This window comes from Mycobacterium sp. ENV421 (assembly GCF_002887815.1).
Taxonomy (GTDB): Bacteria; Actinomycetota; Actinomycetes; order Mycobacteriales; family Mycobacteriaceae; genus Mycobacterium.
The window spans coordinates 1-229,806 of record NZ_PDHO01000005.1 but is presented as its reverse complement, the minus strand read 5'-3'; the positions used below and the strand labels follow the sequence as shown (position 1 = coordinate 229,806).

223 protein-coding genes, 4 tRNA genes and 2 pseudogenes (1 of these 229 only partly in view) are annotated in these 229,806 nt (G+C 66.6%); 114 read left to right on the top strand and 115 right to left on the bottom strand.

What is annotated here, in order from left to right; genetic code table 11:
- Positions 1–550: the 3' portion of an SAM-dependent methyltransferase gene (locus tag CRM90_RS09280; RefSeq protein WP_102806691.1), read on the top strand. Its footprint begins 83 nt before the window's first position; 550 of the gene's 633 nt are visible here — the last part of the coding sequence; its start codon lies off the left edge, out of view; it ends in the stop codon at positions 548–550.
- 6 nt (positions 551–556) lie between these two features.
- Here the strand turns inward: CRM90_RS09280 and CRM90_RS30670 are convergent, their stop codons facing one another.
- The 4 genes from CRM90_RS30670 to CRM90_RS09250 all read right to left on the bottom strand — a co-directional run bounded on the left by CRM90_RS30670 (position 557) and on the right by CRM90_RS09250 (position 4,683).
- Positions 557–2,029, bottom strand: a complete 1,473-nt coding sequence (locus tag CRM90_RS30670; protein ID WP_199189827.1) for an Hsp70 family protein — start codon at positions 2,027–2,029, stop codon at positions 557–559.
- 91 nt (positions 2,030–2,120) lie between these two features.
- Positions 2,121–2,750, bottom strand: a complete 630-nt coding sequence (locus CRM90_RS09260) for a TetR/AcrR family transcriptional regulator (RefSeq protein WP_102806688.1) — start codon at positions 2,748–2,750, stop codon at positions 2,121–2,123.
- A 2-nt stretch (positions 2,751–2,752) separates the two neighbouring features.
- Positions 2,753–3,820 (bottom strand): NAD(P)H-dependent amine dehydrogenase family protein, encoded by a 1,068-nt coding sequence (locus CRM90_RS09255; RefSeq protein WP_102806687.1) that lies wholly within the window; start codon positions 3,818–3,820, stop codon positions 2,753–2,755.
- Complete coding sequence (locus CRM90_RS09250) at positions 3,817–4,683, bottom strand: SDR family NAD(P)-dependent oxidoreductase (protein ID WP_102806686.1); 867 nt, start codon at positions 4,681–4,683, stop codon at positions 3,817–3,819. The genes CRM90_RS09255 and CRM90_RS09250 overlap by 4 nt, the downstream gene beginning before the upstream one ends.
- Positions 4,684–4,776: 93 nt before the next feature.
- On the opposite strand from CRM90_RS09250, the gene CRM90_RS09245 reads away from it, so the two are divergent.
- Both CRM90_RS09245 and CRM90_RS09240 read left to right on the top strand, forming a co-directional pair.
- Positions 4,777–5,982, top strand: a complete 1,206-nt coding sequence (locus tag CRM90_RS09245) for a thiolase family protein (protein ID WP_102806768.1) — start codon at positions 4,777–4,779, stop codon at positions 5,980–5,982.
- A gap of 2 nt (positions 5,983–5,984) precedes the next feature.
- Positions 5,985–6,395, top strand: coding sequence for a Zn-ribbon domain-containing OB-fold protein (locus CRM90_RS09240; protein ID WP_102806685.1), 411 nt, complete (start codon positions 5,985–5,987; stop codon positions 6,393–6,395).
- A 3-nt stretch (positions 6,396–6,398) separates the two neighbouring features.
- Here the strand turns inward: CRM90_RS09240 and CRM90_RS09235 are convergent, their stop codons facing one another.
- The 3 genes from CRM90_RS09235 to CRM90_RS09225 form a co-directional block, all read right to left on the bottom strand.
- Positions 6,399–6,869, bottom strand: coding sequence for an ATP-binding protein (locus tag CRM90_RS09235; protein WP_102806684.1), 471 nt, complete (start codon positions 6,867–6,869; stop codon positions 6,399–6,401).
- 30 nt (positions 6,870–6,899) lie between these two features.
- Positions 6,900–7,289: an STAS domain-containing protein gene (locus CRM90_RS09230; protein WP_102806683.1), complete on the bottom strand. Its 390-nt coding sequence runs from the start codon at positions 7,287–7,289 to the stop codon at positions 6,900–6,902.
- A 157-nt stretch (positions 7,290–7,446) separates the two neighbouring features.
- On the bottom strand, positions 7,447–8,739 hold the full coding sequence (locus CRM90_RS09225; RefSeq protein WP_102806682.1) for a PP2C family protein-serine/threonine phosphatase: 1,293 nt from the start codon (positions 8,737–8,739) through the stop codon (positions 7,447–7,449).
- A 121-nt stretch (positions 8,740–8,860) separates the two neighbouring features.
- Here CRM90_RS09225 and CRM90_RS09220 point away from each other — a divergent pair, with 121 nt between their 5' ends.
- The 5 genes from CRM90_RS09220 (at position 8,861) to CRM90_RS09200 (ending at position 13,418) form a co-directional block, all read left to right on the top strand.
- The gene (locus CRM90_RS09220; protein WP_102806681.1) at positions 8,861–10,213 is read left to right on the top strand and encodes a cytochrome P450; all 1,353 of its coding nucleotides are present in this window, start codon (positions 8,861–8,863) and stop codon (positions 10,211–10,213) included.
- Positions 10,214–10,428: 215 nt separating this feature from the next.
- Positions 10,429–10,776 (top strand): DUF6319 family protein, encoded by a 348-nt coding sequence (locus CRM90_RS09215; protein WP_102806767.1) that lies wholly within the window; start codon positions 10,429–10,431, stop codon positions 10,774–10,776.
- Positions 10,777–10,901: 125 nt separating this feature from the next.
- The gene (locus tag CRM90_RS09210) at positions 10,902–11,186 is read left to right on the top strand and encodes a hypothetical protein (protein WP_370507945.1); all 285 of its coding nucleotides are present in this window, start codon (positions 10,902–10,904) and stop codon (positions 11,184–11,186) included.
- A 314-nt stretch (positions 11,187–11,500) separates the two neighbouring features.
- Positions 11,501–12,754 (top strand): cytochrome P450, encoded by a 1,254-nt coding sequence (locus tag CRM90_RS09205; RefSeq protein WP_102806680.1) that lies wholly within the window; start codon positions 11,501–11,503, stop codon positions 12,752–12,754.
- On the top strand, positions 12,747–13,418 hold the full coding sequence (locus tag CRM90_RS09200; protein WP_102806679.1) for a TetR/AcrR family transcriptional regulator: 672 nt from the start codon (positions 12,747–12,749) through the stop codon (positions 13,416–13,418). The genes CRM90_RS09205 and CRM90_RS09200 overlap by 8 nt, the downstream gene beginning before the upstream one ends.
- Here CRM90_RS09200 and CRM90_RS09195 read toward each other — a convergent pair.
- On the bottom strand, positions 13,404–15,950 hold the full coding sequence (locus CRM90_RS09195) for an excinuclease ABC subunit UvrA (protein WP_102806678.1): 2,547 nt from the start codon (positions 15,948–15,950) through the stop codon (positions 13,404–13,406). The genes CRM90_RS09200 and CRM90_RS09195 overlap by 15 nt on opposite strands.
- 169 nt (positions 15,951–16,119) lie before the next feature.
- On the opposite strand from CRM90_RS09195, the gene CRM90_RS09190 reads away from it, so the two are divergent.
- Both CRM90_RS09190 and CRM90_RS09185 read left to right on the top strand, forming a co-directional pair.
- On the top strand, positions 16,120–16,929 hold the full coding sequence (locus CRM90_RS09190; RefSeq protein ID WP_102806677.1) for an RsiV family protein: 810 nt from the start codon (positions 16,120–16,122) through the stop codon (positions 16,927–16,929).
- Positions 16,930–16,953: 24 nt separating this feature from the next.
- Positions 16,954–17,352 carry a nitroreductase family deazaflavin-dependent oxidoreductase gene (locus CRM90_RS09185; protein WP_102806676.1) on the top strand — a complete coding sequence of 133 codons (399 nt, stop codon included), beginning with the start codon at positions 16,954–16,956 and terminating at the stop codon, positions 17,350–17,352.
- A 45-nt stretch (positions 17,353–17,397) separates the two neighbouring features.
- Here the strand turns inward: CRM90_RS09185 and CRM90_RS09180 are convergent, their stop codons facing one another.
- From CRM90_RS09180 to CRM90_RS09130, 11 genes are all read right to left on the bottom strand, one after another.
- Positions 17,398–17,736, bottom strand: a complete 339-nt coding sequence (locus CRM90_RS09180; protein WP_142391351.1) for a hypothetical protein — start codon at positions 17,734–17,736, stop codon at positions 17,398–17,400.
- 393 nt (positions 17,737–18,129) lie between these two features.
- On the bottom strand, positions 18,130–18,837 hold the full coding sequence (locus tag CRM90_RS09175) for a PAS and ANTAR domain-containing protein (RefSeq protein ID WP_102806674.1): 708 nt from the start codon (positions 18,835–18,837) through the stop codon (positions 18,130–18,132).
- Position 18,838: 1 nt separating this feature from the next.
- Positions 18,839–20,086 (bottom strand): glycosyltransferase, encoded by a 1,248-nt coding sequence (locus CRM90_RS09170; protein WP_102806673.1) that lies wholly within the window; start codon positions 20,084–20,086, stop codon positions 18,839–18,841.
- A 79-nt stretch (positions 20,087–20,165) separates the two neighbouring features.
- On the bottom strand, positions 20,166–21,260 hold the full coding sequence (locus CRM90_RS09165) for an enolase C-terminal domain-like protein (RefSeq protein ID WP_102806672.1): 1,095 nt from the start codon (positions 21,258–21,260) through the stop codon (positions 20,166–20,168).
- A complete protein-coding gene (locus tag CRM90_RS09160) occupies positions 21,257–22,807 on the bottom strand; it encodes a GMC family oxidoreductase (RefSeq protein WP_233209246.1) in 1,551 nt (516 codons plus the stop codon). Before CRM90_RS09160 ends, CRM90_RS09165 begins: the two co-directional genes overlap by 4 nt.
- A gap of 85 nt (positions 22,808–22,892) precedes the next feature.
- Entirely contained in the window at positions 22,893–23,603 is a 711-nt protein-coding gene (locus tag CRM90_RS09155) for a gluconate 2-dehydrogenase subunit 3 family protein (RefSeq protein WP_102806670.1), read from the bottom strand.
- Positions 23,603–24,055, bottom strand: a complete 453-nt coding sequence (locus tag CRM90_RS09150; protein WP_102806669.1) for a hypothetical protein — start codon at positions 24,053–24,055, stop codon at positions 23,603–23,605. The genes CRM90_RS09155 and CRM90_RS09150 overlap by 1 nt, the downstream gene beginning before the upstream one ends.
- On the bottom strand, positions 24,052–25,848 hold the full coding sequence (locus CRM90_RS09145; protein WP_102806668.1) for a thiamine pyrophosphate-requiring protein: 1,797 nt from the start codon (positions 25,846–25,848) through the stop codon (positions 24,052–24,054). Before CRM90_RS09145 ends, CRM90_RS09150 begins: the two co-directional genes overlap by 4 nt.
- A gap of 54 nt (positions 25,849–25,902) precedes the next feature.
- Positions 25,903–26,919, bottom strand: coding sequence for an SDR family oxidoreductase (locus tag CRM90_RS09140; RefSeq protein ID WP_102806667.1), 1,017 nt, complete (start codon positions 26,917–26,919; stop codon positions 25,903–25,905).
- On the bottom strand, positions 26,916–28,718 hold the full coding sequence (locus tag CRM90_RS09135) for a glycoside hydrolase family 15 protein (protein WP_233209236.1): 1,803 nt from the start codon (positions 28,716–28,718) through the stop codon (positions 26,916–26,918). Before CRM90_RS09135 ends, CRM90_RS09140 begins: the two co-directional genes overlap by 4 nt.
- A complete protein-coding gene (locus tag CRM90_RS09130) occupies positions 28,715–29,242 on the bottom strand; it encodes a hypothetical protein (RefSeq protein ID WP_142391350.1) in 528 nt (175 codons plus the stop codon). Before CRM90_RS09130 ends, CRM90_RS09135 begins: the two co-directional genes overlap by 4 nt.
- Before the next feature lie 125 nt (positions 29,243–29,367).
- Here CRM90_RS09130 and CRM90_RS09125 point away from each other — a divergent pair, with 125 nt between their 5' ends.
- Positions 29,368–29,904, top strand: a complete 537-nt coding sequence (locus CRM90_RS09125) for a MarR family winged helix-turn-helix transcriptional regulator (RefSeq protein WP_102806665.1) — start codon at positions 29,368–29,370, stop codon at positions 29,902–29,904.
- Between the two features lie 50 nt (positions 29,905–29,954).
- Here the strand turns inward: CRM90_RS09125 and CRM90_RS09120 are convergent, their stop codons facing one another.
- Together CRM90_RS09120 and CRM90_RS30490 are read right to left on the bottom strand one after the other, a co-directional pair.
- Positions 29,955–31,133, bottom strand: a complete 1,179-nt coding sequence (locus CRM90_RS09120; protein ID WP_102806664.1) for an FAD-binding domain — start codon at positions 31,131–31,133, stop codon at positions 29,955–29,957.
- 13 nt (positions 31,134–31,146) lie between these two features.
- Positions 31,147–31,296, bottom strand: coding sequence for a hypothetical protein (locus CRM90_RS30490; protein ID WP_158249001.1), 150 nt, complete (start codon positions 31,294–31,296; stop codon positions 31,147–31,149).
- 611 nt (positions 31,297–31,907) lie between these two features.
- Here CRM90_RS30490 and CRM90_RS09115 point away from each other — a divergent pair.
- From CRM90_RS09115 to CRM90_RS09090, 6 genes are all read left to right on the top strand, one after another.
- Complete coding sequence (locus tag CRM90_RS09115; RefSeq protein WP_142391349.1) at positions 31,908–32,930, top strand: hypothetical protein; 1,023 nt, start codon at positions 31,908–31,910, stop codon at positions 32,928–32,930.
- A 126-nt stretch (positions 32,931–33,056) separates the two neighbouring features.
- On the top strand, positions 33,057–33,533 hold the full coding sequence (locus CRM90_RS09110; protein ID WP_102806662.1) for a MarR family winged helix-turn-helix transcriptional regulator: 477 nt from the start codon (positions 33,057–33,059) through the stop codon (positions 33,531–33,533).
- 208 nt (positions 33,534–33,741) lie between these two features.
- Positions 33,742–34,896, top strand: a complete 1,155-nt coding sequence (locus tag CRM90_RS09105; RefSeq protein WP_102806661.1) for a tyrosine-type recombinase/integrase — start codon at positions 33,742–33,744, stop codon at positions 34,894–34,896.
- A 197-nt stretch (positions 34,897–35,093) separates the two neighbouring features.
- A complete protein-coding gene (locus CRM90_RS09100; protein ID WP_233209234.1) occupies positions 35,094–35,315 on the top strand; it encodes an excisionase family DNA-binding protein in 222 nt (73 codons plus the stop codon).
- 76 nt (positions 35,316–35,391) lie between these two features.
- Positions 35,392–36,774, top strand: coding sequence for a hypothetical protein (locus CRM90_RS09095; protein ID WP_142391348.1), 1,383 nt, complete (start codon positions 35,392–35,394; stop codon positions 36,772–36,774).
- A gap of 666 nt (positions 36,775–37,440) precedes the next feature.
- Entirely contained in the window at positions 37,441–37,695 is a 255-nt protein-coding gene (locus CRM90_RS09090) for a hypothetical protein (RefSeq protein WP_102806658.1), read from the top strand.
- Positions 37,696–38,178: 483 nt separating this feature from the next.
- Here the strand turns inward: CRM90_RS09090 and CRM90_RS30485 are convergent, their stop codons facing one another.
- On the bottom strand, positions 38,179–38,481 hold the full coding sequence (locus CRM90_RS30485) for a hypothetical protein (RefSeq protein WP_158249000.1): 303 nt from the start codon (positions 38,479–38,481) through the stop codon (positions 38,179–38,181).
- 11 nt (positions 38,482–38,492) lie between these two features.
- Between CRM90_RS30485 and CRM90_RS09080 the strand changes: the two genes are divergently transcribed.
- The 8 genes from CRM90_RS09080 to CRM90_RS09045 all read left to right on the top strand — a co-directional run bounded on the left by CRM90_RS09080 (position 38,493) and on the right by CRM90_RS09045 (position 44,290).
- A complete protein-coding gene (locus CRM90_RS09080; protein ID WP_102806657.1) occupies positions 38,493–39,947 on the top strand; it encodes a terminase large subunit domain-containing protein in 1,455 nt (484 codons plus the stop codon).
- The gene (locus CRM90_RS09075; RefSeq protein ID WP_102806656.1) at positions 39,944–41,296 is read left to right on the top strand and encodes a phage portal protein; all 1,353 of its coding nucleotides are present in this window, start codon (positions 39,944–39,946) and stop codon (positions 41,294–41,296) included. Before CRM90_RS09080 ends, CRM90_RS09075 begins: the two co-directional genes overlap by 4 nt.
- On the top strand, positions 41,293–41,859 hold the full coding sequence (locus tag CRM90_RS09070; protein ID WP_102806655.1) for a VG15 protein: 567 nt from the start codon (positions 41,293–41,295) through the stop codon (positions 41,857–41,859). The genes CRM90_RS09075 and CRM90_RS09070 overlap by 4 nt, the downstream gene beginning before the upstream one ends.
- A complete protein-coding gene (locus tag CRM90_RS09065) occupies positions 41,856–42,290 on the top strand; it encodes a hypothetical protein (RefSeq protein WP_102806654.1) in 435 nt (144 codons plus the stop codon). The genes CRM90_RS09070 and CRM90_RS09065 overlap by 4 nt, the downstream gene beginning before the upstream one ends.
- Before the next feature lie 96 nt (positions 42,291–42,386).
- Positions 42,387–42,599 (top strand): hypothetical protein, encoded by a 213-nt coding sequence (locus CRM90_RS09060; RefSeq protein ID WP_102806653.1) that lies wholly within the window; start codon positions 42,387–42,389, stop codon positions 42,597–42,599.
- A 125-nt stretch (positions 42,600–42,724) separates the two neighbouring features.
- The gene (locus CRM90_RS09055) at positions 42,725–43,579 is read left to right on the top strand and encodes a phage major capsid protein (protein WP_102806652.1); all 855 of its coding nucleotides are present in this window, start codon (positions 42,725–42,727) and stop codon (positions 43,577–43,579) included.
- A 106-nt stretch (positions 43,580–43,685) separates the two neighbouring features.
- Positions 43,686–44,000, top strand: coding sequence for a hypothetical protein (locus CRM90_RS09050; protein WP_102806651.1), 315 nt, complete (start codon positions 43,686–43,688; stop codon positions 43,998–44,000).
- Complete coding sequence (locus tag CRM90_RS09045; protein ID WP_102806650.1) at positions 43,997–44,290, top strand: hypothetical protein; 294 nt, start codon at positions 43,997–43,999, stop codon at positions 44,288–44,290. The genes CRM90_RS09050 and CRM90_RS09045 overlap by 4 nt, the downstream gene beginning before the upstream one ends.
- 51 nt (positions 44,291–44,341) lie before the next feature.
- Here CRM90_RS09045 and CRM90_RS09040 read toward each other — a convergent pair.
- Positions 44,342–44,416, bottom strand: a tRNA-Val gene (locus tag CRM90_RS09040).
- A gap of 175 nt (positions 44,417–44,591) precedes the next feature.
- On the opposite strand from CRM90_RS09040, the gene CRM90_RS09035 reads away from it, so the two are divergent.
- From CRM90_RS09035 to CRM90_RS09015, 5 genes are all read left to right on the top strand, one after another.
- Positions 44,592–44,664 (top strand) — tRNA-Gly (locus CRM90_RS09035).
- A gap of 30 nt (positions 44,665–44,694) precedes the next feature.
- Positions 44,695–44,765 (top strand) — tRNA-Cys (locus CRM90_RS09030).
- 16 nt (positions 44,766–44,781) lie between these two features.
- Positions 44,782–44,856 (top strand) — tRNA-Val (locus CRM90_RS09025).
- 220 nt (positions 44,857–45,076) lie between these two features.
- On the top strand, positions 45,077–45,274 hold the full coding sequence (locus CRM90_RS09020) for a hypothetical protein (RefSeq protein ID WP_102806649.1): 198 nt from the start codon (positions 45,077–45,079) through the stop codon (positions 45,272–45,274).
- Entirely contained in the window at positions 45,271–46,128 is an 858-nt protein-coding gene (locus CRM90_RS09015) for a tyrosine-type recombinase/integrase (protein ID WP_199189826.1), read from the top strand. Before CRM90_RS09020 ends, CRM90_RS09015 begins: the two co-directional genes overlap by 4 nt.
- Here CRM90_RS09015 and CRM90_RS09010 read toward each other — a convergent pair.
- The 13 genes from CRM90_RS09010 to CRM90_RS08945 all read right to left on the bottom strand — a co-directional run bounded on the left by CRM90_RS09010 (position 46,125) and on the right by CRM90_RS08945 (position 55,522).
- The gene (locus tag CRM90_RS09010) at positions 46,125–46,856 is read right to left on the bottom strand and encodes a hypothetical protein (RefSeq protein WP_102806648.1); all 732 of its coding nucleotides are present in this window, start codon (positions 46,854–46,856) and stop codon (positions 46,125–46,127) included. The two genes, CRM90_RS09015 and CRM90_RS09010, sit on opposite strands and share 4 nt — an antisense overlap.
- A complete protein-coding gene (locus CRM90_RS09005) occupies positions 46,846–47,043 on the bottom strand; it encodes a ribosome modulation factor (protein WP_102806647.1) in 198 nt (65 codons plus the stop codon). The genes CRM90_RS09010 and CRM90_RS09005 overlap by 11 nt, the downstream gene beginning before the upstream one ends.
- 82 nt (positions 47,044–47,125) lie before the next feature.
- A complete protein-coding gene (locus CRM90_RS09000; RefSeq protein ID WP_102806646.1) occupies positions 47,126–47,569 on the bottom strand; it encodes a hypothetical protein in 444 nt (147 codons plus the stop codon).
- A gap of 79 nt (positions 47,570–47,648) precedes the next feature.
- The gene (locus CRM90_RS08995) at positions 47,649–48,479 is read right to left on the bottom strand and encodes a phage major capsid protein (protein WP_102806645.1); all 831 of its coding nucleotides are present in this window, start codon (positions 48,477–48,479) and stop codon (positions 47,649–47,651) included.
- A gap of 161 nt (positions 48,480–48,640) precedes the next feature.
- Positions 48,641–49,165 (bottom strand): hypothetical protein, encoded by a 525-nt coding sequence (locus tag CRM90_RS08990; RefSeq protein WP_142391347.1) that lies wholly within the window; start codon positions 49,163–49,165, stop codon positions 48,641–48,643.
- 8 nt (positions 49,166–49,173) lie between these two features.
- A complete protein-coding gene (locus CRM90_RS08985; RefSeq protein WP_142391346.1) occupies positions 49,174–49,527 on the bottom strand; it encodes a hypothetical protein in 354 nt (117 codons plus the stop codon).
- Positions 49,528–49,637: 110 nt separating this feature from the next.
- On the bottom strand, positions 49,638–50,045 hold the full coding sequence (locus CRM90_RS08980) for an HNH endonuclease (RefSeq protein ID WP_102806642.1): 408 nt from the start codon (positions 50,043–50,045) through the stop codon (positions 49,638–49,640).
- Positions 50,042–50,776: a hypothetical protein gene (locus CRM90_RS08975; protein WP_102806641.1), complete on the bottom strand. Its 735-nt coding sequence runs from the start codon at positions 50,774–50,776 to the stop codon at positions 50,042–50,044. Before CRM90_RS08975 ends, CRM90_RS08980 begins: the two co-directional genes overlap by 4 nt.
- A gap of 564 nt (positions 50,777–51,340) precedes the next feature.
- A complete protein-coding gene (locus CRM90_RS08965) occupies positions 51,341–51,925 on the bottom strand; it encodes a hypothetical protein (RefSeq protein WP_102806639.1) in 585 nt (194 codons plus the stop codon).
- A gap of 172 nt (positions 51,926–52,097) precedes the next feature.
- Complete coding sequence (locus CRM90_RS08960) at positions 52,098–52,337, bottom strand: excisionase family DNA-binding protein (protein ID WP_102806638.1); 240 nt, start codon at positions 52,335–52,337, stop codon at positions 52,098–52,100.
- A 270-nt stretch (positions 52,338–52,607) separates the two neighbouring features.
- Positions 52,608–53,732, bottom strand: coding sequence for a tyrosine-type recombinase/integrase (locus CRM90_RS08955; protein ID WP_102806637.1), 1,125 nt, complete (start codon positions 53,730–53,732; stop codon positions 52,608–52,610).
- 295 nt (positions 53,733–54,027) lie between these two features.
- A complete protein-coding gene (locus CRM90_RS08950) occupies positions 54,028–54,789 on the bottom strand; it encodes an SPW repeat domain-containing protein (RefSeq protein WP_102806763.1) in 762 nt (253 codons plus the stop codon).
- A gap of 223 nt (positions 54,790–55,012) precedes the next feature.
- Positions 55,013–55,522 carry an Rv2253 family sensor-like surface protein gene (locus CRM90_RS08945; protein ID WP_102806636.1) on the bottom strand — a complete coding sequence of 170 codons (510 nt, stop codon included), beginning with the start codon at positions 55,520–55,522 and terminating at the stop codon, positions 55,013–55,015.
- Between the two features lie 83 nt (positions 55,523–55,605).
- Here CRM90_RS08945 and CRM90_RS08940 point away from each other — a divergent pair, with 83 nt between their 5' ends.
- Both CRM90_RS08940 and CRM90_RS08935 read left to right on the top strand, forming a co-directional pair.
- The gene (locus CRM90_RS08940; RefSeq protein ID WP_102806635.1) at positions 55,606–56,784 is read left to right on the top strand and encodes a cytochrome P450; all 1,179 of its coding nucleotides are present in this window, start codon (positions 55,606–55,608) and stop codon (positions 56,782–56,784) included.
- Positions 56,785–56,880: 96 nt separating this feature from the next.
- Positions 56,881–57,123 (top strand): hypothetical protein, encoded by a 243-nt coding sequence (locus tag CRM90_RS08935; RefSeq protein WP_102806634.1) that lies wholly within the window; start codon positions 56,881–56,883, stop codon positions 57,121–57,123.
- A 378-nt stretch (positions 57,124–57,501) separates the two neighbouring features.
- On the opposite strand, the gene CRM90_RS08930 is transcribed toward CRM90_RS08935, so the two are convergent.
- From CRM90_RS08930 to CRM90_RS08920, 3 genes are all read right to left on the bottom strand, one after another.
- Positions 57,502–57,978, bottom strand: a complete 477-nt coding sequence (locus CRM90_RS08930) for a hypothetical protein (protein WP_102806633.1) — start codon at positions 57,976–57,978, stop codon at positions 57,502–57,504.
- 17 nt (positions 57,979–57,995) lie between these two features.
- A complete protein-coding gene (locus CRM90_RS08925) occupies positions 57,996–59,834 on the bottom strand; it encodes an AMP-dependent synthetase/ligase (protein ID WP_102806632.1) in 1,839 nt (612 codons plus the stop codon).
- A gap of 88 nt (positions 59,835–59,922) precedes the next feature.
- Positions 59,923–60,381, bottom strand: coding sequence for an SRPBCC family protein (locus CRM90_RS08920; RefSeq protein WP_102806631.1), 459 nt, complete (start codon positions 60,379–60,381; stop codon positions 59,923–59,925).
- An 81-nt stretch (positions 60,382–60,462) separates the two neighbouring features.
- Here CRM90_RS08920 and CRM90_RS08915 point away from each other — a divergent pair, with 81 nt between their 5' ends.
- Positions 60,463–61,197, top strand: coding sequence for a Clp protease N-terminal domain-containing protein (locus tag CRM90_RS08915; protein WP_102806630.1), 735 nt, complete (start codon positions 60,463–60,465; stop codon positions 61,195–61,197).
- Between the two features lie 58 nt (positions 61,198–61,255).
- Here the strand turns inward: CRM90_RS08915 and CRM90_RS08910 are convergent, their stop codons facing one another.
- The gene (locus tag CRM90_RS08910; protein WP_102806762.1) at positions 61,256–62,866 is read right to left on the bottom strand and encodes a GAF domain-containing sensor histidine kinase; all 1,611 of its coding nucleotides are present in this window, start codon (positions 62,864–62,866) and stop codon (positions 61,256–61,258) included.
- 456 nt (positions 62,867–63,322) lie between these two features.
- Here CRM90_RS08910 and CRM90_RS08905 point away from each other — a divergent pair, with 456 nt between their 5' ends.
- A complete protein-coding gene (locus CRM90_RS08905; RefSeq protein WP_102806629.1) occupies positions 63,323–63,967 on the top strand; it encodes an SRPBCC family protein in 645 nt (214 codons plus the stop codon).
- Positions 63,968–63,991: 24 nt separating this feature from the next.
- Here CRM90_RS08905 and CRM90_RS08900 read toward each other — a convergent pair whose 3' ends face one another.
- From CRM90_RS08900 to CRM90_RS08890, 3 genes are all read right to left on the bottom strand, one after another.
- Entirely contained in the window at positions 63,992–64,279 is a 288-nt protein-coding gene (locus CRM90_RS08900; protein WP_102806628.1) for a hypothetical protein, read from the bottom strand.
- Between the two features lie 110 nt (positions 64,280–64,389).
- On the bottom strand, positions 64,390–64,749 hold the full coding sequence (locus CRM90_RS08895) for a PNPOx family protein (protein WP_102806627.1): 360 nt from the start codon (positions 64,747–64,749) through the stop codon (positions 64,390–64,392).
- 54 nt (positions 64,750–64,803) lie between these two features.
- Positions 64,804–66,174, bottom strand: coding sequence for a WS/DGAT/MGAT family O-acyltransferase (locus CRM90_RS08890; protein ID WP_199189825.1), 1,371 nt, complete (start codon positions 66,172–66,174; stop codon positions 64,804–64,806).
- Positions 66,175–66,282: 108 nt separating this feature from the next.
- On the opposite strand from CRM90_RS08890, the gene CRM90_RS08885 reads away from it, so the two are divergent.
- The 7 genes from CRM90_RS08885 to CRM90_RS08855 all read left to right on the top strand — a co-directional run bounded on the left by CRM90_RS08885 (position 66,283) and on the right by CRM90_RS08855 (position 72,808).
- Positions 66,283–67,389: a 3-oxoacyl-ACP synthase III family protein gene (locus CRM90_RS08885; RefSeq protein WP_102806625.1), complete on the top strand. Its 1,107-nt coding sequence runs from the start codon at positions 66,283–66,285 to the stop codon at positions 67,387–67,389.
- Positions 67,373–68,248: a 3-oxoacyl-[acyl-carrier-protein] synthase III C-terminal domain-containing protein gene (locus tag CRM90_RS08880; protein ID WP_102806624.1), complete on the top strand. Its 876-nt coding sequence runs from the start codon at positions 67,373–67,375 to the stop codon at positions 68,246–68,248. Before CRM90_RS08885 ends, CRM90_RS08880 begins: the two co-directional genes overlap by 17 nt.
- 115 nt (positions 68,249–68,363) lie before the next feature.
- Positions 68,364–69,458 carry a 4Fe-4S dicluster domain-containing protein gene (locus CRM90_RS08875; protein WP_199189824.1) on the top strand — a complete coding sequence of 365 codons (1,095 nt, stop codon included), beginning with the start codon at positions 68,364–68,366 and terminating at the stop codon, positions 69,456–69,458.
- The gene (locus CRM90_RS08870; RefSeq protein WP_233209233.1) at positions 69,445–70,305 is read left to right on the top strand and encodes an FAD/NAD(P)-binding protein; all 861 of its coding nucleotides are present in this window, start codon (positions 69,445–69,447) and stop codon (positions 70,303–70,305) included. Before CRM90_RS08875 ends, CRM90_RS08870 begins: the two co-directional genes overlap by 14 nt.
- The gene (locus CRM90_RS08865) at positions 70,306–71,067 is read left to right on the top strand and encodes an NADH-quinone oxidoreductase subunit B family protein (protein WP_102806622.1); all 762 of its coding nucleotides are present in this window, start codon (positions 70,306–70,308) and stop codon (positions 71,065–71,067) included.
- Complete coding sequence (locus CRM90_RS08860; protein ID WP_102806621.1) at positions 71,064–72,356, top strand: Ni/Fe hydrogenase subunit alpha; 1,293 nt, start codon at positions 71,064–71,066, stop codon at positions 72,354–72,356. The genes CRM90_RS08865 and CRM90_RS08860 overlap by 4 nt, the downstream gene beginning before the upstream one ends.
- The gene (locus tag CRM90_RS08855) at positions 72,353–72,808 is read left to right on the top strand and encodes a hydrogenase maturation protease (RefSeq protein WP_102806620.1); all 456 of its coding nucleotides are present in this window, start codon (positions 72,353–72,355) and stop codon (positions 72,806–72,808) included. Before CRM90_RS08860 ends, CRM90_RS08855 begins: the two co-directional genes overlap by 4 nt.
- Here the strand turns inward: CRM90_RS08855 and CRM90_RS08850 are convergent.
- Both CRM90_RS08850 and CRM90_RS08845 read right to left on the bottom strand, forming a co-directional pair.
- Positions 72,799–73,917, bottom strand: coding sequence for an Rv2629 family ribosome hibernation factor (locus CRM90_RS08850; RefSeq protein ID WP_142391345.1), 1,119 nt, complete (start codon positions 73,915–73,917; stop codon positions 72,799–72,801). The two genes, CRM90_RS08855 and CRM90_RS08850, sit on opposite strands and share 10 nt — an antisense overlap.
- A gap of 117 nt (positions 73,918–74,034) precedes the next feature.
- Positions 74,035–75,030 (bottom strand): Acg family FMN-binding oxidoreductase, encoded by a 996-nt coding sequence (locus CRM90_RS08845; protein WP_102806618.1) that lies wholly within the window; start codon positions 75,028–75,030, stop codon positions 74,035–74,037.
- 333 nt (positions 75,031–75,363) lie between these two features.
- On the opposite strand from CRM90_RS08845, the gene CRM90_RS08840 reads away from it, so the two are divergent.
- Complete coding sequence (locus CRM90_RS08840) at positions 75,364–76,185, top strand: universal stress protein (RefSeq protein WP_353616976.1); 822 nt, start codon at positions 75,364–75,366, stop codon at positions 76,183–76,185.
- A gap of 39 nt (positions 76,186–76,224) precedes the next feature.
- A complete protein-coding gene (gene dosR / locus CRM90_RS08835; protein WP_036338467.1) occupies positions 76,225–76,878 on the top strand; it encodes a hypoxia response regulator transcription factor DosR/DevR in 654 nt (217 codons plus the stop codon).
- Between the two features lie 12 nt (positions 76,879–76,890).
- Here the strand turns inward: dosR and CRM90_RS08830 are convergent, their stop codons facing one another.
- The 5 genes from CRM90_RS08830 to CRM90_RS08810 are packed head-to-tail and all read right to left on the bottom strand — an operon-like array spanning position 76,891 to position 82,113.
- Entirely contained in the window at positions 76,891–77,676 is a 786-nt protein-coding gene (locus CRM90_RS08830; RefSeq protein WP_233209232.1) for a universal stress protein, read from the bottom strand.
- 8 nt (positions 77,677–77,684) lie between these two features.
- Positions 77,685–78,035 carry a hypothetical protein gene (locus CRM90_RS08825; RefSeq protein ID WP_233209231.1) on the bottom strand — a complete coding sequence of 117 codons (351 nt, stop codon included), beginning with the start codon at positions 78,033–78,035 and terminating at the stop codon, positions 77,685–77,687.
- A 40-nt stretch (positions 78,036–78,075) separates the two neighbouring features.
- A complete protein-coding gene (locus tag CRM90_RS08820) occupies positions 78,076–79,047 on the bottom strand; it encodes a 1-phosphofructokinase family hexose kinase (RefSeq protein WP_102806615.1) in 972 nt (323 codons plus the stop codon).
- Positions 79,044–81,086 (bottom strand): erythromycin esterase family protein, encoded by a 2,043-nt coding sequence (locus tag CRM90_RS08815; RefSeq protein WP_102806614.1) that lies wholly within the window; start codon positions 81,084–81,086, stop codon positions 79,044–79,046. Before CRM90_RS08815 ends, CRM90_RS08820 begins: the two co-directional genes overlap by 4 nt.
- Positions 81,087–81,123: 37 nt before the next feature.
- Positions 81,124–82,113 carry an Acg family FMN-binding oxidoreductase gene (locus CRM90_RS08810; protein ID WP_502693249.1) on the bottom strand — a complete coding sequence of 330 codons (990 nt, stop codon included), beginning with the start codon at positions 82,111–82,113 and terminating at the stop codon, positions 81,124–81,126.
- Positions 82,114–82,332: 219 nt separating this feature from the next.
- Here CRM90_RS08810 and CRM90_RS08805 point away from each other — a divergent pair, with 219 nt between their 5' ends.
- Positions 82,333–83,751, top strand: coding sequence for a bifunctional aminoglycoside phosphotransferase/ATP-binding protein (locus tag CRM90_RS08805; protein WP_233209230.1), 1,419 nt, complete (start codon positions 82,333–82,335; stop codon positions 83,749–83,751).
- Between the two features lie 276 nt (positions 83,752–84,027).
- Positions 84,028–84,783 (top strand): response regulator, encoded by a 756-nt coding sequence (locus CRM90_RS08800; RefSeq protein ID WP_102806611.1) that lies wholly within the window; start codon positions 84,028–84,030, stop codon positions 84,781–84,783.
- A gap of 6 nt (positions 84,784–84,789) precedes the next feature.
- On the opposite strand, the gene CRM90_RS08795 is transcribed toward CRM90_RS08800, so the two are convergent.
- Together CRM90_RS08795 and CRM90_RS08790 are read right to left on the bottom strand one after the other, a co-directional pair.
- Entirely contained in the window at positions 84,790–85,029 is a 240-nt protein-coding gene (locus tag CRM90_RS08795) for a ferredoxin (protein WP_102806610.1), read from the bottom strand.
- Positions 85,026–85,901, bottom strand: a complete 876-nt coding sequence (locus CRM90_RS08790) for an FAD:protein FMN transferase (protein WP_102806609.1) — start codon at positions 85,899–85,901, stop codon at positions 85,026–85,028. Before CRM90_RS08790 ends, CRM90_RS08795 begins: the two co-directional genes overlap by 4 nt.
- 364 nt (positions 85,902–86,265) lie before the next feature.
- On the opposite strand from CRM90_RS08790, the gene CRM90_RS08785 reads away from it, so the two are divergent.
- Complete coding sequence (locus CRM90_RS08785) at positions 86,266–87,282, top strand: FkbM family methyltransferase (protein ID WP_102806608.1); 1,017 nt, start codon at positions 86,266–86,268, stop codon at positions 87,280–87,282.
- Here the strand turns inward: CRM90_RS08785 and CRM90_RS08780 are convergent.
- Both CRM90_RS08780 and CRM90_RS08775 read right to left on the bottom strand, forming a co-directional pair.
- Positions 87,279–88,487, bottom strand: a complete 1,209-nt coding sequence (locus tag CRM90_RS08780; RefSeq protein WP_233209229.1) for a sensor histidine kinase — start codon at positions 88,485–88,487, stop codon at positions 87,279–87,281. The genes CRM90_RS08785 and CRM90_RS08780 overlap by 4 nt on opposite strands.
- Positions 88,484–89,164: a response regulator transcription factor gene (locus CRM90_RS08775; protein ID WP_102806607.1), complete on the bottom strand. Its 681-nt coding sequence runs from the start codon at positions 89,162–89,164 to the stop codon at positions 88,484–88,486. Before CRM90_RS08775 ends, CRM90_RS08780 begins: the two co-directional genes overlap by 4 nt.
- Positions 89,165–89,346: 182 nt before the next feature.
- On the opposite strand from CRM90_RS08775, the gene CRM90_RS08770 reads away from it, so the two are divergent.
- The 4 genes from CRM90_RS08770 to CRM90_RS08755 all read left to right on the top strand — a co-directional run bounded on the left by CRM90_RS08770 (position 89,347) and on the right by CRM90_RS08755 (position 93,937).
- Positions 89,347–91,719: a heavy metal translocating P-type ATPase gene (locus tag CRM90_RS08770; RefSeq protein WP_233209228.1), complete on the top strand. Its 2,373-nt coding sequence runs from the start codon at positions 89,347–89,349 to the stop codon at positions 91,717–91,719.
- On the top strand, positions 91,716–92,303 hold the full coding sequence (locus tag CRM90_RS08765) for an SRPBCC family protein (protein WP_102806605.1): 588 nt from the start codon (positions 91,716–91,718) through the stop codon (positions 92,301–92,303). The genes CRM90_RS08770 and CRM90_RS08765 overlap by 4 nt, the downstream gene beginning before the upstream one ends.
- Positions 92,300–92,587, top strand: a complete 288-nt coding sequence (locus tag CRM90_RS08760) for a hypothetical protein (RefSeq protein ID WP_102806604.1) — start codon at positions 92,300–92,302, stop codon at positions 92,585–92,587. The genes CRM90_RS08765 and CRM90_RS08760 overlap by 4 nt, the downstream gene beginning before the upstream one ends.
- 93 nt (positions 92,588–92,680) lie before the next feature.
- Positions 92,681–93,937, top strand: coding sequence for an MgtC/SapB family protein (locus CRM90_RS08755; protein ID WP_102806603.1), 1,257 nt, complete (start codon positions 92,681–92,683; stop codon positions 93,935–93,937).
- Positions 93,938–94,155: 218 nt separating this feature from the next.
- Here CRM90_RS08755 and CRM90_RS08750 read toward each other — a convergent pair whose 3' ends face one another.
- Genes CRM90_RS08750 through CRM90_RS08740 form a run of 3 tightly spaced genes read right to left on the bottom strand, consistent with a single transcriptional unit; the run spans position 94,156 to position 97,187 of the window.
- Positions 94,156–95,445, bottom strand: coding sequence for an ArsB/NhaD family transporter (locus tag CRM90_RS08750; RefSeq protein WP_102806602.1), 1,290 nt, complete (start codon positions 95,443–95,445; stop codon positions 94,156–94,158).
- A gap of 23 nt (positions 95,446–95,468) precedes the next feature.
- Positions 95,469–95,915, bottom strand: a complete 447-nt coding sequence (locus CRM90_RS08745; RefSeq protein WP_102806601.1) for a CBS domain-containing protein — start codon at positions 95,913–95,915, stop codon at positions 95,469–95,471.
- Between the two features lie 39 nt (positions 95,916–95,954).
- Positions 95,955–97,187: a cation:proton antiporter gene (locus CRM90_RS08740; protein WP_102806600.1), complete on the bottom strand. Its 1,233-nt coding sequence runs from the start codon at positions 97,185–97,187 to the stop codon at positions 95,955–95,957.
- 207 nt (positions 97,188–97,394) lie between these two features.
- Here CRM90_RS08740 and CRM90_RS08735 point away from each other — a divergent pair, with 207 nt between their 5' ends.
- The 4 genes from CRM90_RS08735 (at position 97,395) to CRM90_RS08720 (ending at position 102,730) form a co-directional block, all read left to right on the top strand.
- Positions 97,395–97,634 (top strand): hypothetical protein, encoded by a 240-nt coding sequence (locus CRM90_RS08735; protein ID WP_142391344.1) that lies wholly within the window; start codon positions 97,395–97,397, stop codon positions 97,632–97,634.
- Positions 97,631–98,182, top strand: a complete 552-nt coding sequence (locus CRM90_RS08730) for a GNAT family N-acetyltransferase (protein WP_502693252.1) — start codon at positions 97,631–97,633, stop codon at positions 98,180–98,182. The genes CRM90_RS08735 and CRM90_RS08730 overlap by 4 nt, the downstream gene beginning before the upstream one ends.
- A 112-nt stretch (positions 98,183–98,294) precedes the next feature.
- Positions 98,295–102,422, top strand: coding sequence for a SpoIIE family protein phosphatase (locus CRM90_RS08725; RefSeq protein WP_102806598.1), 4,128 nt, complete (start codon positions 98,295–98,297; stop codon positions 102,420–102,422).
- Positions 102,419–102,730 (top strand): STAS domain-containing protein, encoded by a 312-nt coding sequence (locus CRM90_RS08720; protein ID WP_102806597.1) that lies wholly within the window; start codon positions 102,419–102,421, stop codon positions 102,728–102,730. Before CRM90_RS08725 ends, CRM90_RS08720 begins: the two co-directional genes overlap by 4 nt.
- Positions 102,731–102,738: 8 nt before the next feature.
- Here the strand turns inward: CRM90_RS08720 and zapE are convergent, their stop codons facing one another.
- Positions 102,739–103,755, bottom strand: coding sequence for a cell division protein ZapE (zapE, locus tag CRM90_RS08715; RefSeq protein WP_102806596.1), 1,017 nt, complete (start codon positions 103,753–103,755; stop codon positions 102,739–102,741).
- A 35-nt stretch (positions 103,756–103,790) separates the two neighbouring features.
- On the opposite strand from zapE, the gene CRM90_RS08710 reads away from it, so the two are divergent.
- The 4 genes from CRM90_RS08710 to msrB are packed head-to-tail and all read left to right on the top strand — an operon-like array spanning position 103,791 to position 107,934.
- Positions 103,791–104,582: a pyrimidine reductase family protein gene (locus tag CRM90_RS08710; protein ID WP_102806595.1), complete on the top strand. Its 792-nt coding sequence runs from the start codon at positions 103,791–103,793 to the stop codon at positions 104,580–104,582.
- 36 nt (positions 104,583–104,618) lie between these two features.
- Positions 104,619–106,193: an alpha/beta fold hydrolase gene (locus tag CRM90_RS08705; protein WP_102806757.1), complete on the top strand. Its 1,575-nt coding sequence runs from the start codon at positions 104,619–104,621 to the stop codon at positions 106,191–106,193.
- Positions 106,194–106,213: 20 nt separating this feature from the next.
- The gene (gene aftC / locus CRM90_RS08700) at positions 106,214–107,518 is read left to right on the top strand and encodes an arabinofuranan 3-O-arabinosyltransferase (RefSeq protein WP_102806594.1); all 1,305 of its coding nucleotides are present in this window, start codon (positions 106,214–106,216) and stop codon (positions 107,516–107,518) included.
- A 5-nt stretch (positions 107,519–107,523) separates the two neighbouring features.
- The gene (gene msrB / locus CRM90_RS08695; protein ID WP_199189836.1) at positions 107,524–107,934 is read left to right on the top strand and encodes a peptide-methionine (R)-S-oxide reductase MsrB; all 411 of its coding nucleotides are present in this window, start codon (positions 107,524–107,526) and stop codon (positions 107,932–107,934) included.
- Here the strand turns inward: msrB and CRM90_RS08690 are convergent.
- The 6 genes from CRM90_RS08690 to hemE form a co-directional block, all read right to left on the bottom strand.
- Entirely contained in the window at positions 107,894–110,182 is a 2,289-nt protein-coding gene (locus tag CRM90_RS08690; protein WP_158248999.1) for a putative bifunctional diguanylate cyclase/phosphodiesterase, read from the bottom strand. The two genes, msrB and CRM90_RS08690, sit on opposite strands and share 41 nt — an antisense overlap.
- A 141-nt stretch (positions 110,183–110,323) precedes the next feature.
- Positions 110,324–112,651 (bottom strand): putative bifunctional diguanylate cyclase/phosphodiesterase, encoded by a 2,328-nt coding sequence (locus CRM90_RS08685; protein WP_233209227.1) that lies wholly within the window; start codon positions 112,649–112,651, stop codon positions 110,324–110,326.
- Between the two features lie 56 nt (positions 112,652–112,707).
- Positions 112,708–115,083 (bottom strand): putative bifunctional diguanylate cyclase/phosphodiesterase, encoded by a 2,376-nt coding sequence (locus CRM90_RS08680; RefSeq protein ID WP_158248998.1) that lies wholly within the window; start codon positions 115,081–115,083, stop codon positions 112,708–112,710.
- A 127-nt stretch (positions 115,084–115,210) separates the two neighbouring features.
- Positions 115,211–115,915 (bottom strand): hydrogen peroxide-dependent heme synthase, encoded by a 705-nt coding sequence (gene hemQ / locus CRM90_RS08675; RefSeq protein ID WP_102806591.1) that lies wholly within the window; start codon positions 115,913–115,915, stop codon positions 115,211–115,213.
- 28 nt (positions 115,916–115,943) lie between these two features.
- Complete coding sequence (locus tag CRM90_RS08670) at positions 115,944–117,293, bottom strand: protoporphyrinogen oxidase (RefSeq protein ID WP_102806590.1); 1,350 nt, start codon at positions 117,291–117,293, stop codon at positions 115,944–115,946.
- Between the two features lie 40 nt (positions 117,294–117,333).
- Positions 117,334–118,383 (bottom strand): uroporphyrinogen decarboxylase, encoded by a 1,050-nt coding sequence (gene hemE, locus CRM90_RS08665; protein ID WP_102806754.1) that lies wholly within the window; start codon positions 118,381–118,383, stop codon positions 117,334–117,336.
- Positions 118,384–118,536: 153 nt separating this feature from the next.
- Here hemE and CRM90_RS08660 point away from each other — a divergent pair, with 153 nt between their 5' ends.
- Together CRM90_RS08660 and CRM90_RS08655 are read left to right on the top strand one after the other, a co-directional pair.
- Positions 118,537–119,118: a DUF3000 domain-containing protein gene (locus CRM90_RS08660; protein ID WP_036338522.1), complete on the top strand. Its 582-nt coding sequence runs from the start codon at positions 118,537–118,539 to the stop codon at positions 119,116–119,118.
- 1 nt (position 119,119) lies between these two features.
- Positions 119,120–120,400, top strand: a complete 1,281-nt coding sequence (locus CRM90_RS08655; protein WP_102806589.1) for a ribonuclease D — start codon at positions 119,120–119,122, stop codon at positions 120,398–120,400.
- Between the two features lies 1 nt (position 120,401).
- Here CRM90_RS08655 and dxs read toward each other — a convergent pair whose 3' ends face one another.
- The 4 genes from dxs to CRM90_RS08635 form a co-directional block, all read right to left on the bottom strand.
- A complete protein-coding gene (gene dxs / locus CRM90_RS08650; RefSeq protein WP_102806588.1) occupies positions 120,402–122,318 on the bottom strand; it encodes a 1-deoxy-D-xylulose-5-phosphate synthase in 1,917 nt (638 codons plus the stop codon).
- 28 nt (positions 122,319–122,346) lie between these two features.
- Positions 122,347–123,669 (bottom strand): Na+/H+ antiporter NhaA, encoded by a 1,323-nt coding sequence (gene nhaA, locus CRM90_RS08645; protein WP_102806587.1) that lies wholly within the window; start codon positions 123,667–123,669, stop codon positions 122,347–122,349.
- Positions 123,670–123,756: 87 nt separating this feature from the next.
- Positions 123,757–124,953 (bottom strand): class I SAM-dependent RNA methyltransferase, encoded by a 1,197-nt coding sequence (locus tag CRM90_RS08640; protein WP_102806586.1) that lies wholly within the window; start codon positions 124,951–124,953, stop codon positions 123,757–123,759.
- A gap of 7 nt (positions 124,954–124,960) precedes the next feature.
- Entirely contained in the window at positions 124,961–126,955 is a 1,995-nt protein-coding gene (locus tag CRM90_RS08635; protein WP_102806585.1) for an APC family permease, read from the bottom strand.
- An 87-nt stretch (positions 126,956–127,042) separates the two neighbouring features.
- On the opposite strand from CRM90_RS08635, the gene CRM90_RS08630 reads away from it, so the two are divergent.
- Positions 127,043–127,720: a potassium channel family protein gene (locus tag CRM90_RS08630; protein ID WP_102806584.1), complete on the top strand. Its 678-nt coding sequence runs from the start codon at positions 127,043–127,045 to the stop codon at positions 127,718–127,720.
- Entirely contained in the window at positions 127,720–128,403 is a 684-nt protein-coding gene (locus CRM90_RS08625) for a potassium channel family protein (protein WP_102806583.1), read from the top strand. Before CRM90_RS08630 ends, CRM90_RS08625 begins: the two co-directional genes overlap by 1 nt.
- On the opposite strand, the gene CRM90_RS08620 is transcribed toward CRM90_RS08625, so the two are convergent.
- The 3 genes from CRM90_RS08620 to CRM90_RS08610 are packed head-to-tail and all read right to left on the bottom strand — an operon-like array spanning position 128,400 to position 130,908.
- The gene (locus tag CRM90_RS08620) at positions 128,400–129,818 is read right to left on the bottom strand and encodes an MFS transporter (protein ID WP_233209226.1); all 1,419 of its coding nucleotides are present in this window, start codon (positions 129,816–129,818) and stop codon (positions 128,400–128,402) included. The genes CRM90_RS08625 and CRM90_RS08620 overlap by 4 nt on opposite strands.
- Positions 129,819–129,823: 5 nt before the next feature.
- Positions 129,824–130,540, bottom strand: a complete 717-nt coding sequence (locus CRM90_RS08615; protein ID WP_502693248.1) for a DUF3159 domain-containing protein — start codon at positions 130,538–130,540, stop codon at positions 129,824–129,826.
- On the bottom strand, positions 130,537–130,908 hold the full coding sequence (locus CRM90_RS08610; protein ID WP_036338547.1) for an OB-fold nucleic acid binding domain-containing protein: 372 nt from the start codon (positions 130,906–130,908) through the stop codon (positions 130,537–130,539). Before CRM90_RS08610 ends, CRM90_RS08615 begins: the two co-directional genes overlap by 4 nt.
- A 122-nt stretch (positions 130,909–131,030) precedes the next feature.
- Here CRM90_RS08610 and CRM90_RS08605 point away from each other — a divergent pair, with 122 nt between their 5' ends.
- On the top strand, positions 131,031–131,735 hold the full coding sequence (locus CRM90_RS08605) for an alpha/beta fold hydrolase (RefSeq protein ID WP_102806582.1): 705 nt from the start codon (positions 131,031–131,033) through the stop codon (positions 131,733–131,735).
- Here the strand turns inward: CRM90_RS08605 and CRM90_RS08600 are convergent, their stop codons facing one another.
- Both CRM90_RS08600 and dut read right to left on the bottom strand, forming a co-directional pair.
- The gene (locus CRM90_RS08600) at positions 131,736–132,512 is read right to left on the bottom strand and encodes a DUF3710 domain-containing protein (RefSeq protein WP_102806581.1); all 777 of its coding nucleotides are present in this window, start codon (positions 132,510–132,512) and stop codon (positions 131,736–131,738) included.
- Positions 132,512–132,976 (bottom strand): dUTP diphosphatase, encoded by a 465-nt coding sequence (dut, locus tag CRM90_RS08595; RefSeq protein WP_102806580.1) that lies wholly within the window; start codon positions 132,974–132,976, stop codon positions 132,512–132,514. The genes CRM90_RS08600 and dut overlap by 1 nt, the downstream gene beginning before the upstream one ends.
- Before the next feature lie 25 nt (positions 132,977–133,001).
- Between dut and CRM90_RS08590 the strand changes: the two genes are divergently transcribed.
- The gene (locus CRM90_RS08590) at positions 133,002–133,487 is read left to right on the top strand and encodes a DUF3093 domain-containing protein (RefSeq protein ID WP_102806579.1); all 486 of its coding nucleotides are present in this window, start codon (positions 133,002–133,004) and stop codon (positions 133,485–133,487) included.
- A 12-nt stretch (positions 133,488–133,499) separates the two neighbouring features.
- Here CRM90_RS08590 and CRM90_RS08585 read toward each other — a convergent pair whose 3' ends face one another.
- A complete protein-coding gene (locus tag CRM90_RS08585) occupies positions 133,500–133,802 on the bottom strand; it encodes a DUF4193 domain-containing protein (protein ID WP_005145714.1) in 303 nt (100 codons plus the stop codon).
- A 170-nt stretch (positions 133,803–133,972) separates the two neighbouring features.
- Here CRM90_RS08585 and cei point away from each other — a divergent pair, with 170 nt between their 5' ends.
- Positions 133,973–134,623: an envelope integrity protein Cei gene (cei, locus tag CRM90_RS08580; protein ID WP_102806578.1), complete on the top strand. Its 651-nt coding sequence runs from the start codon at positions 133,973–133,975 to the stop codon at positions 134,621–134,623.
- Here cei and CRM90_RS08575 read toward each other — a convergent pair whose 3' ends face one another.
- Entirely contained in the window at positions 134,624–135,484 is an 861-nt protein-coding gene (locus CRM90_RS08575) for an inositol monophosphatase family protein (RefSeq protein ID WP_102806577.1), read from the bottom strand.
- A 101-nt stretch (positions 135,485–135,585) separates the two neighbouring features.
- Here CRM90_RS08575 and ppgK point away from each other — a divergent pair, with 101 nt between their 5' ends.
- The 4 genes from ppgK (at position 135,586) to CRM90_RS08555 (ending at position 140,058) form a co-directional block, all read left to right on the top strand.
- Entirely contained in the window at positions 135,586–136,368 is a 783-nt protein-coding gene (gene ppgK, locus CRM90_RS08570; protein WP_102806751.1) for a polyphosphate--glucose phosphotransferase, read from the top strand.
- 175 nt (positions 136,369–136,543) lie between these two features.
- A complete protein-coding gene (locus CRM90_RS08565) occupies positions 136,544–138,028 on the top strand; it encodes an RNA polymerase sigma factor (RefSeq protein ID WP_102806750.1) in 1,485 nt (494 codons plus the stop codon).
- Between the two features lie 11 nt (positions 138,029–138,039).
- On the top strand, positions 138,040–139,524 hold the full coding sequence (locus CRM90_RS08560; protein WP_502693251.1) for a serine hydrolase domain-containing protein: 1,485 nt from the start codon (positions 138,040–138,042) through the stop codon (positions 139,522–139,524).
- A 156-nt stretch (positions 139,525–139,680) separates the two neighbouring features.
- Positions 139,681–140,058: a RidA family protein gene (locus tag CRM90_RS08555; RefSeq protein ID WP_233209224.1), complete on the top strand. Its 378-nt coding sequence runs from the start codon at positions 139,681–139,683 to the stop codon at positions 140,056–140,058.
- On the opposite strand, the gene CRM90_RS08550 is transcribed toward CRM90_RS08555, so the two are convergent.
- Positions 140,034–140,399: a DUF952 domain-containing protein gene (locus tag CRM90_RS08550; RefSeq protein ID WP_102806575.1), complete on the bottom strand. Its 366-nt coding sequence runs from the start codon at positions 140,397–140,399 to the stop codon at positions 140,034–140,036. The genes CRM90_RS08555 and CRM90_RS08550 overlap by 25 nt on opposite strands.
- A gap of 159 nt (positions 140,400–140,558) precedes the next feature.
- Here CRM90_RS08550 and CRM90_RS08545 point away from each other — a divergent pair, with 159 nt between their 5' ends.
- Positions 140,559–140,750, top strand: a complete 192-nt coding sequence (locus CRM90_RS08545) for a DUF7455 domain-containing protein (RefSeq protein WP_036338582.1) — start codon at positions 140,559–140,561, stop codon at positions 140,748–140,750.
- 60 nt (positions 140,751–140,810) lie between these two features.
- Positions 140,811–141,848, top strand: coding sequence for a YihY/virulence factor BrkB family protein (locus CRM90_RS08540; RefSeq protein ID WP_233209223.1), 1,038 nt, complete (start codon positions 140,811–140,813; stop codon positions 141,846–141,848).
- Here the strand turns inward: CRM90_RS08540 and CRM90_RS08535 are convergent.
- A complete protein-coding gene (locus tag CRM90_RS08535; RefSeq protein WP_036338588.1) occupies positions 141,835–142,074 on the bottom strand; it encodes a DUF3039 domain-containing protein in 240 nt (79 codons plus the stop codon). The two genes, CRM90_RS08540 and CRM90_RS08535, sit on opposite strands and share 14 nt — an antisense overlap.
- Before the next feature lie 76 nt (positions 142,075–142,150).
- Here CRM90_RS08535 and CRM90_RS08530 point away from each other — a divergent pair, with 76 nt between their 5' ends.
- From CRM90_RS08530 to CRM90_RS08520, 3 genes are all read left to right on the top strand, one after another.
- A complete protein-coding gene (locus CRM90_RS08530; RefSeq protein ID WP_102806574.1) occupies positions 142,151–142,546 on the top strand; it encodes a DUF3099 domain-containing protein in 396 nt (131 codons plus the stop codon).
- A 117-nt stretch (positions 142,547–142,663) separates the two neighbouring features.
- On the top strand, positions 142,664–143,653 hold the full coding sequence (locus tag CRM90_RS08525) for a sigma-70 family RNA polymerase sigma factor (RefSeq protein WP_286145621.1): 990 nt from the start codon (positions 142,664–142,666) through the stop codon (positions 143,651–143,653).
- A 124-nt stretch (positions 143,654–143,777) separates the two neighbouring features.
- Positions 143,778–144,467, top strand: coding sequence for an iron-dependent transcriptional repressor DtxR (locus tag CRM90_RS08520; RefSeq protein WP_036338595.1), 690 nt, complete (start codon positions 143,778–143,780; stop codon positions 144,465–144,467).
- A gap of 6 nt (positions 144,468–144,473) precedes the next feature.
- On the opposite strand, the gene CRM90_RS08515 is transcribed toward CRM90_RS08520, so the two are convergent.
- Positions 144,474–145,532, bottom strand: coding sequence for a DUF4192 domain-containing protein (locus CRM90_RS08515; protein ID WP_102806748.1), 1,059 nt, complete (start codon positions 145,530–145,532; stop codon positions 144,474–144,476).
- Positions 145,533–145,707: 175 nt separating this feature from the next.
- Here CRM90_RS08515 and sthA point away from each other — a divergent pair, with 175 nt between their 5' ends.
- The gene (sthA, locus tag CRM90_RS08510) at positions 145,708–147,120 is read left to right on the top strand and encodes a Si-specific NAD(P)(+) transhydrogenase (RefSeq protein ID WP_083116975.1); all 1,413 of its coding nucleotides are present in this window, start codon (positions 145,708–145,710) and stop codon (positions 147,118–147,120) included.
- Between the two features lie 4 nt (positions 147,121–147,124).
- On the opposite strand, the gene CRM90_RS08505 is transcribed toward sthA, so the two are convergent.
- On the bottom strand, positions 147,125–147,910 hold the full coding sequence (locus CRM90_RS08505) for a trypsin-like serine peptidase (RefSeq protein ID WP_102806572.1): 786 nt from the start codon (positions 147,908–147,910) through the stop codon (positions 147,125–147,127).
- 210 nt (positions 147,911–148,120) lie between these two features.
- Between CRM90_RS08505 and CRM90_RS08500 the strand changes: the two genes are divergently transcribed.
- From CRM90_RS08500 to CRM90_RS08480, 5 genes are all read left to right on the top strand, one after another.
- Positions 148,121–149,095, top strand: coding sequence for a proteasome assembly chaperone family protein (locus CRM90_RS08500; RefSeq protein ID WP_102806747.1), 975 nt, complete (start codon positions 148,121–148,123; stop codon positions 149,093–149,095).
- A gap of 33 nt (positions 149,096–149,128) precedes the next feature.
- Positions 149,129–150,175 (top strand): alpha/beta fold hydrolase, encoded by a 1,047-nt coding sequence (locus tag CRM90_RS08495; protein ID WP_102806571.1) that lies wholly within the window; start codon positions 149,129–149,131, stop codon positions 150,173–150,175.
- Between the two features lie 412 nt (positions 150,176–150,587).
- A complete protein-coding gene (locus CRM90_RS08490; RefSeq protein WP_158248997.1) occupies positions 150,588–156,032 on the top strand; it encodes a beta strand repeat-containing protein in 5,445 nt (1,814 codons plus the stop codon).
- Positions 156,033–156,385: 353 nt separating this feature from the next.
- Positions 156,386–159,589: a right-handed parallel beta-helix repeat-containing protein gene (locus CRM90_RS08485; protein ID WP_102806569.1), complete on the top strand. Its 3,204-nt coding sequence runs from the start codon at positions 156,386–156,388 to the stop codon at positions 159,587–159,589.
- A gap of 56 nt (positions 159,590–159,645) precedes the next feature.
- Positions 159,646–160,332, top strand: coding sequence for a PhzF family phenazine biosynthesis protein (locus tag CRM90_RS08480; protein WP_102806568.1), 687 nt, complete (start codon positions 159,646–159,648; stop codon positions 160,330–160,332).
- Between the two features lie 5 nt (positions 160,333–160,337).
- Here CRM90_RS08480 and nrdR read toward each other — a convergent pair whose 3' ends face one another.
- Together nrdR and CRM90_RS08470 are read right to left on the bottom strand one after the other, a co-directional pair.
- Entirely contained in the window at positions 160,338–160,802 is a 465-nt protein-coding gene (nrdR, locus tag CRM90_RS08475; RefSeq protein WP_102806567.1) for a transcriptional regulator NrdR, read from the bottom strand.
- A gap of 89 nt (positions 160,803–160,891) precedes the next feature.
- Positions 160,892–161,374, bottom strand: coding sequence for a LysM peptidoglycan-binding domain-containing protein (locus CRM90_RS08470; RefSeq protein WP_102806566.1), 483 nt, complete (start codon positions 161,372–161,374; stop codon positions 160,892–160,894).
- 214 nt (positions 161,375–161,588) lie between these two features.
- Between CRM90_RS08470 and lexA the strand changes: the two genes are divergently transcribed.
- Positions 161,589–162,248: a transcriptional repressor LexA gene (gene lexA, locus CRM90_RS08465; RefSeq protein ID WP_102806565.1), complete on the top strand. Its 660-nt coding sequence runs from the start codon at positions 161,589–161,591 to the stop codon at positions 162,246–162,248.
- Between the two features lie 18 nt (positions 162,249–162,266).
- Here the strand turns inward: lexA and CRM90_RS08460 are convergent, their stop codons facing one another.
- Both CRM90_RS08460 and CRM90_RS08455 read right to left on the bottom strand, forming a co-directional pair.
- Positions 162,267–164,357 (bottom strand): LGFP repeat-containing protein, encoded by a 2,091-nt coding sequence (locus tag CRM90_RS08460; RefSeq protein ID WP_502693250.1) that lies wholly within the window; start codon positions 164,355–164,357, stop codon positions 162,267–162,269.
- A gap of 263 nt (positions 164,358–164,620) precedes the next feature.
- Entirely contained in the window at positions 164,621–165,793 is a 1,173-nt protein-coding gene (locus CRM90_RS08455) for an acyl-CoA dehydrogenase family protein (RefSeq protein ID WP_102806563.1), read from the bottom strand.
- 137 nt (positions 165,794–165,930) lie between these two features.
- Here CRM90_RS08455 and CRM90_RS08450 point away from each other — a divergent pair, with 137 nt between their 5' ends.
- From CRM90_RS08450 to CRM90_RS08440, 3 genes are all read left to right on the top strand, one after another.
- A complete protein-coding gene (locus tag CRM90_RS08450) occupies positions 165,931–168,213 on the top strand; it encodes a molybdopterin-dependent oxidoreductase (protein ID WP_102806562.1) in 2,283 nt (760 codons plus the stop codon).
- Between the two features lie 168 nt (positions 168,214–168,381).
- Positions 168,382–169,080, top strand: coding sequence for a hypothetical protein (locus CRM90_RS08445; RefSeq protein ID WP_233209222.1), 699 nt, complete (start codon positions 168,382–168,384; stop codon positions 169,078–169,080).
- Positions 169,077–170,039, top strand: a complete 963-nt coding sequence (locus tag CRM90_RS08440; protein WP_102806560.1) for a hypothetical protein — start codon at positions 169,077–169,079, stop codon at positions 170,037–170,039. The genes CRM90_RS08445 and CRM90_RS08440 overlap by 4 nt, the downstream gene beginning before the upstream one ends.
- Before the next feature lie 31 nt (positions 170,040–170,070).
- On the opposite strand, the gene hflX is transcribed toward CRM90_RS08440, so the two are convergent.
- From hflX to CRM90_RS08415, 5 genes are all read right to left on the bottom strand, one after another.
- Positions 170,071–171,471 (bottom strand): GTPase HflX, encoded by a 1,401-nt coding sequence (gene hflX, locus CRM90_RS08435; RefSeq protein ID WP_102806559.1) that lies wholly within the window; start codon positions 171,469–171,471, stop codon positions 170,071–170,073.
- A 72-nt stretch (positions 171,472–171,543) separates the two neighbouring features.
- Positions 171,544–172,413, bottom strand: coding sequence for a diaminopimelate epimerase (dapF, locus tag CRM90_RS08430; RefSeq protein ID WP_102806558.1), 870 nt, complete (start codon positions 172,411–172,413; stop codon positions 171,544–171,546).
- 15 nt (positions 172,414–172,428) lie between these two features.
- Positions 172,429–173,346: a tRNA (adenosine(37)-N6)-dimethylallyltransferase MiaA gene (gene miaA, locus CRM90_RS08425; protein WP_102806746.1), complete on the bottom strand. Its 918-nt coding sequence runs from the start codon at positions 173,344–173,346 to the stop codon at positions 172,429–172,431.
- A complete protein-coding gene (locus CRM90_RS08420) occupies positions 173,343–174,029 on the bottom strand; it encodes a class III extradiol ring-cleavage dioxygenase family protein (protein ID WP_102806557.1) in 687 nt (228 codons plus the stop codon). Before CRM90_RS08420 ends, miaA begins: the two co-directional genes overlap by 4 nt.
- 20 nt (positions 174,030–174,049) lie before the next feature.
- Positions 174,050–174,934, bottom strand: a complete 885-nt coding sequence (locus CRM90_RS08415; protein ID WP_102806556.1) for a DMT family transporter — start codon at positions 174,932–174,934, stop codon at positions 174,050–174,052.
- Positions 174,935–175,149: 215 nt separating this feature from the next.
- Between CRM90_RS08415 and CRM90_RS08410 the strand changes: the two genes are divergently transcribed.
- Positions 175,150–176,475: a DUF349 domain-containing protein gene (locus CRM90_RS08410; RefSeq protein WP_102806555.1), complete on the top strand. Its 1,326-nt coding sequence runs from the start codon at positions 175,150–175,152 to the stop codon at positions 176,473–176,475.
- Here CRM90_RS08410 and CRM90_RS08405 read toward each other — a convergent pair.
- On the bottom strand, positions 176,472–177,077 hold the full coding sequence (locus tag CRM90_RS08405) for an Rv2732c family membrane protein (RefSeq protein ID WP_102806554.1): 606 nt from the start codon (positions 177,075–177,077) through the stop codon (positions 176,472–176,474). The genes CRM90_RS08410 and CRM90_RS08405 overlap by 4 nt on opposite strands.
- Positions 177,065–178,591 carry a tRNA (N6-isopentenyl adenosine(37)-C2)-methylthiotransferase MiaB gene (gene miaB, locus CRM90_RS08400; protein WP_199189834.1) on the bottom strand — a complete coding sequence of 509 codons (1,527 nt, stop codon included), beginning with the start codon at positions 178,589–178,591 and terminating at the stop codon, positions 177,065–177,067. The genes CRM90_RS08405 and miaB overlap by 13 nt, the downstream gene beginning before the upstream one ends.
- A 126-nt stretch (positions 178,592–178,717) precedes the next feature.
- Here miaB and CRM90_RS08395 point away from each other — a divergent pair, with 126 nt between their 5' ends.
- Genes CRM90_RS08395 through CRM90_RS08375 form a run of 5 tightly spaced genes read left to right on the top strand, consistent with a single transcriptional unit; the run spans position 178,718 to position 183,165 of the window.
- Positions 178,718–179,446, top strand: coding sequence for an amino acid ABC transporter ATP-binding protein (locus CRM90_RS08395; protein ID WP_199189833.1), 729 nt, complete (start codon positions 178,718–178,720; stop codon positions 179,444–179,446).
- A 43-nt stretch (positions 179,447–179,489) separates the two neighbouring features.
- Positions 179,490–180,302 (top strand): glutamate ABC transporter substrate-binding protein, encoded by an 813-nt coding sequence (locus tag CRM90_RS08390; RefSeq protein WP_102806744.1) that lies wholly within the window; start codon positions 179,490–179,492, stop codon positions 180,300–180,302.
- A 12-nt stretch (positions 180,303–180,314) separates the two neighbouring features.
- The gene (locus tag CRM90_RS08385) at positions 180,315–180,995 is read left to right on the top strand and encodes an amino acid ABC transporter permease (protein WP_102806552.1); all 681 of its coding nucleotides are present in this window, start codon (positions 180,315–180,317) and stop codon (positions 180,993–180,995) included.
- A complete protein-coding gene (locus tag CRM90_RS08380; protein ID WP_102806551.1) occupies positions 180,992–181,855 on the top strand; it encodes an amino acid ABC transporter permease in 864 nt (287 codons plus the stop codon). The genes CRM90_RS08385 and CRM90_RS08380 overlap by 4 nt, the downstream gene beginning before the upstream one ends.
- A 14-nt stretch (positions 181,856–181,869) precedes the next feature.
- The gene (locus CRM90_RS08375) at positions 181,870–183,165 is read left to right on the top strand and encodes a DUF1254 domain-containing protein (protein WP_102806550.1); all 1,296 of its coding nucleotides are present in this window, start codon (positions 181,870–181,872) and stop codon (positions 183,163–183,165) included.
- Positions 183,166–183,172: 7 nt separating this feature from the next.
- Here the strand turns inward: CRM90_RS08375 and CRM90_RS08370 are convergent, their stop codons facing one another.
- Complete coding sequence (locus tag CRM90_RS08370) at positions 183,173–183,997, bottom strand: TIGR03560 family F420-dependent LLM class oxidoreductase (protein WP_102806549.1); 825 nt, start codon at positions 183,995–183,997, stop codon at positions 183,173–183,175.
- A 100-nt stretch (positions 183,998–184,097) separates the two neighbouring features.
- Between CRM90_RS08370 and CRM90_RS08365 the strand changes: the two genes are divergently transcribed.
- The 4 genes from CRM90_RS08365 to CRM90_RS08350 all read left to right on the top strand — a co-directional run bounded on the left by CRM90_RS08365 (position 184,098) and on the right by CRM90_RS08350 (position 186,761).
- Positions 184,098–184,532: a DUF4189 domain-containing protein gene (locus CRM90_RS08365; protein WP_102806548.1), complete on the top strand. Its 435-nt coding sequence runs from the start codon at positions 184,098–184,100 to the stop codon at positions 184,530–184,532.
- Positions 184,533–184,581: 49 nt separating this feature from the next.
- Positions 184,582–184,815, top strand: coding sequence for a hypothetical protein (locus CRM90_RS08360; protein WP_102806547.1), 234 nt, complete (start codon positions 184,582–184,584; stop codon positions 184,813–184,815).
- Positions 184,816–184,832: 17 nt separating this feature from the next.
- Positions 184,833–186,119, top strand: a complete 1,287-nt coding sequence (locus tag CRM90_RS08355) for a cytochrome P450 family protein (RefSeq protein ID WP_102806546.1) — start codon at positions 184,833–184,835, stop codon at positions 186,117–186,119.
- Positions 186,120–186,200: 81 nt separating this feature from the next.
- The gene (locus CRM90_RS08350; RefSeq protein WP_102806545.1) at positions 186,201–186,761 is read left to right on the top strand and encodes a DUF305 domain-containing protein; all 561 of its coding nucleotides are present in this window, start codon (positions 186,201–186,203) and stop codon (positions 186,759–186,761) included.
- On the opposite strand, the gene recX is transcribed toward CRM90_RS08350, so the two are convergent.
- From recX to CRM90_RS08325, 5 genes are all read right to left on the bottom strand, one after another.
- Positions 186,762–187,280, bottom strand: coding sequence for a recombination regulator RecX (gene recX / locus CRM90_RS08345; RefSeq protein WP_102806544.1), 519 nt, complete (start codon positions 187,278–187,280; stop codon positions 186,762–186,764).
- Positions 187,249–188,301: a recombinase RecA gene (gene recA, locus CRM90_RS08340; protein ID WP_036338669.1), complete on the bottom strand. Its 1,053-nt coding sequence runs from the start codon at positions 188,299–188,301 to the stop codon at positions 187,249–187,251. Before recA ends, recX begins: the two co-directional genes overlap by 32 nt.
- 142 nt (positions 188,302–188,443) lie before the next feature.
- The gene (locus CRM90_RS08335) at positions 188,444–189,133 is read right to left on the bottom strand and encodes an alpha/beta fold hydrolase (RefSeq protein ID WP_158248996.1); all 690 of its coding nucleotides are present in this window, start codon (positions 189,131–189,133) and stop codon (positions 188,444–188,446) included.
- A gap of 4 nt (positions 189,134–189,137) precedes the next feature.
- Positions 189,138–189,332, bottom strand: a complete 195-nt coding sequence (locus tag CRM90_RS08330; RefSeq protein WP_036338673.1) for a DUF3046 domain-containing protein — start codon at positions 189,330–189,332, stop codon at positions 189,138–189,140.
- A 9-nt stretch (positions 189,333–189,341) separates the two neighbouring features.
- Complete coding sequence (locus CRM90_RS08325) at positions 189,342–190,508, bottom strand: glycosyltransferase (protein WP_102806542.1); 1,167 nt, start codon at positions 190,506–190,508, stop codon at positions 189,342–189,344.
- Positions 190,509–190,550: 42 nt separating this feature from the next.
- Between CRM90_RS08325 and CRM90_RS08320 the strand changes: the two genes are divergently transcribed.
- Positions 190,551–190,994 (top strand): limonene-1,2-epoxide hydrolase family protein, encoded by a 444-nt coding sequence (locus CRM90_RS08320; protein ID WP_102806541.1) that lies wholly within the window; start codon positions 190,551–190,553, stop codon positions 190,992–190,994.
- An 11-nt stretch (positions 190,995–191,005) separates the two neighbouring features.
- Here CRM90_RS08320 and pspM read toward each other — a convergent pair whose 3' ends face one another.
- From pspM to pgsA, 5 genes are all read right to left on the bottom strand, one after another.
- Positions 191,006–191,836 (bottom strand): phage shock envelope stress response protein PspM, encoded by an 831-nt coding sequence (pspM, locus tag CRM90_RS08315; protein WP_102806540.1) that lies wholly within the window; start codon positions 191,834–191,836, stop codon positions 191,006–191,008.
- A 14-nt stretch (positions 191,837–191,850) separates the two neighbouring features.
- Positions 191,851–192,663, bottom strand: coding sequence for a phage shock protein PspA (gene pspA, locus CRM90_RS08310; RefSeq protein WP_102806539.1), 813 nt, complete (start codon positions 192,661–192,663; stop codon positions 191,851–191,853).
- Between the two features lie 117 nt (positions 192,664–192,780).
- Positions 192,781–193,116 carry a transcriptional regulator ClgR gene (clgR, locus tag CRM90_RS08305; RefSeq protein ID WP_102806538.1) on the bottom strand — a complete coding sequence of 112 codons (336 nt, stop codon included), beginning with the start codon at positions 193,114–193,116 and terminating at the stop codon, positions 192,781–192,783.
- A gap of 71 nt (positions 193,117–193,187) precedes the next feature.
- On the bottom strand, positions 193,188–193,676 hold the full coding sequence (locus CRM90_RS08300) for a CinA family protein (protein ID WP_102806537.1): 489 nt from the start codon (positions 193,674–193,676) through the stop codon (positions 193,188–193,190).
- The gene (gene pgsA / locus CRM90_RS08295; RefSeq protein WP_102806536.1) at positions 193,654–194,259 is read right to left on the bottom strand and encodes a CDP-diacylglycerol--glycerol-3-phosphate 3-phosphatidyltransferase; all 606 of its coding nucleotides are present in this window, start codon (positions 194,257–194,259) and stop codon (positions 193,654–193,656) included. Before pgsA ends, CRM90_RS08300 begins: the two co-directional genes overlap by 23 nt.
- Before the next feature lie 55 nt (positions 194,260–194,314).
- On the opposite strand from pgsA, the gene CRM90_RS08290 reads away from it, so the two are divergent.
- Positions 194,315–194,815 carry an amino-acid N-acetyltransferase gene (locus CRM90_RS08290; protein ID WP_102806535.1) on the top strand — a complete coding sequence of 167 codons (501 nt, stop codon included), beginning with the start codon at positions 194,315–194,317 and terminating at the stop codon, positions 194,813–194,815.
- 63 nt (positions 194,816–194,878) lie between these two features.
- On the opposite strand, the gene CRM90_RS08285 is transcribed toward CRM90_RS08290, so the two are convergent.
- Entirely contained in the window at positions 194,879–197,392 is a 2,514-nt protein-coding gene (locus CRM90_RS08285) for an FtsK/SpoIIIE family DNA translocase (protein ID WP_102806534.1), read from the bottom strand.
- Between the two features lie 206 nt (positions 197,393–197,598).
- Between CRM90_RS08285 and CRM90_RS08280 the strand changes: the two genes are divergently transcribed.
- Both CRM90_RS08280 and CRM90_RS08275 read left to right on the top strand, forming a co-directional pair.
- Entirely contained in the window at positions 197,599–197,913 is a 315-nt protein-coding gene (locus CRM90_RS08280) for a putative quinol monooxygenase (protein ID WP_102806533.1), read from the top strand.
- A 5-nt stretch (positions 197,914–197,918) separates the two neighbouring features.
- Positions 197,919–198,734 carry a mycofactocin-coupled SDR family oxidoreductase gene (locus CRM90_RS08275; RefSeq protein WP_036338701.1) on the top strand — a complete coding sequence of 272 codons (816 nt, stop codon included), beginning with the start codon at positions 197,919–197,921 and terminating at the stop codon, positions 198,732–198,734.
- A gap of 2 nt (positions 198,735–198,736) precedes the next feature.
- Here the strand turns inward: CRM90_RS08275 and CRM90_RS08270 are convergent, their stop codons facing one another.
- Entirely contained in the window at positions 198,737–200,227 is a 1,491-nt protein-coding gene (locus CRM90_RS08270) for a TLP1 C-terminal extension domain-containing protein (RefSeq protein WP_142391341.1), read from the bottom strand.
- Between CRM90_RS08270 and CRM90_RS08265 the strand changes: the two genes are divergently transcribed.
- The 3 genes from CRM90_RS08265 to CRM90_RS08255 are packed head-to-tail and all read left to right on the top strand — an operon-like array spanning position 200,217 to position 202,698.
- The gene (locus tag CRM90_RS08265) at positions 200,217–200,798 is read left to right on the top strand and encodes a dimethylamine monooxygenase subunit DmmA family protein (RefSeq protein WP_353616975.1); all 582 of its coding nucleotides are present in this window, start codon (positions 200,217–200,219) and stop codon (positions 200,796–200,798) included. The two genes, CRM90_RS08270 and CRM90_RS08265, sit on opposite strands and share 11 nt — an antisense overlap.
- A complete protein-coding gene (locus tag CRM90_RS08260) occupies positions 200,795–201,718 on the top strand; it encodes a PDR/VanB family oxidoreductase (RefSeq protein ID WP_102806531.1) in 924 nt (307 codons plus the stop codon). Before CRM90_RS08265 ends, CRM90_RS08260 begins: the two co-directional genes overlap by 4 nt.
- Positions 201,719–201,723: 5 nt before the next feature.
- Entirely contained in the window at positions 201,724–202,698 is a 975-nt protein-coding gene (locus tag CRM90_RS08255) for a heme-dependent oxidative N-demethylase family protein (protein WP_102806742.1), read from the top strand.
- Here CRM90_RS08255 and CRM90_RS08250 read toward each other — a convergent pair.
- From CRM90_RS08250 to CRM90_RS08230, 5 genes are read right to left on the bottom strand one after another with little or no spacing between them, the layout of a single operon-like run.
- Positions 202,659–203,918 carry an MFS transporter gene (locus CRM90_RS08250; RefSeq protein ID WP_102806530.1) on the bottom strand — a complete coding sequence of 420 codons (1,260 nt, stop codon included), beginning with the start codon at positions 203,916–203,918 and terminating at the stop codon, positions 202,659–202,661. The two genes, CRM90_RS08255 and CRM90_RS08250, sit on opposite strands and share 40 nt — an antisense overlap.
- A 35-nt stretch (positions 203,919–203,953) precedes the next feature.
- On the bottom strand, positions 203,954–205,633 hold the full coding sequence (locus tag CRM90_RS08245) for a ribonuclease J (RefSeq protein ID WP_102806529.1): 1,680 nt from the start codon (positions 205,631–205,633) through the stop codon (positions 203,954–203,956).
- Positions 205,630–206,532 (bottom strand): 4-hydroxy-tetrahydrodipicolinate synthase, encoded by a 903-nt coding sequence (gene dapA, locus CRM90_RS08240; protein ID WP_102806528.1) that lies wholly within the window; start codon positions 206,530–206,532, stop codon positions 205,630–205,632. The genes CRM90_RS08245 and dapA overlap by 4 nt, the downstream gene beginning before the upstream one ends.
- Positions 206,533–206,556: 24 nt before the next feature.
- Positions 206,557–207,321, bottom strand: a complete 765-nt coding sequence (gene thyX, locus CRM90_RS08235; RefSeq protein WP_102806527.1) for an FAD-dependent thymidylate synthase — start codon at positions 207,319–207,321, stop codon at positions 206,557–206,559.
- A gap of 9 nt (positions 207,322–207,330) precedes the next feature.
- Positions 207,331–208,446 carry a GGDEF domain-containing protein gene (locus CRM90_RS08230; protein WP_142391340.1) on the bottom strand — a complete coding sequence of 372 codons (1,116 nt, stop codon included), beginning with the start codon at positions 208,444–208,446 and terminating at the stop codon, positions 207,331–207,333.
- Positions 208,447–208,537: 91 nt separating this feature from the next.
- Here CRM90_RS08230 and CRM90_RS08225 point away from each other — a divergent pair, with 91 nt between their 5' ends.
- Positions 208,538–210,097: a class I adenylate-forming enzyme family protein gene (locus CRM90_RS08225; protein WP_102806525.1), complete on the top strand. Its 1,560-nt coding sequence runs from the start codon at positions 208,538–208,540 to the stop codon at positions 210,095–210,097.
- A 77-nt stretch (positions 210,098–210,174) separates the two neighbouring features.
- On the opposite strand, the gene CRM90_RS08220 is transcribed toward CRM90_RS08225, so the two are convergent.
- Genes CRM90_RS08220 through CRM90_RS08210 form a run of 3 tightly spaced genes read right to left on the bottom strand, consistent with a single transcriptional unit; the run spans position 210,175 to position 212,659 of the window.
- A complete protein-coding gene (locus CRM90_RS08220) occupies positions 210,175–211,383 on the bottom strand; it encodes a winged helix-turn-helix domain-containing protein (RefSeq protein ID WP_102806524.1) in 1,209 nt (402 codons plus the stop codon).
- Positions 211,380–211,862 carry a dihydrofolate reductase gene (locus tag CRM90_RS08215; protein ID WP_102806523.1) on the bottom strand — a complete coding sequence of 161 codons (483 nt, stop codon included), beginning with the start codon at positions 211,860–211,862 and terminating at the stop codon, positions 211,380–211,382. Before CRM90_RS08215 ends, CRM90_RS08220 begins: the two co-directional genes overlap by 4 nt.
- Positions 211,859–212,659, bottom strand: a complete 801-nt coding sequence (locus CRM90_RS08210) for a thymidylate synthase (protein WP_102806522.1) — start codon at positions 212,657–212,659, stop codon at positions 211,859–211,861. Before CRM90_RS08210 ends, CRM90_RS08215 begins: the two co-directional genes overlap by 4 nt.
- 43 nt (positions 212,660–212,702) lie before the next feature.
- On the opposite strand from CRM90_RS08210, the gene CRM90_RS08205 reads away from it, so the two are divergent.
- On the top strand, positions 212,703–213,443 hold the full coding sequence (locus CRM90_RS08205; protein ID WP_102806521.1) for a dienelactone hydrolase family protein: 741 nt from the start codon (positions 212,703–212,705) through the stop codon (positions 213,441–213,443).
- Here the strand turns inward: CRM90_RS08205 and CRM90_RS08200 are convergent.
- A complete protein-coding gene (locus CRM90_RS08200; protein WP_102806520.1) occupies positions 213,432–213,911 on the bottom strand; it encodes a hypothetical protein in 480 nt (159 codons plus the stop codon). The genes CRM90_RS08205 and CRM90_RS08200 overlap by 12 nt on opposite strands.
- 228 nt (positions 213,912–214,139) lie before the next feature.
- Between CRM90_RS08200 and CRM90_RS08195 the strand changes: the two genes are divergently transcribed.
- From CRM90_RS08195 to CRM90_RS08155, 9 genes and pseudogenes are all read left to right on the top strand, one after another.
- Complete coding sequence (locus tag CRM90_RS08195; RefSeq protein ID WP_102806519.1) at positions 214,140–214,739, top strand: TetR/AcrR family transcriptional regulator; 600 nt, start codon at positions 214,140–214,142, stop codon at positions 214,737–214,739.
- Between the two features lie 151 nt (positions 214,740–214,890).
- Positions 214,891–219,198, top strand: a complete 4,308-nt coding sequence (locus tag CRM90_RS08190; protein ID WP_102806518.1) for an AAA family ATPase — start codon at positions 214,891–214,893, stop codon at positions 219,196–219,198.
- A 103-nt stretch (positions 219,199–219,301) separates the two neighbouring features.
- A complete protein-coding gene (locus CRM90_RS08185; RefSeq protein ID WP_102806517.1) occupies positions 219,302–220,069 on the top strand; it encodes a hypothetical protein in 768 nt (255 codons plus the stop codon).
- Positions 220,035–221,240: a polyprenyl synthetase family protein gene (locus CRM90_RS08180; protein ID WP_102806516.1), complete on the top strand. Its 1,206-nt coding sequence runs from the start codon at positions 220,035–220,037 to the stop codon at positions 221,238–221,240. Before CRM90_RS08185 ends, CRM90_RS08180 begins: the two co-directional genes overlap by 35 nt.
- Positions 221,237–221,695 carry a hypothetical protein gene (locus CRM90_RS08175; RefSeq protein WP_102806515.1) on the top strand — a complete coding sequence of 153 codons (459 nt, stop codon included), beginning with the start codon at positions 221,237–221,239 and terminating at the stop codon, positions 221,693–221,695. Before CRM90_RS08180 ends, CRM90_RS08175 begins: the two co-directional genes overlap by 4 nt.
- Positions 221,692–221,970, top strand: a complete 279-nt coding sequence (locus CRM90_RS08170) for a hypothetical protein (protein WP_233209220.1) — start codon at positions 221,692–221,694, stop codon at positions 221,968–221,970. The genes CRM90_RS08175 and CRM90_RS08170 overlap by 4 nt, the downstream gene beginning before the upstream one ends.
- Positions 221,967–222,989 carry a hypothetical protein gene (locus tag CRM90_RS08165; protein WP_102806514.1) on the top strand — a complete coding sequence of 341 codons (1,023 nt, stop codon included), beginning with the start codon at positions 221,967–221,969 and terminating at the stop codon, positions 222,987–222,989. Before CRM90_RS08170 ends, CRM90_RS08165 begins: the two co-directional genes overlap by 4 nt.
- Positions 222,982–223,389: an SCP-2 sterol transfer family protein gene (locus CRM90_RS08160; protein ID WP_102806513.1), complete on the top strand. Its 408-nt coding sequence runs from the start codon at positions 222,982–222,984 to the stop codon at positions 223,387–223,389. Before CRM90_RS08165 ends, CRM90_RS08160 begins: the two co-directional genes overlap by 8 nt.
- Positions 223,386–226,409, top strand: a pseudogene (locus tag CRM90_RS08155) (FAD-dependent oxidoreductase). Before CRM90_RS08160 ends, CRM90_RS08155 begins: the two are co-directional and overlap by 4 nt.
- Positions 226,410–226,416: 7 nt before the next feature.
- On the opposite strand, the gene CRM90_RS08150 reads toward CRM90_RS08155, so the two are convergent.
- The 3 genes from CRM90_RS08150 to dapB form a co-directional block, all read right to left on the bottom strand.
- Entirely contained in the window at positions 226,417–226,869 is a 453-nt protein-coding gene (locus CRM90_RS08150) for a flavodoxin family protein (RefSeq protein WP_102806512.1), read from the bottom strand.
- Between the two features lie 112 nt (positions 226,870–226,981).
- Complete coding sequence (locus CRM90_RS08145; RefSeq protein ID WP_102806741.1) at positions 226,982–227,404, bottom strand: tetratricopeptide repeat protein; 423 nt, start codon at positions 227,402–227,404, stop codon at positions 226,982–226,984.
- 35 nt (positions 227,405–227,439) lie between these two features.
- Positions 227,440–228,174 carry a 4-hydroxy-tetrahydrodipicolinate reductase gene (dapB, locus tag CRM90_RS08140; RefSeq protein WP_102806511.1) on the bottom strand — a complete coding sequence of 245 codons (735 nt, stop codon included), beginning with the start codon at positions 228,172–228,174 and terminating at the stop codon, positions 227,440–227,442.
- A 99-nt stretch (positions 228,175–228,273) separates the two neighbouring features.
- On the opposite strand from dapB, the gene CRM90_RS08135 reads away from it, so the two are divergent.
- Both CRM90_RS08135 and CRM90_RS08130 read left to right on the top strand, forming a co-directional pair.
- Positions 228,274–229,221 (top strand): PE-PPE domain-containing protein, encoded by a 948-nt coding sequence (locus CRM90_RS08135; protein WP_102806510.1) that lies wholly within the window; start codon positions 228,274–228,276, stop codon positions 229,219–229,221.
- 138 nt (positions 229,222–229,359) lie between these two features.
- Positions 229,360–229,806 (top strand): annotated as a pseudogene (locus tag CRM90_RS08130) (hypothetical protein); the annotation flags it as partial.

Here is a 229,806-nt window from a genome sequence, read left to right as displayed (position 1 = left end):
CGAACGGCGCAAGTATGCGATCACGATGGCGCTACTCCCCCGCGAGCGGTACCAGCACGCCTTCGAGCCGGGATGCTCGATCGGGGTGCTCACCGAACAGCTGAGCACCCGATGCGATCACGTGACAGCCGTCGATGTCGCCGACGCCGCGCTGGCGCACGCCGACGCCAGGCTGCGCGCCCGCGGATTGCGCGACTCCGTCACACTGTTGAATCGCTCATTCGATACCGAATGGCCGGCAACCGATTTCGATCTGGTCGTGATCTCCGAAGTCGGCTACTACTTCGACGCTGCGACACTGCAGGAAACCCTGGCCCGGGAAATCCCGCGGCTTCAGCCGCACGCCACGATCCTCAGCGCCCATTGGCGTCACCCGGTGTCCGACTATCCGCTATCCGGTGACGCCGTGACCGCGATCATCGCCGCTACACCCGGACTGCACCGGATCGGCGGATACCGCGACGACGACGTCACCATCGCGGTGTTCGATACCGGCTCGGCGCAATCGGTCGCCGCGCGCACGAGCGTGCCGGGAGCCCAGCCCCGCTGAGCACCGTCAGGGCATCACGTTGAGGTTAGGTGCCGGCGGCAGGCCGGGAATCCGTGGTGGCGGCGGCAATCCGGGGATCAACGGCCGGCGCGTCGAGGTGGTCGTGGTGTCCCAGTCGGTGGTGGTCGTCGTGGTGGTCGGTGTCGTGGTCGTGGTTGTCGGCGTTGTCGTCGTCGTTGTCGTTGTGGTGGTGGTTGTCGTCGTGGTCGTGGTGGTCGGCGGGGTCGTGGTCGTGGTCTCCACGGTCACGATGGTGGTCGGGGCCTGCTGGGCGGGCGCCTGCTCCGTGACGGTCTGGACCGGCGGGTTGGTCATCGTGACGGTTTCCGCAGGCGGCGGCGCTTGCGGTGGGCTCACGATCGACGAAACCGCGGTCGCCGGAAGGGGTTTGACCGATGGGGTGCTCGGCGTGCTGGTCCCGGTGAGGGTGTAGGCGAAGCCGCCGACGGCGACCGCAGCGACGGCGGCCGCCCCGCCGAGCAGCAGCGGCACACTGCGGGTCAGGCTGGATCCGCGCTTCTGAGGCGGTTCCCCACCGAGGATCGACAGGTCGTCGTCCTCGGCGTCGCTGTAATCGCGGTAGTCGGCGTCGCTGTAGCCGTAGGACGGCTCGTACCCGCCGGTCTCATCCGGCGCGTCGTCGTTGGACCAGGCAAGCGGAGCGGCCATCGTTGCCGACTGCGGACCGGGGTCGGCAATCAACGGCGCGGGCGCCATGCCGGTCGGCGCATCGGCGGCCAGCTGTCGGGCCGCGGCCAGGCCCGCCCCCAGCGCCGCATCTAGGTGGGGATGGGCTGAGACCGTGGCCGGCATCTGCAGGTGCTCGGAGAGCTGGCGCGTGGCCACCGGTGTCGCCGATTCGCCGATGACGGCGACGGCACTGACATCGGCTCGGCCGATCCTGGCGCGCTCCAACGTGCCGTCCAACGCGCGCAGGAATTCGGTGTCCTCGCCGGACAGTTCAGCGAACCGGGTCGTCTCGCCGATCTGGCGGTAGTCGGCAGCCGCGTCGGCCAGGGTGACGGATGTGCCGCCGCCACCGAAGTCGCACACCACGATCACCCCATGTCGGGGCAGCCCGGGATCGCTCTGCAGTGAGCGCAGCGCCGCGGTCGCGTCGGAAACCAGCACCGGCGGAGCGGCCGCCGACGCCAGCGCCGGCAGATTCCAGAGCGCATCGCGTAGCGCGTCACGGCGGCCGGGTCCCCAGTGCGCCGGGACCGCGATCCCCGAGACCGCCGCCAAACCCGAGCCCTCGGTGTCGGCCAGCCCGGACAGTGCCGCGGCCAGCAGCTGCTCGGCGCGATAGGCGAAGCCGTCGTCACCCGTCAGCGGGATCGGATCACCGACGCGGTCGACGAAATCGGTCCACAGCTGGTCGCCGAGGGTGACCGCGGCGGGACAGATCACCGGCGCCGCCCCGGCCCGCGCGGCGACCAGGCTGGCTGTGCCCACGGAGATACCCAGCGGTTCGGTCATCCGGCCATGATCACCAAGGCTCGGTGCGAAAGTCACTCAGGCGCGCCGATTCGGCACGCCCCTATGACCTAACTGTGACTTTGCTTGGTGCTCATTGCCTTTGCCCGTGGCAATCGAGGTAAGAACAGATCACGTCGACCAGCGCGGTCAGCTCCCGATTGCTGCGCGCAGCGCCGGCCATGACCAACTGGGTGATCACCAGCCCGCGCATGGTGGCCCAGATCAGGTCGCCGATGGCCGCCGCGTGTGGATTGTCCAGCCCCTCGGCGATGTCACGGCTCAAATCTGAGATGGCCTTCTGCAATTCGACGAGGTGACGGGTCCCCCGTTTGTCGCGCATGGCCCGGGTGCCGATGAGGATCTCCAGCGAGGCGCGTGAGGTCGGGCTGGAGAACGCCGCCCACGCGGCGTGAACCACCAGTTCAACCCGCTTGCGGCGGCTCTGCGTGGGCGACGGCGGCGGCAGGCTGCGCAGCAGTTCCAGCAGTTCGGTGAAACCCCGGTCGACAACAGCCATCAGCAGGCCGTCGCGGTCGCCGAAGTGGTACTGCACCACGCCCCAGGTGACGCCGGCGCGTTCGGCGATGTGCTTGGCGCTGGCGGCGGCGAACCCCTCTTCGACGACGCAGCGCACCGTCTCGTCGAGCACCGACTCACGGGTGCGTTCGGCACGTTCCTGACTCCCGCCGGGCGGGCGCCGCGGCGCGATCTTGGGTGTCATCGTCACCACATCACGCGGTCGGCATGCGCGGCAGGTAGGTCCTTGACCGACACCAGGCCGACGGGTGCGGCGCATACCGCGTCGATCGCGTTGACCGCGCGCGCCGCGGTCGAGATGACACCGCCGTCGTTGTGGTCGACGCCGTCCAGGCCCAGGTGGGTGTTGATCTCCACCCCGGGGTTGCCATGCACGACCACGCGGTGCACGCCGAGGCGCCCGTCCGGCGGATAGGGCCAGTCCGGCGCGGTGATCGGGGTGAGCCGGTTGACGTGTTCCATGGTGATCACCGGCTGCCCGTCACGGATCCCCTGCACCGCGAACCGGACGGCGGCGACGTGACCGGGTGCAACGCTCATCATCGTGCAGTCGATCGGTTCGGGTGTCACCCAGCTTTCGTGCGACTCCCGCACCTCGTCGAGCGTGACCCCCAGGACATCAGCCAGTGAGCGGACCTGGCCGCCCCACAGCGAGGACAGCACACCCGGGGTGAACATGATCGGCGTGTGGTCCGGTGTGGTGCCGAAACCGAAACTGACACCGGTGAATTCGGCGTCGTCATAACTGCCGTAGTCACAGATCTCCGAGACCGTGATGCCGGTGGCACGCCCGGCCAGCGTCAGCGCGGTGTAGACCAGGCTGTCCCCGGAGTAGCCGGGGTCGACGCCATTGATGTACAGCGAGGTGCCGCCCTCGGCACAGGCCGCAGCCAGCGGTTCACTGATCCAGGCGTCAGCATGATGGGGAGCGACCAGCCACACCATCGATGTGCCGACCACGTTGATGCCGGCCCGCAGAAATCGGCAGATCTCCTCGATCGCCTGCTGTGGGCGCATTTCGGCCTGGGAGGTGTAGACGACGCAGTCGGCGCCGAGAGCCACCAGCGCGTCGATGTCATTGGTGGCGATGACCCCGGTGGGTTCGGAGCGGCCGCAGATGTCGGCGGCGTCGCGGCCGACCTTGTCGGGGCCGTGGGCGTGCAGCCCGATCAACTCGAGGTCGGGCCGCTCGATGATCAGCGGCAGCGCATGCTTGCCGACGTTGCCGGTGGCGAACTGGATGACGCGCTTCACAGCAGATCCGTGATCGTCTTGAGGCCGGCTTCGTAGAGCACACCGGGCATCATGCCGCCGTCGATCTCAATGGTGGTGCCGTTGATGAAATCGGCTGTGCCACCGCACAGGAACACCACGGCGCGGCCCACCTCATCAGGCTCTCCGGCGCGATGCATGGGCACGGCGTGGAAGTACTTCTCGCCGTTCGGGTCGTCCTTGGGCAATACGAACGACTTGAAGTTGTCGGTCATCGTCGGCCCCAGCGCCAAACAGTTCACCCGAACTTTCGGTCCCCATTCCTCGGCCAGCGATCGGGTCAGATGGTTGAGGCCGGATTTCGCCGCACCGTAGGACACCAGCGTCGGGGAACCGGCGGGATGTCCTGCGCCGCTGGAGATATTGACGATCGAACCGACCCCGTCCTGTTCACGCATCTGCCGGAACACCCGGATGGCGAACCACATCGGGCTGATCAGGTTCATCTGGATCGCGAAGGCGTGGAACAAGACTGTGCGTTCGTACTCGTCGTCGGAGGTCGGCGCGCCCTGGATGTGGGAGACGAGGCTCGGGATGCTCTCGACATTCGGCGCGGGCACGGTGCCCCCGGCGTTGTTGACCAAGATGTCGATGCGGCCGTAGTCGGCCACCACCTGGTCGACGAAGTGGTCGATGGCCCGGTAGTCGCCCTGGTCGCACACCCGCTGCGAGGAACGGTCCAGCCACGCCGGATTGTCGGCCACCCCGGGCATGGCATCGAGGGGTCGGCGTGAGCAGCCGATGACAGTGGCTCCGGCGCGCAGTAATTCGTGCGCGATGCCCAGGCCCACGCCGCGGCTGGTGCCGGTGACGACGGCGACCTTGCCGTCCAGGGGTGATGCCACTGTGAGCTACCTCTCGCCGGATCCAATTCTCATTAAGCGCTCAATATGATTACATGCTCAATGTTATTGGGCAATGACTTGGAGGACGACGGCATGGGTCTGCGCGGAGAGGCCGCGATCGTCGGCTACACCGAACTTCCCTCCACGAAGCGACCGACCGGCCCGCTCGAGTTCACCCTCGAGCAGTGGGCACGGCTGGCGAAGGCCGCCCTCGACGACGCCGGCTTGTCGGCCTCCGACGTGGACGGGATCTGCACCACGCATCTGCAGGAGTCCCAGATCTTCGTACCGTCGACGGTCATCGAATATTTGGGCATCAAAGCCAATTTCGCCGAGATGGTCGACCTCGGCGGGGCCAGCGCGGCGGCGATGGTGTGGCGGGCGGCGGCGGCCATCGAGCTGGGCCTGTGCAACGCGGTGCTGTGCGTGATCCCCGCGACACCGATGACACCGGTCAGTGCGCAGAAGCCGCTCGACGTCAGTGAGCTGATGTACTTCGGGGCGTCGAGCAACAGGTACGGCTCGCCGCAAGCCGAATTCGAGATCCCCTACGGCAATCTCGGCCAGAACGGTCCCTATGGTCAGGTCGCGACGCTCTACGGCGCCACCTACGGCTATGACGAACGGGTGATGGCCAAGATCAGCGTCGACCAACGGGTCAACGCCAACCACACGCCGGGCGCGATCTTCCGCGACGTGCCGATCACCGTCGACGACGTGCTCACCAGTCCGGTCATCGCCGCACCGTTGCACATGCTCGAGATCGTCATGCCGGTGATGGGCGGCGCCGCGGTGCTGGTGACCGGAGCCGAGTTGGCCCGTCGCAGCGTCAACCGCCCGGTGTGGATCAAAGGATTTGGCGAGCGGGTGCCGTACAAGACGCCGACGTACGCCCAGGAGTTGTTGCAGACTCCGATGATCAAGGCGGCGGCGTCGGCGTTCTCGATGGCCGGGCTGACGCCGGCAGACATGGACATGGTGTCGATCTATGACTGCTACACGATCACCGTGCTGCTCAGTCTGGAGGACGCCGGCTTCTGCCAGAAGGGCAAGGGCCTGCAGTTCGTCGCCGAGCACGACCTCACGTTCCGCGGCGATTTCCCGATGAACACCGCAGGCGGGCAGCTCGGCTATGGGCAGGCCGGCACTGCCGGCGGGATGCACCACATCTGCGACGCCACCCGCCAGATCATGGGCCGCTCGGGTGCCACCCAGGTCACAGACTGCAACCGTGCCTTCGTCTCCGGCAATGGCGGCATCTTGAGCGAACAAACCACCCTGGTATTGGAAGGCGACTAATCATGGGCGACTTCGACAAGCCGATGCCGATCCCGACGCCGACCACCCAACCGTTCTGGGATGCCCTGGCCGAGCACCGGATCCGGATTCAGTATTCGCCGTCGGCTCAGCAGTACGTGTTCTACCCGCGGGTGCTGGCGCCGGGCACGTTGTCCGACGATCTGGAATGGCGGGAGATTTCCGGAGCCGCTTCGCTGTATACGTACACGGTGGCCTACCGGCCAGTCGCACCACACTTTGCCGGCGAGGTGCCTCAGCTACTCGCGGTCGTGCAATGGGATGAGGGGCCACGGTTCTCGACGGAGATCGTCAACGCCGAACCCGCGGAGCTGGAAATCGGGATGCGACTGAAGCCGGTGTTCTGCGACTATGCCGACGCGGGCGTCACGATGCTGCGCTACGAGCCGGCCTGAGAGCTATCCGACTCGGGCGTCGTCGTCGGATTTCTGGACTGCGTGAACCTGCTCGAAGCGCAGGCACACGGTGGTGCCCAGCGCGGAGGAGTCGATGGTGACGTCATCGGCCACCGCCCGCATCAACGGGATGCCGCGACCCCGCGTGCGGCTCTGCGTGGCGGGGGTGGACTCCCGCCACTGACCTTGGTCGGCGATCGTGATCGTCAGGGTGTTGCCGTCGCGCACGGCTTCCACGTCGATGGTGCCGACCCCGCCCTTGAGGAGGTAGGCAAACTCGGCCGTATTGGCCAGCGCTTCGTTGACCGCTAGCACGATGTCGCTGAAACGAACTCGATCGATATCTCCGCAGGCCCGCAGCCAGGTCGCGAACTCATCGCGAACCCTGGCTGCGTTGTGCGCATCAGCGACGACATCGTTGCGCGCGAAGCGGTCACCGTCGGCTGTGTGACTTGAGTAACTCGGTGTCGTCATGGCAAATCTCTTATACCCAACTTCCGAGAATTACTCACCAAGTGCGGCGCGCGCCTCATCCAATGTTGCGTAGAGGCCGATGATGTCGGCGAGGCCGACCAGTTTGAGCGGCCGGCTTGTGGCTGGCCCGCTGGCCACGACACCGAAGCCGATCTCCGCGGACGCTTTGTCGCGGGCGGCGACGAGAACACCCATTCCGGCGGACGCCAGGAAGTCGACGTCGGACAGGTCCACGATGATGGCAGTCGGGTTCTTGGTCAGCGAGGTGGTGATGCTGGCCTCGAGCTGAGGCGACGTCAGCATGTCGACTACGCCGGCTGCAGATATGACGACCGTCCGCCCGAACCACTCCTCGTTGATCACGCACCCAGTGTTGGCCGCAGTGGTCGTGCCGGTGGTGGCAGTGGCTTGTTCGTCCAAGATTCACCTCACTACGCGCGCCGGACGGCGCGCTCGCAATCATAGAATGCCTGCGAGGCTTCCGTCTGAACCTGGCAAGAACTTACTAGCTCTGTGCGCCGATCTGCTTGCGGCGCGTTGTCTATGCCCGAAATTCTACCGGGCCGACCGTCCAAGGCTAACGCACCGCGCCAACGGATGCGTCAATCACAGTCAACGCCAAGAACGCCACATCGTCGTCGGGACGCAGTACAGCTACCAGTTCGGCCAACTCGGCCACCAGCTCGGTGGCCGGCAGTCCGACCCGCTCAGCCAGGAAAAGCCGCAAGGCCGATTCGCCGAAGGTGGTGTGCCCGTCGGGCCGGGCCTCCACGATCCCGTCGGTGTAGAGGAGCAGGGTTTGCCCCGGGCTCAGCAACGTCTCGCACGCCTCGAACGTCGCGTCCGCGACGGCACCGATCAACATGCCGCCCGATGAGCGAACCGGACGAATGGATCCGCTGTCGCGATCCAGCAGCAGAGCGGGCAGATGGCCCCCGGTCGCCAGGGTGATCCGGAAACCGTCGGCTTCGGGTCGAAGCTTTCCCGACAAGACGGTGCAGAATCGTCGCTCTTCTGCGTCGGCGATCAGCGCCGCGTTGAGCTCGTCGAGGCCGTCGGTCGGGTCGTCGTAGTGCAGAGCCGCCGCGCGCAGGGTGTGGCGCACCAGGGCGGTGACGGCCGCGGCCCCCGCCCCGTGGCCCTCGACATCACCGAGGAAAACGGCCCACTCGTCGCGAGCCACGCCGAACACGTCATAGAAGTCGCCGCCGACCTGACCGGAAGCGGCCGGGTGATAGTGCGCCGCCATCGACAGACCGGGGATCACCGGCAGCGCCGACGGCAGCAGGGCGCGCTGCAGCACTGAGGCGTACTGCTGGGCGGTGTCACGCAGTTCGCGCTCGGCACGAACCGTCGTCAGCGCCGACAGTCGCAGTTCGAGTGCCTTCATCACGATTGCGGCGAGATCCTCCAGGGTGGCCAGCTGGTCGTCGGTGACGTCACCCGGCTCGGAGTCGAGAACACTGACAGTTCCCAGCTGATGCCCATCGTCTGTCGTGACGGGCGCGGCGGCATAGAAGCGGATTCCGAAATCACCCGCGACGCTGGGGTTTCGGGAGACGTACGGATCGGTGGCGGTATCGCGAACCACATAGGTCCGGTTGTCGCCGATCGCCAGGCTGGACAGCCCCGCTTCGCGCGGAATCTCGGTAAGGCCCTCGACGCCGTACGTCGCCTTGAACCAGATCCGGTGCTCATCGACAAATGTGATCGTCGCCATGGGCTTGTCCAGCGATCGGGCGGCCACCCGGGCGATGCGATCGAATGCCGCGTCGGGTGCGGTGTCAAGAATTGCGTAACGGTGCAGGGCCCGCAGTCGTTCGCTTTCCACGTCTGCGCTGCTGGGTGCAGTGAAATCAGTGGTCACCATGGGCTTTCGGCCGTCCGGTTAGTTGACATTTCAACCCTACGCGCGTTGATCACTTCGCGCCGTCCGCAGGATTTTCGTTCGATCCCGAGGACCCGGGGCATCTTCTTCCTATACTGGACTCATGTCTAATAAGACGTCGCCGCTGCCACCGGGTCCCGCGCTGCCGCCTGTCGTGCAAGCCATGCTGATGTTGCGCTACTGGCCGCGATTCGTCTCGGCATGCCGTCGCCGTTACGGCCGCACCTTCACGCTGCGGATCGCCGGCATGGGCACTCTGGTGTATCTCGACGATCCGGCCGACATCAGGCAGGTGTTCGCGGGCGATCCCGCGATTTACCATGCGGGCGAGGCGAACTCGATGCTGTCCGGCCTGCTGGGCCCGGCGTCGGTGCTGGTGGTCGACGACGAGGTGCACCGCGACCGCAGGCGACTGATGCTGGAGCCCTTCCACCGCGACGCGGTGGCGCGCCAGACCGAGGTGATGGCCGAGATCGCGGCGGCCAACATCGCCGGCTGGCCGGTCGGCACGGCGTTCCCGGTGGCACCGAAGATGTCGCAGATCACGCTCGAGGTGATCATGCGTCTGGTGATCGGCGCCAGTGATCCAACCCGACTGGCAGAGCTGCGCGAGGTACTGCCACGGTTGCTGAACCTGTCGGCCTTCCAACTGTTGGCGATCGGGACGCCCAGCCTGCAGCAACGGCTGCCGTGGCGCGGGGTGCGCCGCCGCATCGAGGAAGCCGACCGGCTGCTGTATGCCGAGATCGCGGAGCGCCGCGCCGCCCCCGACCTGGCCGTCCGCACCGACGCCCTGGCCATGCTGGTGCGCGCGGCCGATCAGGCCGGCCGGACGATGACCGACGCGGAATTGCGCGACCAATTGATGACCTTGCTCGTCGCCGGGCACGACACCACGGCGACCGGGTTGTCCTGGGCGCTGGAGCGGCTCAGCCGCAATCCCGCGGCGCTGGCCAAAGCGGTGCGCGCGGCCGAGGTGGGCGACGACGAGTACCTGGATGCGGTGGCCAAGGAAACCCTGCGTAGTCGACCGGTGGTGTTCGACGTCGGCCGGATCCTCAAACAGCCCGTCGAGATCGCCGGACATCTGTTGCCGCCCGGCGTGATGGTGGCGCCCGGCGTGGGGCTGGTGCACTCCGACGACCGGATCTACCCCGACGCGGACCGCTTCGATCCGGATCGCATGATCGGCGCGACATTGAGCCCGACGACGTGGCTGCCGTTCGGTGGCGGCGCGCGCCGGTGCCTGGGCGCGACGTTCGCCATGGCCGAAATGCGGGTGGTACTGCAGGAAGTGCTGCGCCGGGTCAACCTCGCGACCACCGCGGAACGCGGTGAACGGCAGCGGGTCAAGCACGTCATCCTCACACCCGAGCACGGCGGCCGAATCACGGTGACAGGACGGCGGACGCCACACCCGATCGTGGGTCACGAAAACACAGCGGCAACAACATAATTCGTCGGCCGATCGGCCGTTCTCGGCCACGACATGCCCCACGGATCGCTTTGCCATCCGTCGAACGTATGTTCTACTGAGCGCACGTGCAAGCCGCTGCGAATGTTGTTCAGGAGGAACTCGACGTGACCACGACCCTAGACACCCAGGCAACCGAAGCACCGTCCACCCGCGCTGACAGGCCCGAGGCGTTGCTTCGCCCGATCGAGACGACGATGGCCGACAACCCGGTTCCGCCTGCGCCCGCCGAGTCGACCGAGCCCGTGAAGGCGCCGGCCAGGAAGGCCGGCAAGAAGACCAAGACGCTTGAACTCACCCTCACGGTCACCGGTACGGCCGACGGCGAATGGCGCGCCGAACTCAAGCGGGGCACCACCTACGTGGCCCGCAACCTCGCGATCGCGGCGGCCGCCGTGTCGCGGGCAGCCAGGGAACTGCATCAGGATCTGGCCGCTCCGATCGACGACGTCATCGAGGAAGCGCGCTCGGAGCAGGCCGCCCGGGTTGCCGCACTCGAGGCCGAGCTGGAGGCCGCTCGCGCGGCTCTTGCCGATCTGGACTGACGCCGCAACCGGCCGTGATGTCACCGAGATCAGCGCGACATGCAGGTGAAGCCGCACCTACGGGTTTCGAATCGGCCGAATCTGTGAATTATCTGCGTGCTGTTCCCAACCGAGAGAGGTTCCCAGTGAAGCGAATCGTGTACCCCGTCCTGGCGGCATCGGCGGCGGCAGCCGTCCTGAGCGGCTGCTCGGCCTCAGAGGTCGTGAACACCGGCGGCGACACCAAGTGCAAGGACTTCCTCACTCAAGACGAGAAGAAGCAGAACGACGAAGTCAGCAAGATGCTCAAAGACAAGAGCGGGCAGGATCCGGCGAACCTGGAGATCACTGCCACCAGGACTTCGGTGACGGTGTATTGCCAGACGCTTGGCAAGGAAGACACCAAGATCTCTGAGGCTCCGCACGGCTGATCAGCCGTCGTCGGCATAGGACCTACACCCGCGGGTGGGGTGCGGCCGGGTCAGTGAGCCTTTCGCTGACCTCGCCGCAATCCCATCCGCGGTTTGTCGTTTCTGCTCGATTCGTCGTCGAACGACTGCTCCCCTGCAGGGTCCGGCAGTTCCGACATCTTGGGAAAAACGTATGATGTGACATCTTGTCCGTGCGCACTTACTTGGATCTATCCCTCGTTCCATTGACGTCAACCCGCTATGGTCATACGCTTCCGATAGATATGTCCGATCGTGTCGACCCATCTGGGCATCACAGGGAAGTAGAGACACCGATGAACGCCGCTACCAGCGCGCCCAACGTCTTCGACGCCGGCCTGCCCACGTTCAGTTACGACCTCGACGCCACACCAAACGACATCTTCGCCGACCTTCGCACTGCGCAATCGCAGGCGCCCATCGCGATCGGTCCTCTGGGCCCGGAGATCCTGTCCTACGATCTGGCTCGGGAAATACTGCGCGACAACCGATTCCGCCTACCGCCCGGCATCACCCTGGCGGCGCAGGGCATCACGTCGGGCCCGCTGTTCGACAAGTTGGCGAGCAGTCTTCTCGGCTTGGACGGCCCACCCCACATTCGGCTGCGCAAGCTGGTTTCCAAGGCGTTCACCCCCCGCGCGACATCGCGACTCACCGAGACGATCCACGAGGTGGTCAACGGACTGATCGACCGGGTGGTGGATGCCGGGAGTTGCGACGTCGTGACCGACATCGCGCGCCCCTACCCCACTCCGATCATGTGCGCGCTGATCGGTGCGCCTTCGGAGGACTGGCAGCTGTTCTCGGACTGGACCGAGCAGATCTTCAAGGCGTTCAACTTTCAGCCGGACGCCAACTTCGACGAGTCCGAGATCATGCGCGCATGGGGCGAACTGGACGCCTACGTCGACGACATGGTCGCCGCCCGCCGGGACAATCTGACCGACGACTTGCTGTCGGAGCTCATCCGCGCGGAAAGCGACGGCGACCGTTTGAATCTGGACGAACTCCGCGGGCTGGTGGCCGGTTTTTTGATGGCGGGAACGGATACGACGCGAAACCAGCTGGCGGCATCGGTGCAGGTGCTCTGCGAGCATCCCGACCAGTGGACAAGGCTGCGGGAGCATCCCGAGCTTGCGATGCAGGCGGTCGAGGAGAGCATGCGACACTCACCCGCGGCCTGCATCGTGCCGCGCGCGGCCCTTGAGGATGCCGAGTTCGGCGGTTACCTGTTCCCCGCCGGGACCTTCGTTTTCGCGAACACCTTTGCCGCCAACCGAGATCCCGCGATCTATGACGATGCCGACCGCTTCGACATCGCCCGCAAGGACGTACCCGCAATCCTGACCTTCGGTGGCGGTGCGCACTACTGCCTCGGCGCCAACCTTGCGCGCCGGGAACTCGCAGAAGCACTCGTCGTCCTCACTCGCCGCCTGTCTGCCCCTCATCGCACCGGTCCCGCCCCATGGAAATCCATACTCGGAATGACAGGGCCGACAACACTTCCCATCGCCTTCGATGCCGACATGTTGGTGACAGCCGGTGCGTAGCCGCGGCTGGGCGGGCTCCACACCTGCCTCCGATGAGGAAGCGATCGGCCGAATACTGGACGCGGTGGATCAGGTGGTTGCCGCCAACGGGTCCGCACTACGCCTCGCCGACGTCGCCCGCGCCCTCGGTGTCACTCGCCAGACGGTGTACCGGTACTTCCCCAACGCCGATGCGCTACTGATGGCAAGCGCGATGCGTGCGGTCGACGGCTTCATCGACCAGGTTGTCCGCCACGTCAGCGGACTCAATGACCCGGTGACTGCCGTCGTCGAAAGCCTGGCGTTCGGAATCGAGAACCTTGCGGGCGATCCCCAGCTGGAGAATCTGCTGACGCAGCGCCACGAGGGGCAGGCCATCACCTCGCTGACGTCGCAGACCGCGGTCACGTTCTGTCTATCGGTCTTTCGCCGCCTCGACGTGGATTGGGCTCTGCACGGTTACGACAGCGCCGCCTTGGGTGAACTCGCCGAAATGATGCTGCGCACCGTCCAATCCATCCTCATCGATCCCGGGCAGCAACCACGCGAGGGAATCGAACTGCGCCGCTTCATCACTCGATGGCTCGGTCCGGCGATCCTCTATCCGCGCATCATGTCGCTCGCACTCCCCGCCGAGATGAATCCGCCATCTCGGGCACGTGAACCGTCGTCATCGGTCAGCTGATACCGCCAATCGCTTCGCCAGAAACGGCGCTGTGCGGCTGTCTGTCGCACGCGCCACGTCCTGGGGCGGCCCGGCCGCAACAACCCGACCGCCGTCGCTGCCGGCTCCGGGACCCAGGTCGATCACCCAGTCCGCACCCGCGACCATTCGCATGTCGTGTTCCGCGACCACGACGGTATTGCCCGCGTCGACCAGGCGATGTAATTGGCGGTCAAGCAGATCCACGTCGGCGGGGTGGAGCCCGGTGGTCGGCTCGTCGAGGACATACAGCGTGTGCCCTCGGCGGGGGCGCTGCAACTCGGATGCGAGTTTGATCCGCTGGGCCTCACCGCCGGACAGCTCGGTCGCGGGCTGTCCGAGGCGGAGGTATCCCAGGCCGACCTCGCGCAGCGTGGTCAGGCTCCGCGCTGCGCCGGCGACGTCGACCAGGAACTCCGACGCCTCGTCGACGGTCATCGCGAGCACGTCGGCGATCGTACGGTCGCGATAGCGTACGTCGAGGGTCTCATCGGAATAGCGCGCACCCTTGCACGCCGGGCAGGTGGCGTAAGTTCCTGGCAGGAACAACAGTTCGACCGATACGAACCCCTCCCCCTGACAGGTCGAGCAGCGACCGTCGGCCACGTTGAACGAGAACCTGCCTGCCGTCCAGCCGCGGCGACGGGCTTTCGGTGTCGCGGCGAACTCGCGGCGGACGGCGTCAAACAAGCCGGTATAGGTCGCCAGCGTCGAGCGCGGCGTCCGTCCGATCGGGCGCTGGTCGACCGATACCAGCCGGCTGATCTCTTCGACGCCCTCTGCGGCCACGCCGAGGCTTGCGTCGTGATCGAGATCGATTATCCCACTGTCAGTTTCGTCGTCAGCCGGTTCGACCGGCTCGGCAGCGTATGCCGTGCCGAGATGGCTGCTCACGACATCGCCGAGAACTTTGACGACGAGCGTCGATTTTCCCGACCCGGACACTCCGGTGACGGCGGTGTACACCCCGAGTGGCACGTCGACGTCGACGTCTTTCAGATTGTGGAATCGGATCCCGCGCAGCCGAAGCCACCCGGACGGCGTGCGCAGCGGGCGAGACGGCGGGGTGCCCCCTCCGAAGAGGTACTGGCGAGTGACCGACTCCTCGACCTGGGCGAGACCCGGGACCGGGCCGCTGTAGAGCACGTCCCCGCCACACTCCCCGGCTCCGGGCCCCACGTCGACGATCCAGTCGGCACGGCTCACCACGTCCATGTCGTGCTCGACGACGAAGAGCGAATTACCCGCGCGCCGTAGCCGATCCAGCACGTCGAGGAGCGGTTCGACATCGGCGGGGTGCAGTCCGGCTGACGGTTCGTCAAGCACATACAGCACACCGAACAAGCCGGCACGCAATTGGGTGGCCAGCCGCAGCCGCTGCAGTTCACCCGGTGACACCGTCGGCGTGCGGCGACCGAGCGTCAGATAACCGAGGCCGAGATCTATCAGCACCTGCAGGCGTGCGACGAGGTCGGCGGCGATCATGGTCGCCACTTCGGTCAGTTCACCGGAGTCCGTCGACTCATATGCAGCGGCTGCGTCGGTCCGAAATGCTGCCGGGCGCAACGTATCCGCGAGGTCGGTCAGCGGCATGGCCACGTAATCGGCGATGGTGCGTCCGGCGAACGTCACCTGCAGCGCCTCCGGCCGAAGACCGGAACCACCGCACAACGGGCATTCGACGCTGTCGACGAACTGGAGAACCCGGCGGCGCATCATCGCGCTCTGCGAGTTGGCCAGCGTGTGGCGTACGTGACGTTCGGCGCTGGAGAAGGTGCCGTTGTAGTAGTAGTCAGCCTGCACGGGGTGCCGAGTCGGATCGATTTCCACCGTTGGCTGCTCATCGGTGAACAGGATCCACTTACGTTGTCGCTTAGGCAGTTTGTTCCAGGGCTTGTCTATGTCATATCCCAGCGTGACGAGGATGTCGCGCAGGTTCTGCCCCTGCCATGCGCCTGGCCATGCCGCGACGGCGCCGTCGCGGATGCTCAGTGACGGGTCGGGTACCAGCGTCTCTTCGGTGACCCGGTGGATTCGTCCCAGCCCGTGACACTCCGGGCATGCTCCTACGGCTGTGTTCGGGGAGAACGCATCGGAGTCCAATCGTTCCGTCGCGCCGGGCGGGTAGGTTCCGGCGCGGGAGAACAACATTCGGAGCAGATTGGACAAGGTGGTGACGGTGCCGACCGTCGACCGCGACGTCGCCGAACCCCGGCGCTGCTGCAATGCGACTGCAGGGGGTAGCTCGGTGATGTCGTCGACTTTGGGTGCGCCGGTGGGCAACAGCAGGCGGCGCGCGTAGGGCGCGACCGACTCGAAGTAGCGGCGCTGGGCTTCGGCATAGATGGTGCCGAAGGCCAGCGACGACTTCCCGGACCCGGAGATGCCGGTGAACGCCACCAGCGCGTCACGCGGTGCCGCGACGTCGACACCCCGCAGGTTGTGCACCCGAGTCCCGTAGACCCGCACACAAGGGTCGATGCCGGCCGTACTTGTGAAGGACGAGTCAGTCATGATGGCCTCACGAGTACCCTTGTTGCGGTGCTGCGACGCACCTTCGCGTCACCCGCATCCAAGCCTCGACTAGGCTATCTAGCGCCGATGCCGTCGGGGGCGCTTTTCTGGCGTGGTGACGATGATCGTTGGTCGCGGCACGTGCCGCGTTTGCCTGGAGGTTGAAGCCATGCGTTCTTTCAGCGCGGCTGTGATTGCCACAGTTGCCGCCATGTCCTTCTCGTCCGGACTGGCGGCAGCCGCCCCCAAGGATTATTGCGCCGACCTCAAAGGCGGCAATACCGGCAGCACCTGCGAAATCCAGCTCTCCGACCAGGCGTACAGCGTCAACATCAGCATCCCGCTGGACTACCCGGACCAGAAATCGGTCGCCGACTACATCTCCCAGACGCGTGACGCGTTCCTCAGCACGGCCAAGTCCGGCGCGCCCAGCGGTACCCCCGCCACCTTGAGCATCAAGGCGACGGAGTACAACTCGGCGATTCCCCCACGCGGCACGCAGGCCGTGGTGTTCACCGTCACCCAGAACGTCGGCGGTGGGCCCTCCACGACGACCTACAAGGCGTTCAACTGGGACCAGAGCTACCGCAAGGCGATCACATACACCGCCGCACCCGACGACAAGCAGAACACACCGCTGTGGCGGGTGGACGATCCGCTGAAGACCGTCGCGCCTATCGTCGCGTCCGAACTGCAGCAGCAGCTGGCACCGCCACCGCCGCCGCCGGCTGCGCCGCCCACGCAACCCGGGCAGCCGGTGACGACGACACCGTCCAGCACTACTTCCACCACGCCACCGCCACCGCCGCCGCTGGCATTCGTGCCGGGGGCGCTCTACAACCCGGCCAACTATCAGAATTTCGCAGTGGTCAACGACGGGGTGATCTTCTTCTTTGACCAAGGCGCGTTGTTGCCCGCCTCAGCCGGCGCCCTGCACGTTCTGGTGCCCCGGTCTGCGATCGACCCGATGATCGCCTAACACTCGTGTGAGGGAGGGGCTTTCATGCGAGTGCCGCGCGAGATCGCACGCTTCAATCGCCACGTCACCAACCGCGCGGCTCAATCGATCACCCCGTGGCTTCCAGGGTTGGGGACGCTCCAGCACGTCGGACGCAAGTCCGGTAGGCGATACCGAACACCTCTGTTGGTTTTCCCGACCCGAGACGGCTTCGTCATCCTCATCGGCTACGGGCTCGAATCGGACTGGCTGAAGAACGTTTTGGCCGGCCGGGCGACGGCGCTGGAGAAGCGGACCAAAGCGATCCCTCTGGACAATCCGCGGATCTGCAGCAAGTCTGACGCGGCGAACCTCGTCACACCCGCATTCCGGACGTTCTATCGGCTATTCCCCTACAGCGAAGCAGCGTTGGTGCTGACGAAGAGTGCACACACGTCGCCCTGAACGCCGTGGCAGCGATCGATGTCACACCTGCGCCCTGCCACGCCGTCACGGGGAGGATCGAACCTCGGTGTCGGGCTGCGCTGGTTGTGGGGCCGTCCCACCGGGAAGCTCGCTCAGACCGATGCACGTCCCGGTGTCGGAGCCGTCACACGGTACTCCGCGGATCTCTGGCAACTGATTGGGGCCGCGCTGGTTCACTTCAGCCTGTGGCGGATCAATCGACGGTAAGCAGCCGTCGAAGTAGATCTGGCTGGTTTCGTTGGTCGGGCAGGGATCGGCAATCGGGGTGGCAGGCGAGGCCTGGATCATTCCCATCGCCAGCGGAAACGCCGTCGCGGCAGACAAACCACCGATCATCGTGGCTAGTCGTGTTGTGCTCTTCACCGAAAAATTCCTCTCCGTGTGCTGCGGTATGCCGTGTGGCTGGACCGTGGTAGCTCGATGTCCCACAAACGAAACGGGGGTGACACGCAGTCCTGCAGCGTGCTGGACATCCGGCATCGTGAAGCCGTCGTCCGTAGCCCTGACGCTCGGGTAGCTCCGTGTCGCATCGGGCTACGTAACCTATACCCACAGTCGCGCTGCGTAAAAGCTGTCACGGGAATTATTTTCGGGACTGGAAAAGGCGACGGCGTGCGGTGCCGTTACATCGTGATGACGTTGCAGCGCAACCGATTCACGCCGACGGACATAGGATGCCAGACGACTTTCGCTCCGGGCGCGGGTAATTACGGCTCAGTGACACCTGCGGTCGGCCTCAATTCGGCAGGTGGCCCTTCAGTCGTCGAAGGTCATTGTCATCAGGTAGTGGTGCACCTTCGTGCTGGTGGGCGTGGGAAGGCCGATGAGGCCTGGCAATTCGGCTACGAGCCGTTCGGCGACAGTGAACAACTTCACGTTCAGTTCTTGAGATCGCCACTTCAACACGTCGAAAGCAGCGTCGGGTGTGATGCGGTAGATCGCCATGAGCATCCCTTTGGCGAGGTCGATGGTCTCGCGGTGCCCGACGATTTCATCGAGCTTCTCGTTGAGCGAAAGATCCAGGTCGTCGGCGAAACCCTCGGTGACGTCGATGTAGAAGCCGCGAGTGGCCGTGATTCTGCCGTGGTGGTCGGTTACGGCGTCGCCGACCACGACGACCCTGCGGATTTCTCCGGTGACGGTGCGGATGCGGTGGCGGCTGCTGAACGGCGCCGATGTCGGTGCGAGTAGCGTACGCACCCGCGCGAGGTCGTCGGGATGTTTGTGGCTGAGCACCAACTCGGTGGTGGGAGTGACCTCGCCGGGCCGATAGCCGTGCATTCGAGCCACGGCGTCTGACCATATCCAGGTGTCGGTTCCGTAGTGGTATTCGAATCGGCCGACGCGTTGCGGCGGACCATCGAGCACCGCCTCGTCCGTTGGCTTTGGCGCCTGTCCGTCGACTGTCGGCTGCGCAGCCGCAGCGGTGAAGCTGCCGCACTGGCGTCGGTTGTCGGCGGACACGTCACGACCCTCTCCGTGAGATGGCCGAATCCACCCCCGGCGTGCGGTTGCGGTCGTGCTCGCCGCGAGTTCCGGTCGCCTTGTGGTAGATACGCAGCATCTCCTCGGCGATCCGGTCCCAGGTGTATCGCGCGCAGACGCGATCCCGTCCGGCGAGTCCCAGGCTGCGCCGTAGGAACGTATCGTCCAGGATCGGTGAGGCGGCCGCAGCGATGGCGCGGGGGTTGCGTGGCGGCACCAGCCGGCCGGTCACTTCGTCGACGACGGTGTCCAGCGTGCCGCCTACCGCCGACGCGATCACGGGAATCCCGCAGGCCATTGCCTCCAGGGGAACGGTTCCGAAGCCCTCGTACCACGGTGCGGAGATCACGACGTCGGCTGAGCGGAGCATGTGCGGCATGCTGCTGTGCGCGATTGCCCCGGTGAATACCACCCGGTCGGCGACACCCAGCTCGGAGGCGAGCTCTGCGAGCCGTCGCACTTCGGCACTGTCGCTCAGGTGTCCCGGGTCAGGGCCACCAACAATGATCAGCTCCGCCTGCGGAATATGCCGGAGAGCCAGGATTATTGTGTCAAATCCCCTGTCGGCCAACGATGTAGCCGCCGCGACAATACGTGGGCGCTCGCCGTGCTCGACGCACGTGCCGTGAGCGCAGAATTCTTCTGCGTCGACGCCGCACGGCACGACCGACAGGCGCGAGCGCGAAACCCCGAACCGGACCAGTTCCTGTACCTCTTCGGTGCACGTCGCGACGACCCACGATGCATGCCGGGCGACCAGTCTCTCGAGCTTCGCGCGTGCGTCACTGTCGGCCTCCCGTCGACCAAGCTGTCTCTCTTTGACAGCACCCAGCTCATGGAAGGTCTGCACCGTCGGGACCCCGCTGCCAAGGGTCGCCAATTCCGTTGCGACACCGGATGTCCAGAAGTGCGCATGCGCCACATCTGGTGCGGATTCGGCCCACCGGAGAGCCAGAGAATGGCCGAATTCGCCGAGATACTCCGGGATTTGGGTTTCAGACACCGGCTCGGGGGGACCGGCATCCACGTGCACCACGGTGTACCCGTGTGCAGTCGCGATGCGATCCGGGCTGTCCGGGTCGCTCCGCCGCGTGTACACCGTGACCTCGTGGCCTTGCCGTGCCACCGCGGCGGATATCTGTGCGACGTAGATACTTCGAGCGTCCGTGTATGGGGCGGTGGTATCCGCCAGCGGGCTGGCATGTGTGGACACTACTGCTGCTTTCATCCTGTACTCCTTTCGTCGAGTGCCGAGCTGGTGCCGCCATGCGGGCCGTCCATGTGCCCGATGGGCAGCGAACCGCTCGTCAGGTGTGTCGGTATCGTTCGGCGTCCTCGGCGACAGACACGCCGTGGCCCGGGCGATCGCGCGGAGGATGGAGGTGACCGTCTCGGGGGCTCGGTGCGCCGTCGAACACTTCCGCCTCGAGGCGGGCGTGGTCGACGAAGTATTCGAGGTGGCGGAAATTGGGGACCGCGGCGGCCACCGGGACGTGCACGGCGGGAGCGCAGTGCGCGGAGACTTGCAGGTTGTGAGCGGCGGCCAGCGATGCTGCCGCAAGCCAGCCGGTGTAACCGCCGCAGCGAGTGACATCGAGTTGCAAACAGTCGACCACCGGAAGTAGGCGCCGCGCGTCGTAGAGATCGGCGACGTACTCCCCCGCCGCCACATCGCAGCGCAGTGCGCGTCGCACCTCATTGAGACCTTCGGTGTCATCGCTGCTCACGGGTTCTTCGAACCAGGCAACGCCGAGGTCGTCGAGCGCCGCGCCGATCCGCCGAGCCTGACCTTGGGTATACGCGCCGTTCGCATCGACCATCAGCTCGACATCGTCACCTGCCAGCAGCCGCAACTGGCGAACGCGGGTCAGGTCGCGGTTGAGGTCGGCACCCCAATCCTGTCCTATCTTGATCTTCATCGCCGTGCACCCCGCGGCCTGCCACGATTCGATCTGTCGAGCGAGCCGGTCATCGTCGAGATTGGTGAATCCACCTGAGCCGTAGATTCTTACAGCCCCACGGCTTTGACCGATCATTTCTGACAGCGGCTGGTGTAGCAGTTTGGCTTTGAGGTCCCATAACGCGATGTCGACCGCCGAGATCGCCTGCATCACGAGCCCGCGGGTGCCGTAGTTGCGGCAGGTGCGGCGCATCGCTTCCCAGGCGCCGGCGACAGCGAACGGATCTCGGCCGGTGAGCACCTCGGCGAGGTGTTCGATGACGACGGAGCCGGCGGCGGGCGAGCTGTAGGTCCACCCCATTCCCGAGGTGCCGTCGGCGTGCACATGGACCACCACTGCGGTGGTGGCATCCCAGGTCAGGGTGCCGTCAGCTTCGGGTCCGTCGGTGGGCACGGTGTAGGTGGCGACCTGCAGGTCCTCAATCAGTGGGGGCGCGGTCATGACGATTTGGCGTGAACGGCAAGCAGATCGGCAGCGCGCGCGGCCAGTGCCATGATCGTCAGCGCCGGGTTGGCAGCCCCCTGGGTCGGCATGACACTGCCGTCGATGACGTAGACACGGTCCACACCGAAGACACGGTGCTCGGAGTCGATCACCCCGTCCTGCGGGCGCTGCGCCATCCGGGCACCGCCGACGAGGTGGGCGTAGCGCTCGATGGTGATGACCTCTTGTGCGCCGGCCGCGCGCAACAAGTCGGACATGACGTCATTCGCGGCGCGAATGAGCTGTAGGTCATTGTCGCACTGGCTGTAGGCGAAGTGCGCAACCGGCAGACCGTGCCGGTCGGTCTCGTCGGCCAAGGTGACGCGGTTCCCGGACTGTGGCAGTAACTCGCACAACGCGCCGAGAGTGGCCCAGTGGACGTAATCGCGCATGTATTCCCGCAACGTCTGTCCCCAATGCCCTTGTGCAGAAACATGTTCTGCCCAGGCGATAGGCAATGGGCTGACGGTTTGGATGGAGAAGCCGCGTCGGTACGGCTTGGTCGGGTCGGTTTCGTAGAACTGCTCGGTGCTGACCTCCGGCGGGGGCGCCTTGTACATCCGGATGTCGTCGTCGAAGCGGCCGGCCACCTGGGGCGCTCCTTGCACCATGAGGTTACGGCCCACCTGATCGTGGTCGTTGCCCAGTCCATCGGGGTGCGCCTCGGTTGCCGAAAGCAGCAGCAGGCGGGGGGTTTCGATGGAGTAGCCGGCCACCGCCACCGCGTGTGCGCGCTGGCGGTGCACTCTGCCGGCATGGAAATACGTGACACCGGTTGCGGCGCCGGTGCGCTCATCGACCAGGATGCGGCTGACGTGGCTGTCGGGCCGGACCTCGGCGCCGTGGGCCAGCGCGTCGGGTATGTGGGTGATCAACGGGCTGGCCTTGGCGTTCACCTTGCAGCCCTGGATGCAGAAACCTCGGTAGATGCAGTGCGGCCGGTTACCGAAGCGGCCGTTGGGTATCGCGACCGGCCCGACGCGCATGTCGATGCCCATGGCCTCGGCGCCACGCAGTGCGGTCAGGCCGTTGCCGCTGACCGGGTGGGGACTGTGCGGGTATGAATGCGGATCGCCCCAGGGCCAATTCTGGCCGGCCACCGGGAGTTCGGCTTCGATCTGCTCGTAATAGGGCCGCAGGTCCTGGTACGCGATCGGCCAGTCGGCACCGACTCCGTCGACGGCGTGCGTATGGAAGTCCGAAGGGTGAAAGCGCGGCGTATAGCCGGCGTAATGGACCATCGACCCGCCGACACCGCGCCCGGAGTTGTTGGAGCCCAGGGGAACCGGATCCGACCCGCCGATCTGGCGTGGGTCGGTCCAGTACAGGCCGTGCGAGCCCCGCTCGTCGCTCACCCAGTCGGTGTCGGGGTCCCAGAACGGTCCGGCGTCGAGCACCACCACCGACCACCCGGCACGGGCCAACCGCTGCGCCAGCGTGGCACCGCCGGCGCCCGCGCCGACGATGACGAGGTCGACCACATCGTCGTGCCCATACCGACGCATGTCGGCACGTAACCGGTGATTGGTGCGGGTCCCGTCGTTGGGCAGCAACCACGCCGATTCATTGCGCGCGCGCACCTCCCGTGTGTTAGCCATCGGCAGCCCTGGCGGGCAGGTCGTCGTCCGCGCGCCGGGCGCGTTCCACGCGTCGCGCGAAGGGGACGGGGTCGATGTCGTCGTGGTCGCTGACCTCGAAGCCCTCGCGCGCGTTGATACCGGGGTTGAGGTAGCCGCGGGGGTAGGCAGGGCCGGGGAAGCCCATTTCATTCCACGCCCACGGATGGGAGTAGAACGCGGTGCACGCGTAGCGCGTCCATAGGCTCCAGATGTGGGTGGCGGACCAGTCGTGCCAGGTCTGGCCGCGATCGGCGAGGTCTTGGACATCCTGAAGCAGCCGCGCCTGTGCGGAGCGTTCCAGATCGGCGTAGCCGGCGTCGTAGCGACGGTGGGCGTCGGCATCCAGGGCCGCGAGCGACTCGCGCCAGGCCTGGCCGTCCGCGGGAAGGTCGTCGTAGTGCCAGCCGTCAGTCTCGCCGACGGCCAGTCGATGGTCGATCAGCGCCAGCACCGGAACCCGCGGGTCGTCGTCTTGTGCCAGCAGCAGATCGAGCATGGGCGCAGCCACAGCGACTTCCTGGGGGGTGAAGAACGCCAGCGCCTTGGGCAGCGCCAGCCGGGCCAGGATGACTCCCGCGGTCACCTCGTCCCACTGATCGGCCAGGGCCAGCACGTCGAAGCCCGGGAAGCGACCCCGGTTTTGCGGTGTGATGGCCCGCGGGTGAGAAGGACGGATCGGCATCAGTGCGACGCTCCCGCCCCGGGCCCCGGTAGGTCTTCTCGGCGCAGCAACGCAGCCAGCAGGCCCATTCCGCCGACCAACGATGCCAACAGCGGCGCGAAGGCCGGGGGCCCGGACTCCATGTTGTACTTGGTGATTCCGCCTGGCCGCTGTCGGATTCCCCGCAGATGCAGGTAGGCGCCTTGAACACCGTTGGCCACGATCAGCGCACTTGCCGCCGGTAGGACGGTGCGCGCGGCGCGAGCGGAGAAGAACCCGGCCACCCCGGCCGGTATCGCGGTGGGCACGATGACGACGGGCCAATACATCATCTTGTTGCCGAAGCTGGCGCCGTCGTGGGACAGGTAGATCTCGGCGGTGGTGACAGCCGCGCCACCGGCGGTCAGCACCGCCAGGGTGCGTTCGAAGCGGCCGGTTCGAATGGCGTGCAGCGCTGCGGCGATCGGTTTCACTTATCAGCCTTTTCTTTTGGGAAGTACTGTTGCACTTTTTGTTTGACGCCTTGCTTGATGAATCTGGCGGAGTCGTCGTCGCCGCCGAGGACGGCTTTGACCAGCGACGTCGCCTGCTCGAAGGTGGCGTGCGGCGGGATCGGCGGTACGTCAGGGTCGCAGCGCACATCGAGCACGGTGGGACGGTCGGCACCCAGCGCTCGCGCCCACGCTCCCCCCAGGGCGTTCGGGTCACCGAGGTTCTCGCCGTGTAGGCCCAGACTGCGAGCGAAACCGGCGTAGTCGACATCGGGAAGTGACTGCGACGCTTCGAATTTGGGTGATTCCTCCATGGCCCGCATTTCCCAGGTGACCTGGTTGAGGTCGTTGTTGTGCAGTACGGCGATGATCAGACGGGGATCGGCCCACTGCTGCCAGTACCGAGCGATGGTGATCAACTCGGCCAACCCATTCATCTGCATCGCGCCGTCTCCGACGAAGGCGATGGCCGGACGGTCCGGGTGTGCCCATTTGGCGCCGATCACATAGGGAACCCCGGGCCCCATCGTGGCCAGCGTTCCGGAAAGGGAGCCGCGGACTCCGGCGGGGAACTTCAGGTGCCGGGCATACCAGTTGGCCGAAGAGCCGGAATCCGCGGCAATGATGGCATCGGCGGGCATGCGCTGTGACAGTTCCCAGAACAATCGCATCGGGTTGATCGGGTCGGCATCGGTCATCGCGGTGCGTTGCACCGTCGTCCACCAGCTGTCGACCCATTTCTCGATCTTGTCCCGCCAGGAACGGTCAGTCTTGCGGTGCAGCAATGGAATCAACGCTTGCAAGGTGGCTTTGGCGTCGCCGACCAGATTGATCTCGTACGGGTATCGCATGCCGATCCACTTGCCGGAGCGGTCGATCTGCACCGCGCGGGCCTGGTCGAGCTTGGGCAAGAACTGGGTGTAGGGAAAGTTGGACCCGACAGTGAGCAGGGTGTCGCAGCCCATCATCAGGTGCCAGCTCGCGGTCGTCCCCAGCAGGCCGATCGAACCGGTCACCCAGGGTAGGTCGTCAGGTAGAACGTCTTTGCCCAGCAGAGCTTTTGCCGCGCCGGCACCGAGTAGGTCGGCCACTTGGGCCAACTCGTCCTCGCAGCCGCGCGCTCCCTGACCGACCAGCAGGGCGACTTTCTGCCCGGCATTGAGCAGCTCAGCCGTCCTGCGGACGGCGGTGTCGTCAGGTGTCACGCGCGGCCGACTCAGCCCGAGGCTGGACGGTACCTGCTTGAACGCGTGCCCAGGGGGCTCGTAGGTCAACTCGAAGACATCCGAAGGCACGATGATCGCCGTCGGCGCGGATTCGCTGACTGCAACACGGATCGCCCGGTCGATCAGGTTGGGCAATTGCTCAGGGACGGTACACATTTGCACGTAGTCGCTGCACACGTCCTTGAACAGACTGAGCAGATCGATCTCCTGCTGATACGAGCCACCCATTGCCGAGCGTTCCGTTTGACCCACGATCGCCACCACGGGAACGTGGTCGAGTTTGGCGTCATACAAACCATTGAGCAGGTGCACCGCACCGGGACCGCTGGTGGCCACGCAAACTCCGCACTGGCCGGAGAACTTCGCGAACCCGACGGCCTCAAAAGCCGCCATCTCTTCATGACGGGCTTGGACGAACTGCGGATCGTCGCCGGCCCGCTGCCAAGCCGCCAGTAACCCGTTGATGCCATCGCCGGGAAATCCAAAGACCTGTCGCACACCCCACTCCCGCAGCCGGGCCAACAGGACGTCCGCAACGGTGTCTTTCATGTCTATGCTCCCGAAATCTCTTGTCTATGGGTCTGCGTCGAATGTCGTTCCTGATCAGCGATGCCGCGCGACAGCGGCACCGCCGGCGATCAATGCCGCGCCGGCAGCGGCCAGTGACCACCCGTGGGCGTTCTCGGCCAGCCACCGTTGTGGTGACCGCGACCACGCACGGTCGTCGAAGATCCCGTGGGCGCCATAGTCTTTGCCGTCCACGCCGTCGAGGGGCTCCCAGAGATTGTTGGGCCGGTCCGGGCCGGTGGCCTCCCCGGTCTGTTGTGAGGAGAAGCCGGTCTTGGCGAGGTAGCGATCCAGCACAGCAGGAACCGCATGTTGACCCAGGATGGTGGCCACGGTGCTCGCGCCGACCCAGTGGGTCTTGCGGCGCGGGTGGTCGGCGGCGTAGACAATCGCCCGGGCTGCCACCTCCGGTTGGTAGATCGGCGGCACCGGCTGCGGGTGTCGCGGCAGCCGGGACAGCACCCAGGAGAATTGGGGCGTGTTCAGCGCGGGCATCTGAACGACGGTGACGTGGATGTCGCTGTGATCGTGCAGCAGCTCGGTGCGCAGTGACTCGGTGAATCCGTTGATGGCGTGTTTGGCGCCGCAATACGCCGACTGTAGGGGAATCGCCCGCACGCCCAGGGCGGAGCCGACCTGCACGATGGTGCCCCGGCCACGCGTGCGCATACGGGCCAGCGCGGCCATGGTGCCGTAGACGAACCCTAGATAGCTGACTTCGGTGACACGGCGGAACTCCTCGGGACTGATGTCGGCAAACGGAGCAAAGACCGAGGTGAAGGCGTCGTTGACCCAGACGTCCACCGGCCCGAAAGTCTCCTCGGCTCTGGTGGCCGCCGCGTCGACCGCGGCGGCGTCGGCGACGTCGGTGGGAATCGGCAAGGCGCTGCCTCCCGCGGCCTCGACCTCGGCGGCCGCCGCCGCCAAGCCGGCTTCTCCGCGGGCCAGCAATACGACGCGGTCGCCGCGGCGACCGAAAGCCTGTGCGGCAGCACGTCCAATACCGGCACTGGCTCCGGTGATCACGATCGTGCGGGGCGAGGATGTGGTCATAGTGACTCCTTGAGGGCTGGGATGAGGTGACCGGAATCCTCGGCGGACACGTGGCCACCGAGCGGATGGCCAAGCGTCAGAGAGGTTTCCAGCAACAGGGCGTGGACGAAGGCTTGCGGGAGATTCCCGCGCAACTGGCGCTGTTCGATGTCGTACTCCTCGCACAGCAGTCCTGGTGGTCCGCAGGCTGCCCGGTTGCGTTCGAAGTAGCGCATCGCAGTCACGTCGTCGCCGAGCTGATGGTGGGCCAGCGCCGCCCAGAACCCACACAACAGGAAGGCGCCCTCAGCAGCGGCCAGCGGACGCTCGTCGTGGCGGAATCGGTAGACGAATTGGTCGTCGGCAAGTTCGGCACTCAGCGCGGCCACGGTTGCGACGCTGCGCGGGTCGCGGGCCGGCAGCGCCCCCCGCAATGCGGGTGTGAGCAGTGCGGCATCCATGCGGGAGTCGTCCGGGGCGCGTTGCCAGCGCCCGCTCGGATGCACGCAGTCGTCGGTGCTGGCCAGGATGGCGTCGGCCAGAGCACTCCACCGGCCGCCGTCGCGACCGCCGACTTCGCCTGCGATGGCGCGCAAACCAGCGACGCAGATCAGTCGAGAATGCGTCCAGTGCCGGTTGTCGAGCTCCCAGATCCCGGCATCGGGTTGCTGCCAGCGTTGGGCGATCGCGTCGACTGCCGCGACGGTGGCGTTGTAGGCGTCGGTGTGCAGGTGATCGTGACGGGCGGCGGCGGCGAACAGCAGCAAGGCCTCCCCGAACGCATCGAGTTGGAATTGACCGTTGGCGTGGTTGCCGAGAATGTCACTGCCGCCGGGATAACCGGGCAGGTGCAGGGAGCGCTCATTCGGGACAAGACCGCCATCGATGGTGTAGGCCGGGCGCAGCTGGGGGCCGTCGGCCAGCAGCCTGTCGGTGACGAAAGCGACGGCGTCGTCCAGCAGCGGGTGGGGGCCGTCGACCGCGACTGCTTGCCCGGCGTAACACTGGTCGCGGATCCAGACGTAGCGGTAGTCATAGTTGCGGCCCTGCTCGGCACGTTCGGGCAGGCTCGTCGTGGCCGCCGCAACCATCCCTCCATCAGGGGCGGTCAGACCGCGCAGAACAGCGTAGGCGTGGCGGGCGTCGCGTCGCGCGATGCTGTGGTGCATCGCGGGAACCGCACGCCGCCAACTGTTTTCCGTGGACTCCCACAACATGTCGGGATTCGTGACGCGACCCTCGGCAGGCTGGTCGGAGATCTCCACGACGAGGTCGTGGGTGCCCCCCTCGGGCACCACGAGGCGAGCGTGCAAGGCTGATCCGCCGTCACCGGGAGTGGCACCCGGCGCTCCGGATACTCGAATGCGCAGGTCGCCGGCGATGGCGTGCCAGCAGCCCTGGTCGTCTCGGGTCAGACGCGTCATTGCGTCGTGACCGAATCCGGCTGCCGGACGGAAGTTCATGTCGAGTCGAGCCTCGCCACGGATCGCCATCACCCGACGCATGAGCACCGCCCGGTGCGCATCGCCGGGATAGGCCAACGCTTCCCGGCATTCGACGATCCCCTCGGTGCTCACCCAGCGGGACCGCCAGATCAGGGTGCCGTCCTCGTAGTAGCCACCCCAGACGAACCTCGCCGCCGGCGTGAGGGCCCACACACTGTGACCGCCGATCAAGCTGCTGAAGACGGCGTCATCAGCCCAACGCGGCGCACACATCCAGGCGATGTCGCCACGCGGTCCGATCAGCGCGCCGCGCTGCCCATCGGCCAACAGCGCATATTCGCGTAACACATGAGGTTCGGGAATCGTCGCGCTCACGGCCGGCGACCCCGTTTGCCGTGCTGCGCAGCTGGTCGTGCGGTTCGCCGGGCGATCCAGTCCGGACCTTCAATGTGGTTGGGCACCAGCCAAATTGCGACTGCGAAGTTGTAACAGAACACCAACGCCCACACGAGCAGCACCGGGGTGGTGGAACCGAAGAGGTGCGTATGGTGCACGGCAGCGACCGCGCAGATCACGACGAGCAGCACCGCGCCGATACTCAAGGTCGCGGTGATCACCCGCGCGGCGCGACGCCATACCACCGCCACCCCGGCGGCGACGGCCGCGCCGAGCAGAGTCCAACCCAAGGGTGCGCTGACTCCGATATCCAAGATCTGAGGACCGGGGGTTCGCGACCCGGCGGTGATGGCCATCACCAGAGTGATTACGGCCAGAACCGCCAGGACGGCGGCTTCGGCGGCAAGCATTCTGCGCGCTTCCCGCCAGTGCGGCGGGTTCAAGCTGACCCGTCGCAGATCGTCCGTTTCGCCGGGCACCGGGCCCCGGGTATCGCGCGCCACCGCCGCTCCTTAACTCTGCTCGTCCCTGCTCGCTCACCCCCTGGACACCGTTTGACCGAAATGGATGATCTCCAAACATGATGATGTGCAATTTGGTCCTAGCACGCACGGGCTAGTGTGCACGCATGGAACCTTCCGGCCGCACCGACACGAGTCGCGGTTGCGCGGGTGGCACCGGCAGGTATGCCGATGAGCTCGAACACGCCACCCGCGGACTGTTCGCGCTCAACCTGGTCGTTCTCGAAGAGTCGGTCAAACGCATCGGCATGGCTCCATTGCGGGCCCTCCAATCGCTGCAGCGACTGGGCCCCAGCCTGGTCACCGAAATGGGCGATGACCTCGGGCTGGCGCCGTCGAGTGCAAGCCGCCTCAGTGACCGACTGGCCGAAGCAGGGCTGATCAGTCGCGGCGTGGCGCCTCATAATCGTCGGGCCACCCTGCTGGAACTCACCCCCGCAGGCCAAGCCATCCTCGACGACCTGAGCCACCACCGCATGACGCTGTTCGAGACCGTCACCGAAGCGATGGATCCAGAAGACCGCGCCGCGCTGCTGCGCGGCACCGCGGCCTTCACCGCCACCTACCAGCAACTCGCCGCACAGCATCGTGACGACCACCCCGTCGACCCGGAGTCACCACGTGACGACGGGTCCACAAACTGAACACCTCCCCGGCGCCGGCAGCCGACATTGCCGGGCCGTTGCGCCGAGGTTCACATCGCGTAGGCCGGTAGGTCGAAATCGTCTCGTAGATCGCGGCGCAGAAACAGATCCGCGCGCGGAAGCACATCAAGGGTGTTCATGACGAGATCGCGGAACCAGATGCCCAGTCGGGTTCGGGTGGCGAAGACGGGAAGGAATCGCTCGGCGCTTTTCTGTTTGCCCTCGACAAAGGTCCGCAGGCGTGCTTCGTAGCGGTCGAAAGCGCTCCGATAATCACTGCCGGCCCGATGCAGTTCGCCGGCAAGCACATAGGCCTCCGTCATCGCCAGACCAGTGCCTTCGCCCGCGAACAGCGATACGCAGGCAGCCGCATCGCCCACGAGAACCGCACGTCCTCGAGACCAGCGATCGAGGCGGATCTGGCTGACGACGTCGAAGTACAGGTCACCGACGTCGTCGAGCGCGGCGAGTATGCGCGCACACTCGCCGCCCAAGTCGGCAAAGTGGTCGCGAAGTAGCGCAATGCGGGCCGCCGTGTCGCCGGGGTCGCGCGGACGTGAGCACCGAAGTATGAACAGAAACATGGTTCGGTTGTCCCGCAGCGAAAACCGGCCGATGGATCGGCCCGGTTCGGAGTAGGTGACGTAGACGAGCTCATCCCGCGGGCGATAACCGTCGACGACGCAGGCGGCAACCTCATACCCCAGATAGTGTTCGACGGTCGAATCAGCCCCGAGTGCCAGCCGGCGCACAGCGGAGTGCAAACCGTCCGCACCGACCACAAGGTCGAACTCGCGAAAGTTGGCTCGCTCGAAGCTGATACCGACACCGTCGGCGTGTGTGTCGACCGCCGTGATGCTGTCACCGAAGATCACTTCGACATCGTTTTCGATCGTCGCATAGACGGCGGCAGCAAGATCGCCACGGGGAATGCTGGTGAATTGATCTCCCACCGCCCGCCGGAATCCATCCACACTCAACGATCCACGGGTTCGCCCATCGGGACGGGCCGAGCGGATCGACTGGACCTGGTAGCCACGTTCGCGCACGGTCGCCTCGATGCCCATGCGTTGCGCGACCTGGAAACCCACCCCCCAGAAGTCGATCACGTAGCCACCGGTTCGAAATCGTGGGGCACGCTCGATCAGCGTTGGCTGGTGTCCGCTGCGGTGCAACCAATGTGCCAGCGTGGGGCCGGCCACACCGGCGCCGCTGATCGCTATCTTCATGCGTACCTCGCGACTATTCGATGAGTTTGGGAATCTCGACCTGATAGCGGACCCGTTCGGAACGGGTGAGCGGGGGTGCGAACTCCACCACGATCGTGGCCGTCTGAAACAGATTTCGGTCTGCGGCGTAGATCTGCGCCTGGCCGGGAGCGCGGAATGACATCACACGGAGGGTGTCGGTGACCACTGATTGGGAGCACCCTGGCTGCCGGGCAGTCTTGTGCGGTCGCGTCCAGGGGGTTAGGCACCGCAAACCCCGCCTCGTTCAGCGCGTCGACCAATCCGCGCGCTCCTAACGCAGCCCTCGCGACCCGCCTGTCAGACAGCGCACCGACAGACGAGCTCGATCGGGGTGCGGATGACGACGGACTGGCGGACGGGGCCGAGGTGCCTGCCGAGCAGCCGGCCGCCACCAGGGACGCCGGCGTCAGAGCAATCACGAAGCCGCACAACCATTTAGGGGCCGAAGCGACTGGTCCGCTCACCGGTCATCGTGTCCGTGTGTGCATAAGGTCCTCCGGTCATCGTCTTAAACAAAGACTGCACCTGCCAGCACTGTCAGGCCGACTGCGAGAGCCGCTCGCCCCGGGAGGGACGAGCCGAGTCCGGCCCGAGGCGCACCGAATGCGGTATCAGCTGCGATGATCCCACGACACGGTAGCACTATGCAATAGTTGTCATGTGCGGCTAGGTGTGGAATTCGGTTGCGCTCGCGCACTGCGGGGGGCTATCTGGCCCGAGGTCCGGTCACCTCGCATGCGAGAGAATTTCGGCGTGTTGCGCGCCCGCTCTCTGGCCGTCGCGCTGGCTGCGGTAGTTCTGGTGTCGGGTGCCTGTGACGCCACAGTCCCCGATCGCGGCGCGGCCGTCGATCGTTTGGTGCAGCAGATTTCTGCCATGCCAGGCGTCCGAACCATCGGCCATACGTTCAACAACAGGCCTGCGCAGGACATGGTCAACTTCACCATCGACGTAGAGGTGCAAGATGGCGTCACCGCCGAGAAGGCCGCAGCCGTCACGTCGCACTACCTGACTGCTCTGGGCAGCGGCACATTCCGTGGTTACCGCGCCGAGCTCGATCTGCGACACGGCCGAAGCGTCTTCGCCGTCGATAGCGGGAAACACACAATTTCCAACGCCGAGCAAATTGTCCAGCAGGCCCGGGACTGGGTGCGGCTGCGCAGCGAGTTTCCCTTTGCGACAGTCGAATTGCGCGCCACGATTGTTCACGCCTCCGCGCCTCTCGCGGAGCAGGAAGCCGGACATTCGAATGTGGCCAGCGTCGCGTTGGCCGATCCGTCCGACTTCACCAGTGTCGCCGATGTCGCGAGAGTGTTGTCCACGGAATTCGCCGGACTCGCCGAGTTGGGGTGGACGATTTCAGCCGGCCGACTTCACCCGGCGGAGATGTCCTTCTCGCGGCGGTATCCCACCGCCGCCGAACTCGACGCGTGGCGCCGCGTCAATGCCGATCAGTCGATACCCCACATCGATGCGCTCAGGATCAACTGGTCGACGACTCCGCCAGTGTGGTTCTCGGAGAAGACAACCCGCTCGCACGACGTCTCCGCAGCTCTTGCGCTGGCCGCCCGGCATCTGCCGATTGTGGCCACGCTGCCCGCGCCCGTTCTCTACAGCGCCAGCGACCAGCTGTCCGGCCATATCGGCGCCAGCGGCCACGCCCGCGGCCCCGTCGTCATCACCATAGGCGGATGTACGCCACGGGATCCTTTGGTGTATAGCCCAATTCCGGCAGAACGCGCGCTCATTGACAAGTACGCGCGGTGCCGAGGCTAACGATGGTTTCGGGCGGTCCGATCTTGTTGAAAGCTCTCGTCGCTCGCCTATTCCATCTGCCATAGTTGCAGTAAGCGACAGTTTTCCCGTACTGGCAAAATAGCTCCGAAAGATCGAAGGGATGTCATGGCGGACGCAGCGGACTCGACCGACGCCGTCACCGACGCGTTGCTGACAGCGTCCCGACTACTCGTAGCCATGTCGGCGCGCTCGATAGCCGAAGTCGACGAAACCATCACGATCCCCCAGTTCCGCACACTGGTCATCCTCTCGACGCGGCCTCCGGTCAACCTCGCCACGTTGGCCGGCCTGCTCGATGTCGCACCATCCACCACCGGGCGGATGGTCGACAGATTGGTCACGGCCGGCCTGATCGATCGCCAACCGCATCCGGAGTCCCGCCGCGAACTTGTCGTGGAACTGACCGCTCGCGGCCGAGAGGTCGTCAAGGCCGTGACTGCCCACCGCCGTGACGAGATAGCCGAAGTGGTAGGAAAGATGCCTCCGCGCGAACGGCAGGGCCTGGTCCGCGCTTTGACCGCATTCACTGACGCCGGGGGCGAAACGGCCGCAGTCGCCACTTTGGATGCCCAGGCGTTCTGAATCTGATCGCGTGCGACGAAGTATTTATGTGGTGGTCCCGGCTGGTATCGAACCAGCCGATCCAGCATATTCCTGGTAGCGTACAGCCTGCCGATATGAGCGCGGCGGCCTACTTACACTGCGTAAACGCTGTTTTCGGCCGTGAGGTTCTGTAAGGTCCTGTTTGGATCACTATTGCACGGAGATTGCACGTAACGAGAGGCGCAGCATGGCACGGCAGGCCGAACGGACACGGAGATCATTCGGACGACTGCGGCAGTTGCCGTCTGGCCGGTGGCAGGCCAGTTACCTACATCGTGGTGCCGTGCACAAGGCCCCGGCGACGTTTCCGACCAAGAGCAGCGCGGGGCACTGGCTCCAAGCCGAAGAGGACTTGATCGACCTGGACCGCCGCAATCCCGGCGCATGGACATCACCGACTGACCGGGAGACCAAGGCCACGGCCGAGAAACTGACTCTGCGGTCCTACGCAAAATCCTGGCTGGAGCATCGGAACATATCGCGACGGACGCGCGAGACCTACCGGTACCACCTGGACACGAACATCATGCCGACATTGGGCGAGAAGGCCCTCACCGAGATCACCACCGAGGACGTGCGGGCGTGGTTTTCCGGACTTGGGACCGAGTACGAAACCCGCAACGCCCGCGCCTACGGCGTCCTCACGGCGGTGTTGAATACCGCCGTCGATGACGGTCTACTAGACCGCTCCCCCGCCCGTATCAAGGGTGCGGCCGTGGTGAAGCGCACCAAGCGGCCCGTCGTCCTGTTGACGCCTGAGGAACTGACCAAGCTGGCCGACGCCATGCCCGACGAGCTGGCGCTCACTGTCCTCTTGGCGGGCTGGTGTGGACTGCGCCGTGGCGAGTTGTTCGCCCTCACCCGTGCTGACGTAGCCGCCGATGGCTCGGCCGTTCAGGTCAATAAGGCTGTGACCTACCGCGAACGGAAGTACGTCTGCGGCCCACCCAAGACCAGGGAGTCGAATAGGACGGTGACGGTGCCGACTCACCTGAGGCCCGCACTTGTCCGCCATCTGGCCGAGCGTGTCGGTAAGGACAAGTCGGCGCTGTTGTTCCCAGACCCCGAGACCGGTGAGTTCCACACCGAGGGCAGGTTCAGGATGCCGTTCTTCGCGGCACGTGAGGCCATCGGACACGACACACTTCGATTTCACGATCTGCGCCACTTCGGCGGTGTGATGGCCGCGGTAGCCGGTGCGACCACCAGAGAGGTCATGGACCGCCTTGGCCACACCACCAGTTCGGCGGCGATGCGCTACCAGCATGTCGCCGCTGGCCGCGCCGATGCTCTCGCCGATCGCTTGTCGGCGCTCGCGACCCCTCCTAAGTCGGCGATTTAATTAAATTACTGCGCGACAAGGCATCTCACGACATAGCTAGACCCGCCGTGACACATTCCCGCACCGCCATGGTGTAACCTCGGGAGCGGTCCACAGCCCCAGACCCGCACACACGCACGCGCGCACTCCCGCCTCACACGCACACCCCACGCACACACACGCCTCGGGGAAATCGCCGTCACACCGATGGAGTCATCGTGCGCGCCAGTGCATCAACCACACCTATCTACACCGACATCAAGGGTGCCGCCGGACGAATCAAGGTCTCGGACTTCACCATTCGAGATCTGATCGCGCGCGGCGAGCTTCCCGCCTACAGGTTCTCCGACAAGCCCGGAAGTGCCATTCGCGTCAAGATCGCCGACGTTGACGCGCTGATGAAGCCTGTCATTCCGGCCGAGATCAACGCCGCCCGCTGATCCAAGAGAGCCCCGCCGGTTTCCCGGCGGGGCTCTCGACCGAAGTAGCCACTCGCGACGAGACAGGGTGCCCCGAATGACTGATCTACACGATACCCCAGAGGGGTATTGCTCGCACACCACCGAGGCGGTGGACGAGCTACGAAAGATCATGTCGGGCAACGCCGATGTCTTCGCATCGAGCGAGGTGCTGCGCCAGCTTGCCCGGTTCGCCGATGCACGCCGCGCCGGGCGCTACGCCGTTGTGTTCAGCGTCTTGCTCCGCGCCGTATTGGCTGTGTCGCCACAGGTCGTTCTGCCGCCGATCATCGGCGCTGAAGTGTCACTGAACCTATTGCTGGCCCTGGCGGGTGCGAGCGGCGGCGGCAAGGGCACCGCCGACAAGACCGCAGCCGAAGCGGTGCGGTTCTCCGTCGGCGGGCGTGAGCCCGCAACGGCCGTGCCCATGTTGCCTATCGGCACCGGTGAGGGGATCAACCGCACCTATGCCCGCTCCGAACGCGACCGGGCCACCGGGCAGGTCGTTCTGCGCTGGCTCACTCACTGCGCCTTCTTCGGCTGCCGGGACATCGCCACCATGGCGGCCCTGTTCTCTCGCCAAGGCGCGACCCTGGAGGCCGAGTTGCTCAAGGCATACATGGGTGAAGAGCTTGGTTTCGCCAACGCCGATCCGGACCGCCGGGTGATCTTGCCGATGCACTCGTATCGGCTATGTCTCTCGGCGGGCGTCCAGCCCGAGAACGGTGCGGTCCTGCTTAACGATCAGGCGCAGCGCGACGGTGTGCCGCAGCGTTTCCTATGGGCACCGGTACGTCCCGGCCTTCCCCGCGATGAGGCTGGCGCTGTCAATCCGATGACGGTCCGGGTACCCGACTTCGGCATCGACCCAATGGTCGACCAGCGGCCGCTGGTGCCTATGGATGTCGCGTCGAGCATCGCCCAACAGATCATCGACGCCGACGCCGTCAAGGATCTGGATCCCTTCGGCCGTAGTGCCGACCAGCTGGCCGGTCACCGGCTTCTGGCTCAACTCAAGCTCGCCGCCGCGTTGGCAGTGCTGCACAGCAAAACCGGAGTCGACACCGAGGCTTGGCAGATCGCGGAGCGGATGATGGCGGTGTCAACCGCCGCCGCCCGCGCTGTCGCCGCCGAGTCCGGCACGGCAGCTGAACGCGACGCAGTACGCGAGGGTCAGCGGCTCGCCGCCACCGACGCGGCCCGCGAGGCCGCAGCGCTGGACAGCCTGCAACAGCGGGTGCTGCGGTTCGTCGGCAACGACCAGAACCGCGGCGCGTGGGTGTCACAGGGTGACATCACGCGGTCGGTAACCGGGAAGTTGCGCCGGAACCTACCCGACGCGTTACAGGTATTACTCGACAGCGGGGCCGTCGAACAGCGTGAGGTCACGGTCAAAAGTGCACGTCAGGCCGTGTTTCAGTACCGCATCAAGGACTCATGATGCCGGTACTTGAGGTGGCACCGTGGCACCCGGTGTGGCACGCGAGCCAACGCCATAACCACGGGTCAGGGTGGGTGTGGCACTTGTGGCACCCGTGGCACCCGTCTCGGAAAAATTCACACCTACAGCACTACGCGTTACGTAGAGCCCAATTAATTAAATTAATTTATATCCATATCAAAGGGATTGCATTTTTCGCCCTAGGGGTGCCACGGGTGCCATGGGTGCCACACCACCTATTACCTGCACTTTTGCGGTGCCGCACCTATGTGCCACAGGTGCCGCACCATTTCAGCGAAACACCGAGTATCAACGGAGAGGCAATGATGACAGCAAATGCTGAATTAGATTGCGTGGGTTTGTGTGACTACTGCCGTAGCTGTGTAGAGATCTGTGGCCGTGGCCGAATGGACGCTCTCACGTCTCCGGATCAAATTGACTGGAATGGTCCGGGCTCGATGTTGACGGCCTATTACGTGTGCGGCAACGGCCACACATGGACCTGTTTCTGGTCCCCTGACGTCGATACATGCTAAGACGGGCGTCGGTGTCGCCACAGCCACCCGAGCCCGACAGAGACACGGTTCGCGGGCTGTGGCGACACGGACGGCGATATCAAAATGACAATTGGCCTGCCGATAATTCGCGTAATGGGAGAATAGTAAAATGGCGACGACGGAGGAATATAGTGCGCTGCTGACAGCGCTGGCATTGATCGACGCCTACGCCGACCGAGACGAGGATTCAATTAGCGCGCTGTTCGACGGACAGGACGCCGCGCCGGTCGTCTCGAACCTTCTGGAAATCGTCCAACGATTGCTGCGGATTATCTCGGTGGTGACAAAGAACGATCCACTCACACCGATCGAAGAACTTCGCCGCCGTACTTTGGCGCAGATCGCGGAGAAGGGATTCAATTAAATGCTGCGTCCCTGTCTGGAATGCGGCGAACCGTCTGATGGCTCCCGCTGCCCCGAGCACGCCCGGAACTGGTCACCGAAAGCATCGCCCCGCTTGTGCGGGTATGACGCGGCATGGGACCGTCTCAGCGTCAGGGCACGGCGGTTGCAGCCGTGGTGCTCCGACTGCGGGGCCACCGAGGATCTGCAAGCCGACCACTCGCCGGAAGCGTGGGCGCGCAAGGCTGCCGGAAAGCCGATCCGGCTGCGGGACATCGACGTGGTGTGCGGACGGTGCAACCGACGCCGGGGCGCTGCGCGTCGCCAGCAAACTCCCGGTCACGGCCAGCAAACTGCCGCTGTCACCCCGACCAGGGGCTATGCCCCTCCGGCCAGCCCTATGGAGCCCCACGGGAAGGCCAAATCTGAGTTACACACCGAGATCCGGGCTGTGGCGGCACAGCCAGCAAACGCAGGATCGGTGCTGGCAAACGCACCCGCTGCGCTAGGAATCCAATTCGTTGAGCAACACCCCGACCTCGCCCAGCAGTTCGACAACACTGAGCCCGCTGCGCTGGGCGGCAACATGCAGCACGAGGTTCATCACCGTGACGTTGCCGCTGTACATCAGGGCCATCGCTTCGTCGCTGTCAGCTCCCGCATCCGTGAGGTCATTGAGCATCGCGGTATGCAGGTTGTTCGCCTCGGTCATATCGCTTCCGGCCGGACGGGTGTGCAAGAACGTGATGTAGGCCAGCGCGTTACGAGCGGCCTCAAAACGGCTCTCGTCTGTCCACTCGAATGTCATGGGGTCAGCCTATGAGGGCCGGACCGAAGGGCACCGTGCGCGCGGCACCGCTCGACCTGTCGCGTTGGTCGGCCGACCGCGCACGCCGCCGTGAGAGGTTCATCGGCAAGTACCTGGTGACCCCGCGTGGTCAGGGTGCCGGTGAGCCGTTCCGGCTACGGACCTTTCAGCGCGAGATCATCGGCGGCTCGTACGCACCCGGTATCCGTACCTCGCTGGTAAGCATCCCGCGGGCCAACGGGAAAACGATGCTCGCGTCGGCCTTGGGACTCGCAGAGATGTTCGTCGGTCCCCCGTCCGCTGAGGTGCTGGTGGTCGCGTCGGATCAGCGTCAGGCCAACATCACGCTCAAGTACGCCAAACGAATGGTTGAGTTGAATTCTGTTCTGGCAGAACGTATGCAGGTGTATGCGGATCGGTTGTATCTGCCCGAAAACGACGCCACCCTGTTGCCGCTGCCCGCCGAACCCGGTGCCCTACACGGCCATGACCCCTCCCTGTTGATCGTGGACGAGCTGCACGTGGTGACCGAGGCCGTATGGGAGGCAGTGACGAGCGTCTCGGGTAAGCGGCCGGAATCGCTGACGCTGGCAATCAGCACCCCGGCCAGCTCGCCCGACAGCATCATGTTCCGGCTCGTCGAGCATGGCCGCGCGGGTACCGATCCGGCGTTTTACTTCCGGGAGTTCGCCGCCCCGGACGGCTGCGCCGTGACCGACCGCCGGGCATGGCGGGTCGGCAATCCGGCGCTGGCGTGTCGAGATCCGTTTCTGTCGGAAGACGGCATCGAGTCGGCTCGTAAGACGATTCGGGAGCCGGTGTTCCGGCAGCTTCGGTTGGGGCAGTGGGTCACCGGCGTGGAGTCCTGGCTGCCGTGGGGTGCGTGGGACGCCTGCGTGGCGCAGCACGACGTACAGTCCCGTGATCGTGTCGTGCTGGCATTCGACGGTTCGGCGTCCGGTGACTCCACAGCGCTGGTCGGTTGCACGCTCGATGGCCATATCTGGCTAGAGGCCATCTGGGAGAACCCCGGCGATCCGCGCTGGCGGGTGCCCCGCGCCGACGTGGATATGGCCGTGCAGATGGCTTTCCAGAAATACGACGTGATTGAACTAGCTGCCGACCCGTGGGGCTGGCGCAGCGAGATCGAGCAGTGGGCACAACGGCACGGTGAGCGCCGGGTCCTCGAATGGAACACCGCGAACGCGCAGCGGATGGCACCGGCTACGGATCGGCTGTACCAGGCAGTGGCGAGGCGTTCCGTTACCCACGACGGAGATCCGCGGGTGGCCGCTCACGTTGCCCATTGCGTGGCGAAATCGACGCCGCTCGGCGATCTAGTGAGCAAAGACAAGCGTGGGAGTCCCCGCAAGATCGACGCCGCCGTTGCCGCGATCGTGGCATTCGATCGGGCGGCATGGCACCAACAGCGGAACCGTAAGCGAGTCAGGAGTTTTGCATCATGACCACCCAAACCGAGCTGCTGACCACCCTCCTGCAGCGGTTGAATGAACCGCTGGCGCGGTATGCAGATCTGGACCGTTACTACGAGGGTCGCCAGCCGTTGGCCTTCCTGTCGCCAGAAGCCAAGACGGCCTTGGGGAACCGGTTCGGCGTCATGGCGTCGAACATTCCGCGGCTGGCAGTGACCGCGCTGGCCGAGCGGCTACGGGTAACCGGGTTCACCGGAGACGCTGATCTGTGGGCCGACTGGCTGCGGAACGATCTCGATCAGACGTCGGGGGTCGCCCACCGGGAAGCGTTGCTGCTGGGCGATTCCTACGTGATCGTCTGGGCCGATCGCACTGGCCGTCCTCAGGTCACCGTCGAGAGCGCCAAGCAAGTAGCGGTGCTCACCGACCCCGGCAGCCGTGAAGTCGTCGCCGCCGTGAAGCGCTGGGAGGACAAGCAAGCCAAGACGACCGAGGCCGTGGTGTACCAGCCCGACGAGATTCGCCGGCTGCGGGCTAACCAGCAAGGCGCTGTGGCGACCGGGTTCACGACAATCGGGGTGATCCCGAATCCGCTCGGCGTGGTGCCGGTCGTGAACCTCCGCAACGCTGACCGGATCGTCGGTGATTGGGGCTGCTCGGAGATTGACGACCTCAAGCCGCTAGTGGACGCGCTGAACAAGAGCCTGGCCGACATGATGGTCACCAGCGAGTTCGTCGGCCGTCCGCGGCGTTGGGCCACTGGCATCGAGCTGACCGAGGAACCGGTGACCGACGACGACGGCAACCCCGTCTTGGACGACGACGGCCAGCCGGTCATGGCCGAGGTCAACCCGATCCCCGAAGGGCATCGGGCCATGATCTCGGAAAGTGATGCCGCCAAGTTCGGCCAACTCGCCGCTGCCGACCTCGGCGGGTATGAGGCCAGCGTCCGGGTGCTGCTCGGCCAGATCATGGCTGTGTCAACACTTCCCGCTCACTACGTGGGCGTCTTCACCGACAACCCCGCCAGCGCCGACGCGCTGCGGGCCGCTGAGGCGTCCCTGACCGCCCGCGCCGAGGCGCGGCAAGCCACCTTCGGGCGGGCGTGGGAACAGGTCGGCAAGCTCATGGTCGCCGTCCGCGATGGCGTCGACCCCGCACAGGTAGAGGTACGGGTCCAGTGGGCCGACGCCGCCACCCGCTCGGTGGCACAAGAGGCCGACGCCGTGGTCAAGCTGTATCAGGCCGGGTTGCTGCCGATCTCGGCTGCGCTGGCCAAGCTCGGCTACTCCGATGACGAAATTGCGGAGATCCGGGTGGCCCGCCGCGGGGAAGCTCTCGACGGGGCCGGTGTGACCTTGCTCCGCGGCGGCGCAGCATGACGGCGGCAACGACCGGAACCGGTCGGTATCAGGAGCTCACCGCCGATCTGGCCGGGTGGACGGCTGCGGCGGCGCTGCATGTCTACGTGTCCAGCGGTCTATCTCGAGCGGAGACCATCGCCGCCATCGCGGCCGTTGTGGCGGCCGGGAACGCCGCAGCGGCGACGCTGGCGGCGCTGTTCGTGGCTACGAGCGTCGAACGTGCCACGCGCGCGGCCACACCCCCGACCGGGATCGCGCCGCCAGTCGATGACACCGAACGCCTTGCGCGGGCAGTGGCCACAGTCCTCGATGACACGGCCGCTGACCCATCCGCCTCGATGCGGTTGGAACGCCTTGCCCGCTCCGAAGTGCTCGACACGGGCCAACAGACCGTTGCCGAGATCATTACCCAGCTACCGGTGGTCACCGGCTGGCGGCGCGTCCTCGACGCCGACCCGTGCGAACGGTGTGTCCGCTGGGCCGAGGACGGCCGGATCTTCCCGAAAGACGCTCATTTCAAACGGCACTACGGCTGCAACTGCCAGACCGAAATCGTCACCATGGAAAGGAAAGCACCATGACCGACACCGATACCGACATTGTTCCTGACGCTGACGAGACGGCCGTCACCGAGGACACCACAGAGCCCGACGACACCGCGGCCGAGGACATCACCGACGAGAACGCCGAGACGTTTCCGCGGTCGGTGGTTGAGAAGCTGCGGCAGGAGAACGGCCGCTACCGCCAGCGTGCCCACCAGGCCGACGCCTACGCGCAGCGGCTTCATACCGAGCTGGTCCGGTCCACCGGCCGCTTGGCGGACCCGACAGACCTCCCATTCGACGCCGAGCACCTGGACGATACCGACGCGCTGACGGCCGCGATTGACGCATTGCTGGCCGACAGGCCGCACCTTGCGAGCCGCAAGCCGGTTGGCGACATCGGACAGGGCAACCGCGGCGGTACCTCCGAACCGTTCTCACTGCTCGGCATGCTCAAAGAACGGACCTGACGCCGGGCGAGACTCGAATGCCCACCTGAAAGCGGCGCTGGCTGTCGGTGGACGGGCCTAAACTTCGTCGGCCACCACTACAGAGAGGTACGCCTAATGGCATCGTTCTCCGACGATATCGCCGCTGATCTTGAGCGCCAGATCAAAGAGCAGTACGACCGAACCATCGAGATCCCCGACGGCCTCACCGAGGATCAGGCGGTCGCGTATTTCATCGACGCCTACCGCAAGGAGACCGGGGCAGAGCTGACAGACGCCGACGTGCGCCCCGAGATCCGCAAAAAGATGGAGGGTCGCGAAACCACCTGAGATCATCACTGCAATACCCCCTGGGGGTAAACTGGTGGGGTCGGTTCCTGGTGGACCGGCCCCACAGTTGTCCTGGCGGCAAGGGAAATTCTGCGAATATCCCTATGTCGTAAGGACTTTCACCGATGGCTATCGAAGTAACTTCGGGCAATTCCACCCTGATTCAATCGCAGGTCGCGAACCTGCTTGTTCAACCGCTTGAGCAGGCCAGCACGTTCCTGGCCGCTGGGCCGGTCGTGCTCGATTCCAGCTCGCCAGTTCGTGTGCCGCGGGTCGTCAACGGCGTCACTGCCGGGTTCGTCGCCGAAGGCGCACAGATCAGCGACGGTGACGTGGCGTTCGATGAGGTCACCCTGTTGCCGTCGACCCTCAAGGGGTTGAAGGTTCTGGTCAAGCTGTCCAACGAACTGATCCGCACCAGTGTGGTCGGGCTGGAAAGTGTGCTGCGCACCCGCCTGGTCACCGACGTGGCCAACGCACTCGACGCGGCCCTGTGGGACGGCACCGGCGCGTCCAACACGATCAAGGGCATCCTGCGCCAGACCGGGATTACGACCGGCGTGCTGGACCTGACCGACCCCGACAGCCTGATCGACGGCCTGGCCGTCGCGCAGGGAAACAAGGTGAGCCCGACACATTGGGTCATGACGGCGGCCAGCTTCGCGGCTATCCGCAAGGTCAAGGTCGGCACCACCGATAAGCGGTACGTGATCGACCCGAACACGATCCAGAACGGCACCGATCTGCGGTTGCTCGGCCTGCCGGTGATCGTCACCGACAACATTCCGGCCGTGTCAACAAAGAACCGGGTCGCGCTGGTCGATTTCAGCAAGGTTGTTGTGGCCCGCGACGTGAACGCCGAGGTGAAGATTCTCGATCAGACCTGGGGCGACTATGACTCGATCGGCATCCGCGTTGTATCGCGTTGGGACACAGCGCTGTTGCAGTCCAAGGCTGTGACCCTGCTGACCGAGGCCTAAAAAGGCCTAACCCGCATAGGTGTTGAAAGTCGTAGCCGGACAACGGAAAACCCCCCGCGCCCGGACTAGGAAGTTGGGGGGTTCTCCACTAGAGAGGGTAACGCGCATGGCGGCAGTGACCGGGCAGGACGTGGCTGACTTTCTCGGCGCTGGTGACGACTCAACGCTTGTCACGCTGGCCGGTGAGCATGTGGCCATCATGACCGCACTGGCGCGGTCCTACACACGCGGTCGCGGCTTCGCCGGTACCGATCCGGCCGACGACATCGCCGCTGTCATCACGACGGCCACAGCCCGCCTGGTGGCCAACCCCGAGCAACTGTCATCGGACATCGGTGCCGTGTCTCTGCGCGGCGGCTGGCAGGGATGGAACCTGGCAGAGCAGATCGTGCTCAACCGCTACCGCGTGCGTGCACAGTGATCGGCCGCGACAAGATCGTCGTCAATTTCTGCGACGAGGGCCGAAATGACTTCAGCCGCACCTATTACGGCGTCGTTGTCACCGAGCAGCGCGCGGGTCAGTTCGACCCGTTCAACGTCGTCAACTTCTACCGGCTGATCCTGCCGCGCAGCCTCGATCGCATCGGCGGGAGCATCAAGTCGGTGGATTTCGGAACCAAGGTCGGCAGCGGCTTCGCAACGCCGATCGTGCCGATTCTCGACGGCCGAGGTCGGGTGCATCACTACGAGGCCACCGTGAAGTCGGGATAACCACGAACTTGCACGTATATTGCACGGGATTGTCAGAAAAATACTCTGACCTGGTGGTCCCGGCTGGTATCGAACCAGCGACCTTCCGCGTGTGAGGCGGACGCTCTCCCACTGAGCTACGAGACCCGGTGCGCGCGCACCATGAGAATGGTGCCCGATTCGCCGAGGACGAACATTATCACGGCACACCCGTCCAGCCAGAATGCGCTCGTCGCGGCGCCACGGCGAGGCGATTTGTGCGGCTTCGCCTACGTCGACTATTGTCGTGCTTCGCAGCGGGCGACGATCTCGTCCGAAGCGCGCGGATGTAGCGCAGTTGGTAGCGCATCACCTTGCCAAGGTGAGGGTCGCGGGTTCGAATCCCGTCATCCGCTCGAAGGTGCAAGTGCGGCATCAGACCCAACGGTGGAGTGGCCGAGTGGTGAGGCAACGGCCTGCAAAGCCGTGCACACGGGTTCGATTCCCGTCTCCACCTCTAAGAGATTTGTCCAGCGCGATTAGCTCAGCGGGAGAGCGCTTCCCTGACACGGAAGAGGTCACTGGTTCAATCCCAGTATCGCGCACCACGATTGATGCAGGTCAGGCCCGGTAACCCCGGGCCTTTCTTGTTGCTGTGCCCAATACATGCCCAACCCGCTCAACGCGCTTGGCCAATCCCGACCCGCGCCGACAAATGACCGGCGTCGCGGAATATGCCCGATTCCGACGTTTGCGCTGGTAGAGACATATGTACGACTTTCCTTGCAGCCCTTGGCAATTCGATTTGTCTGGGGTTAACCTCAGCGCATGAGACTCCCCGCCAAGCACACCATCGCTCGCGACAATGACGCCGACCTGACAGTGTCCATCTCCGACGGTCGCATCTTCATTGACGGCACCTATGCGGAGAACATCACAGACCTGGCCCCGGAGCATGCCCGCAGAGTCGCCGCAGCGCTGCTCAACGCGGCCGACCAGTGCGACCAGCTCGCTGGCGTGATGTGAGCGGGCCTGCGCCGCGACCGTTTCCGCCGGCGTGGGCCGACCTGGTTGGTGCCTACCTCGCGGCCGAAGCCGGCGCGGGCAGGTCACCGGCCACCCTCGCCACCCGTCGCGGGCACCTGGCGTTCATGGCGCACGGACTCCGGTGTGCGCCAGCGCGGGTCACGACGGCCGGCATCCTCGCGTGGTTCGGCCGGCAGTCGTGGAGCATCGAAACGCGCCGCAGCCACCGCAACACCGCCGTCTCGTTCTTCGGGTGGGCGCACCGCGCCGGCCACCTTCCGACGAACCCAGCGGCCGAGCTTCCGGTGATGCGCGCGGCTGCGCCGGCGCCGCGGCCAGCCCCCGATGCGGTGTGGTCGGCCGCGATCGCCGGCGCCGATCCGCGGGTTCGACTGATGCTGAGGCTTGCGGCCGAGGCTGGTCTTCGTCGGGCCGAGATAGCGCGCGTCCATCGCCGCGACCTCACCGGCGGTCCGGCCGGCGCCGAACTCCTGGTCCACGGCAAGGGTGGGAAGCTGCGCGTCGTGCCTGTCGGTGAAGACCTGGCCGCGGCGATCGCCGGCGCGATTACCCTCAGTCAGCTTGAGGGTATTCATCGAGCCGGCTACCTGTTCCCCGGCGCCGAGGACGGGCACCTGACACCGCAGCACGTCGGCAAGCTCATGGCCCGCGCGCTGCCCGATCACTGGACGGCGCATACCCTTCGGCACCGATTCGCCACCAGGGCGTACCGCGGATCCCGCAATCTGCGCGCGGTGCAAACGCTGCTCGGACATTCCAGCGTCGCGACTACCGAGCGATACACGGCTGTCGATTCCGACGAGATACGGGCCGCGGCGATGGCCGCGCGTTAGGTGTCGGGTTTGCCTTCCGGCGCATGATCGACTCCGCCGCTCAGATACTCCGCAAGTTCACGTTGCGCGTCGCGGCGCTCCCGCCGAGTGCGACGCGACTCAACGGGCGTGACGCGCTGGCTAGCCACTTTCACCAGTCCAGAAATGGCAACACGCAACCGATCTGAGCGCTCCTTGTTCAGAGCGACGAATTGCTCGAACTCATCGACACTTGAGAATTCCTTTGCACCGTCGGGGTCGTCGTTGAACTCTGAAAATGCCGCGACTGCGATGACCATTTCCTTCCAACACTGCGCGTCGAGCACGGTCAGTGCGCCAACCTCGAACGCTCGTCGCATCCCAAGCATGGCAGCGCCGTACGCCGATTGTTTCTCGCGTACCTGCGCGTCGATCGCCGGTATGTTCTCATCACGGTTCTGCCGGATCTCTTCGATCAACTCCGTCAGCACAAACCGCAGGTTGAGGGCACCCAGCTGAAATTCGTAACCAGCAGTGAGGATCTCAGCGATGGCCTGTCGTTGTGGGGCTCGGTATGCATCTTGCATCCGCTTGTTCTCACGCCACCATGTCAAGGCGTAGGTCAGCGCGCTACCGGCTGTACCGCTGATAAGCAACTGCCAAACCGGTGTCATGTGGTCCTCCTTCGCCGGCAGGGCCGGGACGACAGTGCCGCCGGCACCGTCTGGGCTGACCAGCCACATAATCAGGCTGGGCAGATCATGGGTCACATGACCGACCTTGGCGGTACAGCTGCATTGCCCGACTCGTCTCGTTACGGACCCTAAGCATCCGCAGATATCCCCGCATCCACAGCTGAGCCAGCACCAGAGACTCACCGGCGTACGGGTTGCTGTCGCCGACGTCGGCCAGTCGGCCGGAATAGAGCGCGAAGGTGTATTCCGCGCGCTTCGACATCCGGCAATCATGCAGCAGGGCGCGGCCGCAGCGGCGGATCCCACGCCGACGATAGCGACGATCAAGGCCAGGGCGGCGCGGGCTACCCGATGGTGTCGACGTCGCGTTCGAACTGTTGACGCGCAGTCAGCCGCGGCACCGGCGACGGGAACAGGTCGATGGAGAACGCGCCGCCATCCTCGTCATCGCTTCGGCACAGCTGCTTTAGCTGGTCGATTTCCGACGGGTAGAACATCGCCTTGCGCGGCTGCCGGGTGTCCACGGTCTGCCCGTAGATGCCGGCCGACTTCGTGGTCGCTGCGCCGTTGCCGGCTTCGTGCCAGCGGAGGATCGCGCCCCGGATGATGGCCTTAGCCGCCCTCCGGTGCGCGAACTCCGGTGAATTGATGCACGGCGCATAGAGCTCGGCCATCCCTAGCGCGTCTTCGATCATCTGCACGGCTTTCGCCTCTTCGATGGTCGCGAAGGGATCCAGGTCCGCCGGCGTGATTACCAGCGGGCCCAGATCCGGTGTCGGCTCGGTCATGGTCGCAACCTCTCTCTGGGTGCCCTCCCAGGAGCGCTGGCGCCTACGTCCGAACGCGCGCTCACCGGGAGGGCACGTCTTAGGCGACGGTCAGTTTCGCGACGCGCGACGCGTGCATGACCTTCCATCCCAGCCGCCACGTCACCCGGACGCCGATCGAATCCGACGAGAAGTAGGCGTCGTCGGAGCGGGCGAGCCGGACCGCGGACTGCGCGCCGATCACCGCGGACTTATCGGCGACCAGCAGCGAGCCCGCGGGCATTTCAGGCGTGACCAGCACTGGCAGGCCGAGCAATGCACGCTCGGCCGCGACGGTGCCGGCGCCGATCAGCGACTCATTGCTGTCGGTGGCCCGCTTGAGCTTGCTCAGCGTCGCCCACGCCGTGGGATTGGCGATGATGTGCGTTGCCGTGCCGCCGTCGGTTTCGATGAACGCGATCGCGTCGACCAACAGATCGAGGTCATCAGCGATCGGCGTCTCAAAGTCGATGATGCCCGGCGAGTTGAGCAGACCGACCGGGCCGGGTCCGGCAACCGGATTGCCCAAGTACGCGGCGTTGGCCTTCCGGACGACGTTGCGGGACAACGACTCGACGACCATCGCGGCAGCCTGCGGCTGTTGCAACGTCTCGTACGAATACTTGCCGAGCGCGGCGACCTTGCCGGTCAACACGACGACTTCATCGAGATCCTGGTCCGCGTCGGGGATCTCGGCGCCTTCCGCGACGAAGCCGACCACGCCGTCGTCGGCGACGAAGGGAACCCGAACTGCGGGCTCGTCGCCTTCGATCTGCCCGACGACAGTCGCCGTGTTCAGGATCAGTGCGTCGGGAATGACGTCGCCTGGAACGAACGCCGTCTGGTCGGGTGCCCACGCCTTCGGCGATGTGGGGGTGATCTTGGTTGCCATTGGTGAGACCTCTCAGGAGGGCGGCAGGTGTCACATTTGTGACAGGTGCCTAACGGGTGTGAATTCCGCTTGCCTGCAAGGCTTCCGCGGTTGCCCTCCTGGGGCGTGCTTGCGGCCGGGGTGGGCCTTCCCGGGCGTAACCCCGGCCGCAGCACCCGAGTCTAGTCGTCGCCGGCGACGCCGCGCCCCATCACGACGCCAACCATCGCTTCCTTCCCGGAGGGCTTTGCAGAGCGCCGGATGGGTTGCCCCTCGCCCTTGACGTAATTGCCGCCCGGGGGCTTCGGGATTCCCAACGACTCGCGCGCCCCGGCGATCGCCGCGGAGACCTTCGACTCGTCGACCGTGCCGTCGTCGCCGAGTAGTCCGGCGAGCTCGGTCCCAGATGCCCACAACGCCGCCGGCTTGAGACCGCCTACGGTCGCCTGTCGTTCGACCTCGGCCCGCTGCAAAGCCTCGACGCGTGCGGCCAGGGCGTCGCGTTCAGCCTCAGTGTCCCGCAGCCGCCGGCGGTACTTCGCTGCCTCCCTGCCCGGACCTTCGTCGGCGGCGTCGTCCTGGTCCTCGTCGGCGCCCTGGTCCTCGTCGACCTCCGAGTCCGCCGCTGGCGTCTCGGTGCTGTCGACCGCGGCGGCTTCCGTCTCGGTCGAATTCGGCTCGGTTCCGGGTGTGTCGGTGGTGGTCATGTCGGTGCTCACTGGTTGTTGCCTTTCGTGTCGTAGGGGTCGAAGAGTTCGACGCCGGGGTACTCGCCGGCCTCGATAGCCGCCGTGATGCCGAGCCGGTCAGCGTGAGCGCGGTCGAGCAACAGACTGTTGAAGATGAACGTCTCCACCGACCGGGTAACCGCCAGCGGTGACCCGTCAGCGTCGGTGATGATGTCGGCCTCGCTCGTCGTGAACCGGCCCGCGCCGAGGTTCTCCACCCAGCGCAGCGAGTAGTCCTCCACATCGGCCAGCGTCATCTCGTACCGCGGACCCGGCGGACGCTTGCCCACATCGCCGAACAACCCCCGAACCGCAGCCCGCAAGTCCTCTCTGTCAATCAATTTCGGATCCTTTCGTTTTGTTTTTTTCAGAATCTGGGGGGGCAAAAGGCGCTGTGCCTAGAGAGCGCCTGGTGGGGGTGTGGGGGGGTACCCGCCCCTGGTCAGCGGTTTCACCATGTCCGGCTGGTTTCGAAGGCGACTCCGGGTCGGGGGTGGTGGATGCCGTTGCAGTCGTTGCAGTGTTGGCCGGCGGGTGCGTGGTTGTCGTCGTAGGCGTAGCTGCCGCAGTCGTCGTTGGTGACGTCGGCGTTTTGGCAGGCGATGCAGAATCCGTGGTGTTGGCCGGTGCTGCGGCACCGGTTGCACACGCGGTGGGCAAGGCGGCAGTTGTCGCGGTCGTATGGGTCGCCGCCGTGTGCGATGGGAACTATCTCGTCGATCTCTGGGCTGAGCGGGTGTGGGGTGAGAAGTTCCTTGTCGACGTCGTGGCCGCAGATGCCGCAGGTGTCTTCTTCGCGAAGGATGCGTGCTCGGAGAGCTCGCCGGCGTGCTCCGTTCGCGTATCTGGGGTTCGTCACGGCAGCGTCTCAACCCAGAAACGTGGTGGGGGTGGCGCTTTCTTGCCTGGCGGGTAGAGCCCGACTTCGGCCCATTTGGCTTCGGTGTCTTTGAGTCCGTCGGGCTGCGCTCTGTTGTCCCAGTCTTCTTGGGTGTAGGCCGGGAAGCCTATTTCGCATGGCACTGCGTACTTTTCGCTGAGTTGCGCGCGGAGTTGTTCGGCGTCGCGGATGATGCGTTTCGACATGTAGAGCGCTTCGAGTAGCGCCGATCCCGCGCGCCAGCACGGAAGCTGGTCGGGGTTGTCAGGTGGTCGCTGGTGGCGCACGACGTTGTAGGCGCGGACACGGCCGATGACGATGTCGTATCCCTGGTAGTAGCGGGCTTGTTCCTCGATCCACGGAACGCGGGCGTCGATGAAGCCGTCTTTCTCGGGGATACCGAGTGTGCCGTGCCGGCCGAGGTTGGCGACCCGTTGGTATTCGTCGGCGGCGTAGTAGTGGGTGGCTGCCGCAAGCTGGATGTCGACGGCCCCCATGACGTAGATGCCGCAGCTGCAACCGGGGTGTGGCGGTGTGTGGGAGGGGTCGCGGCGGCAGACGGCGTGTGTGGTCCCGCGACCCCAGACTGTTTGGTCTTTCGGGCTGACGTTGCGCAAATCACGCCGGTGGCCGCGCCGGGTGGGAAGGTGCCAGTACCGCCACGCAATGAGTTCGGCGATTACGTCGTGGTGCTCGGTGGCTTCGGTCATCGTGTCCGTCCTTGGTTGGGTGTGGTGCTCGCGGTCCGCACTGAGCCGGGGATGCGCCCGCTCGCTGCGATCACTTGGCCGGCAACGACTCCCCGCGGTCGTTGCGTCGGCCGCAGCCCATCGAGCCAGGCTCGACAGGGGGCAAGGGATGGACATGCGTTGCAGAGACGCAAAGCGGCCGTACGCGCGTCCTCACGCTCGGACCTCGGGGCCGCCTTGCCGTGTTCATCGACCGTTGCTTCGAAAAGATCCGCCAGACCCGCGCATCGCGCTCCGGGAAGGTCGGGAATGTCAGCGAGCAACGCGGCCATGGTTTTCCAGTTCACGGCGTACTCCTCTGCGCCGTCGGGTCGTGCAGCGGCTCGGAAAACAGGTCGGATTCTTGAACGGGCTCGGTAACGTCCCGTCCCGACGCCTGCGGCGGGCTGTGGTCGCACCGGCGCGCACTATCGGCGGCCAGGCCATCGGGCCCCAGGCGCCAACCGGATGGATCGCAATGGCGGCAGCGGCGGATGGCCGACGTTCGTTCGGCGCGTGCGGCCTGCTCGACGGCGCCACGGCGGTTCACGCTGGTTTCCTGTTGGTTCGGAAGTTCGGATGGCGGGGGCAGTCTTCGAGGTTGTCGAGTCGGCCGAACTGATCGCAGGACGGACAGCGGTCGATCGCGGCGCGCACGGCTGCCCGGTCAATGGAAACGTCAAAGGAAACGTCAAGTACGACACCTGAGTGTCGGAATCCACCACCTGATTTGGCGGAATCCACATCCGATTTGTCGGAATCCACCGTCTTGGATTCCGACATCTGGTTGTCGGTATCCAAGACGGTGGATTCCGACACCTGGTTGTCGGTATCCACAAGCGCAAGAACCTCGTAGACCGGGGCCCGAGATTGCCCATGCTGATTCTTGAAGCCGGCCTTAGCGATTCGAACCAGGCCCGCTTGGACGAGCTCGTGAACCGCACGCTCCGCAGTCCTTCGAGACGGCCAGTAGAGGCCCGCGCGAATGTGGTCCCATCGCACTGACGCCGTGCGATCCGCGCCAGCTTTCTCGGCGATCGCGATCAGGGCTTGGAAGCCACGGTCAGACACTTTGCGGGCCTTTAAGCTGGCCGCGGCACTGATCACCTCGCCGACGAGTTGGCCGCTCACGTCCCCGCGGTGAGCGTAACGACGGCGCTGTCGAGTAGTCGAACGGCCAATCTGATGGCGTACTCGGGAGTGACATTGTGTGGATCTGTGCCTGATCCAACAGCGAGTAGTACCAATCCGGGTCGCGCAGCGTTTGCGGCGACGTGGATCACCGGCTGGTCAGGCGGCTTATTCACGCGGCACCGCCGAACGGCTTCATCGCGTCGTCGATCTGGTTCAGGTCGACGCGGACAAGTCGATGTCCGGATCGGTAACCCGTTAACCGGCCGTCGGCAATCATCTGCCGGATCGTGTGAGTGTGAACGCCGAGATACTCCGCCGCATCAGCGATCGAGACGTAGCGGCGTCGAGAGTTGTTCTGCACGAGGGCATCCCCTTTTGAACGGAAACAGCCGAGCAACAGATAGACCATCTGGGTCTGTTCTGTGCTCGGCTGCCGGTTCAACAAGTCCGCGTGTGGGACTCAGCGGGTAGACCCCAGTTTGGGGCGTGCGCCGTTCGTCTTAGCTCCTACGATCTCGCCGGTCCGGAGTTCCCGGGTGGTGATGCGCCGGTCGAATCCCGCCTGTGTAGCGGGCGTGTCGCCTGTGAGCCTTGAGTAGCGTCGGTGTTTGGTTGTGGTTCCGAAGGTTAACAGAAACTCTCGAAATATCACGAGAACCCTGAGCCAATTGCGTGTTGCTCAGCCGTTCGCCGCCAGCTTCGACAGCAGCGCCGCGATCTCTCGGTCCCGCCCCTGAGCGGCGTGCTGATAGCGCATCGCAGCTTGTGGTGTGGAGTGTCCGAGACGTGCCATCAGTTCCGCCAAGCTCGCACCGGTTGCCGCGGCCAGCACGGCGCCAGAGTGGCGCAGATCGTGCCATCGGAGGTCGTCGCGGCCGGCCTCCGCGCGAGCTTTGTACCAATGCCGGTAGAGGGTCGACGGCTGTAGGTGTTCGCCCGCCTCATTCGGAAATATGAGCGAATCGCGCTTTGGAGCAACGTATTTCGACAGGTGGTCTTCCAGCTGCGGGACGATGTGCGGCGGGATCGCGACGTCACGGATGCCAGCGTCGGACTTCGGTGTCGTCACTGCGAACGTGCCGCCTTGCGTGCGAACCGCGGCGCGACGAATCCGGATCACTTCGTCGCTCAGGTCGATATCCCCACGGCGAAGCTCGACTGTCTCGCCGAAGCGCATCGCACACCACGACGCGAGGATCACCATCAGTTGCAGCCGCTCGGGCATCGCAGCCGTGACGGTGGCGAGTTCGTCGATCGAGGCCGGCCGAATCTTGTGGACGCGCTTGGCGCGGCCAGCCCCTGTGATTCGGCAGGGGTTCGAGTCCAGAAGTTCGTCGTTGACGGCGCTAGTCATGATCGTTCGGAGCAGGCTGTAGGCGTGACTGCGCATGGTAGGGCGGTCGACGAGCGCGTCGGCGTGCCACTCGCGAACATCCTTCGGGGTGATGGCGGCAATCTGGCGACTGCCGAAGACCGGCAGCAGATGGTCGTCGAGGATCGCCGCGTAGTGCTCACGGGTGCGGTCCTTGATTGGACGTCCGGCGACTTGCCGGCCTTGCACCCACGCGGCAGCGTAGGCGCCGAACGTGATCGCCTCACGCTTTTTCTCGGCCGTCGCGTCCCACACTCCCCTGTCGATCTCCCGGCGCTTGGCGACGACAAATGCTTCGGCGTCGATGCGGGCGCCGAACGTGGACGGCGCGGTGTGCCGGATTCCATCCGGACCGGTGTATCGGACTTGGAATCGGCCGGACGGAAGCTTCCGGATGGTCGCGAAGGACCGCTTTTCGCGGGCGCGTGGCATGGCTCTCCGTGGTGGTTAGTATCGCGGCGGCGTGCCCAATACGTGCCCAACGAACCTACACGAGGTCGAATCTAACTACACTTGGCGTGCGCGATACTGTCTATCGTGTCGCCTGTTCAGCGGTCATTTCAGCAGGTCACCGCGATGACTTCGAAAATGAGCAGCGGCCTACTTCAATCCCAGTATCGCGCACCACGATTGATGCACTGTTGTTCCCCTGCCCGAAACTCTGAAGCGCGGCCGACCGTTGCGGGCCGAGACGGTCACCACCGAATCCCGGGCCGCATCGGCAGCGTTACGGGAATTGTTTCCGGTATTGCGCGGCCGAATCATCGCGGACAGCGGCGGAGAAGTCCATGCGCTCGTCTCGCAGGTAACCAGTGATGCCAAGCGCTGCGGCGAGTCCACCGGCCACCCAGGCCGTCCAAGCGGTGCTCTCCCCGGTGAATCCAGCTGCCCACGGCGACAAGAGCAGCGCGAATCCCACGATGGCGAGTGTCAGGAAATCGTGGGTAGGTTCCGACGCGAGCAGCGACCAAACCGCGACCACAGCGATCATGCCGCCAAGACCGACGGTCACCGCGGTCCCGGCTGCGCTCGACCGGAAGACAAGAGCTAACAGCACGGTCGCGACGCTCACACCCAACGCCAGCCGACCGATCAGGTAGCTCCAGGGGTGCCGAAGCCGTTGGCTGTCGCCCAACTCATTGACTCCGTACTCGGTCGGCGTTTTGTCATGAAGCCAGCCGACGCCGCCGAGGATTGTGGCCAGGCCGCCGGCCACCCAGCACGTCCACGATGCTCCCTGGTCATAGTTGAAGCCGTTGCCGATGAACGGAGCGACGAACATGGCCAGGCCGACTACGAGTAAGCCCCAATGGTCGGGAGCTCGGTTGTGGGCGAGCACCGACAGCGCCCCAAAGAAGGCGATGAACGATCCGAAACCGAACGCGAATCCCTGCCCGATTTGAGTCGAACTGACCACAAACGCCGACACTGCCGCGCAGACGCCGATGCCTACTGCCACCCAGCCGATCCACCGCTCTGAACTAGTCATAACCTCAACCAACACCCGTTGCCTGCAGGGCGGGTAGGGCATTTCGGCCATAGTTCCGGGTGCGATCGCAACCGTGTGCGGCAGCTGGCAGTCAGCCGCCCGGCCGCGGCGCGCGAAGCGCGTCAGCAACGCACGGACCGGGCCCACCCCGCGCCCGTTGTGAATTCTGTTCGCGGGCTTGCCGATACGGCGTTATCGCCGGGCCGGCCTCGATCCGGACCTGCTAAGCGCGCTCAGCCGTCATGTTCATATCGACAGTGCCCTGGCACGCGCCGCTGATGATCTCGGTGTGCATGGTGCCGGATAGGGATCCGTCAGCTTGCGGGGTGTACCGCACCTCAGCGTGGGCCGGGTTCCACTGGACCGTCTCGTCGGGCATCAGGCACTGCCATTGAAAGTCGCTGGCTTGCGTCCACGATGACCCGTCCCAGGTGAATCGAACGGGCTGTGGAACCGTCGGATTGCTCGGCGGCGGACCGCTCGTGATCGTGGCGGTGCACGTGCCGTTGGTGCAATTCGATTGGAAACCATAGGTTTCGGTGTGCTGTTGTTCGGGCTGACCGGCGGCCATACTCGTTCCGGCTTTGGGCCCGACGATGAAGGTGATCGCGTACTCGCCGTTCCAGGACGCCGAGTCGGCGAAGGCAATCGGGGCGAGCCAGACCGCGATCGCCGCCGGCGCGGCGAGCAACCCGGCGAAGGTGCTCAAGCTGCGACGATTGGTGTGAGCCATCGCTGAATACTAAAGGCGAGGCAAACAAGACCAGTAGTCTTAAAAATGGTCCGGGCCGTCGCGGTCAGTCGTACGCTCCCAGCATGACCGCCACCGCCCAGCTGCCGTTCCGTCAGAGCCACCCGCTGCGCTCCCCCGACGACCTTCTCGCGCTGCAGGGCACCGGGCCGATCCACAAAGTCCTGACCGCCGTCGGCGACGAGGCGTGGCTGGTCACGGGGTACGCACTCGTGCGCAGCCTCATGGACAACGAACTTCTCGGCCGCACCCACCGCGACCCCGCGAACGCCCCGCGCAGCCGCACCTCGGCGCTGTTCGGCGGCCCGATCGGCGATTTCGATTCCGAGCCGACCGACCACGCCCGCATGCGCCAACTACTGCAGCCGCACTTCGGTCCCCGGCACATGCGCACCCTGCAGCCGAAGGTCGAAGGCCTGTGTGCGGCCCTACTCGACGACATGCACCGCCAAGGGCCGCCCGCCGACCTGTTGACCAGCCTGGCCGAGCCACTGCCCATCCTGGTGATCTGCGATCTGCTCGGCGTCCCGTACGCCGACCGGGACCGTTTCCGCCGCTGGGTCGACGACGCCGCCTTCTCCCCCGACGACGACGTGTCTCTCAAAGGGCTCGAGTCGCTGCTCGGCTACGGCATGGAACTGGTCGGCGCGAAGCGCGCGAACCCGGACGACGACGTCATCTCCCGTCTGTGCGACGAGCCCGACCTGGCCGACTTCGAGATCGCCACGCTGGCGATGCAGCTGCTCTTCGCCGGTCACGAGACGACCGTGACCCAGATCTGGGTGGGGTGCCTGCTGCTGCTGAGCAATCCCGACCAGTGGCAGACCCTGCTGCACAACCCGGACCTCATCCCGAAGGCCGTCGAGGAAGTCCTGCGCGCCGGCATGACCGGCGGAGTCGGCGTCCCGCGCTACGCCCGCGCCGACATCGACGCCGAGGGCGTGACGATCCGGGAGGGAGACCTGGTCCTGCTCGACCCGGGCGCAGCCAACCACGACCCCGAGGTCTTCACCGATCCCGACCGGCTGGACCTCAACCGCAGCGGCGCGGCCCACGTCGGCTTCGGCTACGGCCTGCACTACTGCCTCGGTGCGGCGCTGGCCCGACTGGAACTCAAGACCGTCTACTCTCAGCTCATTCCCCGCTTCCCCACCCTGGCGCTGTGCACTGATCCGGCGACGATGACCGCCGGCTTTCACTCCCTGTCCCACGGACTTGTCGAACTACCGGTGACATGGGGATAAAGCCCTGAGATCGATCCTGCGGGAACGCTTCCTCGTGCCTGTGACAGTGCTGTCTGGTCCCCCACGGGTCGCCGCCGATCCGCTACGGTCCGCGCTATGCGGGGGTCAACCAGGGTCATCAGAAAACTGAAGCGCCGGACCAGCGTCGCCGGGGTGATCGTCGCCTGCGCCGCGGTCGTCGTCGCGGCCATTGCGGTCGCGGCGGTCTTCTTCTACAAGCCGACGCCACCTCCGGACCTTCACAGCGTCTCGACCACCGCGCAAACGACTGCTGCCCCGCCCCCGGCGCCTGGACCGGCCCCCATGCCGGTCACCGCCACCAAAGCGCCGACACATTGAGGCACTGCCGCCGCACACACTCTTACCAAATCGTCAATATTTCTGTCGAAGTCGGCCGCCGGCCACCGCAGGTGTCGTACATTTCTGACGACGCTGAGAACACAGCCGACCGGTCGGGGCCCGGTAGCGCAAACACACCGAATGCCGACCGTCACAAGCGGGTCTCCAGGGGTGGGTTACGCGAAGTGGCCACCCCCTTGGGCCACCGGCCCCCCGCCCCTGGGGACCACTTGGCCCACAAGCCGACGTCGACGCCGGTCCGGCCGACGCCGTCGTGAGCACATCGCCCGGTGACACATCACTGCGACCGAGTGCGGAGAACCAGTCCACGGCCCTTGCTGGCGAAGACGTCCTACACCGCCAGTCGAAACAGTGGTCTCACCCCAGTCCCGGCGGCTGATCTTCGGACCACAGACAGTCACCGTTCATCGTGATGGTGAAGAGCTTCGGTAGCACGTCGAGGTGCAGGGGTTGACCCGACTCGCCGGGCGAATGCACCACGGGCGCTAACTCTCCCGGACCGATCACGGTCACCTGATCGGCACTGCATACCGCGGACGGGTCCAGCGGAGCGGCGGTCCACTGCCCCGAGCGCAGGTTGGGATTACGAAATCCCTGACCGTGCAACGTGATTCCAGCACCGTAGCTCAGCCAGCGACTGACCGGATCGAACGGGGCGAGCACCGGGGCCCACATGCCCGTTGCCTGGCAGACGAGAAAATCGCCGACGTCCGGCAGCCGGGTCATCACGTCCGTCAGCTCGGCCGGGCACGCCGCGCCGGGCTGCGGCACCGGGACGTCCGCCCGCGCGGGCGCCACGCCGAACGACAACGCGGCCGTGGCGGCCAGCAGCACGCCGCAACGCCACACGGTCAGCCGTATAGCTCGTCGATGTTGTCGTGGAAGTTCTCCACGACCGCCTTGCGCTTGAGCTTCAGGCTCGGCGTCAAATCGCCTGCCTCGACAGTCAATTCGCGGTCAATGATGGCGAAGCGCTTGACCTGCTCCCACCGGTTCAGGTGCTTGTTCAGGGTTTCCACGTACCCCTCGATCATTTCCCTGGTCTTCTCGTCCCGAGCGACTTCCTCGAAGGTCTTGCCCTCCATGCCGTTGCGATCCGCCCACTCGGTGATGGCCTCCGCGTCGAGGCTGACCAGCGCGACACAGTACGGCTTGCCCTCGCCATAGATGATGATCTCGCTCGCGAACGGACAAATGCCCTTGAACGCCGCCGAGATTGCCGAGGGCGCAACATATTTGCCCTGCGACGTCTTGAACATGTCCTTCTTGCGGTCGGTGATCCGCAGATAGCCCTCGGCGTCGAGTTCGCCGATGTCGCCGGTGTGGAACCATCCGTCGGCGTCGATGGCCTCCGCAGTCGCCTCGGGGAGGTCGTGGTAGCCGCTCATCACGCCCGGCCCCTTGAGCAGCACCTCGCCGTCGGCGGCGATCTTGACATCGGTGTACGGCAGTGTCCAGCCGACCGTCCCAAACCGATAGGCATGCAGACGGTTCAGCGAGGATGCCGCGGACGTCTCGGTCAGGCCGTAGCCCTCCAGCACGATGGCCCCGACGGCATCGAACCACTGCGCGATGTCGCGGTCCAGCGCGGCCGAGCCGGAGATGAAGAACCGCAGGCGGCCACCGAACCGCTGCCGGATCGTGTTGAACACCAGCTTGTCGGCGAGTTTGTGTTGTAACGCCAGCAGTGGTCCGACCCGGTGACCGGCCTGCCGGGCGCGCGAAACCTGCAGGCCCACGTCAGTGGCCCAGTCGAAGAGCCGCTTCTTGACGCCGCCCTCTTCGACCATCGTCTCGGTGATCCGGCCGTGCACCTTCTCGAAGATCCGCGGTACCGCACCCATGAACGTCGGCTTGATGATCGCCAGGTTCTCGACGATCTTGTCCACCCGGCCATCGATGACGGTGGGGAAACCCATCACCAACGGCATGGCCAGCATCACCTTGCCGAACGAGTGCGCGAGCGGCAGCCACAGATAGTTGAGGTCCTTGTCGGACAACACCTGCAGCGAATCCAGCGCAGCGGCGGTGTAGGTCCACGCCTCGTGATGCAGGCGCACACCTTTCGGCTTGCCGGTGGTGCCGGAGGTGTAGATCAGGGTGGCCAGCTGCTCGGGCGGGATCGCGTCGATCCGCTCGGTCACCGCGGTGGGGTTGTCGGCCAGGAGTTGCTTGCCCAGTTGCTCGAGATCGGCGAGGGTGATCACCCAGTCGTCGTCACTCGTCCCGTCGATGATCACCACCTTCTCGACAGCGGGCAGGTCGGCACGGTTGGCGGTTAGCTTGTCGACCTGAGACTGGTTCTCCGCCACGACAACGCGACTACCGGAGTTGGCGACGATGAACGCGGTGTCCTCGGCGTTGGTGCTCGGATAGACAGTCGTCGTCGCCGCACCCGCGGACAGGATGCCGAAGTCGACGACCACCCACTCGTAGCGGGTTCCCGCCGCCAGTGCCACCCGGTCCTCGGGGTTGATGCCGAGGGCGATCAGCCCGGCGGCAATCAACTCGACCCGTTCACCGACCTGCTCCCAGGTGACGCTGGTCCACCCGTCGTTGTCGGGATACCGGAACGCCTCGGTGTGGGGGGTGGCCGCGACGCGATCGAGGAACATCCGTGGCACCGACGGCGCCCGGTTGTCGATTTTGCTCACGTCGGGCCGCTCGTCGGACTTGCGCGGGCCTGCCATGGCGCGAGTTTATGTCGCCTCGCGCCGCCCGTGGCGGAATCGGGAAGCCCGGACCGAGCGATTCCCTGCCGCCGGCCGAACGGCCGGGCTAGTTCGGATCGAATTCGGCCGGTTCGCGATCCGCGGCGAGGTTCGCCAGCCGCCAGGTGGATTCGCGGTTTCGGGGCCAGAACCCGAGGAGTTGTATGCGGTCCGGCAAGAACCTTATCGGCCCCTCCACCGCCACCTCCGCCATCTCCACTCGGCAGCCACCCTCGATATCGCTGAGCCGCAGGGTGATTCGTGCTGCGCCAGCTGGGCCGAGCCGTGCCAGTAGTACCAGTTCCTCCTGCGGCGTGCAGCGCAGCACCACGGTCTCGTCGTTGATCACCGCCGGCCAGACACCGATCGAGTGCAGGATTCGCGCGCCCGGCGCCGGCCAGTCGGCGTCGACCGCGCGCATCCGACTGTTACCGACCACCCATTGCGAGTAGGTCCACCCGTTGGCCAGCACTTCCCAGACTCGTTCCCGTGGCGCGTCGATGTCACGCGTAACGCTCGTTGGCATGGTGTGCGGGTACCCGCTCCGTTGGAGGCGAACCGTCAACCCATGGTTGACGAAGCTTATCCGTCAACCTATGGTTGACGGATGGAAGAACCAGCCCGGATCGCCTACCCGATCCGACTCGACGACCTGATCGACGGCATCAAGCGGGGCCACACCAACGCCCTCGACCAACTTGCCGACGCAGTGCTGACCGCGGAGGCCCTCGGTGACCTCGCCGACCACCTGATCGGGCATTTCGTCGACCAGGCCCGCCGGTCGGGCGCCTCGTGGACCGACATCGGCAAGAGCATGGGAGTCACCAAACAGGCGGCACAGAAGCGTTTCGTGCCCAAGATGACCAACCTCGACGCCGCCGATCTGGACCCCGCCCAGGGGTTCGCCCGGTTCACCCCGCGAGCCCGCGGCGCCGTCGTCGCAGCCCAGAACGCGGCCCACGGGGCCGGAAATGCCGAGATCACGCAGGACCACCTGCTGCTCGGATTGCTGACTGATCCGGCCGCACTGGCCACTCCCCTGCTGCGTGCCCAGCAGATAACCCCGGACGCCGTGCGAGCTGCCATCGTTCTGCCACCGCGGAGGGACGACGTACCGGCCCTGATTCCGTTCGACTCCGGTGCCCGCAAGGCTCTGGAACTGACCTTCCGCGAAGCACTTCGCCTGGGCCACAACTACATCGGCACCGAACACATGCTGCTCGCACTGCGCGAAGCCGAGCAGGACGGCGGCACGTTGCACCGGGTCGGATTCGACAAGGCCCGCGCCGAGGCCGACATCGCCGAGATGCTCGCCGCGATCACGCTGGCCAAGGAGTCTTGAGCACAGCCCGGATAAGATCTCTGTAATACCCAGTCCCGCAATCTAACTGGATGATCCGTCATTCCGAGGTAAGCGGAGCCTTCCACACCAACTTCGTTCCGCCGCTCTCAGCGTCGGACAGAGTGAAGATCCCGCCCGCCGACTCCGCGCGCCGGGCGAGGTTACGTAGACCACTGCTTCGTCTGTTGTCCGCTGGAATCCCCTTGCCGTTGTCGGTGACCATGATCGTCAGGTCATCACCGACCGCGACGCTCACCGTGATCTCCGCGGCGCCCGAGTGCCGGACCGCATTGCTCAAGGCCTCGGTGACCACCGCTTCGGCGTTGGCGGCAAGGTCGGGGCTGAGAATGCTCAGTGGGCCGCTGAGGCTCAACGAAGCGGCGACGTCCCGGTTGTTGGTCAACTGCTCGAACACGTTGTGAATCCGCGCGGCCAATCCACCACTCGAATCGACCGGATGCTGCAGATTGAAGATGGTCGACCGGATCTCGGTGATGACGGCCTGCAGCTCATCGATCGACCGCGACAGCCGCTGGGCCATCTCGGGATCTCGGGTCCGGGCGATCACCCCCTGCAGATCCAGCCCGACCGCGAACACCCGCTGGATCACCTGGTCATGGAGGTCATGCGCAATGCGCTCCCGTTCGGTGAGCAGAGCGAGCTCGGCTGTATAACGCCGGGCCCGGGCAATCGTCAGCGCGATAGCTGCGTGGCCGGCGAAATCCCGCACCAGGTCAAGATCTTTGGCGCTGAAGCGTGGAGCGTTGACGTTCCGTGCGACGACAAGCACCCCGAGGCTGTGTCCATCAGCCCATAACGGCACGACGATCGCCGGGCGTTCACCGATGTCGGTGAACGACTGGATCGGTTTGCGGAACGTCTCGGTGATCACCGGCTCGCCGGAACGAAACACCGAGCCGCTGGTCGATCCGTCGACCGCAACCCGCTGGCCGAGAACATCGTCGGAATATCGACCAACCGCCGCTGACACCACGAGCGTGTCCACCTCGTCGTCAGGAAGATCAGCATCGTCGGGAAAGAGCACGATGGCCTGCTCCGCCTGGGTGAGTTCGCATGCCCGCGCCGCGATGAGCTGCAACGGCCTGAGGATAGGCTGCCCATCGGACAACACGGCTGCCGTGATCTCCCGACTCGCGCTGGTCCACAAGGCCGCTATCCGGGTGGCGTCGAACAGCTGGGCGTTGTCGATGGCGACCGCGGCCACCGACGCCAATGCGCGCCCGGTCACCTCGTCCGACTCGCTGAACGTGCGCCCGGGCCGATCGTCCGCGACGTACAGACTGCCGAACGCCTTGTCGTCGCGAATACGGATCGGAATACCCAGGAACGCGCGCATCGGCGGGTGCCCGTCGGGGAACCCCGCCGAGGCCGAATGTTGGGTCAGATCGTCGAGCCGTAACAGATCGGTCCGTTCCCGCAGCGCACCGAGGAGTCCCTTGCCGACCGGAAGATGACCGATCCGATCAACGGTGCGCTCATCTATGCCGTCATGGACGAACGAGGTCAGCATGCCGTCGGGACCCCACACGCCGATGGCGCCGTAGCGCGCCCGGGTCAAGGTCAGCGCCGCACTGATGATTCTGTGCAGCGTCGGCTCCAGCTCGAGATCAGAGCTGATCTCGATCGCCAGTTGCAGCAGCAGTCCCATCTGGTCGCGGTCGGCGGCCAGCTCGTCGAGCTGATCATGAATCCGGCGCACATCCCCCGTGCGTTCCCGGCCGAACTGCGCCCCAGGCCTATTTTCGCTGATCAAACCCGTCCCTGCGCTTCCCGACGTGCATCTCCCGCATTGTGACAGTCCGATCTTGCTTGGGAAAGGGTGAGCGCCCACCACTTTGCGCAAAATGCCCACACCGACGCCGACGAGGCCACCGGCAAAATCGTTGCTGAAAATATCTGAGCAACGCCGAGAAGGGGGGCCGACGCAGTCGATCGCAGTCGTCGGCCGGTTAGACCGTTGCCCGACAAGCGATCTGATCGTTCGCCCGTCGGCGGGCATGAGAGCTTGAAGTCCCAGCCGGCCGGGTCGTTCGTCGATGCCGATCGCCCACATCGAGGTCGACCGACCCTACCGCGCCGGGACTTCCCGCCGCAGAGTTGAACCATGACAGCGATTGCTCGCCTGGGCGCAACTGCCGCAATCCTCCTCGCGGCCAGACAATTCTTCCGGAACTGGGGCACCACGAAAGCCGAGTGTGCGATGCCGCTGCCGGGCGACAGCCTGGTCGGTCAACCTGCGGTGGTGACGACCGAAGGGATCACGATCGACAGGCCGCCGGAGGCGGTGTGGCCGTGGCTCGTCCAGATCGGTCTTGACCGCGCTGGTCTGTACGCCTACGAAACGCTGCACACCCTGGCCGGGTTGGACTACCAGGACGCCGATCGGATCCACCCCGAATGGCAGCACCTCGCCGTGGGAGACACCGTCCGTCTGGCGCCCCGGGGATGGCTGGGCCTGGACGACGGCATCGTGGTGACGGTCGTTGAGATCCAGGAGGGGCGATCGATCGTATTACGGACAGGAGGCGGCGATAGCTTCTGGGATGCGGTGTGGTCGCTGAACGTGGCGGGGCACGGCGACGACGGCACCCGACTGCTGATCCGCACCCGGGTGCCGTTGCGACGGCCCGGAGCCGTAGTAGGCGCCGAACTCATCGCGCCGCCAAAGGCCTTCGTGACGCGGGCCATCCTGCGGGGGGTGAAACATCGTGCGGAGAGTGAGCCCGCCCTGCCTGGTGATCCACCGTGACGGCCTCACCAGGAACCCGCAAGTTCAGCGGTCGGCGTCGGACTTGGTCAGCGCGCGATCTGCGGTGTTGAGCAGACTGCGGTGAAATTTGTACTGGGCAGAAACGAGGTCGTCGGCCAAATCCAGTGCAGCTTGCACGATCTTGTCGCGTAGCGGCTGAACGGATTCTGGGATTGCATCGTCCACCGCGTCACGGAACTTCCGCAACGCTTGTCCGGCCGCGTGCTGTCCCGCTTTGGCCGACTCATGCAACTCTTCGGTGAGATCAGCGCCGGGTGAATCAACGGTGGCCTGTTTCCCGGTTTCGGTCATGACACGAACTCCTTGCTTATTAGGATTGTGAGACAACACTATTGCGAGCAACCGGAGCCCGTACCGGCCAAAAGTCCCCTGCACCGGTGCAATAGTCCACGATCGCTCGCCTACTTCACCGTGACCTGAAGAAAGTCGTCGATACCGAAACGGTGGAAGGCCCGCCCGTGTCGCGGCGACAGCTTCGGTGCGGCCGAGGCCGCGTCGATGATCTCCGGAGTGATGACGTCATAGGTCCGGCCGCCGGAGGTGATCGTTGCCCGGCCCGCCGCGAGCACGTTGCGCAGCCAGTCGACGCCCGTGCCGTAGGGCAGCGGAATGATGAATCCATCCGCCACCGGATTGGCCACCACCGGGGTGACATAGCTCTTGCCCGTGGCCCGCCCAGTATGTCGAATAGCGCTGGCATACCAGTGTTTACGACCCGCCAGGTGTAACATTGCCGGGTTCAGCACGTGTTTGTTGAACATGCGCACCCCGTCACGGAGCGAGGGTTGTCGTGTCACGGGTGCCTCCCCAGAGGGCTAGCCGAGAGCTTTGGCCGCCGCGGACAACTGCGCGACCGCCTGCTCGATACCGCGCGCCAGCTCGTCGACGTCAGGAGCCGCGTCGTAGTCGGCGATGATGCCGAACACCAGACTGTCCGCATAGCTGAGAATGGCGATGCCGGTGCGAAGTTGGAGCGCAATGGGCGGAATCGGGAGCACACTGAGGACTTTTCGACCCAAGATCTTCGATCGTTGGCGCGGTCCAGGGACATTCGTGGCGACCGTCACGACTCCGCGTTGCGGCAATCGGGTCAGTGCCCGGACCGCCCACGCCGTCACAGGGAACGGCAGAGAGCTGATTGCCGAGACGAAGGCACTGCCGGCCTGACGCTGACCGCTACCCTTCGCACTCGTCAGGCGGGCATGCACCTCACGGAGCTGTTCGACCACATCGTCTTTCTCGACGGGGAGACGCGGAAGCATGATCGACACCCTGTTGTCGATCATCTCGCGCGCGTCGTTGGAGCGGATCGACACCGGCACCAGCGTCCGCAACGAGTTTTGTCGTGGCTGTTCGCCCCGTCGAACCAGCGCTGCCCGGAAACTGTCGGTGATCGCGGTCAGCGCAACATCGTTCACGGTGACGCCGAATTCATGGCAGATCGCCGTCACCTCGTCGAGGCTCACCCGCGCAGCACTGTAGCCGCGCATCTTGCGAAGGGGACCGGCCAGCGACGAGGGGCTGGCCGGGCGTAGCAAGCCACCGGTGATCTCGATGACGCCCTCGACAGCCAACGATGCCGCGTTCGTCACGCCGACAGCGGTCTGCCACAAGCCCGATGCCCAATCCAGCGGATTCAGACTGACTCCTACGAATCGACCACGGTGATCTGTCGAGTCCTTGGCGGCGCGAATCTCGGTAGCGAACGTCTCGCCTTCCCCGTCGTCACTGAGCCCGGCGAACAGATGCATGGTCGCGATGCCGTCTGCGATGCAGTGGTGGATCTTCATCAAGACCGCCCACCGGCCGTCGGCCAGGCCCTCGATGATCCAGCACTCCCACAGCGGCCGGTCGCGATCCAGGCGGCGCTCCATCACGTCGGCGGCGAACCTGTACAGAGACTGGTCGTCCCCCGGATGGGGCAGTGCCGCGCGGTGAATGTGATGGGAGAGATCGAAATTGGGGTCTTCCACCCATTCCGGGGGCTCGAGGTCGAGAAAGTGCGTATGTACGACCTGCGTGAACCGAGGAACGCTGAGAATCCGTTCGGCGACGCTGTGCGCCAGGGACGCGAAGTCCGGCATCGGTCCTTCGATGACCGAGATACCGCCGACCGCCAAGCTCACGTGCCGATCTGAGTCCTCGGCCTCGAGGAATCCGGCATCCAAGGTGGTCAGTTGTTCCACCACCATCACAATCCGCCCACCACAGCGGACCGGCAAGGGCACAAGGTCCCGGCCGTCGATGCCCAATGATCCCTATCAGGTCACTACGGCCCGAATCACTATGGATCAATGACGCGCAAGCGGTGGCTGATGATGGAACCGTCGGAGGACGGTGACACAGCGCCGTTTCACACCCGGCTGGCCGCCGCAGGCCGACACCTGCCCACCACCCACCTCACAACCGACGAGTTGATGTCGACCACGCGCCACCAGACGCACATCGATCTGGAACGGCTGACCGGGATCCATGAGCGCCGGGTGTCAGTGGGCGACGAGGACTCCTACACGCTCGCCACCGCGGCGGCACTGGATTGCCTGGCCAAGGCCCAGCGGCCGGCAGAGTCGATCGACGCCGTCATCAGCTGCAGCATCACCAAGTTTCGCGATGGTCTCACCCAGTGGCTGGAGCCGACCATGAGCAGTGCGGTGGCGGCGGGGATCGGCGCCCCGACGGCGATGACCTTCGACGTCTCCAATGCCTGCGCGGGAATGCTCACCGGAGTCACGATCGCGAACAACTGGATCAGACAGGGCATCATCGAGCGTGCACTGGTGGTCAGCGGCGAGTACATCTCGCAGCTCGGCCAGAATGCGGCTCGTCATATCCGGTCGATCATGAGCAAGGAGTTGGCGTGCCTGACGCTCGGCGACGCCGGCGCGGCGCTTCTACTCGAGCGTGCGCCGGCCGGCTCGGCCGGCATCAGCCTGGCCGGCTTCACCACCGTGGCCGACTACAGCCGACTGTGCCTGGCGTATCCCAAGGGACCCGATCCGGGTGGGCGAATGTTCACCGATGCGCGCGGCATCCATCGGGCCGCGATGTCGGACACCCCACTGCTGTTGCACGAGGTGCTCGACACGGTCGGCATCTCGATACACGACATCGATCACGTGATCACCCACCAGACGTCGGCCCGCGCGATACGCAAGGGAATGGCCAAGATCGCCGACGACTTCGGTGACAGTCCCCGCCACGACGCCGTGATCACCGTCGACCGATACGGCAACACCGCATCGACCACCCACACCGTGGCTCTCGTCGAGGAACTCGAAGCGAATCGCATTCGCCCCGGCGAGACCATAGCGCTGATCGCGCTGGCGTCCGGACTGGAAATCGGCGTGGTCATGCTGACACTCGACGACGAGGTGGTGGATCACTATGGGCACCGTGATTGAACAGGTCGCCGTGGGCAGGAGCCGGTGGCGTCACCGGCACAGCGCCCTGCACCTCGCGGTCAGCACCGCACAGGATTGCCTGCGGATGGCGGGCCGAGAACCGCACGACGTGGACCTTCTGATCAACGCGGGCATCTACCGCGACCGAAATCTCGGCGAGCCGGCACTCGCGGCGTTGATCCAGGAGGACGTCGGCGCCAATCCCGAAGATCCGCATACGGGCACGCACGGCACATTCTCCTTCGACGTCGCCAATGGTGCGTGCGGTGTCCTCACCGCGTTGCAGATCGTCGACGGCTTCCTCACGTCGAGGACCATCGACTGCGCGATGGTTGTGGCCAGCGACGCCGACCCGGGCCATGGCATGAGCGAACACTTCCCGTTCTCCCCCACCGGCGCGGCACTGCTGTGCAGCCGGACCGGCGACGATGACGGAATCGAACAGGTACACTGGGCGAGAATCCCCGACGGTGGTGAAACATTCAGTGCCACAGTGGGTCTCGTCGACTACAAGAACATTCTGCGCTTTCGGCACTCCACGGCACGCGACGATCGCTTCGCCGCTGCCGCCGCCGACGCCGCTGCGCGCTGCCTACGCGCGTCCGAACGCACAATCGCCGACGTCGACGCGATAGTCGCCGCACCGGCGTGGCCGGGATACCGCGCGGCGCTGGCCGACATGCTGGGGGTGCCGGCTCAGCGCATCGTCGTCGCCGACGACGATGCCATGCACACCGCGTCGCTGGCGGCGGCTCTCGACCGCGCAACCCACGAGCTCGACGGCGGCAGTCTGGCGATCCTGATCGCGGCAGGTGCCGGAATCACCGCCGGCGCAGCCCTTTATCGGATACCGCGGTGAGGTGGGTGGTGGGTATCGTCGCCTGGCACAGCCGAACGCGAGTGAGGACCTTTGACGCTCGACTGAGGACCCAAGACCATGCGCCCGGCTGCCGTCGGACGCGCACGATTACCCCATGACCAACGCGGTGATCGACGCCGCCGGGTTGACCGAACTCGTGTCCGCGTTGATCGACCGCGGCTACCGGGTGGTCGGCCCCACGGTGTCGGAGAACGCGATCGTGCTGGCCGAGCTGACCTCGGCCGGCGAGCTACCCGTGGGCTGGGGCGTCGACGTGGCACCCGGGAGTTATCGGCTGCGCCGCCGCGACGACGACTCAGCCTTCGGCCATTCGGCGGGGCCACAGTCGTGGAAGCAGTTCCTGCACCCGCCGCGGCAGCAATTGTGGTCGTCCGACGGCACCGAACCCGAGGACCCAGCACGGTATGCCTTTCTCGGGGTTCGGGCCTGCGACCTCGCGGCGATCGCGATCCTCAACGGAGTGTTGGGCAAGGGCAGCCATCCGGACGAGGGATTCGTGGGGCGGCTCGGACGCGTCTTCGTGGTGGCCGTCAACTGCACTGAACCCGGCGGCCTCTGCTTTTGCGCATCCATGGGAACAGGACCCGAGGTAGGGCCGGGGTACGACCTCGCACTCACCGAACGCGTCGACGACGACGGCCGTCGCTACCTCGTCGACGTCGGCAGTGCCGACGGCGCGGAGATCCTCGCGGCGCTCCCCCACCGAGACGCCGCACCGGATGAGATCGATTCGGCCAGAGCCGAAGTCGCCGAGGCGGCGCACCGCATGGGCCGGCAGATGCCCGAGACGGATCTACGTGACCTTCTGATCGCCTCTCGTGAGTCCCCCCATTGGGACGAGGTCGCCAGTCGGTGTCTGACCTGTGGCAATTGCACCATGGCGTGTCCCACCTGCTTCTGCACCAGCGTCACGGACACCACCGACCTCACCGGGGAGCATGCCGAACGTTGGACGAGCTGGGCGTCGTGCTTCGAATTCGACTTCACGTTCGTCCACGAGGGCAGCGTGCGGCAATCCGGACCGTCGCGATACCGACATTGGATCTCACACAAACTGGGGACCTGGCACGACCAGTTCGGCAGCAGCGGCTGTGTGGGCTGCGGACGGTGCATCGCCTGGTGTCCGACGGGAATCGACATCACCCAAGAAATGCACACCCTGGCTCAGGAGCGCGATGGCGACGACTGACACACCAGCCTTCCCCACATCGCCGCGCGCGATGAGCCCGGTCCCGTACCGCGTGCGCCGCCGGGTATCCGAGAACCGCGATTCATCGACGGTGGAGCTGGAACCGGTGGGCAGGCCGCTACCAGCGCCGCTGCCGGGCCAATTCATGATGATGTACGCGTTCGGGATCGGCGAGATCGCCATCTCCGTCAGCGGACTCACCACCGGCACCGACGCCACCATCACCCATACGATCCGGTCGGTGGGCGCGGTGAGCCGCGCGCTGCACGACGCGCAGCCCGGCGCGGTGATCGGGATCCGCGGTCCGTTCGGCACGGATTGGGGCCTGCGGGCCGCGGCCGGACGCGACCTGGTCATCGTGGCCGGCGGCGTCGGCCTGGCCCCGCTGCGACCCGTCGTGCTCGGGATCCTCGCCGACCGGGACGCCTACGGCACGGTCACCCTGATCGCGGGCGCCCGGTCCCGCGACGACTTGTTGTTCGGTGACGAGTTGCGGCAGTGGTCCGACAGCGACGCGATCGATGTGCATCTGACCGTCGACGTGCCGGTGCAGGGGTGGTCGGGTGAGATCGGCTTCGTCACCGAACCGCTGCGCAGATTGCCGCTGCGGGCCCAGAACACCACCGCCTTCCTCTGCGGCCCCGAAGTGATGATGCACAACTGCGCCATCGAGCTGATCCGAAAGGGACTGCCCGCCAGCGCTATCCGAGTATCCCTCGAGCGCAACATGCAATGCGGGATCGGCTGGTGCGGCCACTGCCAGTTGGGCCCGTTGCTGTTGTGCCGGGACGGACCGGTCGTCGGATATGACGCCGCCCAGCCCTTACTCGCAGTGAAGGAGTTGTAGATGAGCGGACCTCCCTCACTGGCGGTGTGGAAGTTCGCTTCCTGCGACGGCTGCCAGCTGACGTTGCTGGACTGCGAGGACGAACTGCTCACCCTCGCCGGGCAGGTGCGCATCGCAACCTTTCTGGAAGCCTCCAGCGAGATCATCCCCGGGCCCTACGACGTGTCACTCGTCGAAGGGTCGATCACCACCGCCGCAGACGAGCGACGTATCCGGGAGATTCGCGATCAGTCCCATATCCTCGTCACGATCGGCGCCTGCGCCACCGCAGGCGGCATCCAGGCGCTGCGCAACTTCGCCGACATCGACGAATTCGCCTCGGTCGTCTACGCAAAGCCCGAGTACGTCGACACCCTCGCAACATCCACCCCGGCGTCCGCGCACGTGCAGGTCGACTACCAGTTGCAGGGCTGCCCGATCGACCGCAATCAGCTCCTCGACACGCTCGCAGCGCTGCTGGTGGGACGTGAACCGCGGTTGCCCGCCAAGACAGTGTGCACCGAATGCAAACTGCGGGGCGTCACGTGTGTCGCAGTGGCCGAGGGCATTCCATGCCTCGGTCCCGTGACCCATGCCGGCTGCGGCGCACTGTGCCCGGCGCATCACCGCGGCTGCTACGGCTGTTTCGGGCCCGCCTCGACACCCAACACCGCGGCCCTGATCCCACTGCTGAACCGCGACGGAATGTCGGAAGCAGGCGTGGAGCGCGTCTTCTCGACATTCAACGTCACCCGATTCGCCGCCGAACGGAATGACGGATGACTGCTGAGACACGCACTCTGTCGGTGGGCGCCTTGACCCGTGTCGAAGGCGAAGGCGCACTGCATGTCACGTTGGTCGACGGCGCCGTGGACAGCGTCGAGCTCAACATCTACGAGGCGCCGCGCTTCTTCGAAGCCTTCCTGCGGGGCCGGGCCTACACCGAGCCGCCGGACCTCACCGCACGGGTGTGCGGCATCTGCCCGGTCGCCTACCAGGTGAGTGCGTGCAACGCGATCGAAAACGCCTGCGGGATAACGATCGATCCCGAACTCACCGCCCTGCGCCGGCTGATGTACTGCGGCGAATGGATACACAGTCACGCCTTGCACATCTTTCTGCTGCATGCCCCCGATTTCCTGGGGTATCCGGACGCCATCAGCATGGCCAAGGATCATCCCGACCTCGTCAATCGCGGTCTGGCGATAAAGAAGACCGGCAACCGGCTGATGGAAGTGGTCGGCGGGCGCGCAATTCACCCCATCAACGTCCGGTTGGGTGGCTTCTATTCGGTCCCGCGCGCGCGCGACCTCGAACCACTGACCGAGATGTTGCGGCGCTCGCTCGACGACGCCTTGGACACCGTGCGGGCGCTCGCCGACCTCGAGTTTCCCGATGTCGAGTTCGACCACGAATTTCTTTCACTGTCCGACGGTGACCGCTATCCCATCGAGAACGGCGTCATCGCGCGCAGCGACGGTCCGGCATTCGCCGTCGCCGACTTCAGTGCCCACGTCGTCGAAGCGCAGGTCGAGCATTCCACCGCCCTGCAAGCGACATTGGACGGCAACCGGTACCTGACCGGTCCACTGGCACGGTATTCGCTCAACTCGACGACGCTCTCCCCCGTCGCCCACGAGGCTGCCGCCGCCGCAGGGCTGGGCCCGGTGTGTCGAAATCCGTTTCGCAGCATCGTGGTTCGCGCCGTCGAGGTGGTCTACGCCATCGAAGAGTCACTGCGGATCATCGCCGAATATGAGCGACCGCCGAGGCCGTTCGTCGACGTGCCGGTACGCGCGGGCATTGGGCACGGGGTCAGCGAGGCCCCGCGAGGGCTGCTGTATCACCGTTATGAGATCGGCGGTGACGGACTGGTCCGCGCGGCGACACTGGTGCCGCCGACCTCGCAGAACCAGGGTGCGATCGAGCACGAGATGGCCGAGCTCGTGGCCGCGAACCTGTCACTGGACGACGCCTCATTGACGTCGTTGTGCGAGAAGTCCATTCGCAATCATGACCCGTGCATCTCGTGTTCGGCACACTTCCTGACGCTGAACATCAATCGGGCATGACGGGCAGCGCTCTCGTCATCGGCATCGGCAACGACTTTCGGTCCGACGACGGGGTCGGCCTCGCGGTCGCAGCCGAAGTCGCCAGCCGGCGTCCACCGGGCGTCGAGGTGCTCTCGGCGGTGTCCGATCCCGGACAGATCCTCGACGCGTGGGCGGATGTGCCGCTGGTCGTCGTCGTCGACGCAGCCAGCGGACCCGACGCCGTCGCCGGAAGGATTCGGCACTGGATTCCCGGCGACGACCACCAGCCCATGGTGGTGAGCTCGCATTCACTTGGGCTGCCGGAGATCTACGCGCTGGGCCAGGCGCTTGGCCGACTTCCTCGGCGGTTGGTGGTGCTCACCGTCGAGATCGAGGACGTCAGTCATGGGGTCGGGCTCTCACCGCCCGTCGCCGACGCTGTACCCGCGGCCGTCGAGGCCGTTCTCGCCGAAGTCGGTCGTCAGCCCTGAATCGGCGCGTGGCGCAGCAACGCGCCCACGCCATCAGTCAGTCGCAGATGGTCTGGAGCACAGACGAGGTCGGCGCCGATTGCCAGCGCCGCGTATGGGAGCGCCTCGTCGGCTCGCAGGGTCTGGGTCGGCGCGATACCGAAGTCGGACAGCGTCTCGGGATCTGAACCCAGAAGCGTCAGATCATCGCCGGCAAGCACTGTTTCGTCATGCATCTGTCCGATGATCAGCGTGGCGACCGAACGATCGCGCAGTGCCGCGGTCACCGCCGCGAGCCCGGCCACCGCGAGACCTGATCCACGCCCGACTTCGGCATCGTACTGTTCCAGGATCCTGCCGCTGTGGATGCTGCGCCTGTTGTTCAACTCGTGGGCGACGGCCACGCGGACAACACGGTCCACCCCGGTCTGGCGAGACCCGACTCCTGGTTGGACGACACGGTCGGCAACCCGATGCGGAAGCTCGGACACCAGTTCGGCCCGCACGCGGTCCTGGCCGATGAGAACGATAAAGTCCAGCGAGTGGTCGTCCATCGCCACGGTGAGCCGCTCGGCGACCGCGCGGAGGTTCTTGCGCACCTCCTCCTCCACCCGATGTTGCGAATCTCCCCACGCGTTCAAGCCCGCCGAGGCCGCCTTGTGGACCGGAAAACCCTCCCCCACGACGGTCTCCGAGAAGGTCGACTTTCCCTGGTAGCGCGTGAGATCGGCGCCGACCTGATCGACGACGACGACCAGATAAGGCCCCGAGACCGATCCGTTCTCGACGAGCGGAACGACGTAGGGAAGCTCCGAGGCCCGGATGACCGGGGTGACAGGCGGCACGACGAGGTGTTCGTCGACCGCCACCCCGTCCGGGCCGACGATCAGCGCGCGCCCACTCCGATGCTCAGTTGCCGGCCGCTCGTTCATCGCTCGGGTGACCGACGCGATGAGTGCCTGCGGCGCGCCCTGTTGCTCCAACTCACGCGCGACGTCCCGCTCGAGCACCCCGAGGCGCTCGGCCGCATCCTGCGTGTCATGGGAGTCGTCGTAGTACACCGAGGCGACCGGGCCTCGGGTGGCAAGAAGTTTATGTGCCAGAGGTGAATACGTGGCTGCGCTCGTCATCGGTGATCTCCTTCCGATCTGTGCCCCACGATCCGCGCCTAAGCCCGCCACCAACAAGTGCCAAAAGTCCCCGCGCCGGGGGCCCTTCCCGAGGCGTGACCGGGTGTGGCGAGTGCCCTAACCGACGAACGCCGAGCCGTCCAGGCGGCGTAGGGCATCGGCCAACGGTCGCCGCGGCGTGGCCGGTAACGGGTCGGCGTTCAGCGGTGACCACCCGACTCGCAGCAATATCTGGGGAAACTGTTCACTGCCGAACACATCCGCCCGTAAGGCCTCTCGGGTATCGGGGACCTCGAGCACCTCCGACACCGCGCACGAGGCCAGACCCTGAACGGTCGCGGTGAGCATGACGACGCTGGCAGCTTCACCAGCACGTAACTGACACGCGATATCGTCGATCACGGTCCCGAAGGCCAGCAGCACACCGTTGTCTTCGGCCGCCGAGGCTTCGTCGGGCTGGTCAAGTGCCGTACCGGAGAAGATCCGGCCAGGCACCGCAGCAGCGCCGTCTATCGGTGGAACGTTATGCGCAGGAACACCTTCCGCCGCGGCATAACGCCCGCTCCATGCCATCAACTCGGCGACGTAACCGGTGTCGTCGATATGCCGGCGCGCCGCCTGCTCCACCAATTCGGCGAATTCGCCTGTCGTTTCGACCCGGCGCATGGTGACGCCGAAGCGCGCCGCACGCGCACCCATCAGCGCGACGTCTCCCATCGCGACCGGCCACGAACTGTAGGTACGCCGGTCGGTTCGCCGCCGGGGAATGGCTGCCGCCATGGCGATATCGGCCTCGCCCGGCGATCCGCGATGCACCTGCACTGACGCCAGGTGATTGGGCTGGTCAGGATTCGGCACCCGATGGACCGAGGCGCGCCAGCCCAGTGCTGCCAGGGCGACGGTGGCGTGGTGCAGGGCGGCCCCGCAGCTGACGATCAGGTCACGGCCGTCGGGGTCGGTGTGCGGGAGGCGCAACTCGCGGCGCGAATAGAGGTTGATGCTGTGCGGGCCGACTCTCCACTCCCAGGGCTGGGTGTTGTGGATCGACGGGGCACGGGCGGCCAAGTCCAAGGCTGCCCGCACGGTGGCGTCGTCAGGGAAATTGGTCGTCATCGCCGCCCACCGCCTTCGGTGCATGATGCTGGTGCACCGACGATGCCGGTCGTGTGCATGGTGAAACAGAGCCGCAAGTCCCCAAAGTTGATGACCGGTGGTGTGCCGGCACGGTCCCGTCGGAGTTGCCCCGATCCACCGGTCTCCCTGCGGATTTCCACCACCGGACCACGAGCTCGACGGGGTGTCGGAGAGGACTAGTGGCCTTTCGACAGGGACTTTCGCCCCTGCGTGAGGCCAGTTTCTGACGATAGCGTCGAATCATCCCGGCAAGTTGACAGGAACCGGCCAATGCCCGAACGAGAGCGTGTCGCGCCGTCTGTGGTCGTGGGCGTGGACGGTTCGCGATGGGCCACCGAGGCGGCCTGTTGGGCCGTCGACGAAGCGGTCCGGCGCGCCATTCCCCTGCGCTTGGTCTATGCCGTCGACTCCGGAGAAGACACCGACGATGCACAACGGATCGCCCGCCAATTCGCTGCGGCCCAAACCGCGGTCCGCTGCACCGCCGCCGCCGTCGAGTCGACCGATAGACCGGTCAAGATCGAGGCAGAGATCGTGCAGCAACATCCCGTGGCGGCGTTGCTCGACGCGTCCAGAGGTGCCGCCATGCTCTGCGTGGGTGCCATCGGGTTGAACCACTTCCGCGACCGGCACATCGGGTCCACCGCGACTGCACTGGCAACAGCAGCGCACTGCCCGGTAGCCGTCGTCAGGGGGCATGACCCGGTGGCCTCGACCCAGCGATGTGTGGCCGTCGAACTGGACGGGTCAACCAGTGACGCGGCCCTGCGCCACGGCTTCGATGAGGCTCGTTCGCGCGGTGCGCCGTTGCGGGTGCTGACGACCTGGCGGTCGCGTTACCCCGACATCCACGATGGCAACGCCGTTGCCGCCGGAAACCGAGATGCCAGGGCGGCGCTGGAGCGTCGCCTGAAATGCTGGCGCGCACGGTATCCCGAGGTGGAGGTCACCACAGTGGCACTGCACGGCAACTCGTTGAGTTACCTGCTCAAGCATGGGGACTCGATCCAGTTGTTGGTCGTGGCCCACGAACGGGGCGAAGGCATCGCAGAACTGCTCGGCGCAGCCGGAAATGCGGTGCTGGCGCAGGCCGATTGCTCGGTATTGGTCTGCGAGCCGCAGAACCTGTTGTAGACCGCGCAAAACACTGATCCCCGATTTCTGGAGGCCGGCATGGTGAAAGTCTTTCTGGTAGATGACCACGAGGTGGTCCGCCGCGGGCTCATCGACCTTCTGAGCGCGGATCCGGATCTGGAAATCGTCGGTGAGGCCGGCTCCGTCGCCCAGGCGATGGCACGGATTCCCGCGGCGAAGCCCGACGTCGCGGTGCTCGATGTGCAGCTGCCCGACGGTAACGGTGTCGAGCTGTGTCGTGACCTGCTGTCCGTGCTCTCCGACCTGCGCTGTTTGATGCTGACCTCGTACACCTCCGACGAGGCCATGTTGGACGCGGTCCTGGCCGGCGCCAGCGGATACGTTGTCAAAGACATCAAGGGTATGCAGTTGGCCCAGGCCGTCAAGGACGTCGGCGCGGGGCGCTCGCTGTTGGACAACCGGGCCGCCGCGGCGCTGATGGCCAAGTTGCGCGGTGCGACAATGAGATCCGATCCGCTGTCCGGCCTGACCGACCAGGAACGGTCGTTACTGACTCTGCTCGGCGAGGGCCTGACCAACAAACAGATCGCTGACCGGATGTTCCTCACCGAGAAGACCATCAAGAACTATGTGTCACGGCTCCTGGCGAAGCTGGGAATGGAGCGACGCACCCAGGCGGCGGTGTTCGTCGCGAAACTGGATCACCCAACCCACGAACACGGCGGCTACTAGCCGAACGGCACATCAGCGGGGCCGGGCTGCCTGCCTCACCAGCAGGACCGAGCAGTCCGGATAGCCCAGGATCGGATGGCAATTGGGCATGCTGAGCGAAGTGAGGGTGTCCGCATCCGAAGCGCCGACGACCGCGAGACCGATCTTCCGTTCATGCGGATCCTCATCGTGGCTGCCCACCCACCCGGTGCCGGCCGATACGATCTCGACGTGAACATCGGGATACCGCCGAATCCAGCTGTCCACCCGCCGATCGATCTGCCGGACGGTGGCGTCGCGCAATCGTCCTTCCTGCATGGCCAGGTGTACGACATCGTCGTTGTCGGGATCATCGGACAGCACCACTGACACCACGCCCCCGACGCGTGCCCGGCCGTCGTCGCCACTGCGGATGATGGCAACCGGACACCGAGCGTGGTCGGCGAGGTGACTCGCGGTTGCGCCGAACAGCCGTCCCTCAGCCACGTGCGGTGGCCGGGCGCCGATACACACCATCGCGGCTCCTTCGGACTCCCGCTCCAGCACCGTGGCGGGTGATCCCACCACCGATGCTGTCTCGACACCGACATCACGATGCGTCTGGTCCACCACATCCTGGGCCTCGACAAGTACTGCGTCCCAATCACACTCACCGCCGGACGCGCCCGGAAGAGCCGTCGGCACGGCATGAACCAGCCGCAACGTCACGCCGCGGCTGACGGCTTCGGGCACCGCCCAGGTGAGCGCGTTCAGAGACCATGGGGAGCCGTCGACCCCTACGACGACGGCACCAGACAGTTCAGCGGCGTGAACGTCCACGGCGGCACCTACGGCCGAAAGGTGATCGCCAGGATGGCGGCGTCTGCCAGCAAGAGTCCCAGCCCCAACAGCGGAACCACGATTCCGTACCTGCGATTCGCGGCGAACGCCGACGCGACGATCGTCAGCAGCGCCACCACAGGCGGCCCGTACGCGAGGATCCCGAACCAGAACTCTCCTGGACCCATGTGTGGGCAGGCCGCCGTGTCGGTACAACGCGCGATGCCCATCACGGCGCCGAAGGCAATGAGCATGACCACGACCGCAGCCGGAATGGTCAGCAGCGCCAGAAACCAGTTGAGCCAGGTCGGAATACCGCGACGGGCATCCGGGGTCGTCCCCTGCGTCGTCTCGATCATCATGAGCCCCTTGCTTTGTGCTGTGCGCCTTGTGGTGTCGTCAGAGCCCGAGGTCACTGCACTGAGCGACCACTGACGTCGGAGCCGGAACCTGGTCGAGATAGCGGTCGACGTCGGCTCTGTCGAATGTCGAGGTGCCCGGTGTCTGAAGCTTCGCCGTCGCGGCGGCGATACCGTAGCGAACCGCGCTCTCGATCCCCCATTCGCGAGACAGTCCGACCACGATGCCGGCGACCATCGCGTCCCCGGCGCCCACACCGCTGACAGTGGGAACGGCAACCGGAGCCAAACGCCGGCACCAATCCCCCGTGACGAGTAAGGCACCGTCGGCGCCCAAGGAGACCACGATCACCTCGGCGACGCCTCGATCGATCAGATGCCGGGCCGCAGCTATCTGCTCACCCTCGGTGGCCAGCGGGCTGCCGACGCACTCCCGTAGTTCTCGCACACTGGGTTTCAGCAGGAACACACCCGAAGTGATGTGCTCGAGACCTCCACCCGAGGTGTCGAGGACAAGCCGGACCTGCCGCGTGCGGCAGATGTCGGCGATCCGTTGATAGAAGTCGGCGGGAACGCCGGGCGGAAGGCTGCCGCTCGCGACCACGAAAGCGGCGCCGGTCGCACTGGCGTCGATCACCTCGAGGCAGCGCTGCTGCTCGTCGGTGGTCAGCACCGGTCCGGGCAACACGAACCGGTACTGCCTGCCCGTAGAGCGTTCGTTGACCGTGAAGCTCTCCCGGGTGTCGCCACGCAGTGCGATGAACGTGTTGGGCACGATGGCGTCGTCGAGGAGCTCGACCAGGCGCGCTCCTATCGGGCCGCCCGCCGTGAGCACGGCGGAGACGGGAGCACCCAACGCCCGCGCGAACCGGGCGACATTGAGTCCGCCGCCGCCGGCATCGTAACGATCTGCGCAACAACGGACTTTGTCGGTCGGTCCCACGCGTTCGGCGTCGACGGTGATGTCGAGGGCGGGATTCAACGTCACCGTGACGATCACGGGGGCGCTCACAGGCCGGTCGGGTAGGTCTCGGGTGTCTGCGCCGCGACCCAGACACTGTTGAGCTCCAACGGTTCCAGTGCCGTTGTTCGGTCGATGTGAATGATCGCGTCGAACTGTTCGCCCGGCCGCACGTGGTAGTAGTGACTCTGCCGTTCGGTGGCGGGTTGATAGATCACCCCGATCGCCCGGCCGAGGCGCACCGTGTCCAGTGGGCCGGCCGCTTCCCGACTGATGAGCGGCGACACCAGGAACTCCGGTCGGTCGACCTCGTGCAGCAGTTCCTCGACACTGCCGTTGAGCGCGGGGCGAACCACCTTCCGCTCGGCCAGGGCGCCCCATTCACTCGCGGCGGTCACCGTGCCCGAGTAGGTGGTGAATCCGATCAGCAGCGCCTGCTCGCCGTACCCCTCCCGTACCAGCTGCCCCAGGGTCAGCTGCCCGTCGGCGCCCACCTCTGTTGCCCGGGCGTCACCGACATGGGAGTTGTGGGCCCACACCACGATTCGGGCCGGCTCACCATTGCGTTGATGCAGATGCGCGCGCAACGCTCTCAACGTCTGGAACATGTGCTGGTCGCGCAGATTCCACGACGACACCCGGCTCCCGAACATCGAGCGGTAGTAGACCTCCGCGTTGCGAACGGTCTGTGCATTCTGCTGCGCATAAAACAGTTCGTCTTCGGCGAGAAGTCCGTCGCGGCGCGCGTACTGCAGCCCCGTGCGCTGCAGTTCGACCAATTGCTCGACAACCTCCGCCTCACAGGACATCCCCGCACCGAACGCGGCGGCGTACCCGTATGCCTGACCGTCGTCTCCGCCGGCATGATCGAAGCAGGCGTAGCGCTCTCGCGCCCGCTGCGCCGCGACCGGGTCGACGTTGTCCAGGTAGTCGATCACCTCCTGCATCGAGCGATGCAGACTGTAGAGATCCAGTCCGTAAAAGCCGGCTTCGCGCCGGCCGTCGTTGCGGCACTGGGTGTTGTGGGCATGCAGCCAGGCCGTGAAGTCCCGGACGGTGGTGTTGCGCCACATCCAGGCGGGAAATCGCTCGAACCCCTTCAACGCACTCTCGGCCGTGTGGTCGTCGCCGCGGCCGCGGACATACCGGTTGACCCGGTAGGCGTCTGGCCAGTCGGCTTCAACCGCCACCGCGCAGAAGCCCTTCTCCTCGATCAGCCATTTGGTGATTTCGGCGCGCGCTTCGTAGAACTCGCGGGTGCCGTGGGAGCTCTCCCCGATCAGCACCACCCGCGCATCACCGACCATCTCCTCCAGCGCTTCCCGCGGCGGCACGCCCGAGGGGGCGCCGACCGCGCAGCGGCCGATCACCTCAGCGGGAGTTTCCGCGATGCGCAACCGCGCGGTGCCGATGCCGGTGGTCGGAGTGGCCAGCAGATCCCGCACCTCGGTGTCACTGACCTGCTCGAAGTTCCAGAACGACTCGCCGACCGCCAAGAACGGGGTGGGCATCGACGCACAGACGAGATCGTCCACCAGAGAGGCGAATTCGCGGCAGGTCGATTGCGGCGCCGCTGGAACGGCGACCACGATCTCGGCGGGTTCCATCTCCCGCAAGGCCTGGACGGCGGCGAGCATGCTCGCCCCGGTGGCCAGGCCGTCGTCGACGAGGATCACCGTCTTGCCCGTCACGTTCAGCGGTGGACGTCCGCCACGGTAGGCGCCTTCGCGCCGAGCGAGTTCGCGGGCTTCCCGCTCGGTGGCGTCGCGCAATTCCTGCGGTGTCACCCGCAACGCACGGATGACGTCGTCGTTGACCACCACCCGCCCGCCCGACGCCAGCGCACCCATCGCGAATTCGGTGTGGCCAGGTGCGCCGAGCTTGCGCACGATGAAGGCATCCAGCGGAGCGCCAAGTGCGGCCGCAACCTCCCAGGCCACCGGCACGCCGCCGCGAGCCAGCCCGAGCACCACAATGCCGCCCCGGCCGCGGTAGCCGTCCAACAGGTGGGCCAGAACCCGACCGGCTTCTCGCCGATCCCGGAAGACACGTCGCGGATGTTGCGGCGGTGTCGTGGGCGCGGTGGTCATGATCTGCTCCGTTCGTCCTGTGGCCGATACCGAAGGTTCAGCCGCGAAATTCGAGCACGTCCGACAGCGGCCGGCGTGGCGTGGCAGGGGGTGACGGCGCGATCACCGGCGCCAGCCCGATGCGGATCAGCAGTTGCGGATCGTCCTCGGTGCCGGTGAGCGCACGGACCACGTCTCGGCTGGCCGCCAACTCCGTCATGTGGGTCAGCGTGCAGGTGGCCAAGCCCGCCAGGGTTGCCTCGAGCAGCACATCGGAGAGCACCTCGCCACAGTCCAGGGCGTCGCGGCGCGAATCACCGAACGTGGTGAGCACCAGGATCGTTGAGCGGTCCTGATCGACCTCTGGACGCCGGTCGGCGTGCTCGGCCGCCGGAAATACCCGGGCGACATCGACCCGATCACGCTCGGTGACCGACACCAGGCTGCTGTGCGGTACACCGTCAGATACCTCGTACGGGGCTGTCCACCAGGCCAATTCAGCGTGATACGAGGCGTCGTAGCGGCGCAGCGACTCGGTCAGCCGCGAGGCCTGGGCCAACTGCGGACGCACCGACTCAGGCAGCACCCGAATCGCCACGCGGTCGGTATCGATCGTGGCTCGCAGCACCGACTCGAAGGACGTCCAGTCCGGCGGCGGCGCCAACGGCAGCCGGTCGGTGCGGCGGGCCAGGATCGCGTCCGCGCGACTGCGGACAGCGTCGGTGACGAACTCCAACGGACTGAAATCGATGGTCGCCAGGTGCTCGGGTTCGTTCGGATTGGGAAACCGCGCGATGATCGCCTGCCAGCCTGCGGCGGCGACGGCCACCCGCAGATGATCGAGCACGGCGCCGCAACTGATGACGGCCTCCCGGCCGGACCGGTCCGTGGCGTGCGGCACCCGGTCGGCGTCGAGAAAGAGTTTCAGCGAAGGCCCTTGCGCGACCCACCGCCACGGTTGGCTGTTGTGCACCGAGGGCGCCCGGCACGCCAACTCCACCGCGTTCGCGATCACCTGGGGATCGAGCGTCGACATGACCATCGGCAATCACCGCCTTCTGTCTGCGACAACCCTATGTCCGTTCGGCGCGCGCGCCAGGGGCCGGAAGTCATCTGGCTGGGGACCTAGCTTGAAGGCCTTTGTGCTCTGCGGGGAGGGACCTTGCACCCACACGCAGTGGCCCGAGTACCGCTGTGTTCGCCGGGGCCGGGAGGCGAGGATGACAGTATGGGATGGCACCCGCGGATCGCTGAAACCCACACTGGAATGGTGTTCTTGATCGGAGACCGGGCCTACAAGATCAAGAAGCCCGTCGTCAACGATTTCCTCGACTTCTCCACCCTCGAGCAGCGCGAACACGCCTGCGCCAGCGAGGTGGCGCTCAACCGCCGCCTGGCACCCGACAGCTACCTCGGCGTCGCACACTTCACCGCCCCGGGCGCGGACCCCGAACCCGTCATAGTCATGCGCCGCCATCCCGACGACCGGCGCCTGGCGACCATGGTGCGCCGCGGAGAACCGGTCGAGGATCAGCTCGCGGCGGTCGCGCTGGTGCTCTCGCGATTCCATGCCGCGGCTCCTCGCGGACGTGACGTGGACGCCCAGGGCCGGGTGGACGCGATCGCCGCACGTTGGCAGGAGAACCTGGTCGAGCTGCAGCGGTACGCCCAGAACGGCGAGGTTGGCGTCGACTCGGATGCGGTCGCTGAAATAGCAAGACTCTCACATCAATTCATAGCCGGGCGCGCAGTGCTGTTCGCCCGGCGACTCGGCGACCACAAGATCGTCGACGGCCACGCCGACCTGCGCGCCGACGACATCTTCTGCTTGCCGGAAGGACCGGCACTGCTGGACTGCCTGGAGTTCGACGACCACCTGCGTTATGTCGACGTCATCGACGACGCCGCATTCCTGGCGATGGATCTGGAATTCCTGGACCGGGCGGATCTGGCCACCCTGTTTCTTCGGCGCTACCGAGAGCTGTCCGGCGACGACGCGCCGGACTCACTGTGCCACTTCTACATTGCCTACCGGGCGGTCGTTCGCGCCAAGGTCGACTGCATCCGCCACACCCAGCAGGATGGGGGCGCCGCCGACGACGCGCGCCGCCATCTGGAGATCGCCCTGGACCATCTGCGTGCCGCGGCGGTCCGGCTGATCCTGGTGGGCGGTGGCCCCGGCACCGGCAAGACCACCCTGTCGCAGTCGTTGGCAAAAGAGATCGGCGCTCAGATGATCTCGACGGACGATGTACGCGCCGACATGGTCCGGCGTGGCGAGATCGCCGGCGTACCAGGGGTGCTCGACGACGGCCTGTACAGCCGCGAGAACGTCGACGCTGTCTACGACAGTGTGCTCCGCCAAGCTCACCTGAAGCTGTGCGAGGGCCGCAGCGTGGTACTCGACGGCACCTGGCTCGACCACCGCCACCGCCAACTGGCCCGGCGGATGGCCGCCGACAGCGGCGCGGTGGAGATCGAGTTCGCGTGCACCGCCCCGCTGGATGCCACCGTCACCCGAGTCAGCGAGCGCACCCAGACCACGTCGCAGGTGACACCCGAGATCGCCGTCGCCATCGCCGATCGCGGCGACGACGCCTGGACGGACGCACATCGCGTCGACACCACCGGCCCACAGGCCCACTCCGTGGCCCGGGCCAAGGAGATCTGCGTACTCGCCGTTTAGTCTGCCCGGCAGAACAATTGGACGTTTCCACGATGTTCAGCCACCGCGACGAGCAGCGTCAGCGCGGTTCCCCACCGTGCAGGACCGCCAGTCGCTGGCGGTATTCCGCATCGTCGATCTCGCCGCGCACCAACCGGGCGGCCAGAAGCTGTTACGGCGAAGCGCTGTAGGCCGGGTATGATCCACGCTGCGCCGGGACGAGGCGTGTTCGGTGTTGGTTCGGTAAAGAATGTCTCAAGACCCCAACCCGGCTCGGCGGCACGGCACGATGAAGACATGGACCTCAGATCGCAGGCAGCCTCGCACAACGCTGACCCGGGTTATCGCGCCCTGGTGGTGGACGACGAGAAGCCGCTGGCCGAGGTGGTAGCCAGTTATCTGGAACGCGAGCATTTCGAGGTGACGGTGTGTCTGTCCGGGCTCGAGGCGCTGGACGTGGCACGGCAGGTCGATCCAGATGTGGTGGTACTCGACCTCGGCCTGCCGGGCATCGACGGCCTCGAAGTGTGCCGCCAGCTGCGGATGTTCTCCGACGCATACGTGGTGATGCTGACCGCCCGCGACACCGAAGTCGACACCATCGTCGGACTGTCGGTCGGAGCCGACGACTACGTGACCAAGCCGTTCAGCCCCCGGGAACTGGTCGCCAGGATCCGGGCGATGCTGCGCCGCCCGCGCTCGGTGGCAGTGCCTGCCGTACCCGCCGGCGAACCGCATACCGAATCGCCGCCGCGGGTGTTCGGTCCGCTCTCCATTGACGTTGCCAGTCGTCAGGTGTTCGTCGACGCACAGCCGATCTCGTTGACCCGCACCGAGTTCGACATATTGGCCGCGCTATCCTCCCGGCCCGGTGTGGTCTGGACCCGTCGGCACCTCATCGACGAGGTCTGGGGTGAACCGTGGGTGGGTAACGACCACCTCGTCGACGTCCATGTCGGGCACGTACGGCGCAAACTCGGCGACAACCCCGCCGAACCGAAGTTCGTGTTGACCGTGCGGGGCGTGGGCTACCGGATGGGAACCGGGCAGTGACCGTCCTCAGGCGTCCTCGACCAGAGTCAGGGCCAATCGCGGACATCGGGCAACGGCACGACGCGCGTACTTCACCACCGGCCCGGGCACGGCTGGTTCCCAGGAATTGTCGCGGCTGCGCGGATAGCCCCAATCGTCGCGGCTCAGCAGCTGTGGCAGCAGTTCGCTGCACAGCCCGCGCCCGTCGCAGCGTGTCCAATCGATATGCAGCCGCAACGTAGTCGCCTGCCTCGCGTTCTCCGTCATCTCCGCCCACCCGAATTCTCCGCCGGCCAGCCGCCGAGCGTGTGCACGATCCCGTCGCTGTCCACCAGCCGAGCGGGTAACCGCTGTGCCCGGATCCAGTCGACGGCACGCCAGCCGCGGATCACCGCCGCGGTGCTCACCGTGTTGGCCGCCAGACAGCTTGCAGCGACGACGCTGACCGTGCGCCACACCGGCTCCGCCGGCCACCCGGACCGCGGGTCCACGATGTGGTGCATCGCCCGCTTGCCATGCCGCCATCGGCGACGCAGCGTGCTCGACGTGGCCAATGCCACGCCCGGCGACAACGCGACCATCGCCGCCGGTTGGTCGTCGCCGTCGCAGACCAGCACCTGCCACCCTTCGTCGGGAGCATCACCGGCTGTCGCGATGTCGCCGCCCAGATTCACCAGCACGCCCGCGCCGGTGATCCGGTGCGCCTGTGCCGCGCAGCGATCAGCGGCGACCGCCTTGGCCGTTGACCCCAGGTCGAGTACCACCCCAAGCGGCACCGCGACCATTCGACCGTCGAGGCTGACCATCGACCAGTCAGCCGACTGACTGACCGACATCGCCAGCGGCGCAGACGAATCCACGTCAGCGATGTCACGGTTGTAGCCGAGATCGATCAGGCGAGCGCCGATCGTCGGATCGATGTCGCCATCGGTCTGCTGTGCCGCCAGCAGCGCGGCGCCGAGCAGTTCGGCGAGTAGTTCACTGACCTTCGTCGGCCGACCAGACCGCGTGAGGGCGTTGATCTCCGAATCCGGGTTGAATCGTGAGGCCGCAGCGTCGATGGCGTCGAGTTCCGCGTCCACCGCGCACCGCGCGGCGGCCAGGGCATCGGGGTCCGTGACGATGATCTGCATATCCATCGTCCAACGCTGCCAATGGCTTTCCGCGGTCGCCATACCCCTGCGCGCAGCCGACGTCTCGGCTACCGCACCTGATGCAGCCACGCCGCGAGGTAACGCAGAACCGGGTGAGTCCATGACTGCATGCTCACAGCCGGTTTTTTGAAACCTCGAAGAATTGGGCCGGCACCGCACGCGGTGGGGCCCGTGTCCGGCGGGGCTGACAATAATCTGAGCGATGGGCGTGAGTTGTCTGGCAAATCCGCAGCGAATATGCTTGGGAATCTGCGTCTTTGGCACGATCTGGCAGCTTCGGATGCCCCGCCACCGGTGCCGGTCGGATGTTCTTTGTGGGCTCAAAGAATGCGACATGAAGTTGTAACGCATGGTTTCGACCCGGTCACCTCTGGAACTGATGGTTGTCGCGACGGCATGCGGTCTGCGCAACGTTGCACGACGCCTCGGCACTCCCAAGCAAGCAGTTCCACGCGCAGAAAGGGTGCTCCGGGCCGCGTTGCTGATACCCGTGTTCGCGGCGCTGTCACTGCTGCTGCGCGGCTATGGCCGTCTGGGGCACGCCGTGAAGCTGCCGGGACGCACCGGTTTCGACGCGACCATGATGTGCCGGCTGCCTGATCTCATCGCAACCTACATATGGGTTTTCCACGAGTGGGAGCCGGACCTGACCCGGTTCATCGCGAGCCGGCTCGGCGACGGCGATGTTTTCATCGATGTCGGCGCCAACATCGGCTACTACTCACTCCTCGCGGCCGGCCCGGTGGGCGCCCACGGCGGCGTCGTGGCGGTCGAGGCATCGCCGGCAATGTTCGACGATCTGCACCAGAACGTCGATGTCAGCGGCCATCGCGATCGCATCCGTGAGGTGAACATGGCAGCAGCCGCGAAGTCGGGGACGTTGACCGTGTACGCCGGTCCGCGGAACAACGCCGGAATGTCGACCACCTTGCCGTCGCGCGGCCTGCACGCCGAGTCGACGATCGAGGCCAAGCCGCTCGAGGAGATCCTCACGTTCCGCGAGATCACGTCGGCGCGGCTGATCAAGATCGACGTGGAGGGCGCCGAACCCGATGTCCTGGCCGGGATGCGCAACATCATCGGCACCCTGCGGGACGACGCGGAGATCGTCGTCGAACTCTCGCCCCGATGGTGGCCCGACCGGCAGCTGCGACCGGTGGACGTCCTGCGCCCGTTCATCGAGGCCGGATTCAACGTGTACGAGATGACCAACAGCTACTCGGCGTGGCGGTACCTGTGGCCCAACGACGTACGCGACGCGATCCGGCTGCGCGATCCGCTCACCGCCCGGGTATCACGACTGGATCTGGTGCTGTCTCGCCACGACGGCGAGCGGCTGGCGATCGACGCGCGCGCACCCCGCTAGCCGACCGGGGCGGCTGGAAGAGTCAGGGTGAAAGTTGCGCCCTGCCCGGAGGTCGACTCGACGCTGACCTCCCCGCCGTGCGCATGGGCGATCTCACGCACCAGCGCCAACCCGATCCCGTACGACTGTCGCTGTGTGCGTGTGGTGTGCTCGGTGCCGCGCGCGAACCGGGTGAACAGGGTGGCCATCGCGTCGGGGTCGATGCCGACACCGTCGTCGGCGACCTCAGCCTTGATCATCGAGCCGTGCCGGCTCAGACGGATGTCGACGACCCCGCCGGAATGCTCGTGACTCAAGGCGTTGTCCACCAGCGCGGTGAGCGCCCGGCGCAATGCAGCACTGGAGCCGATGATCTCGAACGAACCTGTACTGCTTGGCTTTTCGTAACGCAGACTGACACCCAGTGCATCGGCGTATGGCGACAGGCTGTGGTAGACGTCGTTTGCCACCGAGGCCAGGTCGACCCGGTCGCGTGGCGACTCGCCGGCCGTCATCGTCGCCGAAGCCAGCAGATCGTCGACGATGTCGCTGAGCGCCCGGGTGTCGGCGACCAGCGCCTCGGCGTCGGCGCGGACCGCCTGAGCGTCCGCGGCGCCGGCCCGCTGGGCCAGTATCTGGGCTCGGGTGTGCAACACCGTCAACGGCGCCCGCAGTTCATGCGACGCGTCCGCGACGAACCTGCGCTGCAACGCCAACGCCTGGGCCAGCGGGCGCACCGACCGGCGGGTGAACAGCACCACCACCGCGATCGATGCCAGGATGCCGGCCAGTTCGGCGAAGGCCACCGACATCAGCAGACGGTTGCGGCCCGCGTGGTAGGGGGCGAGATCCATCATCGCCACCACCCGACCCTCGGGCCGGTCCACGACGAACGTTCGGTAATGGCGCCCCTCGTTCTGCAGGTCGCCGAACCCCGCCGGCCCGGACAGAAGCGCAACGCCGGGCTGCCCGCCATCGCTGACCGACACCTCACCGTTGTTCTCGCGCAGTGCGAGTTCCATATCCGGCGGCGGGTCGCCGGCGTCGTCAGCCGACATGGCCAACGTCCGCAACTCGGCGTCGATCTGACGGTTCTGGGCACGCACGTAGACCGTGAACACGACCCCGCCCACGACCAGCAGCACCAGGGCAAGGGCAACCGAGGCCTGAATTGCGGCGATGCGGCCGGCCCGGCGCACCACGGCGAGATCACCCGCCGGAGTCATTCGTACCCGAATCGGTAGCCGGCGCCGTGGACCGTGCGGATCACCTGCTTGCCGAGCTTGCGCCGCAGATAGTGCACGTAGAGATCCACCGCCCCGCCGGACTCGGCGCCTTCGAACACCAAGTCGAGCAACTGCGCCCGGCTGTACACCCGTTTGGGTGCGGACATCAGCGTCGCCAGCAGGGAGGCTTCCCGTTCGGACAACTCGACATCCCGGCCGTCCGTGGCGGCCCCCGACACCCGGCGGGTCACCCGGTCCAGCCGCAGGCCGCCTGCGGCGACGACGGTGGCGGAGTTGTCGATTCGCCGCAGCAGCGCGCGCACCCGGGCCAGCAGCTCGGGGACCTCGAAGGGCTTCACCAGGTAGTCCTGCGCGCCCGCATCGAGGCCCTCCACCCGATCGTCCACCGCTCCGCGCGCCGTCAAGATCAGCGCAGGTGTGGCAATCCCCTTCGACCGGAGAAGCGCGATCAGGTCCGCGCCGTCCATCACCGGCAGTCCACGGTCCACGATCAAAGCGTCGTAATCCCCCGTCAGCCCGCGATGCAACCCCTGCTGTCCGTCGTATGCGGTGTCGACGCGATACCCCTCCTCGGTCAGCAGCCCCGCCAGCATCGCACTGAGCGCGTGATCGTCCTCGACGACCAGAACCGCGGGGGCGACGCTCGGTGTGGGCACTCAGCGAGCCTGCCACGCAACACGACTCGTCGCCGCCGAACACAAGTTCTTTAGCGCTCAAAGATGGTGACCTTGTCCTCTTAACGCACGGTCCGGCCGTCATGAGGATGACGGCAAGAGGCTCGAGGAGGGCAAGTGATCCGAACTGCCGTGCCCGCTCGCGAACGTGCCGGGGCCGGGCCGTGAGTGACACCGCGCGCGCCGAGCGGCCGTTGTGGCTGCGGATCCGGCCGCTGGTCGAGCCGGTTCTGTTGGCGGTCACGGTGACGGCTCTGCTGCTGGGCGGCCTCGCCTGGCTGATCGGCATGCGCGGGATCGCCGACGGCATCTGGGTCGCGGGAACACTGTCCGCAGTGGTGCCCGCCCTGGTCTGGGTTGTCCTTTCGCTGTACCGGGGCCGTGCCGGTGTTGATCTGCTGGCCGTGCTCTCCCTGGTCGGCACGCTGTGGGTGGGCGAGTATGTGGCCGGCGCCTTGATCGCGGTGATGCTGTCCACGGGCCGCTTTCTGGATGCCGCCGCGCAGCGCCGAGCATCGAAGGATCTGCGGGCCCTGCTCGAGCACGCGCCGCGTTTTGCACGACGCAAGACCGGCGACGCAATCACGGTCGTCCCGCTGGTGGACGTCGCGGTCGGTGACGTGCTGGTGGTCGGTCCCGGCGAGGTGGTGCCGGTGGATGGCCGGATCGAGGGCGCCGAGGCGATTCTCGACGAATCGGTCCTGACCGGTGAGCCCTTGCAGGTCGAACGTGCCATCGGTGAGCCGGTCCGCAGCGGTGTGGTGAATGCCGCCACTGCCTTCGACATCCGCGCGACGGCCACCGCCGCCAACAGCACCTACGCCGGCATTGTGCGATTGGCCGAGCAGGCAGGCTCCGAAAGTGCACCTATCGTTCGCCTCGCTGACCGCTACGCGGCTGCTTTTCTGCCGGTGGCGCTGGCGGTAGCGGCCGCCGCGGGGCTGGCCAGCGGCTCATGGGTCCGCGCGGTGGCGGTGCTGGTGGTGGCGACCCCGTGCCCACTGCTGCTGGCCGCGCCCGTGGCGATCGTGTCCGGATTGTCGCGCGCATCTCGCCATGGTGTCGTCGTCCGCAGCGGCGGCGCGCTCGAAAATCTCGGGCATGCACAAACATTGGTGATGGACAAGACCGGCACGCTCACCGCCGGCCGCCCTGTCGTGGTCGATGTCCTGCCCGCGCCCGGCTACGACCGCAGGGAGGTTCTGCGCCTGGCCGCGTCCGTCGATCAGATGTCCCCCCATGTGCTGGCCGAGGCGATCGTCACCGAAGCGCTCGCGCAGGAAATACCGTTGTCATTGCCTGTCAACATGATCGAGCAACCGGGGCGGGGTGTCGCCGCCACCGTCGATGGCGCGCAGATATCCGTGGGCAAACTCGCCACCGCCGTTCCGGAAGCGGGGTGGGCGCGCGCGGCGGTCAACCGCGCGAGCCTCGATACCGCCGCTATTGCGTGGGTCGGTGTCGACGACGATGTGATCGGCGCAGTCTTGCTTCGAGATCCGCTGCGCCGCAGCGCACCCCGAACCATGCGCCGGCTACGCGCGGCGGGTTTCACCCGGCTGGTCATGCTGACCGGCGACCGGGCCGCGCCCGCGCGCGAGGTGGGCACCGTCCTCGGGTTGGACGAGGTGTACGCGGATCAAAGCCCCGCGGACAAGGTGGCCGCCGTACGCGCCGAACGGGAGAAGGCGGTGACGGTCATGGTGGGCGACGGCGTCAACGACGCCCCCGCCCTGGCGGCGGCCACAGTCGGTGTAGCGATAGGCGCACGCGGCGCCACCGCGTCATCGGAAGCCGCCGATATCGTGTTGACCACGGATCGTCTGGACCGTCTGGCCGACGCGATGGATATCGCCCGCTGGTCGCGCCACATCGCGGTGCAGAGCGCGGTCGTCGGAATGACCTTGTCGTTGCTGGCAATGGGCGTCGCCGCGTTCGGGTGGCTGCCACCCGCGGCAGGCGCGCTCCTGCAGGAGGCCATCGACGTCGCCGTGATCCTGAATGCGTTACGCGCGCTTCGCGGTAACCCCGCGGTCGGGGTTGCATTGCCTCACGAGACCGAAGCCCTTCTGCTCCGATTCGCCGCCGAACACGACGTCCTGCGAGACGCGCTCTCCCAGCTTCGCGATGCCGCCTCCCAACTCGACAGCCAGCGCGACGGCCCGGCCATCGACGCGCTCGACCGTGCCTACCGGTTCCTCACCGACCAGTTGCTGCCCCACGAAGATGCCGAACAGAACGACCTCTACCCGGCACTGGCCGGACCCCTGGGCAGCACCGAAGCGACCGCCACCATGAGCAGGACACATGCCGAGATCCATCGCCTGACCGATCGGATCGGTAACCATCTCGAACTGGCCCGAAACGCCGGAGCCGTCCAGTTCGACCAGCTCGACGACCTTCGTGCCTGCCTCTACGGGCTGCACGCGTTGCTGCGTCTGCACTTCCTGCAGGAGGAAGAGAACTATTTCACCCTCACCGACGCTGAGGACCCCGGGGCGGAGAGGACAGCGGACCAGATACCACCAACCCGATGACATTCGACTCTCATGTCGTCACCTCAGCGGCAATAGCGTTGATGGAACGTGATATTGCGGGAGGTCCCACGGTGCTGACGATCCGATCCGATGTAACGGTTCCGGGGTTGACCGCAGCCGAGGTCACCGGATTCCTGTCCGACTGGACCGATGCGGCGTACCAGAAGTGGTGGCCTGGCGTGCATCGTCACCTGCACCCCGTCGGCGCGGGAAGATCCGGCCACGTAGGCGATGAGGCGTTCATGGACGAGTTCATCGGTAAGCATCGCCTCCGGATGACGGCGGTGGTCGTCGAGGCCGAACCCGGCCGAAAGATCGTGTGGCAGATGAAGAAAGGCGTCCGGCTGCCGGCTTGGCTGACGATCGAGGTCACCGACCGCGCCGGCAGCGTGGATGTTCGCCACACGATTACGGCCGGATGGACGGGTCCGGGACGCCTGTTGGACCCGCTTCTACGGATGTACTTCTCGGCGGACTTCATCAGGGCGATGGACCGGCACGTGCACACCGAATTCCCGTTGATAGGTGAACGGCTGCACCCGGCCGCACACGTAATACCGCTCGAGGATAGGAGCCCACCATGAATCGCGAAGCGTGCAAGTTCTTTTCGGGATCGTTCGCCGCCCTGGGCTACGCCCATGCCGCATATGCGGTGGCGACATCCCGCGGAATCATCAACGAACCTGTCTTCCTCGGCCGGCGCTGGGGCGTCGGCTTCATGTGGTCAGAAGCGGCGATATACACCGCGCTGGCCGTGGCACTGGGGTACGCGGGGTGGGGCGCGAAACGCCACGAGCAGCAGACAAGTATCCAGGGCACCGAACCCATGGCCGCCGCCGAAGCATCCCGCCCGGCTCCGGGACAGTGACGGCGCGGCCCGCGCCACGCGAACACTCTGCCTACCGGGCCGCACGACCTCGCCATAGGATTGCCCGGTGACGGTGTTGCGGGGGGCTTCGCTGTGAACGTGCAGCAACTGGAGCCGTTTCTGGTGGCGTTGGCCATCGGATTGCTGCTCGGTTTCGAGCGTGAACGTAGCCACAGCCGCCGGCTGCCCGCCGGTTCGCGCTCGTTCGCGCTGCTGTCGCTGGCCGGCGCGGTCGCGGCCAGCTTCAACACATGGGCAGTCGTCGCCGGGATGGTCTGCGTTGCAGCGCTTTTCACTCTTGCCTATCTCCGTACCAGCCAGGACGATCCCGGAACCACCACCGAGATAGCCGCTGTTGTGGCCTACCTGCTCGGCGCCCTGGCCTACACCCGTCCCGCGGTGTCCGTGGCGCTCGCGGTGATCGTGACGCTGCTGCTGGTGTCGAAAACCCGGATCCATCGGTTCGCCCGGGAAATCGTCAGCGAGATCGAACTCGAGGACGCCATCAAGTTCTTCGTGGTCGCCTTCGTGATCCTGCCCCTGCTGCCGGATCGACAGATCGGGCCCTATGGGGTTCTCAACCCGTCGAAGGTGTGGCTGCTGGTCGTGCTGCTGACCGGCATCGGCTGGCTCGGCTACATCGGTGTTCGCGCCCTGGGTCCCCAACGCGGGCTCCTCGTCACCGGTTTGGCGGGCGGCTTCGTGTCGGCCAGCGCGACCACGGCGTCCATGGGCCGGGCCAGCCGCACCGATGCCGGCCTACGCGCACCGCTGGCGGGCGCCCTGCTGGCCAGTGGCGCCACCTTTGCCCAACTTCTCCTGGTGATCGGCCTGGTCGACATCGACGTGCTGCGCAGGCTGTGGCTTCCCGCCGTCGCGGGAGCCGTCGTCCTCGTCGGCGTGGCGCTGGCGGTGTACCGGAGCGCCGCACAGGACCGCCGCCAGGCCCCGGCGCCCGGCGATGCGGCCGGGTCCACGCCGGCCGCCCGGCCGTTCGCACTGCGACCCGCTCTCATCCTGGCCGCGGTGCTGACCGTGGCCCTGCTCGTCGGACGTTGGGGCGCAGACGTATTGGGGCCGCAGGGCGCGGTGCTCGCCGCGTTCGCAGCAGGGCTCGCCGACGCACACGCCGGTTCGGTCGCGGCGGCAAGCCTGGCCGCCAAAGGCGACATCAGCGTCGACACCGCATTGGTCGCGATCGCCGCCGCGCTCGGGTCCAACCTGCTGGTGAAAGTCGTGCTCGCCTTCACCGCGGGCGGGCGCCGCTTCGGGTTGGGGTTCGTCGCAGGCATGGCCGCCCCGACAGTGGTGTTCGGTGCGGCGCTGGGCGCCGCGGTCGTCTTCGGCTGAGCAGCGTGTCTCAGCGCTTGGTGCCACCTGCCGAACTGCCGGCTGACGTTATGCCCGTGCGGCGGGCACGCGGAACGTGGGGTCATGACGGCACGGACTGAGCTTGCTGGGAGAGTCGCTCCGCGCCCGCCGTCCCACGGTGGGGCGGAATTACCCGCGGCCAAACCGATCAAACGCGGGGCGGATGGTTTCCCAGGAAAAAGGCAGAATCGGCCCGGTCAGCCGAACACGAAGTAGCGCAACCACACGTAGGGCACCGCGACCCCCACCGTCAACGCGGTCACAATCGCGCCTTTGCGGGTGAACTCCCAGAAGCTGATGGGGTATCCCTCCCGGGCTGCGATACCCAGCATCACGACGTTCGCACTCGCGCCGACGGCGGTGAGGTTGCCGCCGAAGTCCGCTCCGATCGCCAGCGACCACCACAGGGCTTGGCCGTGTACGGGATTGGCGACGGTTGCGGCGAGATCAGCGACCACCGGGCTCATTGTGGCGACGTACGGGATGTTGTCGATCACGCCCGATAACAGCGCCGAGACCAGCAGTATCGCCATCGCTGCCAACAACGGATTGCCGCCCGTTGCCGTCCCGGCGAATTCGGCCACCTGTGCGATAACCCCGGTCTTCACCAGTGCACCCACGAGAATGAACAGGCCCGCGAAGAACAGCAGCGTGTCCCACTCGACGCTGCCCAGGTAATGCCTGCGCTCGACGCCGGAGATGAGGATCAGAACGCCGGCCCCCAGCAGTGCGACCACTGACGGCTCGACGTGAATCACCGAGTGCCCGATGAACGCGGCGAAGACCGCGCCGAGTACCACGCCGCACTTGACCAGTAGGCGCACATCCCGGATCGCCTCCCGCTCGTCGAGCGACATCACCTCGGCGACCCGGTCGGCTTCGACGGCAAACGAACCGCGGAACAATATCGGCAGTGTCGCCAGGAACACGGCGAGCGCTATCACCACCAACGGGGACACGTGGACCAGGAAGTCGTTGAACGACAAGCCCGCTCGGCTGCCGATGATGATGTTCGGCGGGTCGCCGATCAGAGTCGCGGTGCCGCCGATGTTGGAGGCGAACACTTCGGCGAGCAGGAACGGTACGGGGTTGATGGCCAACCGGTCACACACCAGGAGCGTCACCGGCGCGATCAGCAGGACAGTGGTGACGTTGTCGAGCAAGGCCGACGCCGCGGCGGTGATCAAGGCCAGCAGGATCATCACCCGCAGCGGAGATCCCTTGGCCCGCTTGGCTGCCCAAATCGCGGTGTACTCGAAGACACCCGTTTGCCGCAGGACACCGACGATCACCATCATGCCCAGTAGCAGGAAGATGACGTCCCAGTCGATCCCGGTCTCACGTGAATAGAAAATGTCATCGGAACCGACGGTCCCGATGGCCACCACAACGGCGGCTCCCCCGAGAGCCGCTTTGACTTTGTTGATCCGCTCGGTCGCGATCAGCAGATACGCCACGGCGAAGACGGCAAGGGCGACGACGGCCATCGGTTATCGAGTGCCCGTCGAGCTCAGTGGGTCCCCAGCGCGACTTCCAACAGTCGCGATGCGGTGATGACACCGACGAGTTGCTTGCCGGTCATCACCGCCACCAGCGGCGAGTGATCCCGGGCCATGATCGCGGCGACTTCCACAATCGTGTCGTCGGCGTCGACCGTCGGCATGTGCGGAGCCGACTTGGGCAGCACCTGCTGAACCGATTTCCCCCCCAGTTTGTCCGCGATCCGGTCGGCCGCTTGTTCGCCCAGTACACCAGCCAGCGAGGGATCGTCCTGGATATAGGCCGGAACCAGCAGGCGCACGACTTGCGACGCCGGAAGGATCGTCAGCGGGATGCCCTGCGCGTCGGTGACGACCAAACCCGGCAGTCGCTGTTCGGCCATCAAGCGCACCGCGTCCAGGGCAGCGGAATCCAATGCGACGACCGGAAATTGTTCGGCGATCTGCTTTGCGCGCACAAGAGAACGGTACGTCGTCGGCCGCCGCCGGTGCGCCAGTCACGCGGACTCCGGCGCTCTGCGGTCGGCAGCGGAGGGTTCACCGGGCTCCGGCCGGCCGGCCGGCAGATTGTCGGGCGGCTCGACGCGAAGCAATTTGGCCACCGGGACGTCGGTGGAGGAATGCAGCACGATCGACAGCGCGATTGTCACCGCGACGAGGTCGAAGACAAGCTGGTTGTCGGGGATGCCCGACTGCAGAGCGAGCAGCCCGTACACCACCGACGCGAACCCTTTGGGGCCGAACCAGGCCGCCGTGAGCCGCTCGCGCCGCGGCATCTTCGTGCGCAGCAGCGAAACCAGCAGTGACACCGGGCGAATCACCACAATCGCCACCACCGCCAGCAGCCAGCCCTGCCAACCCAGGTGCGACAGCCTTTCCGGCGTGATCAGCGCTCCGAAGACCAAGAGCGCCGCGAACTTCGTGAGCTCGGCCAACAGATCCCCGAAGGGTTCAAACCGCTCGGCAGTCAGCGGGTCCAGCGTCGCCAGAGTCGAGCCTGCCGCGAACGCGGCCAAATAGGGATTGGCGTGGGTCAGGTGGCAGCCGGCGTAGACGACGACCGCTATGGCGACCGGCCCCAGCGGCTGCAGTCGCGGCTCGGCGGTGAGGACCTTGCTGCGCCAGGCCAGTGCCACCAGCGCGGCGATACCGAAGCCGAGGACCAGGCCCAGCGCGAGCTCCTCGAGAACCTCGGTCCAGTGCGAGCTCTCGTGTTTGGCGGTGGCGAGGAAGATCAGCACGAATGGCAGCGCCAGACCATCGTTGAGGCCCGACTCCACGTTCAGCAGCCGCCGCAATCGCAGCGGAATGTCGGACCGACCCACCAGCGCGGCGGCGAACACCGGATCGGTCGGCGACAGAATCGCACCGAGGAGAAACGCGGTTGGCCAGTCCAGCCCGGCCAGAAAGTGCGCCGGAACGGCGATTCCCACCATCGTCAACGGCATCCCCAGCCCGAGAGCTCGCCCCGACAGCCGCCAATTCTCGCGCAGCGCACGCATATTGGCGCGCTGACCGTCGGTGAACAGGACGGTGAACAAGGCGATGTCCGCCAGAGCGGCGACCATGCCATGCCCGGGGCCCAGGTCGACGATGTCGAATCCACCCGGTCCGATCAACGCTCCCGCCACCAGGAACATCAACGCCGTGGACAGCACAGTCCTGGCCGCCACACCGGATAGCGAGACACTGATCAGCAGCACCACACCGAATGCCAGGACAAGTGCCACGCCTGAGTCTCCGTATCTTCGCTCGAGTCGACCGCCCATCCGGGTGCGACTGCCGACCAGACTTCCCGGCACACCTTTGCGTAAAGATGCCGTAAAGGCCGGTGGCAGGCAACCGTGGGGGTACCACCGGCGCCAACCGGCAAACCGGGCTCCCGAACACCGCCGCTGCCCGTGTGCCATCATTTTTGCGGGGTGAGGAGGAGTTTCGTGCGTTCTCAACGGTGTGTGGTGGTGGCCCTACTCACACTCGTTGCGGCGGGCAGCGCCGCGCCGGCAGCGGCGGTCTCTGCCCCGATCGGGCGCCTCGGCATCCCGCCGCACTCCCCCCGTTTCCCGATATACGCCGCCGCGTCCGACGCGCCGCAAGGGACAGCGATGGCCGGCCGGGTGGCCGTGAGCAATCCGCACACCGGTGAGCATCCAGCCGAGCGGTACCTGTGGACCTGAACTCTCCCAACAGTTTTGCGGCCGTCGAGATAACCGATGCCGACGAAGCCGATGCCGTCGAACTGGCCGAACTGGCAGCCGCCACCTTCCCGCTCGCCTGCCCACCGACCTCGCCGCCGGCCGACATCGCGGCCTTCATCACCGCGCATCTGTCGCGCGAGCGGTTCACCGAGTACGTCGCCGACCTGTCGCGCACCGTGCTCGCCGCCCGGGCCGGCGGTCGAATGGTCGGCTACGCCATGCTGATCGACGGGGTCGGTGCCGATCCCGACGTCGCGCAGGCAATCACTCCGCGGCCCGCGGTCGAGCTGTCCAAGCTTTATGTGCTGGCCGACAGCCACGGGTCGGGAATCGCTGCGGCGCTGATGGACGCCACGGTGAATCGGGCGGCCGACGCCGGGGCCCGGTGCGTCTGGCTGGGGGTGAACCAGCGAAATAGTCGCGCACAACGGTTCTATGGCAAACATGGGTTCACCGTCGTCGGCACCAAGACATTTCCGATGGGGACACATACCGAACAGGACTACGTGATGGTGCGCCCGTTGTAATCTCGCGCCACGGAGTCGGGTTGTTCAACTAACCCGCTGGTTTGACGACCGGGCCGTAAGGTGAACCCGTTGGCTGATCACACCAGGCCGGACCTAGCCGAAAGGACGTTTGGTGGACGTTGGATCAGCTTCCGGCCCCGACGATCAAGTCGGTCACGACCTCGCCGAAGTCGATTGGGCGTCAACCCCGCTAGGACCGTCCGCAGACTGGCCGCAGAGCCTGCGGACCGCCGTCAGCATCGTGCTGTCCTCCCGGTTCTCCATGTGGATGGCCTGGGGCGCCGATCTCACGTTCTTCTGCAACGACGCCTACCGTCGCGACACGCTCGGCCGCAAATATCCGTGGGCGCTGGGCCGCCCCCTCAGTGAGGTCTGGGCCGAGATCTGGGACGATATCGGCCCGCGCATCGACCGGGTGCTGGAGACCGGCGAAGCCACCTGGGACGAGGCGCTCATGCTGTTCCTCGAGCGGTCGGGCTACCCCGAGGAGACCTACCACACGTTCTCCTATAGCCCCCTGCGTGACGACGCGGGCCACGTGGTCGGCGTGCTGTGCGTTGTCAGTGAGGACACCGACCGGGTGATCGGCGAACGGCGGATGGCCACGCTGCGTTACCTGGGATCGGACCCGTCGGTGGTGCGCACCGAGTCGGAGATGCTGGCGTTCGCGGGCCGCCAACTCGACCGCAACACCCTCGATCTGCCGTTCACTCTCACCTATCTGTTCGATGATGACGGGACCGCCCACCTCGCCGGAGCCAGCGGAATTGCCGCCGGTCATGCTGCGGCCCCGGCGACACTGACCCGCGGCGGTTCAGACATCTGGCCAGTCGACCAGCCCGCCCGCAGCGAATCGGTGGTCGTCGACCTCGTCGGTCCGGCGTTCACCGATCTGCCCACCGGTGAATGGCCCAAACCGCCGAGACAGGGGCTGGTGACGCCGCTGCTGGCCCAGGGCGGCGCCCCGTCCGGCTTCCTGGTCGCGGCGCTGAACCGCTACCGGCCCCTCGACGACGAGTACCGCGGATTCATCGATCTGGTCGCCGGGCACATCGCGACCGGCGTCTCCAGCGCCCGCAGCTACAGCGAGCAGCAGCGGCGGGCTGACGCACTGGCCCAGTTGGACCGCGCCAAGACGACGTTCTTCTCCAACATCAGCCATGAGTTCCGCACCCCGATCACGCTGATCCTGGGCCCGGTCGGCGAGCTGCGGGCGCACGCCGGTCTGGATGAACGTGCTCAGCAGGAACTCGACGTGATCCAGCGCAACGGCCTGCGGCTGGCCAAACTCGTCAACACCCTGCTGGACTTCTCCCGGATAGAAGCCAACCGCGTCCAGGCCCATTACGAGCCGGTCGACCTGGCCCAGGTGACCGCCGAACTGGCCAGCGTGTTCCGTTCGGCCATCGATCGTGCCGATCTCGAGCTGATCGTCGACTGCCGTCCCCTGGCCGAGCCGGTGTACCTGGATCGCGACATGTGGGAAAAGGTCATCCTCAACCTGCTGTCCAACGCGCTGAAATACACCTTCGCCGGATCGATCACGGTCCGGGTCACCCACGACGGCGACAAGGCCGTGGTGACCGTCGCCGACACCGGCATCGGCGTGCCCGCCGCCGAGATGCCGCGTCTGTTCGAGCGGTTCCACCGGATCGAGAGCGCCCGCGCCCGGTCCACCGAGGGCAGCGGCATCGGCCTGGCCCTGGTGAAGGAACTCGTCAGCCTGCACGGCGGCACCATCACTGCCGACAGCGTCGAGGACGCCGGCACCACCTTCACCATCCGGCTGCCGATCGGATCCGGGCATCTTCCCGCTGAGGCGCTCAGCCCGGCGGGCACCAACCGGTCATCGAACATCGCCGAGCCGTACGTGCAAGAGGCATTGCGCTGGCTGCCCGACAGCGGCACCGGCGCCCTGACCGCCGTGCCCAACCCACCGCCGGCCGTCGAGTCACCGAGGCGTGTGCTGGTTGCCGACGACAACGCCGATATGCGTGAGTACCTGGTCCGGCTGCTGCGCGGCGCCGGATACCAGGTCGAGGAGGTATCCGATGGCCAGCAGGCGCTGAACCGCATCCGAGCCGACCGACCGGATCTCGTGGTCAGCGACGTGATGATGCCCCGCCTCGACGGCCTGGCTTTGGTGGCCGCCCTGCGCAACGACCCGCACACCGTGGCGGTGCCCGTCCTGCTGCTGTCGGCGCGCGCCGGTCAAGAGGCCTCGATCGAAGGCCTGCAGGCGGGCGCCGATGACTATCTGGTGAAGCCGTTCGTCGCCGCCGAGCTACTGGCCCGCGTGCGGGCGAACATCGAGCTGGCCAAGCTTCGCAGCCACCACCTCCGGTGGCGGACCGCGCTGGTCGAGTCCCTGCAGGAGGCGTTCTTCGTCTGCGACGAAGTAGGTGCCGTCATCGAGATGAACAAGGCCTTCACCGACATTCTTGGCTACGGGCCCGAGGACCTGCCCTACGACCCGGTCCACCCGTGGTGGCCGGACGCCGAAACCCAGCCTGAGGCCAATGCGCAGATCGTGGATGCGTTCGCCGCCATCCCCGATCAACCGCACGGCAGCTACACCGTGCCGGTCAATCACCGGGACGGGCATCGGGTCTGGATCACCGCCAACATCGCGCACGCCCAGGACCCGGCGACGGGCCGCAGCGTCATGGTCGGCACATTCCGAGACGTCACCGCCGAGCACTACAGCGTTCAACGTCAGACCGCCCTTGCCACACTGAATCAGCAACTGGCACAGGCAGATGCGGTGGATGACGCACTGCATGGGGCGTTGGAGCAAGTCCGCGGGCAGTGGTCGGCCCGGCGGGTGCTGGCGGCGATGTTCCCGGGTGGCGGCGGCGCGACCGGGCCGAGATCGGGACATCCCGATTTCGCCGGTGACGCCGATGAGGCACAGTGGGCTGCCCTGGCACCGGACGTCCGAGAACACATCATCGAACTCGGCAGCAGCGGCAACTTGCTCACGCCCGATACCAGCATCGGTGGGTCGGCCGGCATCGCACTGCAACATCCGCGGGGCACCCTGGTCATCTGGATCGAACTCCCCGCGGAAAGACCGTTCACCCCTGAAGACATGACGCTACTTACCGTGCTCAGCGGCCGCCTCGGCCAGGGTTTGCAGCGCGTCCACCAACTTGACCAGCAGCGGGAAACCGCACTGGCACTGCAACATTCGATCCTGGGTCCGGACGATCTGCCTGCTGGATTCGCGGTGCGCTACCAGCCGGCCTCCCACCCGCTGCAGGTGGGTGGCGACTGGTATGACGTGATCGCGCTCGACGACAGCCGGATCGCCCTGGTCGTCGGCGACTGCGTCGGACACGATCTGAGCGCAGCGACGGTCATGGGACAGCTGCGCAGCGCCTGTCGTGCACTACTGCTCGAAAGATCAAGCCCAGCAGCAGCTTTGGCCGGACTGGACCGTTTCGCCGCGCGACTTCCCGGCGCGCGGTCCACCACCGCCTTCTGCGCGATCCTGAATCCCGCCACAGGTGAGCTGGTGTACTCCAGTGCCGGCCACCCACCACCAATCCTGGTGTGTCCGGATGGCTCCACCACGCTGCTCGAGGGCGGCCACTCCGTCGCGCTGGGTATCCGACCTGACCGGGAACGCCCCCAGACTGCGGTGACCCTGCCCCCGCAGGCCACCCTGCTGCTGTACACCGACGGCCTGGTCGAGCGCAGGCGTCGCTCGCTCGACGAGGGAATAGAGCAGGCCGCCAACCTTATTCGCGACGACAGCGTCCTCGACCTCGACCCATTGGCCGACCAGATAATGACAAGCCTGGCGCCGCCAGGCGGATACCAGGATGACGTCGCCTTGCTGATCTACCGACACCCCAAACCACTGGAAGTGACGATCCCCGCCGACCCGCTGCACCTGGCACCGGCCCGCGCTGCTCTGCGGGACTGGTTGACGTCGGCCGGGATCGACCACGACCAGGCGCAGGACGTCCTCGTCGCCGCCGGCGAGGCCGTCACGAACGCCATCGAGCACGGGTACCGCCACGGCGAGGGCGGCACGATCACCCTGCAGGCCACCTCCGAAGTCGATCTTCTGCGCCTGACCATCTCCGACGCCGGCTCGTGGAAGCCGAAGGAGACCGGTTACACCCACCGTGGCCGTGGCATCCAGATCATGGAAGCGTTGATGGAGGATGTCTCGATCCTCCCCGACGAAAGCGGCACCGTGGTGCGTCTGTCGACGAGGATCCGCCGATGAGCACCCCGCTGACAGTTCGCGTCGAACGGGCCGCCGACGGCCAGCTGGTGCTGCGGGCTGCCGGCGAGATCGACGCCAGTAACGTGGCCGACTTCGCCGAGGCGCTCAATGCCGCGGTCGACGGTGGCAGCGACCTCAACGTGGATCTGACCGCGGTGGACTATCTGGACAGTGCCGCGATCAATGCCCTTGTCCCCCATGCCGAATCGCTACAGATCATCGCAAACCCGCTACTGATGCGGGTGCTGACGGTGAGCGGTCTGACCGAACTCGCCAAGATCCGGCCCGCAGCCGAACCCGACGACTGACGCCGGCTTTACAGCCCGCCCGGGCTCGTCAGGGCCAGCAGTCGTGACGTCGCGCGAAGGTATTTCTTGCGGTACCCGCCTGCCAGCATCTCGTCGGAGAAGATGGTGTCGAGCTTGGCGCCAGAGGCCACCACAGGGATGCCCGCGTCATAGAGCCGGTCGGTGAGAGCCACCAGTCGCAACGCCACATTCTGGTCGTCGATCGGGTGGACGCCGGTGACGTACACGCACGCAACCCCTTCGACCAGAGTGAGATAGCGCGACGGGTGCATGGTCGCCAGATGCGCGCACAGCGCATCGAAATCGTCGAGGGTCGCGCCGGGCTGCGCGGCTGCCCTGGCCGCCACCACCTCGTCGGTGAGCGGGTCCGGCGCCGGCGGCAGGCCGCGGTGCCGGTAGTCCGGGCCTTCGATCCGAACCGTAGTGAAAATGCTTGCCAGCGTGTTGATTTCGCGCAGGAAATCCTGGGCGGCAAAGCGCCCCTCACCGAGTTGCTCGGGCAACGTGTTGGACGTCGCGGCGATCGAGACGCCGCGCTCCACGAGCTGAGACAGTAGCCGCGAAATCAGGGTGGTGTTGCCCGGGTCGTCGAGTTCGAACTCGTCGATGCACACGACCACATAGTCGGCGAGCAGATCGATGCACTCGACGAACCCGAACACCCCGGCAAGCTGGGTCAGCTCCCCGAAGGTGGCGAACGCCTTGGGATGCCCGGCCGAGTCGGGCAGTTGCCGATACGACGACGCCAGCAGATGGGTCTTGCCCACGCCGAAGCCGCCGTCGAGATAGATACCGGTGCCGGGCACGGTGTCGCGCTTACCGAACAGCTTCTTCTTTCCCGCCCGCCGACGAAGGGCCTCGTCGCAGAACGCCTGGCAGGCGTCCACTGCCGCGGCCTGAGTGGGCTCGCCGGGGTCGGGCCGATAGGTCGTGAAGCTGGCACCCGCGAACGTGGGCGGCGGGACGAGTTGGGCGATAAGCCGCTCTGGGGACACCGTCGGGTGCCGGTCGACGAGGCGGTCCATGACACAAACCCTATCGACGTGCTGCAATCGTTCCCATGGCCGACCCGAGCTCGAACGACCCGGATGGGACGTACTTCACACTGCTGGCCGGCGCCGGCGCCGTCGTCGTCGATGACGACCGGCTCTACGAGCTCTACGCCTACCCTGCTGTCGCGCAGAGGTGCGTGGTCCGCGGCAACATGATCGCCAGTCTCGACGGCGGCGCCGCCACCGAGGGCACCTCGGGAGGGCTTGGTGGCGCCGGTGACCGGCGACTGTTCCGGGTGCTGCGCGAACTGGCCGACGTCATCGTCGTCGGTGCGGGCACCGCGCATGGCGAGGGCTACTCGGGTGCCCAGATGACCGTCGCGCAGCGCGGCAACCGGCAGCACCGCGGCCAGGGCGGGGTCCCGCCGATCGCGCTGGTCACCCGCTCCGGCCGAGTCGACAACGACTGGCCGGTGCTGACCCGCACCGAGGTGACCCCCCTGGTGCTCACCTGTGCCGACGTCGCGGCGGACACCGGCACCCGGCTGGGCGGCGCGGCGGAGGTGATCGCCTGCTCGGGCGACGACCCGGCCGAGGTGGACCCGGCCGTCGCGCTTGCCGCGCTGGCCGAGCGTGGATTGCGCCGGGTGCTCTGCGAAGGCGGACCCACGCTGTTGGGCACGTTCATCGACCACGGCCTGCTCGACGAGCTGTGCCTGACGACCGCCCCGATGCTGGTCGGCGGCGAGGCACCGCGGATCGTGGGCGGCTCCGGTCAGGTGCTGACCCCGCTGCGCCGCACGCACCTGATGTCGGACGTCGAGGGCTATCTCTACGGGCGCTACACGCGCGTCGGCTGAGCAATCCGCACCGGCGGTGTCGCTAGGGTGGTGGGCATGCGCGATCGTCGGGTCTGGGCCTCCCAGGCCATCGTCAGCCTCGGCACCGCGGCGCTGACTGTTCTGCTGTCCGGATGTGCCCCGTGGCTGGCCGCCAACCCGCAGTTCGCCAGCGACAAGGCGCACAACCCGTCGGGCCCGACCACCACCAATCCGGCCGGCGGACCGCCGGCCATCGCGGCTCCCAAAAACGACCTGGGCTGGAAAGACTGCACATCGAAGGTGTTCGGTGACGCGGGGACCCCGCCCGCGCCCGGCGTGATCCTCGAGTGCGCAAGCTATGACGCCGACCTCGACCCGATCGCCGGAGCCACCGGCACGGTGAGCATCGGTGTGGTGCGCGCCCGCTCGGTGCAGACCCCACCCGACGCCGGGCCGCTGGTGTTCACCACCGGAACCGACATCCCGTCGTCGATGCAGCTGCCGGTGTGGCTGTCCCGGTCCGGCGCCGATGTCCTCAAGAGCCATCCCATCGTCTCCGTGGACCGCCGCGGCATCGGCATGTCCAGCCCGGTGGACTGCCGCGACTCGTTCGACCGCCAAGAGATGCGCGACCAGGCGCAGTTCGAGTCCGGCGACGACCCGGTCGCCAACCTCGGCGCGATCACCATGACCGCGACGACGAGCTGCACCGACACCATCGCGCCCGGCGACTCCGCCTACGACAACGCCCGCGCCGCCGAGGATCTCGAACGGCTGCGCAGCACCTGGGACGTGCCTGCGCTGGCGCTGATCGGTGTCGGCAACGGCGCGCAGATCGCCCTGGCCTACGCGGGTTCCCACCCCGACAAGGTGGCCCGGCTGGTGCTCGACTCCCCCGTGCCGCCCGGCGTCAACGCCGAAGCCGCGGCCGAGGAACAGGTCAAAGGTCAGCAGGCCGCCCTCGACGCGTTCGCCCAGCAGTGCGTGGCGGTCAACTGCGCGCTCGGGCCCGACCCGAAGGGCGCCGTCGACTCGCTGCTGGCGGCGGCCAGGGCGGGCCGCGGCCCCGGCGGGGTGTCGGTGGCGGTACTGGCCAACGCGATCGTCACCGCGCTCGGCTACCCGAGCGGGGACCGCATCGGGAGTACCGTGAGCCTGGCCAACGCCCTCGCCGCCGCCCGCGGCGGTGACGCCAACCAGCTGAACAGTCTGATCAACCGGGCCGAGGCGATGCGCGACAGCGACGGCCAGTTCATCAACTCCTGCAGCGACGCCCTGAACCGCCCGACGCCGGACCGGGTGCGTGAACTCGTCGTCCAGTGGGGCAAGCTCTACCCGCAATTCGGCACCGTCGGCGCACTCGATCTGGTGAAGTGCCTGAATTGGCCGAGCGGCGCCGCCCCCAAAGAACCCAAGGACCTGAAGGTCAACGTGCTGCTGCTGGGTGTGCAGAACGATCCGATCGCCGGTAACCAAGGGGTGCCCGCGTCTTCGGCCACCATCATCAACGCCGGCGCGGCCAGCAAGCGGGTGATGTGGCAGGGCATCGGGCACGGCGCCAGCATCTATACGGCCTGCGCGCTGCCGCCCATGATGAGCTATCTGGACAGCGGGAACATGCCGCCCACCGACACCTACTGCCCCGCCTGAGCATCTGACCCGTCCGGCCGGTGTACGGTGCGACCGTGGCGCTAGCTGACTCATCGCGATCCGGCCTGCTGGCCGCATTCCGCCCCCGGACCAGCCCACCCACCACCGCAGCGGTCCTGCGTTCGGTGCTGTGGCCGATCGCGATCATGTCGATCATCCACCGCAGCTACGTGCTGTCGTCCAACGGCTACATCACCGACGACTTCGGCCCGGTGTACCGCGCGGTGTCGAACTTCCGGCGCGGCCTGGACATCTACAACGAGCACTTCGACTACGTCGACCCGCACTACCTCTACCCGCCGGGCGGCACCCTGCTGATGGCACCGTTCGGCTATCTTCCGGTGTTCGCCTCGCACAACTGGTTCGTGTTCTTCAACACCCTGGCGATGATCATCGCAGCCTGCCTGCTGGTTCGGCTGTTCAGGTTCCCGCTGTCCTCGGTGGCGCTGCCCGCGCTGCTGCTGGCCATGTTCTGCACCGAGTCGGTGACCAACACGCTGGTGTTCACCAACGTCAACGGCTGCATCCTGCTCTGCGAGGTGTTGTTCTTCCGCTGGATGCTCGACGGCAAGGTCAGCCATCAGTGGCTGGCGGGTGTGGTGATCGGGTTGTCGCTGGTGGTCAAGCCGGTGCTCGCCGTGCTGCTCCTGCTGCCGCTGCTCAACCGGCAGTGGCGGGTGCTCGTGGCCGCGTTCGTGGTGCCGCTGATGTTCAACGTCGCGGCGTGGCCGCTTGTCGCCGACCCGATGAACTTCGTCCGGCGCACCCTGCCCTACATCCTCTCGACGCGCGACTACTTCAACAGCTCAGTGCTGGGCAACGGCGTGTACTACGGCCTGCCGATGTGGCTGATCGTGGCGCTGCGGGTGATCTTCCTGGTGCTGGCGGTGGCCAGCCTGTGGCTGCTGCACCGCTACTACCGCGAACGCGACCCGCTGTTTTGGATGCTGACCTCGTCGGGTGTCCTGCTGATCGCCTCGTGGCTGGTGCTGTCACTGGCCCAGGGGTACTACTCGATGATGCTGTTCCCGTTCCTGATGACGGTGGTGCTGCCGAATTCGGTGGTGCGCAACTGGCCGGCCTGGCTGGCCACCTACGGGTTCCTGACGATGGACCGCTGGCTGATGTGGCGCTGGCCGACGACGGGGCGCTTCCTGGAGTACATGAAGATCACCTACGGCTGGTCGCTGATGCTGATCGTGGTGTTCTGCGTGCTGTACTTCCGCTACGCCGACGCCAAGGCAGAGAACCGGCTGGCCGACGGTATCGATCCGCCGTGGATGCGCGAACCCCGGGCCGCCGCCGCGGGTACCGTGAACGCATGAGTTCCATTCCCGCCCCGAAGCTGGAACTGACCGACGACGAGTGGCGCAAGCGGCTGAACCCGGCTGAATACGCCGTGCTCCGCGAGGCCGGCACCGAGCGTCCGTTCACCGGCGAGTACACCGACACCAAGACCGAAGGTATCTACGCCTGCCGGGCCTGCGGCACCGAATTGTTCCGCAGCACCGAGAAATTCGAATCGCACTGCGGCTGGCCGTCGTTCTTCGACCCGTCGCATTCCGAAGCCGTCATCCTGCGTCCGGACGACACCCTCGGTATGCACCGGGTGGAAGTCCTGTGCGCGAACTGCCACAGCCACCTCGGTCACGTGTTCAGCGGTGAGGGCTACCCGACCCCGACCGACCAGCGCTACTGCATCAACTCGATTTCGCTGACACTGGTGCCCACGGAGGCTTAGCGAGCATCGCGAGCAGCCGTTCGAACGGCACCGGCGGACTGAAGTAATAGCCCTGCCCGACATCGCACCCGTATTCGCGTAACTGCGCCAGCGTTTCGGCGTCCTCGATCCCTTCCGCGACGGTGGCCAGTCCCAGTTCGTGAGCGAGGTTGATCACCGCCCGAACGACCACTCCCGCACGGGGATCCGACGTGATCGGCGCGATGAAGCGACGGTCCAGTTTGACATGATCGATGGGCAGATCGCGTAGATACGACAGTGCCGAGTAGCCAGTGCCGAAGTCGTCGACGGCGATCTGGACCCCCTTGGCGCGAAGGTCGCGCAAGACGCGGGTGGCGTGCTCCAGGCCCTCCAACACCACATCCTCGGTGATCTCGACGATCAGAGCGGACGCGGCAAGTCCACGCTCTCGCAGCGCATCTGACACGGTTGTGGCCAGCCGGGTGGTGCCCAGCGACGGCGCGGACACGTTCACCGCGACCGGAATGGCGAACCCCGCATCGTGCCAGACCCGAGCGTCGTCAAGGGCTCGCCTCACCACATGGTCGGTGACGGCTCCCATCAGCCCATGCCGACGAACCAGTGGCAGGAACGCGTCAGGACTGAGCACCCCGCGCTCGGGATGCGGCCAGCGCACCAACGCCTCCGCCGCAACGATGTCGGACGTGCGGAGGTCAAGCTTGGGCTGATAGACCAAAGTGAGCTGACCCTGGTCGATCGCTCGCCGCAGCTCACCGAGCAGCCGGACCGCAGAGCCACGGGCGCCGGTGGCGTCGCTTCGCGGTACAGGCGGCGCGACGCCGGCGGCGAAGAAGTCGGCCTCCATCTCGGCGGTGAACGTGTGCACTCCCGCGACGCGGGACGTCTTGGCCGCGTCCAGCGCAATGTCCGACCGCTTCAGCAGCTCCGCTGCACTGACTTCCGGATCATCGTTGTCAGCTACCGCAAGGCCGACGCTGGCCCGGACCATCAGCTCCTGCCCGTCCACGGCAAACGGGAGGTCGAACGACTCGGCGACTCGGTGGGCGATGACGTGTGAATGGTCCTCGCGGCCCTCGATGAGAACCGCGAACTCATCACCGCCGACGCGGGCCACGGTGTCACCGGTCCGGACGACGGTGAGGATCCGCAAGCCCACGAGGTTGAGTAGTTCGTCGCCGGCGTGATGGCCGAACGTGTCGTTGACCATCTTGAATTCGTCGACGTCGAGCACCATGATGCCCACCGATACTCCGTCGCGCTGGCTCAACTGCATCGCGTGAGAGACCCGGTCGTGGAAGACAGCGCGGTTTGCCAGACCTGTCAGCGGATCCCGAAGCGCCTGCTGCGAGACTGCCGCGAACAAACTTCGGTTCTCGCCCACCACGATCAGCTGCCTGGCCAGAAACGCCGCAATCAATAACGCTCCCGCAACCATCAACGGTCCTCGCAGCACCGGTTTCGAGACTTCGGTGAACATCATCACCACCGCCGCCGCGGCCACCGGGACGAACGGCAGGAACACCGCAGCCCGCGACGGCAACGTGGCCTGGGCAGCGTGGCCGTAGGTGCGCGACCTTCCCGAGACGGCTGCTGCGATGTACAGCATCAAGGCGCCGAGCCAGCCGACCATGACCACCGGAATCTGTGAAGCCTTCTGCGCTGCAAAGAGATACACGATGGCATCGTTGGAGAGGGCCAGGACGAGGCTCGCCAGCGCAACCAGGCCTATCGTCAGGCGCTGATCAGGTTGCGCGGCCAGCAATACCAACAAGGCAACCGTCATCGTCACCGCGTCGAGCATCGGGTAGGCCATCGACGCGGTGAGGGGTATGGATTCCGCGATGCGACTGCGGTGAATGTCGTCGAGCGCCCCGGCCCACACCATCAGCACGAGCGAGCTCGCGACCACGACACCGTCGAGCAGAAACCGCAGACGCGACATCCTGCTCAGGCTGGTCGGCACCAACAACAGCAGAGCAGCGCACGCTCCGGCGGGCAGCACCACCCGCACCATGTCCGCACCGGCGAAGAACGCGATGTTGCGACCGGACAACGCCACCCAGGTTCGCATGCCCATTCCGAGGGCAAACGCACCGAGGCCCGCTGCCAGCGCCCACCATGCCGCACGGACATGCTCGGCCGTCGAGCTCGCCGTTCGGACCGCGGCGGCGGTAGCCACCACGGCGGTGAATGTCAGCGCCAGTTTGAGAGCAGTGACGGCCGAAGGGCTCGGAAATCGCCAGAGCCCCAGGGCAACAAGAGCCACGATGCTTACACCAAGGCTCAGGACAAGGGGCGGCCTGGCAATTCCGTGCACCCCGACCAACATGCCCCCAGCGTCGCGAAGGATCGGATGAATTCAGGACTTACGGTAGCAAACCATGGCCGTCACTTTGGGCAACGAACCTCAGGACATCGGATGAGCCACGCGCAGCCACGGCTTCGCCGCCGCCAGCAATCCCTCCGGCGACAGTGGCGGGCTGTAGTAGAAGCCCTGCCCGACGTCACAGCCACAAGCCTTCACCATCGCCGCGGTTTCGGCGTCCTCGACACCCTCCACCACCACCGACAGGTCCAGCACATGGGCAAGGTCGACGACCGCACGCACCACCGCCGCGGCGCGTTCGTCGGCCGAAATCGGTGCAATGAAGCTGCGGTCCAACTTCACTTCGTCGATCGGCAGATCCCGCAAGTAAGACAGCGCCGAGTATCCACTGCCGAAGTCATCGATGGCTATCCGAATTCCACTGCGCCGCAATTCATTCAAGACAAGACGGGTCCGCTCGGTGCTGTCCAGGAAGAGTTCTTCGGTGATCTCCACCGCCAAGGCCGACGGCGGCAAGTGGTGATCGGCAAGTGCCTTGGCGATCGTGGCAGGCAGGCCGACGTTCGCCATCGACGGCGCGAACAGATTGACCGCCACCGGAATATCGGCGCCGGCCCGATGCCAGACCACTGCGTCGTCAAGGGCCTGGCCGATGACCATCTGGGTGACCGACCCCATGAGCCCGTGCCGTCGCACCAGCGGCAGGAACGCCTCGGGCGCCAATACGGAGCCGTCTGGCTGCGGCCAGCGCAGAAGGGCCTCGACCCCGACGATCAGCCCGGTCTTCAGATCGAACTTCGGCTGATAGACCAGCGTGAGTGCCGCCTCGTCGATCGCTACCCGGAGTCTGCCCAGCAACTGGATCGCCCCGGCTGCCCCCAGTCCGGAAGACGGGGCCGCCGGACCGAACAGCCTCTCGTCGTCCGCTTCGGTCAGCAACTGCATCTCCGGGGAGTAGGTCTGCACCACCCGAGCTCGTGACCGCTTGGCGGAGTACATCGCGGTGTCAGCCCGGTGCAGCAACTCGTCGGCGGTCAGATCCGGCTCGTCCGACTCAGCAAGTGCGAGTCCGACACTCGGGCGCATCAACAGCTCGTGGCCGCTGAGGACGAACGGCTCCTCGAAGGCCTCGACGACCCGGTTGCCGACCAGCTCTGCGACGTCGTTGCCCCCCTCGACGAGGATCGAGAACTCGTCGCCACCGAGCCGGGCCACCGTGTCACCCGGCCGGACGCAGCGACGCAGCCGCTGCGCGACGCCCACCAGCAGGTCGTCACCCACCAGATGGCCGAGGTGGTCGTTGACGAGCTTGAACTCGTTGAGGTCCACGGCCAGGACCGCGAGCGAAAGACCTTCCCGCTCATGGAGGTGCATCGCGTGGCCGAGGCGGTAGCTGAACAACGCGCGATTGGCCAGCCCGGTGAGTGGGTCGTGCAGCGCCTGGTCGGCGACCGTGGCCACCAGCATACGATTCTCCTTCACTGCGAGGAACTGACGGCCCAGAACGGTCACCACCAGAATGCTTGCCACGATCAACACCGGCCGAGATTTCAGATCCGGGACCGGTTGCGCCGCGGCCACCACCCCGGCGACCAACAAAGGCGTGTACGGCAGCCACACCGATGCCCAGCCCGGCAGTACGAACGAGTTGCGCCGCTTGCGTTTACTTTCATGGGCCGCGGACGCCGCAACGCTGATGAACAGCAGGCCCGCCGCCCAGCCGATGTCGATGACGCTGCCAGAACTGTAGGAGCCCGTCGCCGAGAGATACGCAAAACCGCTGTCCGCCAACGCGAAACAGGTCAAGCCAGCCGTCAGCAGGGTCAATGACAACCGGTGCTGGCCGCTCGACCTGACCAGCGCCACGCCGGCCACCGTGAGGATGATGATGTCGGACAACGGATATGCCAACGAGATGACGAAGCCGAGCTGGTCCGACGTGTAGGACTGATAGAGCGGCTGCAGAATCGTCACCCAACTCACCAGGAACAGCGAGCCGGCCATGATCACACCGTCGAGGAACAACCGAGCTCGCGACTGGCTGGTGTCCTCAGCGGGAAGCAGCAGCAGGGCGGCACAGGCGCCCACCGGCATCACCAGGAACGCCACATCGGCGATCGACGGGAATGGCGGCTGATGCAGATGGACCTCGTAGAAGGTCCAGATCGCCTCGCCCACAGTCCATCCCAGCAAGCCGACAGTCATCGATGCCCACGCCAACCGCCGACGTCCCCACAGCGACCGCGCCGCCAGGGCGGAGAACGTGACCGCCGGGATCGCCAGCGCCAGAAGCGCGAAATCGTCGACGACGGTCAATGTCGGGCCATGTAGCCAGCCGCTCAGGATGACCACGACGAACACGACAAACACCACAACGGCCCCGACCGCGACGCGAGAAGCTTTGGGCATCGTGGCACCCTCCCCCGTGTGCCGCCGGCACCATATGACGGCCGGCGCCAGCATACCTACCGCATCAGCTCGATGTGGGGCACATCGGACTCTGACCAGTGGCAGCTGCCGTATCGCAGTGAACAACCCGAAGCCCGGCAGGTGGCGTCGCGGTCACACTTCTTCAGGATGTCGCGCAGCTTGTCGGCCGTCAGTGGCGGACTGAAGTAGTAGCCCTGGCCGATGCTGCAGCCGTGTTCACGCAACCACTCGGCAGTGGTGGCGGTCTCGATTCCTTCGGCGACCGTGGTGAGGCCGAGTTCATTGGCCAGGTTGATGACTGCCCGCACCACTGCGGATGCCCGTTGATCGGCAGGGATCGGCGCGATGAAGTTGCGGTCGAGCTTGACTTCGTCGACGGTGAGGTCGCGCATATAGGACAACGCCGAATAACCGCTGCCGAAATCGTCAATTGCGATTCGAATCCCGAACTCCTGCAACTGATTCAACACCGTCTTGGTGCGTTCCATGTGATCGAGGAACAGGTCCTCGGTGATCTCGACGGTCAACTGCGACGGACTCAAGTCGCGATCGGACAGCGCCCTGGCGAACTTGCCGGGCAAGCGTAAATCAGCCATTGACGGTGCGAACATGTTGACCGCGATCGGAACCTCGAGGGAGTCTTCGCGCCAGCACACGACATCATCGAGCGCCTGGTTCACCACCAGATCCGTGATCGATCCCATCAGCCCATAGCGGCGGACCAGTGGAAGAAACTCATCGGGCGAGAGCAGGCCACGCTTGGGGTGCGGCCAGCGCACCAGGGCCTCCACCCCCATAATCGACGCGGTATTCAAATCGAACTTCGGCTGGTACACCAGCGTCAGCTCGAATTGATCGATGGCCTGACGCAGCTCGCCGAGCAACCGGACGGTGCTGGCGCCGCTGCGGGATGCCGGCATCGGCCCGCTGGCGAACACGTCGCCGTCGGATGTCTCAGCCAGCAGCATTTCCGCGTTGAACGGGTGCACGCCGCCGGTGCGGGACCGCTTCGCCGAGTACATCGCGATGTCGGCCCGCTTGAGCAGATCCTTGGGCAGAAGATCGGGTTCGTTCCGTTCGGCGACCGCCAGCCCGATGCTGGGCCGGATCAGCAAATCCTGTCCGTCGACGATGAACGGCTCGTCGAAGGCCTCGACGACCCGATGGGCGACCAGTTGCGACTTGTCCACCCGGCCCTCGATCAACACCGCGAACTCGTCACCGCCGAGGCGCGCCACCGTGTCACCGGCCCGCACGCTGGCGACGATGCGTTCGGCGACCAGGCTCAGCAGTTCGTCACCGACCGGGTGGCCCAGGGTGTCGTTGACGACCTTGAAATCGTCGAGATCCATGACGAGAACCCCGATCGAGAGTCCGTCGCGCTGGCGTATCTGCATCGCGTGACTCAGTCGGTCCCGGAAGACGATACGGTTGCCGACGCCGGTGAGCGGGTCACGCAGGGCCTGGTCTGCGACCGTCGCCAGCAAGCTGCGGTTCTCGCTCATCACCAGCAGCTGGCGAGCGCTGAACGCGAGCAACAGCATGAGCCCGATCACCGGTATGGGCCCCGCCTTGAGGTCTGCTGGCGATTGGGTGAACACCGCCGCACTGGCCAGTATTACCGGCACAAAGGGCAACCAGACCGATGTCCACGAAACAGGCTGTGCAGCAATCAATTCCCGGTGAGCGAACCCGTGTCCGGTCACGGCCGCCCCGATGAACAGGACCAGCCCGATCAGCCAACCGAGGTACAGCAGCGCCGTATCGGTCGGCTGTTGGGTTGCGCTGAGGTAGACGAATGCGCCGTCGGAGATCGCGATACCCGCCATGCCCGCCGTCAGCAGCGCCAGGGTCCGGCGCTGACCACCGTGCGCACGGGCCACCACCAAAAAGCCGATGGTGAGGACTGCCGCATCCAGCACCGGGTAACCGGCCGACACCGCCACTTTCAACCGGTCGTCGGGCGCGGACTTCCAGACCTGACCCAGCACGGCGACCCACCCGACGATCGCGAAGGATCCGGCGACCACGAGCGCATCGAGGACCAACCGCGTCCGCGAGGTACGACTGAAACCCGAGGACAGCAACAACAACGCGATCGCGGTGGCTATCGGCAACGCCAAGTAGGCGGCGTCGGCCACCGACGGGTACGGGTCCTCCACATCGACGAGTCGGTAGACGAGCCACATAACCGCACCGAGGGTGAACGAACCGAGCCCTATTGCCATGGCGGCCCAGGCGATTCGCACCCGGCCACGACACGTCCGCGCGGTGATGATCGCGGCCACCATCGCGACGGCCGCCAGGGAGGTCATCGTGTTGTCGGCAACAGACGCCAGCGACATGCCCAACCCGCTCAGCCGTCCCACGACGGCCAACGCGATGACACACACCACGAAACAGATGCTCAAGGCAATCGTCTGCTTCGCCCTCAGCCCTCTCACGCGGGCCCCCGATCGTGTCGGCCGTGCAGAACTCACGGTCACGCAATCGTAGCGAACTTCAGCCCCCTGAGCGGGCAGTACGCGGGCTCGTTTGCTAGGGCAGTTTGGCGACCAATTCCTCAACGCCGATCCGCGGACCGGTGAAGAACGGGACTTCCTCGCGCACATGCCGACGGGCTTCGGTGGCGCGCAAGTCGCGCATCAGGTCGACAATGCGGTACAGCTCAGGAGCTTCGAACGCCAGAATCCATTCGTAATCGCCGAGCGCGAAGGCAGGAACGGTATTGGCGCGCACGTCCTTGTAACTGCGGGCGGCCATGCCGTGGTCGGCCAGCATCTTGCGGCGGTCCTCACCGGGCAGCAGATACCAGTCCAGCGAACGCACGAAGGGGTAGACGCAGACGTAATTGCCCGGCTCCTCACCGGCCAAAAATGCCGGTATGTGGCTCTTGTTGAATTCCGCGGGCCGGTGCAGGGCGACGGCGCTCCACACCGGGGTGACGGCCCGGCCCAGGGTTGTGGTGCGGCGGAAGTCGTTATAGGTCGCCTGCAGGGACTCGATGCGCTCGGCGTGCGTCCAGAACATGAAGTCGGCGTCGGCACGCAGCCCCGCCACGTCGTAGATGCCGCGCACCACGACCCCGTTGTCCTCCTGCTGTTTGAGGAAGGTCGCCGTCTCGTCGGCGACAGCGGCGCGGGCCTCTTCGTCGAAGCCCAGCTCGCCCGGTTCCGCCGCGAAGGTCGAGAACATGACGTAACGGATCGTGGCGTTGAGCTCGTCGAAGTCCAGTTTGGCCATGCACCCATCGTGCCACGCGGTGGTTCGCCTATCGGCGGATGGTGGCGGCCACCACAGCCTCCGCCGCACGGCCGGCCACGCCGACACAGGCCGGCACCCCGATGCCGTCGAGATAGTTGCCCGCGATCGCCAGGGTGGGCGGCAACCCGGCGCGCAGTCCCGCGGCCAGCTCGCGATGCCCCGGCGAATATTGCGGCATCGCGTCCAGCCAGCGGTGCACCCGCACATCGATCGGATCGACCGAGATCCCGAACACCGTCGACACATCGGCCAGCGCCCAGCTCTGCAGTTCGGTGTCCGACGTCGCGCGCGCCAGATCGTCACCGAAACGCCCGAACGACAACCGCAACAACTCGGCGTTGCCGCGTGATCCCCACTTGCGGGTCGACAGCGTGATCGCCTTGGCGTGCAAGCGTTCTCCGGTGGCGACCAGGACACCGGACTGCGCGGGCAGGGGTGTCCCACCAGGGACGGCCAGTGCCAGCACCGCCGCCGAGGCGACCGGGATCCGGGCTGCCGCCACGCCGGCGGCGGGGGCCACGTCGGCCATCAGCGGCGCGAGCCGCGGGGCCGGCACCGCGACGATCACCCCGTCGGCACCCAACTGTCGGCCGTCGTCATCGCGCAGGCTCCAGCCGGTCCCGTCGCGCGCAATGTGCTGTATCGACGTCTGCACCCAGTTCAGCCTGCTGCACTGCACCAGCGCGTCGAGCAACACCTGGTAGCCGCCGTCGATGGCGCCGAACACCGGGCCCTGTGTGCTGCCCGGCAGTGCGCGGCGGCCGGCGTCGGTGAGGCTGGGGGCGCCGGCGTCAAGAGCGGCGGCCACCGTCGGCACCGCGGAGCGGATACCGATGGTGGCCGCCGAACCGGAATAGACGCCGGACAGCATCGGGTCGACCGAGCGCGCAACGACCTGGTCGCCGAATCGGTCGGCGACCACGGCGCCGACCGCCGGGTCGGAGCCCGGCTGCCAACGCAGTGGCCGGGCGGGCTCGGCGGCGATTTTCGCGATCGTCGCATCGTCGACCAGGCCGGTCATCGACGCGGCAGAGGTCGGGATGCCGTTGACGGTGTCGGCAGGCAACGGATGCAGGCGGCCCTGGCTGTAGATGGTGGGACGCACCCCGGTGGTGCTGATCTGGCGACCGGCCAGGCCGAGCTCGGTCAGCAGTGCCGGCACCTCGGGGCGCCGCACCACGTACGCCTCGGCGCCGATGTCCATCGGCTGACCGGCGATCCGTTCGGTGCGCAGGATGCCACCGAGACGGTCAGCCGGGTCGAATACCGTGATGTCGGCGTCCGCGCCGGCCAGCGTGCGTAGCCGATAGGCAGCGACCAAACCCGAAATGCCGCCCCCGACAACGCAATACCTCACAGCATTCTCCGGTCGCTGCGCTCCTGCCCTCCGAGCTCTGTCACAACGAGTGCACCAGCGCGACAAGATCGGTCAGGATGCCGGGATCGGTGGGCGGCAGTACGCCGTGGCCCAGGTTGAAGATGTGCCCCGCCGCGCCGGCGTCGACCGCCAGCCTGCCGTCGTCGACCACCGCTCGCGCTGCCGGCTCGACGACCGGCCAGCCGGCCAGCAGCACGACCGGATCCAGGTTGCCCTGCAGCGCCAGCTTCGGCCCCACCCGCAGGGCGGCGTCGGCCAGCGAGGTGCGCCAGTCGACACCGACGACCGTCGCGCCGGCCTCACCCATCGCGCCCAGCAGTTCGGCGGTGCCCACCCCGAAATGCGTCATCGGCACCCGATAGTCGGCCAGCGCGGCGAATACCCGCGAGCTGTGCGGCAGCACGTGGGTGCGGTAGTCGGCCAGCGACAGCGTGCCCGCCCACGAGTCGAACACCTGGATGGCGTCCACGCCGGCGTCGAGCTGCACCTTCAGGAAGGCGATCGTGAGGTCGGTCAACAGCCCCATCAACGCATGCCATGTCGAGGGGTCGGCGAACATCATCGCCTTGGTCCGCTCGTGCAGCTTGCTGGGCCCGCCCTCGACCAGATAGGACGCCAACGTGAACGGGGCGCCGGCGAAGCCGATCAGCGGTACCTCACCGAGTTCACCCACCAGCATGCTCACCGCGTCCGAGACCGCGCTGACGCGCTGCAGCTCAAGACCTTTCAGCGCGCCGACATCGGCGGCGGTCCGTACCGGGTTGTCGATCACCGGGCCGACGTCGGGAACGATGTCCAGACCGATGCCGGCAGCGCGCATCGGCACCACGATGTCGGAGAACAGAATCGCCGCGTCCACCCCGTGCCTGCGCACCGGCTGCAGGGTGATCTCGCTGATCAGGGCCGGGTCGAAACAGGCCTGCATCATCGTGTTCTTGGCGCGCAGTTCGCGGTACTCGGGCAGCGATCGGCCGGCCTGGCGCATGAACCAGACCGGGATGCGGCTGGGTTTGCGGCCAGTGGCGGCGGCCAGATAGGGCGCCTCGGGCAGCTGGCGACGGGTACTCATCGCGTCCATGCTGCCACGGGCCGGTCAGCCCGGCTGACGAGCCCTCAGCCGCCGGAGTCCTCCCCCGGGTCGCTCCGCTCCTGCCCGCCGGAACGGCACCAAATCGGCGCGCCTGCCCGCCCGGCCCCGACGATAGGGCTAGCGTCAATCGACGTGACCACTGCGGAACCCGCGCTTTTCCGCGAGGCGGTGGCGGCGATGAACACCGCTCAGGTGCGGGCGGAGATCGAACTCGGTCCGATCCGACCACCTCAACGTCTCGCGCCGTACAGCTATGCGCTGGGCGCCGAGGTCAAACACCCCGACACCGAGATCGTCCCGGAAACCTCCGACGGCGATGCATTCGGCCGGCTGATCCTGCTGCACGATCCCGACGGCTCCGAAGCCTGGGACGGCACGATGCGACTGGTCGCCTACATCCAGGCCGACCTGGACTCCAGCGAGGCTGTCGACCCGCTGCTGCCCGAGGTGGCGTGGAGTTGGCTCGTCGACGCGCTGGAAAGCCGCTCCGAACACGTCACCGCGCTCGGCGGCACCGTCACGGCCACCACCTCGGTGCGCTACGGCGACATCTCCGGTCCGCCCCGCGCCCACCAGCTCGAGATGCGCGCATCGTGGACGGCCACCACCATGGCGCTCGACACACATGTCCAGGCATTCTGCGAGGTCCTCGAACACGCCGCGGGTCTGCCGCCGGTGGGAGTGACGGACCTAGGTTCCCGCTCCCGCGCCTGACATGACACCAGACGATGACGCCGCGACCGCGGCGGCCGATGCCGCAGCCGAGGACGCCCCCGAGGCGACTCCCCTGCTCAGCCCCGCCGAGGGAGTGCCGCCGCTGTCGATCAGCGCCGACTCGATCGCCCGAGCCGCCGACCAGCTGGCGAAGGGCACCGGGCCGTTCGCCGTCGACGCCGAGCGCGCATCGGGTTTCCGGTACTCCAACCGCGCCTACTTGATCCAGATTCGCCGCACCGGCGCCGGCACCGTCCTGATCGACCCGGTCAATCACGGCAGCAGTCCGATCGATGTGCTGCGGCCGGTGGCCGAGGTGCTGGCCGACGACGAATGGATCCTGCACGCGGCCGATCAGGACCTGCCCTGCCTGGCCGAGGTGGGGATGCGCCCGCCCGCGCTCTACGACACCGAGTTGGCCGGCCGGCTGGCCGGTTTCGAGCGGGTCAACCTGGCGGCGATGGTGCAACGCCTGCTGGGACTCGGGCTCGCCAAGGGGCACGGCGCGGCGGATTGGTCCAAACGTCCGCTGCCCGACGAGTGGCTGAACTACGCCGCGCTGGACGTCGAAGTGCTGATCGCTCTGCGCGACGCGATCCACGAGGTGCTCACCGAGCAGGATAAATCCGCTTGGGCTGCCGAAGAATTCGAGCACCTTCGACGCTCGGAGCCCAGCCCGACCCGACGTGACCGGTGGCGGCGCACCTCAGGTCTGCACAAGGTCCGCAACCGCCAGGCCCTGGCAGCGGTGCGCGAACTGTGGACGGTGCGCGATCAGATCGCCCGCCGCCGCGACATCGCTCCGGGTCGGATCCTGCCGGACTCGGCGATCATCGCCGCCGCCGTCGCCGACCCCAAGACCGTCGAGGAACTGACCAAACTGCCGATCTTCGGCGGCCACAAACAGCGCCGCAGCGCCCACGTCTGGCTCGCGGCGCTGGAGTCCGCCCGCACCAACCCCGACCCGCCGGACAGCGCCGAACCGCAGAACGGGCCGCCGCCGGCGGTGCGCTGGGCCAAACGCAAACCGGAGGCAGCGGCCCGGCTCGACGCCGCCCGGGCGCGCCTGTCCGAGTTGTCCGAACGGGTGCGGGTCCCCACCGAGAATCTGGTGTCCCCGGAACTCGTCCGCAGACTGTGCTGGGATTGGCAGGACGCCGGCGATGTCAGCGCGGCCATCGATACCGTCCTGCGCGACGGCGGGGCCAGGCAGTGGCAACGCTCTCTCGTGGTCCCGGTGCTCGCCGAGGCGCTGAGTTCTGCTGCCGCCGAAGAGGCGTGAGTCAGTTCGTCTTTTCGGCGGAATCGCTGACCGTGTCGTCGACCGTTCCGAGTGCGGCGACCCACCCGGTCACCTGACGGGCGATGTTCTGCTCGGTCAGACCGATCTCCTCGAGCACCTCACCACGGCCGGCGTGGTCGATGAACTGTTGCGGCACACCGAGATCGCGGCACGGCACGTCGATGGCTGCGGCGCGCAGGGCAGCCGAGACGGTGGAGCCGATGCCACCGTGCACACCGCTGTCCTCCATCGTCACCACCAGCTTGTGCGAGGTGGCAAGCGGCGCAATCCCGTCCGGCACCGGGAGCACCCAGCGCGGGTCGACCACCGTCACCCCGATTCCCTGATTGCGCAGTCGCTGTGCGACTTTCAGCGCCATCGGCGCGAACGAACCCACTGCCAGGAGCAGGACGTCCTGACTCAGGCCGTCAGCCGGGCGAGCCAGGAGGTCCATACCCGCCACCCGCTCGAGTGCCGGAATATCTTCGCCCACTTCACCTTTGGGGAATCTGATGGCGGTAGGGCCGTCGTCGACCTCGAGTGCCTCGCCGAGTTCTTCCCGCAGGCGGGCGCCGTCGCGCGGCGCGGCCACCCGCATCCCCGGAACGATGCCCAGGATCGACAAATCCCACATGCCGTTGTGGCTGGCGCCGTCGTTCCCGGTGATCCCAGCGCGGTCCAGCACGATCGTGACCGGCAGCTTGTGCAGCGCGACGTCCATCATCATCTGGTCGAACGCGCGATTGAGGAACGTCGAGTAGATCGCCACCACCGGATGCAGGCCGCCCATCGCCAATCCGGCCGCCGACGTCATCGCGTGCTGCTCGGCGATGCCGACGTCGAAAAGCCGGTCCGGAAAGCGTTCACCGAACGCCGAGAGCCCGGTCGGTCCGGGCATCGCCGCGGTGATCGCCACGATGTCGCGCCGCTTGGCGGCATACGAGATCAGTGCATCGGAGAACACCGACGTCCAGCCGGGCGCGGCTGACTTCGTCGCCAGCCCGGTGTCGGGGTCGATGACGCCGCAGGAGTGCATCTGCTCGGCCTCGTCGTTCTCGGCCGGTGCGTACCCCATCCCCTTGCGGGTGACCACGTGCACGATCACCGGGGCCTTGAAGCCGCGTGCGTGGCGCAGCGCGGTCTCGACAGCATGCTCGTCGTGGCCGTCGATCGGGCCGACGTACTTCAGGCCGAGGTCGGTGAACATCACCTGCGGTGACAGCGCGTCCTTGATGCCGGCCTTCACGCTGTGCATGGCCTGGTAGCAGGCCTCGCCGATGAGGGGCATCCCGCGCACGGCGATCCGGCCGCGTTCCAGTACCCGCTCATAGCCCGGCTGCAGCCGCAGCCCGGCGAGATGGTCGGCGAGCCCGCCGATGGTCGGCGCGTAGGACCGTCCGTTGTCGTTGACGACGATGATCACCGGCCGTTTGGCGGCGGCGATGTTGTTCAGGGCTTCCCAGCACATGCCGCCGGTCAGCGCACCGTCGCCCACCACGGCCACGACATGCCGGTTGCGATGCCCGGTCAACTCGAAGGCTTTCGCGAGGCCGTCGGCGTAGGACAGGGCGGCCGATGCATGGCTGGATTCCACCCAGTCGTGCTCACTCTCGGCCCGCGCGGGATAACCCGACAGCCCGTCCTTCTTGCGCAGCGTGTCGAACTCGGCGGCCCGGCCGGTCAGCATCTTGTGCACATACGCCTGATGGCCGGTGTCGAAGAGGATCGGATCGTGCGGAGAGTCGAAGACCCGGTGCAGCGCGAGGGTCAGCTCGACAACACCGAGATTGGGCCCGAGGTGGCCGCCCGTGGCAGCGACCTTGTGGATCAAGAACTGGCGAATCTCGGCAGCCAGATCGGTCAGCTGCGCCTGGGACAGGTGTTGCAGATCTGCGGGGCCGCGAACCTGTTCAAGCATTTGGCCAGTCTACGCACCGTCGTAGAGATCAGTCCTGTCCAGACTCGTAGACGTCGGGTACACCGTCGTGGTCGAGATCCCGGTTCTCCAGCTCCCACACCAGCCGATAGTGCCGGTTGCGCAGGCGCAGCACGATCGAGGCGAGCAGAGCGGCCAGCAAACTTCCTACCAGCACTGCGACCTTGACCACATCCTGGCGTTCGGAGCCCGGATCGTAGGCCAATTCGCCGATCAGCAGCGACACCGTGAACCCGATTCCGGCCAGCATCGACATGCCGAACACGTCGACCCAGCGCAAAGCCGAGTCGAGCCGGGCGCGGGTCACTGCGGCCAGCACCCACGTGGTCCCGAACACCCCGACCGTCTTGCCGACCACCAGCCCGGCGACGATACCCATTGCGATCGGATCCGACAGCGCCGTTATCAAACCGTCATAGCCGCCGAAGGTGACACCGGCGGCGAAAAACGCGAACACCGGCACCGCGAAACCCGCCGACACCGGACGCATTCGGTGCTCGAAATGCTCGGCCAGCCCGGGGCCGGCCTCCGGACCGCCGGCCGCCTCGCTACGCAGGACGGGCACCGCGAAACCGAGCAGCACCCCCGCAACCGTCGCATGCACCCCGGACTCGTGAACGAAGGCCCAGGTGAGCGCGGCCAGTGGGATCAGCAGCCACCACGACCGAATTCGGCGTTGTACCAGCACAGTGAACAGCGCCAACGGGATCAGTGCGATCAGCAGCGCGGTGAGATTGATCTTCTCGGAGTAGAACACCGCGATCACCGTGATCGCCAGCAGGTCGTCGACGACGGCCAGGGTGAGCAGGAACGTGCGCAGCGCACCCGGAAGGTGGGTGGACAGCACGGCCAGCACCGCGACCGCGAACGCGATGTCGGTCGCCGTCGGGATGGCCCAACCGCGCGCCGCGCCGCCACCTTCGTCGAACGTGAAGGAGACGAAGATCACTGCCGGCACCACCATGCCGCCCACCGCGGCGGCGATCGGCAGCGCGGCGCGACCAGGATCGCGGAGATCACCGGCGACGAACTCGCGTTTGAGTTCGAGCCCGACGACGAAGAAGAAGATCGCCAACAACCCGTCGGCCGCCCAGCCGCCCAGGGTCAGATCAAGGTGCAGGCCCAGCCGGTCGGTGCCGACGTGAAACTGCCGAAGCTGGTGATAGGCCGCCGACCACGGTGAGTTCGCCCAGATGAGGGCAATCGCCGCAGCCACCAGCAGCAGCGCGCCACCGACGGTCTCCTTGCGCAGGATCGCGCTGACGCGAGATGTCTCCGACCACGATCCGCGGGCGAACAGGGCGCGGGCGATATTCGGCGTGCGGTCGGCCACCAGTCTCCTAAGACATCAACAGGCAAGGAAAAGCTCACGCCGACCAGACTTCCCGGCACACCTGCGCAGGAGTCTAGCCGCCAGACGTCAGCGGGTGAGTATCGCGACGCACTCGACGTGATGGGTGAGCGGGAACGAGTCGAACACCCGCAACTCCTCGACGTCGTAGCCCTGCTTGCGGTAGAGCCCGATGTCGCGCGCGAATGATGCTGCCTCACAACCGATATGGATCACCCGCGGGACTTCGGCGGTCGCCAGCTGTTCGATGACCTCCCGGCCGGCACCGGCTCGCGGCGGATCCAGCACCGCCACGTCGGCGCGACGTGGCTGTGCGCTCAGCGCCCGCCGGACCGAGTCGGTGATCACCGATACGCAGGTGAGGTCGGCCAGCGCCGCATGCGCCGCCCGCGACGAGCCCCGCGACGTGTCGACCGTGACCACCTGCCCGGAGTCGCCGACGCCTTCGGCGAGCGCGGCCGCGAAAACGCCCGAGCCGCCGTACAGATCCCACGCCGTCATCCCGATGTCCAGCTGCGCCCACTGACCGATCAGGCCGCTGTACACCCGGGCGGCGTCGCGGTGCGCCTGCCAGAACGCCGTCACCGGTATCCGCCAGACCCGGTCGCCGACCCGTTGCACCGCTTCGTAATTGCCCTCGACCACACGGGTCGAGACCTTGCGGCCCGACCGCGGCCCGGACTGCACGACGTGCCGGTGACCGTCGTCGTCGACGGCCACGTGCACATGAGCCCCCGGCGCCCACGTCACGTCCGCAAGCCCGTCGAGCATGCCGGGCGGCAGCTGCGCGCAGTCCAGATCGGTGACGAGTTCCGAACTGTGATAACGATGGAACCCCACCCGGCCCGCATCGGTGGTGTCCAGCCGCACCCGGGTGCGCCAGCCACGCGCAGCGCCGTCACCGAGCGGCTCGGCAACCCCATCCCAATGGAAATCACCGAGGCGGGCCAGCTGATTGGCCACCACCTGCCCCTTGAGCACACGGGCCGCCTCCGGCGTGGCGAATGCCAGATCGCAGCAGCCGGCCCCGCCGACGCCGGCGATCCGGCACTGTGACTCCACCCGGTCCGGTGACGGCTGGAGAACCTCGATTGCCTCTGCGTGCCAATACGATCCGCGGTCGCCGGTCACCCGGGCCCGCACCACTTCATCCGGCAGGGCGTACCGCACGAACACCACCCGGCCGTCGTGGCGTGCCACGCAGCTACCCCCGTTGGCGGCCGCGCCGGTGGTCAGTTCCAGCTCGACCGTGTCCCCCTGACTCACTATCGATTCACTCCAAGAAACCCCGTCGTACGTCGCCGGGAGCGTTCTGCGACTGCAACTCGTGCACGCGCTCCGACGAATTGAGTTGCCACGGAACCGAAGTCACCATCACGTTCGGCATGAACAGCAGTCGGCCCTTGAGCCGCAACGCGCTCTGGTTGTGCAGCACCTGTTCCCACCAGTGGCCGACCACATACTCCGGGATGAAGACCGTCACCACCGTGCGCGGCGCTTCCTTGCTGATCCGCTTGACATAGTCGAGTACCGGACGGGTGACCTCTCGATACGGGGAGGCAACGACTTTCAGCGGGACGGTGATGTCGCTGTCTTCCCACTTGTGGACCAGCTGGCGGGTCTCGGAATCGTCGACGTTGACGGTGATGGCCTCGAGCACATCGGGCCGGGTGGCCCTGGCGTAGGACAGTGCGCGCAACGTCGGCATGTGCAGCTTGGAGACCAGCACGACGGCGTGGTTACGGCTGGGCAGCACCACGTCGCCCTGCTCGGCTTCCTGCTCGGCAAGCTCGCGGGCCACGGTGTCGTAATGCTTGTGGATCGCCTTCATCAGAATGAAAAGGCTTGACATGGCCAGGATTGCGATCCACGCGCCGGCGACGAACTTGGTGACCAGAACCACGATCAGCACGGCGCCGGTGGCGACGAAGCCGATCGTGTTGATCACCCGCGAGCGCATCATGTGCCGGCGGACGCGCGGATCGGTCTCGGTGCGCAGGTGGCGCGTCCAGTGCCGGACCATGCCGATCTGGCTGAGCGTGAACGACACGAACACGCCGACGATGTAGAGCTGGATGAGCGCGGTCACCTCGGCCCGGAAGGCCACCACGAAGGCGATTGCGGCCAACGCCAGGAACACGATGCCGTTCGAGAACGCCAGCCGGTCACCGCGAGTGTGCAGCTGGCGGGGCAGGTAACGGTCCTGAGCCAGGATCGAACCCAGCACCGGGAACCCGTTGAAGGCGGTATTGGCCGCCAACACCAGGATCAGGGCGGTGACACCGGTGATCAGGAACAGGCCGATCGGGAAGTCGTGGAACACCGCGTCGGCCAGCTGGGCGACCAGGGTCTTCTGCTGATAGTTCTGCGGCGCGCCGACCAGCTGGGTGGCGGGATCATCAGCCACCTTCACCCCGGTCGCCTTGGCCAGCAGGATGATGCCCATGAAGAGCGAGATGGCGATCAGGCCGAGCATCGCCAGTGTCGTGGCCGCATTGCGCGACTTGGGCTTCCGGAATGCGGGCACACCGTTGCTGATCGCCTCGACACCGGTCAGCGCGGCGCAACCGGACGAGAACGCGCGCGCAACCAGGAACACCAGGGCGAAGCCGAGCACCTTGCCGTGCTCGTTGTGCACCTCGAAGCCGGCCGACTCGGCGCGCAGCGGGATGTCGAGCACGTAGATCTGGAACAAGCCCCAGCCGAGCATGATGTACATGCCGAACATGAACGCGTAGGTAGGAATCGCGAATGCGGTGCCCGATTCGCGAATCCCGCGCAGGTTGATCGAGGCGAGCAGCACGATGGCCGCCACCGCGAACCACACCTTGTGGGTGTCGACGAACGGGATTGCCGATCCGATGTTCGACATCGCCGACGCCATCGACACCGCGACGGTCAGCACATAGTCGACCAGAAGGGCGCTGGCCACCGTCAGGCCCGCGGTCGGTCCGAGGTTGGTGGTCACCACCTCGTAGTCGCCGCCGCCGGACGGGTAGGCGTGCACGTTCTGGCGGTAGGAGGCGACCACCACGAGCATCACGAGCGCGACAGCCAGCCCGATCCATGGCGCCATCGCGTAGGCGGACAGGCCCGCCACCGAGAGCACCAGAAAGATTTCCTCGGGCGCGTAGGCCACCGATGACATGGCGTCGGAGGCGAACACCGGCAAGGCAATGCGCTTGGGCAGCAGCGTGTGACTCAGCTTGTCGCTGCGGAACGGCTGCCCCAGGACCAGCCGACGTGCGGCGGTCGAAAGCTTAGACACGAGTGCCAAGAGTAGGCCTTCGCCGATTTGGCTGTAGCGTTCCCCATACGGTCGAGTCGGCGCACGGCAAAGTCGAGAGGACACCAGGTGCGGGTAGTGGTGATGGGATGCGGCCGCGTCGGCGCCTCGCTGGCCGACGCGCTGTCCCGGATCGGCCATGATGTGGCGATCATCGACCGGGACCCGACGGCCTTCCACCGGCTGTCCCCCGACTTCTCCGGCGAGCGGGTGCTGGGCATGGGCTTCGACCGAGAAGTCCTGCTGCGCTCGGGAATCCAGAACGCCGATGCGTTCGCCGCGGTGTCCTCCGGCGACAACTCCAACATCATCTCCGCGCGGGTCGCCCGCGAGACGTTCGGTGTGCAGCGCGTCGTCGCGCGTATCTACGACGCCAAACGCGCCGCGGTCTACGAACGGTTGGGCATCCCGACGGTGGCCACCGTGCCGTGGACCACCGACCGACTGCTGGGTGCGCTGGTGCGCGACACCGAGACCACCAAATGGCGTGATCCGACCGGCACGATGGCCGTCGCCGAAGTGGTGCTGCACGAAGGCTGGGTGGGTCACCGGCTGACCTCGCTGGAGGAGGCGACCGGCGCGCGAGTCGCGTTCGTGGTCCGGTTCGGTACCGGCATCCTGCCCGAGCCCAAGACCGTGCTGCAGGCCGGCGATCAGGTGTACATCGCGGCGGTGTCCGGGCGCGCCGCCGAAGCGCTGGCCATCGCCGCGCTGCCACCCGGCCCTGACGTCGGAGAGGGGCACTGATGGGCGACAAACGGCTCAAAGTGGCGATCGCCGGGGCGGGTGCCGTCGGCCGGTCGATTGCCCGCGAACTGCTCGAAAGCGAGCACGACGTGACGCTCATCGAGCGCAATGCCGAGCATCTCGATGTCGACGCCATCCCAGCCGCGCACTGGCGCCTCGGCGACGCCTGCGAGATCAGCCTGCTGGAGTCGGTGCACCTGCAGGAGTTCGACGTCGTCGTCGCCGCCACCGGTGACGACAAGGCGAACGTGGTGCTGTCCCTGTTGGCCAAGACAGAGTTCGCGGTCTCCCGCGTCGTGGCCCGGGTCAACGATCCGCGCAACGAGTGGCTCTTCGACAGCTCGTGGGGCGTCGACGTGGCGGTGTCGACGCCGCGGATGCTGGCCTCGCTGGTGGAGGAGGCCGTCGCGGTCGGCGACCTGGTGCGGCTCATGCAGTTCCGCCAAGGGCACGCCAACCTCGTCGAGATCACCCTGCCCGACGACACCCCGTGGGGTGGGCGGCCGGTTCGCAAGCTGATCCTGCCGCGGGACGCCACGCTGGTGACGATTCTGCGCGGACCGCGGGTGATCGTGCCGGAGGCCGACGAGCCGCTGGAGGGTGGCGACGAGTTGCTGTTCGTGGCTGCCCCGGAAGTGGAAGACGAGCTGCGCAAGACCGTGCTGTCGGCCTCGACCGGCTAGTCCCGGTACACCCCCGCCGGCGGCGGCCCGTCCCGGTCGTGGCACGCCGCGGCGGCGGCCGACGACCCGGCGGACAACGCAGACACCTCGTCGCGGATTCCCACCGCCGAGACGATGCCCGCGATCACCAGCAGCACCGCTGCGGTCAGTACACCCTGCCGAAAGCCGTCGAAAGTCATTGCGCCCCCGACGATGACCGCGGTGAACGCGATCGCGATCAGGCCCGCCACCCGGGCGACCGCATTGTTGATCGCCGAGCCGATGCCGCTCTGCGACGTCGGGACGGCGGCCAGTACCGCGGCGGTCAACGGGGACACGGCGACCGAGAGCCCGATCCCGAACAGCGCCATGCCCGGCAGCGTCTGCAACCACACGTTGCCCGCGCAGGTCGCCATCCATCCGAATCCCGCCGCGGCGATCAGCGGGCCGACCGCCATGAAGCGGCGCGGGCCGTAGCGGCCGGCGAGCTCACCGAACCGGGCCGCCAACAGGAACGACAGGACCGGCACCGGCAGCGTCGCCAGGCCGGCCTGCGCCGGCGACAGTCCTCCGACCTCCTGCAGGAACAACGCCACCAGCAGCTGGCCCAGCGAGATGCCCGCGTAGAGGAACACCGTGGCCAGGTTGCCGACGGTGAAGTTGCGTGCCGAGAAGACCGCGGGCGGCAGCATCGGGTGGCGCGCGCGCCGTTCCCACCAGCCGAATGCGATCAGGCTGGCCGGCCCGACGATCAGCGCGGTGACGATGCTCGGATCGTGCCAGCCCAGCCGCTGCTGCTCGATCATCGCGAAGACCGTGGCACTCAACCCGACTGCGGTGAGGACCGCGCCGACGGCGTCGATACGTGCACCCGTCCGGGGTGTCTGATCGGTCAGCTTGCCGGTGAGGATCAGCGTGACCGCCAGCGGGACCACGTTGACGGCGAACACCCACCGCCAGCCCAGGGTGTCGACGAGCACACCGCCCAGCAGCGGCCCGACGACGAATGCGGTGCCGGTCCACGCCGTCCAGATGCCGATCGCGCGGGACTGTTCGGCGCCGGTGAACCGGGCGTTGAGCATGGCCAGTGAGCTGGGGACCAGAAATGCGGCACCCAGTCCCTGGACGCAGCGGCCGATGACCAGCACCAGTCCACTGGGTGCGGCCGCGCACAGCACTGAGGCGACGCCGAACACGACCAGTCCGGCACGCAGAACCGTCAGCCGCCCGAAGGTGTCGGAGATCGCGCCGGCGAGCAGAATCAGCGCGCCCAACGTCAGCAGGTATCCGTCGACAACCCATTGCTGGATGACCAGGCCGCCGCCGAGTTCGGCACTGATGGCCGGCAGGGCCAGATTGACCACCGAACCGTCGAGAAACGCGACGAAGGACGCGAGTACCGCGACCGCGACGAGCAGACGGTCGTCGCGCGCCACCAGTGTCAGTCTTCGGGCGCGACGTCGCCGTCGTGTCTGCGTGCGTGGGCGGCGTGGACGGCGCGTTGTGCGGCGCGGATCGCCAGGTAGGTCACCAGCGCGGCGATCGCGGTCAGCGGCCAGCCCATCGCGATCCGGGCCACCCCGAGCCAGCCGGTCTGATCGGCGTCGTACAGGTGGCGCTGGACCGCGAACCGGGAGGCGAACACCAGCACCCAGGTCAGTGTCGCGATGTCGAAGGCGAACACCGCGCGCCGGCTTCCGCGCCACGCACGGTCCTTGTTGCCGACCCAGCTCCAGGCGTATCCCACGATCGGCCTGCGAATGACGACCGAGAGTGCGAACACCGCCGCCCAGATCAGCGAGGTCCAAATGCCCAGGAGGAAGTAGCCCTTCGACGCGCCGACGAGCCAGGCGATCAGCGCGCTGATCCCAACGCCGATGAACCCCGAGATGGCGGGCTGCACCGAATCGCGACGGTAGAGCCGCCACACCAGGATCAGGGCGGCGACGCCGAGCGCGGCGCTGATCGCGGGCACCAGGCCGAAGGCGGTGTTCACCGGGACCAGGACGATCACCGGCAGCGCCGAGTAGATCAGGCCGCTGACGCCGCCCATCTGGGCCAGCAGCGCCTGCGCGGGCGTCTTCTCCTCTGGGGTCGCCGCTGGGGTGTCGGCGGCCGCGTCCTGACTGCGATCGCTGTCTTCGATGGGACGGCTCAAGTCTGGATCTCGTAGTGCGGGTTGTAGATGGCCTTCGTGCCGTTCTCGAGGGTGCCCAGCCGGCCGCGCACTCGCAGGGCGCGGCCCGACTCGATGCCGGCGATACGGCGCTGCCCCAGCCAGACCAGCGTGACGGTGTCGGTGCCGTCGAACAGCTCGGCGCGCACACCGCCGGCGCAACCCTTGGCATTGGTCTCGACACTGCGCAGGGTGCCCACCATGGTGACCTCTTGGCCGCGCTGACAATCGATTGCTCGCTGGGCGCCGGTTCCGGCAGCTTCGTCGGTGAGTTCCTCGACGTCGCGCTGCTCAGGGTCTTCCGTCAACCGACGGGTGAGACGTCGGACGAAACTTTCGGCCGTAGCCATGGCCTCTCCTGATACTCCAGCGGATCACAATGCCAACGCAACGGTAGACCTCTTGGTGCCGCGATGCCACGTGGCATACCCGCGGCGGGCGTTGCTAATACGTCTCAGGGCACGATCATGAGATGACGATCACTTTTCGCGGCGTCACGGCGGTGTTGCTGCCCGGCACGGGAAGCGATGACGACTACGTGTACCGGGCGTTCGCCGGCCCCCTGCACGGCGTCGGCGCGGTGGTCACGACGCCCGCTCCGCAGCCCGCCCGGCTGATCGACGGCTACCTCGAGGCGCTCGACGATGCCGCCCGGAACGGCCCGATCATCGTCGGCGGGGTGTCGATCGGGGCGGCGGTCACGCTGGCCTGGGCGCTGGCCCACCCGGGACACGCGGTATCGGTGCTGGCCGCCCTGCCGGCCTGGAGCGGCGCAGCCCAAGCTGCTCCGGCCGCGCTGTCGGCCCACCACACCGCGCATCAGCTGCGCACCGAGGGCCTGGTCGCCACCACCGCGCAGATGCGCGCGTCCAGCCCGGGTTGGCTGGCCGACGAGCTGGCCCGAAGCTGGCTGGGCCAGTGGCCGGATCTGCCCGACGCGATGGAGGACGCGGCGCGGTATGTCGCCCCGAGCATCGCCGAGATGGGACGGCTGAGTGTGCCGATGGGTGTGGTGGGGGCGACCGACGACCCGATCCATCCGTTGGAGGTGGCACTGGAATGGGTGGCGGCGGCGCCGCGAGCAGCACTGCGGACGGTCAGCCTCGACGACTTCGGACCGAAGCCGGAGCTACTGGGTTCGGCATGTCTGGCGGCATTGACCGACGCCGAGGGCTGATCAGCCCCCGGTGCTGGAGCTGCGCAACTGTTGCATGGCCGAACCGGATGCGCTGCGCCGCTCGGTCGGCGGCTGGGCCTGGCCCTGCTGCTCCTGAATCATGGCCTGCTGCGCGGCCGCCATCTGAGCCTGCTGGGCGGCGGCCTGACGCAATTGCTCGAGCATCGGTTCGGGCAGCTGGACCTGAAGCGGGGTACGGACCGGCAGCGGGGTTTCGCCGCGACGAACAACGGTGTCGCCCAAGGCTTCCCGCGCCTCGGCAACCAGGTTGGCCATGGCCTCCGGAGCGCCGTTGACCACGCAGCGGATCATCCACCGATAGCCGTCGACGCCGATGAATCGCACCACGCCGGCGCCGGTGCCGACCACCTCGCGGCCCCAGGGACCGTCCTCGATGGAGACCTGTGCATTGTCCTTGCGCAACGAGTCGGCCAGCTCACCGGCCACCTCACGCCACAGCCCGGGCGACTTCGGCGCCGCGTAGGCGGCGATCGTGAACCGGCCGTGCGGCGTGACCACCCAGACTGCGCTGGGAACGCCCACCTCGTTCAACTCGACCTGGATCTGACCGGCGGCCGGCATCGGCACCAGCACGGAACCGAGGTCCAGGCGGGCTTCGGCGGCGTCGGCCGGGTTGTCGAAGTCCTCGATGTCGAACGGGCCGCCGTCAGACCCGTCATCAACGTCGTCGTCGACAGCGGGGTCCTGGACCACCGCGTCCTGCGCCGTCTCGTCCGCGCCGCTGTCTGATTCGTTCTTACGTCTGCCGAATGCCATCACAAACTCGCATGTCCGCCGGAGGATCCGTGGCCGCCTTCGCCACGGGTGGTGTCAGCCAGTCCGGCCTCGTCGAACGAGGCCACCTCGACCAGCTCTGGAAGTTCGACCCGTTGGACCAGCAATTGGGCGATGCGGTCGCCACGCCGGATCCTGATCGGCGTCGCGGGGTCGAGGTTGATCAACGAGATCTTGACTTCGCCGCGATAACCGGCGTCGATGGTGCCGGGGCTGTTGACGATCGAAAGGCCAACGCGCGCAGCCAAACCGGAGCGCGGGTGGACCAGTCCGACCATGCCGTGCGGAATCGCCACGGCGATGCCGGTGGGTACCAGCGCGCGCTCACCGGGCGCCAGGTCGACGTCTTGCGCGCTGAACAAATCCACGCCCGCGTCGCCGTCGTGGGCGCGGCTGGGCAGTGGGAGATCGCGGTCAAGGCGAACCACCGCGAGAGGAGTCGGCACGATGGGAAAGACTACCCTTGGCCGCGTGTCTGGTTCGCGTGTGACCTCGCAAACCGTGCGGTACCGCGAGCGGCTTTGGGTGCCGTGGTGGTGGTGGCCGCTCGGTCTGGCCTTGGCGGCACTGATCGCCAAGGAAGTCACCATGGGTGTGCGCACCCTGCCGGTGTGGCTGCCGTATGCGGTGCTCGGCGCCGTCGCGGTGGGCGTGCTGCTGTGGATGAGCCGCACCGAAGTCCGGGTCGTGACCGGCGGCGGCAACGGCGATGACGTCGAATTGTGGGCGGGTCAAGCACATCTTCCGACGTCGGTGGTGTCCCGGTCGGCCGAGATCCCGCGAACGGCGAAGTCGGCGGCGCTGGGCCGTCAGCTCGATCCGGCAGCGTTCGTGCTGCATCGCGGCTGGGTGGGTCCGCTGGTTCTGGTGGTGCTCGACGATCCGGACGATCCGACGCCGTACTGGCTGGTCAGCGCCCGCCACCCGGACCGGGTGCTCTCCGCGCTGCGGAGCTGATGGCCCCGCTGACTACGCGGCGCAGTCGGTGCAGATCATGACGCCGTTCTTGTCGCTGGCCAGCCGGCTGCGGTGATGCACCAGGAAGCAACTCGAGCAGGTGAATTCGTCGGCCTGCTTGGGAACAACGCGTACCGACAGCTCTTCACCCGACAGATCCGCCCCGGGCAGCTCGAAATTCTCCGCGGAATCCGTCTCGTCGACGTCTACTACGGCCGACTGCGCCTCGTTGCGGCGCGCCTTGAGTTCCTCCAGCGAATCCTCGGACACCTCGTCGGTCTCGGTGCGCCGCGGGGCGTCGTAGTCGGTAGCCATCTCTTGTCCCCTCGTAACCTCAGCATGGCTTTGTATCAGCGTGGAACGGATCCGCCAAACGATTCGTGCCCAGATCCCCCTTACGTCGTATGTGATTTACGTCACATGTATTCATTCTGATCGACGGGCGTGTTGGGCCGGGATCCAGCCCGTGCCTCTAGAGTGCATCCGTGGTCGCTCAAATCACGGAGGGCACGGCCTTCGACAAGCACGGTCGCCCGTTCCGTCGACGCAACTACCTGCCCGGACTCATCGCCCTGGGCGTGATGTTCGTGATCACCGCGATCGTGTGGGGATTCGTGCTGACCCGCCCGGTCGACGTGCGGGAGGCGGCCGCCTGCAACCCGCCGCCACCGGCCGCCGATCCCGGCGCCCCCACCCTCGGCCAACAGGTGTCGCACTCGTCGATGATCGACGTCGCACCGGCCAAGCTCGTCGACACCAAAATCCGGGTGCTCAACGCCAGCGGCCAGGGCGGCCAGGCCGGCGAGATCGCCGGCGCGCTGCGTGACCTCGGCTTCGCCCAGCCCACCGCGGCCAACGACCCCATCTACACCAGCACCCGGCTGACCTGTCAGGGCCAGATCCGCTTCGGCGCCGGCGGCCGGGCCGGTGCGGCCGCGGTCTGGCTGGTGGCACCGTGCGTCGAGCTGTTCCAGGACGACCGCAAGGACGACTCGGTGGACCTGGCCATCGGCACCGACTTCACCACGCTGGCGCACAGCGACGACATCGACGCCGTCCTGGCCGGTCTGCGCCCGGACGCCACCGAGCCGGCCGATTCGACGTTGCTGACCAAGATCCACAACGGCACCTGCTGACTAGGCCAGCGGCCGCAGACCGCCGAAACCCGCCAGGGCGTCGGTGAGCGCAGCCGCGATCCCCGGCGCCGCCGCCACCAGCAGCGCGCCGTCCTCGTCGAGTCGCGGCAGCGCCACCACCGCGCCCGCCTCGGCGGCGATCAGCGCGCCCGCGGCCCAGTCCCACACATGCAGTCCGTGCTCGTAGTGGGCGTCGAGACGGCCCGCGGCGACCATGCACAGATCCAGCGAGGCCGAGCCGATCCGGCGGACGTCACGCACCAGCGGCAGCAACCCCGCCAGTAACGCGGACTGCTCGGCGCGCCGCTGCGGGGCATAGCCGAACCCGGTGCCCACCAACGCCATCGACAGCTCGGTCACCGGGGCGGCCCGCAGCTCGCGGCGCTGCCCGCCGCGGGACACATGGGCGCCGCGCCCGGCGGCCGCCGAGTAGACCTCACCGCTGACCACGTCGGCCACCGCGCCCGCGACCGACACGCCGTCGATCTGGGCGGCGACCGAGATCCCGTATGCCGGAATGCCGTACATGAAGTTCACCGTGCCGTCGATCGGGTCGAGCACCCAGCAGACCGCACCGTCCGCTCCGGCCGCCGGGCCGCCGCCCTCTTCCCCGAGAATCACATCGCCGGGACGCAGCGCGCTGAGCCGATCACGCAGCAGGAGTTCGGTTTCGGTGTCCACAATGGTCACCGGATCGGTCGGCGTGCTCTTCGTCTGAACTACCTCGGCCTGAATCGCATTCGCGGCCTCAGCCCGCTCGTCGCCGAAGACTTCCGCTCGCCGGCGACGGACGAACGCGGCGGCTTCGGCGGCCAGCTGCTCGGCCAGTGCCCGTAACTCTTCTCCGCCGTTGTCGCTCACCCGACCATCGCAGCACAGACCTCCCGACACCGAACACAAAGGGGCGCGCAGCCACTAGTGTGTGCATCGCGCAGACCGCCCGCGTCGCCGAGGAGCAGCCCATGCCCGAGACCGAATCCCCCACCACCCCCGGACAGAACCGCGGCTTCGGCGTCGACGTCGGCGGCAGCGGGGTCAAGGGCGGCATCGTCGATCTCGACACCGGCAAACTGATCGGCGACCGCTACAAGTTGGCGACCCCGCAGCCCTCCACCCCCGAAGCGGTCGCCGCGACGGTCGCCGAGGTGGTCAAGCACTTCGACTGGACCGGCCCGCTGGGCGTCACCTACCCCGGCGTCGTCGTCAACGGCGTCGTGCAGACCGCGGCCAACGTCGACAAGGGCTGGATCGGCACCAACGCCTCCGAGGTCATCGGCGCGGCCCTGGGCGGTCAGCGCGTGGTGGTGCTCAACGACGCCGACGCGGCGGGCATCGCCGAGCAACACCACGGCGCCGGACGCAACCGGGACGGCGTGATCATCGTGCTGACCTTCGGCACCGGGATCGGATCCGCGGTGATCCACGGCGGCCAGCTGCTGCCTAACACCGAGTTCGGTCATCTCGAGGTCGACGGCAAGGAGGCCGAACACCGAGCGGCGTCCTCGGTCAAGGAACGCAAGGACTGGAGCTACGAACGGTGGAGCGAGGAAGTCACGAAAGTGCTGGTCAGCATCGAGAACGCGCTGTGGCCTGAGCTGTTCATCGCCGGCGGCGGCATCAGCCGGAAGGCCGACAAATGGATCCCGCTGCTGAAGAACCGGACCCCGGTGGTCGCCGCCGAGTTGCAGAATGAGGCGGGCATCGTCGGGGCCGCGATGGCGGCGCAGGCCGACGTCACACGCTGATTTTTCGTCGCTCGGCGCGGTAGCAGCCCACACTGTCGTTACAATGGTCGATGGCGGCCGCCTACCGGATAGCGGCGAGAATCCACCACGAGATCCACGCCAATAGTCCTCATAGCCGACGCTTTCGGTGGCGCGTCCACGCCCGCCGAGAGCCAGCACGACCGAAAGGGTGTACGTGGCAGCGACGAAGGCAAGCCCGGCAACCGATGAGCCGGTGAAGCGCACCGCCACCAAGACTCCCGCGAAGAAGCCGGCGGCCAACGGTTCCGCGCCGGTCAAGCGTGCCGCCAAGGCCGCTCCCCGCGCGGCCGGAGCCGAACCCGGCGATTCCGAGATCACCGACGGAACGGCCACCCCGAAAAAGGCGCGCGCCACCAAGGCTGCCGCGAAGAAGGCGCCGGCCACCCGCGGCCGGGCCAAGAAGGATGCGTCCCCCGCCGACACCGACGCCGAGGCCGGCGCCGATGAGGAACTCGACGGCGACCTCGATGTCGATCCCGAACTCGACGTAGCCGAGGACGACATCGAACTCGAGGACCTCGAGGACGTCGCCGATTCTGACGACGCGGCCGACGAGGAAGCGACCCCGGCCGCGGCCGCGCCGGCCGCCGAGGGCGAGTCCGGGGACGAAGAAGACATCGCCGAACCGTCGGAGAAGGACAAGGCCTCCGGCGACTTCGTGTGGGACGAAGAAGAGTCCGAGGCACTGCGGCAGGCCCGCAAGGACGCCGAGCTCACCGCCTCGGCCGACTCGGTTCGCGCCTACCTGAAGCAGATCGGCAAGGTCGCGCTGCTCAACGCCGAGGAAGAGGTCGAGCTCGCCAAGCGGATCGAGGCAGGCCTCTACGCCACCCAGTTGATGGCGGAGAAGACCGACAAGGGCGAGAAGCTGCCGGTTCAGCAGCGCCGCGACATGCAGTGGATCTGCCGCGACGGCGACCGCGCGAAAAACCATCTGCTCGAGGCCAACCTGCGTCTGGTGGTGTCGCTGGCCAAGCGCTACACCGGTCGCGGCATGGCCTTCCTGGACCTCATCCAGGAGGGCAACCTGGGTCTGATCCGCGCGGTGGAGAAGTTCGACTACACCAAGGGCTACAAGTTCTCCACCTATGCGACGTGGTGGATCCGTCAGGCCATCACCCGCGCGATGGCCGACCAGGCTCGCACCATCCGTATCCCGGTGCACATGGTCGAGGTCATCAACAAGCTCGGCCGCATCCAGCGTGAGCTGCTCCAGGACCTGGGCCGCGAGCCCACTCCCGAAGAGCTGGCCAAGGAAATGGACATCACGCCCGAGAAGGTGCTGGAGATCCAGCAGTACGCGCGTGAACCCATCTCGCTGGACCAGACCATCGGCGACGAGGGCGACAGCCAGCTCGGCGACTTCATCGAGGACTCCGAGGCCGTCGTGGCCGTCGACGCCGTCTCGTTCACGCTGCTCCAGGATCAGCTGCAGTCGGTGCTCGAGACGCTGTCCGAGCGCGAAGCCGGCGTGGTGCGGCTGCGGTTCGGCCTGACCGACGGCCAGCCGCGCACCCTTGACGAGATCGGGCAGGTGTACGGGGTCACCCGTGAGCGGATCCGCCAGATCGAGTCGAAGACCATGAGCAAGCTGCGGCACCCGAGCCGTTCTCAGGTGCTGCGCGACTACCTCGACTGAGGGCCGAACCAATTCCGTTGCGCCGCGGCCGTTTTCAGCTGGCAGCTCGCGCTGCCGGGGGCGTACTGCTGACCCTGGCCGCCGCATGCTCGCACGGTCCCGCGCCGCACGCCACGGTCACCCCGCAAGCGGTTCCCACCTACGCACCCGCGACGCCGGCCGGGCCACCGACACCCGATCTTCCCGCGGTGTCGGCGATCATGACCGAGGCCGTCGCGGCGAACCGCCTGCCTGGTGCGGTGGTCACGGTCGGGCACGCGGGCACGGTCGTCTTCCGCAGGGCCTACGGGGTGCGCAAGCTGGCCGGTGAGCGGGGTCTGGAGGGATCACCCGCGCCCGCCGAACCGATGACCGAGGACACCACCTTCGATCTCGCGTCCCTGACGAAGCCGCTGGCCACCGCGACGGCCGTCATGCAGCTTTACGAGCAGGGCCGGCTGGCACTCGACGACCCGATTCAGAAGTATCTGCCTGAGTTCAACACCGGTAACGATCCCAAGCGCGCCGCCGTCACGGTGCGGATGCTGCTCACCCACACCTCAGGTGAAACCGGTGACGTCGAGCTCAAGGACCCGTGGGGTTTGGATTCCCCCGATCGCGCCGAGGGTTTCCGTCGCGCACTGACCACACCGCTGGAATCGCCTCCCGGAGAGGGGTTTCGCTACTCCGACATCAACTTCATCCTGCTCGGCGCGCTGATCGAGCGGCTCACCGGCGAGCCCGAGGACGACTACGTTCACCAGAATGTGTTCGCCCCACTGGGGATGGCCGACACCCGTTACCTACCGCTGGCGAAAGTGTGCGGGCACCATACGATCACGGGCGCCGCAGTCCGCTGGTCGCCCACGGAAGCAACGGAATGTTCCGCAGGCCAATGGAATACGGATCTGCTCCCCCGTATCGCACCGACGGCGTGGGATGAGGACAACCCCGGCGAGCCGAACCGCAACCCGGATTTCGGCCACCTGCTGCGCGGCACTGTGCACGATACGACCGCGCGACGAATGGGCGGGGTGGCCGGACATGCCGGCCTGTTCTCCACAGCCTCCGATGTCAGCGTCTTCGCACAGGCACTACTCGACCGGCTAGCCGGCAAGCCCAGCGCTTTTCCGCTCACGCAGGCGACCCTCGAGCTGATGACCTCCCCGCAGCAGCCGGGACATAACTCGGGACAACTGGACGCGGCCAACGCGGCGCTGAATGGGAACCCGGGCGATCTCGGGCGGTATCCGGCGATCCCCGGGCAGAACCTTCGCGGTCTCGGCTGGGACATCGACACGGGCCAATCTTCCACACGCGGTGCGGTGTTCCCGATCGGCAGCTTCGGCCACACCGGCTTCACCGGGACGTCCCTGTGGCTGGACCCACGATCGGACACCTACGTGGTGCTGTTGTCCAACGCGGTTCACACCCGCGGCAGTTCTCCGATCACGTCGCTGCGCGCTGCCGTGGCCACCGCCGCCGCACGATCACTGCACCTGTACGGCAGCGGCTGAGTAGGTCCCACGACCCGCCGGCCCCGATCGGACCCGCGGTTATTTTCGTTGCCGTCACAAACCATCACCTCAGCGCTGGCCGCCGTGTCATGATCGGCCTGATCGCCACCCGTAATTCAGCTGCGCGAGCAGGTCGCACCCGCTTACCCTGGCGCCGTGTTCAGTAGGGTGAATCTGTCCTCGAAATCGGCCTACGAGCCCGAAGTCGGCTACTCCAGGGCGGTTCGGATCGGCCCGCACGTCGCGGTCTCCGGCACCACCGGCGCGGGCGACGACGTCGTCGTTCAGACTCGAAATGCATTGCAGCGCATAGCAACAGCGCTGGACGATCTCGGCGCCTCGCTGTCCGACGTGATTCGCACCCGGATCTACCTCACCGACATCACAGCCTGGCGCGAGGTCGGCGCGGTGCACGCGGAGTTCTTCGGCGCGATCCGCCCGGCGGCCACCATGGTCGAGGTCGCCGCACTCATCGAGCCCGAGGTGCTGGTGGAGATCGAGGCCGACGCCTACGTCGACGGCTCGAACGGCTGAAACCGGCCATCCGGCCCGGGCAGATACGGCGTGATGTCCATCACGGCCGACGTGGGCAACCGGCCGTACAGGTGCGGGAACCGCATCGACGCGGGATCCGTTGTAACACCGTGTTCCCAACGCAGCGGCGCCTGCAGCTGTCGAGGGTCGATGTGGAGCAGCACCAAATCGGTTCGGCCGGAGTACAACCGGTTGGCCGGCAGGTGGACCTGCTCCGGCGTCGACAGGTGAATGAACCCGGCTTCGCTCAGCGACGCGGGGCAAAGTTCGCCACTGGCCCGCGCGGTTTCCCAGTCTCGCTGTCCGCACAGGTGGAGTAAGAATTCCGGATTCGGGTACATACGACCACACTGCACCACCCGCAACACGAGAAGGCGTGAGACACGACACAGCGTTAAACCACCGGGGAACAAGGCCGGAACACAAAACGTCTGAGACAGTAGAGATACGTGACGGTGGCGACCAGTCACCGAAGCGCTGAGCACCTTACGGAGGAGCCCATGAACGCGACCCTGACCAGTCCTGAATTGACCAAGGCTGATCGCTGCGACCGCTGTGGTGCGGCGGCCCGGGTGCGCGCCAAGCTTCCCTCCGGTGCCGAACTCCTGTTCTGCCAGCATCACGCCAACGAGCACCAGGCCAAGTTGATCGAGTTGGCCGCGGTGATCGAAGTCAGCCCGTCGGAGGCGTAACAACTACTCGCGGCCGCGTCGCTGGGCAGGATCGCCGTCGTCAGGAATGCTGGACTGGTCATGACTGACCAACCGGCCAAGCCGTCTCGTCATCACGTGTGGCGGATCTCGAAACGCACGTTGTCCAAGAGCTGGGACGACTCGATTTTCTCCGAGGCGGCCCAGGCCGGTTTCTGGTCTGTGCTGTCGTTGCCGCCGCTGCTACTCGGGATTCTCGGGAGCCTGGCGTACATCGCGCCGATGTTCGGACCGGATACCCTGCCGACCATCGAGAACCAGCTGATCAACTTCGCGAACAGCTTCTTCTCGAAGAACGTTGTCAACGAGATCATCCAGCCGACGGTCCGCGACATCGTGGCGGGCGCACGCGGCGAGGTGGTGTCATTCGGTTTCGTCATCAGCCTGTGGGCCGGTTCGTCGGCCATCTCGGCGTTCGTCGACTCGGTGGTGGAAGCTCACGACCAGACGCCGCTGCGACATCCGGTGCGGCAACGGTTCTTCGCGCTCGGGCTCTACGTGGTGATGCTGGTGTTCGTCATCGCCAGCGCACCGTTCGTGGCGCTCGGCCCCCGCAAGATCTCGTCGTATCTACCGGACAGCTGGGACAACATCTTGCACTACGGCTACTACCCCGCGCTGGCGGTGACCTTGGTGCTGGCGGTGACGATCCTCTACCGGGTGTCGCTGCCCAAACCGCTACCCACCCATCGCCTGGTGTGGGGTGCGATCCTGGCCGCCGCGGTGTTCGCGGTCGCGGCGATGGGCCTGCGGTTCTACCTGACCTGGATCACCAGCACCGGCTATACATATGGCGCGCTGGCGACCCCGATCGCGTTCCTGCTGTTCGCGTTCTTCCTCGGCTTCGCCATCATGATCGGCGCCGAACTCAACGCCGCCATCGAAGAGGAATTTCCCGCCCCCAAGCCGCACGCCGAACAGGTGCGAACGTGGTTGAGACGCATGGCGAAGTCGATGGGTGACAACGGCAATAAGCAAGACGACGCCGACGAAGAGCCGGCGCCCGCGGACACGGACACGGACACGGACACGGACACGGACACGGACACGACCGAAGCCGCCCCGGTCAGCCCTTCTTGAGGTTCTCGTAGACCCGCTTGCAGTCCGGGCACACCGGCGAACCCGGCTTGGCCGCGCGGGTCACCGGGAACACTTCGCCGCACAGTGCGACGACGTGGGTGCCCATCACGGCACTCTCGGCGATCTTGTCCTTCTTGACGTAATGGAAGACCTTGGGGGCATCGTCGTCGGTCCCGTCGTCGACACGTTCGTCGGCGTCGGTGCGCTCGATTGTCTGGGTCTGCATACAGACATTGTGCCCGGTAAGACAGCCGTAAGAAACCGGCATGCATATCGATCGCGAATTGTGGAACAGTAGAGCTATGAAGCGTGAGCTGGGATTCGACGACGAGGGTCGGCCCGTGCTCATCACGGCCGCGGCGACGCCATACGAAGACCAGCATCGCCAGCGCGTGCGGAAGTATCTGACGATCATGTCATTTCGGATTCCGGCACTGATCCTGGCGGCCGCCGCGTACGGCCTATGGCACAACGGACTGATCTCACTGGCGATCATCGCGGTGTCGTTGCCGCTGCCGTGGATAGCCGTCCTGATCGCCAATGACCGCCCGCCCCGGCGCGCGGAGGAGCCCCGCCGCTTCAACGACACCCCGCAGCGGACCCCGCTGTTCCCGCGGGCCGAGCGGCGCGCGCTCGATGCCGGGATCTCGGCTGCGCAACCGCACCCGGCCGGTGGTCCCGACCGCGGTTCCCACTGACCGCCGACCGGGCCGTTTCTCAGGACATTCTCAGGGCTCGTCGCTATTCCCGCACGTCAGAGGGTGTGAACAGACGCCCTTGCGGGAACTCTTTATTCGGATCGCACGTTGAACGCTTTGACAGTTGCAGCCGATCAGGAGGCCACCATGGCAAATGCCACCACCAGCCGGATTGACAGCGATCTGGACGCCCAGAGTCCAGCCGCCGACTTGGTGCGCGTCTATCTGAACGGCATCGGCAAAACCGCCCTGCTCACCGCAGAGGACGAGGTAGAGCTGGCCAAGCGGATCGAGGCCGGGCTGTTCGCCCAGCACCTGCTGGCGACCAAGAAGCGACTCAGCGAGAACCGTAAGCGTGATCTCGCCATCATCGTGCGCGACGGGCAGGCCGCCCGCAGTCATCTGCTCGAGGCCAACCTGCGGCTGGTGGTGTCGCTGGCCAAGCGCTACACCGGTCGCGGCATGCCGCTGCTGGACCTCATCCAGGAGGGCAACCTGGGGCTGATTCGCGCGATGGAGAAGTTCGACTACACCAAGGGTTTCAAGTTCTCGACGTATGCCACGTGGTGGATCCGTCAGGCCATCACCCGCGGCATGGCCGACCAGAGCCGCACCATCCGGCTGCCCGTCCACCTGGTGGAGCAGGTGAACAAGCTGGCCCGCATCAAGCGTGAGATGCACCAGAGCCTGGGCCGGGAGGCCAGCGACGAGGAGCTGGCGGAGGAGTCCGGTATTCCGGTCGAGAAGATCAACGATCTGCTCGAGCACAGCCGCGACCCGGTGAGCCTCGACATGCCGGTCGGCAGCGACGAGGAGGCCCCGCTCGGCGACTTCATCGAGGACTCCGAGGCCATGTCCGCCGAGAACGCGGTGATCGCCGAATTGCTGCACACCGACATCCGCCACGTGCTGGCCACCTTGGACGAGCGGGAGCAGCAGGTGATCCGGCTGCGGTTCGGCCTCGACGACGGCCAGCCCCGCACCCTCGACCAGATCGGCAAGCTGTTCGGCCTGTCCCGCGAGCGGGTCCGCCAGATCGAGCGTGAGGTCATGTCGAAGCTGCGCAACGGCGACCGGGCCGACCGGCTGCGGTCCTACGCCAGCTGAGTAAGCAACCCCCTCCAGTGTGCCCGTCGGCGAAGCCGGCGGGCACACTGCTGTGGCCGGAGGTGTTGCACGTCCATTTACGCAGCTAGCCAAGTAGACTCGGGGCAGACGAAGGGTGTCCTTAATGAACGATCTGGTCGATACCACTGAGATGTATCTGCGCACGATCTACGACCTCGAAGAGGAGGGCGTGATCCCCCTGCGCGCACGCATTGCCGAGCGGCTCGAGCAGAGTGGCCCGACGGTCAGCCAGACCGTGGCCCGGATGGAACGCGACGGCCTGCTGCATGTGGCCGGCGACCGGCACCTTGAACTGACCGAAAAGGGACGCGAATTGGCCGTCTCGGTGATGCGCAAGCATCGCCTCGCCGAGCGCCTGCTGGTGGACGTCATCGGGTTGCCGTGGGAGGAAGTGCACGCCGAAGCCTGCCGCTGGGAACACGTGATGAGCGAGGACGTCGAGCGCCGGCTGGTGCAGGTCCTCGATGACCCGACGGTGTCCCCGTTCGGCAACCCGATTCCCGGTCTGTCGCTGCTGGGCCTGGACATGAGCAAGTTCGAGGACGCCAACCTGGTGCGCCTGACCGAGCTGCCGGCCGGCTCCCCCGTCGCCGTGGTGGTCCGTCAGCTCTCCGAACACGTGCAGGGTGACGTCGAGCTGATCGGTCAGCTCAAGGGCGCCGGTGTGGTACCCAATGCCCGTGTGCAGGTGGAGAGCGGCCCGCACGGCGGTGTGACGATCCTGATCGGCGGCCACGAGAACGTGCACCTGCCGCACGAGATGGCCCACGCGGTCAAGGTCGAGAAGGTCTAAGCCGCTCTACACCGCGCGGCGGCCGAACGCTCGCCGCGGCGGAAGCCGCACCCCCAACCGCTTGGCCAGCCGGTACCCCGCACCGGCCAGCTCCCGGATCTGCTCGGGCCGCATTCCCGACTGCAGCGCGGTGTCGAGCATGCTCGCCATCCGGTGCTCAGGATCGCTGCGCAGCGCCGCCTCCAGCGATAGCCCGGCCAACGGCCCGTCGCCGCGCGTGTACGCCGAAAAAGCCAGCAGCACAAGCGCTTCGGTTCGCCACGGGTCGGGAAGGGTCCGCGCCAGCACCGTCCACAGCGCCTCGGCGTTGCCGGCCACTGCACCGACTGCGAGCGCGTACAACGTGTCGCGGACCGAGACGTCGGTCAGTGCGCACGCGAGCATCGCGAGTTCGGCTTCCTCGAGGTCCGCACCGTCACTGACCCTGGCGGCGATCGCCATTACCGACTCGACATCGCGGCGCCCGCACCCGTCCGGATCGGCCCGCCAGTCGGCCTCCCGCGCCTCGGCGTGCGCGGCGATCGCCGGCACCAGCGACGCGGCCCGACTGGCGTCGGCGACCGCGACCACCGCCTGCAGATCGGACCGGCGTGGATACAGTCGCCGCCCCTCGAGCACGGCGGCCGCGGCGAGCGGGGAGGCCATCGGATCCTCCACCGCGCCGAACGCGCCACAGCCGTCGACACAGTGCCACCGGCCGCCGGCCTCGATCCGGTCGACCACATGGGTGGCGTAGACGGTCACGTCGTGGGCGGACAGCGCCGCGTCCAACTCGTCGCACATGTCGCGGTAGTCCTGGTTGCACATCGGGCAGGGGGCGCCGTCGGCGTCGACGATCACGGCCACCACCGTGTCCGCGCCCGAGGCGGCGGCGACTTCTGCCAGGTGGGTGAGGCCCCCGTCCATCGCGTTCGACAAGTCGATGCGCATGACCGCTCCCATTTCGCGGTCCTCCAGGGACACCAGCACCAGTGATTTCTCCGGGACGAAGCCGAGAACAGCGGGCAGCGCGGCGATCAGGGCGCCAGGACGGGTGAAGCGATAGTCAGGCTCGTGTGTGGTCATGGCCCGACAGTCGCAACCGGCGCCGACCAAATCGGTCCGCCGAGCACCGACACGCACGCGGCTGGGGATGAACTCGGAACTGGGGATAGCCGCCGGCAAGCGGCGCCACATTGTTCATGTCGTATTGACACGGTCGGCATGCGAGATTCGGCAAACCGGCGTACATCTTGTCCTCATGAGTGTGGAATACGACCTCGTCGTCATCGGCTCGGGGCCCGGCGGTCAGAAAGCAGCCATCGCGGCAGCCAAGCTGGGCAAGTCGGTGGCCGTCATCGAACGCGGGCAGATGCTCGGCGGTGTCTGTGTTCAGACCGGCACCATCCCGTCGAAGACGCTGCGCGAGGCGGTGCTCTACCTGACCGGCATGAGCCAGCGCGAACTCTACGGCGCCAGCTACCGGGTCAAGGACAAGATCACTCCCGCCGACCTGCTCGCCCGCACCGAACACGTGATCCGCAAAGAGGTGGACGTGGTGCGAAACCAGTTGATGCGCAACGGTATCGAGCTCTACGTGGGGCACGGCCGGTTCATCGATGAGCACACCGTCGAGGTCGAGGACCCCACCCGGGCCGAGCACATCACCGTCAGCGGCCGCTACATCATCATCGCCACCGGCACCAAGCCGGCGCGGCCCGCCGGCGTCGAGTTCGACGAGAACCGGGTGCTGGACTCCGACGGCATCCTCGACCTGAAGACCATCCCGGGCTCGATGGTGGTGGTCGGCGCCGGCGTCATCGGCATCGAGTACGCCTCGATGTTCGCCGCGCTGGGCACCAAGGTCACCGTCGTCGAGAAACGCGACACGATGCTCGACTTCTGCGATCCCGAGATCGTCGAAGCCCTGCGCTTCCACCTTCGCGACCTGGCGGTGACGTTCCGTTTCGGCGAGGAGGTGACCGCTGTCGACGTCGGTTCGGCCGGCACCGTCACCACCTTGGCCAGCGGCAAGCAGATCCCCGCCGAAACCGTCATGTACTCGGCCGGACGGCAGGGCCAGACCGACCACCTGGATCTGGCGAACGCCGGTCTGGAGGCCGACAACCGTGGCCGGATCTTCGTCGACGAGAAGACATTTCAGTCGAAGGTCGACCACATCTACGCCGTCGGCGATGTCATCGGCTTCCCCGCCCTGGCGGCCACCTCGATGGAGCAGGGCCGGCTGGCGGCCTACCACGCGTTCGGCGAGCCGACGGCCGGTATGACCGTGCTGCAGCCGATCGGCATCTACTCGATCCCGGAGGTGTCCTACGTCGGCGCCACCGAGGTGGACCTCACCAAGGCGGCGGTCCCCTACGAGGTCGGGGTGTCCCGCTACCGCGAACTGGCCCGCGGCCAGATCGCCGGCGACTCCTACGGCATGCTCAAGCTGCTGGTGTCGACCGAAGACCTGAAGGTCCTCGGCGTTCACATCTTCGGCACCGCGGCAACAGAATTGGTGCACATCGGCCAGGCCGTGATGGGCTGCGGCGGGACCATCGAGTACCTGGTCGACGCCGTCTTCAACTATCCGACGTTCTCGGAGGCCTACAAGGTGGCCGCGCTCGACGTGATGAACAAGCTGCGCGCGCTGAACCAGTTCCGCCGCTAGGCGCTCAGCACTCGCTGTCGAACGACGCCGGCGCGTCGTCGCCCGGTCCCCCCGCTTCGGCGCGCGCCAGCAGCGCTGCCGTCGCCGCGTCGAACGGTGCCGAGTACGAGACGTTGTCCTGGCAGCCGCCGCCGTTGCGCCCGCCGATCACGCCGACCACCGTCGCCCCGGCGATCCACGGGCCGCCGCTGGTTCCGTCGACCAGGCCGTCGCAGCGCAGCGCCGGGTATCCGTCCTCGATGCGGGCGGCGGTGTCGCAGCCCAGCGGGGGCCCGCCGTCGCCCACCGGGTACCCGATCACCGTCACCGGCGCGGACTCGGTGGGCGCCGCGCCGAGGGTGAGTGCGCGGCCCGCAGCGGATTCGACGGTGCCGCCGGCGGCTCTGCTGACCCGCGCGAACGCATAATCCGCCTTGGGGTCCTGAGTGCTCAGCCAGCGGGGGTCGAGGTAGACGGTGTCGACGGTCCAGACGTCGCCGGGAGCGGCGCTCTCGTCGAATCCCGGTACGAACGTGGCGGGCAGGCCCGCCGCCAGGCAGTGCGCCGCGGTCAGGATCAGATCCTGGCCTGCGGAATGGACCACTGAGGCGGTGCAGGTGTGGGTGTCGGTGGCGCCGAGGAACAGCGCTCCCACGTCGGGCCGGGCCGCCACCGGCTGGGCATTCGCGGCCGGTACCGCCGCGGCGCGGGACTGCTCGGCAGCCTTCGCCCGCGGCTCGGCGGTCGAATGGCAGCCGGAAACCAGAACCGTGGCCACCACCAGGTTGAGGGCCGCCGCGACCGTCCGCATGGCTCGATCATGCCCGATCTGCGCGTTTTCGACCCGGGTAGACGCCGGGAACGGCGGGCACCCCACCAGCGTTGTGTGACACGAGCGCTATGGTCAGCGCTCACCCGATTCTCTGCCCGATGTCGCCGGCCCCGCGGCTCCTGAGAGACACTGGTTGTCACGGTGCAAGGGGACGACGACGTGCCCGGGCGCCGCGAGGAGGCGGAGACGATGACTGACGAGCAGGCACAGCCCTACCAACCCGAGCCGACCGGCATGTACGAACTGGAGTTTCCGGCGCCACAACTGTCCGCACCCGACGGGCGTGGCCCGGTGATGATTCACGCTCTCGAAGGCTTCTCCGACGCCGGCCGCGCCATTCGGCTGGCCGCCGACCACCTCAAAGCCAAGCTGGACACCGAGTTGGTGGCCTCGTTCGCGATCGACGAACTGTTGGATTACCGCTCTCGCCGGCCGCTGATGACGTTCAAGACCGATCACTTCACCGACTACGACGATCCTGCGCTGAATCTGTACGCCCTGCGCGACAGCCTCGGCACACCGTTCCTGCTGCTCGCCGGGCTGGAGCCGGATCTGAAGTGGGAGCGGTTCGTCACCGCCGTCCGGCTGCTGGCCGAGCAGCTCGGAGTACGCCAGACCATCGGACTGGGCACCATCCCGATGGCCGTGCCGCACACCCGGCCGGTGACGATGACCGCGCACTCCAACAACCGCGAGCTGATCACCGAATTCACCCCGTGGGTCGGCGAGGTGCAGGTCCCGGGCAGTGTGTCCAACCTGCTGGAGTACCGGATGGCCCAGCACGGCCACGAAGTCATCGGCTTCACCGTGCATGTGCCCCACTACCTGGCCCAAACGGATTTTCCGCCCGCTGCCGAGGCGCTGCTGGAGCAGGTCGCCAAGCTGACGTCGCTGCAGGTGCCGTTGCGGGGGCTCACCGATGCCGGCGCGGCCATCCGCACCAAGATCGACGAGCAGGTCGAAGCCTCGGCGGAGGTCGCTCAAGTGGTGACCGCGCTGGAGCGACAGTACGATGCTTTCGTTGCCGCTCAAGAGAACCGGTCGCTGCTGGCACGCGACGAAGAACTCCCCAGCGGCGACGAATTGGGTGCGGAGTTCGAGAAATTCCTGGCCCAGCACGCCGAGGACTTCAAAGACGGTTTCAACGACAGCGGCGAGACCTAGCGGAGTCCACCGCACCGATGACAGGGTTGGCCAGTGACTCAGCAGAAGACTCAGCAGAAGTCTCAGCGAAAGCCCAATCTCCAGCCGGTGCGGGATGTGACGCCCACCCTGCACTTCCGGACCATTCACGGCTACCGGCGGGCCTTCCGGGTGGCCGGGTCGGGTCCGGCGCTGCTGCTGATCCACGGGATCGGTGACAACTCGACGACGTGGCATCCGGTGCACAGCAAGCTCGCCCAGCGGTTCACCGTCATCGCCCCGGACCTGCTGGGGCATGGACAGTCCGACAAGCCGCGAGCCGACTATTCGGTGGCGGCCTACGCCAACGGCATGCGCGATCTGCTCAGCGTGCTCGACCTCGACAAGGTGACCGTGGTCGGGCATTCACTCGGCGGCGGCGTGGCGATGCAATTCGCTTACCAGTTCCCGCAATTGGTGGAGCGGCTGATCCTGGTCAGCGCGGGCGGGGTGACCAAAGAGGTCAACATCGCGCTGCGGGCCGCCTCGCTGCCGTTGGGCGGGGAAGCCCTGGCCCTGCTGCGACTGCCGATGGTGCTGCCCGCGTTGCAGCTTGCCGGCCGCGCGCTGGGCAGCGCCTTCGGCTCCACCGGTCTGGGCCGCGACCTGCCGGACGCACTGCGTATCCTGGCCGATCTGCCCGAGCCGACGGCCTCGTCGGCGTTCACCCGCACATTGCGCTCGGTGGTGGACTGGCGCGGCCAGGTGGTCACCATGCTGGACCGATGTTATCTGACCGAATCCGTTCCGGTGCAACTCATTTGGGGTGACTTGGACGCGGTGATCCCGGTCAGCCACGCCCGAATGGCGCACTCCGCCATGCCCGGCTCCCAGCTCGAAATCTTCGGCCGCTCCGGCCACTTCCCGTTCCACGACGACCCCGACCGTTTCGTGGAGGTCGTCGAGAAGTTCATCGACGCGACAGCCCCGGCCGAGTACGACCAGGACGCCCTGCGGGAACTCCTTCGCACCGGACTGTCCGAACGCCTGGTCACCGGGTCACTCGACACCCGGGTCGCGGTGCTCGATGCCCTCGGCGCCGACGAGCGCAGTGCCACCTGAGGCATCGCACAGTCCCCCATCGGTCACTGCGGCCGGATGCGCCGAGCGGAGCCGATAGACATCCCGGCGAAGTTTGCCATGCCCGAGCGTTCGCTTTGCGTGGCACCGCCCGCCCGGGTCCGCGCCCGACATTGCGACCCGGCTGTCGCACGATCGCCAACCACATCGCCACCGCGCCGCCGGCACGCACAGCGAGGCCACCTAGGCCACTTGACCTCACGCGCAGCGCCGCGCCCGCTGGTCGGCATTATCACTGCTGAGCGACCCGTAATCTGCGATTTGACCGGATCGATCCACCCGTCCTGCGGGCGATCGCGATTTTGACGATTTCGCCAATTGCCTGCGGCGTGGTTGTGATTTGATGGCTTCTCTGTGTGACGGGACGAGTGCAGTGGGGGTCCTCGTGAACGACATGTCTGACACCGGCGGACACTTAGCTCAGCGCCCGGACGGTAACCGCGCGAACCGTCGCACACGAATCAAGCGGCGGCCGCTGCGCGTAACGGCATGGTTGGGCATCGGAGCGGCGACGCTCGGCATGGGGGCCGTGCTGGCAGGCAGCGTCGGTATCGCCAACGCGGACACCGGTGGTCCGGCCGATCACCCGGGGGCCACCGCACCGGCCAAGAAAGACCCCGGCAGCAAGCAGGGCGTACGCGCCTCCACCGCGCGCCCGGCCAGCTCTGGCGTCGGTACATCGAAGCGCCTCGCACGGCCACTGTCCTCAGCCTCACCGACAGCCAGCACCGCCCGCCTGGACCGGCGATCTTCGGCCCCGACGCCGGGCGCCGCGTCCGCGCGGGCCGTGCGTCCCGCCGTATCCGCGCCGGCCGCACCGTTCGCCGCGCCGTGCGCTGCCTGCTGGGGTGTCGGCGCACCCACAGTGACGCAAAGTCTCACGACGGCGACCAATCACCTGTTCAATGTCGCCTATCAGCTGCTGGACGGCGGTCCCGGCAATCCGATCTCGACATCCATCGAGGGCGCACTCGTCCTCATCAGGCGGACCCTGTTCTTCGTTCCGACCGGCATCACCGCGACCCAGGTCGGCACCGCACTGACCGTCGGCGTCAACAGTGGCAGCGTGGCGTACTTCCGGCAGTCCGGATCTCAGGTGCAGGTTGCGGATAATCCCCTGTTCTGGGGAGCCCAAGAGTTCGCGGCGCCGTCGCTGTCCGATGTCACTGTCAGCAATGCGGGAGCCACCGGGTGCGCGGGCTTTGACTTTGCGAAGGGTACCGTCGCGGCCGATCTCGTTGCCAACCAGATTGATTCAATCGAATTCGGCCCCGGCGCCGCATTTGGCGGCACCGTCACGCTGACCGATGCCTCCTCGCCGATCTCGATAAGAACTGCGGTTCGCGGGTCACAAGGCGTGACCATCGACGGTCAGGTCTTGCTGGCCTCGAATGTGGAAATCGACGCCGGTACCGGCAATGCGGTGTTCAACAACACCGTCGATGCGAGGCAAGCAGGCAAGCAGTCCTTGCTGGTCAGTGCACTCGGGACGACCACGTTCGCAGCAGCGATCGGAAGCCGGACTCCGCTGGCCAGCCTGACCACCCGCGCCATCGCCCCGATCGACATCACTCAATCGGCGGACTCGAAAACCATTCCCCTGCATTACATGCCGACGTTCTCGGCGGACGGGCGTCCACAGGTCAAGTACGGCATCGATGTCGCAATCGGCGATAATGCGCCGCGCACATACCTGTTCGATTCCGGCGGCAACGGGTTCTACGCCGGTTACACGCCGAGCTATTGGCAAGACGTCCAGCTGGGAACCAACTCCTCCGACATCACCTACACCTCAGGCAACTTCGTCGATGCGGTCGCGACGACCACCACGATCACGATCGGAACCGGCCAGCAGACCGTCACCACGCAACCGATCCAGATAGGCGCGATCATCGCCGGCGGCAACAAGAATGACGGTTCGGTGTTCGATTTCTCCGATCCCGACGCCACCCCGTGGGATGGGCGGTTTGTCGGAGATTTCGGAGCTGCGTTCGGTGTGCAACCGGTTGACAATCAGGCGCAGGGCCTGACGAGCGCACTGTTCCAGTTGCCCGGGAATCTGTCGAGCGGCTTTCTCGCCCAGCTGGGCCCGATCGGCTCGCAACCGCAGTTGACGGTGGGTGTCACCGACGCGCTGCGCGCACAATTCCCGTATGCGGTGCCGGTGAGCGCACTGACCGGCGGCGGCGTGTATCCGGTTTCCGGGTATCAGGTATTGCAGCAATTCGGCTTTGCCGCACAGTATTTCGTGACACAACAAGACACCGGCCTATTGATCCCCCTTGGTACGGAATCCTTCGCCCAGTGCGCGCAGCAATGCCTACCCTCGCTGATCGACAGCGGTGCGCCGTCGACCAGTGTCCGGCTGCCCGGCGCGCCGACACCGTATCCACTCTCGACGGCCAACAATTCGGCATTACAGCCGGGCTCCATTTTCGTCGCCGAGCTTCCGACCACGCAGGGGCGCCCACCGCTGACGTGGACATTCACCGCGGGCACGAACGGCTCGGTCGATCAGGTCGGTTACGACAGCAGCAGCGGGGCCGCGACCACCACCCAGAACGTCAACACCGGCCTGAATCTCTACAACGATTTCGACATCATGTTCGACGTCGCCAAACAAGTGATCTGGTTGCGCCCCAACGGCGGTCAGTCAACGGTGTCCCTGCAGTCGGTGGCAACCACCGGAGCCCAGACCTACGGCCAGAACGCCATCCTCAGCGGCACCTATTCGACCGGTGGCGGGGGGTTCTCGATCTCCGGGGTCACTCGACTCGCCGGTGACGTCACCGTCGACTCAGGCTCCGGTGATGCAACGTTCTCCGGAACCGTGGACGGCACGGCGGCCGGTGGTCAATCGCTGACCGTCAATGCCGGCGGTACAACCACTTTCGTTCGCCAAGTCGGAGCTCTGGCGGCCCTGAAGAGTCTGACCACCGATACGCCCGGCTCGACGGTCACGTCGGGTGTCACCACGGCGGATGGCCAGACCTATCACGACGACCTATCGATCAACGGCGCGTACTCCGGCAGTTCGTTCGCCGCCGGGAAGTCGACGGTGCTGGCCGGACCCAGCAGCATCACCGTCGGTGACGGATCGATCGCCTTTGCCGGAACGATCGATTCCCAGATCGAGCAACTTCCGTCGGATACCGGTGTCAGCCCGGTCAAGACCGGGTTCACACTGGAGGTGTCGGCTCAGGGCGGGACGGTCGGCTTCGGCGCCAAAGTCGGCGGCACCAGCGAGCTGGGCGGCTTGACCATCGACAAGAACACGAGCGTCACTGCCGCAGACACAGTCAACCTTGTTGGTTCACTGGTCAATTCGGGCCAGACCGGCATCGAGATCGGGGACGGCGCCACCGTGCGCCTGCGCGCCGGTGGCTCGATCACCGGCTTCACCGGTAGCGGCATCGTGTTCCAGGGCGGATCGCAAGGATCGGAGGTTCGCGGATTCCACGTCGCAGGCAACGTCTACGACGGTATTCAGTTCGGCCTCGACAACGCGAGCTCCGGTGTCCCGGTCGACTTCGCCGGCACGGTGATCGCCGAGAACACCATCTACGGCAATTCTGCTTTCGGCATCGAAGCTGCCGCACCGGTGCTCGGTTTGACCATCCGTGACAACACGATCGGGGCGACCGGTCAGACCAACGAATGGGGCTTCTACGTCACCCCCGGCCCGAACACGCACGGCATCGTCCTCGCTCCCGGCCTCTATACCGGCACCACGATCTACGACAACACGATCACCGACAACGCGCGCAGCGGCATCTTCGCGCCCGGTGGCGTGCAGGGTCTGCTGATCACCGGCAACACGATCAAGGACAACCAGCTGCACGGCATCGAATTCGCCACCGGCGACTTCACCTCCACTGTGATCACCGGCAATACGATCTCAGCCAACGGCTCCGATGGAATCTCCCTCGGCGCCGGTATCGGCCAGGCCACGACCGCCGGCGGCAATCCGCTGACCGGTTACACCGCGGGGCTCGGTCACTACGTCGTCAGTTATGCGAACAATCCGGATTTCTACGACCCCACCACCCCACCGGCCGACCCACAGATCCAGCTGCAGATCGGCGCGGCTCCGCACGGCACAACGAATGTGACAGTCAACCTGGACACCGGCTCTCGCGGACTCTACTTCGACGCCCTTCAACTTCCGGCCGAAATCACCGGCCAGGGAACACAACTGGGCAAAGGCTACGTCTACCTCAACAGCTCCAACAGGCTCTTCTTCGGCGACTGGGTCCAGCTTCCCATCACGTTCTCGCAGTCGGCATACGTGGACGCCAACGGCACCGATCAGAGCCGCAGGGCACAGGCCAGCGTCCCGGTCCTGGTGGTCAGCGCGGTGGGCGCCTCGATGACTCCGATGCCAGGCAGCACGGTACCCAACACGACGTTCGGCACAACGGTGTCCACAGGCACCATCGTCATCACCAATGGCAGTCAGACGCAGCAGGCCACCATCGTGACCAATCCGTCGGCCGGCCCGGGTAAGGGCACCGTCACAATCCCGGGCGGCTGGTGGGCCAACTATGCCGACAACATCGTGGACGGCAACGAACTACTGGCCCCGGTTGCCAACTTCGGCATCGGATTCGATCGATCCGGTCAGGGCACAGCACCGACGACCAACGAATACAACCAGGCCTACAACGCCTTCCTGAACCTCACCGAGATGCAGGACGGCGCCATGCGCCCGGGGTATGTTCTGTCCGCCGGTGGGGTGACTCTCGGCCTGGACAGCGCCGTAACCGGCTTCGCCTACACCGATCTGGCCCCGACCGGCCTGCAACAGGGAACGCAGAGCGCGCCCGATTGGCAACCGGCGACCGGGACGGTCACCTACGAGAACACCACATACGGCACCGGTCAGCTCGTGATCGACATGGGAATTCCGACTGGGATCCTCACCTTGCCGGGTCAGACGCCCACGTCGTCGTTCTCCGGAAAGATGACCGTGGACCTGCTCAATTCCGGCGGCTCGAATTCCGGTGTCAGCTACCACTTCCAGACCGATTCCACCGGCAGCATCGTCCGCGCGGACAACCTGCTCGCTCCCACCGATGTCGCGTTCTTCAACCCTCTGGCAGGCAATTACACCGAGAACATGGCACCCCAGAGCCAGCAGTTCTTCAACACCGGACGCGATGTCTTCGCCGCCTTCGACTACCTCTACGACGCAGCAGGAGGCTATTTCGGGGTCAAGGTCGGATCCACCCAGCAGGCGCAGGATGCATTCGCCGGCAACGGCGAGTTCACCGCCGCGCACTTCGAAAATCCCAACGCCCCCACCGGAGTGGACAATCTGACGATCACCGGTAACACGATCTCAGACAATGGCGGAGACGGTGTCAGCATCATCGGCGCCGACAATGTGCTCAACGCCAACACGATCGCCCACAACACCGGTGACGGTGTCGCGGTCAGCGCAGCGACGTCGACCGGCAACTCGATCCTGTCCAATTCCATCCATTCCAACGCCGGCCACGGAATCGCCCTGACTTACGGCGCAAATGGCGGACAACCGGCACCCAGCTCGGTATCAGCCACGTTGGTGGACAACGAAACCCAGGTGCGGGTGCACGGCACGGTGACCGCGGTGGGCGGATACTCCGGACAGTTCGAGGTCCAGGTATTCGGGTCACCGCCGTCCGAAGGAGTGAACGCTCAGGGTCGGCATCTACTCGGATCGTTCACCACCTCGGCCGGTGACTTCAGTCAAGATTTCTCGGTCGGACCCGACGATCAGTGGATCACCGTCACCGCCACACCGGTGACGGCGCCGGCCAACACCTCCGAGTTCTCCACGCCCGTGAGCGACGTGTGACGATGTTCATCAATGCCGCACGGCTGGGAACCGCAGCGTTCGTCGTGGGGATCTCGTTGGGTGGGCCCCACCTTGGGGTTGCCGCAGCCGATTCGACGGGGACAGACCCGTCCGCCGCGCCGGCGGCAGCCCAATCCAAGCCCGCAGGGGCCCGCTCCGGCCGCACAGCCGACCGGCCGATCCCCAGGTACCCCACCGGGCGGCCACAGCCCGGAACCAAAGCCCGACCAACAGCTTTACTCGACCCCGCATCCGGTGCGCCATCGGGACCGGACCTGCCGGGCGCATCCCGACGCAGACCGGAGCGGACCTCGACGCCGCGGGGCACCGCCGTGGCGCCGGCATCCGTTCCTATGTCGACCTCTCCGGCTCACGGCACACAAGGTGGGTCGGCCCGCCCCGCCCCGGGGGACACCTCCGCCGCAGGGCCCGCCACCCCGCCGGCCCGCCTGGCCGGCCCGACCGCGGCATCGATACTCGGCACCGACTGCGCGGCCTGTTGGGGCGCCGCGGCCCCCTCGATCGCCCAGGGGATCACCGTCGCGGTCAACCATGTGTTCAACTCCGCATTCACCTGGTTGTCCACGTTCGGCCCGAATCCGATTTCCGACCTCGTCGCCGGAGCGCTGGTGTTGATCCGACGCACGTTGTTCCTGGTGCCCGAGGGTGTCACCGCCAGCCAGGTCGGCACCGCGCTGACCGTCGCCGTGAACACCGGCAGCGCGGTCTACCTGCGGCAGACCGGCTCCACCCTGCAGATATCGGGCGACCCGTCATTTGTGCGCGCGACGACGTTCACCACCACGCCGAATACGACTGTGACAGTGACCAATCCCGGCAATGCGGGTTGCGCCGGCCTGGTTCTGACATCCGGAAAGGTGCTCGCCAGCCTGCAGACGTCCCAAATCGACTCCATCCGTTTCGATTCCACCGGTTCTGTGGACGGTGCCGTCAGCGCGTCGGTCGCTTCAGGCGACACGCTCGTGCTGCGTGGCGCCATTCGCAGCGATCACGCCGTGAGCATCCACGGATCCGTGGTCCTCGCCGACGATGTGTCCATCGATGCGGGCGACGGTGATGTCTTGTTCACCGGAACGGTCGACGCCGCGCAAGCGGGTAAGCAATCGCTGACGGTGACGGCGTTGGGCACGACCACATTTGGTGCCGCAGTCGGCGGTCAGGCCCCGCTGGCCAGTTTGCTCACCCAGGGCATCGCCGCGCTGGTCATTCCGCAGTCGACCCAAACCGCGACCGTGCCGCTGCACTATCTGCCGGAGTTCAGCACAACCGGCCAGGCACAGGTCAAATACGGGATCGACGTCGCAATCGGCGACAACCCCTCGCAGATGTACGAATTCGACACCGGCGGAGTGGCGTTCTTCGCCGGTTACAACTCCGCATTCTGGAAAGACGTACCGTTGACCGCCACGCCGGTTTCGGAGACATATTCCTCCGGGAACTACTTCGACGGGGTCGTCGCCGATACCCGCATCACGATCGGCACGGGCACGCAGACGGTGTCCACCGGACAGCCCATCCAGCTTGCGGCGATCCTCAACGGTGGAAACACCAACAAGGACACCACATTCGACTTCACCAATCCCGACGCACCACCGGTCGAAGACCATTTCTTCGGCGATTTCGGCGCCTCCTTCGACACGCTGGCGGTTCCCGGCCTCGGCAGCTCGCTGGCGAACCCGCTACTGCAGCTTCCCGGAAATCTGTCCAGTGGATTCCTCGTGCAATTGGGGCCCATCGGAATTCAGCCACAGCTCAGCGTCGGGGTCACCGATGACTTGCGTGCGCAATTCACCTACGCGGTGCCGGTGACCCCACAGCCCGGCGGCGGAACGTATCCGGTCTCCGGCTACCCGGTCCTGAGTTGGTTCGGCTTCTCACCGAGCTACAGTGCGCAGCAGGGGGATCAGCCCCCACAACAGATCGGCATCACGTCCACGCTGCCGTCCCTCATCGACAGCGGAGCACCGTCCACAGGTGTTCGCACCCAGGGGCTGGGCGGTGATCCGTTCAACGACGGCGGAAAGTTGCAAGCCGGGACGACTTTCATCGCGGACTTCCCCACTACCAAGGGGCGGCCGCCGCTGAAGTGGACGTTCGAAGCCGGCGACAACGGGTCGGTCAACCTCGTCAACTACGAACAGGGCGAGCCCGGCGGGATCCAAAACGTCAACACGGGGCTGAACCTCTACAACGAGTACGACGTCATGTTCGACGTCGCCGACCAGATCATCTGGTTGCGACCGACCGGCGGGCAGTCGACGGTGACGCTGAAGTCGGTGACCACGACGGGATCGCAAACCTATCGCCAGAACGCAAACCTGTCCGGCAACTACAGCACCGGCAACGGTGATTTCTCCGTCGCCGGTGTGACGACCGTGCTCGGCGACACCCATGTACAGGCCGGCAACGGTGACGTCAGGTTCTCCGGGACCATCGACGCCGGCACCGGCGCCGAATCACTTGCTGTCGACTCGTCAGGGACAACCACATTCGCGCGGGAGGTTGGCAGCCGACAACCGCTGGCCGCATTGACGACGGACGCCGGCGGGTCGACCAGTACCGCGTCGGTGACGACCACAGGCAGCCAGGTCTATGCCGATGCGGTGTCCCTCAACGGCGGCTATTCGGTGTCGAGCGGATCGTTCTCGGTCGGCGGGGCCACCACGCTGGCCGGACCCACCAGCATCACCGGCGGTGACATCACCTTCAGCGGGCGCATCGACGCCAACGCCGGCAGCGGCTACCAGCTGAGCCTCACCCCCGGTGACGGCAAGACGGCCACCCTCAACGGCGATGTGGGTGCGACCAACCCACTGGGTGGGTTGACAGTGACAGCGACCGCCGGCGGCTCCGCCACCGTCACAGCACCGGGTTATGTTGCCCTGGCGGGCAACCTCGGCTTCTCGGCCGACAAAGGTCTCTCGGTCGGCAAAGGCGTCACGGCGGCATTCACCGGTGGCGGTCTGATCCAGGGGTTCACCGACAGCGGCGTCGTGATCGGACAAGCCACCGGTTCGGTGCTCCGCGATTTCGCAATCAGCGGCAACGGCGGCAACGGTATTCAGATCGACGGCGCACAGGGCACCGTGGTCGAGAACAACGTCGTCCTCGACAACGGCAGTGACGGCGTGCTCGTCAGTGCGGGCAGCGGCAACCAAATCCTGTCGAACTCCATCTTCGGCAACGGTGGCACGGGCGGCCTCGGGATCCATCTCGAGGCCGGCGCAAACAACAACCAGCCGCCGCCCGATGTGCACTCGGCAACCCTGAACGCGGGAAGCCTGACGGTGTCGTTCACCGTTATTCCGCCCGACTCTGGCGAGTACACCGTCCAGATCTTCTACTCGCCCGCCGGCACGGCCATCCCCGTACAGGGCCAACAGCTGTTGCAGACGCTGTCCGCTGTGCACGGATCGAACACCGTCAGTATCCCGGCGCCAGCCAACGTCAACGCCGGTGGCTACATCACCATGACCGCCACCAGTTCCGATGGTGACACGTCGGAGTTCTCCGCCAATGCGCAGATTCCCGCGTGAACACGCAGATCCGCCGACCGTGGAGAGCCGGACCCGCCGCGTCGTAAAGTCGAATCATGACCGTCGACGTGACCGTGTTGCGGGTGTTCACCGATGAAGCCGGCAATTTCGGCAATCCGCTGGGCGTGGTGGACGCGGCAACCGTGCCGGCCGGTAACCGCCAGCGCATTGCGACCGAATTAGGTTACAGCGAAACCATATTCATCGACCTGCCGGCCGACGGGTCAACCACCGCGCACGCCCGCATCTTCACTCCGGCCACGGAATTGGCGTTCGCCGGGCACCCCACCGTGGGCGCGGCCTGGTGGCTGCGGGAGCGCGCCACGCCGATTCACACCCTGCAGGTTCCGGCCGGCATCGTCGGGGTCACCTACGACGACGAGCGCACGGTGATCCGGGTTCGGGCCGAGTGGTCGCCGGAGTTCGCCATTCATGACCTGGACTCGGTGGACGAACTGCTGGCCGCCGACCCGGACGACTACTCCGACGACGCGGAGCATTACCTGTGGGCGTGGCTGGATCGCGACGGCGGGCACATCCGGTCGCGGATGTTCGCCGCCGATCTCGGCGTGCCCGAGGACGAGGCCACCGGATCCGCGGCGGCACGGGTGACCGATTACCTGAGCCGCGACCTGACGATCACCCAGGGCAAGGGATCGCAGATCTTCACGACATGGGACGCGCAAGGGTGGGTGCTGATTGCCGGCCGAGTGGTCAGCGACGGTGTGCGACAGCTCGATTGAATTGCTCAGCCGGAGGTACCGACGGACCGGTGGGAGCGCAGCGCCTCAATCTCACGCTCGAAGTCCTCGGCTGAGCTGAACGAGCGGTACACCGACGCGAATCGCAGATAGGCAACCTCGTCGAGTTCACGTAGCGGGCCGAGGATGGCCAGTCCGACCTCGTGGCTGGGGATCTCGGGCGAGCCGGCCGCCCGCACGGTGTCCTCCACTTGTTGGGCCAACAGATTGAGCGCGTCGTCATCGACATCGCGGCCCTGGCAGGCCCGGCGAACGCCACTGACGACCTTTTCCCGGCTGAACGGCTCGGTGACGCCGCTGCGCTTCACCACCGCCAGCACCGCGGTCTCCACAGTGGTGAACCGCCGGCCGCACTCCGGACAGGAGCGGCGACGCCGGATGGCCTGGCCCTCGTCGGTCTCGCGGGAATCGACAACACGGGAGTCCGGGTTGCGGCAGAACGGACAGTGCATGACCGCTCCTTCGCTCAGTGGCCCGATACGTCGAACCACTGAGAGCCTACCTGCGCCGTCCGCGGGAGCGGCTGCGGCCAACACGGCCGTCAGCCGATCGGCGCGATCAGCGTCTGCCCGGCGTCCAGCGACGCCGACTCGAGCTTGTTCAAATCGCGGATGCGTTGCACCACCTGTCCGGCGGGCGCATCCGGCGCGACCCGTCCGGCCAGCTGCTGCAGCGTCTCCCCTGCCTGAACCTGGACGACGGCGAGCTGGTCCGGCATCTGCTCGGTGGCCGCGGGCGCGGCGCTGAAGTGGCCGACCATACCGAGCCAGAGGGTGATCAACGCGGCCACTCCCGCCAGCGCGATCGTGACCGCAGTGCTGACCGGCCTGCGTGTGTGCGGCGCCCGGGAGACCGCAACCCCCGTGCCCCGATACCGCATCGGCGTGATGGCCGGCCGCGCCGGGTGCGGCCGGTGGGCACGAACGCCGGCCGGACGGCGCCGAGCAGGAGAAACAGGCGCGCCGGCCGTCCGCCGGTACACCGGTGCCGAGATGTAAACCTGTCGATCATCGATGACTGTCACGTCCGTGTCCTTCCTTCAGGGCCGCCCCGGTTCGCTCTTGTGTTCGAAATATACTCGATCATCCGTTCGAAAACCGAACATGTGAGCGAGCGTGTTCGAAGAATAAATCCGACCACCGACAAGTTCTGCTCCGCCGGCCACCGAAGAACATCGAATCGCGACACGGTCGAACAAATGTTTGAATTTTGACGCGGGCCCGGCTAGATTCGGCCCTATGAGCGAGCGCAGTGAGACATCCGGGCTGACCGAGCGGCAGCGCACCATCCTCGACGTGATCCGCGCCTCCGTCACCAGCCGCGGCTATCCCCCCAGCATCCGTGAGATCGGCGACGCCGTCGGCCTCACATCCACGTCATCGGTGGCTCACCAGCTGCGCACCCTGGAGCGCAAGGGCTATCTACGCCGCGATGCCAACCGGCCGCGCGCGGTGGACGTGCGCGGAGCCGACGACGCGGTGAGCCACGTGCGCACCGAGGTCGCCGGTTCGGACGCGCTCCCCGAACCGACGTTCGTGCCGGTGCTCGGACGCATCGCCGCCGGCGGCCCGATCCTCGCCGAGGAAGCCGTCGAGGACGTGTTCCCGCTTCCGCGCGAGTTGGTCGGCGACGGGTCGCTGTTCCTGCTCAAGGTCGTCGGTGAATCCATGATCGACGCGGCGATCTGCGACGGCGACTGGGTCGTGGTCCGTCAGCAGAACGTCGCCGACAACGGCGACATCGTCGCGGCGATGATCGACGGCGAGGCAACGGTGAAGACGTTCAAGCGCACCAGCGGCCAGGTGTGGCTGATGCCGCACAACCCGGCGTTCGATCCCATTCCCGGTAACGACGCCGCGATCCTCGGCAAGGTCGTCACCGTTCTCCGCAAGGTCTAGCGGACCGGGGCGAAAGCCTCACTCCGCCTTGTGGAAACCGTTCGCCTGCGCGAGTTCCTCACTGGCGAACCACACTTCGGGCACGGTGTGGTCGTACAACGCCGAGTCCGGGGTGTAGTACAGCCCCGAATGTGTGTTGGCCTTGACCACATAGCCCTCGGGAGCCTGATACGGATCCGAGAGCGGAAGGTGGATAGCCGGACGATGGGCTGCCGCTTCGGCATGCACGTCGGACTGCAGGACTTCAGCCGGCTGCGTGGAGTCTTCTTCCTCGATGTCCACCACGTCGGACTCGACGATCTCCTCCGGTGCCGGCTCGGGCTCCAGTGGGGGCTCGGGCTCGGGCTCGGCAGCGCGCCGACGCCGCGGCGTGCCGAGCTCTCCCATGTCGAGCCGCCACATCGATTGCGACTCCCCGAGATTGACCGCCGCATGGCGGCCTGAATCGCTCGACTCGTCGTCCTCGATCTCCTCGACCTCGGCGTACTCGAGTTCCGCCGGCACCTCGTCGGCTTCGTCTGCCTCGTACCCGCCGGTTTCGGCGGCCTCGGCGGGGATGCGGGTCGGTGTGGTGTCGATGGAGTCCTCGTCGCCGTCGAACACGTCCTCGGGTCCGGGTTGCGACTTCTCGTCTTCGGTGGGCGCCCAGCCGAAGCCCGGCGCAGCGGCGACCTGCGGAACGCCGCCGTCGGGGTAGGTCGAGAAGCGCGACGCGGCCGCGGCGTCAGCCTCGCCGGTGACCTCACTGGGCCAATGATCGTCGTCGTAGTCCGAGTCGTCGAAGTCGTCGTCGATCTCCTCGCCACCGCTGCGGCGGCGCTGCAGCCACAGCACGCCCAGGCCGATCACGGCCAGCAGCAACAGGACCGGGACGATGATCAGCAGCCACCACCAGTGGAAGGTGAAACCGTTGCCGGACTTGCTGCCCGCCTGGCCGGCCTGCGGCCCGGCGGCCGGAACCTGAACACCGGACAGCGAACCGGCGAGTTCCGGCGGTTTGGTCGTGAACGTGTTGCTGGCCTTGTTCCAGGAGATCTCGCCACCGCTGAACTTCTGTCTCACGGTGTCGCCGTTGACGCTCTGCTCGCCGGTCGGTACACCGAGCTTGCCGGTGGCACCGCCCAGCTTGGTCCAGGCGGCGTTGATCGCACCGCGCACCACGATGGCACCGTTGTCGGGAGTCCAGAAGATCACCGGTTTATCGGCGGCGCTGAAAGCGCTGACCCGGCTGTTGGGCGCGCCGCCGTCCGCTTCGGTTCCGGTCGGCAGTCCCAGGTCTCCGGTCGGGCCGCCCTGCGCCTCGTACTTGGCCAGGATCGCGCCGGTGACCGCATGCGCGCCGGTCGCCGGGGAGTAGAAGACCTTGCCGCCCGCGTAATCCTGCGCGGCGCCGTCGGTGCCGATCGCCTGCTGCGGTCCTTGGCGGGCGCCGAGCGGTCCCGCGAGCCCGCCTGCGGCCCGCCACGCCTGGTTGATCGCGGTTGTCGCGTCGCTGGGCACCTCGACGCCGGCCAAGTTGGCCGCGAGCTCGGGTGGCACGGTGGTGAACGTCTTCGCGGCGGTGTCGTAGGAGATCTCGCCGCCGGTGAACTTCTGGCTGATCACCGTACCGTCGAAGGTCTCTTCCCCGGTGGGGACGCCCATCGTGCCCGCCGACCCGCCGAGCTTGTCCCACGCGGCGTTGATCGCGCCGCGTACCACCCACGCGCCGGTGGCCGGTGTCCAGAAAATGGCCGGCTTGTCGCTGGCACTGAATGTGCTGACCTGGCTGTCCGGCCCGACCAGACCCGCGACCGCGTCGATGGTCGGGAATCCGAGGTCGCTGTCGGCTGCACCGCCGAGCGCCTGGTACTTGTCCAGGACGGCCCCGAAGAGCAGGTGGGCGCCGGTGGCCGGGGTGAAGAAGATCTTGCCGCCGCTGAAGTTCTGGGCGAATCCGTCGCCGACGGCGTAGACGTCGCCGTCCTTGGTGCCCACCGGAGAACCATCGCCGCCAGCGGTCTCCCACGCCTGATTGATGGCGTCGCTCGCGTCGGTTTCGGGGCTCGCGATCGCCCCGGGCGCCCACAGCAGCGCGGCCGCAGCCGTCGCCAAGACGCCGAGCGCCATCCGCCCGACGCCTCTACTGAGACGACTTCCAAGCCTGGTCATGCACTCTCCCCGCAGTGTCGGTCAAGATGCTTCCCCTCATCCTCCGTGTCAACTGTGCTTCAGCACCTCACGACACGCGGCGTTTCTACGAGATAACCGACGCGTTGACGGGGGAAAACACCCTAAATCCCCAGGACAAACCGGGGCGCATCACCAGCGCCCGCCGCTTCGGCAGCCGAGTGACGGGGAACTAAAACCGCAGTTCAGCCCCGCTTGCGGGGTCAGACGCCCAGGCTGCGTCCGATGATCTCCTTCATGATCTCGGTGGTGCCGCCGTAGATCGTCTGAACGCGGGCGTCCAGGTAGGCCTTGGCCACCGGATATTCGCGCATGTAGCCGTAGCCGCCGTGCAACTGCAGGCAGCGGTCAACGAGGTGGACCTGCTTCTCGGCCGCGTACCACTTGGCCATCGAGGCCTGCTCGGCGGTCAGCTTGCCGTCGAGGTGCAACCGGATGAACTCGTCGACCATGATGCGGACCGCGGTCGCTTCGGTGGCCAGCTCGGCCAGCAGGAAGCGGCTGTTCTGCTGGCTGCCGATCGGCTTGCCGAACGCCTTGCGCTCCTTGGTGTACTGCAGGGTCTGCTCGAGGACGCTCTCCATGGCGGCAGCCGCCATCACCGCGATGTTCAGGCGCTCCTGCGGCAGGTTCTGCATCAAGTAGATGAAGCCCTGGCCCTCCTCGCCGAGCAGGTTCTCGACCGGGACCTTGACATCGGTGAAGGACAGTTCGGCCGTGTCCTGCGCATCCAGGCCGATCTTGTCCAGGTGGCGGCCACGCTCGAAGCCCTCCATGCCGCGCTCCACGACCAGCAGCGAGAAGCCCAGCGCGCCCTTCTCGGGATCGGTCTGGGCCACCACGATCACCAGATCGGAGTTGATGCCGTTGGTGATGAACGTCTTCGAGCCGTTGAGGACGTAGTGATCACCCTGCTTGACCGCGCGGGTTTTGATGCCCTGCAGGTCGCTGCCGGTGCCGGGCTCGGTCATGGCGATCGCCGTGATGTACTCGCCGCTGCAGAACTTGGGTAGCCAGCGCTGCTTCTGCTCCTCGGTGGTCAGTTCCAGCAGGTATGGCGCGACGACGTCGTTGTGCAGGCCGAATCCGAGCCCGCTGTAGCGGGCCGCCGCGGTCTCCTCGGTCAGAATGACGTTGTAGCGGAAGTCCGCATTGCCGCCGCCGCCGAACTCCTCCGGCACGGCCATGCCGAGGAAGCCCTGCTTGCCGGCCTCCAGCCAGACCCCACGATCGACGATCTTGTCCTTCTCCCACTGGTCGTGGAACGGCGCCACGTGCCGCTCGAGGAACGACCGGTAGGCCTCGCGGAACAGTTCGTGCTCGGGCTCGAACAAGGTCCGCTCGTACTTGACGGTTGCGTTCTTCTCGACAGCCATGACTTCCCTCCGGACGGCGCTGTGGGTTTGCAGACGAGGATAACCAACCGGATGGTTGGTCGTCACGGTGGCCCTGCGTGGCAACCGACGGATTCGCCAAAGCCACTGGTGGAAGCGCCGCCACTTAGACTCCTGGGGTGCCCGACGCCCGCAGCAGCCTCGCCCACTGGGGAGCGTTTCGCGCCGACGTCGCCGACGGCGACATCATCGCGGTCACCCCGTTTCCCGGCGATACCGACCCGTCTCCGCTGCTTGGCAACCTGCCCGGGTCGCTACGACATTCCTCGCGCATCGCCACACCCGCCGTCCGCCGCGGCTGGTTGCGCGACGGGCCCGGGCCGAGCAGCGCCCGCGGCGCCGACGAGTTCGTCGCGCTGGACTGGGACGAGCTGACGGAGCTCCTCGCCGGCGAACTTCGCCGGGTGGTCGACACCTACGGCAACCAGGCGATCTACGGCGGGTCCTACGGCTGGGCCAGCGCGGGCCGGTTCCACCACGCCCAGAGCCAGGTGCATCGATTCCTGAAGATGCTTGGCGGATATACATTTTCGCGGCACTCGTACAGCCTGGGAGCCACCGGTGTCATCATGCCGCGGGTGGTCGGCACCCACGACGACCTGTTCAAGCGGTCCACCGAATGGAACGTCATCGTCGAGCACACCGATCTGCTGGTCTGCTTCGGCGGCGTGAACCTGAAGAACACCGGCATCAACCACGGCGGCACCACCGGGCACCCGGCCCGCGACGCGCTGCACCGGTTCCGGGCCAATGGCGGCACGATCGTCTCGATCAGCCCGCTGCACAGCGACGTCGACGGCGAGTGCGAGTGGCTGCCCGCCGTCCCCGGAACCGATGTGGCGATCATGCTGGCCCTCGCCTACGTGCTGGCCACGAAGGACCTCGCCGACCGCGAGTTCCTGGACACCTACTGCACCGGCTACGAGAAGTTCGAGCGGTATCTGCTCGGCACCGAGGACGGCGTGCCGAAATCGCCGCAGTGGGCCGCCGGGATCTGCGGCATCGACGCCGCGGTCCTCACCGACCTGGCTACGACGATGGCCGGCCGGCGCACGATCGTCACCGTCAGCTGGTCACTACAGCGCGTCCGGCACGGCGAGCAGGCGCCGTGGATGGGGTTGACCTTGGCGGCCATGCTCGGCCAAATCGGCCTTCCCGGAGGCGGATTCGGCCACGGATACGGCTCGATGAACGAACCCGGCCTGCCGCCGCTGCGGCATCGGCTGCCGTCGCTGCCGCAGGGGGTCAACCCGGTCCGGACGTTCATCCCGGTCGCGGCGATCAGCGACATGCTGCTGCACCCCGGTGAGACGTTCACCTACAACGGCCGCACCCTGACCTATCCCGACATCAAATGCGTGTACTGGGCCGGTGGCAATCCCTTTCACCATCACCAGAACCTGCCCCGGCTGCGTCGGGCGCTGGGCCGCGTCGACACCGTGGTGGTGCACGAGCCCTACTGGACCGCGATGGCACGGCACGCCGACATCGTCGTCCCGTCCACCACCGCGTTCGAGCGTGACGACTATTCCGGGTCCCGAAACGACCCCCTGTTGGTGGCGATGCCCGCGCTGGCGGAGCCTTTCGCGCAGTCCCGCGACGACTACACCACGTTCGCCGCGCTCGCCGAGCGGCTGGGCTTCGCCGAGCAGTTCACCGAAGGCCGCACCGCCCGGCAATGGCTCGAGCACATGTACGAAAAGTGGTCCGCAGAAATCGATTTCGCGGTCCCCGACTTCGACCAGTTCTGGGCCGACGGCGTCCTGCGGCTTCCGGTCGAGACCGGGCTGACCCTGCTGGCCGACTTCCGCGCCGACCCGCAGGGGCACGCGTTGGCCACCCCGAGCGGCAAGATCGAGATCTTCTCCGACGACATCGCGGGCTTCGAGTATCCGGACTGCGCCGGTCACCCCCGCTGGTATGAACCCGTCGAGTGGCTGGGCGGCGGACGCGCCCAACGCTTTCCGCTTCACCTGATCGCCAACCAGCCGGCCACCCGGCTGCACGGCCAGCTCGACGGCGGTGCGGTCAGCCAGAACGCGAAAGTTCAGGGCCGCGAACCCATCCGGATGCATCCGTCCGACGCCGCGCAGCGCGGGCTGGCCGGCGGCGAGGTGGTGCGGGTGTTCAACGACCGCGGATCCTGCCTGGCGGGAGTTGTCCTCGACGAGGCGCTGCGGCCGCAGGTGGTACAGCTGTCGACCGGAGCGTGGTACGACCCGCTGGATCCCTCGGACCCGGACTCGATGTGCGTGCACGGCAATCCCAACGTGCTGACCGACGACGTCGGCACCTCGTCGCTGGCCCAAGGCTGCACCGGCGCCGCCGTGCTGGTGCAGGTGGAGAAGTTCGACGGCCCGCTGCCGCCGGTACGGGCGCACCACCCCCCGGAGATCCGATAGCCAGGGTCGTGACCGTCACCGAGCGGGGACGTGAACCCGCCGTCAGTCTCCGGGACATGAGCCGCTACCGCGGTGTCAGCTTCTGTCCACCCTCGGCGGAGAGCTGCACGACATGGAACAGCGCCTGACGCGTCGCGATTGGCTACGCTCGCACCGAGGCAAGGCGCGGTGTCCTCAAGAACGGGCGGCTTCATGGATCGGATGGCGATTGCAGTGGCGGTACTCGCCGCGATCGTCTGTGGCCTCGGGGTGGCCGCGCTGCTCGCCCGGTCCCGTCGACGGCGGGCGCGCTTCGATGCGTTGCTCGGCGAGCGTGGCTGGATGCGGTTGCGCGACGGCGACTCGACGACCGTGCGACCCGGGCACGGCGATTGGGAGGTCCGCACCTCGCGCTCCTTCGCCGCGCAGCAATCCCCGCCGTCCACCCATATCGTCGTGAGCACGTGGTCGTCGGCGTGGCCGAGCCATCCCGAGGGCGCACTGCTCGCCGGGCCTTCACCGCCAGGTCCACTGCGCGACATGGCGATCGGGCTGATCGGTTCCATGGCCGGTCCGGCACGCGGCTGGCTGGGGTTGACCCGGTTCGGCGACGGCGCCCGGCTGAGGCCGCTCAGCTCGGCCGACCCGCGGCTGTTGGTGTTCGTGACGGCCGACCGCGATGGCCCCGAACTCACCGCTGTCGCCGATGCCGTCTGTGCCTGGTGCGCACGTCACGGTGATGAACGCGATCAGCCGGCGGTGACCCTGGACACCGACGGCGTCACCGTGCGGGTGCGTAGCGACGCCACGCGCGCACCCGAGTGCCTGCAGGACTTCGTCGAGCTCGGTCTCGCCTGCCGTATCGCACTCGGAGACCTCCGTCGATGAACCTGGTCGCGGCGTGGCTGGCCATCGCGGCCGCCACCGCTGCGCTGTCCTCCCGCTGGCGCGACAAGGCGCTGCGTCTGTGCGTGGTGGCCATCGGATCAGCGGTGGCGCTGGCCGTCACATTCTTGCTTACCGGTCCAAGCGTCACGGCGATCTTCGAACGGGCGGCGAAGACCTTCGGGGGCACGGTGATCGTCACTATTCTGTCGGTCGCCGTTGTCGTGGTGGTGCTCCCCCGCCTGCGAAGCCGCGCCGACAGATGGGCGGCGGCCACCCTGTGCGCAGTGTTGGCGGCGGCTTTCACCGCGGTCGCCATGATGTTGTGGCGCATCGCCGACGACGGACTGCAGTTCGCGACACTGCCTGAGATCCGCACCGGCGAGGGCATCCTGGACTGGCGCAACAGCGCGCCCCGCCACCGGATCTACGGGGTACTCGTCGAAGGCCGCCTCGGCGAGCGAACGCCCGGCCAACGCCGCGACATGAGCACCCTGCTGGCGTCGTACCAGTGCGAGAACATCGGGCCTCCCGCACCGTCACGGATACAGCCGTGGCTGCCATCGTCGTTCACCCTGCACCTCGCCGACGATTCCCAGGCCTGGGCGCAGGGCATCAGCTCGGTGCGGCAGGCCTGGGGCTGGCCGGCCAGCGGCTACCGGGTAGAAGAATGCGGACTGCGCGCGGGCGATCCGGTGGTGTTCTGGGGGCAGCCGGGGGCAACCCACACCACCGGAAGCGACAAGCAGGCCCCCGCGGTGAACGAGACCGCTGTGCTTGCCTACGGTGACATCGCCGCCTTCCGCGCCAGCTTCGGCCCCGGCGCCGAGCGCACCGGCCGAGCCACGCTCGCATTGGCCGTCGCCAATGGTGTGCTGGCGGCGGCGATCATGGTTGTCGGCGCGCGCCATTTCATCCGGCTTCGGCGCGACGGTACCGGCGACCCGCCCCGGATCACCTGATCGTTCACGCGTCAGTACACCCGATCCGCGGTCACGTCGCGTATTCCCGCAAGCCTGCGGCCAGCGCGGCGGGCACCCGGGCTTTCAGGCGGGTGCCCGCTTCGGTGTGCTCGACAGCATCGACGTGGCCGTCGCTGTGCAGCCGCGCGACCAGATCGCCCCGGTCGTACGGGATCGTCACGTCGACGGTGATCTCCCGCGGCTCGACGAGCTCACCCAGCCGGGCGCGCAGACGCGGCAATCCCTCACCGGTGTGCGCCGAGACGAAGACCGCACCGGGCAGCGCGCGACGCAGCTGAGCCAGCATCAAATCGTCGGCCGCGTCGATCTTGTTGACCACCAACAACTCCGGGGCCGGCGGCGCGTGGTGGTCGTTCTGCACTTCGCGGATGACCTGACGGACAGCCTCGATCTGCGCCAGTGGATTGCTGTCGGAGCCGTCGACCACGTGCACCAGCAGGTCGGCGTCGACCACTTCTTCCAGCGTGGAGCGGAACGCCTCGACCAGCTGGGTGGGCAGGTGCCGGACGAAACCGACGGTGTCGGTCAGCACGAACGGTCGTCCGTCGTCGAATTCGCCTCGGCGAGTGGTCGGTTCGAGGGTGGCGAACAATGCGTTCTGCACCAGGACACCGGCGCCGGTCAGCGCGTTGAGAAGACTGGACTTGCCTGCGTTGGTGTAGCCGACGATCGCGATCGACGCGGTGTCGCTGTGCAACCGCCGGCTGCGCTGCGTGTCGCGGATCTGTTTCATGTCCTTGATCTCGCGGCGCAGCTTCGACATCCGTTCGCGGATCCGGCGCCGGTCGGTTTCGATCTTGGTCTCACCGGGGCCGCGGGTACCCACGCCGCCGCCGCTGCCGCCTGCGCCGCCGCCCTGGCGGGACATCGATTCACCCCAGCCACGCAGCCGCGGCAGCATGTACTCCATCTGGGCATACGCCACCTGCGCCTTGCCTTCCCGGCTGGTGGCGTGCTGAGCGAAGATGTCCAGGATCAGCGCGGTCCGGTCGATGACCTTGACCTTGACCACTTTCTCCAGCGCGTTGAGCTGCGCGGGACTGAGCTCGCCGTCGCAGATCACGGTGTCGGCGCCGGTCGCGATCACGACCTCGCGCAGCTCCTGAGCCTTGCCGGAGCCGATGTAGGTGGAGGGGTCGGGCTTGTCACGGCGCTGGATGAGCCCTTCGAGCACCTCGGAACCGGCCGTTTCGGCCAGCGCGGCCAGTTCGGCCAGGCTGGCCTCGGAGTCGGCGGCGCTGCCTTCGGTCCACACCCCCACCAGGACGACCCGTTCCAGCCGAAGCTGGCGGTACTCGACCTCGGAGATGTCGGTGAGTTCGGTGGACAGCCCGGCAACCCGTTTGAGGGCAGCGCGGTCTTCGAGCGCGAGTTCGCCGACGCTGGGGTCGGGCGGGTCAGCTCTTGTCATAGGCGTTTCTGTCATAAGCGGTAATCGATGGTGCCACGGGTGTCCAACGTCGTGCACCTGAATAACGTGCCGTCAGAGTTGGGCCGCCCACCAGTCGTCGGCGAGTTCGCCGTGCGCGACGAGGACCGACGGGCCCCGCAGCGAGCTGGAGGTGTGGGTGACCTCGACGGTGACCTCGCCGCCGGGGATGCGGACACGCAGCGTGCCGGTGGACAGATTGAGGTGGGCCAGGGCCGCGACCGCAGCGGCGACTGTTCCGGTTCCGCAGGAGCGCGTTTCGCCGACACCACGTTCGTGTACCCGCATGCTGACGGCGCCATCGCGGGCGATGGTCAGCACCTCGACGTTGACGCCGTCCGGGAACTGCCCGTGGTCGAACACCACCGGCGCGGCGACGTCGAGGTCGGCCAGCGCTTGTTCGGTGAGACCGGGATCAAGGCAGGCCAGGTGCGGGTTCCCGACGTCCACGCCGACTCCGGTGAAGTGCCTGCCGCCGACGGTGGCGGTGCCGGTCCCCAGCAGGTTGACCTTCCCCATGTCGACGGTGACCTCGGCTGCCAGCGCATCTGCGTGATGCACGACCACGGGGCGCGGTCCGGCCAGGGTGCCGACCACGAACTCGTCGCGTTGCTCCAGGCCACTGGCCCGCAGGTAGTGCGCGAACACCCGGACCCCGTTGCCGCACATCTGGGCGATCGAGCCGTCGGCGTTGCGGTAGTCCATGTACCAGTCGCCGCTGTCCACGCCTTCGGGCAGCCGGTCCAGCACACCGGCATCGACGGCCGCCGCTGCGGTGGTGACCCGCAGCACGCCGTCGGCGCCAAGCCCTCGGCGCCGATCGCACAGCGCGGCCACGGCGGCGGGCGCCAGCTGCAGCTGCGCGGGCAGGTCGGGCAGCAACACGAAGTCGTTCTCGGTGCCGTGCCCCTTCGAGAAGATCATGCGTAGATCACCTGATCAGGATACGTCCCGCCACCGGTCTATCACCTGGTCGGCAAGGTCGGGGGCGGCGCCGTCGAGCCAGTGGATGCGATGGTCGCGGCGGAACCACGACCGTTGCCGGCGCACATATCGCCTCGTGCCGATGAAGGTCAGCTCGCGCGCCTGGGCCAGATCCTGATCTCCGGCGCCGGCATCCAGCGCGTCGAGCACCTGGGCGTAGCCGATGGCGCGCGCGGCGGTGACGCCCTGCCGGAGGCCGGCGTCGAGCAGCGTGCGCACCTCGTCGACCAGACCGCCCTCGAACATGAGGTCGGTGCGCTGCGCCAGTCGCTCGTCGAGAATGCTTGTGTCCCAATCTAACCCGAAGATCACCGTGTCCCAGCGGGGCGTCCCGATCCGGGGTGCCGACGCCGCGAACGGCTGGCCGGTCAGTTCGACCACCTCCAGCGCGCGCACGATCCGCCGGCCGTCGGTGGCCAGGATCGCCTCGGCGGCGGCCGGATCGCGACGGCCCAGCTCAGCGTGCAGGGCGGCGACCCCGACCTCGGCGAGCTGGTGTTCCCACCGCGCCCGAACCTCGGGGTCGGTGGCCGGGAACGCCCAGTCGTCGAGCAGCGACTGGATGTAGAGCATCGAGCCGCCCACGATCACGGGTGGCACTGCGCGCGACGCGATGGCCTCGACGTCGGCGGCGGCGGCCTCCTGGTAGCGCGCGACCGTCGCGGTCTGCGCCACGTCGAGGACGTCGAGCTGGTGGTGCGGGATGCCGCGCCGTTCAGCGACGGTGAGCTTGGCGGTGCCGATGTCCATGCCGCGGTACTGCTGCATGGCGTCGGCGTTGACGATTTCGCCGCCGAGCCGTTCGGCGACGTCGAGGGCCAGCGCCGACTTCCCGGTACCCGTCGGCCCGATCACCGCGATCGGCCGGGTCACGGCGTCCACGTGCCGACGAAGTACCCCACCCCGTACGGCGCACCCCGCGCCAACTCGGTGGCCTCCCGCGGTCCGGAACCCACCAGCCCGGCCAGCACCTGGTAGGCGACGCGGCCGACGATGCCGCCGGGGAGCCCCGCCAGCGCAACACTGTCACCTGAGGCCAGCGCGTCGTCGAGGGCGGCCTGCACGGCCGTGGCGTCGGGGTCGTAGCCGCCGGGCGCGGGCGGCGTCAGTGTGTTGGCGCCGTCGGCGACCACCAGGACACCGACCGGTTCGTCGGTGGTGTCGATCTCGGCGCGCAGCAGCCGGCCGAACTCCAGAGCCCGGCCGGCGTCGTGGTCGGCGTCGTACACCCGGACCTGCGCGCAGGCCGCGGGGTTGGCCTGCCCGCGCAGCCACCCGGCGAACAGGGCGCACAGGGGCAACTCACGCACCGCGGCGGGCGCGTCCGGGGACAGCGCGACGGGAACGTCCACCCCGTAGCCGGCGAAGGTGCCGCGGGCGTCGGGCTCGATGGTCTGATCGGCGGCGCCGACACCGACGGCGACCCATCGATCGGGCAGCGCGGCAGCAGCAGCCAGCGCGGCGTCGCGAAACTCGGCGACCTCGGCGGCGGCCGCACCGGCCAGTTCAGGCACCAGTACGGGCGCCGAAGGCGTCAGGACAACGGCGGACAGCACGCCTCCCACGCTAGTGGCCGTCAGCCGGGTATCGGCGCGGCGGGATCCGGCATCGGCGCGGCCTCCGTGCGCGCCAACTCCACTGTGGCCGCAATCATCACCACGACGGCGATCACCAGAAACGCCCACCCGGACCGGCCGGGGCGCAACATCTCCCCGAGAATGGCGACGCCGAGAACCGAGGCGACCAATGGTTCGCTGACCGTGACCGCCGGGAGCGACGCGGCCATCGACCCGGCCCGGAAGGACGATTGCTGAATCGCCGTCGCCGCGATGGCCACCACCGCCCACACGTAGAGCTCGGGGAGCTTCAGCACCGCCACGATCCCGTGATCGAGTTCGTCGACCACGCCCTTCATCAGGACCGCGAACAACCCCCACAACGAACCCGCCACCAGCCCCAGCAACACCGCCGCCACCGGTTTGCCGCGAAAGACCCGCGCACCCAGCAGGCACAGCAGCAGCAGCGGACCCAGCGTGGCGGCCACCCAGCTCCACATCTCGAACCCAGCCCGCGCCTGCCCCTTGGACGGGTCGCCGACCGTGACGATCACGGCAACGGCCGTGGCCAGCAGCACCGCCCAGATCCACTGGTAGCGGGTGATCCGCCGGCCCGCGAAGCGCGCGCTCAGCGGCAGCGCGAACAGCAGAGACGTCACGATCAGGGCCTGCACCAGAAGGACCGAGCCGAACCCCAGGGCGGCGGCCTGCAGCGCGAATCCGCCGGCGGCGACCAGGCTGCCCAGCCACCAGGTCCTGTCCCTGAGCAACTGCAGGAACAAGGCGATGGGACCGACCTGCTGGTCGGTGACGGCGTGCGCGGAACGTTGCTGGATGACGTCGCCGATCGCGATCAGCAGCGCGGCCCCGAGAGCGAACAGGGTGGCGATGTCCGACCTGTGCATCACTGATCTCCTCGTGCTCGGGCAGTCAGCGTGCCCGCCGATTGACGTCGTCCGCAACCTCAGACCAGCCAACCCGGGCGCATGGGTGGCATCGACCTGGTTCAATACCAACGAGGACGGCGGCCGTGACCATGGTCGCCGGACGTGCAGCAGTGGCGCCGCGTCGCGCGGCAGATGCGCGGGAACACCGCGCGGAGGGTAGGTGAGGCGAGTCCATGACAATCGACCAACCCAGCGCCGACGGAGCCCCGAAGCCGGCTCCCCGACCGGGACCACCGCGACCCGTCCCCAAGCCCCACGCACCCACCGCGCCGGTGGTGCTGCCGCCATCGAGTGACCCGCACCGGTTCGGCCGGGTCGACGACGACGGCACGGTCTGGTTGATCACTTCGGAGGGCGAACGCAATATCGGCTCGTGGCAGGCCGGCGACACCGAGGCGGCCTTCGCCCATTTCGGCAGGCGCTTCGAAGATCTCGCCACCGAGGTCACGTTGATGGAGACGCGGCTGGCCTCCGGCACCGGCGATGCCCGCAAGATCAAAGCCGCGGCTGCCTCTCTGGCTGAAACCCTGCCCACGGCAAGCGTTCTCGGCGACCTCGACGCGCTGGCCGCGCGGCTGGCCGCGATCCGCGACCACGCCGAGGAAACCGCGGCGGCCGATCGGGCCCGTCGCGAGCAACACCGGGCCGAGCAGACCGCGCGCAAGGAGGCGCTGGCCGCCGAAGCCGAGGAACTGGCGACGAGCTCCACCCAGTGGAAGGCCGCCGGCGACCGGTTGCGCGCAATTCTCGACGAGTGGCGCACCATCACCGGCCTGGACCGCAAGACCGACGACGCGCTGTGGAAGCGCTACTCGGCGGCCCGCGAAACGTTCAACCGGCGCCGGGGCTCGCACTTCGCCGACCTGGACCGCGAACGCGCCGGCGCCAGGCAGGCCAAGGAGCAGTTGTGCGTGCGCGCCGAGGAGCTGTCCGGCTCCACCGACTGGTCGGCGACGGCGGCCGCGTTCCGCGACCTGCTCGCCGAGTGGAAGGCGGCCGGCCGGGCAGCCAAGGACGTCGACGACACCCTGTGGCATCGGTTCAAGGCGGCCCAGGACACCTTCTTCGCCGCGCGCAACGCGGTGAATGCCGAGCGGGACAGCGAATTCCAGGCCAATGCCACCGCCAAGGAGGCCTTGCTGGCCGAAGCGGAGAAACTCGACACCGCCAACCCGGACGCGGCCCGCTCGGCATTGCGGAACATCACCGACAAGTGGGATGCGATCGGCAAGGTGCCGCGGGAGCGATCGGCCGATCTGGAACGCCGCTTGCGTGCGGTCGAGAAGAAGGTGCGCGACGCCGCCGACTCGGGGCGGACCGATCCGGAGGCGCAGGCCCGCGCCGAGCAGTTCCGCGCCCGGGTCGAGCAGTTCGAGCGGCAGGCCGAGAAGGCCGAAGCGGCGGGCCGCACCAAAGATGCCGAAGCGGCCAGGGCCAGCGCCGAGCAATGGCGGCAATGGGCCGACGCGGCAGTCGAGTCGCTCAGTAAGAAGCGTTAACCCGCGGCGGGAGGCTGCTTGCGCTCACGATGGTCGACATCGTCGAGCAGGCTGCGGGACTGGCCTTCCCGTGCGGCGGCACGGCGCTGTTCCTCGGCCGCCAACTGCACCGCGGTTCGCGTCCAGACCACCCGGGCCCAGTGGAAGGTCAGCAGGATGACCGCCACCCAGCCCAGCAACAACCCGATGCCCGGGCCGGGATGGCCGTGCACGGCGGTCTGACGGGACCATACGGCCAGCAGACCGAGCGCGCAGGACAGCGCCGACCCCGCGAGGGCGATCCAGGCCAGCACCCAGCGCCGGGTGGTCAAGGCCAGCATCGAGAAGCCGACACCGAACACCAGCACGAACCAGGTGAACAGCCGAGACGGTAACGCGATGCCGACACTGAGCGCTTTGTCGTCGCCCATCAGGACGTCGACGCCGCGGGCGGCGCCGGTGTGCGGCAGGATCAGCGACACCAGCAGGACGAACACCAGGATCGCCACCACCATGGCGCGGGCTCCCGGCTGGATCTCTCCGGCGACCTTGCGTTCGGCCTTCTCCATGTCAGAGCGGTAGGCCTCGCTCGGGTCTTCGTCGTGGCGACTCATTGCTGGCATCCCGTCGTTTCCTCGATCTGTGGTCTGCCCACCGGCGGCAGCCCAAGACCGACGGTACGGGGCCGTTGCCCGGCCGCGTGGGCGTCGCCGGCGCGGGTGCGGCGGTGGCTCAGCAGCGGCGCATCGGCGATCAGGTGGTGCGGAGCGGCGCCGGTGACCGTGGTGGTCACGATGTCGCCGGGGCGCGGGGCGGCATCGCCCGGCGTGAAGTGGACCAGCCTGCCGTCGCGGGCGCGGCCGCTCATCCTGGCGGTGCTGGCGTCTTTGCGGCCTTCGCCGGTGGCCACCAGCAACTCGACCTCACGACCGATCTGGGCGGTGTTCTCCTCGAAGGAGATCTGCTCCTGCAGCTCGATGAGCCGGTCATAGCGTTCCTGCACAACGGCTTTGGGAAGCTGGCCGTCGAGCTCGGCCGCCGGGGTGCCGGGACGCTTGGAGTACTGGAAGGTGAACGCGGTGCTGAACCGGGCCTGGCGCACCACGTCCAGGGTGGCGGCGAAGTCGTCCTCGGTCTCGCCGGGGAAGCCGACGATGATGTCGGTGGTGATCGCCGCGTGCGGCATCGCCGCACGCACGCGCTCGATGATGCCGAGATACTTCTCGGCTCGGTAGGAACGCCGCATCGCGCGCAGTATGCGGTCCGACCCGGACTGCAGCGGCATGTGAAGGGCGGGGCAGACATTCGGGGTCTGGGCCATCGCCTCGATGACGTCGTCGGTGAACTCGGCCGGGTGCGGTGAGGTGAACCGGACCCGCTCCAGCCCCTCGATGCGCCCGCAGTCGCGCAGGAGTGCGGCGAACGCTCCGCGATCGCGCGGGGTGCCGGCTGCGAACGAGACTCCGTAGGCGTTGACGTTCTGGCCCAGCAGGCTGATCTCCAGCACGCCCTGGTCGACCAGGGACTGCACCTCGGCGAGGATCTCGTCGGGCCTGCGGTCCACTTCCTTGCCCCGCAGCGCGGGCACGATACAAAACGTGCAGGTGTTGTTGCAGCCTACCGAAATGGAAACCCATGCGGCGTAAGCAGATTCGCGTGCAGCGGGCAGCGTTGACGGGAATTCCCGCAGCGACTCGGCGATTTCGACCTGAGCCTGCCGATTGTGCCGGGCCCGTTCGAGCAGCGTGGGCAATGAGCCGATGTTGTGGGTGCCGAAGACGACGTCGACCCAGGGCGCTTTCTGCAGCAGTCCTTCGCGGTCCTTCTGGGCCAGGCAGCCGCCGACCGCGATCTGCATTTCGGGGTCGGCTTGCTTGCGCGGCGCCAGGTGGCTGATGTTGCCGTACAGCTTGTTGTCAGCATTTTCCCGGACCGCGCAGGTGTTGAATACCACCACGTCGGCGTCGGTGCCCTCGGGCGCGCGGTGATATCCGGCCGCTTCGAGCAGCCCGGCGAGCCGTTCGGAATCGTGGACGTTCATCTGGCAGCCGTAAGTGCGGACCTGGTAGGTGCGACCATCGGTACGTCCATCGCCCGATCCGGGCAGTTCGCCCGCCGGATTGTCGTTGGTCAGCACCGATGTCACGTGCTCATCGTACGGAGCACCACGAGGCGGTGAGAAATCGCGGATCGGTCAACGCTCGGCAAACTGGGGGTTACCTGGGTAGGGTCTGAACGCATGGGGCGCAGCGGCGAGAAGCCGATGATCTCGATTCAGGGCGTCAACAAGCATTTCGGCGACCTGCATGTTCTGAAAGACATCAACCTCGAGGTCGACCGCGGCCAGGTGGTGGTGGTGCTCGGCCCGTCCGGATCGGGCAAGTCGACCTTGTGCCGCACGGTCAACCGGCTGGAAACCGTCGACGAGGGCACGATCGCCATCGACGGCGTGGAATTGCCTTCGGAGGGGCGCAAACTCGCGCAGTTGCGAGCCGACGTGGGCATGGTTTTCCAGTCGTTCAACCTCTTCGCGCACAAAACGATCCTGGAGAACGTCGCACTGGCGCCGGTGAAGGTGCGCAAGGTCGCCAAGGACAAGGCCCGCGAGAACGCGCTGTCGTTGCTGGAGCGGGTCGGGATCGCCAACCAGGCCGACAAATACCCAGCCCAGCTATCCGGCGGCCAGCAGCAGCGGGTGGCGATCGCACGTTCGCTGGCGATGAAGCCGAAGGTGATGTTGTTCGACGAACCGACCAGTGCGCTGGACCCGGAGATGATCAACGAGGTCCTGGACGTCATGACGTCCCTGGCCACCGACGGCATGACGATGGTGGTGGTCACCCATGAGATGGGCTTCGCCCGCCGCGCCGCCAACCGGGTGGTGTTCATGGCCGACGGGGCGATCGTGGAGGACGCCCCGCCCACTGAGTTCTTCGACAATCCGCGCTCGGAGCGCGCCAAAGACTTCCTCGGCAAGATCCTCAACCACTAGGGCGAAAGGAACACCCACTGTGTCGATATTTTCTGGCCCTACCATCCCCCGTCTGTCCTGGCGTGGGGTCGGCGCCGCCGTGCTGGCCGTGGCGCTGCCGTTCGCCGCGACCGCATGCGGCGGCGGTGGCAGCGGCGACAAGCTGGTCATCGGAACCAAGTTCGACCAGCCCGGTCTGGGGTTGAAGAATCCGGACGGCACGATGAGCGGCTTCGACGTCGACGTCGCCAAGTACGTCGCCAAGGAACTCGGCTATCCCGAGGACAAGATCGAGTGGAAGGAATCCCCGTCCGGGCAGCGGGAGAACCTGATCCAGAACGGCCAGGTGAAGTACATCGTCGCGACCTACTCGATCACCGATTCGCGTAAGGAGAAGGTCGACTTCGCCGGTCCGTATCTGGTGACCGGCCAGTCCCTGCTGGTGCGCGCCGACAACACCGACATCACCGGCGCGGAGTCGCTGCAGAACAACAAGAAGCTGTGCTCGGTCAGCGGGTCGACCCCGGCGCAGCGGATCAAGGACAAGTACCCGGGTGTGCAGCTGCAGCAGTACGACACCTATTCGGCATGCGTGGAGGCGCTGAAGAACGGCGCGATCGACGCGGTGACCACCGACGAGGTGATCTTGGCCGGATATGCCGCGCAATCGCCCGGCGCGTTCAAGATCGTCGGCCAGCCGTTCTCCGAGGAGCGCTACGGCATCGGGTTGAAGAAGGGTGACAAGGAGCTGTGCACCAAGATCACTGATGCGGTGAAGAAGATGGAAGCCGACGGCTCCTGGAAGGCTGCGTTCGACAAGAACCTCGGCCCGGCAGGCGTCCCCGCGCCGGCGCCGCCGGCCCTCGACGGCTGCTGAGGTCGCGCGGGCGTGGACATCTTCGGCGAATATCGCGGCCAGATCTTCGAGGCGTTCTGGACGACGATTCAGCTCACGGTGTTCTCCGCGATCGGAGCGCTGATATTGGGCACGGTGCTGGCCGCGATGCGGCTGGCGCCGGTGCCGATGCTCAACTGGCTGGGCACCACGTACGTCAACGTGGTGCGCAATACCCCGTTGACGCTGATCATCCTGTTCTGTTCGTTCGGCCTCGCGCAGACGCTGGGCATCACCCTGGTGGACCCGAATTCGCCAACCTCGATCGAGGACAGCAATTTTCGGCTCGCGGTGCTCGGGTTGACGGTCTACACGGCGTCGTTCGTGTGCGAGACGGTGCGTTCGGGGGTGAACACCGTGCCGCTGGGCCAGGCCGAAGCGGCCCGCTCGCTGGGCTTCACATTCGGACAGAACCTGCGAATGATCCTGTTGCCGCAGGCATTTCGTTCGGTGATCATTCCGCTCGGCTCGGTGCTGATCGCGTTGACCAAGAACACCACGATTGCCTCGGCCATCGGAGTGGCCGAGGCGGCGCTGCTGATGAAGGGGATGATCGAGAACACCGCGGCGCTGGTGACCGTGGGCACGATCTTCGCGCTGGGCTTCGTGATCCTCACGCTACCGGTCGGTCTGCTGTTCGGGTGGCTGGGTAAGCGTCTGGCGGTGGCGAGGTGAGCACGGCTTCGGTTCTCTTCGACGCGCCGGGTCCGCGGGCGCGGGTCCGCAATCGGATCGTCACGGCGGTGACGATTGTCGTTGCCGCCCTGGTGGTCTGGGCGGTGATCGTCAAGCTGGCCGGCAAAGGGCAGCTGACAGCGGCCAAATGGCAGCCGTTCCTGACCGGCAATCTCTGGAAGACCTATGTGCTGCCGGGTATCGAAGGCACACTGACGGCGGCGGCGCTCTCGATCGTGCTGGCGCTGATCCTCGGTTTCGCGCTGGGCATGGGGCGGCTGTCGAACAATGGGTACATCCGGTGGCCGTCGGCGGTGATCGTGGAGTTCTTCCGCGCCGTGCCGGTGCTGATCATGATGATCTTCGCGTATTTCCTGTTCGCGCTCTATGACGTGTTCGCCTCGACGCATCTGGCGCTGGCCGGCGTGGTGACGGGTCTGACGCTCTACAACGGTGCGGTGATCGCCGAGATCGTGCGTGCCGGGGTCAAGTCGCTTCCGCGCGGGCAGAGCGAGGCCGCTTCCGCGCTGGGATTGCGGTGGGGCCAGACGATGCGGTCGATCCTGTTGCCACAGGCCGTCACCTCGATGCTGCCGGTGTTGGTGTCGCAGCTGGTGGTGGTCTTGAAGGACACCGCGATCGGCTACCAGATCACGTTCGTCGAAATGGTCCGCCAGGGAACAGTGGTCGGCTCGAGCTACGGCAACTACGTGCCGGCGCTGATTGTGATCGCGGTGTTGATGATCAGCGCGAACTTCGCACTGTCAGTCGCGGCCACGCGGCTGGAGCGACGGTTGCGGCGGTCCAAGCGCGCCGGTGTCCCCGCGCAGACACAGGCCGCGCTGGAACCGGGAGACTAGGTGAGACCAGGCCCATGACTACGTTGTCGTCCGATCTGCGCACGCTGAGCTACGAGGCCTATGTCTACTTCTATCCGTTGGTGACGATGGATGTTTCGCGGCTGCAGACGCTGAACCGTTCGGGCATCGGGGCGGGCCCGCCCAACGAGTTCCACCACGTCCGTCAGTACCCGGACGCCGACTTTCGCGCGGTGGTACGCCCCAACTTCGACACTCTCTACTCGTCGGCGTGGCTCGACCTGACCCAGGGCCCGGTGATCCTCGGCGTCCCCGACACCGACGACCGGTACTTCATGCTGCCGCTGCTGGACATGTGGACCGATGTCTTCGCCAATCCCGGAAAGCGAACCTCGGGAACCGGGCCGCAGCGCTATGCGATCGTCGGCCCCGGTCACACCGGGGAGCTGCCGCAAGACATTCCGGTGATCCACGCGCCGACACCGCATGTGTGGATCATCGGCCGCACCCAGACCAATGGGCCGGCTGACTACCCGGCGGTGCATGCCGTCCAGGACGGCTACACCCTGACGCCGGTGGCAGCACCGACATTCGTCCGGGATGAGTCCTACGACGTCACCACCGAACCGCTGCGCAAAGTCAACGCCATGGCAGCGCTCGACTATCTGTCCTATGCCGCGGACTTGCTGAGCGTGAATCCGCCGCACCCGACCGACTTTTCGATTCTGGCCCGGCTGTCCGGCCTGGGAATCGAGGCGGGTAAGCCGTTCGATGTCCAGCGGTTCTCCGCCGAAGAACGCGCCGAAATCGAGGCAGGGGCACAGGACGCACTTGCCGCCATCACATCGTCCGCCCCGACTTTGGGCAACATCGTCGACGGGTGGATGACCCTGAGCGAGGGCATGGGTGTCTACGGCAATGCGTATCTGCGGCGTGCCGTCGTCACGCTGATAGGGCTGGGAGCCAACCCTCCCGAAGATGCGGTGTATCCCATGCTGGTGACCGACGCCGACGGTCAACCGTTGGCCGGCGAGAACGACTACGTCATCCACTTCGATGCCGGCACGTTGCCCCCGGTGGACGCCTTCTGGTCGGTGACGATGTACGACGCCGAGGGCTATCAGGTCGCCAACGAGATCGATCGCTTTGCGATCGGCGATCGAGATGCGCTGCAGTACAACGCAGACGGGTCACTGGATCTGTACTTGCAGCACCGCAACCCGGGCCCGGAGAAGGTGGCCAACTGGCTGCCCGCGCCGCTGGGAACGTTGGGTGTCACGATGCGGCTCTACGCCCCGCGCCGCGAGGCCATCGCCGGTACGTGGCATCCGCCGGCCGTTCGCAAGGTGTGAGCTTCGGCTAGCGGAGCTGGGCGCAGCGCTCCAGCAGTTCGGTCGACGGCGGCTGGTAGAAGCTCAACACCGCATGCTCGCAGCCCAGTTCGGCGTACTGCGGCAGCTGATCCAGTTGCGCGGCAACCTGTTCGGGGTCGCGCGGGTGCAGGAAAAGCTGGAGCGAACGACGGACGTCGCCCGGATCGCGGCCGACCTCGGCGCAGGCTTCGGTGAGCCGCTCATTGACCTCACCCCACTGCTGCGGACCCTCATGGCTGGGCATGTTCCACTCGTCGGCGTGCCGGGCGATCACTCGTAGCATCTTGGGCTGGGAGCCGCCCACCACGATCGGCGGATAGGGCCGTTGCAGCGGCTTGGGTTCGCAGATCGCCTCGTTCAGCGTGTAGAAGCGGCCCTCGAACGTCACGGTCTCTTCCGTCCAGAGGCGGCGAATCACGGTGAGCGCCTCGTCGAGCATCGCCACTCGTGTTCCCGCGCTGGGAAATTCGATTCCGAAGCCGCGATGCTCGGCTTCGTGCCAGCCGGCTCCGATACCGAAGTTCAGTCGTCCGCCGCTGATGTGGTCGACGGTGACGGCCATCTTGGCCAGGATGGCCGGATTGCGGTACGTCACGCCGGTGACCATGCACCCGATCCGCGCCTGGCCGACCACCACGGCCATTGCCGCCAGTGTCGTCCACCCCTCATGCGTGGGCTTTCGATCCTCGATCAGACCGTAGAAGTGGTCGTAGTTCCAGACCGCTTCGAAGCCCAGCGCATCGGCCGAGCGCCAGAACTGTTCGAGCTCGGGATAGTCGAAGGTGGGAGCGAGTTTGGCCGAGATCTGCATGCAGTGAAGCCTAGTCTCGTGCCGATGCCCCGACGAGTGCGTCAAATACAGCTACAGTGACGGATCACCTTCGCCGATCAGTGTGAAAGGCAGGACCCGAATGGCGCTCACCCGCAGGGTTTCCACGATCGTCGCCGTCGGCGTCGTAGCGGCAACGCTGTCCGCAGCGTCGGCGTGGGCCGGCGGCCCGGACGGCGCGGTTGACGGCGCCGACGACCTGTCACAAGCTGTCGGCTCCGGCGTGCTCAACGGCGTACTTGCCGGGTTCTCGGCTACCGGCCCGACCAATGAGGCCGCCTCGGCGGCCGTGATCGCCGCGTGCCAGCAGGCCGGCGCCCAGCAGTGCAGCCGTGACGAGGTCACCAACGACAACCTGTGCGTTGTCTCGGTGGGTGCCGACGACGGCAGCGGGATTGTGTCCGGCGGCGCCGGGCCGACGGTCGAAACGGCGCGGGATGACGCGTTCAGGCACGCGCAGGACGCCGACGCGCCGCTCGACCCGAGCGCTCGAGTTCTCGTGTCGGCGTGCCCGTGACACGCGCAGTTCGGACTGCCACCACATACCGCGGGAAAGGAACGGCGTTGTGAACGTGCGAGGAAGAATCTCCCTGCTGACCACAGCTGTGGTTGCGGCGTCACTGGTTTCAGCTCCGGTGGCCGGTGCCCGGCAGACCTGTCATGACGCGGGCAGCCACGTCATGTGCGAGACCAGCGGCAGCGTGTCCATCAAGGCGGTGCCACAGACGCGTGCCCCCAACGTCAGTGAGATCACGCCGAATGTCCGGGACCGTCGCCGCGGCATCGTCTGGAGCTGGTAGCCAGAAGGCATCGAGAAGTGCCGAGCCCGCTCGACGTCCTACCCGTCGCCGATGGCGTCGGGCTGCCGTGGGATGTCGAGGTTGACGACGCGGTGGCCGCGATCGCCGGGGCACGCGAACGCCGCGGCGATACGTTCGTGGTCGAGAGTGGAAGCGACCGCTATCTTTTCACCTTCTCTCCCACCGGCGTCGAATCGTTCTACGCGCTCGTCGAAGAAGCCGCCAGCAAGGGTGTCGCGGACTTTCTCATGCTGCGGCGCAAGCTGCCCGACGAGGTGTTCTCAGGCAGACGGCTACTGCCGAGTTCACTGTTTCGCCGCGACGACGTCACGTCATACCTCGCCAACCTCGACAGCGCCCTCGATGCGACCGAGGCCGAACTCGGCGAGAGCGGCACAGTCGACCTGTTCGCGCTGACCCGACGGCTTGGCCACCGCATGGGTTTGGCGTCGTGGGCCGGGCCGGGCTGCGCTGACGGGGAGGCGTTCGAGCGACTGGTGCGCGCGTTCGACGTCCTCGACGGTTCGGATGCCTTCGTTCACCCCGACGCGATGGCGGCGGTGGCCGCTTCGGGTATGCGAGCCGAACGGGCCGCCTTGGATGACGTCGCCGAGGTGATCGAAGAGTCACTGCGGCACCATGATTCGACGTCCGGGGTCGGCGCGGGTCTGTTCAGCCGAATCGTCGAGGCTTGGGCATCGGAATCGCCGGACATCCGCAGCCGCGGTGTCGCGATGGACGTCGCGCTCATCCACATCGCCTCGATGTCGAACCTGATGGCAGCGCTCGGCTGGGCGCTCGTCGACCTGATCGCCCATCCCGATCAGCTCCGCCTGGTCGCGGGTGGCGACCGTGAGCTGGCTTCCAGCTGTGCTCTCGAAAGCACCCGGTTGGCGCAGCGTTCGATCATGGCTCGCGCCGTACTCGAACCGGTCACATTCGACACCGGCGCGGGTGTGGTCGACGTACCGAAGGGCTGGACCATCGCGACGCTGCTACCGCTGCTGAACACTTCGGCCGCCGCCGGCTTGGAGCAGTGGAATCCCAGCCGGTGGCACCGGCACCGGCTCGCCGACGCGCATGCGTTGCCGTCACCGATGCTGGTGACCGCCTTCGGGCACGGCAGGCATTCCTGTCCGGCACAGCCGTTTTCGTTGGCGGCGATGGCGATGGCGATGACTCGCCTCGTGGGCCGCTACAACATGAGGCCCGAGTGGACAGGACATCCGCGTCCGGTGCCCGCTCAGATCGGCGGCGTGGCGCGCGCGGCCGATCCCTGCCCGCTCGGCTACACCGTGCGCTGAGCCACGCAGGCTCTGACCAGACAACTTCAAGGTTGCGTCGCGCTGTCACGTGGGTATCCGCAGTGGCGGAAGGAGAACGACATGCGCAGGCAATTCGTCAAGACCAGTGCAGGCGCCCTACTGGCATTCGGCGTACTCGCCGGATGTTCCCTGCAGCAGGCAGCAACCCCGCAAGCGGGTCCCACCCAGCCGCCGGGCTACGAAGAGCACAACGACGCCGACGTTTCCTTTGCCCAGCAGATGATCCCGCTGGAGCAGCAGGCGGTCGCGATGAGCGAGGCGCTGCTGGCCAAACCCGGCGTCGACCGCGACGTCTCGGATATAGCCCGGGCGATACACGAGAACGATCGTCCGGAGGTGGTTCAGCTGCAGCAATGGCTCAAGGACTGGGGCGCTCCGGCCCCGGGCGCCGCCGAGCAGGCGTCCGGCACACATACGGCTGCGATCCAGGACGCCGAACCAGCCCTGGCGGCCAGGCTGTACCTCGAGCAGATGATCGCCAACCGCGAGCGAGCCCTCGCCCTCAGCAAGACCGAGGTCGACAAGGGCACCTATCGTGCGACTGTCGCGGTCGCCGGCGGCGGCGAAGCCACCCAGGAACGGCAGATCACCACCATGAAGACGCTGCTGGGATCGCGGTGATCAGACCCGGCGGCGTTCCCGCTCCCCCGCCAGCTCGTCTCTGACCACGGCCACCGCCATGCTCTGGTTGTAGCCGCGACGGGCCAGCATGCCGACCAGCCTGCGCATCACCTTGGTGTCGTCGCCGTCGTCGAGCTTCTCCCGGCGCAGCTTCTGCTGCACCAACTCCTCGGCGCGTTGCCGTTCGGCGCCGGCGTCGATGTCGTCGAGCGCGGCAGCGATCATCTCGTCGTCGACACCTTTGGTCCGCAACTCAGCAGCCAAGGCGCGCTTACCTTTTCCCGCGCGCGCCCGTCGCGAACGTACCCACTGTTCGGCGAAGTCGGCGTCGTCGATCAGACCGACAGCGGCCAGCCGGTCGAGTTCATGCGCGGCGACCTCGTCGGGGTACCCCCGCTTGGCCATCTGGCCGGCGAGCTCGGATCGGGTTCGCGGACGCACGGTGAGCAGGCGCAGGCACAACGCATGCGCCTGCTCTTCGCGGGTCTCAGAAGTCGACTGGGGCGGGGAGGACGTCATCGACGAGTTCATCGGTCACCACCGCACCGATACCGAGCTTCTCTTTGATCTTTTTCTCGATCTCGTTGGCCACATCGGGGTTTTCCATCATGAAGTTGCGGGCGTTCTCCTTGCCCTGACCGAGCTGCTCACCTTCGTAGGTGAACCACGATCCGGACTTGCGGATGAAGCCCTGCTCCACACCCATGTCGATGAGCGAGCCTTCGCGGCTGATGCCCTTGCCGTAGAGGATGTCGAACTCGGCCTGCTTGAACGGCGGCGACACCTTGTTCTTGACGACCTTGACGCGGGTGCGGTTGCCGACCGCGTCGGTGCCGTCCTTGAGTGTCTCGATCCGCCGCACATCCAGGCGGACCGAGGCGTAGAACTTCAAAGCCTTACCACCCGTGGTGGTTTCGGGTGAGCCGAACATCACGCCGATCTTCTCGCGCAGCTGGTTGATGAAGATCGCGGTGGTGCCCGAGTTGTTCAGTGCACCGGTCATCTTGCGCAGCGCCTGGCTCATCAGGCGGGCCTGCAGGCCGACGTGGCTGTCACCCATCTCGCCCTCGATCTCGGCGCGGGGTACCAGGGCGGCCACCGAGTCGATGACGATGAGGTCGATGGCACCTGAACGCACCAGCATGTCGGCGATCTCGAGTGCCTGCTCACCGGTGTCGGGCTGGCTGACCAGTAGCGCATCGGTGTCCACACCGAGCTTCTTGGCGTAATCCGGGTCCAGCGCGTGCTCGGCGTCGATGAACGCCGCGATGCCACCGGCGGCTTGAGCATTGGCCACCGCATGCAGTGCGACGGTGGTCTTACCCGACGATTCCGGGCCGTAGATCTCGACGACGCGGCCGCGCGGCAGACCGCCGATACCGAGGGCGACGTCAAGGGCGATCGATCCGGTCGGGATGACGGAGATCGGCTGTCGGACCTCGTCGCCGAGGCGCATCACCGAGCCCTTGCCGAAGTTCTTGTCGATCTGCGCGAGTGCGAGCTCGAGGGCCTTCTCGCGATCAGGTGCCTGCGGAGCCATGGTGATACCTCTTCCGGTAGTCGTTGTTGACCGGTTCTCGGTCGGTTGGCCGTGACGTTAGGACAAGGCTCCGACAAAACGGTCGAACGCTGACCACCATAACGAACATGTGTTCGATGGCAAGGAGGCGCGCCGCCGCGTGTCAGACGAGCCGATGCAGGGCGTCGGCCAGAGCCTCCGGGCGGGAGTAGAACGGCGAATGACCCCCCGGCAGCTCTACCACCTGCGCCCCGAGCCGCTCCGTCGCCACCCGTCGCGACCAGCCTGGATCGACCATCCGGTCCTCCGAGCACACGATGTAGGTGGCCGGAATCGATGGGAGCCGATCGAACGTGCAGCGCTGCGACATCGGCTCCCGCGCCTGAACTCGCAGCCGTGGGATCGCCGACGCGACGATCTCTTCGTCGCAATCCGGATAGAAGATCGATCGCGCCAGGTCGAAGTCGACCCATCGGGTGCCGCCATCGACCTTGGCGAGTCCGGCCGAATGATCCGGATTGAGTATGTGTTGCTCCCGATTCAGCTCAGCGATGGTGCGGCCGGGCTCGGCGACCAAGCCGCACAAATACACCTGGTGACGAAGCAGGCACCGGTCTGCGATCCACGGCAACGCATAGCTGCCCAGCGAGTGGCCGACAGCGACGACGTCGTGGTCGTTCTCATCTATGGCCGCGGCGAATGTGGCGGCATGGTCGGTGAACGTCGCCGTTGGATCATCGAACCGGACGTCCACCGCGACCGCCCGGTGCCCGCGCCGCTCCAATTCGGGAATCAACCGTTCCCAGCACCACGGCCCGTGCCAGGCGCCATGGATCAACGCGAAGGTACTCACGCGCTCACCACTGATCGCGCGGCACGTCGAAGTCGGCGCACAGCGCCCGCCACACGTCGCGGGGCTCCACACCGTCCTCGATGGCCTGCGCGGCGGTCCGTCCGCCCAACTGGGTGAGCACGTGATCCACCAGCAGCGAGCCACCACGAACCCGGCCGAATTGCCCCTCGACGAGTTCGGTGAATTCCGTCAGCCGCACGCCACCAACTTACCCAGCCACCGATTCATGGCACACCCGTACCGGATCGGCGACGTCCGCGATGGTCTCGCCGGCGCGCCGGGCCGCCTCCCGATAGCCCGGCGAGGACAGCACTTCACCCACCTCCGCCACCAGAACCTCGGCGGCAAGCGGCCGGATCAAGCGCGCACTGCCTTGGCGCACAACGCGATTCGCCAACTCCCATTGGTCACCCCCACCCGGGATCACCACCATCGGCACGCCTGCCAGCAGTGTCTTGGTCAGCATCCCGTGCCCACCACCGCAGATCACCAGATCAGCGTGGGTCAGCAGTTCGTCCTGGCGGCCCAGCCCGACACTCGCCCACGGCGGCACCTCGAGTTCCCGGCCGCCGAGCCGGGAGATCACCACCCGCGACCCGTCCGGGAGGGTTCGTCCGGGCACCAGATGTTCCAGCACCAGCTCGGTCACGCCCTGGGCACCGATCGCGGCGGTTGACGGCGCCACCACGATCACCGGGCCGTCACCCGGCGGAACCGGCAACACCGCGTCGGTGGGCTCGAAGTGCAGCGGCCCGACGACGACAGCCTCGGCCGGCCAGTCCGGGCGCGGCACCTCCAGGGCGGGCAGGGTCGCGATCAGCCGGCGCACCGGCCCCGGTTCGCGGGCGGGTAGCCCGATCTGCACCCGTGCTGCCGAACGCTGTCGCTCCCCTTCCTTCCACGACCGCGCCGTCAGGGCGCGCAGAATCGAGTCCCGCACCCGGCCGCGGATGCCGGTGCCGGGCGCCAACCCACTGCCCAAGGGCGGCAGTCCCCGCGACGGCCGGTACAGCGGCTGAGGATTCAGCTCGACCCATGGGGTGCCGATCAGCTCGGCGGCCATCCCGCCGCAGACGGTGATGACGTCAGAGACGATCAGGTCGGGCGCCAGTTCACGCAGTACCGGAACGTTGAGCACGGCCATCCGCGCCGCGCGCTGGTGGATCTTGGCGCCGGCGTCGGTGTCGTCATCGTCGTCGGTGACGTCGAGTCCCAGGAGTTCCACCGCCTCGATACCGGTGGCGCGGGCAGTCTCCAGCCATTCGGTTCCGGTCAGCAGAGTGGGATGGTCGCCCGCGGCCGCCAGGCGCAGGCACAGCGCGATCGCGGGAAACGCATGGCCGGGATCCGGTCCTGCCACCACCGCGACGCGCACGGGCCTACCCTGCCACAGCGCATCCGGCCTAGGCTCGAGAGCATGACCGAGCAGATCACCAACGTGAGCTCCGATATCGACAATGCCCATACGGTCGAGGTTTTCCTGAACGCACTGCAGGACCAGGACCTGGCCACCGCCGATCTCCAGCTGGACGACAATCTCGTCTACCAGAACGTCGGCTTCCCCACCGTCCGCGGCCGCAAGCGGACCATGAAGCTGTTCAAAGGCCTGCAGCGGCCCAGCTTCGGCTTCGAGGTCAAGATCCACCGCATCGCGGTCAACGGCCCGGTGGTGCTCACCGAGCGCACCGATGTGCTGCGGGTCGGTCCGGTGCGGTTGCAGTTCTGGGTGTGCGGCGTGTTCGAGGTCACGAACGGCCGAATCACCTTGTGGCGGGACTACTTCGACATGTTCGACATGACCAAGGCAACCGTGCGCGGCCTCATCGGCGCAGTGGTGCCGGGGCTACGTCCGACGCTCTAGGGCCTCACGCTCTAAGCGCGGCGGAGCTGGCCCAGCTCGTCGAAGGCCTGCGCCCAACCCATCAGCCGGTCGGTCGCGCCTGCGAGTTCGTTGCGGTAGCGCTGCTGCGACATCGGCGAGCTCGACATCGCGCCGGTGTTGGCCGCAGAGACCAGTTGCGCTGCGGCGGTGACCATTTCGTTGTACTGCCGCACACCCGTGCTGAGCTGCGCGGTGAACGCGTTGATGGTCGGCGCCAGGTAGGACTGTGAATGCGGGGTCTCGATCGCGGCGCGCTCCATCGACACCACCTCGTCGGCGGTGGCCGCCATGGTCGCCGCGGTGCGATCCGCTGCAGCGACGAGTTCGCGAATCTCCTCGGGCGGCAACATGTTCCCGCGCTGCATCACACCCAGTAGCGAGTGAAAGCCGCGCTCAGACGCCCCGAGGGCCGACATCGACGGCCGGGCCACCGAGCCGTGCGGCGGCAGCCGGCGGCCGCTGACCTGACGGGTGGGCGGCAGCGGCTCGCCCCGCAGCCAGCGGTAACGCAGCAAAAACAAGGTGGCCGGCACTGCGGCGCCGGCGGCGATCACCCCGGTGATGATCAGACCCCATACCGGTGTGCTCCACGTGGCGAGCAGTCCGGTGACGGCTATCCAGAACACGGTGGCGAATGAGAAGAAGATCCCCAGCCGCAACGCCCAGCGCCGCTTGCGCAGCAGCCGGGCCCGCGGATCGGAGACGGCACTGAGCTTCCGGGCCGCCACGTCGGCGTACTCGCTGACGGTGTCGATACCGCGCTGCATGACCGAACGCCATTGACGCGATACGAATCCCGGTTTGTCCGGTGTCACCGCCATCGAATGCTCGCCTCCTACTGGCCTAACGGCTTCTCGGGCTCGGGGGTGACGGCCGGAGCGGCCGGCGTGGCCGGGGCGGCTGCGGTGTCACCCGCAGGCAGAGCGTCCCCGCGCATCGACGCGCGGATCTGCTCGAGCCGGGAATGTCCGGCCATCTGCACGGTGGCCTGCTGCACCTCGAGCATGCGGCCCTGCACCGAGTTCTGCGCGAGTTCGGCGGCACCCATCGCGTTGGCGTAGCGGCGTTCGATCTTGTCGCGGACCTCGTCGAGGCTCGGTGTGTTGCCCGGTGCGGCGATCTCGCTCATTGACCGCAGCGAGGCACTGACCTGTTCCTGCATCTTGGCCTGCTCGAGCTGGCTGAGCAGCTTGGTGCGCTCGGCGATCTTCTGCTGCAGCACCATGGCGTTCTGTTCGACGGCCTTCTTGGCCTGACCGGCGGCCTGCAGCGCCTGGTCGTGAAGGCTCTTGAGGTCTTCCACGCTCTGCTCGGCGGTGACCAGCTGCGCCGCGAACGCCTCGGCGGCGTTGTTGTACTCGGTGGCCTTGGCGGCATCCCCGGACGCCACCGCCTGATCGGCCAGCGTCAGCGCTTGGCGCACGTTGACCTGCAGCTTCTCGATGTCGGCGAGCTGACGGTTCAAGCGCATCTCGAGCTGGCGCTGATTGCCGATGACCTGCGCGGCCTGCTGGGTCAAACCCTGGTGCTGGCGTTGGGCATCCTCGATCGCCTGCTGGATCTGCACCTTGGGGTCGGCATATTCGTCGATCTTCGAGTTGAAGAGTGCTGTGAAGTACTTCCACGCCTTGACGAACGGATTGGCCATCAGTTGCTCCGTCTATGTATCGGGTGCCGCAGTTCGGTGGTCGTGCCCAATTTATCGGTTAACCACGCCCGGCCACACCCTTGTCCGCATGTGGCCCGGTCGCGGCCGGTTCGTGGCTCAGGCAACCGCCATCGTGACGGGGTGCGGAATGACCACCTTGGTGGCGACGTCGATGGTGCCGTCCTGGGCCGGCACGGAGGTCAGCCGAGCGATGCGCTCGCGGTCGGCCATTTTGGCACCGGCATCGGTCAGCACCCGCGATAGCGGGACGTCCAACGCGGTGCAGATCGCGCTGAGCAGCTCGCTGGAGGCTTCCTTGCGGCCGCGTTCGACCTCGGAGAGGTATCCCAGGCTCACTCGGGCCGAATCGGACACCTCACGAAGGGTGCGTCCCTGCGACGTGCGAGCGTTCCGCAGCACGTCGCCGATCACCTCACGCAGCAGTATCGCCATCGGGTGTCCTCCTCCAAGAGTTGCAACGAACCGTTCAACGCCGCGGACGCCCGATTTGGTTCCCAGGAACCTCAGGATCGCTCGACGAACCGGTGCAGCCGCCTGATCGCCTGGTGTACGGCCGCCAGCCGGATGTCCCAGCGTGAGCCGGATAGCCGCAGTTCGGCGACTTCCGTTGACCCGGGACCGGCCAGCCCCAGGAACACGGTGCCGACCGGGTGCCCGCCGTGCGGTTCCGGCCCGGCCACCCCGGTGAGGCCGACACCCCAGGTCGCCTGACAGCGGTCGCGCGCCCCTTCGGCCAGCGCGGCGGCCGTCGGCGCCGCGACGGGCCCGACGTCGTCGAGCAGCTGCCGCGGCACACCTGCCAGCGCAATCTTGGTCTCGACGGTGTACGTCACCAGGCCGCCGATGAGCACCGCGCTGGCACCGGGCACCCCGGCCAGGGTCGCTGCCAGCAGGCCGGCGGTCAGCGATTCCGCCGTCGCCACGGTTTCGCCGCGTGCGGTCAGCAGAGCGACCAGCGCGCGGGCACCGTCATCGGCCAGCGGTTCGTTCACGAGAGTCCTTGACCGCCGAGACCACGTAGTCGACACCGGTGATCACCGTCAACACGATCGCGGCCCACATGATCACCCAGGCCACGATGTGCCAGGCCGGTGGCCAGTTGTGCAACGGCAGCACGAACAGCCCGATCGCGACGGCCTGCACCAGCGTCTTGACCTTGCCGCCGCGGCTCGCGGGGATCACTCCGCGCCGAAGTACCGCGAACCGCAGCACCGTGATGCCCAGCTCGCGAATCAGGATGACCACGGTCACCCACCACGGCAGGTCGCCGAGCATCGACAGCCCGATCAGGGCGGCGCCAATCAGCATCTTGTCGGCGATCGGGTCGGCCAGCTTGCCGAATTCGGTGACCATCCCGTAGGTGCGCGCCAGCGAACCGTCCAGCCGGTCGGTGATGACCGCCACCGCGAAGATGATGAAAGCCGTTAGGCGGCTGGCTGTTTCGTGGCCATCACCGGCGAACAGGAACAGCAGGAAGATCGGGACCAGGACCAGACGGATACCGGTCAGGAAGTTGGCTAGGTTGGCGACCCGCACGCGCGGGACCGCCGGACCGGTTTGGGGTTGTCCCGACACGACGACCAGAATATCGGTTGGCAGCCGGGCCCCTCACGCCCGATACTCTGCACCCGTGAGCTCCGATGTCGTCGTCCGCCGCGCCCGCACCTCGGATGTCGCGGATATCAAGCGTCTGGTCGACATCTACGCGGGCCGCATCCTGCTGGAGAAGAACCTGGTCACCCTCTATGAGGCGGTCCAGGAATTCTGGGTGGCCGAGGTGGACGGCGAGGTCGTCGGATGCGGGGCGTTGCACGTCCTGTGGGCCGACCTCGGTGAGGTCCGCACGGTCGCCGTCGACCCGAAGGTCAAGGGCCGCGGTATCGGCCACACGATCGTCGACCAGCTGCTGACGGTCGCCCGCGAACTGCAACTGCAGCGGCTGTTCGTGCTGACCTTCGAGACGGAGTTCTTCGCCCGGCACGGTTTCGCCGAGATCGAGGGCACCCCCGTCACCTCCGAGGTGTACGACGAGATGTGCCGGTCCTACGACATCGGTGTCGCGGAGTTCCTCGATCTGTCGTACGTCAAGCCGAACATCCTCGGCAACACCCGGATGCTGCTCAAGCTCTGACGCCCAAACCGACGTTTGGCCGCGTTTGCGCGAGTGCACACCGGCGAAACGTCGATCTCGGCGCTAGAAGTCGTCGTCCTCGTCGTCGTCCTCGGCACTGCCGCCGCGGATCAGCATCAGCGTCGCGGCGAGTTCATCAGGCTTGACCAGCACTTCGCGGGCCTTGGAGCCTTCTGAAGGTCCGACGATGTTGCGGGTCTCCATCAAATCCATGAGCCGGCCGGCCTTGGCGAAGCCGACCCGCAACTTGCGCTGCAGCATCGACGTCGAGCCGAACTGTGAGGACACCACGAGTTCGACGGCCTGCAGGAAGACGTCCATGTCGTCGCCGATGTCGGGGTCGACGTCGGTGCGCTCACCGCTGGGCTTCGCCGCGGTGACGCCTTCGGTGTACTCCGGCTCGGCCTGGTCCTTACAGGCCTGCACGACGGCGTGGATCTCCTCGTCGCTGACGTAGGCACCCTGCAACCGCTCCGGCTTGGAGGCGCCCATCGGCAGGAACAGACCATCGCCCATGCCGATCAGCTTCTCGGCGCCTGGTTGGTCGAGGATGACCCGGCTGTCAGTCAGCGACGACGTCGCGAACGACAGCCGCGACGGCACGTTGGTCTTGATCAGGCCGGTGACGACGTCGACCGACGGCCGCTGGGTGGCCAGCACCAGGTGGATGCCGGCCGCGCGGGCCTTCTGGGTGATCCGCACGATCGCCTCTTCGACGTCACGCGGCGCGGTCATCATCAGGTCGGCGAGCTCGTCGACGACGGCCAGGATCAGCGGGTACGGCTTGTACACGCGCTGGCTGCCCAGCGGCGCCGTGATCTCCCCGGAGCGCACCTTGGCGTTGAAATCCTTGATGTGGCGCACCCGGGAGGCCTGCATGTCCTGGTAGCGCTGTTCCATTTCCTCGACGAGCCACGCCAGCGCCGCGGCCGCCTTCTTGGGCTGGGTGATGATCGGCGTGATGAGGTGCGGAATGCCTTCGTAGGGCGTGAGTTCCACCATCTTCGGGTCGATGAGGATCATTCGCACTTCTTCAGGGGTGGCACGCGCCAGCAGCGACACCAGCATCGAGTTGACGAAGCTGGACTTTCCCGAGCCGGTGGAGCCGGCCACCAGCAGGTGCGGCATATCGGCCAGGTTCGCCGAGACGAAGTGCCCCTCGATGTCCTTGCCCAGCCCGATTACCAGCGGGCGGTGGTCGCCGCGGGTGGACGGCGCGGTGAGAACGTCTGCCAGCCGGACCATTTCACGGTCGGTGTTGGGCACTTCGATGCCGACGGCGGACTTGCCGGGGATCGGCGCGAGGATGCGGACGCTTTCGGTGGCCACCGCGTAGGCGATATTGCGTTGCAGCGCAGTGATTTTCTCGACCTTGACGCCGGGGCCGAGTTCGACCTCGTAGCGGGTCACAGTCGGACCCCTGGTGCAGCCGGTGACTGCGGCGTCGACCTTGAACTGGTGCAGGACGTTCGAAATCGCGTCCACCATTTGGTCGTTGGCCGCGCTGCGCCGCTTCGGCGGGTCGCCGGCCACCAGGAGATCCAGCGACGGCAGCGTGTACGGGCCCTCGACCACACGATCCAGGACCTTGGTCTCCTGCGTGGCGGTGTCCGGCGTGGGCTCCGGCTTCGGAGTTGCCTTCTTGCGCCGCGCCTTCACCGGCTCGGGTGCCGTCGGCGCATCCTCATCGAGCGGATAGTTGTCCAGCGGTGTGCCGACCGGCCCCTGTTCGCCCGGCCAGGCCGGCGCCTCATCGGTGTACGACCGCGGATCGTCGTAGTAGCCGTCGGAGAAGTCCTCCGGCTCCGCGACAGCGACGTCCTCGGGCTCCTCGTCGTCGTAGTACTCGTCGTCATCGTCGTAGTGATCGCGCGTGCTGAACATCGCGTAGAGGGTGTCCGGCACCTCGCGGATCGTCGTGCCGGTCAGCAGCAGCAGCCCGAACAGCGCGGCGATGATCAGCAACGGTGTGGCGATCCACGGGGTCAGCCCGTCGGACAGTGGACCGCCGATGGCGAAGCCGACGAAGCCGCCGGCGCGTTGACGCGCCGCGGGGTCCTGGGGCGAACCCGACCAGAGATGCCACAGCCCCAGTACCGGCAGGGCGACCATCGCGCACCCCAGGATCAGGCGGGGCCGGGCGTCGGGATTGGGTTCGGTGCGCATCAGAAGGACAGCGATGGCGCAGATGATGACGGGCAGTAGAACGACGGCTCCGCCGACCATCGTGCGCAGCACAGAGTCGATCCAGGCGCCGACCGGCCGGGCGGCGTCGAACCACGAACTCGCCGCGATCACGACCGCGACCGCCAGCAGCCCCAGCGCAATGCCGTCGCGGCGATGCCCGGGCTCGATGTCGCGGGCTCGACCGACCGATCGGGCGGTCGAGCCCGCCCCCTTGGCCAACATCAGCCAGGTCGCCCGCGCTGCGCGTCCCCCGGTCGCGGCCGCGGTGGCGACCGGCGAGGAGGTGCGCTTCTTGGCAGGCTTGCGCCGGGGGGCCGGCTTGGCCGACCGCGTCGCACCCTTTGACCTGGTCGTTCGCGCGCTTGAGCGAGCGGCCGTCTTGTTCGCCATGCGGGGAAGCCTAGTCGCATGTGCCCCATCTGCACCATCCGCAACACCCGTTCCACGGCGGGTCGTTGCCAGACTGCGACAAACGCCGGCTGAGGTCGATTTTGGGCACCCCGCGCCGCTGACCGGGACCCCTTCTCGTGGCATTACAAAGCAGGGCTAACGTAAGCGCCGTCACACTTGCCCCGAAGAGCTGAGGAGCCCCGCTCATGCCCGTCGTCGTCGTTGCCAGCTTCACCGTCAAGCCCGAATCCGTCGACGCCGTGCGCGAGGCCTGCAAGAAGGCCGTCGCGGAGGTCCACGGCGAGCCCGGCTGCGACCTCTATGCCGTCCATGAGGGCGACAAGACGTTCGTGTTCGTCGAGCAGTGGGCCGACGAGGACGCCCTCAAGACCCACAGCACCGCGCCCGGCGTGACCGCGCTGTTCGGCGCGATCGGTGAGCACCTCGACGGCGCTCCCGACATCAAGATGCTCACCCCCATCCCCGCCGGCGACCCGGCCAAGGGCCAGGTTCGTCCCTGATCGTCATGGGTGAACTCGACGGCAAGGTCGCGCTGATCACCGGCGCGGCCCGCGGCCAGGGCCGAGCGCATGCGGTGAAGCTGGCATCGGAGGGCGCCAGCATCATCGCGGTGGACCTCTGCGACCAGATCGCCAGCGTCCCGTATCCGATGGCCACGCCGGAGGACATGGCGGCGACCGTCAAGCTCGTCGAGGACACCGGAGCGCGGATCGTCGCCCGCGAGGCCGACGTCCGTGACCGGACAGCGCTCAAGAACGCTATGTACCAGGGCATCGAGGAACTCGGCCGGCTCGACATCGTGATCGCGAACGCCGGGATCGCCCCGATGGCCGACGACGGCGCCTGGCAGGACGTCATCGACGTCAACCTCACCGGGGTCTATCACACCGTCGACGTGGCGATGAAGCCGATGATCAAACAGGGTGACGGCGGCGCGATCGTGCTGACCAGCTCGGTGGCCGGCCTGGTCGGCATCGGCGCGCCGGTCGCGGGATCGCTGGGCTACACGGTCGCCAAGCACGGCGTCGTAGGCCTGATGCGGGCGTACGCGAATTTCCTTGCCGCATTTAATATTCGGGTCAACTCGGTGCATCCGGCCGGAGTGAATACCCCGATGATCGACAACGAGTTCACCCGCTCCTGGCTCGAAGGCTTCGCCCAACAGATGCAAGGCGGCCCCGACATGAGCAACGCGCTGCCGGTCCAGACGCTGGAACCTGAGGACATCGCCAACGCGGTGTACTACCTGGTGTCGGACGCGGGCCGCTACGTCACCGGCGTCACGTTGCCCGTCGACGCAGGGTTCACGAACAAGCGCTGAGGCTAGCCGCGGTCGGTGATGACGAAGACCCCGTCGCGCACAACCACCTCGGCACCGACGACGTCATGTGTCAGTGCCGATGCCATGAGTTCCTGATCGTGGCTGCGCGCCACGGCTCGGCGGCCGTCGGCCAAATCGACCACCACGATCGCCCGCTCGGGCCGATCACTCTCGAACACAACGGTATACGCGACAACCCGGCCGCTTCCCTGCGCGTCAATGACGACTGGCAGCTGCGGTTCTTCGTCGGCGACTGCGTCTGTGACGTCGATGGTCTCGAATGAGTCGGGCGGCGCGTCGGCGGTGATCACCAAGGCCCCTTGTTTGGAGTACAAACCACTCACACTGCTGACAAGTGCGGCGTGAGCGTCCGAGGTGGTCAATCGCTGTGCCGCCGCGGCAATGGCGTGCAGGACATAGCTGTTGAGCGGACCACCGGCAAAGGACATCCCACCGGTCAGGGTCAGATCACGTCCGGCCGGCACCCGCAACGCTTCGGCTCCGATGAACACCGGTGCGGGGAACGCCGAGTAAAGATCCAGCAGCTCGATCTCGGAAACATCCCGATTCATCCGGTGCGAAATCGTGTCGCCGATGATGCGCATTGCGGCCGGCTGACTCAACCGGGTGCGGCCGGCCACCGGCACAACGTGATTAGACTCGACAGCCACGGCTGGATAGCACCGCGCACTGTCGGGGACGCCGAGTTCTTCGGCGTGGCGGTGGGTTGTGATGACCAACGCGCACCCTTGATCGACGGTCCAGGTCGTCGCCAACAACTTGGTGTAGGGAAAGGCCAGCATCGGATTACTGGCCGACGGGTTGCGCAGCTCGTCGGGACGATAGCCCTTGGTGCGCACCGCATCCGGGTTGTGCTGAGCGACGGCGGCGAAACGCGCGTATACCCGCGCGAGTTCATCGCGATGCTCCTCGATGCCCTGGCCGTTCTGACTGCGCCAGAAGCTGTCGATCAGCGCGTAGTACGCGGGAGTAGCCGAAAGCCCGGCGGCCACCTCGGCGGGATGTGACATGCTCTCGTCGAAATCCGGAGAGGTCAGCGACTCGTCGGGCACGACGCCCGCCGCCTGAGTGGTGACGTGCGGGTCGTGCCCGCCGGCGACTGCTCTCACCTTTCGATAATGAGCCTCGCCACCGATTACCAACGCCACCTGGTGAGTGCCGCTTTGGACGGCCCGACAGGCATGGCTGACCAGCGTCTGCTGCATGACGCCGATGTGAGCGAGGACAGTGTGCGCGGCGCCGGCGCCGATCCATTCACCCACCAGACGCGCGGGATCGGGGTACCGGGTCAGGCCCGCGGTAGCACCAATCCAGTCCACGTCGGCGGCGTCCACGCCCGATGCCTGCAGCGCCACGCGCGCGGCGCTCGCCATGAGTTCGGCCGCTTCCTGACCGTCGCGAGGATCACCGTCACGGCGGCTCACCGTATGCCAGCCGACCAGAACCGGAGTCGACGGGTCGATGGCTGACACGCAAGCTGTCTACCACACGCTGCACTACGATCGGGTGACGATGACACCCGATCTGGAGCTCACCAGCGTCCCGGCCTGGGCCGTCGAACCAACCTGTCCGACCGCCGATCTCACCGGCCGGTACTGGACGGTGCTCGCTGTCGGCACCGACGCGGCCGCCGTCGCCGCACGGTGGGTTGATGAGATCCACGCCGCCCATCCGGACGCCCGGCCCCGGGTGCATCAGGTCGCCGACGTCGAGGCGGCGTGTGCCGCGCTGGACGCCGACCTCGAGGAGGCGAAAGTCGGCTGGCGGCTGCTGCTGGCCGGCCCCGCGCATGCGTGTCTTCGCATCCGCGCCCGCGCCTTCGAACTCGGCGCCGCCGACGACGAAATCACCGTCGCGAGTACCGAAGTGGCCACCCGCGAGGTGTACTGCGCGCACTGCCGGATCACCACCACGGCGGCGACGGGATTGTCCGAGGAGATCACCTGCCCCGGCTGTGCACGCCGACTGTTCGTGTACTACCACGTTTCTCGCCGGATCGGTGCTCACCTCGGATTCGCGACGACCGCCGACACCACGCCATGACCAAGCTGACGTTGCACGTCGTCGCGGTCGACGACACGGTGCCCGGAATCAGGACTTTGAACTTGGCCCGTGCCGACGGTGCGGCGTTGCCATCGTTCACGCCCGGCAGCCACGTGGTGATCGAACATGCCGGCGGGGCCAACGCCTATTCGCTGACCGGGGACAGTGTCGCGCCTCGCCACTATGTGGTGTCGGTGCTGGAATGCCCTGCCGGCCGGGGTGGCTCGCGGTGGATCCACCGCGAACTGAGCGTGGGCGATGCCGTCGTCGTGCACCCGCCGCGCAGCGCCTTCGCCCCCGTTCTGCGAGCCCGGCGACACCTGCTGATCGCTGCGGGCATCGGCATCACCCCGATGGTGTCGCATCTGCGCAGCGCGCGACGCTGGGGTCGAGATGTGCGGTTGCTCTACATCTTTCGGGACGGCCGAGGCGCGTACGTCGACGAGATCCGGTCATTGACCGAGAACGCCTCGTTCTTCACCGACCGGACGGTCTTCCTCGCCGACCTGACAGCCACACTGGCCGCCCAGCCCTTCGGCACGCACGCCTACCTCTGCGGTCCAAGCCAGTTCATCGACGACGTCGTGGCTGTCGCCACCGAGCTGGGCTGGCCCCGGGGGCGCATCCACGTCGAACACTTCGGCGGAGAACTGGCACCCGGTGATCCGTTCGAGGTCAAATTATCCTCCGATGGAAGCACTTTCACCGTCGAATCAGGTGTCTCGCTGCTGGAGTCGTTGACCGCACACGGATACGTCATTCCCAATCTGTGCCGGCAGGGCGTCTGCGGCGAATGCCGGGTTCCGGTTCGCGGCGGGGTGGTGCTGCACCGCGACCTCTTCCTCACCGACGATGAGCGCCGCGGCTCGATGATGGCCTGCGTCTCCCGCGGCTCCGGCCTGGTGGAGTTGGACCTGTGAGCGGGCTGGTGTCGGCACCGGATCTGGTTGCGTCCTTTCCGTTCCCGTATACGGCCGACTCGTACCGGTACAGCACCAATATCGCGCCTGCCCGCACGGTGGTCACCACCGCGACCGGGCAGTGGGGCGGCCGGGTGGTCGACATCGACAGCGAGTACACCCTTGAACTCGCCGAACGGCGACGCATCCTGGCCGCCGATCCATCCCGGCATGCGGTGTTGCCGCACATGGGAATCGCGTGCTGGGACACCATGCTGACGTTGATGTCTGAGCTCGCCAACTCGTATCCGGCGGCGATGTCCCTGAGCCGCGCCGGCGACACCTGGTGCTGGCGCAACGAATTGCTCGGTATCACCCAAGAATTCGTGGCCGGCGATGAATCAAGCCTGCCGTGCGATCCGCTGGCCTACATCGCCGGGCAGGTGCAGGAGGACATCGTGTTGCTCGACCAGCGTGACGGCGACCTGTTCGCCGACGCCGGTGTGGTCACGTTCGCCGCGGGCTGGTCGTTCGGATTCGACGTCGGGATGACCTTCCTGGAGATCCACGGACCGGTCCCCCGGTTACGAGAGACCGGGGTGATCACCCGGGCCCGGGAGTTCCTGATGCGATTGCAGGTCGGCGGCATCTACCGCCGGACCAATTGGTCGATGACCGTCGGCAGACGGCTCGACGTATCCACCGAGGCCGTCCCGCAGTGGCTGCCCGACCGCACGCACCTGGACGCCGTCGATGACGACACGTTCGGCCGGCTCATCCACCTGCGGGTGGAAGTCCAGCACCTGATCCGCCTGCCCGAGTCAGGTGCGATCTGCTTTCTGATCCGCAGCTACATGCTGCCGCTGGCCGACATCGCCACTGTCGACGAGTGGCGGGTGCGCACCGCAGCGGTGTTGGCCGAATTGCCGGACGACATGGTCGATTACAAGGGACTGAGTCCCTATCGGGACCGCGCGGTCACCTGGCTGCGCTCGCGCTGAATGCCCGGGGCCTGCACCGCGGAGAACGCGGCGGCGACGGTGAGCACGAGCATCGTCACGAGCGGCCAGATAGCCGGCGCCCCTTCGGCGATGAGGCCGAGGGTGAAGCCGGCAACAACCATTCCCAGACTGATGACGATGTGGGTGCAGCTGATCAGCACCGCCGCGTCCGCACTGTCGGCATGGTCGAAAATCCAGTCGTAGGCGGCGGGCAGCAGCGCCTGATTGGCAACCGCCGAGAGCAGCATCGCAGGCCCGAACGCCCACAGCCCCGGCACGATATGCCACTGCTGGGCGGCGATACACAGCGCCGCCGCGGCCATACTGATCAGTGCGCTGCACAGGTAGACACCGCGGGCACCGAACTTCCGGCGCACCACCCGCCACAGCGGAATGCCGATAAGCAGTCCGACACCGACGAACACCAGGAACTGGTCGACATTGAGGCTGGAGCCAAGGAGTTCGGCCGCGTAGATGGCGTAGAAGGTGGGCGTCAGGATCACCGGGGTGAAGACCAGATTCGTTGTCAGGAAACGCCGTAGCCACCGATTGGCCCGCAACTGCGAACGTCCCTGGCGCAACGTGTCGATCATGCGTGCCGGCCCCTTGGCCAGCTGCACCCCGGGCGTGCGCAGCGTCGCGCAGCACAGGGCGCCCACCACCATGGCCGCCACCGAGATCCAGAGCAGATCGGCGTCGTGCCATCGAGGAAAGTCGGGTAGCAGGCGTCCCGCGGTGAAGGCGGTGATCAGAACCACCAGCGCGCCACTGTATCCGGCCTGTTTCAGCATGACGTCGCCGCGTTGTTGAGCCGACAGCAGCGCCGACATCGCCATCGGGGAGACCACCTGCGAACTGCCAGTGACGATGCCGATGAGCAGACACACCAGCAACAACGGGTACGCGAACAGCCATGGCGGCGCCAGTGCGATGTCGAGTGCGACCAGCGCGGTGAGCGCTGCTTGGGCCAAAGCGACTCCGACCAGCGACCCCGTGACCGAGTCGGTGAGGCGTAACACTTTGGGCCCGAGGACTGTTCCCAGCATGGTTCCGACGGTGAATGCCGGTGCCAGCAGTGCCACCACCACGCCCGGACTGCCGAGCTGGTCGGCGATGTACGGGATGACAGCCGAGATGCTGCTCACCTGGACGCCTACTTTGAAGAACGTCCCCTGGGTGAGCAAAGCCAGATAGTTTCCGCCCCGCACGGAGCCCGCCATAAGCAGCAGAGCTTATCCGCTACCAGACGGGCCGGTCAGATTTCGATGACCGTCGGCACGATCATCGGCTGGCGGCGGTAGGTCTCCCCCACCCACTTTCCGATGGTGCGGCGCACCGCCTGCGCGATGCGCACCGGGTCGGTGACATTGTCGGCGGCAAGCTTTTCCAGCTCGGCTTCGACCTTGCGGGCAGCGGGCTCCAAGGCCTTGGGGTCCTCGGAGAACCCCCGCGAATGCAGCTGCGGCGGTGCCACTGAGCGCCCGGTCTCCCGGTTCAGCACCACCGTGGCGGCGATGAATCCCGAACTCAGGATGAGCCGCTCGCCCAGTGTTGCCTCGCCGACATCACCCATGATCAGGCCGTCGACGAACATCTTGCCCACCGGAACCGCGCCGGCGATCGAGACCCGGCCGCCGACCAGGTCCACGCTGACGCCGCTCTCAGCCACCACGATGTTCTCTTCGGGCACGCCGCTGCGGGCGGCCAGCTTGGCGTTGGCGCGCAGCATCCGCCAGGTGCCGTGCACCGGCATCACGTTGCGCGGCCGTACCCCGTTGTAGAGGAACAGCAGCTCACCGGCGTAGGCATGGCCCGAAACATGGACTCGCACTTGTTGATTGGTGACCACCCTGGCACCGATCTTGGCGAGATCGTCGATCACCCCGTAGACGGCCTCCTCGTTGCCGGGGATCAGCGACGACGACAGAATGATCAGGTCGTCGGAGGTGATCGTGATGCTGCGGTGCTCTCCGCGCGACATCCGGGACAGCGCCGCCATCGGCTCGCCCTGCGTGCCGGTGGTGATCAGCACCACCTGCCCGGGCGTCATCTCCTCGGCCATCGCGATGTCGACGACGTCGCGATCCTCGATATGCAGGAAACCCAACTCGCGGGCGATCGCCATATTGCGCAGCATCGAGCGGCCGACGAACGACACCCGCCGGCCCAATGCGATTGCGGCGTCGACGATCTGCTGCACGCGATCGACATTGGAGGCGAAGCAGGCCACGATGATCCGCTGCCCTTCGGCGTTGCGCATCAGCCGGTGCAGGTTGGGGCCGACCTCGCTTTCCGAAGGCCCCACGCCGGGGATTTCGGAGTTGGTCGAGTCGCACAGGAACAGGTCCACCCCGGCGTCGCCGAGGCGGGACATCCCGGGCAGGTCGGTGGGGCGCCCGTCGGGCGGCAGCTGGTCGAGTTTGATGTCACCGGTGTGCAGGACGGTTCCGGCGCCGGTGTGGATGGCGATCGCGAGCGCGTCGGGGATGGAGTGGTTGACCGCGAAGTACTGACATTCGAACACCCCGTGGGTGCTGCGCTGGCCCTCGGCGACCTCGACGAAGACCGGGTTGACCCGGTGCTCCCGGCACTTGGCGGCCACCAGCGCGAGGGTGAACTTGGAGCCCACCACCGGGATGTCGCCGCGCAGCTTGAGCAGATACGGGATCGCGCCGATGTGGTCTTCGTGGGCATGGGTCAGGACCAGTGCCTCGATGTCGTCGAGGCGGTCCTCGATGTGTCGCAGGTCGGGCAGGATCAAGTCGACCCCGGGTTCGTCGTGGTTGGGGAACAACACCCCGCAGTCCACGATCAGCAGCCGGCCGAGATGCTCGAAAACGGTCATGTTGCGGCCGATTTCGTTGATGCCGCCGAGCGCGGTCACGCGCAGACCTCCAGGGGCCAGCGGCCCGGGAGGTGACAGCTCTTCGTTCATCGCAGGACTGCTGCTGCGCGGAGTTCGGCGGCCAGTTCGTCGAGCTGCTCGGCGGTGGCGGGCACCTGCGGCAGCCGCGGATCGCCGACGTCGATGCCCAGCAGATGCAGCCCGGCCTTGGCGAAGGTGACGCCGCCCAGACGGGTCTGCGGGGCATTGAGCGGCGCCAGCGCCACAGCAATCTTGCGCGCGGTGGCGATGTCACCGGAGTTGAAGGCGCTCAGCATGTCTCGCAGCTGACTTGCCGCCACATGACCCCACACGCTGACGAAGCCGATCGCACCCATCGCCAGCCACGGCAGGTTCAGCGCATCGTCGCCGGAGTAGTAGGCCAGCCCGGTTTCGGCCATGATCTGCGCGCCGCCGTGCAGATCGGCCTTCGCATCCTTGACCGCGACGATGTTGGGGTGCGCCGCCAGCGTGCGCATGGTGTCCCACTCGATCGGGACGACCGAGCGCGGCGGGATGTCGTACAACATCACCGGCAGGTCTGTCGCATCGGCGACGGTGGTGAAGTGCCCGATCAGACCGGCTTGCGGCGGGCGCGAGTAATACGGCGTGACGACCAGCAGACCGTGCGCGCCCTCGGCGGCTGCGGCCTTGGCCAGGTGCACGCTGTGCGCGGTGTCGTAGGTGCCGGCGCCGGCCACGATGCGGGCCCGGTCACCGACCGCCTCGAGCACAGCGGCAAGCAACGCTCGCTTCTCGTCATCGGTGGTGGTCGGGGACTCCCCGGTGGTACCGGACAGCACAAGTCCGTCGCATCCGGAGTCCACGAGGTGGGTGGCCACCCGCGCCGCGACGACGGTGTCGAGCGTGCCGTCGGGCTTGAACGGAGTCACCATTGCGGTCAGTACGGTGCCCAACTGGGCGCTGACATCGATTCCGCTGGTGCTCACGGACGTCTAGATTACCCGCTCCGCTCACACCTCTGTCGCCAGCGGGGACGTCGCGACCTCCGTGCCGTCGGCCAGTTCGGTGATCTCGAAATCGGCGAAGACGGCGGGCGCCGCGTCGCGCAGTTCCCGCAGGCAGGCAATGGCAAGGCGGCGAATCTCGACGTCGGCATGTTCACTGGCCCGCATCGCGATGAAATGCCGCCAGGCCCGATAGTTGCCGCTCACCACGATGCGGGTCTCGGTGTCGTTGGGCAGTACCGCGCGGGCCGCCTGCCTGGCTTGTTTGCGGCGGAGAACAGCTGTGTTCTCGCCGGGCTGACCGGCCATGAACTTCGCTTCCAGCCGGTTCAGCAGTTCGAGGTAGGCCGCCCTGCTGGCGTCGGCCGCCGTCAGCAGGATCTGCTGGAGTTCCGGATCGTCCTCCAGACCCGGCGGCACGACCACCTGGGCGTCGTTCTCGGGCACATACCGCTGCGACAGCTGCGAGTACGAGAAATGCCGGTGCCGGATCAGCTCGTGGGTGCAGGACCGGGAGACGCCGGTGATGTAGAACGTCACCGACGCGTGCTCGAGCACCGAGAAATGGCCGACGTCGATGATGTGCTTGAGATATGACGCGTTGGTCGCGGTCCGGGGGTTCGGCTTGGACCAGCTCTGGTAGCAGGCGCGGCCGGCGAACTCGACGAGCGCCTCACCGCCGTCGGCGTCGGTGTCCCACGGCACGTCGGCGGGTGCCAGGAACTCGGTCTTGGCGATCAGCTGCACGCGCAGCGGCGCGGTCTCGGCCACGGGCTCACCTTAGTGCGCCTCGGACCCGTCGCCCGTCAGGTCCCCGGCATAGCGAATCTGATTCCCGCCGCTGCGTTTGGCCTCGTACATCGCGGCATCGGCGCGGGCGATCAGCCATTCGATCAGTTCGAGTGGTTTCAGCGCGGGCGCGCGGATCACCGTCGATGCCAAACCCAGGCTGGCGGTCACACCCCACGGCGCGGCGGCGATGGCCGTGCGCAGTTCTTCGCTGCTCTCCCTGGCTTGCTCCGGGGTGGACAGCTGCGCGAAGAGGAACTCCTCGCCCCCGATTCGGGCGATCGCGGTGTTGGTTCCGCTGACGTCTCGGAGGCTGTCGGCGACAGCGACCAGAACCCGGTCGCCGGTCGGGTGGCCCAAGGTGTCGTTGAGCCTTTTGAAACCGTCGAGGTCGATCATGGCGATTGTGAAGTACGGCCGAGATCGGTAGTCGGCGTGGCGCAACAGGGTCTGCGCCGACCGGAAGAAGCCGCGCCGGTTCGGCAAGCCGGTGAGCGTGTCGGTCGAGGACTTCAGCGAGTCGACCGACAACCAGTGGACGATCACCTGACCGCAGAAGGGCACCGCCAATATCCCGCCGCACAGGATCAGCAACTTGGCCACCGCCATCGCGGTATCGCCGGCCATGGCGATGCGTGCGGCGCTGACGGCTGCGGTCGCCACGCCCGTCCCGAGTGTCAAAACCAGAAACGGTGCGGTGTGGAAGAAGGCGACGTATCCGGCCAGCCCGACGAAGGCGACCGCGCCGACCATCGCGGTGCGGGGGTCCGCCTCGGCCAGGACACCCACGGCGATGCACGCGTTACCCACGACCGAAAACACCTGCGACTGAATACGAGTCGGCCACCGCCGGAGGTACGACACTGCAATCACGGCCAGGACGGCACTGGCCACACAGGTGACCGCGCGCTGCACCGGAGTCTGCGGGCCCGCGGGGCTGGCCAGTGCCAGCGCATTGGCGGCGGCGATGGTCGCCAATACGGCGAACATCAGCCAGCGCATGAACGTCAGCAGGCGGCGCGCTTTGAGGTAGGACGTCAGCCAGTCGTAGTGGTCGGGTTGTCGCCACCACAGGCCTATGCCATGCACTTGTCCCCGCGCCCCCAAGATGTGATCGTGATCTCTCCTGATGGTAGTGATGTCGCAGGGATGCGTGAGCACCTTCCCACAGGTCACTGAGCAATGCCGAAGGAGTCAGATGCCAGACGCACACTGGGGAAGCGATATCGACGCCGCTGGTTATGCCGGGCACCGGGGCCTGCAGTACTCCCCTCGGCCAGCCACATTCGCGCAGGTGTTCGCCGACGCGCAGCGCTGGGCCGAGCGCACCTTTCTGGTCCACGGCGAGCACCGCATGACGTTCACCGCGTTCAGCGAGGCGGTGAACGCGGGAACCGCCGCCCTGCGCGACGACGGCGTAAAGCCCGGCGATCGAATCATGCTGTACGCCTATAACAGTCCGGCCTGGGTGGTCGCCCTGTGGTCGGCGTGGCGCAGCGGCGCTGTCCCGGTACTCGCCAATCGCTGGTGGAAACAGACCGAGGTCGACCACGCCATCGAGCTGCTCGATCCGCATCTCGTCATCTCCGACACATCCCTTCAGAGCGTGGCGGCGGCGAAGACACGAGACATCGCTGCATTCACCGACGGCAGCCTCGCGTCCCCCGCGGTCGCCTCCTCTGAAATCGAGGATCCCGACGCGACCTCGGTGATCCTGTTCACCTCTGGCAGCTCCGGCCTGCCGAAGGCGGTCGAACTGTCCCGGCGCGCCGTCATCGCCAACCAGCACAACGTGCTGGCGGTGACCAAACGCCTACCGCATCAGCTCAATCCTGATGCACCCCAGGTGGTCTCGTTGGCGAGCACCCCGATGTTCCACGTCGGCGGACTCTCGAATCTGTTGAGTAACTACCTCACCGGCGGTCGGGTGGTCATTCCCGAGGGACGGTTCGACGCCGGTCAGATACTCGCGTTGATTGAACGCGAGGGTGTGCACAGTTGGGGCGGTGTTCCGACCATGGCGATCCGGGTGCTCGAGCACCCGGACTTCGACTCGTTCGATCTGTCGACCCTGCGGTCATTCCCGCTCGGCGGAGCGGCGGTACCCACCGCGCTGCTGGACCGGATGCGGGTCCGGCTGCCGCAGCTCGCCGGCCGGGGACTCGGAAACACCTGGGGCATGACCGAATCCGGCGGATTCCTGACCGCCGCGACGGGCCGCGACCTGCAGCAGTATCCGGGCACCGTCGGACGCCCCTACCCGGTCGTGGAGCTCGTCATCGACCGCCCGGATGCCGACGGAGTCGGGGAGATCCTCGCGCGCTCACCAACAGTGATGAACGGCTATGTCGGTATCGACGACGGAACCGTCGACGACGAGGGCTGGCTGCACACCGGCGATCTCGGCCATGTCGTGGACGGTTATCTGTTCATCGACGGTCGCGCCAAGGACATCGTCATCCGGGGTGGCGAGAACATCGGTTGCGGCCATGTGGAAGCCGCTCTGTCGTCCCACCCGGCGGTTGTCGAGGTGGCCGCCATCGGACTGCCACACCCCGACCTCGGCGAGGAGCTGGCTGCCGTGGTGGTCCACCGTCACGGGCAGGCTGCGCCGACGGAGAATGAACTTCGCGCCCATGTGTCGGATGTGCTGGCGCACTTCGCGATTCCGACCCGCTGGCACATCAGCACCACCGCCCTGCCGACGCTTCCTGGCGAGAAGATCGACAAGAAGCGCCTGGCCGCACGATTCAGCTGACGCAGTTCCACCGCAACGAGATCGACACCAGGGCTGCTGATCGGCGAGGATCACGACCATGGTGGCGGTCTGGGCGCCTACAGGGCCTTGCCCAGCGCCCCGACCAGGTCGCCGCGGATGCCGACCGTGACGCTGCCCAACCCGAGCCAGGCCGCCATGCTCTGCAGTTCGGCAGCCAGCCTCGGCGCGACCACCGCCGGACTCTGCCCAGGCTCGGTGAACGCTCCGACCACGTTGAGCGCGTCGTTGGCGCGTTCGGCCTTGAGGTCGACACGTCCGACGAGACGCCCGTCGAGCAGGAACGGCCACACGTAGTAGCCGAACTGCCGCTTGGGTTCTGGCACGTAGATCTCGATGCGGTAGTGAAAGTCGAACAGCCGCTCGAGGCGCGGCCGGAAGAAGATCAGCGGGTCGAACGGACACAGCAGCGCCGTGCCCCGATCCACCCGCGGCACCGTGACCCCCGGTGCCAGGTACGCCGGCGCCGACCAGCCGTCGACCTCGACCTCCTCGATCGCACCCTCGGCAACCAGCGCGGCGACCGCGGGCTTGCTCTGCTTGGGACTCAGCCGGAAATAGTCACGCAGATCCGGTTCGGTGGCCACCCCGAGCGCACCGGCGGCGCGCTGCACCAATTCCCGCACCGCCTCGTCATCGTCGACCTCGCGGGCCAGAACGTGCGGTGGCAACACCTTCTCGGTGAGGTCGTAGTGCCGGGCGAACCCGATCCGCGTCGCCGTCGTCAGCGCTCCCGACGACCACAAGGCCTCGGCCACCCACTTGGTGTCGCTGCGATCCCACCACGGACCCTTGCGCCGCGCGCGTTCCCCTTCCAGGTGCGCTTCGATCTGGCCGGCCGTACTGGGCCCGAGTTCGTCGACGGCAGCCAGCACGTTTTCGGCCAGCCGAGGGTTTTTCTTGACGATCTCCTGACCCCAGCGGCCGTGGGCGTATTCCCGCATCCGCCAACGCATCAGTGGCCAGTCCTCGACCGCCATCAGCGCGGCCTCGTGCGCCCAGTATTCGACCAGCAGCCGCGGCGCCCGGGCGCTGTGGCTCCACGCCGCGGCGTCGAGGACGCTGCGATCGTAGGGGCCGAGCCTGCTGAACACCGGTGCGTAGTGCGCGCGCACCGCCACCGACACCGAGTCGAGCTGCAGCACTTGGATGCGGCTGACGAGTCGGCGCAGATGCGCGCGGCTGACGGACCCACGTGGCTTGGGTTCGGCGAAACCCTGAGCTGAGACGGCGACGCGGCGGGCCTGATCGGCTGACAGCCGGGTCATGCCCGCAGGTAGCTGAGAAACCGGTACCGCAGTCCCGAACTACTGGTCCGCCAGTCCCCCGACGTGCCGATCCAGGATTCGTCGAGAACGGGAGCCAACGCGTCCTCGTCCTCCGGGCGCAGGTCGATCTCCACCTCGGTCACCTCACAGCGGGTCGCCACCGGCAGCGCCAGGTGGTAGACCTCCGATCCGCCGATCACCCACATATCGTCATCGGGCACGTCGTCCAACGCGCCCACCACCGTCGCTCCGTCAGCCATGTAGTCAGCTTGCCGGGTGAGTACGACATTTTTCCGGCCGGGCAGTGGCCGCACCGAGCCGGGCAGCGACTCCCAGGTGCGCCGGCCCATCACGACGGTGTGTCCCATCGTGAGCTCCTTGAAGCGGGCCAGGTCCTCCGGGAGGCGCCACGGAATGCCGCCGTCGCGGCCGATGACCCCGGAGGGCGACTGCGCCCAGATCAGGCCCAAACCCGTCATACGGCGACGGGCGCTTTGATCGCCGGGTGTGGATCGTAGTTGCGGATCTCGACATCTTCGTAGGTGTAGTCGAATATCGAATCACGTTGAGCGAGAACCAATTCGGGGTAAGGGCGGGGATCGCGCCTCAACTGTTCGGTGACCTGCTCGACGTGGTTGTCGTAGATGTGGCAGTCACCGCCGGTCCAGACGAAGTCGCCGACCGCCAGTCCGGCCTGGGCAGCCATCATGTGGGTGAGCAGCGCGTAGCTGGCGATGTTGAACGGAACCCCCAGGAACAGGTCGGCGCTGCGCTGGTAGAGCTGGCAGCTCAGCCGCCCGTCGGCCACGTAGAACTGGAACAGCGCATGGCAAGGCGCCAGCGCCATCTGCGGGATCTCACCGACGTTCCAGGCCGAAACGATGATCCGGCGGCTGTCGGGGTCGGTGCGCAGAAGATCCAGCGCGGCGCTGATCTGGTCGACGTGCTCACCTGACGGGGTCGGCCATGACCGCCACTGCACCCCGTACACCGGTCCGAGATCGCCGGTGGCAGAAGCCCATTCGTCCCAGATAGTGACGCCGTGCTGCTGCAGCCATTCGACGTTGGATTCGCCGCGCAGGAACCACAGCAGCTCGTAGACCACCGACTTCAGGTGCACCTTCTTGGTGGTGATCAGCGGGAAGCCGGCCGACAGGTCGTAGCGCAACTGGTGGCCGAACAGACTGCGGGTGCCGGTACCGGTGCGATCGGATTTCGGTGTGCCCTGCTCGAGCACAAGTCGCAGCAGATCCTCGTACGGCGTGGCGATCGGCACGCCGCTCAGCTTACGTCCGCAGGCAGAGAGTACAAACGAAGCCATGCCGACCATCTCTGACACCGTCACCACCGCCGATGGAACCTGTCCGGTCATCCTCGCCGTTCCCGACGGCCAGGGCCCGTGGCCCGGTGTGATCCTGTATCCCGATGCCGGTGGCACCCGCGCGACGTTTGTCGACATGGCGGCCCGGCTGGCCGACCTGGGGTACGCGGTGTTGGTGCCCGACGTGTACTACCGCAGCGGCGATTGGGCGCCCTTCGACATGGAGACGGTATTCAGCGACAAAGCCGAGCGGCAGCGGCTGTTCTCGATGATCGGCAGCGTCACGCCCGACGCGATGGCCGCCGACGCGCGGGCGTTCTTCGACTACCTGGCCGGCCGCCCCGAGGTGACCGGCGAGGCGTTCGGCACGACCGGCTATTGCATGGGTGGGCGCACGTCACTGACGGTCGCCGGCCGGGTGCCCGAACGCGTCGCCGCGGCGATGTCGTTTCACGGCGGCGGGCTGGCCTCCGACGATCCGGACAGCCCGCATCTGCTGGCCGACCAGATCACCGCGGCGGTCTATGTCGGCGGAGCCCAGGACGACGCCTCGTTCACCACGGCCCAGGCCGACACCTTGGACAAGGCGCTGACAGCGGTCGGCGTCGACCACACCATCGAGTGGTATCCGGCCGCCCACGGCTTCGCGGTCCCCGACAACGCGCCTTACGACGAGGCCGCCGCCGCGCGGCACTGGGATGCGATGCGGGACTTCTTCGCGGCCCACCTACCCCGCTGAGTCGTGCTCGTGCTTGTGCTTGTGTCGGGAGTGGCGCAGGCTGGCCAGCGCGCGGATGACGCCGCGTGAGGCGTAGACGGCGACGACGCCGGACAGCAGGATCAGGAATACGAACATCACCAGCCAGTTGGTCCGGCTGTGCGGCACGTTCCACCAGACGATGGTGAACAGCACCGCGCAGATGAAGACCACGATGTCTCGCCAGTTGCCCTTGTAGGACGCCGCGATCTCGCGCAGCTCGCGGCTTTTCTCGGTGGCATCGATGAGGTCGACGATCCGCACGTTGATGCTCTCGCGCAGCCTGGCGCGCAACTCGACGTCCTCCTCGGGCAGCTGGTCGAGCAGCTCGAGGTCGGCCTTGATGGCGCCGCGCACGTCAGGGCCCCGGAGATTGCCGGCGGCGACACCCAATAGCGCCCCGCCGGCGATCGGCGCGGCCCCCAGAGCGATATCAGCAATTCCCGGCATGACACCTCACGTCCTTCATCGGGCGGTTGTTGCAGATGACGGTAGGGCCGACCGGCCTGCCGGTCCAGAAAGACGTCAGATCGTGTTGCCCGGTCTCGGACGCGGACGCGTCGCGATAGGCAAGGTCGCAGGGCTGATGACGTAGTTTGACTAGGCGAGCCGATCCCGAGTGGAAGGGCGAGACCGATCCCCGTCACACGCCAGCAGAGCGACAACGCCAGGCGCCGCATCGAACGTCGGGCAGCAGATCGCCGGGCGTCCAACGAGCGCTGGCGAAGCATCCTTCTCGGCGCCACCGAGGTGTTCCGGCGGGAGGGATTTGCCCGAGCCCGGCTCGAAGACGTGGCCGCCGAAGTCGGCATCAACCGGGCGTCGCTCTACTACTACGTCGGAACCAAGGAAGAGTTGCTGCTCGCCCTCATCGAGGAGCCGGCCCGTGACATGACGCGGCACTGCCGTGCCGCGCTGGAATCCGACGCGCCGGCCGACGTCAAACTGCGTGCCGCACTGCATTGTTACGTCGACGACCTCGAGAACCATCCGGAGTTGTTCCTGCTGTTCAACGAGAGTCAGCACATCGCCGCGATTCCCGACGCAGAGGGCATCAGCAGCAACGCCGAGGATTACGTCCAAGCTCTACTCGCGATCGTCGAGGAGGGCGTCGGCACAGGGGTTTTCCGCGCCGACCTGGAGCCCCGGCTGGTGACCCACGGAATTCTCGGGATGCACAACTGGATTCATCGGTGGTACGCGCCCAGCGGGCGGTGCTCATTGACGGAGATCGGCGAGGTCTTCGCCGAGATGATCCTTTCCGGCCTGCGCCCCTGACCAGGCGTGGATAGCGCACGCAACAGTCGATTCGTCACTAAGATGCATGGACACTGCCCTCGGGGGGTCTGGCCATGCATTTTGATGTCAACCTGCGATTTCTTCACGACGCCGTGCGACCGGTGGCGCCGTACCAGGCCTCGTTCCGGCCGTGACGACACCGGTTCTGGACCTCGGCGGTCGTGTCGTCGACCGACGGAACGAACTCGCCGACCTCCGGGCCGCGGTCGACGCGGCGGGGCGCGCCGGCGGGGCGTGCCTGCTGCTGAGCGGCGCACCGGGCGTCGGCAAGTCGACGTTGATCCAAGCCTTCGGCATCGAGGTATCCCGCGGCGGGTGCGTGTTCGGCTACGGGAGGTGCCGTGCTGACGCCCCGGCGCCGTACGCGGCGTTGTCCGTCGCGCTGGGCTCGATCGTGCGCACCATGCAAGCCACCGGCCCGGCCGAACGCACCCGGTGGCAAGCCGAACTCGTCGCCGAGATGTCCGGGTTCGCGGGGATCCTCGCCGAACTCGTACCCGAATTAGCTTCGCTACTAGGCGAATTCGCCAATCCTACCGAGCTCGACGCCGCCGACTCTCGACACCAGCTACACCGTGCCGTCATCCGGCTGCTCGCCGCCACTGCGTCGTATCGACCGGTGGTGCTGGCTATCGACGACCTCCAGTGGGCCGACCGGGACACGCTGTTGCTGTTGGCTGAACTGCTGACGGTGTCGCTGCGCAACGTCCTGGTTCTCGGCGCCCACCGGGAGGGCGAGTTCGATCCGGCCGGGGTCGCCCTGAAATCGGACGGCCTGCAGGCCATCCAGCTCGAACCGCTGGGCCTCGCCGACGTCGAAGAGCTGCTGGCCGATGTGTGCGGCCGCAGCGTGGAGATGGGCGACGTGGCCGCCGAGTTTCATCATCGGACAGGGGGCAACCCCCTGCACGTCCGGCAACTGTTCTACCGTGCCCAACGCGAGGGCGCGCTGGTACCGGTCGGCCCGGGCGGCCATCCACGCTGGGATCTGCGCCTGCTCACCTCGATCGAGGTGTCCGCCACCGCCGCCGAGTTCCTGGGCCGCTACCTCGACCAGCTTCGCCCGCCGGATCGGGAGGTGTTGAGTTCGCTGGCGTGCATCGGCGGCGAGTTCGACCTCGAGGACGCCATCGCGGCGGCTGCGAAGTCGCCCGACGTGGTGGCCCGCGCATTGTGGGAGTGCCTCGAACTCCGGCTGGTCGAGGCGCTCGACGCGGGTGGGCAACGGATCACCAACGCGATCAGCCGCGACGCCCGCTATCGGTTCAGCCACGATCGTGTGGCCGAAGCCGCCCGCGCGGAGCTGTCGGACGACACCTTGCGTGCCATCCATCTGCGCATCGGTCGACGGCTGATCACACTCGGGGATGACCGCGTCTTCGATGCGGCGCGCCATATCGGCCTCGCCGGCGTCGAAGCGACCGAAGAAGCGGAACGCAGCGGCTTCGTCGAAGTCGTACGGCGTGCGGCTCGAAAAGCTCGGGCGCAGGCCTCCTTTCCGCTGGCGCTCGACTACTGCCGCAATGCGCTGGACCTGCTCGGCGACCAACGCTGGAGCACAGACTTCGCGCTGACGCGAGACCTGCAACTCGACGCCGCGGACGCCGCATTGCTCGTCGGTGATGCGACGACACTCAACGCGCTGCTCGACGAAGCCGAGCGGTTCCTGCACCAGCCGCCGGACCGCGCGCGGATCGCCTATCTACGTCTCAAAGGCTGCGTCACCGAGAATCGCCTCCAGGATGCGCTCGAGACAGGCCTCCACGCTCTCCGCCAGCTCGGCGAACCCATCGCTTCCGACGCAGGCAAACCCCGGATGGGCAACGCCATCGTCCAGATGAAACTGACGATGCGGCGCTGGAGCAACGAACGCCTGCTCGCGCTGCGGCACTGCGAAGACGAGCGGGTCATCGCGCTTCACCCGATCCTCGCCGAGCTGTGCAATTTGGCGGTCCTGATCCGGCCCAACATCCTGCCGTTATTAGTCCGCAAGCAACTCGATCTCACGCTGGCGCACGGCCACACGCCCTCCTCTCCAGTGGTCATCGCCGGGTACGGAATCGTGCTGGTCTTGCTCGGCGACCACGCGGGCGCCCAGCGCTTCGGTGAGGTGGGGCGGGCACTCGCCGCGCGACCGGAATTCCGGGAGGCCCGTCCGCAGGTCGTTTTCATGTATCTCGACTACATCCATCACTGGCGCCACCCCATCCGCGACGGGGTGTCTGAGCTTCGCGGTGCGGTGGATGCAGCACTCGACCAAGGCGACCAGGAAAACGCCGGCTTCCTGGTCGCGGTGCTGCTCTCTCAGTCGTTCTGGCTTGGTCGTCCGCTGGCCGAGATCGACGCCCTCGCCAGATCCCTGATCCCGCAAATCCGTTCACAGCCCGTGCCCAGTGCCCTCTGCCAGGCCGTGCAGCAACTGTGCCTCAATTTGATGGGGCGCAGCGCCGATCCGCTCCTGCTTGCCGGCGAGAGCGGTTACGACGAGCGAGACGTGCTTCCAGCCGCGCGCAGCGAGGGCGATGCCGTGACGCTCGCCGCGGCCGCGGCCGTGAAGCAGGGACTGCATTTCTGGTGCGGTGACTACGCCGGCGCGGCCGCCGCCACGCATGAGGCGATCGAGCACATCGACGGCCTGGCCGGGGTTCCTGCCTCACAATTCGTGTACCTACTCGGCGCACTTGGCATGATCCACAGCGCACCAAAGGATTCCGCGACCACTCGCTTCGTCCGTCAGGCTCTGGCGTTGCACCGCAAGTGGGCGGCGGGGGCACCGGAGAATTATGCGGCATCCTATGCGCTCATTCAGGGGGCGTGGGCGCGAGCGCGCGGCCAGAACACCAAGGCCGATCGCTTTCTTCATCAGGCGATCGGACTTGCCGAGGAGCATCAACTTCCGATGGTGAGCGCGTACACCCACGAGGAGGTCGCCGCGCTCTACGCCGAAACCGGGCGGGCGACCCTCGGCGAACACATGCTGCGCAGGGCCTACCAGCGATGGCAGAACCTGGGTTTCGTGGTGCGCGCCGACAGGCTGGCACGGGAGCACCCCTGGCTACTGCGGCGCGATCTGTCGGGTTCGGGAGGTATCGATCCGGTCGGGGCACACCAGTTGCTCCACTCGTTGTCTTCCGCGCGGACGGCGGACACTCTGGCCAACATCGTTCTGGGCTCGGTGGCCGACACCACCGGCGCAGATCGCGTCCTGTTCCTCACCGGCGGGCCCGAACACCTGGAAGTTCGCGCCGTCAATGACCGCGGCGCCATCTCGATGGTGGACGGACCGTGGACCGAAGTCGCCTACGACCCGACGATCGTGCGTCGAGTGATCGACGAGGGATCACCTGTCATTGTTGCCGTTGATCGCGCAGCAACAACTCTTTCTGTGCTCGCTTCCCCGATCCGTCTGCACGACAACATAATCGGTGTTGTATACGCCGAGAAGGGCGAATCTGCAGGAGTTTTCAGCGCCGACCACAAGCAGGCGGTCGAGTTCGTGTGTGCACAAGCAGCGGCGCCGCTGTCGAACTTTCAACTCGAGGCACGACTTCGGGCCGCCGACGAGTACCGACAGTCCCTGATGGACGTTCAGTCACGATTCGTGCCGAACAAACTCCTGCGCATCCTCGACATCGACGACCTCCGCCGCGTCCGCAGCGGCTACCGGGTCGAACGCGAGATGACGGTACTCATCAGCGACATCCGTAGCTACACCACGATGATCGAGGATATGAACGTCGCCGACGCGGGCAACCTGGCGACGGACTTTCTGCGCGCCATGGAACTACCGATCATCAGCTACAACGGCATGATCCAAGACATGCGCGGCGACGAGATCGTCGCCGTCTTCGAGTCCGAGCCCGATGCTGTCCGCGCGGGGTTGGGCATGCTGCGGTCTCTGCACGATCACAACCAGGAGCGCGCAGCACTTGGTTCCCAGGAGCTGCGGGCCGGCATCGGGATCACCACCGGCACCGTGGGGGTCGGTCTGGTTGGTGGGGTCAACCGGATGGTTCTCACCATCATCGGTGACGCAGTCAACCTCGCTGCGCGTATCGAGAGCACCAACAAGCGGTACGGGTCGGCGTTGCTGATCTCCGATCAGACCCAGGCGCGGATTGCCCATCTGGCGGAGTTCGACACCCGCCGCATGGAACGGGTCAGAGTGGTCAACAGACGCCAGCAGGTGACGATTTATGAAGTGTACGAATCGGATCCGGATGAAGTGCGAGAGGCCAAGCGTGCGGCACAGCCCGCCTTCGACGAAGCCTTCGCACTGTTCGACGCGGGAGATGTCGACAAGGCCCGCGCCGCCTTCGAACGCTGCCGACAGTTGCTGCCCGACGATCCTGTTGCGCCACTGCACTTAGCTCACTGTGATGCGATGACGCGTGGCGAAATGGACCCCGGCCAAGAAATCGTTCTCCTGAGTAAGTAGTGCACTACTGCATTTTGGAAATTCGGTGAATTACTTGCGCGCTCGTCGATTTCCTCTGCCATGATCAGGCGAAACATCTACGACTTGTCGGGGGTCCGTAGTCATGTATTTGAGCGCAGAACGATTCGCCTTGGCCAACCAGGCGGTTCGCGACACTTTCGCGCAATGCAGCATTGTCTGGCAGGCCATCCCGCACTGGGACGTCGGTGATCCCGGCCAGATCCAAGTCGCTGACGGCAAATACAATCCGCCGGGCTTTCTCAATCTGACATTGGCACAACTGCCGTTTGACGTGACTCTCGCCCAAGCGAATGGGCCCACTCCTGACGCACTACTCACGGAAGTCATGGCCAGGACGAAGGTGCTCGCCAAGAACGTCGATGACGCGATCCTGCCGCAGCTCTACACAAGCGCGACCCTGAGCCTGCCAACAACCAACGGCGACAATGATCTGCTGAAGAAACTGATCACCGCCCGTGCGCATGTGGAGGATGGCGGGTATCGGGCGCCATCGTGCCTGATCACCAACACGAAGGGGCTGACCAATCTCAGCCAGTTTGTCAGCGGGTCTTCAATTTTGGACGGCCTGCTCACCGGGGCGAACGTCAACGCACTGCACCGGACCACGCATCTCGACGGAGCGGACCCTGACACGCGGATCGTGGTGCTTGGCCGTCGAAGGCGAATCCCCCAGGGCTCAGCGCCTGATGCGTCGCCTGCCGAGGAGCCGGTAGACGTCGCCGTCAGCCTTCCGCCGAGCCTGGAGATCGACGGCGAGACCGGCGGCGGCCATATACAGCTCACCGCACGGATCCGGTACGCCTTGAGGATCACGGATGACCTCGGCCTCGCCAATATCCACAACCCCTAAGCCCGCTTCAAGCGGGCCCACGCCGCCACCGGCACGCCCGCTCGACGACTATCTCGCACTGTGTAAAGAGGCCTGCGACGGTGAAATAGCACGGCTGTACGGTCCGGGTGAGCGTGGAAACGGCAGCCTCTACGATCTGATCCTCGACTATCCGCTGCGCGGCGGTAAGGCGCTTCGGCCTGCGCTGAGCATCGCGACATGCCTCGGGCTCGGCGGCCATCTCGAAGCGGTGCTACCCACGGCGGCAACCCTGGAGCTCTACCACAACGCGTTTCTGATCCACGATGACATCGAGGACGAATCCTGGTGGCGGCGCGGCAAACCCACCTTGCACATCGACCACGGTGTCCCGATCGCCATCAATGTCGGCGATGCCATGCTCTCACTGTCACTGCAACCGCTGCTCGACAATGTCGAGCGAGTGGGACTCGGGCCGGCACTGCGCATCCTGCGCGCGGTGGCCAAGATGACGCGGCTGACCGTCGACGGCCAAGCTTTGGAGCTCGACTGGGTGCGGTCCAACAGTTGGCAGCTCGACGACGCCGACTACCTGAGGATGGTGGAACTGAAAACCAGTTGGTACACCTTCATCACACCCCTACAAGCGGGCGCTATCGCGGCGGGGGTCGGGCCCGAGCGGATGGACCCGTTGGAGTCCTTCGGACGCCATCTCGGCGCGGCATTCCAGATCACCGACGACCTGCTCAATCTTCGGGGCGACCCGCAGGAGTACGGCAAGGAGATCGGCGGGGATCTGTGGGAGGGCAAGCGAACCCTGATGCTCCTGCACACCCTGCGGCACGCCGAACCGAAGGATCAGGCTCGGGCCCTGGGGGTTTTGGCCAAGCGCCGCCCGAGTCCCGACGGTGAAGGTCTGACCGAGCTGCTGGACCGACTGGCGGCACAAGGCGAACTGTCCCAGGCAGGGCGCGTCGAACTCGAAGCCCGCCTGCAGGGGCACCAGCCGTCGGACTGCAAGAGTATCAATGACATTCGCTGGCTGTTCGACTTGATGCACGACGTCGGATCGCTGCGGCATGCGCGTGATGTCGCCGCGACACATACCCGGCAGGCGGCCGCGGTGCTGGCAACGTTCGACTGGTTCCCGCACAGCCGTCACCGCGACGTGCTGGCCGATCTCGTGGACTACGTGCACGGGCGGACGCGATGACCCCCGAACAGATGGCCGGCATGCTCGCGGAACTCGAGCGACTCCGCGAACTCACTCTCGACCTCATCGAGCGGGAGACACCACACTTGCACCCGCCGCCACCAGAAGAGGCCGATGGGACGCAACGGGCGTTCTTCGACCTGCTGATCGGCGCCCGGCGTGCGGTGCTCGGCAACCCAGCAGCCGCTCGCAGGCTGCACGACCTTCTGGTGGCCGAGGGACGCCGCTATGCCCATACTCCCCGCGGAGCGCGACTGCGCGACGGACTGGCAGCGTCCGAATCGGTGGAGAACCTGCGCCGGGTGTGGGAGATGGTGAGCCTCAACACTCTCGGCGGCCCCGCTGCGCCCAGCGGAACCCCCGACGCCTGGGCCGATCTCCTGGTCGATGCTCTCGTCGGACACGGCCTCGACGACACCACCTTGGCGCGGCTGCGGCCCGAGGGGTTCACATGACACTCACCGAGCCTCGTGACGCGCTCGCCGACAAGAGCGATTTCATCGGTTATCTGGTCGGTCTTGCTGCTCTCGCCGAAATGGTTCGCGCTCTGGCCTCCGACACCGACCCCGGCGCCGCCCCGGTACGGGACTGCGATGACTTCGGGTACGCCCTGCTGGGGCTCGCCAGCCTGGGTTCGGCCGTCGAGCGAATAGCCAACTGCTGCACCCAACAACTGCATACGAGCATCGACGCGGACTCGACCGTCCCGATAGCAAGGTTCCTGCGATGAGCGCCGTGCTCGCGCGCAGCGACTTTCTGCGAACTCCGATCTTGGCCGGCGCCCGGCCCGCGGGCTTCAAGGAGTGGCATCACTTCGTGATCCACGGTCACGGCGTGCGGGTGTTGATCAACTTCAGCCTCAACAACGAAGTCTTCGGAGCCGACGAGGTGCGACCGGCACCCCGCGTCATCGTGATCGCCCACGACGAGAACTGGACCGGTGCCATTGAGCGGTTCGACGGACACGCGATCGAGGTCTCACTGGATCTGGGCGGCCTGTCGATCGGCAACAACCGGATGACCGTCCGGGCTGACGGCTACCGTCTGTCAATAGATCTGCCCGACCGAGACATTCGGGGTGATTTACACTTCGCCGCGACCAGCCGGCCGTTCGTGGTTCGCAACGAACCGGCTGGCGAAGGCCGGATCAGCTGGCTGTTCGTGCCACGACTGCGCGCGCAGGGCTGGCTGCACATCGGCGGCCGAGATCACCGATTCGACGACGACCTGGCCTATCACGACCACAACTGGGGCCGATTCCGCTGGGGCGACGATTTCGGCTGGACCTGGGGAACCATCCTGCCCACGGCCCCCGACGACCCGTGGTCGATGGTGTTCGTCGAGATAACCGACCGCAGCTGGTTGCGGTCGGTATCGCGATCGCTCTACGTATGGCGCCACGACGAACCCGCCGCGATATTCCGGCACGCAGCAGTCCAGGCGCGCTCGGACGGCAGGCTCACCCGCACGGCCGATTGCACTCTCCCCCCTCCTATGCGGCTACTGCTCGACGGCGAGATACCCGGTGTGCCGGAGCGGGTGACGGTCACCGCGGCACGTGTGGGCGACTCCGTGCATGCCGAGTTCCATTCGCGTTCCTACGCTCGTCTGGCGCAACCAAGCGAAGTGCGCCCCGACCGCTCGACTGTGCTGTGTGAAACAGACGGGACGGTTCGGGTGCACGGCACGATCAAGGGCGAGAACTTCGCCTTCGACGGTACCGGTGTATTCGAGTTCCTTTATGGCTGAACAGGTCTCGTCGCTCTTCCGGCGGTCAATCGAGCATCTCGAGGAAGATGTGCCCGCCAGTTACCGGTTCATGGTTGCCGAACTCGGGCCGATGGTGGTCGAACTCGGCGTCGGCGACGACGTGTTTTCGGTCCGCGCGCAGGGGCATCGCCTCCAGGTCTCGGACGGCTCCGCGCAGGCGGCCAACGTCCGGATCCGAACGTCGCGAACCACCATTCTCGATCTGATCGATGCCAACGCCGGTCTCGACGAGGCCGTGGAAGGCGGCGCGGTGTCGGTGCACGGGTGCCTCGATGACATTCAGCGCGCACACGACACACTGCTGGCATACATACACGGTGCAGTCCGGGCGGCGTCGGTACCCGCACTGCTGTCCGAACTGCGGGCTGGTGCAACGTGACCGACCACGGCATAACGACACCGGCGTCGTGTAAGCGCCGTCCGACCGTAGCGGTGATCGGTGCCGGCATCGCGGGGTTGACCGCTGCTCAGGAACTCGCCGAGCGAGGTTTCGTGGTCACGGTCTATGAGGCAGAACACGACGAACGAAACGGGTTGGGCCCCACATTCGCCGGGGCGTATCCGCCTGTCAAACTCGGCGGTCTCGCCGCGTCCCAATATTCGACGGTCGGCACATACAACGGAAGCCAAGCTGAGCTGCGGCCCTTCCCCGGGCGTCGTGGCCGCCCGCCGGCACCCGGGCGGGCGGTGCCGGGTGAGCATGGCTTTCGCTTCTTTCCCGCGTACTACTTGCACATCTGGGACATGTTCCAGCGAATACCCGTCTACCAGAACGCCCGTCGAGCCGACGGCACATCGCACTGGACGCCGACCTCGCGCACTGTCTACGACAACGTCCGACGGGTAGTTACCCAAGGCGCCACCGCCGACGGAGAGCCATCGTTGGTGTTTCCCCGCGAACTTCCGCGCAGCCCAGCTGAATTCCTCAGCGTCCTTTCGCAACTCACGACTTTTGGGTTCGCTCCGACCGACATAGCAACCTACCAGAGCAGACTGCTTCGCTACCTTGTGACCAGCCCTCTGCGCCGCAGGTTCGAACTGCAGAACGTCTCGGCATACGACTTCCTCGTCGGACACGACCCCCAGACCGGAACGGACAAATACTCCTACACCGCGCAGTGCGACACGCTATTGCGCCAGATGCCAAGAGTTTTGGTTGCCCTCGACTCACGCTGGGGGGACGCGCGCACGAATCTCAGCACGAATCTGCAGCTGTACCTGAGCATGGATCGCCGCGACAACAAGGCCGACGGTGTGCTCAACGGTCCCACCACCGAGTCGTGGTTCGACCATTGGTACCACCACCTGATCGCGCTCGGCGTCCGGTTCGTCCATACGGCGGCGACCCGGCTTGACCCGCCTGTGCCAGACCCAAAGCAGCCAGCGCATCTGCGGCCACGTGCGCAGATCGCGTTCGCCAACGGTACACGGGTGACTGCGGACTACACGGTTGTCGCTGTCGATGCACCCGCGGCCGAATACCTCGCAACCGCGCTGCACACGGGAGGCACCGGCGGTACTGCGGCCAGGCTGGAGGGCTTCACCACCACAGCGCCGCCACCCGAGGGCCCGCTGCAACCTTCCGCCACCCGACCCACCCAGTGGCGGGATCCCTACTCGATAGACGAACTGGGCCGAGTGCCCTGGGATCGCTTCCAAACCCTTTGTGGAATCCAATATTACTTCGACACCGAGTTTCAACTCGTTCGAGGACACATGCTTTACGTCGGCAGCCCGTGGGCCCTGTCGTCGGTCAACCAGACCGGACTCTGGGAGAAGCGTCCGATACTCGACCGCGACGGCCACGTCTCGGTGCTGTCGGTCGACATCGGCGATTTCAATACCCCGTCTCCTTACGTGCTCGACGAGTCCGGCCGACCTAAAGCGGCACGCGACTGCACGCCCGATGAGATTGCCGTGGAAGTGTGGCGCCAGATCACCACCGCACTGGCCGGCGATTCAGGATCAGGCGGACAAGGGGTCGTGCCGAGCCCGATGTGGTACGCACTCGATCGCGGTCTCGTCATGGCGGGTGGGCCCGGTCAGGGCCAAGGCCGGGTGGTCCGCAACAAGACTCCGTATCTGGTCCCCATCGTGGGAGATTGGGGCAATCGGCCCAGCACCGAGCCGTGGAATCCGCATGGTACGTCGTGGAGTTTCATCCCGCCGGAGGACGTCTGGGTCGAAAACCTCGAAAAGGACAACGTCTGGCAAGCGCGTCACGGCGGCTACCAAGTCCACAACAATTCGGTGGTCTTCGCCGGCACGTGGAACAAGACGTTCACTCGCCTGACGTCGATGGAGGCCGCGTGCGAGTCGGGCCGCCATGCGGTGAATGCCATTCTCGACCACTACATCTGGGTTGAATCGGGCGGCGTCGACCGTCGGGAGAAGAGCCCGCCGCTGAAGTGGGTGTTCCCGTACGGCTTCCTCGACCAAAGTCTGTCCAGTCCGATCCGGATGCCGACACCGGCCGGCGACTACTGCTATGTGTTCGACATCGAGAACCGAGAGCCGGCCGACACCCGCACCCTCCGCAATATCGATTCAGACTTTTGCGAGCGTTCACTGCCACACCCCTTGGACATCGTGGCTCCGTACCCGCTCGGCATCTCAGCCCTTCCGACCGCACCAGCAGGAGGTTAAACCATGTTCACACCGTCGCCGGATTACCTGCAGCAGCTGTTCGCCTATCTCCAAGCGGGACAACAGCTTCTGCAGCAGTGGACCACCGCGAGCGGTGGCCCTCAACTTCCCGCCAATCCGTTCATGCCGCCCAACCCGGCGGCCGCTGGATATCCCATGCCCGCCATGCCGTCGCCGGCACAGCCCTCGCCGCCCGCGCCGGACTACGCACAACAGCTGTTCGGTTACCTTCAGGCGTGGCGGCAGTATCTGGAGCAGATGGCGCCCACAGCATCGGCGCCTGGCCAGGCCGCCGCCGCGGCACCGCTCTTCGTCGGCCCGGTGCAAGCCACTCCCCACCCTCATCACGATGGCGGGCCAGACATCCCGACCAAGCCCGACGATGACGGGAGCAAGAGCAATGTGTTGAAAGCCCAGAATGCGGGACCGATACCCCCGCCGAATGTGGTGGCAGTCGGACCAGTCCTTCGAAATTCGACGCAAGTATCTGATTCGAAGCCGTTGGAGCTCTTGATCCCGCCCTTTCTGGACACCGGAAATCAGATCGACCGCCTGGGCCAGGGGATCATCGCGGAGAGCCCGAACACGTCATCCGCACAGGCGGCAGCCGTCCGTCAGCCGTCGAACGCCACCACCCCGCGAGCAGCTTCGGCATTCACCAGTGCGATGAGTCGAGTGGATCGGGCGTCCGTGCAACCGATCGTCGCCAAATCGCTCTTCTCTCAACCAGGCATCGACACCCCGTCAGGCTAAGAGGTAGTCACTCCATCAGCCCAGCGGCGACCGTTGCGCCGAGGTTCCAGCACGCCTCCAGATCGTCCTTGGTCGGCTTGCCGGACACGATGACCGTCTCCGCCGCCCGCACCCAGCCCAACCCGGCGGTGATGCCGTCGATGGCGCGCTGCGCGCCCTCGGTGCCCTCGTTACCGTGCAGGTAGACGCCGAACGGGCGGCCTCGGGTGGAGTCCAGGATCTGGTAGTAGGACTGGTCGAAAGCATGCTTGAGAGCGCCCGAGATGTAGCCGAGATTGGCGGGGCTGCCCAGTAGATAGCCGTCCGCCTCCAACATGTCGGCGGTCGAACATGTCAGTGCCGGCCTGCGAATCACCTCGACCCCGTCGATCTCGGGGTCGGTCGCGCCAGCGAGCACCGCCTCGAACATCTCGTGGCAGTGCGGCGACGGCGTGTGATGCACAATCAGAAGACGCTTCATCTCCGACACCGTTTCAGCGCCAGGTCGCCGCGGAAGTCAGCACAACGACCGGGATCTCGCGCGTCATCCGTGTTCACGGCGTTGCAGAGACGCGCGCCCGGCGAATCAGCCGTCACCGTCTCACCTCCGCTTGCATGGCAACGGCTTTGCGCATCGTCTCACGGGCTCGGCCGCGGTCGCCGGCATAGTCGTAGGCCCGCGCCAGCCGGTACCACCGCTGCCAGTTGTCCGGATCGGCTTCCAGTTCAGCCCGCACCGTGTCGAACAGCTCGTCCGCGGCGTCGCGCTCGATACGTCCCGACGGCGTCCGCGGCAGCTGGCTCCCATCGAGTTCCATCCCGGCCTCGGCGGCCAGCCGCGCCAGCCGCTGATGGGCGAACCCGGCACGCAGCGTCGCCACCATCGCCCACACCCCGACCACCGGAAGGATCAGCACCCCCATGCCGAGCGCGACCGCGACCGGAGTTCCGGTGCCGATCAGAGTGATCCCGGTTCGGCCCAGCAGCAGAAAGTAGACAACCAGGGCCGCACACATGAGGCCGATCAGGAGCTGGACGCGCAGGGCGGCGTTCACAGGTCGAGCAGTGGTTCGATTCCGATGGTGAGGCCGGGCCGGTTGGCGACCTCGCGGACTGCGAGCAGGACGCCGGGCACGAACGAGGTGCGGTCCAGGCTGTCGTGCCGGATGGTCAGCGTCTCCCCGAGCGTGCCGAACAGCACCTCCTGATGCGCGACCAGCCCGGTCAACCGAATGGAGTGCACCGGCACGCCGTCGACATCTGCACCGCGAGCTCCGTCCAAACCGGTACTGGTGGCATCGGGGTTGGGCGGCAAGCCTTTTCGTGCCTCGGCGATCAGCCGGGCGGTGCGGGTCGCAGTACCTGAGGGGGCGTCAGCTTTGTGTGGGTGGTGCAGCTCGATCACTTCGACGGATTCGAAGTAGGGCGCGGCCTTCTGCGCGAAGTGCATCGACAGCACGGCGCCGATCGCGAAGTTGGGGGCGATCAGAACAGCGGACTCGGGGCGGTCGGCCAGCCAGGACCGGACGGTGTCCAGGCGCTCGTCGGTGAAGCCGGTGGTGCCGACGACGGCATGGATCCCGTTGTCGATGAGGAACTTCAGGTTGTCCATCACCACATCGGGATGGGTGAAGTCGATGACCACCTCGGTGTCGCTGTCGGTAAGCAGCGACAGCGCATCACCGGCGTCGACTTCGGCGCTCAGCGTCAGGTCGTCGGCCGCGCGGACGGCGTCGCACATCGTGGTTCCGACTTTGCCTCTGGCTCCCAGCACCGCAACTCGCATACCTGCAGCCTAACGAGGCACCGCTGCCGTCATCTCAATGCACCATTCACCGTCCAGGGTGGGTTGCTAGGACTTACCATTTCTCTGGGGAGGTCGGGGATGTTCACGAAAGCTGGATTGGCCGTAGCAATGAGCGCCGCATTGATAGCGGCGGCTCCGGTGAGCACAGCCGCGACGGTGCTGACGCTCGAGGGCGGCTTCGTCGGGATGCAGCACTTTGTGCACTTCGTGCCGACCCAGCTGCACGGAGACCTGTGCAAGAGCCCGAATCACTGTCAGCCGGTCGACTACTTCGCGTTTCCCGGCGGCGCCTTCACCGATCAGGGCGCGACGAAAGTTCAGCAGGCCATCGCGCGTCTGCCCGCCGATGAGCAAATCGTCCTCTTCGGGCACAGCCAGGGCGGACAGGTCGTCTATTCCGACCTGCGCAGGTTTGCCGCCGACCCGGCCGCCGCACCCGACCCGTCCCGGCTGACCTGGGTATCGATCGGCAATCCGGAGAATCCGTACGGCGGCCGACGAGCCAAGACCGAGAGTTCCACGACTCCGTGGCTGCCGGTGGACACCGCCTACACCGGCATTGAGGTGATCCGGCAATACGACGGCTGGGCCGACTGGCCGGACGACACACGCAACCTGCTTGCGGTCGCCAATGCGTTCGCCGGGATGTTCGCCATCCACACCAACTACCGCAACGTCGACCTCAACGATCCGAACAACCTGCGGTACACACCGGACGTGGCCGGGCAGCCGGGCAATGTCACCTACGTGTGGGTCCCGACGAAGACACTGCCGCTCGTCGCCTGGGCCGGACCACTGGCCCCGGCGCTGGACAAGAAACTGCGCCCGATCATCGAGGCGGCCTACCACCGGCCGGTCGACATTCCCGATCCGCATGCGCCGGCCGCGGTCCAGCCAACTCGATCCGCTGCGCCACCGGCCAAGGCAGCATCGACGAAACGCGCCAAAGCCGGTTCCGGCAGCGCCAAGTCGACCAGCCAGCCCAAACCGAAAGGCTCGACCGCCTCGTCGGCACGCCGACATTGACTCGTTGAAAAACGCCTCCGATTCGCTTGTCAGCCACCCTCGTTAGCATCCGGAAAAGTGTGTTGATGGGAGAAGGGTGCAGTGAGCAGGAATCGCTCGTCCGGCGGAGGTATAGGCGGACTCCTCCTTTTCTTGTTGGTGATTGGCTGGTTGGGCAGCCATATGCACGCGGTGATTGGATTCCTCGTCGCTGTTGGCATCATCGGTGGATTGGTACTTCTCGGCGTCGCCCTTTACCGGGGCGCCGGCGCACTAGAGGAACGCCAGGCCATCGCACGGGAGCAGGCGCGCATCGACCAAGCAGCCCGGGCTGATGCCGCCGCGCGTAAACGCAAGGAGCAGGCAGACCGAGAAAAGCAGCAACGTATCGACATGCTCGGCTCGGAAAACGCCGCACGCCTGGAGTCCGCACTCAAGGCCGTGAAGCAGGTGGGCGCCTCAGAAGCCGCCCGCGAAGGATGGCTGGGCGATGTCAGCTTCAGCCCGGATATCGCCGGAATCACCAGCAATTTCGCTAAAGCGCACGAGTTCGGGCGTTGTCAAGCTGCGTGGAGTCGGTCGGTGTCGTTTTCAGCGGGGAGGTTG

Bases quoted from the DNA above. Each gene is read 5' to 3' on its own strand.
- CRM90_RS09005 (WP_102806647.1), bottom strand. From the start codon at position 47,043: ATGTCGAAGCGCGCGGAATACACCTTCGCGCTCTATTCCGGCCGACTG.
- sthA (WP_083116975.1), top strand. From the start codon at position 145,708: ATGAGTGTGGAATACGACCTCGTCGTCATCGGCTCGGGGCCCGGCGGT.
- CRM90_RS09075 (WP_102806656.1), top strand. From the start codon at position 39,944: ATGACCACCCAAACCGAGCTGCTGACCACCCTCCTGCAGCGGTTGAAT.
- CRM90_RS08540 (WP_233209223.1), top strand. From the start codon at position 140,811: ATGACTGACCAACCGGCCAAGCCGTCTCGTCATCACGTGTGGCGGATC.
- CRM90_RS08935 (WP_102806634.1), top strand. From the start codon at position 56,881: ATGCGGGGGTCAACCAGGGTCATCAGAAAACTGAAGCGCCGGACCAGC.
- CRM90_RS30670 (WP_199189827.1), bottom strand. From the start codon at position 2,029: ATGACCGAACCGCTGGGTATCTCCGTGGGCACAGCCAGCCTGGTCGCC.
- CRM90_RS08880 (WP_102806624.1), top strand. From the start codon at position 67,373: ATGGGCACCGTGATTGAACAGGTCGCCGTGGGCAGGAGCCGGTGGCGT.
- hflX (WP_102806559.1), bottom strand. From the start codon at position 171,471: ATGACAAGAGCTGACCCGCCCGACCCCAGCGTCGGCGAACTCGCGCTC.
- CRM90_RS08915 (WP_102806630.1), top strand. From the start codon at position 60,463: ATGGAAGAACCAGCCCGGATCGCCTACCCGATCCGACTCGACGACCTG.
- CRM90_RS08920 (WP_102806631.1), bottom strand. From the start codon at position 60,381: ATGCCAACGAGCGTTACGCGTGACATCGACGCGCCACGGGAACGAGTC.
- hemE (WP_102806754.1), bottom strand. From the start codon at position 118,383: ATGAGTACCCGTCGCCAGCTGCCCGAGGCGCCCTATCTGGCCGCCGCC.
- CRM90_RS09140 (WP_102806667.1), bottom strand. From the start codon at position 26,919: ATGACCACATCCTCGCCCCGCACGATCGTGATCACCGGAGCCAGTGCC.
- CRM90_RS09020 (WP_102806649.1), top strand. From the start codon at position 45,077: ATGAGACTCCCCGCCAAGCACACCATCGCTCGCGACAATGACGCCGAC.
- CRM90_RS09105 (WP_102806661.1), top strand. From the start codon at position 33,742: ATGGCACGGCAGGCCGAACGGACACGGAGATCATTCGGACGACTGCGG.
- CRM90_RS08655 (WP_102806589.1), top strand. From the start codon at position 119,120: ATGACACCAGACGATGACGCCGCGACCGCGGCGGCCGATGCCGCAGCC.
- CRM90_RS08765 (WP_102806605.1), top strand. From the start codon at position 91,716: ATGACATTCGACTCTCATGTCGTCACCTCAGCGGCAATAGCGTTGATG.
- CRM90_RS09095 (WP_142391348.1), top strand. From the start codon at position 35,392: ATGACTGATCTACACGATACCCCAGAGGGGTATTGCTCGCACACCACC.
- CRM90_RS09125 (WP_102806665.1), top strand. From the start codon at position 29,368: ATGGAACCTTCCGGCCGCACCGACACGAGTCGCGGTTGCGCGGGTGGC.
- CRM90_RS08490 (WP_158248997.1), top strand. From the start codon at position 150,588: ATGTCTGACACCGGCGGACACTTAGCTCAGCGCCCGGACGGTAACCGC.
- CRM90_RS08485 (WP_102806569.1), top strand. From the start codon at position 156,386: ATGTCGACCTCTCCGGCTCACGGCACACAAGGTGGGTCGGCCCGCCCC.
- nrdR (WP_102806567.1), bottom strand. From the start codon at position 160,802: ATGCACTGTCCGTTCTGCCGCAACCCGGACTCCCGTGTTGTCGATTCC.
- CRM90_RS08460 (WP_502693250.1), bottom strand. From the start codon at position 164,357: ATGGCGCTCGGCGTCTTGGCGACGGCTGCGGCCGCGCTGCTGTGGGCG.
- CRM90_RS08365 (WP_102806548.1), top strand. From the start codon at position 184,098: ATGGCGCTCACCCGCAGGGTTTCCACGATCGTCGCCGTCGGCGTCGTA.
- CRM90_RS08960 (WP_102806638.1), bottom strand. From the start codon at position 52,337: ATGGTCTATCTGTTGCTCGGCTGTTTCCGTTCAAAAGGGGATGCCCTC.
- CRM90_RS09170 (WP_102806673.1), bottom strand. From the start codon at position 20,086: ATGAAAGCAGCAGTAGTGTCCACACATGCCAGCCCGCTGGCGGATACC.
- CRM90_RS08900 (WP_102806628.1), bottom strand. From the start codon at position 64,279: ATGACCGAAACCGGGAAACAGGCCACCGTTGATTCACCCGGCGCTGAT.
- CRM90_RS08205 (WP_102806521.1), top strand. From the start codon at position 212,703: ATGCCGACCATCTCTGACACCGTCACCACCGCCGATGGAACCTGTCCG.
- CRM90_RS08875 (WP_199189824.1), top strand. From the start codon at position 68,364: ATGACCAACGCGGTGATCGACGCCGCCGGGTTGACCGAACTCGTGTCC.
- CRM90_RS09070 (WP_102806655.1), top strand. From the start codon at position 41,293: ATGACGGCGGCAACGACCGGAACCGGTCGGTATCAGGAGCTCACCGCC.
- CRM90_RS08500 (WP_102806747.1), top strand. From the start codon at position 148,121: ATGACTGACGAGCAGGCACAGCCCTACCAACCCGAGCCGACCGGCATG.
- CRM90_RS08925 (WP_102806632.1), bottom strand. From the start codon at position 59,834: ATGGCAGGCCCGCGCAAGTCCGACGAGCGGCCCGACGTGAGCAAAATC.
- CRM90_RS09235 (WP_102806684.1), bottom strand. From the start codon at position 6,869: ATGACGACACCGAGTTACTCAAGTCACACAGCCGACGGTGACCGCTTC.
- CRM90_RS09165 (WP_102806672.1), bottom strand. From the start codon at position 21,260: ATGACCGCGCCCCCACTGATTGAGGACCTGCAGGTCGCCACCTACACC.
- CRM90_RS08760 (WP_102806604.1), top strand. From the start codon at position 92,300: ATGAATCGCGAAGCGTGCAAGTTCTTTTCGGGATCGTTCGCCGCCCTG.
- CRM90_RS08160 (WP_102806513.1), top strand. From the start codon at position 222,982: ATGGCTGAACAGGTCTCGTCGCTCTTCCGGCGGTCAATCGAGCATCTC.
- CRM90_RS08720 (WP_102806597.1), top strand. From the start codon at position 102,419: ATGAGCACCCCGCTGACAGTTCGCGTCGAACGGGCCGCCGACGGCCAG.
- CRM90_RS08370 (WP_102806549.1), bottom strand. From the start codon at position 183,997: ATGCAGATCTCGGCCAAACTCGCTCCCACCTTCGACTATCCCGAGCTC.
- CRM90_RS08530 (WP_102806574.1), top strand. From the start codon at position 142,151: ATGAAGCGTGAGCTGGGATTCGACGACGAGGGTCGGCCCGTGCTCATC.
- CRM90_RS08265 (WP_353616975.1), top strand. From the start codon at position 200,217: ATGGCTGACACGCAAGCTGTCTACCACACGCTGCACTACGATCGGGTG.
- CRM90_RS09000 (WP_102806646.1), bottom strand. From the start codon at position 47,569: ATGACCGAGCCGACACCGGATCTGGGCCCGCTGGTAATCACGCCGGCG.
- recX (WP_102806544.1), bottom strand. From the start codon at position 187,280: ATGACGTCCTCCCCGCCCCAGTCGACTTCTGAGACCCGCGAAGAGCAG.
- CRM90_RS09160 (WP_233209246.1), bottom strand. From the start codon at position 22,807: ATGCGTCGGTATGGGCACGACGATGTGGTCGACCTCGTCATCGTCGGC.
- CRM90_RS08260 (WP_102806531.1), top strand. From the start codon at position 200,795: ATGACCAAGCTGACGTTGCACGTCGTCGCGGTCGACGACACGGTGCCC.
- CRM90_RS09205 (WP_102806680.1), top strand. From the start codon at position 11,501: ATGAACGCCGCTACCAGCGCGCCCAACGTCTTCGACGCCGGCCTGCCC.
- CRM90_RS08975 (WP_102806641.1), bottom strand. From the start codon at position 50,776: ATGACCGAAGCCACCGAGCACCACGACGTAATCGCCGAACTCATTGCG.
- CRM90_RS08515 (WP_102806748.1), bottom strand. From the start codon at position 145,532: ATGACCACACACGAGCCTGACTATCGCTTCACCCGTCCTGGCGCCCTG.
- CRM90_RS08550 (WP_102806575.1), bottom strand. From the start codon at position 140,399: ATGTACCCGAATCCGGAATTCTTACTCCACCTGTGCGGACAGCGAGAC.
- CRM90_RS30485 (WP_158249000.1), bottom strand. From the start codon at position 38,481: ATGACATTCGAGTGGACAGACGAGAGCCGTTTTGAGGCCGCTCGTAAC.
- CRM90_RS08520 (WP_036338595.1), top strand. From the start codon at position 143,778: ATGAACGATCTGGTCGATACCACTGAGATGTATCTGCGCACGATCTAC.
- CRM90_RS08895 (WP_102806627.1), bottom strand. From the start codon at position 64,749: ATGTTCAACAAACACGTGCTGAACCCGGCAATGTTACACCTGGCGGGT.
- CRM90_RS08610 (WP_036338547.1), bottom strand. From the start codon at position 130,908: ATGGCTACGGCCGAAAGTTTCGTCCGACGTCTCACCCGTCGGTTGACG.
- CRM90_RS09155 (WP_102806670.1), bottom strand. From the start codon at position 23,603: ATGCCGATCCGTCCTTCTCACCCGCGGGCCATCACACCGCAAAACCGG.
- CRM90_RS08825 (WP_233209231.1), bottom strand. From the start codon at position 78,035: ATGATCGAGACGACGCAGGGGACGACCCCGGATGCCCGTCGCGGTATT.
- hemQ (WP_102806591.1), bottom strand. From the start codon at position 115,915: ATGGCCAAACTGGACTTCGACGAGCTCAACGCCACGATCCGTTACGTC.
- CRM90_RS08785 (WP_102806608.1), top strand. From the start codon at position 86,266: ATGGTTTCGACCCGGTCACCTCTGGAACTGATGGTTGTCGCGACGGCA.
- CRM90_RS08940 (WP_102806635.1), top strand. From the start codon at position 55,606: ATGACCGCCACCGCCCAGCTGCCGTTCCGTCAGAGCCACCCGCTGCGC.
- CRM90_RS09120 (WP_102806664.1), bottom strand. From the start codon at position 31,133: ATGAAGATAGCGATCAGCGGCGCCGGTGTGGCCGGCCCCACGCTGGCA.
- CRM90_RS08945 (WP_102806636.1), bottom strand. From the start codon at position 55,522: ATGGCTCACACCAATCGTCGCAGCTTGAGCACCTTCGCCGGGTTGCTC.
- CRM90_RS08350 (WP_102806545.1), top strand. From the start codon at position 186,201: ATGCGCAGGCAATTCGTCAAGACCAGTGCAGGCGCCCTACTGGCATTC.
- clgR (WP_102806538.1), bottom strand. From the start codon at position 193,116: ATGGCGATACTGCTGCGTGAGGTGATCGGCGACGTGCTGCGGAACGCT.
- CRM90_RS08750 (WP_102806602.1), bottom strand. From the start codon at position 95,445: ATGGCCGTCGTCGCCCTTGCCGTCTTCGCCGTGGCGTATCTGCTGATC.
- CRM90_RS08705 (WP_102806757.1), top strand. From the start codon at position 104,619: ATGCGCGATCGTCGGGTCTGGGCCTCCCAGGCCATCGTCAGCCTCGGC.
- CRM90_RS08950 (WP_102806763.1), bottom strand. From the start codon at position 54,789: ATGACTAGTTCAGAGCGGTGGATCGGCTGGGTGGCAGTAGGCATCGGC.
- CRM90_RS08600 (WP_102806581.1), bottom strand. From the start codon at position 132,512: ATGGCATTCGGCAGACGTAAGAACGAATCAGACAGCGGCGCGGACGAG.
- CRM90_RS08440 (WP_102806560.1), top strand. From the start codon at position 169,077: ATGAACCTGGTCGCGGCGTGGCTGGCCATCGCGGCCGCCACCGCTGCG.
- CRM90_RS08710 (WP_102806595.1), top strand. From the start codon at position 103,791: ATGGCCGACCCGAGCTCGAACGACCCGGATGGGACGTACTTCACACTG.
- CRM90_RS09065 (WP_102806654.1), top strand. From the start codon at position 41,856: ATGACCGACACCGATACCGACATTGTTCCTGACGCTGACGAGACGGCC.
- CRM90_RS09220 (WP_102806681.1), top strand. From the start codon at position 8,861: ATGTCTAATAAGACGTCGCCGCTGCCACCGGGTCCCGCGCTGCCGCCT.
- CRM90_RS08215 (WP_102806523.1), bottom strand. From the start codon at position 211,862: ATGACGGGTTTGGGCCTGATCTGGGCGCAGTCGCCCTCCGGGGTCATC.
- zapE (WP_102806596.1), bottom strand. From the start codon at position 103,755: ATGGACCGCCTCGTCGACCGGCACCCGACGGTGTCCCCAGAGCGGCTT.
- CRM90_RS09050 (WP_102806651.1), top strand. From the start codon at position 43,686: ATGGCGGCAGTGACCGGGCAGGACGTGGCTGACTTTCTCGGCGCTGGT.
- pspM (WP_102806540.1), bottom strand. From the start codon at position 191,836: ATGGCGGTGACACCGGACAAACCGGGATTCGTATCGCGTCAATGGCGT.
- CRM90_RS09055 (WP_102806652.1), top strand. From the start codon at position 42,725: ATGGCTATCGAAGTAACTTCGGGCAATTCCACCCTGATTCAATCGCAG.
- ppgK (WP_102806751.1), top strand. From the start codon at position 135,586: ATGCCCGAGACCGAATCCCCCACCACCCCCGGACAGAACCGCGGCTTC.
- CRM90_RS09190 (WP_102806677.1), top strand. From the start codon at position 16,120: ATGCGTTCTTTCAGCGCGGCTGTGATTGCCACAGTTGCCGCCATGTCC.
- CRM90_RS08850 (WP_142391345.1), bottom strand. From the start codon at position 73,917: ATGACGAGCGCAGCCACGTATTCACCTCTGGCACATAAACTTCTTGCC.
- CRM90_RS09090 (WP_102806658.1), top strand. From the start codon at position 37,441: ATGGCGACGACGGAGGAATATAGTGCGCTGCTGACAGCGCTGGCATTG.
- CRM90_RS08480 (WP_102806568.1), top strand. From the start codon at position 159,646: ATGACCGTCGACGTGACCGTGTTGCGGGTGTTCACCGATGAAGCCGGC.
- CRM90_RS08185 (WP_102806517.1), top strand. From the start codon at position 219,302: ATGTATTTGAGCGCAGAACGATTCGCCTTGGCCAACCAGGCGGTTCGC.
- CRM90_RS09240 (WP_102806685.1), top strand. From the start codon at position 5,985: ATGGGCGACTTCGACAAGCCGATGCCGATCCCGACGCCGACCACCCAA.
- dxs (WP_102806588.1), bottom strand. From the start codon at position 122,318: ATGCTTGAACAGGTTCGCGGCCCCGCAGATCTGCAACACCTGTCCCAG.
- CRM90_RS08845 (WP_102806618.1), bottom strand. From the start codon at position 75,030: ATGACGACCAATTTCCCTGACGACGCCACCGTGCGGGCAGCCTTGGAC.
- dapF (WP_102806558.1), bottom strand. From the start codon at position 172,413: ATGATCTTCTCGAAGGGGCACGGCACCGAGAACGACTTCGTGTTGCTG.
- CRM90_RS30490 (WP_158249001.1), bottom strand. From the start codon at position 31,296: ATGTCATTCCGCGCTCCCGGCCAGGCGCAGATCTACGCCGCAGACCGA.
- CRM90_RS08375 (WP_102806550.1), top strand. From the start codon at position 181,870: ATGACTACGTTGTCGTCCGATCTGCGCACGCTGAGCTACGAGGCCTAT.
- CRM90_RS08200 (WP_102806520.1), bottom strand. From the start codon at position 213,911: ATGCCGGGAATTGCTGATATCGCTCTGGGGGCCGCGCCGATCGCCGGC.
- CRM90_RS08135 (WP_102806510.1), top strand. From the start codon at position 228,274: ATGTTCACGAAAGCTGGATTGGCCGTAGCAATGAGCGCCGCATTGATA.
- CRM90_RS08410 (WP_102806555.1), top strand. From the start codon at position 175,150: ATGACAATCGACCAACCCAGCGCCGACGGAGCCCCGAAGCCGGCTCCC.
- CRM90_RS09260 (WP_102806688.1), bottom strand. From the start codon at position 2,750: ATGACACCCAAGATCGCGCCGCGGCGCCCGCCCGGCGGGAGTCAGGAA.
- CRM90_RS08625 (WP_102806583.1), top strand. From the start codon at position 127,720: ATGGGCGACAAACGGCTCAAAGTGGCGATCGCCGGGGCGGGTGCCGTC.
- CRM90_RS08545 (WP_036338582.1), top strand. From the start codon at position 140,559: ATGAACGCGACCCTGACCAGTCCTGAATTGACCAAGGCTGATCGCTGC.
- CRM90_RS08885 (WP_102806625.1), top strand. From the start codon at position 66,283: ATGACGCGCAAGCGGTGGCTGATGATGGAACCGTCGGAGGACGGTGAC.
- CRM90_RS08320 (WP_102806541.1), top strand. From the start codon at position 190,551: ATGACCGAGCAGATCACCAACGTGAGCTCCGATATCGACAATGCCCAT.
- CRM90_RS08815 (WP_102806614.1), bottom strand. From the start codon at position 81,086: ATGACCACCGCGCCCACGACACCGCCGCAACATCCGCGACGTGTCTTC.
- CRM90_RS08605 (WP_102806582.1), top strand. From the start codon at position 131,031: ATGACGATCACTTTTCGCGGCGTCACGGCGGTGTTGCTGCCCGGCACG.
- dosR (WP_036338467.1), top strand. From the start codon at position 76,225: ATGGTGAAAGTCTTTCTGGTAGATGACCACGAGGTGGTCCGCCGCGGG.
- CRM90_RS09225 (WP_102806682.1), bottom strand. From the start codon at position 8,739: ATGGTGACCACTGATTTCACTGCACCCAGCAGCGCAGACGTGGAAAGC.
- lexA (WP_102806565.1), top strand. From the start codon at position 161,589: ATGAGCGAGCGCAGTGAGACATCCGGGCTGACCGAGCGGCAGCGCACC.
- CRM90_RS08405 (WP_102806554.1), bottom strand. From the start codon at position 177,077: ATGCCAGCAATGAGTCGCCACGACGAAGACCCGAGCGAGGCCTACCGC.
- CRM90_RS08150 (WP_102806512.1), bottom strand. From the start codon at position 226,869: ATGAAGCGTCTTCTGATTGTGCATCACACGCCGTCGCCGCACTGCCAC.
- CRM90_RS08280 (WP_102806533.1), top strand. From the start codon at position 197,599: ATGCCCGTCGTCGTCGTTGCCAGCTTCACCGTCAAGCCCGAATCCGTC.
- CRM90_RS08995 (WP_102806645.1), bottom strand. From the start codon at position 48,479: ATGGCAACCAAGATCACCCCCACATCGCCGAAGGCGTGGGCACCCGAC.
- CRM90_RS08685 (WP_233209227.1), bottom strand. From the start codon at position 112,651: ATGCCCAAAGCTTCTCGCGTCGCGGTCGGGGCCGTTGTGGTGTTTGTC.
- CRM90_RS08415 (WP_102806556.1), bottom strand. From the start codon at position 174,934: ATGCACAGGTCGGACATCGCCACCCTGTTCGCTCTCGGGGCCGCGCTG.
- CRM90_RS08955 (WP_102806637.1), bottom strand. From the start codon at position 53,732: ATGCCACGCGCCCGCGAAAAGCGGTCCTTCGCGACCATCCGGAAGCTT.
- CRM90_RS08285 (WP_102806534.1), bottom strand. From the start codon at position 197,392: ATGGCGAACAAGACGGCCGCTCGCTCAAGCGCGCGAACGACCAGGTCA.
- CRM90_RS08175 (WP_102806515.1), top strand. From the start codon at position 221,237: ATGACCCCCGAACAGATGGCCGGCATGCTCGCGGAACTCGAGCGACTC.
- CRM90_RS08585 (WP_005145714.1), bottom strand. From the start codon at position 133,802: ATGGCTACCGACTACGACGCCCCGCGGCGCACCGAGACCGACGAGGTG.
- dapB (WP_102806511.1), bottom strand. From the start codon at position 228,174: ATGCGAGTTGCGGTGCTGGGAGCCAGAGGCAAAGTCGGAACCACGATG.
- CRM90_RS08250 (WP_102806530.1), bottom strand. From the start codon at position 203,918: ATGGCGGGCTCCGTGCGGGGCGGAAACTATCTGGCTTTGCTCACCCAG.
- CRM90_RS08905 (WP_102806629.1), top strand. From the start codon at position 63,323: ATGACAGCGATTGCTCGCCTGGGCGCAACTGCCGCAATCCTCCTCGCG.
- CRM90_RS09195 (WP_102806678.1), bottom strand. From the start codon at position 15,950: ATGACTGACTCGTCCTTCACAAGTACGGCCGGCATCGACCCTTGTGTG.
- CRM90_RS09060 (WP_102806653.1), top strand. From the start codon at position 42,387: ATGGCATCGTTCTCCGACGATATCGCCGCTGATCTTGAGCGCCAGATC.
- CRM90_RS09110 (WP_102806662.1), top strand. From the start codon at position 33,057: ATGGCGGACGCAGCGGACTCGACCGACGCCGTCACCGACGCGTTGCTG.
- CRM90_RS08860 (WP_102806621.1), top strand. From the start codon at position 71,064: ATGACTGCTGAGACACGCACTCTGTCGGTGGGCGCCTTGACCCGTGTC.
- CRM90_RS08455 (WP_102806563.1), bottom strand. From the start codon at position 165,793: ATGGCTGTCGAGAAGAACGCAACCGTCAAGTACGAGCGGACCTTGTTC.
- CRM90_RS08990 (WP_142391347.1), bottom strand. From the start codon at position 49,165: ATGACCACCACCGACACACCCGGAACCGAGCCGAATTCGACCGAGACG.
- CRM90_RS09185 (WP_102806676.1), top strand. From the start codon at position 16,954: ATGCGAGTGCCGCGCGAGATCGCACGCTTCAATCGCCACGTCACCAAC.
- CRM90_RS09080 (WP_102806657.1), top strand. From the start codon at position 38,493: ATGAGGGCCGGACCGAAGGGCACCGTGCGCGCGGCACCGCTCGACCTG.
- CRM90_RS08395 (WP_199189833.1), top strand. From the start codon at position 178,718: ATGATCTCGATTCAGGGCGTCAACAAGCATTTCGGCGACCTGCATGTT.
- CRM90_RS08145 (WP_102806741.1), bottom strand. From the start codon at position 227,404: ATGTGTGCGGCCCTGGTTGTCTACTTTCTGCTGCTGGGCCGAACCGGG.
- CRM90_RS08165 (WP_102806514.1), top strand. From the start codon at position 221,967: ATGAGCGCCGTGCTCGCGCGCAGCGACTTTCTGCGAACTCCGATCTTG.
- recA (WP_036338669.1), bottom strand. From the start codon at position 188,301: ATGGCTCCGCAGGCACCTGATCGCGAGAAGGCCCTCGAGCTCGCACTC.
- CRM90_RS09245 (WP_102806768.1), top strand. From the start codon at position 4,777: ATGGGTCTGCGCGGAGAGGCCGCGATCGTCGGCTACACCGAACTTCCC.
- CRM90_RS08870 (WP_233209233.1), top strand. From the start codon at position 69,445: ATGGCGACGACTGACACACCAGCCTTCCCCACATCGCCGCGCGCGATG.
- CRM90_RS08225 (WP_102806525.1), top strand. From the start codon at position 208,538: ATGCCAGACGCACACTGGGGAAGCGATATCGACGCCGCTGGTTATGCC.
- CRM90_RS08220 (WP_102806524.1), bottom strand. From the start codon at position 211,383: ATGACCCGGCTGTCAGCCGATCAGGCCCGCCGCGTCGCCGTCTCAGCT.
- CRM90_RS09215 (WP_102806767.1), top strand. From the start codon at position 10,429: ATGGCCGACAACCCGGTTCCGCCTGCGCCCGCCGAGTCGACCGAGCCC.
- CRM90_RS08780 (WP_233209229.1), bottom strand. From the start codon at position 88,487: ATGACTCCGGCGGGTGATCTCGCCGTGGTGCGCCGGGCCGGCCGCATC.
- CRM90_RS08275 (WP_036338701.1), top strand. From the start codon at position 197,919: ATGGGTGAACTCGACGGCAAGGTCGCGCTGATCACCGGCGCGGCCCGC.
- CRM90_RS08805 (WP_233209230.1), top strand. From the start codon at position 82,333: ATGGTGTTCTTGATCGGAGACCGGGCCTACAAGATCAAGAAGCCCGTC.
- CRM90_RS08245 (WP_102806529.1), bottom strand. From the start codon at position 205,633: ATGAACGAAGAGCTGTCACCTCCCGGGCCGCTGGCCCCTGGAGGTCTG.
- CRM90_RS08855 (WP_102806620.1), top strand. From the start codon at position 72,353: ATGACGGGCAGCGCTCTCGTCATCGGCATCGGCAACGACTTTCGGTCC.
- CRM90_RS09145 (WP_102806668.1), bottom strand. From the start codon at position 25,848: ATGAAAGACACCGTTGCGGACGTCCTGTTGGCCCGGCTGCGGGAGTGG.
- CRM90_RS08790 (WP_102806609.1), bottom strand. From the start codon at position 85,901: ATGGATATGCAGATCATCGTCACGGACCCCGATGCCCTGGCCGCCGCG.
- CRM90_RS08865 (WP_102806622.1), top strand. From the start codon at position 70,306: ATGAGCGGACCTCCCTCACTGGCGGTGTGGAAGTTCGCTTCCTGCGAC.
- CRM90_RS08180 (WP_102806516.1), top strand. From the start codon at position 220,035: ATGACCTCGGCCTCGCCAATATCCACAACCCCTAAGCCCGCTTCAAGC.
- CRM90_RS08910 (WP_102806762.1), bottom strand. From the start codon at position 62,866: ATGGGACTGCTGCTGCAACTGGCGATCGAGATCAGCTCTGATCTCGAG.
- CRM90_RS08170 (WP_233209220.1), top strand. From the start codon at position 221,692: ATGACACTCACCGAGCCTCGTGACGCGCTCGCCGACAAGAGCGATTTC.
- CRM90_RS08505 (WP_102806572.1), bottom strand. From the start codon at position 147,910: ATGCGGACGGTCGCGGCGGCCCTCAACCTGGTGGTGGCCACGGTTCTG.
- CRM90_RS08795 (WP_102806610.1), bottom strand. From the start codon at position 85,029: ATGACGGAGAACGCGAGGCAGGCGACTACGTTGCGGCTGCATATCGAT.
- CRM90_RS08535 (WP_036338588.1), bottom strand. From the start codon at position 142,074: ATGCAGACCCAGACAATCGAGCGCACCGACGCCGACGAACGTGTCGAC.
- pspA (WP_102806539.1), bottom strand. From the start codon at position 192,663: ATGGCCAATCCGTTCGTCAAGGCGTGGAAGTACTTCACAGCACTCTTC.
- CRM90_RS08800 (WP_102806611.1), top strand. From the start codon at position 84,028: ATGGACCTCAGATCGCAGGCAGCCTCGCACAACGCTGACCCGGGTTAT.